The sequence below is a fragment of the Paraburkholderia sp. JPY465 genome, from assembly GCF_050436725.1.
Taxonomy (GTDB): domain Bacteria; phylum Pseudomonadota; class Gammaproteobacteria; order Burkholderiales; family Burkholderiaceae; genus Paraburkholderia; species Paraburkholderia youngii.
Map to the genome: position 1 here is coordinate 910,702 of NZ_JBNDMT010000006.1, position 225,236 is coordinate 1,135,937.

Consider the following 225,236-nt stretch of genomic DNA (forward strand, 5'->3'; position numbering starts at 1 on the left):
GAAAACCTGCCGTGTCACACGTTCCCGACGGATGACGGCGGGATCGACATGAAGTGCCCGACCGAAATCGCAATCTCCGACCGCCGCGAAGCGGAATTGTCCAAGAGTGGTTTCATACCGCTGATCCATCGCAAGAACACTGATTACGCGGCGTTCATCGGCGCGCAATCGTTGCAGAAACCAGTCGAGTACCACGATCCGGACGCGACTGCGAACGCGAATCTATCGGCGCGTCTTCCGTATCTGTTCGCATGCTCGCGCTTTGCGCATTACCTGAAGTGCATCGTGCGCGACAAGATCGGCGCATTCAAGGAGCGCGACGAAATGCAGCAGTGGCTCAACGAATGGGTCATGAACTATGTCGACGCCGATCCCGCCAATTCGTCGCAGGAAACCAAGGCGCGTCGACCGCTGGCGGCGGCCGAAGTGGTCGTCGAGGACGTCGAGGGCAATCCGGGATATTACCAGGCGAAATTCTTCTTGCGTCCGCATTTCCAGCTCGAAGGTCTGACGGTTTCTCTGCGTCTCGTCGCGAAGCTGCCGCTTGTGAAGGAAGCCGCCTGATCCGGCGTCTACCGCTTATGCGGTGATTGCGGTGATTGAGCGACGGACAGGCGCTCACTAAATATGCCTGGCTTTCATTGAGCAACTCAAAACTAACGTGTACCAAGGAGTACTTTTATGGCGCAAGACATCTTTCTCAAGATTAACGGGATTGATGGTGAGTCGGCAGACGCTAACCACAAGGATGAAATCGACGTTCTGAGCTGGGAGTGGGGCGTTACGCAGCAATCGAATATGCACGTTGGTTCCGGCGGTGGCGCCGGCCGGGCTACGGTCGAAGACTTCACGTTCGAGCATTTCATCGATCGTGCAACGCCCAACCTGACGCAATACTGCCTCACCGGTAAGCACATCGACGAAGCGAAGCTGGTCGTGCGCAAGGCCGGCGGCAATCCGCTCGAGTACATCAAATTCACGATGAGCGACGTGCTGGTTACCTCGGTGCATCCGTCCGGCGTCAGCGACAGCGAATCACGCCCGCGCGAAACGGTGAGTCTGTCCTTTGCTCGCCTGAAGCAGCAATATGTAGTGCAGAACGCGCAAGGCGGCAGCGGCGGTGCGATCACGGCGACCTTCGATATCAAGAAGAATAAAGCCTGAAGTCGCACAGATTCCTGAATCCTGGCACCACCACTCTGTTGTCCGGTGGACCGTGTCAAGGCTGTTAGCCAGGATGCCGGGCTGGATGCAGGCATCCTGGTTTATTCAGGGCGACGTGCGAGATCTCCTTGATACCGTCAGATGGTTTCGATCTTTTTTTCCCGCTTCGCGATATGGCTGCGCATCGGGGGTTGGCTGGCTCTAAGCGGGGTGAGCGCATGGTTCTCCGGCTGCGCTAGCACGCCGGCTCCTGTTATCAAGGAGCGAACGACCCTCCGGCTTCAGGTCGCGGCAAACGAGAACGTCAATCCGAACGAGTGGGGAACGGCGGCGCCGATCCTCGTGCGGATCTACGAACTGAAGTCACCCACGGCGTTTCAAACCGCCGACTTTTTCACGCTACAAAGCGACGACAAAAAAATCCTTGGCGACGACGCGCTGATCGTCGACGAATTCATCCTGCGTCCCGGCGACACCCGCGAGATCGTCCGCAAGTCGAACCCCGCCACTACCGCAATTGGCGTGCTGGCCGGCTACCGGGATCTCGGGAAATCAGTCTGGCGCGCGGTGTACCGGTTGCCAGTCGCGCCCGACGCCGCATGGTACAGGATGGCTCTTCCAGACAAGGAACAGAAGCTGACGATCCAGCTTGACCAGCGCACTGTTTCGATTTCAAAGTCAGACTAATTTCGATGAGTTGGTATAGCAAAGTTGTTTGGAGCGAGGGACTTTTCCTGCGCCCGCAATTGTTTCAGCAGCAGGAGCGGTATTTCGAGTCGTTCGCGCATCGCCGCAGTGCGCCGCTGAGCCCCTTTTTCTGGGGCTTCAGCCGTTATGAAATCGATCAGGAATCGCTGGCGTTCGGCAAGCTGGTGTTCAAGAGCGGGCTCGGCGTATTTCCGGACGGCACGCCGTTCGAGGTGCCGGGGCTGACGCAGCCTCCGCCGCCACTGACGATCGGACCGGAGCATCAGAACCAGGTGATTTACCTGGCGATCCCGCTTCGCCTGCCGAATACCGAGGAAACGGCCTTCACCGAGCAGAGCGGATCGCTGGCCCGCTACCATGCGTACGACACCGAACTGCGCGACAGCAATGCAATCGGCCAAGGTCCGAAGCCCGTCCAACTGTCGAATCTGCGCCTGCGGCTGTTGCCGGAGAAGGAGCTGACACAGTCCTGGATCGGTATTGCGCTGACGCGCGTGAAGGCACTGCACGCCGACGGCGCCGTGTCGCTGCACAGCACCGACCACATTCCGCCCGTGACCGGTTACGGCGCGAATCCATTGCTGCGCGAATGGGCGATGCAACTGCACGGCCTCGCGCGACTACGCGCCGACGCGCTCGCCGCTCGACTGTCAGGTGCCGATGGCCGTTCGGGCGCGGCGGCCGAAGTGGCCGACTATCTGCTGCTCCAGGTGCTCAATCGCTATGAGCCGCTGCTCGAACATATTTGCCAGCTCGAGGAGACAGCGCCGGTCAACCTGTATCGCGAGCTCGCCCTTTTTGCGGGCGAACTTTCGACGTTCGTGCGTCCGCAAACGCGCCGTCCGCGGCCCGCTCCAGGCTATGACCACGCGCAGCTCTACGGCAGTATCAGGCCGCTCGTCGAGGAGGTTCACTATCTGCTGAACCAGGTGTTGATTCGCGGTGCGCAGCCCATTGCGCTTACGGAGCAGGCGCACGGCATCCGTACGGCCGCGATGTTGCCGAACGAACTGGCTGGCTATTCGAGCCTCGTGCTCGCGGTGGGCGCGCAGATGCCTTCCGAATTGCTGCAGCAGCAGTTTCTTGCCCAGACGAAGATCAGCCATCCGCAGCGCTTGCCGGAATTGATCCGTTCGCACCTGCCGGGTCTGACGATAGCCGCGCTGCCGGTTCCTCCGCGTCAGATTCCGTTCAACTCGGGCTTTATCTATTTCGAACTGTCGCGTACCGGACCGTTCTGGGAACAGATTGCACGGCACGGAGGGCTCGCCATGCATGTCGCCGGACACTTCCCGGAACTCAAGCTTGAACTGTGGGGCGTGCGTCAAAAATGAGTACCGGCGCATACGGGGATGATGCGTTCGACTTTCTGCTGAACCCCGACAACTCCGCTTCTGGCCAGAGCCAGCCGTCTGCATTGCCCGCTGGGCGTCCCGCAACCGCGGCCGTCGCCAATCAGGAACCGGTCGTCGATGCGGCTGCCTTCGATCCGCCGGAAGACGTGCAGACGCGTCTCGAGCGCATGAAGACCGCGCGCAATCCGTTGCGTGAAGCCGCGCAGCCTTTGTTGCGCATGCTGGCGGACATGCCGGCTTCGCTCGATTCGTCGGCCGCGGTCGCGAGCTTGCGCTCGCTGCTGGTGCGTGAGGTCGCCGCCTTCCAGAAGGTCTGCGACAAGGCAGGTTTGCCGTGGAAACACGTGGCGGCTGTTCGTTATGCGCTGTGCACCGCGCTCGACGAAGCCGCCAACCGCACGCTTTGGGGGAGCGGTGGCATTTGGGCCGCGCGGGGTTTGTTGCTGAAGTTCGAAGGAGAAGTGGACGGTGGCGAGAAATTCTTCCTGCTGATCGGCCGCATGGCAACCGACCCCCAGGAGTACATCGACGTCCTAGAGGTGCTGTATCGCATTCTCAGCCTGGGATTCGAGGGACGCTACAGCGTTGCCGCGGACGGTTCACGTCATCTGGAGCAGATCCGGCAGCGGATGCTGACGCTCATCAGCGGCACGCGCGACACGCTGCGGCTCGAACTGTCGCCGCATTGGCGCGGCGAGGCGCCGGGCAGGATGCGGCTGCTGAAAAGCGTCCCGGTCTGGGCGACGGCGGGCGTCGCCGCGCTATGCGTGTTCGCGCTGTTCGCCTGGTACGAATATCGGCTTCTGGCGCAAGGCAATGCGCTGCAAGCGAAGATTCTCGCGATTGGAGCGCCGATCAAGGTCGCGGCTCCGGTCGTTCACGAGCGCTTGCGCCTGGCCGTTCTGCTGAAGGATGAGATCGCTCGCGGCCAGGTCCTGGTCGAAGAGAACGACAGCAGCAGCCGGGTCGTGTTCCGTGGCGACTACGTGTTTCTTCCGGGGCAAAGCCGCATTCGCCCGGAACTTGACCCGGTGTTGACCAGGGTGGCACAGGAGGTCGCGCGGGTCGGCGGCCATGTCACGGTGACCGGGCACACCGACAATCAGCCGATTCATACCGCGGAGTTTCCCGACAACCGCGCGTTATCGGAAAAGCGTGCGGCGTTCGTCGCCGACGTATTGAAGGCGCACGGCGTGCCTGCTAATCGCATCGCGGCCGTCGGCAAGGGCGATACACAACCTGTCGCGGACAACGGTACAGCGGAAGGTCGTTCCCGCAATCGGCGCGTGGAAGTCTTCGTCGCGCATTAACGGGAAAGCCTTGATGTCTTATTTGAACCGCTTATCGAAATTTGTGCTGACCCGCCAGACGCTGGTGCTCGCCGCGATCCTCGTGGCGGCTGTGGCCGTCTGGTTCGTGGGGCCTCTGATCGCATTTGGCGACTACCGGCCGCTAGACAGCGTGCTCTCGCGCGCGCTGTCGATCGCCGTGCTGTTGCTGCTGCTGTTGTTCTGGCTGCTCGGCTGGTCGCCGGGCGTCATCGGCGTCGCGTTGCTGTGTGTTGCGCTATGGTATTTCGGACCAATACTCGCGTTCGGCGAAACGCATCCGCTCGGCACCACATGGTCCCGCGTGCTGCTGATCTCGGTGTTGCTCGCCTGCTACGCGATCTATGGGCTGTATCGCCTGTGGCGGGCAGTTCGCAGCGACGACGTGCTGCTGCAGCGCGTGCTGAACCCGTTCACGAAGAAGTCGGCCGCGACCCCTGTCGCACGAGAGGAAATCCGCGCGCTTCACGCGGTCGTCGCGAAGGCCATCGACAAACTCAAACGCATGCGCGGCGGACCGGCGGGGCTGCGTCGTCTGCTCGAAAGCCAGCGCTATCTGTACGAACTTCCGTGGTACATGGTGGTGGGCTCGCCGGGTGCCGGCAAGACGACGTTGATCCTGAACTCGGGTCTGGATTTCCCGGAGGCGGAGCAGATGGCCGCGGCGTCGCTGAGAAGCCGCATCGAAACGGATAATTGCGACTGGTGGTTCGCGAACGAGGCGGTGCTGATCGATACCGCCGGCCGTTATGCGGTTCAGGACGCAGCGTCGCAAGACGCCGCGAAGGTCGACGTCAAACCGGCAGACCTGAAGAGCGCGAACGAGGCCGAATGGCGCGGCTTTCTCGGGCTGCTTCGCAAGCGGCGCCCGCGCGCGCCGATCAACGGTGCGTTGCTGGCCGTTTCGGTCGAAGAGCTGTTGACGCGCCCAGCGTCTGAACGAAAGGCGCTAGCCGCGTCGTTGCGCGCGCGGCTTGGCGAGTTGCGACAGCAGTTGGGGATTCGATTCCCGGTCTACGTACTCGTCACGAAGCTCGATTTGCTGCCCGGCTTCGGGGAGTATTTCCAGTCGTTGACGGCGGAAAGCCGCGCGCAAATCTTCGGTTTTACGCTGCCTTATCAGGAAGAGCCGGAACAACACGGCCGCGACACATTGCGTCTCACCTGCGCAGCCGAGATGCGTGAGCTGGAGCAGGGACTCGAAGACGGCATCAACACGAGGCTGCAGGAGGTGTACGAGGTCGATCTGCGCAAGAAGCTGTATGCGTTGCCGTCCGAATTTCGCAGCCTGTGCGCGGAACTCGATGAATTGCTCGCGCTGGTGTTTCTCGATTCGAAATACGACGACACGCAGTTGAACAGCACGCTGCGCGGCGTCTATTTCACGAGCGCAGCGCAAACTCACGAGGCCGTGTCCGCCGACAGCACCACACTGTTGCAGCGGCTGCGTCGCGGGCTCGCGGGTTCGTTCGGCGCCGCGCCGAAAACGCTCTCGCCGTCGTCCTGCGACGCTACGCCTACCGCCTATCGCGGCTATTTCTTGCGCAATCTGTTTAAGCACGTAATCCTGGCCGAAGCGCATCTGGTGCGGCCGAACCTGTACTGGGAAATCCGTTTCCGCGCGTTGCGTGTTGTCGGGCATCTGCTCGCGATCATCATCGCGGTGTGGCTGATTGGTGCTCTCGTCGTGAGCTTCGGCAATAACCGCGAGTATCTTGCGGCGATCGGCGGCAAGACCGATGGGCTCGCCGCGCGGGTCCTGTCGCAGCGCAAGGCGCCGCAGCCCGGGGCGACGGGGTCGATACTGTCAGCGTCGCGTGACCTGCCGCAGTTCGACGGCATCGACCTCGACAGCCCCGGTCTCGCATGGCGCTACGGGCTGTACACGGCGCCCGCCATCAGCGCCGCCGCTAACGAGACCTACGACAGTCTGCTGAAACAGATGCTGCTGCCGCAAGTCATCGGCCGGCTCGAAACGGTGCTCGACACGCAAATTGGCGCACAGGACGCGGACGGCGTTTATCGCACGCTGACGGTCTACCTGATGCTGTTCGATCGCTCGCACTACGACGCGAAAGCGATCAAGGCCTGGGTGCTCGGCGATTGGGAACACGCCAACAGCGTCGCGCCGCTGGGCGAGCGCAGCGTGATGGCGCGGCATCTCGACGCCCTGATCGATGAAAGGGTCCCCGCGGTGCCGGCGAAACCGGTGAATGCGCAGCTGGTGCGTCGCGCGCGCGAGTTCCTCGGCCGCAATCCGGCGTCCGGACGTCTCTACGAACGCGCGACGAACACCATGGCGCCGGAGGCGCCCGAGAACGTCACGCTGCTGAGCGCCGCGGGTCCGCAGGCCACTACCGTGTTCATGCTGGCCAACGGCTCGACGCTCGCGCGAGGCATACCCGGTCTCTATACCTACGATGGCTATCACGCGGTATTCAACAAGCGCCTGCCGGAATTTCTCGAGCAGGCGCGCAAACAGGACGCGTGGGTGATGGGCGAGGCCGAGGCGTCGACAGGGTGGTGGCACGCACTGCGCAAAGATAGGCTCGCCGACGATATCCGTCGCCAGTACTTGACCGACTATGGCAACTACTGGAGCCAGTTTCTCGACGACGTAAGACCGGTGTCCGGCAGCGAAGGCACGCTGGCGCCCGATCTGCAGACCTTGCGTACGCTGGCTGCGCCGGATTCGCCACTGGCGAGACTCGCGCGAACCGCCGCGCGCGAGACGTCGCTGTCGGTCGCTGACGGCGCGGACGAGCCGTCGGCCGCCGGGAGCGCCATCAACGTGATCATGCGTCGCTCGCAGGGGGCGCGCGCCGCGAGCGCCGTGGCCGCAACCGCCACCATCGGGCAACTGGCGCAGCAGAAGATGGAACGTGAACTGGTCGACCGACGCTTTGCCGCGCTGCGCGAAGTCGTGACCGGCCAGGCCGATAGCGGGAGCGCGCTCCCTGGCGGCAGCGGCGTGCTGCAGCTGGGCGGCGTCATCGGGCTGATCAACGAGCAGTACACGCGTCTGATGACGGCCGGCGACGTGCTCGCCACCAACAGCATGCCGCCCACGGACGACCTCGGCGCCACGATGCAGCTCGAGGCGCAGAAGCTGCCGCCGCCCTTTCGCGCCGTGCTCGTGGGTCTCGCGTCGCAGTCGTTGCGTAAGGTGGACCGCAACGTCGGCTCGCTGCTGACGATGCAGGTCGAATCGAGCGTTGGCGCGCAATGCCGCCGTGCAGTCGAAGGCAAATATCCGTTCGTCGCGAGCGTCCAGGAAGTCGACATCGACGATTTCAACCGCGTATTCGCGGCAGGCGGCCTGCTCGACGACTTCTTCCATAAGACGCTTGCCAGCCGTGTCGATACGAGCATACGGCCGTGGCGTTATAAGCCGGTGAGTCCCGGCATGCCGCCCATGCAGGGACCGAGTCTCGAACCGTTCGAACGCGCCGCGGCGATCCGCCAGACGTTTTTCCGCGATCCCGGCGCGACCCGGATGTCGTGGAACGCGGGTCTCAGGGTCGTGTCGCTGGACCCCGAGATTACCGATCTGCTCGTCGACGTCGACGGGCAAAGCCTGCGCTATGCGCACGGTCCGGTCACGTCATTCCCGATCACATGGCCGGGGCCGCGCGGCGGCTCGATGGCCGGCCTCACCGCGAATCCGCGCGTGCGTCCGGACACGTCGACCGTGATGACCGAGGGTCCGTGGGCGCTGTTCCGTCTGATCGACCGGGGCCGTGTGACGTCGACGTTGTCGTCGAGCCGCTCGGCAGTGGACTTCAATTTTGACGACCGGCACGCGGTTATCGAACTGACGTCGGGCGGGCAGTCGGGACCGCAACTCACCGCGTTGCTGCGGGATTTTCGTTGCCCCGGCAGTGGAAGCACGCCGGCAAGGCGAACGGACGCGTCGTCAGGCACCGCATCGTCCAATGAGCTGTAGCGCCTTTTCGATAAAGAGAACTTAGAGGAGTGCATGTCAAGTAATCCCTTGAACGCGATAGGTGTGCAAAGCCGCGCAGTGACCGTATCCAGCGCGGCGATACCGAGGTGGCCGGCTCAGAGCGCGGACGGACTGACGCAGCCGGCGCTGAAGTTCATGTCACTGAACGGCGACGAGCAACTCGGCAAGCTGTTCGAATACGAACTGCTGTTGCGCACGCCCGACGATTTCACGGTGCCGCTTGCCGTCAGTGCCAATCTCGACCTGAAGGCGCTGCTAGGCAAGGAAATGACCGTCGCGATCGACCTCGAGCCGAGCGCCGATGCCGAGGCGGCTCAGCGTGAAATCACCGGACTCGTCGCCGCCGCGCAATACCTGCGTCGGCAAGGCCGCTACAACGTCTATCGTGTCGTGTTGAAGCCCTGGCTGTGGCTGGCCACCCTGACGACCGACTACAAGATTTTCCAGAACAAGACGGTCATCGAGATCATCGACGAGGTTCTGAAGGACTATCCGTATCCGGTCGAAAAGCGCCTCGACGTGAGCCGCTATGCGCTCGAAGGCGAGAGCCCGACCAACGAGCCGCGCGCCTTCCAGGTCCAGTACGGCGAGACCGACTACCACTTCATTCAACGCCTGATGGAGGAGTGGGGCATCTACTGGTTTTTCGAGCATGCCGACGGCAAGCACCGGCTCGTGCTGTGCGATCACATTGGCGCGCACCGTCAATCGCCGAACTCCGCATACCGGACGCTCGCGTTCCAACCGCAGAACGGCAAGACCGACACCGAATACATCAGCGCGTTTTCGACGGCGGAAGTTTTGTGCACCGGTCACTATGTGACGAGCGACTTCGACTTCACACGTTCGCGGGCCGACATGCGAGCGATCAATCAGCAGCCCCGCGACACCAGCTGGAACCTGCTCGAGCGCTACGACTGGCCGGGCGACTACACCGACGGCAGCCACGGGGAACTGCTCGCGCGTACGCGCATGGAAGCGCTGCGGGCGCCGGGCACGCGAGCGCAAGGCGAAGGTAACGTGCGCGGACTGGCGTGCGGGCAGACGTTCGTGTTGAGCCACTACGATCATACGGCCGCGAACTGCGAATACCTGGTGATCGGTACGAAGCTCGCCCTGACCGGTACGCCGGATGAATCGGGTAGCGGTTACGAGTACACCTGCAGCAACAAGTTCGACGTGCAGCCGACAAGCGAAGTGTTCAGACTGCCGCGCGAGACGTCGAAACCGATCGTCAGCGGGCCTCAGTCGGCGGTCGTCGTGGGTCCCGAGGGCAAGGAATTGTGGACCGACGAATTCGGCCGCGTGAAGGTCCGCTTCGTCTGGGACCGCTACGGCCGCAACGTCGAAACCGACTCCTGCTGGGTCCGTGTGAGCCAGGCGTGGGCCGGTCAGGGTTTCGGTGGCATCTACATTCCGCGCATCGGCCAGGAAGTCATCGTCGATTTCTGGAACGGCGACCCGGATCGCCCGCTGATCACCGGGAGCCTGTACAACACGGTGACGCGTCCGCCCTATGAGTTGCCTGGCAACGCGACGCAAAGCGGTTTCATGAGCCGGTCGATGGAAGGGGGCTTGCAGAACTACAACAGCATTCGCTTCGAGGATAAGGCGGGCGCCGAGGAATTCACGGTGCAAGCCGAGCGGGACATGAACCGCCTGACGAAGCTCAACGAATCGCACGTGGTCGGTGCCGACTACACGATCGGCGTGGCCGCGGCGCACAGCATGACCGTTGGGGCGACTTCGAGCACGGTCGTTGGCGGCAAGTATTCGATGAGGGTGAAGAATGTTGCCTTCCATTCCGTCGATCTTGGACAGTTCGTTTCGATCGGCGGGCTCGAGGAGACTGCGGTTGGGGGTGCCTCCACTCTGACGGTGGGCGGGGCACGTACGGTCACGGTCGGTGGCGCGTCCACGCACGCGGTGGGGGGGGCCTATTCGCTGTCGGCTGGAGGGGTGCTGTCTATCGTGTGCGGCAAGTCGTCTCTGACGATGAACATGGATGGCGAGATCAAGCTCATCGGCAAGTCGATCCGCATCCAGGGCGACACCCGTGTCGTGGTGCAAGGCACGCCGCTGGACCTCAACCCCGGTGACATGGAATGCGGCAGCGCAGTGACGGTGCCGGTTCCTGTAGTGGTGCTTGATGCGCTGGACGTTCCAATTATTCCGCCGCCGCCTTCGGAGGAACCACTTCCGACGATGGATCCGCTTCCGACGGAAGACCCACCGCCTTCGGAAGAACCGCCGCCTTCGGAGGAGCCGCCGCCGTCGGAAGAGCCACCGCCTTCGGAAGAACCGCCGCCTTCGGAAGAGCCACCGCCTTCGGAAGAACCGCCGCCTTCGGAAGAGCCGCCGCCTTCAGAAGAACCGCCGCCTTCGGAAGAGCCGCCGCCGTCGGAAGAGCCGTCACCTTCGGAAGAGCCGTCACCTTCGGAAGAGCCACCGCCTTCCGAAGAGCCGCCGCCTTCCGAAGAGCCGCCGCCTTCCGAAGAGCCGCCGCCTTCCGAAGAGCCGCCGCCTTCGGAAGAGCCAACGCCTTCGGAAGAGCCAACGCCTTCGGAGGAACCGCCGCCTTCGGAAGAGCCACCGCCTTCGGAAGAGCCACCACCTTCGGAGGAGCCACCACCTTCGGAGGAGCCACCGCCTTCGGAAGAGCCGCCGCCCTCGGAAGAACCGCCGCCTTCGGAAGAGCCACCGCCTTCCGAAGAACCACCGCCCTCGGAAGAGCCACCGCCCTCGGAAGAGCCGCCGCCTTCGGAAGAGCCGCCGCCTTCGGAAGAGCCACCGCCTTCGGAAGAGCCACCGCCTTCGGAAGAGCCACCGCCTTCGGAAGAGCCGCCGCCTTCGGAAGAGCCGCCACCGTCGGAAGAACCGCCGCCGCCGACTGAAACACCACCGGCAACCGGCACCGACGCGTAACAGCGTATTTCGCAATACCGTGCAGCCGGCGGATGCCTTCGCGCATCGCCCTGCACGGTCTTTCAATTTTCATTGGGAGAAGATCGATCATGTTTCCAGCGGCTCGCAAAGGCGATGCGATCGGACATGGCGGTTCGATCGCTGGGGGTTCCCCGACGGTCTTCATCAATCAAATGCCTGCGGCGCTCGTCGGTATGAGTTCTGCCGTTTGCACACTGCACCCGGGCTCGCAAGCTGTGGTCGCGGGTTCGGGCACGGTATTGATCAACAACGTGCCGGCGGCATTGGTTGGCGGCCAGGTTTCGTGTGGCGCGGTGTGTTCCGCTGGCTCGCCAGACGTGCGCATCGGTTCATGATGACGATGGTGGCCACGTGACGACGGGACTCGCGGGAATCGGCGGCGAGCTGCTCAGCCTGCCCGGCGTCGTATTGCCCGTCGCCTGTGTCGGACCGTTGCTCGATCGCTGTGAGCGGCTCGGCGACCTGGTCGACCGCTTTCGGATACGCCGTGCGCTGTCTGGCATTCTGTGCGGCTCGGTCGATGTGATCAGCGGCGGCAAAATCTGCCTGCCTGCCGACGAAACCGACTTCAGGCTGCGAGGCCGCCTTCCGCTCGGATGGTCGCGTTGCTATTCGAGCGCGCAGCACGCGCTCGGACTGCTCGGCGTCGGCTGGCGCACGAACTGGGAAGTCACGCTGCACAAGCGCGACGATCAACTGCTCTATACCGACGAATACGGCAGCACGCTCAGCGTGCCGTTTCCCGAGCCGGGGACGCAGGTGATTGCGTCGGCTGCGCAATTGCACATCGCGCATCTGAGCGACGGACGCTTCGTCGTTGCGGATCTGACGCCGCACTACCGCGTGTTCGGCGATTTCGACGCGAACGGAATCGCACGGCTCAAATACGTCGAGGATCTGCGTCAGCAGCGGATCGGCCTGATCTGGGACCCAGACGGGCGCTTGCTGCGCATGCGTGGGACCTGCGGCCACGAACTGCGCATGCACTATGAAGCGCGGATGGGACCGCGTTTGAGCGCTGTCGAGTGTGTCGACGGCGGTCCCACCGGCGCGCTGGTCCAGTATGGCTACAGCCAGCATGGCGAACTCACCGAGGTGCGCAACCGGGTCGGGGAAATCGTGCGTCGCTTTGCATACCGCGATGGGCGGATCGTCGAAGACGCAGACGCGCTCGGCATGGCGACACGCTACGTATGGCAGACGATCGGCGGCGCCGCGCGCGTGGTTCGACGAGTTACGTCGGAAGGCGCGCGTGATCGCTTCGCCTACGACTTCGATAGTCAGATCAGTGAGGTCAGCGATGTCTTCGGCAACGCGGCGCATTGGCAGTACGACGACCACGGCCGCGTGCTGTCGCACACCGACTTCGACGGACGACGCTACCGGTTCGGCTACGACGCCGCCGTCGCGCCGGTCACACTGCAACTGCCCGGCGAGCGGGAGGTTCGCATCGAATACGATGCGCTCGGACGCGTCGCGTGCGAGACGGACCCGCAGGGCGCCACCCGCTCGACGCAGTATGCGTTTGCGTCACGCGAGCCCGTGTCGGTCGCGTTGAGCGATGGCCGTGCGTGGACGTGGGCACGCAACGATCGCCTGCAGCCGTTGCACTATCAAACCCCGTCGGGAGAATTCACGCGTTTCGAATATGGCGACGCTGGCGATGTCGTACGCTCGGCTGATGCGCACGGAGGCGCCACCACCTTCGCGCATAACGCGTGGGGACAGGTGACATGTCGCACTGGAGTCGGCGGGAGCACGACACGCTACGAGTACGACGTCAACGGTTACGTCGTCAGCCTGACCGACGCGCTCGACGGCGTCACGCGAATCGAGCGCGATGGCCTCGGCCGGCCGTTGACCATCACACGTCCGGACGGACAGGCCGAGCGTCATGAGTGGAATGCGGCTGGCAAGCGCACGTCGTTCGTTGGCCCGAGTGGCCGAAGCCGGCACTGGCATCGAGACCGGCGAGGCAACGTCGTACGCGCGGTCGACGAAGAAGGTCACGTGATCGTGCGTCGGTACGATGCGCATGGGCGCCCGGTTCGAATCGAAAGCGCGAACGGCGCGGTGCAGGTGCTTCGGTGGAATGCGAGCAGTTGCCTGTCGATCGCGGACGCCGATGGCGTGCAACGCAGCTTCGACTATGCGGCTAGCGGGCAGGTCCGTTGTCTCACGTGGAAGGCGGGCGAGCAACAGCGTTGCGAAACGTTCGACTACGACCGTGCGGGCCGGCTGATCCAGCGCGAAACCCCGCATAGCCGCTATATGTACCACTACGGACCGGGCGGATTGCTCGACTGCGTGATCCGCGAGCCGACACCGGAGGGAGGGCTACTCGGTATTGGAGCGGATGAGATCCGCTTCGAACACGACGCCGGCGGACGTCTGATCGCCGAGCACGGCGCAAACGGCACACTGCGTTACACCTACGACGCCGCTGGCCGCATTGTCGCGACTCAGCTGCCGCAGGGGCAGGAGCTGCGTACGCGCCGCTTCGAAACCGGCGACATCGCGTTCATCGAACTGGGCGAACGGCAGATTGCGCGCTTCTGGTATGACGCGATGAGGCGTCCGGTTGCGCGCACGCAAGGTCGCTTGCGTACGCATACGGGCTTTTCGCCGCTCGGCTTGCCGGTGTGGTGGCGCTCGGTGACGGGGCACGACGTGGATACGCCGGGCTCCGCGACAGAACCTCTCATCGAATTGTGGCGCGAAGTCGATTACAGTCCCGCTGACCTGATCGTCAGGACGGGCGGCGAGCGCGACGGTCAGATGTGGTACGACTACGACCGGCGTGGGTGTCTGTTGCGCTCGGTCTCGGAGAACGGGGACATCGAGTATTTCACGTGGGACGCCGCCGGCAATCTGCTCGATACGCCTGGCGGCAGCTGGTTCCCGGCCGTGTATCCGGACCACCGGTTACGGGAATGCCGCGGACATCGTTACGACTACGATGTGTGGGGACAATTGGTGCGTAGAAGTGGCCGCGACCATACGCTATCGCTTGATTGGGATGCGGAGGGGCGCATCATCGCCGCGCATCGCCAGGGCTATACCGTGCGCTATCAGTACGACGCAATCGGTCGGCGTATCGCCAAGCGTATCGAATCCACTGCGCCACGGCGCATGCAGCAGCTATCGATGCCGGAGCGCGACGAGGTCACGCGCTATGTATGGCAAGGACACAGACTGATCCAGCAGCGCCGCGCGATGGAACTGCGCACCTACCTGTATCAACCCGAACCCGACGGCTCAACCGGCTTCGCGCCGCTCGCTTGCGTGGACCAGGCCCTCACCGATGATGGTGCGATCAAAAGCACGCAGGTCTATCACTATCACACGGACGTCGCCGGTACGGCCGTCGCGCTCACGGACGAGACTGGCCGGGTGGTATGGCGTGGGCGTTATCGTGCGTGGGGCAGTCTCGTGACGCCGGAGTGGCAAAGCAGCGACGCGTTTGCGCAGCCACTTCGCTATGCCGGCCAATACGCCGACGATGAAACCATGCTGTATTACAACGGTGCGCGTTTTTAGGATCCTCATGCGGGCCGCTACATCAGCCCCGATCGCAACGGCGAACCCGGAGGCAGTCCGTACCGCTACGCGCCGAATCCGCTGACGTGGTGCAATCCTCTCGGCCGCGCGACGCCGGAGGCGTCTCCGTGCGTCGTCGTCGCGGACGCATCATGCATCGCTGGCGCGTCTGACCCGGCTCAATACGTTGCCGGCGTCGTCGAACAACTCCACGACGTAGCTGGCTGGGACCCGGCCAAGTTCTGATTCGAAAGTCACATGAAAATCGAGCCAATCGTTTTTCCGGCATCGGGACAGACCGCTGGCGTCGACGGTTTCGCGGCGTAGTTCCGTCTCGCCGTTGTCGTAGATCACGACGGCAACCGACGTTGCGGCTAGCAACGCGTGCTCGACGCCGGGCATGCTCACATGCCTGTCGAATCCATTCCGATGTACGCACACGCGGACGTCGTTTGCGCGTAGCAGAGAGGCCTGCCATGTCGCTTCGTCGGGACGCTGAGAGCCCGGGGTGGGTGGATCGTCGTTCAATACCGACTGTTGGACTCCGCGCCACTTGAAGCTGATGCCCGCGTAGGCCTCGTAATCGGCGAGCGTGCGTTCGGCCCCGAGTCCATACTTGCCGAACTCGGCGTCAGCCAGCGTTTGTCCGTCGATACCGAGCAGCGCACGATTGCGCTGCAATGAGCGCTCGTTGCGCTCGTGCCAAGGCTCGCCGATCTCACCCCGTTCCTTGGCCTCGTGACTGTGGTCGTTCCACATCTTGACGCGATATGAACGCAGATATTCGTGCCACCCGATCAGCCTGTGCGGACTGTACAGGTCATAGCCGTGCGTGAACGCTCGGACCGCAAGCGAGATCTCCTCGCCGTGAAAGAAATAGTCGGGATCGTGCTGAACCACTTCGGCAAAGTGGCCGTCGGCAAATGCGAAGTGTGCGCTGAAGAAGCGCGAACGGACCGGGCGAATGCGCGTTCTCCAGTCGGAAAGTGTTTTCGAGCGGAACAGGACGACCCCTTCCTTCGAAAACCTCGCATAGGCCAATATCCTCGGCTCGTCGCTCGATCGAGCATCGTCGTTTTCGGGGTCGTACATCGGAAGGTAAGCGGTCAAAACCGGTTTGGGGCTTTCATCGCGTAGCGACTCCAGCATCTCGATTGCGAGCGTGTCCCAACCGTCGACGAAGCGGTGGTGCGAGTCGAGTTGCAGTGTGTAGCGCTCGCCACCGTATCGCTGCTGGACCAGATTGCGGGCCCAGCATGCGCCCTGCGTCATCATGTGGGGGACGTCGATCAATTCGATCTTCGCTTCACGATGACTGAGATGGTGAACGGTCCAGTTGCCGGTCTGCTCGGCTCGCCAATCGCCTAAGCCCTGCTGCCAGAACTGGATCATCGTTTCGTTGTGCGCATGCTGCCAGCAAACGATGATCCTCAGCAGATTCGGCCTGCCGGCTTTGTCGATCAAATCCAGCAGGGTAGGGACCAACTGCGGGTCGCGATAGCTCGCGATTTGCACGAAGATCGAGTTCGGCGGTGCGACGGGTATCTCGGTCATGCTAGTTGCTTCTAGTAGACGTTTGCCGTTGATAGTCGGTTTAAAGAATGGTCATCGTGACTGTTGCGGTTGCCTGGATCTTGCCGGCGGTTGGTGTCGCTGTGCCGACGCGCAGCACGGTCGCCTCTAGTGCGAACGGCGATTGCATCGCGCCCTGCGGGGTGTGGACGAGGGTGCTCGACGGATCGTTGGGCCGGAAAACTATTTTGCTTGCAACGTCCCGCAAACGAATCGCGAGATGCGTCGCGCCGGTGTTCTTCAGCATGCTGCTATCTTCGGTATCGGGGGTTCCGGAAAGTGCAGCGGTGATCGAAGCCGGTGGCGTGGGGCCGGTGCAGAGCACCGTAAAGTCGACTGGCCGGGTCGGCCCGCTTGTCGTCGATACATCGCTCGGGCCGAACGTGCCGAAATCGATGTTCAGTGTGCTGGTATTGACCGAGCAACTTGGAAGAACCTTGACGTTGATGCTGCCGCCTGTGATCGTCACGACCTGACGGCCGTCACCCTGGGCGACACCGGCTCCGATGGTGCTGAGCATCACGTTGACGTTGCTTGCAATGTCGCCCGTTTTGACCAGTTCGATCTCGAATTGCGAGCCGATGCCGAAGCGGCCATAGATAACCTGATTGGGTTCGCCTGCGGCAAAGGAAGGCGTAAACGGGAGAGGCGAATTCACGCCGGTCGCGCGAAGATAGGTCAAACGAAAGCCGATTCCTGGGACGTTGGTGTTATAGACGATACCCCCAGCTACAACGGACGGCGTTGCGTTGGAATAGTGTATGGATACTGTGCCTCCGTTGGTGCAATCCGCGAAGTTCGCATAGGTAGCGTAAGCCGGCGAGACGCCGGTGGCGATCACCGAGCCGACCGGCAACGCCGGGTCGATCGATACCGAGCTTTCCCGGAACGGTACGTTGACCAGTATGGTCTGTCCCGCGAGGTAGCCTTGAGACAGCAGTTCGGAAACTTGCGCAGGCTTCAACTGGGTGCAGATCGCGAACGCGAAATGGGGCATCGCGAAGCAAACCAGGATAAAAAATTGGACGAGTCTTTTCATTGGAGGATGTTGGTTGACCGGCGGACCGTAGGGGCCGACAGCGGAGAAATTGCGCAGATGCGCGCACGTTGCCTCAACCGTCGAACTCATCCCATTTAGCGAGTAAATCGGCGGGAATGATATGGGCGAGTTCTGAAAACCGTTTGCCCACCATTCGCTCCGACTGGCGCAGCAAGACAATGACCGGACTGCTCGGTTCGTTTTGCTCGAACCACATGCGTGTCCCCTGAATGGCTGCGAGCGCGTTCCAGCGATCCATTGGACACGGCGCGGTGATTGGCGGATCGGCCGGCGCGTCGGACCGCGGTAGCGTTGCCGCAGCGACGCTAGCCGGCGCCGGTCCATGCGCAGTGTCGTTGTCCTGTTCATTGACGGCTCGAGCGGGCACGGGCGTCGGCCCGGATGCGCCGCCACCGTCCAACCGATGCTGCGCGAATGGCTGCAGTGCTCGGGACAACGAGCCGAGATCGGGCGCATCGACGCCGAGCGTCTCATCGCACCAAGCGGCGATGCGCTGCGTCAGACACTGCGCTTCGACCAATGCGGCAAGCGCCGCGTCGCGTCGGCCCCACCATTCCTTTAGCAAGCGGGCGACGGATTCAGGAGCGAGCGCGTCCTTCTGGCGCGGCGTCGCGAACGATTTTTCGATGTCGCGCAAATGCAGTTGCAGCCCGGCCGCCCTTGGCATCGGGATGTCGCGCGCATCGGCCAGCATGCCATCCGGTTCGACGAGTCCGCCGATCGCGTTGGCGAACATCGCCGGGTCTCGTTCGCCTTCGAACACCGGCGGCGGGTGGAGCGCTTCGCCATGGCATTCGAGCATCGCCATCAGCAAAGCCAGGCCATCGCGCAGGCCGGCCGCGCCGTCGAGCCGGGTTCGACAACGCAGCAGGATCACCGCGAGGCGGATGTCTTTCGTGCGCAGCAGCAGCGCGCGGCAATCGCGTTCGATGTCGGCCCAATTGGCCGTTGGCGGCACGTCGACGAAGTCGCCGTACTGCGCTTCGGCGCGTGGGGCCGCGGCCGCCTGCAGCATCACGAAAGCCGGATCGTATTCGAGATCGGGACCGCAAGGCGCGTGCGCCGACACCGGTTCGAGCAGATCGGCGTAGCGCAGCACGACGGCGGGAGTGTGGGCGTTCATGCGAAGGAACTCCGGGGTCGGTCGTTGTACTGTTCAGGTTCGAAAATCATGCCGACGACCGGAAGGTCGTCGACGGAATCACCGAGCCACGTCGAGTAGCCGAGTCTCTGCGACGTGCCGATGCAGGTGGGTGGCGCCGCGCGCGGGTTGACGAGCAGCTTGACCTCCCACGCGTATTCATGGCCGACGAAGGCCCGCACCCATTCGACGAACGTCGGCAAGTCCTCGCCGTGCGGCGTGAGGCGCAGATACTGATCGAGGTCGAGCGGACCCACGACGAGCCGGAACTTGTGTTGCCGGTCGGGGATGGCCTCGCCGAGCTGCGCGCATTCACCGATGATCGCCGCGGGCCCCGGCACGCCGAGCCTCGTATGTTCCGATGCGCACAGATGGATCCAGTGCGGCACGAACTCTTCGATGGTCATCGGAACACCGAAGTAATGCGAGAGCGTCGCCTCGATGCCGTGCGGCGTTCGCGCCTCGCGCACGAGGTGCGCCGCCGCGCTGTAACGCGAATGCGTGGGCAGACAGGAATGCTTCGCCTCGGCCGGGTCGACGCCGATCAGACTGGCGACGTAGAACGAAAACGTTTCGTCGCCGGCACGGTCGAGCGACGCGGTGGCTTGCCCCGATGCCCACGCGCGATAAAACTGTGACAGTGCGCGGTGATGGAACAGATCGACGATGCCGACGAGCGCATGATCCTGGTAGCTTTCCACACGACTGTGCGCCAGTTCGGTCATATGCAGCGGCAGCGGCCCCTGCGGCCCCCACAGGCCGAGCCCGAACAGCCGCACGTCGAGGCGACCGTCTCGCGTGCCGAGCGACGCGATTTCGCGCGGCGCAAAGGCCAATGTGGGCTGCTGACCGATCCGGAACGGCTCTTCTCGCGGCAGGCTCGCGGTGCCCGGCAACGGCATCAGCGGGTCGCGCGCGGCGATCGCGCGCAGCAGGCTCAGGAAACCGGACTGCCACGGCGTGTCGGGATCGAACCACGCGTCGAGCGATTGCGGATCGAGCGATGATCGCGTCGGTGCGACGGCGCTCGCCAATGTCCCGTCCATGCTCATACCGCTCCGCGTCCGCCCATGCGCGGCCGCCATTGGGTGATCAGGCCGCGTTGCATCGAACGAAGTTCGGTTTCGGAGAACACGTTGATCGAAACGTGGCGCGCGAGGTAATGCTCGAGCACGAGGCCGAACAGATACGGGCTGATGCCTGAGAAGCCGGTTTCATCGACCGTCAGTTCGCAGCGCACGCCACGCCCATAGACGAGCAGTCCGTCGCCCGGCAAGCGACGCACCACCGGTTCGGTGCGAGCACCGACCAATGCCTCGATTTGCCGTGCCTGTTCGCGCTCGCCTGGCGCGATGAAGAGGCCGAGCATGTTGCGCAGCGCCTGGCCGCCGTCGCCGTGGTCGAGGTCGGCGAGCGGCATGTAGTTGAAGCTCAGCTGCCGGATCAGACGCCACGCCGTTTCGCCGCTCGCGTACGGCGCGCGCGGCGCGCTCGGTGCATGCACGAGGCGCACGCCTTCGATCGGCACGGAATCGGACATCGTGAGGTCGGTTTTGCCGTCACGCGGAATCAGGCGCGGCAGGTCACGGTTCGTGACCCACGCCTCGACCGACAGATAGCGGATGTCGTCGGCGTACGGCGCCTCCGCCTGATCGACGAGCGACACGTAGACCTCGGTGCCGATATACGGCGTGCGGGTGCCGTACCTGCGTGCATTGGCCGACAGCGCGCGCTGCTCACGACGCACCGAAAAATAGCGGCCGTGGTTGCCCACATCGCTATGCAGCGTCTGATAAAACGGATTGAATTCGACTTCGAGCGATGTTTGCGCCCGCTGACCGAATACGCGCGACACCGAAAAAATCTCATAGTCGAGCGGCCGGGTGCGGTCGGCGAGCAGATGAAAATCGGTTTGCGCGCGATTGATTTCCACGCGATCAGTGCGCTTTCGAAACAGGTTGATGACCGGCGTGCAGAACAGCAGGAAACGCGCTGCGTCCACGTGCGCGGCCAGCTCTTCCGGCAGACGGTCGAGCAGCAGCACGATCTCCGCTTCCTTGCTGTCCACGCGCGCGAGACCGGCCGCGAGCTGCGTCAGCGCGAAGAAATAGAAGCGCTGGCGGCATGCGAAGTATTCCTGCAGCAGATTGTGGCCGTGAAATGTATTCCAGGTAAGCGGCAGCAGGCACTGCTCCGCTTGCAGACCTTCGAATTCGACCGAGGTTTTCGCGACCACGTGCCCTTCGTCGCGCGACGCACCATACGCGCGCACGACCGAAGCGACGCTACCGGCATGGATCAGCTCGAACAGGTGCGAAGCGATCCGTTCGTCACCACCGATGTAGATGGGCAGCCGGTCGAAGTTCGTCATCTGGCTGAACTTCACTTCGCCGGTTGTGCGCAGGCGCAGCCGCAACGCGCCGCGCAATTGCACGTGCGGCAACAGATGGCGATCGGTGTCGGGGATATCCGGTGGCACGGCGGTGAGCCGGGCTTCAACGATCTCGATAGGCCATAGCGTGACGTCCTGGCTGCTGCGGAATTCGCATGCGGTTTGCTCGCCTGGCGGGATTGCCGAGCGCAGCATGCTATGCCGGGGCACTTTCAGCCCTTTCGTGAAATCGCCTTCACGCAGGCTCGGACGCAACTGCGCGACGGCGATCGCCGGCGTCGGCGCGACGTAATTCGGATAGACCACTTCGAGCAGGCGCTGCGTAAACCGCGGAAACTCGGCGTCGAGTTTGATCTGTGTGCGAGCCGACATGAAGCAGAATGCCTCGATGAGCCGCTCCACATACGGGTCGGCGACGTCGATGCCCTCCATGCCAAGGCGGCGCGCGATCTTCGGGTGCTGCGCGGCGAACTCGCCGGCCATTTCCCGCATGTACGTCAGTTCGCGGCTGTAGTAGTCGAGGAATTGCGGGTCCATGTCAATTTCCCCTGCCGGTGTCCGCGTCGAACGTGACGTGATTCGTTTCGATGTCGAAAGCGCTCTGGATGCGAAATTCCAAGGGATAGGGCGACCAGCGCATGAGGCCGTGAATCTCGAACACGAGCTGGTTGTAGCGTACCGGGTTCTCGCTATTGAGCGGCCGGATGCGCAGCGACTCGGGAATCAGACGTGGCTCGAAGCGCACGATTGCGTTACGGACCATCTTCTCGACGGTCTCCCAGTTGCGACTGGCGAGGTAGCTTCCGGACAACGCGGGGATGCCGTAATTGACGACCGATTCGGCTAGCATCGGGTAGCGCGCGATGTCCATTTCGTCGTCCAGGTTCGTCGTGTTGAGCAGCAGGCTCAGATCACGCTGGATGATGCGGCGCATGCCTTCGCTGTTCGGCGCATAGGCCTCGGGCCGCTCGCTGCGCCGTGCGGGCGCATCGTCGAGCAGGCGGTCGATCAGCGACGGCATATAGGCTTGCCGGTGCCGCGCGTCGGACCTGGTCATACGTGCTCGTCGTGATTGAACCGGCATTCGCCGATGTCGAGCAAGCCGACGTCGCCCTTGTCGGTGCTCCAGGTTTTCTGGCCGAGCGCGATCACGCCCGTTTCTCCAACGTCTTTCCAGGTAGTTTCGCGCGCGAGCCGGGTGGCAGCGGAGCCAGTTTCCGAGCCGGGATAGCGCACCGGCAGATAGCCGCGCAGGACAGTCGCGTCGCGTAGGCCCACGACGGCCGAGCGCCAGACGAGGTCGGTCAACGCGGTGACCGGACCGAGCGTCAGCGATTTCATCGAGTCGAACGGCACCCAGCGATAACCGCCCGCGACGGTCAGCTCACACACAGGACCCAGCCGGCTGTCGCTATCGGTGAGCCACTCGAATTGGCCGATCTGCGTGCTTTCGCCGCGAGTGGCCGGCGCGGCGTTCAACGCGGCGCCGCGCAGTTCGTCGGCGGCGGCGAGGTTGCCTTCGCCGAACTCGAGATTGGCTTGCAGCAGCGATTTCACCCACTCGGGCAGCGGCTCGATCTCGCCCGGCGTGCGCTGACCCGCGAACACCTCGGCGCGGAACATCTCGCTGCGGATCAGCCCGCGATACATCTGGGCGCGCGACGCACCTTCCGGCTCGAGCGTGGCCCACGTCTGCAACTGCTGTAGCGCGCGGTTCCATTCGCCGTCGAGGCACAACAGCTCGAACAGCAGCCAGCGTTCGCGCAGGTTCGACGGATGCTTGCGCACGTTGTCGATGGTTTGCTGCTTCAGTTCGCCGTAGGTTTGCGCGTCGAGCAGGCTGCTAAGGGTTGGAGTATCCGACTTGGGCAGGTCAGCGGTTATTTTCATCTGAAAATGCAGGCTCTTCGTATTCGATCGATTCAGGCATGGCCATGTGGCTGTCCATGCTCACCAGGTGATGCTCTTCGCGTGCGAGCAGCGCGGTCCTGCTCGCACGGTGTGCGGGAATTCCGCGCGGCGCGAGCAGTGCGAGGATCTCGTGCGTTTGGTCCGCCTCGAAAACCTGCTCGGCACCGAACGAGTCAAGATCATCGAGCAGGGTGTCGATGTTCTTCCCCTTCGTCAGCAGGTCGAACACGGATGTTTCCATTTGCGACGGATCGACAAGTTCGGCGAATGGATCGGGAGATGACCCGATGATCGGCTCGCTCTGAGCTTCGGCCGACGCCTTGGGCTCGGGCGCGTTCCCGCTTTTCTGGTTCAGCAGCGCGTCACGGTATTCGAGCGTGAGCGCGGCGAGCGGGTCCGCTTCATCGATGTCGGCTGCCAGAAGCTTTGCCATGCCGTCGTGTCCGCCGTGTTCTGCTGGATGCGGTTCGCGCCGCGACGGCAGCGGATCGTCATCGTTCTCGTCGGCTAGTGCGATCAGGTCGCCGAAGTCATCCGGTTTCGTGAGCACGGGCTCGATCCGGGCCGCGGGCGAATTCGCGCTCGACGGTGGTGTCGGGACAGAGTCTTCAGGCGCGTTCGCTTTTTCGAGATGCGGGTTCATCAACAAATCGGGCATAGGCTGAAAGTCGGGATGCGCGTTCGGAACAGCGTCAGACGAACACGCCGCGCCGGCGCGACCGTTTCGCGAAACGGCGCGAACGAGCGCGAGAGACTGGATGGTTCGTGCGAACGTCCTGAGCGCACTCGCTTCGAAAGGCGAATGGTCCCAGCGAGCGTGATATCCCGTCATGGCTTGGCCGGTATGCAATGGCGAATCAGATCCGACTGTAAAGCGCGCATTGTTAAAGGACTCTCCCGACGCAGAAATAAAAGGAACACCAACTAAAACTGCGGGCTGGCATCCGGCAGATGTGAATGCTACTTCGCGCACCTCGAGCGGAATATGGGCGACGGCCCAAATACAAGTAGCGATCGACCGGCTATCCTTTGTCGCTCGATCAGTGTGGCCAGCACGCTTTTTCGGACACCTGCTCGCGGAATGCCGGATGCCACGGCAGAGCCACGCCTCTTCGCAACAAATATCTTTACCTGCAACTTCATCATGTCCATTTCACGCCACGCGTTGTTCGGCAAGCTCGGTGCGACGCTTTTCAGGAGCATCGAATCCGCTACGGCGTTTTCCAAGCTGCGCGGCAACCCGTATATCGAACTGGTGCACTGGCTGCACCAACTGCTCGCGCAGTCCGATAGCGATCTGCACCGCATCGTCAGACACTGCGGCATCAGCCGCGAGCTGCTCGAGCGCGACCTGCAGAGGGCACTTGCCGCGCTGCCGTCCGGCGCGAGCGCGCTCACGGATTTTTCGCATCATGTCGAGATGGCAATCGAGCGCGCGTGGATCGTCGCGACGCTGGCATTCGGCGACGGGCGGATTCGCGGTGCATGGCTGATGGCGGCGCTGGTCGAGACGCCGGAATTGCGGCGCTTGCTGCTGGCCATTTCGCCGGAGTTCGGCAAGATTGGCGTCGACGGCCTTCACGATGCGTTGCCGGCGTGGATCGACGGTTCCCCCGAAGAGAAGGACACCCCGTACGACCAGAGCGACTTTTCGTCCGCGGTGCCGGGCGAGGCGTCCGGTGCGCTCGCAGCATCGGCGAAGGGCGCGGCACTGGCGCAGTTTTGCGCGGATCTGACCGCACGCGCGCGCGCCGGTGAAATCGATCCGGTGGTTGGCCGCGAAGTCGAGATTCGCACGATGATCGACGTGCTGGTGCGGCGGCGTCAAAATAATCCGCTTCTGACCGGCGACGCCGGGGTTGGCAAGACGGCGGTCGTCGAAGGGCTCGCGCGCGCGATCGCGGCGGGCGAAGTTCCGCCGAAACTCGCCGACGTGCGGCTGTTGAGCCTCGACGTGGGTGCGCTGCTTGCCGGCGCGAGCATGAAGGGCGAATTCGAGGCCAGGCTGAAGTCGGTACTCGAGGAGGCGGCGAAGTCGGCGACGCCGGTCGTGCTGTTCGTCGACGAGATTCACACGCTGATCGGCGCAGGCGGTCAGGCCGGCACCGGCGACGCGGCAAACCTGCTCAAACCGGCGCTCGCCCGCGGCACGTTGCGCACGATCGGCGCGACGACGTGGGCCGAGTACAAGCGGCACATCGAGAAAGACCCGGCGCTCACGCGGCGCTTTCAGGTGCTGCAGATCGCCGAGCCCGACGAGCCGTGCGCGATCGATATGGTCCGCGGACTCGCGCGCACGCTCGCGAGCCATCATGGAGTCGTACTTCTCGACGAAGCGATTCGCGCAGCCGTGACACTGTCGCATCGCTATATTCCGTCGCGTCAGTTGCCGGACAAGGCGATCAGCCTGCTCGACACCGCCTGCGCGCGCGTCGCGCTATCGCAGCACGCGCCACCGCGCGAATTGCAGCGAATTCGCGAGCGGTTGCAAGCCGCGCGCGTCGAAGCCGGGCTGCTCGGTAACGAGGTGCGTATCGGGCTTGGCAGCGAGACCGAGCTGGCCGACGTCAACGCGGCCATCGCAACGCTCGAGTTCGAGGAACGTGTTGTCGAAGCCGCCTGGCAGACCCAGTCGGAGGCGGCGAAGGCGCTCGCTGGCGCACGCGAGGCCGTGAGCGCGCGAGCCGCAGAAGGCGGCCCTGAGCCCGACGCGCGCGATAGCGCGGCGAGCGAGCTGCAGACGTTGCGCGAACTGGAGCGGACGTTATCGAACCTGCAGGCGGATGCGCCATTCGTGTTTCCGGAAGTCGGCGAAGCGATCGTCGCCGACATCGTCTCCGACTGGACCGGTATTCCCGTCGGACGCATGCTCACCGACGAGGTCAGCGCCGTTCAGAGGCTGCCCGCCACGCTGGCGGCGCGCGTGATCGGCCAGCACGACGCGTTGCAGCAGATCGGCGAACGCGTGCAGACGGCGCGCGCCGGGCTCGCGGACCCGCGTAAGCCACTCGGCGTCTTCCTTCTCGCGGGACCGTCCGGCGTCGGCAAGACGGAGACCGCGCTCGCGTTGGCGGAGGCGCTCTACGGCGGCGAGCAGAATCTCATCACGATCAACATGAGCGAATACCAGGAGGCGCATACGGTCTCGGGACTCAAGGGCGCGCCGCCGGGCTACGTCGGCTACGGCGAGGGCGGCGTGCTGACCGAAGCGGTGCGCCGACGTCCGTACTCGGTCGTGCTGCTCGACGAGATTGAAAAGGCGCACGGCGACGTGCACGAAATGTTCTACCAGGTGCTGGACAAGGGCTACATGGAAGACGGCGATGGTCGCTATATCGATTTCCGCAATACGACCATCCTGATGACCAGCAATGTCGGCGCCGATCTGAGCGCGAGCCTATGCGCGGACGAAATGCTTGCGCCGGATTTTGACGGTCTGCGTTCCGCGCTTGCGACAGAATTGCTGAAGGCGTTTCCGGCCGCCTTCCTCGGGCGCGTGACGCTGGTGCCGTATCGTCCACTGGGCTCGGATTCGCTCCCGCGGATCGTGCGTTTGCATCTCGATCGAGTCGTTCGGCGCATCGCGGGCAACAACGGCATCGCGCTGAGTTATGCGTCGGAGGTGGTCGACTACATCGTCGGGCGCTGCCTCGTGCAGGGGACCGGTGCGCGTCTTTTGATCGGCTTTATCGAACAGCACGTGCTGCCGCGCCTCGCACGGCAGTGGCTCGATGCATTTGCAGCGAAAAGCGCGCTCACGCATATGACGATCGAGGTGACCGATCCGGCTGCGGCGCCTGCTGACGCGTTCGTGGTCCGGGCTAGCTAGCCGCTGACGCATGCTCCGGGCTTATTCAGGTTTGTTGACGAAAATGAACGGCGGCGGGCCATTCAATCGATGCATCTCGCAAACATTTTTTTTGGGCATTTTTTTTGCATAGCAATAGCGCTGGCATTTGACATCGTTTTTACATCATGCATGCCCAATGCCATGCGGCATGATCGCCAGATCGTCGGAAATCGCCAATCGAAGGGAATCCTTAAAAAGTACTCGCGCTACTTGATCGGAATAGTCTATAAAGACAAAAAGGTCCGCATCATGCGCATGTCTTTCATACAGTATGAATGCACGTGCCCACTCGGCATGCGGTCATGGTAGATTTTCAGCGCTGCCATGCTAATCGTATGCGCCATCCATAGCGGGCAACCATAGGTCGAAATCCGTTACGCCTTTCAATTGCAACCGGAATGACTGGAGAACAACAATGCTCTTCTTTAATGATGGTTTCACATTCCCGAATTTTCTGGCCGACGTTTTCTCCATCTTCATCTTTATCCTGTGGTTCTGGCTGTTGATCACGGTGTCGAGTGACCTGTTCCGCCGTCATGACGTGTCCGGATGGGGCAAGGTTCTGTGGGTAATTTTCCTGATCATCCTGCCGTATATCGGCATCTTCGCGTATCTGCTCACGCAACATCGCGGCATGGCGGAACGCGATCAGGCGCGGGCCAAGCAGGTGCGCGAAGATCTGCGCAATGTGGTGGGCTTCAGTGTCGCCGACGAAATCGAGAAGCTCGACAAGCTGAAAGCGTCCGGTTCCATTTCCGCGGACGAGCACTCGCGTCTGCGCGCGAAGCTCGTGCAGTAAGCGTCGGTTACCTGAGTGCAGCCATCGGCGAGCGGGCACACAGCCCGTGTCGCCTTGGCTTGTGCACGGTGAGGTTTTGCCGATCGACGCGCGATCGAACGTAACGGGAGGAACCATGCTTACCCGAGTCGCCCACGTTCGAAACGCTGTTGCGCGTACCGCACGCACGCCACTGGTTTTGCGCCGCGCCGCGCTCACGTGCCTGACGGCGTTGATGCTCGCGGCTTGCGCGCAACCGTGGCAGCAATTCCAGGCTGGCCAGGATCAAGCGGCGATCATCGCCCGCATGGGTCCGCCGCGCGAAACCTATGACCTGCCCGGAGGCGGCCGCCGGCTGATGTGGCCGACCCAGCCGATGGGCTCGACCACGGTCGCCGCCGACATCGACGCTTCAGGCAAGATCGTGAGCGTGCGGCAAGTGTTGCAGTTGAGCGAATTCAATCGCGCGGAAATCGGCAAATGGACGCGCGAGGATGTGCTGACCAATTTCGGCCGCCCCGTGCAGACGCAGTTTTTCCGGCTCTCGCAACGCGAAGTCTGGTCGTACCGCTACATCGAAAACAACATCAACCACATGCTGTTCAATTTCGCGTTCGACACCAATGGCGTGTTGCGCGCGACGCAGCGCTCGCCCGATCCATTGAGGGATCGCGATTGGCGACGATTCTGAACCGCGCTCTATAGCAACGACTCAATTGGCATGATCGACAGCATCCATACACCGAGCCGCGCGTACCACGTCGTGTTCGGTTCGGTGTTGTGGCGGGTTTCGACACCGTCGTTGGTTTCGATCCAGTACAACTTGCCGTTGGCGTCGAGATGCACTGCGTACGCGACTGTCGGCAGCAGCGCGAGAAATTTGCGATCGACCCGCGTCGCGAGATCGGGGCTGTCGATCACGAGGCCAAGCTCGGTATTCAGATGCGCGGAGCGCGGATCGAAGTTGAACGAACCGACGAAAACCCGCTGGGAATCGACGATGAAAGTTTTCGCATGCAAGCTCGATCCGGAACTGCCGAACGGCCCCGGCGACTGTTCTTTCTTCTGGGTGACGCCCGCCACGCGCCGCAATTCATACAGGTGCACGCCGTCTTGCAGCAACTCGACGCGCCGCCTGATATAGCCCGAGTGCACGGCGGCGACATCGGTCGCTTCGAGCGCGTTCGTCAACACGCGTACATCCACTCCCTGGGCGGCGAGGCCGCTCAGATACTGCGTGCCCGTATTCGCCGGCACGAAGTAGGGCGAGACGAGGTCGAGCGACTTCGTCGGCTGGCCCATCACTTCGCGTAGCTGGTGCGGAATCAGCGCTTCCGGCGGCGCGTCGTTCAGGCCTTTCGCGGGGTCGTCGCTGATCATCTTCGTTTTGGCCCAATCGAGCGGCAGCTTGTGATCGAGCAGGTTCTGCACGACGCGCGGACCGCGCAGCGCTTCCTTGTACTCCGCGGCGGCGGGGTCCTGTTCGATCGCCTGCGCATCACGCTCCAGCGTGGCCAGCTCATCGACGCTCTCGTGCGGCAGGATCTTGTCGACCGGATACGCCGACGCGCTGGCCCAGTAGCGGTCGAAATCGCGCGACACGTCGGCCGCGGCCGGTCCGATCGCGAGGACATCGAGGTCGGCGAACACGACGCCGTCGGTGGCATCGAAGTACTCGTCGCCGATGTTGCGGCCGCCGAGGATCGTCGCGGTGGCGTCGGCGGTCAGGGACTTGTTGTGCATGCGCCGATTGGCGCGCGAAAAGTCGGTTACGAAGCCAAGGAATTTCGGGCTGCGCACGACGAACGGGTTGAACAGGCGTACCTCGATGTTCGGATGTGAGTTGAGCGCCGAGAGTGTCGGGTCGAGCGCGGACGCGATGCCGAGATCGTCGAGCAGCAGGCGCACCCGCACGCCCCGGTCCGCCGCTTCGTGAATCTGTTCGAGCAGCAGCGTGCCGGTCAGATCGTCGCGCCAGATGTAGTACTGGATGTCGAGCGTGCGTTGCGCGGAACGGATCAGGTCCATGCGCGCGGCAAACGCAACATGCGCATCCGCGAGCGGATAAATGCCCGCGAGCCCCGCATGCGCGGCCAGCTCGGGCGCGACCGCGCGACCGAGATCCGTGGTGGCCGCGACCGCGGGAGATAATGCATGCGACTCCTTGCGGTCCTCGAGCGACGGTAACCGTGCGCAGCCGGCGAGCAGGCTTGCGCACAGAAGCGCGCACAGCGCGCCCTTCCATCGACGATGCGGGAACGACGGGCGGTATGTCTGCGCTTGCATGGAGTCCGGGTCTTCCTTTGGGTCGCGCGTTCTTGCACGCAGCTTGCATTGGTTGAGAAGAATACTATGAGCGCATGCCCATCGGTGCGCCGCCCGCCGCTCTTGTTGCGCCAGGCGCTTTGTCCGATGATACGGGCAGGCTGCGCGAATTCGAACGGGGGCCAACCCGGCCGCGCATCGGCCTCAAGAGGCGTAAAGGTCCGGTTCACGGCGCCTTCGAGCGTTTCGCCCCACTGTGGAGTCGAGCAACGTGAAGATCTCCCGCTTGCTGCTGGCTAGCGTGCTGCTTTTCGTGGCGGGCAGCGTGCTGCAGATGATATGGCCGCTCGCGCAGCCGGCCGCGTATCACCACTTCGCCGATCAGCGCTCGCTGGGGCCGCTGCAGCATGCGGCGGACGTGCTGTCGAACGTCGTCATTCTGATCGCCGGCGTGCTCTGTTTGCGCTGGGTCATGCGGCATGCGTCGAACCAGCCGGCGCAATTCCCCGGCATGGTCGTCGCCGCGGTCGGGCTGCTGTTCACCGCGTTCGGTTCCGCTTACTACCACATGGCGCCGAACGACGAGACGCTCGTCTGGGATCGCCTGCCGATGACGATCGTGTTCGCCGGCATCCTCGCGATGCTATGGACGTCGTGGAGCGGACAACGCGTCGGCTGGGCGCCGATGTTGATCATGGTGGTCGTGTCGCCCGCCACCGTCGGCTACTGGCTGGTGTTCAACAGCCTGTGGCCTTACGCGATTCTTCAGTTCGGCGGGCTCATGCTGATCGTCGGCATGACGCTCACGCGCAAGGTGGACGGCGTGATCGCATGGACGCTCGTGATCGTCTTCTACGGGGTCGCGAAAATTTTCGAAAGCCTCGATTGGCAGATATGGGAGCTCACGCATCACGTGATCGCCGGCCATGCGTTGAAGCATGTGTCGAGCGGTCTCGCCGGCGCGTCGATGATTCTGGTCGCGAACGCGGCGCCGCGCTCCGTTGCGGGCATCGTGCCGCGCCGGCCGGGCGGCATCGGGCATTCGGGTACGCCGCGTTGAAGCCGCGTCACGGCGAAGTGACGCGGCCTGCGGCCGATGTTACTGCGGTTCGTACCACGAATACGTCGCCAACGTGCTCACCGGCGGTGTGCCGATCTGCAGCGTGATGTCGCGCAACGACGTCAGTTGGATATTGCGCAAGTCGCCCATATAGCGGCGCGAGTCGCCGTTGTCGTTGATATACGCGACCACGTCGCCCATGATGCCCGCGACGTTCGTGCTCGTCAGCGGCTCGCCCCAGATATCGAAGAACTCGCCGAGCGTATAGGTCTTTGCGTCCGGCGTTTCGATATGGATGATGCCCGTGTTGTCGTGCGTGTGCATTTCATACGTGCATTGCGACAGGATGCCGACGTTCGCCGGCAATGCGAGCCACTGCCCGTCCTTGATGATCGCGAGGTGCGCGTGCACGTGATACAGCACACTCATGTTCGGCGCGCAGGTCAGGCCATCAACAGGCGTGCCGTTGCCGCCCGTCGACGTCGTGCCGTTCGGCCAGAACGACGAGCCGACCACGCCTCCGAAGACGAGCGTGATCGGGTTCGGGTCGAACGGCGGCGGATCGGTCCACGTATAAGTGGGCACTTGTGTGACTGGCGTGCCGACCATGATCGTGATTTCGTCGTGCGGCTTGAGCACGAGGCTCGCGGGGTCGCCCGTGTATTGCGTGAGCGTGCCGCCGTCGTTCACATAGATCGCGATCGGCGAGGCGGTCAGGCCCGCCACGTTCGACGCACTCAGCGGCTCGCCCCAGATCGAGAAGAACTGGCCGAGCGTGTAGGTGGCGCCGGTCGTCGCGTCCATATGGATCTTGCCGCTCGAATCGACCGTGTGCACCGGATATGCGCAGCCAGTCGGCGCGGAGACGGTCGGCTGGACCATGCCGATGTTGGGCGGCAGCGTCAGGAGTTGCCCGTTCTGGTAAATCGAGACGTGCGCATAGGTGTACGCGGTGCTGCGCAACCCGCAGTTCAGTCCGCCGACAGGCTGACCTGTACCGCCCGTTGCCGTGGCGCCCGCGGGCCAGATGGCGGCGCCGAGTGTCGTGCCGTCGATGATCGGCGTCGCGGCGGCGAGCTTGGGCGTCGTCGCGCTTGCGTCCGATGCGCCCGACGGGCTCGACGCAGGAGTTGGACTCGATGCCGGTGTCGGACTCGACGCGGGCGTTGGACTCGATGCGGGGGTGGTTGCTCCGGCTGCGCCGTTCGAGCCGGTGCCGCCCAGCTCCGCGCCGCTGCCGCCACCTCCGCCGCCACAAGCGGACAATGTCCAGATCAGACCCAATGCAAGGAATCGCGACCCCAGCCGTTGCAGCATCTCGTTCTCCATGCCGTGAATTGAGAGGGATGCGTGCAGCGGACATCGCGCACAGACCTTGTGCGGACATCGCACCGCGACGCGCGGCGCGGGCTTCGCTGCGTGGATTTGACCAAGCGCTACCACCGCGTGGCGCAGGCGCTCGCGTCGGATCACGTCAGGTGGTTGAAACCGATTAAAACAGCGTAACAGATGGTTTCACGAGCGAAGGCGGCTCATCACAACGTTTCGCGACATTCTGCTGGCGCATTTCGCGGTATCGGCCTGAAGCTTGCGGACGGAACGATCTGGCGCGCTTTTGTATGAGCTGTCATCGTTCTGTGCGAAGATCGGTTCTGTCCATCGCGCGGCCCGCTGTGTAACGGGCTCGTACGGCGGGCGCGTGCGCGGCGAGCGCCGTCGTCCTCGGGTTGAGCTCGGGCGCACCTGTTTGCGGATTCATGGAGCACTGACCAATGACCGACAGATTGCAAGCGTCCGTATACGTAGTGCTGCTGCTGCTGATTGTGGGCTGGGTGCTGTATATCGGGCGTGCGGTTTTCGTGCCGATCGTGTTCGGCGCGATCGCGGTGTACCTGGTGGTCGACCTCACGCGGCTGCTGCAACGCATTCCGCTGATCGGCCCGCGGCTGCCGGTGCAGTTGCGCTATGGGTTGTCGATGTTCCTGATCTGCGCCGCGATTTTCTTCGCGGTCGACATGCTGGTCGCCAACTACGACGCGCTCGTCGCGCTCGCGCCGCGCTACCAGGACTCGGTCTTGCTGATGATCCACAAGATCTCGACGCTGCTGCACCTCGAAAGCGAGCCGACCTGGGAGTCACTGCGGCGGAACATACTCACGCAGCTGAACATTCAGGCGATGGTGACAGGCCTGCTCGCGTCGCTGTCGTCGATGATCATCGACCTGTTCGTGATCGTGCTGTATGCGAGTTTTCTGCTGTTCGAGCGCCGCACGTTCGGCGATAAGCTGGCGAACATGACCGCCAATTCGACCAACGCGGCGCGCATCCGGGGCGTGGTCATCGACATCAACCGGCGCATTGGCGCCTATCTCGCGCTGAAGACGTTTCTCGGCGTGCTGCTCGGCGCGCTCTGCTGGCTTGCGATGCGCAGCGTCGGCCTCGAGTTCGCCGGGCTGTGGGCGATACTGACCGCGCTGCTGAACTATGTGCCCTATATCGGCTCGGTGCTCGCGGTTGCGTTCCCGGTGCTGATGTCGGTACTGCAGTTCGGCGACCTGAATTCGATCCTGATCGTGCTGGTGTCGCTGTCCGCGATTCACTTCGTGATCGGCAATATTCTCGATCCGTATCTGACGGGCAATTCGCTGAACCTGAGCCCGTTCGCGATTGTCGCGAGCATGGCGGTGTGGTCGGCGTTGTGGGGCGTGCCGGGCGCTTTTCTCGCGGTGCCGATCACCGCCAGCATGACGATCATTTTCTCCGAGTTCGAAATGACGCGGCCGGTCGCGGTGCTGCTGTCGAAAAACGGCCGGCTCACTTACGGCAAGACTGAGCAGACCGCGTGAAGCGATCGCCGCTTCACGCCACGCTGGTCCGCGCGCGTCACGTGGAATCGCGTGATAACGCGCGATAGCCGCGATACCGACGTCATTCTCGGCGGCATCGGCTATCGGTTCTAACGCGAACTCATGTCCCGCTCACACGACCCTGAAGTCCAGCCCCTTCCGATCCCGGGCAGCGCCGAAGCGCTCGAAGACCCTGCGTTGCTGCGCCGCCTGCTGCGCGCGAAAGACCGCATCGATGCCGCGTCGCACGAAGCCTGGCCGGTACGGCGCCTGGCTGAAGTCAGCGGCGTGTCGGAAGCGCACTTCGCGCGTTCGTTCAAGCGGGCCTTCGGCATGCCGCCGCACCGCTATCTGTTGACGCGGCGTATCGAGCAGGCCACCACGCTGCTGCGTGACACCGACCTCGGTATCACGGACATCGCGTTCGCGACCGGCTGGGAAAGCCTCGGCACCTTCGGCCGCGTGTTTCGCGACATCACCGGGCTAAGCCCGAGCGAGATGCGCGTGCAGGCACGCGCCAATCAGGCCGAACTCGATCGCGTGCCCGCCTGTGTGCTGAAGGCCGCGCAACGTCCGGACCTGACGACCGCGGTTCTGGAAAAGCGCCGTCGCGCGAATGGCAACGCTGCCGAGCCTGCTGCCGGCGAGAAGTCGTGAATCAGGCAGTGCTCGCGCACGCCGCGCCGTGATGCCGGAATCCGCATGTTCGATGCAGTTTCCAACCAAGACCCGCCCATTTGGGCTTCCTATACTCGTTCGACCAAGCCCGGTGCCACGGCGCCCCCTTTCTGAAAGGAAGCTATGTCGACGATTCCCGCGCGTATAGAGCGCCTGCCGTACTCGAGCTTTCATCGCAAGCTGCTATGGATGGGAGGACTCGGCTACGTCTTCGATGCGATGGATGCTGCGGTACTAGCCTTCATGCTGCCAGTGCTGCGCGACCAGTGGCATCTGAGCAGTGTGCAGACCGGCGTGCTCGGCAGCGGCACCTTCATCGGCTACTTCTTCGGCGCCGCGCTCGCCGGCATCCTCGGCGACGTGATTGGCCGCCGCAAAGTGATGGTGTGGGCACTGATCATCTACTGCCTCGCATCGCTCGTCAGCGCCACTGCGCAGAACTGGCCTTTCTTCATGGCGACACGCATCGTCGCCGGGCTCGGCACCGGCGCCGAAAGCGCGATCGTCGCGCCCTTCCTGTCGGAGTTCTGCGCGCGCAAATATCGCGGCACCTTCACCGGCAGTCTGGCGGCGTTCTTCTCGTTCGGCTTCGTGTTTGCCGCGATACTCGGTTACCTGGTCATACCGCTCGCGCCCGACGCCTGGCGAGTCGTGTCGGTGATCACCGCACTGCCGATCGTCATGCTGCTGTGGTGGCGGCGCGCGTTGCCCGAATCACCGCGCTGGCTCGACAGCCGTGGCAGAAGCGCCGAAGCCGAGGTGATCGTCGAACGGATGGAAGCCGTGGTACGCGCCGCCGGCTTGCCGCTGCTGCCGGAGCAAGCGCAGGGAGCGAGCGCGCCAGCCCCCGTCGCGTCCGGTACGCCACTGGCTAAACTCAAGGCGCTGTGGTCGCGGCAACTGGCCGGCATCACCGCGATGGCCTGGTTGATGTGGCTGTCGATCACGTTCAGCTACTACGCGTTCTTTACGTGGATTCCCGGACTGCTGGTGCAAAACGGCATGACGATCACGCGCAGTTTTTCGTATTCACTGGTCATGTACCTCGCGCAGATTCCCGGCTATTTCTCGGGCGCGTGGCTCAATGAAAAGATCGGCCGCCGCGCAACCATCGTCACGTACATGGCGCTCGGCGGATTCTCCGCGTTGGGGCTCGCGCTCACGCACAGCGATGCCGAGATTCTGACCTCGGGCTTTTTGCTGTCGTTCTTCATGAACGGGACTTATGCCGGCGTCTATGCGTACACGCCCGAGGTGTTTCCCACCGAAGTGCGCGCGACCGGTATGGGCGTCGCTTCGGCGATCGGCCGCCTCGGCGCGATCGCCGCGCCGATCCTGGTCGGATTTCTGTATCCGCGGCTGGGCTTCGTCGGGGTTTTCGGCGGTACGACGCTGGTGCTGATCATCGGTGCGCTCGCCGTTCTGATCATGGGCGTGTCCACTCGCGGCCGGTCGCTCGAAGAAATTGCCGCGATGCGCCTGAATCGCTGAACCGCTGATACTGCGCTGAGCCGGGTCGTCGATGGCGTCGACGCGTTGCGCCGCGCGGTGCGCGAAGAACTGCAGATGGGCGCCGACCAGATCAAGATCATGGCCTCGGGCAGCGTCGCGTCGCCGACCGATCCGATCGGCGCGCTCGGCTACTCGGAAGACGAGATTCGCGCGGTCGTCGCCGAGGCCGAGGCGCGCGGCACCTATGCGATGGCGCATGCCTATACCGCTGAATCGATGCGTCGCGCGGTGCGCTGCGGCGTGCCCACGATCGAGCACGGCAATCTGATCGATGCGCCGACCGCCGATCTGATGGCCCAGTGCGGCGCGTACGTGGTGCCCACGCTGGTGGCTTACGAGGCCTTGCATGTCGAGGGCGTGCGCTACGGCCTGTCGGCCGGGAGCGCGGCCAAGATCGACACCGTGCGTGAAGCCGGCCTGAAGTCGCTGGAGATTTTCAAGCGCGCCGGGGTCAAGATGGGCTTCGGTTCCGATCTGCTCGGCCCGGGCCATCGGATGCAAAGCGACGAGTTTTCGATCCGCGCGCAAGTGCTGAGCCTCGCCGAGATCATCGGCAGCGCCGCCACCATCGGCGCCGAGATTCTCGGCATGACGGGTAAGCTGGGACGCCTGACACCGGGCGCCTATGCCGACGTGCTGGTGGTCGACGGCGATCCGTTGCACGATTTGAGTTGTCTGACGGGCCAGGGCGAGCGTATCCCGCTGGTGATGAAGGGCGGGCGCATCGAGTTCAACGAATTGCATTGAACCGGCGCGCGAGCCGAGCGCAGTTTTGGAGAAGCGCCGCCTGGTGGTCAGCGATACAGTCGAGCCCTCAACCACCGACGGAGGAGTCATGAATCAGGGAATCAATGTGGTCGGTTTGTACGTCGACGATCAGGACGCGGCGCTTTCGTTCTACGTCGACAAGCTCGGCTTTCGCGTCCACACGGACGTGCGCAACGGCGCTTACCGCTGGCTCACGGTCCAGCACCCGGAGCAGCCGGCTTTCCAGTTGGGCCTGTTCGCGCCGGGGCCGCCGATCCACGATGAAGCGACCGCGCAAACGCTGCGCGCGATGGTCGCGAAGGGAGCGATGCCGCCGTTGGTGCTGTCCGTTGCCGACTGTCGCGCGAGCTACGAGCAATTGAAGGCGCGCGGCGTGGAATTCACGCAGGAACCGGTGGATCGTTTCGGCAGCGTCGATGCGGGCTTTCGCGATCCGGCGGGCAATGGATGGAAGATGATCCAGGCGGCGGCGGGGAAGTGAGCATAAGGGATCCGCGCGGCGCGTAGTCACAGACGGCCGACGACGCGTCGCACGATCGCGCCGCGCCGCCGGCCGTCCCTCCTACGGGACCGAAGGACTAACCGAGCATCACTGCTGATGCTGCTGCAAATACTGCCGCACCTCGTTCAACGTCACACGGCCCGAATGCGCGCTATCGATCTCGTCAAAATGCCTGGCGATATAGCCGAGCCCATTGCTTTGCGCCTCGGCCTTGGTGATCGACGAGCCGTTGCTGAGCACCGAATTCGCGCCCAGCCTGCTCTCCATGAGCTGCTGAGCCTGCTGCTGCAGCGTCGAGCCGGTGGTCGGCGCGACCGCGCTAGCACGGTTGTGCGGAAAGAACGGACCGTCGACGCCGTGTCCGCCGTGGGGTAGCGTCACGGGCGCCACGGGCTGAGGCGGCAGCGCGTGCGCACTACCGACGACCACACCGAGGACGATCAACGCCAGCGTACGTCGCAAGATATCGATTGAAGACATGATGATTCGCCATAAAAAGTAGTCGGAGGATTTCGCGCGAAGCGAAACCGCCATCGATCAGGGCGCGGCCGCGGCGACCGCCTCGCTCGTCGGCGTGGCGGCGGGTGCTTCGTCTGCCCACGGCTGCGGCAGCGTCGCGAGCGTGAGTGCGCCCGCTATCGGCGTGCCGCCATAGAAGGCCGCCAGATCCGCCTTCATCTGCGGGCGCGCCACGTCGTCCAGATAAATCATATGCCCGCCCTGGAAGAAGTTGACCTGCAGATCCGGCTCGAGGCCCTGCACCGTCTTCAGTCGCGCGAGCTGCTTCTCGGTATTGAAGAACGGCGTGGCCAGATCGTGGTAGCCGTTTTCCGCCAGCACCTTCAGTTGCGGATTGAGCTTCAGTGCGCCGAGCAGATCGGGGATCGTGTCGGGCAGCGGCTGGCCGCCGTGCGAGAAGTCCCACGCCTCGATGACCGCGTCGTTCAGCGGCATATACGCGGCGTTCGGCGCCGTGTAGCCGAGGTAATCCGGCATCTGCGTGGCCAACGCATTGGTGAACGGCAGCGAGATCAGGATGTCCGACGGGTCGCCATCGCTCTGCAGGCGCGAGTCCGAGTTGGGCAACGACACGCGACCATCGTAGCGGCCGATCGTCGAGCCCGGCACCAGCGTGATGTTGAACGGATTGATGTTGAAGTAGCCCTGCATCGCCTGCAACGTGAGGCCGGATTCGGCGTCCCAGATCTTCTCGAGCCACGTCGGCGGGAAGTTCGGCGGTCCCGCGTAAGTGGGCGCGCCGAGCTGGCTCAACGTCCAGTACAGCGAATAGTTCTTGAACAGGTTGTAGTTGGCGGTCACGAACGCCTCGCTGCGAAGCGCGTAAGTCGCCTGACTCACGGGCGCGGGCGACACCTGGTTGTAGTACGCCGCGACCTCGGCATAGCCCGGCATGTAGCCGCTCAACGTATCGGTTTCGAGCGCGAGCTGATCGGGCGAACCCGTGATCGCCACCGCTTCGATCGCATCCGCGAAGTAGTTCAGGATCGAAGACTGCAGCGTGATCCCCGTCAGATGCACGCCGGCCGATTCGAGCGCGAGCGCGAGGATGTCGGTGCGAGGCGTGCCGTACGATTCGCCGTACAGATAGATCGGCGAGCTGCTGCGCGAATTGACCGTCAGGTAGCGGATGATGAAGTCACGCATGATGTTCGCGTCCGCATCGGTGCTCCAGTAAGTCTTGTTGGTGTTCGGCAGGATCGCTTCGGAGAGGCCCGTGCCCGGCGGATCGATGAACACGAGATCGGTCGTGTCGATCAGGCTCTCGGTATTGTTCACGAGCGGGTAGTTCGGCCAGCTGGTGCCGTTCAGCAGCGGATCGGTGGTCGCGACGCGTGTCGGCGCGAACGATCCGAGGCGCAGCCAGATCGACGAAGAGCCCGGCCCGCCGTTATAGACGAACGTGATGGGGCGCGGCTTGCCATTCGTGCTAGGCGCCGTGTAGGCCACATAGGACATCGTCGCTTCGGGTGCGCCGCTCGTCAGATCCATTGCGGTCAGATGGCCGGTGGTCGTCGTGTAGTTGATGGTGGTGCTGCCGGACGTCCACTGGTAATGCATGATCGCCGCTTTCTCCGTGACCAGTGACGAGGCAATGCCGGATGTCGCGCTCGTCGAATAGGTGGTGAGATCGGTGTAGGGCTGGTTGGCGGACGGCGTCTGCGGCGCGGATGCGGCTTGCGCCTGATTGGCGACCTGCGCCATGCTGCCTGGAACCGCCGACGCCGACGAACCTCCATCGCTGCCGCCGCAGCCGGCGAGGATCACGATTCCGAGTGTCAGCGCGCTTAGCGCGGCTAGCCGGCCATGACGACGGACGCGGCCATCGTCGGTACTCCTTCTGTCTGGTTTCATCTCGTTCCCTGGTGAGTGATACCGCTACACAAAGGCCGCTTTTCGCCGGTCGCGCGCGTTGGAGAATCGAATCACCCGCACCGCACTCGAAGCACGCAGCGGTTGCATGGACAGCTTTTCCGCATTCATTAATTCAAATTGCTTGCGTTGATATTTCTATTTGCTTTCCCAATTTACCGATTGAATGGCCAAAGGAATTCCCTGTCGATTTATCTCGACATTTCAAGAGAAAATTGAAATTGAATGTTTCCGGTGCTTACAGCAAGAGTGAAAATAGGATGAGAAATGAGGTCTTGTCAAGGATAGAGCGGTGATTATGCTATTCGGGATAAAGAGGGCCGGTTAGCGAGCATTGGTGCGGCTTCGGCGGCTTGCGGTGTAGAAATGCTGTCCGGATTTATCCGAATTGCATTGGATTTTCGTGGTAAGTCATCGGAATTAATTGCGTTTGAAAAATATAATTAAAGTGTAAATTTAACCGGTTAAAGCGTGTATTCAGTCGAATTAAAAAGGCCGTATTCGAGTCACGCGCGTGGCCGAATTCGATACCAGGTAAGAAGCACCGCGAGCAGGAACGCGACATAGGCAACCACGAACACCCACGGCGGAAAGTCGTAATACAGCCAGGCGCTGACCCAGCGCTGTATGAAGCCTTGCGGACCCGCCGTGCCCGTGCGCAGATAGTCCTCCAGCACGGTCAACGGGCACGGCACATCGAGCACCGCGAGGGTCGCGACGATACCGATGGCGAGAACATGTACCGTCCGGAACACGCGATTGCGCGCCCACGGGAGTCGCAAACCGTGGGCGATCCAGATCGCGAATAGTCCGCCGACGATAAACACCACGATCAGCGCGTGCACTACGAGAACAAGATTGGCGAGCCAGATCATTCTGTTTCCACTGGGGATGTGTCTGGAATCATAAAGCCGACCTCAGTGCACTCGCCTGACCATGCCGCGGCGCGTCACTGCCCGTTGCCATACAGATCGAGCAGCATCAACGTCACGCCATTGGTCCACCCGAAGCCGTCCTGCAGCGGATACTCGCCACCCCCGCCGCCGCCTTCTCCCGCACCTTCGACGACGTACTTCTCGACGAGCTTGTGCTGCGTGTTGTAGACGTTCTGGACGTCCGCGAGAAAGCGCGTGCCGATCGACTGAGCGAGGTCCGCCCGTCCATAGCGCTTGAGGCCCTGAATCGCGATCCAGTGCAACGGCGCCCAACCGTTCGGCGCGTCCCATTGCTGCGTGGTGTTATAGATCGAGGTCGCGAGGCCACCCTGCTTGAGCAGCACGTTCTGCGCGGTCTGCGCAGTCTTCCACGCGCGATCGGGCCACGCCACGCCGGCCATCAGCGGATACAGCATCGCCGGTGTCTGGTTATCGCGTGACTTGCCGAGTTGCCAGTCGTAGTCGCCGTAGTAGCCCTTGCTATTCCATAGATAACGGTTGATGCCTTCCGCGCGCCGTGCCGCGTAGCCGATGAACTGCGCGACGCAATGGAAGTCGCGTGTCGTCGAGCAGCCGCGCGCGATCGTCGTCTCGAGATGGAATAACAGGCTGTTCAGATCGACGGGGATGATTGATGTCGTGCGTACCGTGGCGAGCGTCTGGTTGTCGCCGAACCAGCGTGAGCTGAAATCCCAGCCGCTTTCGGCGGTTGCGCGCAGATCGCGGTAGACCTCGTTGGCCGGCCGGCCGCTTGCCTGCGCGGTCTGCACGTCCTCCAGATAGGACTCGTCGCGCGGCGTATCCAGCTCGTCCCAGTAGCGGTTCAGCACCGTGCCATCGTTGAGCACGACCACATTGCGCGTCGCGCCGCCGCGCGGCGTGCTGGTCGAACCCTGCATCCAGTACGCGTATTCCTTGCGCAGCTCGGGCAGGTACTTCTGATAGACCTTATTGCCTTCCTTCTGCGCCGCGAGCTCGACCATATACGAGTAGAACGGCGGCTGCGAGCGGCTCAGATAGTACGTGCGATTGCCGTTCGGGATATGGCCGAACGTGTCGATCATGTACGCGAAGTTGTCGAGCATATCGTCGACGAGATCTTCACGTCCGGACTCCTGCAGCCCCAGCATCGTGAAATAGGTATCCCAGTAGTAGCCCTCGCGAAAGCGGCCGCCCGGCACGACGTACGGTTTCGGCAGCGGGATCAGCGAGCTGTAGTCGGGTGCGCTCGTCGTCGTGCGCGTGAGGCCGGTCCACAGCCAGTCGATGTGCTCGCGCAGACTCTGATTGGGCGGCGGCGTAATGCTCTGATCGGGCGGGGGAGTGAAGTACTGGCTGACGAATTTCTGTAGAGAAAAGCCGGACTGGTTCTTCTGCGTTTCGTATAGCTGCACGATCGCGGCAGGACTGCCATTCGGCGTCGAGTCGACGAAGGTCTTCTGATCGTTGAAGATCTGCGCGGTTTGCACGGCGACGAACAGATCGCCGTACAGGATGTCAGGCGCGGGCGGCAGCGCGGCGCCCACCTGGGTATCGGCCAGGCAGTTCGCGGATGCGAACACGAGCGTGGCGATGCAGGCGACGCCGAGCGTGATCGGCGAACGTCGCGGCACGAAGTACTTATTCGAGCTGGGGAAGAGATGTGCTTTGGATGCGGTGCTGGTGCGAGACAGTGATTGAATGCTCATGATGCCTCCAAGGTTGTGGGCATGTCACTGGTCTCTTCGCACGCCATTCGACGTCGTCTTCCGACGACATTCGAGTCCGGCACGAGGTGGCCGGATCAACGGCTCCGAAAGCATCGCACGCTTTCGAAGCATCAGGCAACTGCGGCGCAGCACATCCTCTATGCACTCAGCATGAAGAATGAAACGTGATGAACGAAGGGGAGGTTGCGCGCAATCGCGGATCTGCGCGTGCTTCGTGATTCGAAGCAATGGAAGCGTTGATTGCGAGCGATTGCGCGAGAAAAACCGCTCGCCGAGCAAGCGACGTACCCGCGTCGACCATTCTGCAGGCCGGCGCGGGTACGGGGGAACAACGAGAAATTTACTGCGCGAGAGGCTGCGTCACGTCGGTGCCGAACCAATGCATCGAGATCTTCTTGAGCGTGCCGTCCTGCTTCATTTGGGTCAGCGCATCGTCGATTGCTTTCGCGAACTTGGGATTGTCCTTGCGGAACGGGATGCCCATTTCCTGATCGGCGCCTTTTAACACCGCGCCTGTACGCAGAGGCAATTGCGAGTTCTTGATGATGTACGGCAGCATCAGCCGGTCGTCGATCGTCGCGTCGATACGCTTGGCGGCGAGATCGCGCAGCTTCTCGGGTGCGCCCGGATAAGTCTGCACGTTGATGCCGGGCACTGCGCGCGCCATCTGGTCGTAGTTGGTGCCGAGCGTCACGCCGATCTTCTTGTCACCCTTGAATTCATCGAGCGATTTGAACTCACGCTTGTCGTCCGCCCGTTGGATCAGTTGCGCGGCCGAGTACGTGTACGGCTGGCTGAAATCAAGAACCTGTTTGCGTTGCGGGGTAATGGTGACCTGATTGATGATCACGTCGAATTTGCCACTCTGCAGCGCCGCGATAATGCCGCTCCACTCGGTCGGAATGAACTCAGGTTTCACCCCGAGCTTCGCTGCCAGGGCTTTCGCGACATCGACGTCGAAGCCTTCCAGTTGACCGTCCTTGTTGCGCGAGTCGAACGGCGGATAGGTGCCTTCTAGACCGATCTTCAGGACTCCAGCCTGTTTGACCGAGTCGAGCAGATCTTCGGCATGAGCCGCGATTGCGGTAAAGCTGAAGGCGGAGATGGCTAGCGCGTTAATCAGCAGCTTCGAAAGTTTCATTGAGTGTCTCCTCTGTACTTGAGTATCAGGCTGCACAACGCAACGATTTCATCATCGTGTTCACACCCCCGACTGTTCCGTTTCGTGGAACCTGTCGGGGTGCGGCGTCATCCTAGCACTCCAAAAGTCGTCTGTTTTATCTTTGTTCGGAGCGGGGAGCGACGCTTTGAGCCCACGATCATGCGAATCGGTCAATTCGTGAAGACACCCTACGCCCTCACCACGCTCACCCCAGCCGCTTCGATCGGCTTCGTCAATTCCGCGCTGGTCTTCTTCTCGACCACGATGGTTTGCGCGAGCGTGATCTCACCGATCACGAACCGCGACGCGGCGTTCAGTTTCGACGCCGACGCGAGCACGACCGTTTCCGCCGCGCGCGCGGCGAGCGCGCGCTTGATCGCGGCTTCCTCGAAGTCGCCGGTGCTCAGCCCTGCGCTCGGATGAACGCCGGTCACGCCCATGAAGTACAGGTCGGCATGAATGCGCGAAATGCCTTCCATTGCCGCGGCGCCGACCGCCACGATCGAATGCTTGTAGAGCCGCCCGCCAATCAGGATCACGTCGACGCAAGGATGCGCGGCTAGCGCCGTCGCGACGCTCGGACTGTGCGTGACGATGGTCGCGCGCAAATCGGCCGGCAGCTCCTGGACCAGTAGCGCCGACGTGGTGCCGCCGTCGACGATCACCGTTTGCCCCGGCACGATCAGCTCGACGGCTCGCCGCGCGATGCGCCGCTTGGCGAGCGTCTCGATGTCCTGACGCTGCTCGAATGACGCGAGCGCCGCAGACGCCGGCAACGCGCCGCCGTGGACCCGCTGCAAGCGCCCCTCCGCGGCCAGTTCGCGCAGATCGCGGCGGATCGTATCTTCCGACACGCCAAAGGCCACGCTCAACTCGCCAGCGAGCACCTGCCCGTTGCGCGCCAGCTCGTCGAGGATCGCTTTCTTGCGTTGGGTGGTCAACATTCGATTGCACGAAATCGCTTGAAATTGCACGAAGTTGCACGATACCATGAATCATCGTCGATGCTCGACAGGAGGCACCATGATTGCAACGAAAGACCGGGTACGCATCGTCGGCACGACCTTGCTATCGGACGACTGGTACACGCTGAAGAAAGTGACCTTCGACTTCCTGCGCCGCGACGGAACCTGGCAGCGCCAGAACCGCGAGACCTACGATCGCGGCAACGGCGCGACGATCCTGCTGCACAGTCCATGCACCGGCAACGTGATACTCACGCGCCAATTCCGCATGCCCGCGTTCGTGAACGGTCACGACGGCATGATGATCGAAGCGCCGGGCGGATTGCTCGACGACGCTTCGCCGGAAGAGCGCATCCGGCTCGAGGTCGAGGAGGAAACCGGGTATCGCGTCGGCGAGGTCCGCAAGGTTTTCGAGGCCTACATGAGCCCGGGTTCCGTGACCGAAAAGCTGTACTTCTATGTCGGCGAGTACGACGCGTCGATGCGCGTCAACGATGGCGGCGGCGTCGAAGATGAAGGGGAAGATGTCGAGGTGATCGAAATGCCGTTGCAAGCCGCGTTGCGAGCGGTCGAGGCAGGGGAAATCGTCGACGGCAAGACGATCATGTTGTTGCAGTACGTCGCTTTACGTGGGTTTGCGTCAGCGCGGGCAGCCTAGTTGCGTCGCGAGTTCGTGCAGATCGCCGACGACGAAGTCCCACGCCTCTTCAGCCTTCAGATCGCTCGTCTGCTGCGGGCCATGCTCGGTGGGCCGCAGCACGAACGCGGTGCTCAGACCGACGCGCCGGGCAGCGGCGAGATCGTTGTTATGCGCGGCAACGAGACATAGCTCACGCGGTGCGATGCCGAGAATTTCCGCCGTTTCGCTATAGACCCGCGGCGAGGGCTTATAAGCGCGGACGACTTCGGCGCCGAGAACGGCATCCCAGGGCAGACCGGCACGCTTTGCCATGTCCACCATCAGGCGAATGTTGCCATTCGATAGCGGCGCGATGATGAAGCGCGCCTTCAGGCGCTGCAATGCGTCGACGGAATCGGGCCACGGGTCCAGCCGATGCCAGGCGAGGTTCAACTCATCGATCTCGGGTTCAGTAACGTTGACGATGCCCAAACGCGTCAGCACTTTGACGAGGTTTTCCCGGTGCAGCACGTCGAGTCGCACATACGGTCTGCGTCCGCTTCGCACCTCTTCCATCGCGGGCGAATACTCGCGTCGCCATGCGTCTGCGAAATCGGATGCGTCGAGATTCGGCGCGTACCGCTGCAGAAACGGTTGCGCTTCACGGGCGACGCCGCTTCGCCAGTCAACCACGGTTCCGAACACATCGAACACCAAAGCTTTGATGGTGGTTTGGCTGGTCGAGTCGACGCCCATAATTGTCCTTTGCGGGTATGGCACGAACAATCCATCTTAGGCGAAAAGAACGCACGCGTTGGTGGCATCGCGGCTGAGTGGACGCATGGGTCGTCATGAACGAGGAGCCGCGCAGGTGCTGAGAACCGTCCAGGGTTTTGCCTGGTCTCGCGCGTGTCGATTCCCGCAACGGCGGCGCGTCGTGACAGTATGTTCAACCCCTCCAGTGAAAGGCACACTCATCATGGCTACCGGAACCGTCAAATTCCACCGTGTTTTGCGCACGATGCCCGAGCGTATCTATCGAGCGTTCCTCGAACCCGCCGCGATCGCGAAATGGTTGCCGCCGTATGGTTTCACCTGCGATGTGCATCAGATGGATGCACGCGTCGGCGGCACCTACAGGATGTCGTTTCATAACTTCGGCTCGGGCAAGGGTCACTCGTTCGGCGGCGAGTACCTCGAATTGGTGCCGTTCGAAAAGATCCGCTACTCGGACTCTTTCGACGATCCGAATCTTCCCGGTCAGATGCATACGACCGTTTCGTTGCGGCAGGTGTCGTGCGGGACCGAACTGAACATCGTGCAGGAGGGCATTCCCGAGATGATTCCGGTCGAGATGTGTTACCTCGGCTGGCAGGAGTCGCTCGCGCAACTGGCGAAGCTGGTCGAGCCGGAGATCCCGGACTGACATTCAATAGCGGTCGCTTGCTCCGTCATCCAGCAAATAAGCGAGCCCGGCGCGGTCCCAAACCGCGCCGCCCGCACTCAACCCGGGAAGGTTCGGCACTTTGACGGGCGCGCCGGCTACATCGTCGGAATCACACTCGGCGACTCCAGATGGCTCTCTACCCGCTTGATGCCCGGCACGTTTTCCGCGGCGATGCGGATCGCGCGCTTCTCCTCATCGGATTCGATGATGCCCCACAGATGCGCGACGCCGTCCTTGACGAATACACCTTGTTTCGCGAGCCCCCAGCGCTTTCCGTGCATCTCGTGCACGATTGCGTCGCGCAGGCTCGCGTCGTCGTGCGAGCCGGTGTCGATTATCGGCTCGACGGAGGCGAGCGCGCGGATCAGGTTCGAGCGGCTGACGATGCCGACGAGCTGCCCATCCTTCAGCACCGGCACGCGTTTCAGATGCCGGCGCTCCATCAGGTCGGCGATCTGGTGCAGCGGCATGTCTTCGGGAATCGAAATGACGTTCTCGCACATCACGTCGCCGACCACATGCCCATGCTCCTTGATATACCTCGCGGCCTGCTCGCGCGCCGACGAGGACAGCAGTTCGAGCCACCATCGACGTTTGCCGTGCCCGGTGCCGTTTTCCACACGATGCAGCAGATCGCCCTGGCTGACGATGCCTATCACCTGCCCATCGGCGCCGAGCACCGGCATGCCGCTGATGTGGTGATCGACGAACAGCTTCGCTGCGTCGTGGATGGTCATATCCGGTGTGGCGGTAATGACCGAAGAAGTCATGATGTCGAGCGCGCGCATGTTCTTCTCCTGTGCGGGCCGCGACGGGTCCTCATCGGTCGCACGCGTCGCGCGAGTTCGGCAGACGCACCGGGGACGAGGCCGCGGTGCTGAGGCGCCTTGAGTGTAGGTTAACTTTACCGGCTGGTACGCAACACAAGGCAGAACTTCCCGCTGCTAATGGGATACAACAACGTCGGCGGCGAACCATTTTCAATACGTGATTAACGACAAGGTCGGTTTCAGCCGGAATGTCGCTTAGTGCGTTGCAGCAATATTTGAGGTCGCCCGGAATGTAGGTGTCTCCAATGCCTCATCGCATCGCCTGGAAATGGTCCTGATGCCGGCGGTCTTGGCCCTGGTTCGGGCAGTCAGGGCCGAACGACCACCGGTCCAGTAGTCTGCGCTTGCCCGGTCTCATCGCAACATGCCAACGGGCTGCGTCTGCCTCGCCATCTTTTCAATTCCCTGCTGTCCGGCGTCAGTGCAAGCAGCGGTGGTGTCGTGCACATTGGCCGCCGTTGCAATGACTGTATGAACCGGTCCTGAGTCTGCGTCGACGCAGGCGTGCGATTTCATTCCGAAATTCCAGTTGCCGACTTTCTGCGTTGAGTGCATTCCCGTATCCCTGGTGCCCGTCTTGGCATTGAAGGCTCGAGCACCCACCGTTCAGCGGCAATTCAGGAACGCAATGCGCAACACCGTCCATCGAACTTTCAACGACGGCTGCAAGGTTCAAAGCATTATCTACTGGACCTCACGTTCGACTGTATTCGATCGACTCAACAAAACATGGCTCGTTCTGCAGACGATGAGTCGTCACGATATGAGCGACGAATCTCACAGAATCCGGACGTTCGAGGTATTGGGCACAGACATTCACTGATATGTTGTCGGCATGCCTCGTCGAGCAGCGATGCATCAATATCTGCGATCAGACTATCGCTCCATCCGCGATGGCTAAGAAGCGATCCGGCGGCATAGATAGCTTCGTTTTTCGTTGGACCAGCGTATCGTCGCCTCCGCACCGCGCAGCGCTCACGTTTCATCAACCTTTGGCTGATTTGCAATAGTTAGCGCCGCTGCTTCAAGGCTCGCTTCAGCGCGATTTCCAGTTCGAGGTGTTATCTGGCGTCCGAGAAGACTTCGCCTCATACGGCACCCAATCGTGAGATCGCACGCAAATTCTCGCTTGGCACTTAGAAGGGCATCAGAGGATCGCAGCGCGTCAGCATTCGCCCATACATTACATTGGGAAAATTGACCAGCGTGGCGACTCGGTCGGACCGGCGGTTGCAGATCTTGATAGATCAGGAGGAGTTTCATCGCGAACGGGCCGAGGATCACCGGCAAACTCGAAAAGACTGCACATCCTGCTTTGTAATCTTAGGCGAAGCCTCCGCATCCGGCACCCGGAGAATCTCACTGGCAAAGTTATCGTCGAATCTGTCGGCTATCTGCCCGGATGAATCGAACCCGTTTACATCGTTGCCGCCAATGCTAATGGCCGGAGAACAGGACCTCCGCAATGATGCCGCTCGCGACAGCGGCGAGCACGTAATCTCCGTTCACCCCGACCCAGTGATAACCGTGCGGCGGCGGTCGGAGGCCGTGACCACGCCAGTCGTCGACGACGTAGTTGCGATTGCGGTACTCGGGCGGAAGCCGATCGCCCTGACGCCAGTCGGCGTGCGGCATCGGGCCGCCCGGCCGGCCGTGATAGGCCTCATGCGGCATGGGGCCATGTCCGTGAACGGGCGGCGGACGCATGTCGTGTTGTTTGGGACCGTGCGCCGACCAGTCACTGCGATGCTGATTGTCGTGAGGCTGGGCGAAAGCGGGGATCGACGCACCGAGTAGGGTTGCAATCATGAGTTGCGCAAGCAATCTTGATTTCATGGCTGCCTCGAGAGGAGAATTGATCGAAATAAAACAGTGGCGTTTGACGGCGATTATGTTTCCCTAGCCGTTCAGCGGAGACGGTCAATGCGCACGCTCTCTGCGCACTTCGATGGAAAGACGGTCGGACGCAGGGCCGTCCGACCGTCAGCCGGTTAGTGACCGAAGTAAACCGAGCCCGGGCCGGTCCGAGCTGCTTCGCTCGTGTAGGCATGGCTGCCCGCTTCCGACGAACCGCTTACGACGCCACCCACTCCGGACGTGTCCCCGTGTTGCGCAGCAACCTTGGCTTCTGCAGCCTGAATGTCCGCTGGATTTTCGCGCGGGTTCGCACGGGCCGGGTTGTAGCCCGCTGCTTGTATTTCGACCAGTTGCTCACGGACTTCAGCGCGGGTTAGCGGATGGTTTGCTGCCGCGCTTGCTGCGGCGAAAACCGTAATCGGAGCAGCGAAGGCGATGGCGGCGACAAAGGCGGCGAGTTTGACGAGGGGCTTCATGGTTACTACCTCCTTGGTTGTTGGTTGGCGCTACAAGCTTCTGCTTGGTTTCAACCGTTAAGAGAAGTGTAAGGAAATAGTAAACAAGGGTAAACACCTACCTTGCAAGGGACTATTGCGTGAAATGCAATAAATTGGACCTATTAACGCAACACCGCCGATTTGCCGCACGAATTAGATGATATTCGCATGCGGGTACGGGACAAAAATGGCCGTCGTCGCTCGCGCACGTCAAAGTCGGAATTGTTGACGTCGCCCGACGCGCTCGAGCGGTTGAACGGGCCGTCGCGTGATCAACGGACAGTGGGCGTCGATCGCATCGAAGAAGCTGCTGCGTGCCTTGTTGCTGCAGGTGTGTCAATCGCGAGCGCACGCTGATGGAGCAGATGCGCCATGCCTGCTGATTCGCTGATTCGTCAGGCCGGCCATCGAACATGCGGTGCGGGGATCGTCCGGTGTTATCGAAGAACGTGAGGTTCCTGGACGACTTGAAGTGTTCCTGTACGGCTTTTCATAAACCTTCATCGGTACTCCAAAGGATCCGCAAATTCGTCCGATATTGAATTTGAGCGACATGTGACGTTGGCCCGGTTTCGCGGACAGATTTGTAGTCAGCCATTTTGATGCGGGCTAGCCTCCGTTAACAGTTGACTCGCGGGTCGTCCACGGCCGGACGGCGGGTCGCTTCGCTCGACCATGACGCTGTGCGGCGGTGAGCAACCCGCGATGCGATGTCGGTTGATGTGGCGCATGCAGGTTTTCAAATTCGAGCGGCGAGCAATAACCGATGCGGCTGTGCAGGCGGAGCTCCACAGATCATCGCCTGTTCGTCGAGCACCGTTGGGGCTCGGTCGTTATACAAACCCCCGCTCGTTCTCGCCGCCGATGCAATAGATCCCGGAAAAATCACCTGGTTGAATGTGCGGCGGCCTCCTTTATTGCTGCTACATCGTCCGTCACTGCACCCTCGTTGCGGGACGTGGAGAAGGGTCAATGCAGTGGCCTTCGGGGCCAGCCGTGACGTAGGCGAGCGCCATTTCGTCCAACGCGGCAGAAATGGATGCGCTCGATAGACGCGCGTGGGCATGGGCATGTATCACGACCTGCGGTGGCAGGTCGAGGGCAACCGGAATCCTCGACACTCACAACCCGGTGGAACAACGTCTTTCGATCAGGTTGCGTCTCACCAGGGTTGACGCAAAGGTAGCTTGATATTGACCCCTTCGGTTTCAAGCTCGCGCATTCCGATCTCGGTGCATTCAACAATTTGCGGGATCGAAGAACCGACGTTACACCCCTCGCTCCGGTTTTCTGGTCTGGGATGCCTCTGCCGGACCCGCAGGCGTATCGGCGGCCGCCGCTGCCGTCGCATTTTGTACGATGTGCAACTTTCTGGCGCGCAACGGCAGCGAACATTGCGCGTCGGTCAGTGTTTGACGCACTTTGCGCGCGAGTTCCCAGCGCATGGTCCAGAACATGTCCGTGTTCGACCAGACGCGGATATTCAGTACCGCCGTGCTGTCGTCGAAGCGGATGACCATCACCTGTGGAGCGGGATCAGTAAGCGCACGCGGATCGGCCGCGGCGAGGTTGCGCAGTGCATCGAGCGCGCGATGCACATCGTCATCGATCGAGATCTCCACTTCGAGGTCGAGTCGACGGATCGGATTACGGCTGAAGTTGCGTATCGAGTTGCTCCACAACGTGCTGTTTGGCACATATTCGCAGATGCCGTCGGGTTTGGTGAGGCGCGTCGTGAACAGGTTGACTTCGACGACCGTGCCCGCGACACTGCCGGATCCGCCCTCGATAAAGTCGCCGACTTTGAAGGGCCGCAACACGATCAGCATGATGCCGGCCGCGATGTTCTGCATCGTGCCTTGCAGCGCGAGACCGATCGCAAGGCCGGCGGCGCCGAGCACGGTAATGATGCTGGCCGTCTGGACGCCTAATTGCGACAGCGCGCCGACAATCGCGACAATGCGAACGCCCCACAGGCCGACGTCGCATAGGATCGGTCGTAGCGTGGCGTCCATGCGTGGTTGACGCGCGAGAAGGCGGCTCAACGACACCGAAGCGCGGCGCGCGACCCACCATCCGATGATCAGTATCGCCGCAGCGGCGCACAGACGGATCGAGAACGCGGCGAGCGTATCCAGCAGGAAGTCCCATCTGTCCGGACTGATTTCGACGAGAAGATTCCCCATATGTATTCGTGATGCCTCTATTGGACACAGCGGCTAGATTAGGTATCACGGCACTGGCCTGTCGCCGAGGACCCTACCACGCGGCGATAGCAGTTCCGTCGGCCTCGCCGTTGCTTCAGCATAGGAAAGAATCGTTGCGCAGGGAAGACGCGCCAGAACGAGCCTCGTCAGACGGACTCCGCGGGTCGTACCTGCTCAAGCGCGATGACCGCTCGCGTAGACCATCGGGCCCGTGTCCCCATGGCGTGGGCTTATTCCCGTAGGGTAGTCTTGAGGTTCCGCGCGTGGTAGGAGGGCATTGAGTCCAATGCAGTTGGTGGACCGCCGTCAGCCGGCGCACCGCGGAACTTCCTACGTGAGTGCCCATGAAGATAATGCGCCGTGGGTGTGCTGACGACCGGGCGGCTGGTGGCTGAAGGTTTCGACCATCCAGCGCTTGACACGCTGTTGCATCAGCACTTCGATTGGGCTGCCGCCTGTCTGAGAGGGACGTTTTGTTCGTAACGCAGTGCGTTGTCTACACCAAACGCAATACCGTCAGTCGTACAATCGGCGAATCGATGCTCGGTCCACACCTTTCTCCAACGAGGTGACTATGTCGGTCACGGCCCGTTATGATGGCATTTCACGGTTTCTTCACTGGTTAATCGCTGCACTCGTCACTGCCCAAATCTAAGTTAGGCATGGACCATGCCGGACGTTCATAACGGCACGAGGGCGGTCGGCCTAATCGCCGGGCACCTGTTGGTAGGCACTGTGCTGCTGGCGGCCATGATGTGCCGCGTTCTCTGGCGTATTTCGCATCGACCGCCGGACATCAAGATCGCACGGCCATTGCGCATCATCTCCGCGGTAACGCAGTTTGCGCTATACACACTGCTGATCGTAGTGCCCCTGCTTGGTTGGATTAATGCCTCTTCGCGTGGCTGGAACGTCACATTGCTCTCGGCCGCTATCCCACTGCCCGCATTGTCGTCGACCGGCTCCTCCTTCGATCACGAAATGGGTGATGTTCATGGTGTCGTTGCGTGGGTACTGTTCGCCCTGATTTGCTTGCATGTTACAGGGGCGCTACTGCATCGGTTCGTCTTTCGCGATCAGGTTTCGCAGCCATTGTGGGCCGAATCGGCGAAGTCGGCCAGAATGAGCGGAGACAGCTCCAAGCCGAGATAGCGCTTCAGGCAACAGCAAATCTCCTTGTTTGACATTCCTTCCCTGGTTGCGCCGCTCGACGTACGCGCGCAGGTCCCCGGATCGCTCCGCATTCTCACCTTGGCAATGACCCAAAGGGCGTTGCTTGCTCCACGGTCGCCTCCGTGGTTCAGGCGACAATTGCTGCCGCCGTTTGAGGTCCGACGGCGAATCGTTGCCGAAGCGGTCGGGAGTGTTGAAGATCGAGCGTCCGGGCATGGCGTCGAGCGTCTTGAGCCCTTCTGTGAGCGCGAAAGACTGTTGGGTGCACGGTCTCAAACAACACGACATGCGTCCGCCGCCCGTTCACGGTCATGGCCCATGCCGCACGCCGACTGGCGTCAGGCTAATCGGCTTCCGTGCACGTCAAGCGCGTCTGAAGGCGAGCCAGAGCATTCAATCTCTAACTCAACGAGATCGAGCAGGCATGTCCAGCGCGAGAAGCCAGCCGTGTGCACGCTAGCAGAGCCTTGCCGCAGGCGGTGGGGCACCCAGGCGCCCCCAGTCCCCGCACTCGGTACGCGAAACGGCGCGATCCGGCTGCTCGCGACGTCATGATGCCCAACGCGATTGCGCCCGACTAGCTCATTGAGCGGGACTGCCGCGCGCTTGTCGCTATACTTTCCTCTCGACGAGCGCTCACGTGGCCGGCCCGTATGGCGATGTTCATCCAATTCCTCTTGCAACTGGAACAGGACCTCGAAACGCTGCTGGTCCAGCATGGACCGTTGGCCTACGCAATCATCGGGGCGATCGTCTTCGGCAGTGTCGGCGTACTGCCGCTCGTCATTCTGCCCGCGGACATGCTGCTGTTCATGTCCGGGGCACTCGCTGCCGTCGGTGTGCTGCAGCCTCTGTGGCTCGCGCCGTTGCTGGTCGCCGCCGCGATTGGAGGAACAGTGTTCAACTATGCGCTGGCACGTGCCGTCGCCTCGGTATGGAAACCGAAGCGCAGTGGCTGGATCGACAAGGTAAGTGCGCGAACTCGCGCGCTCTATGCACGTCACGGCGCCGCGCTGCTGCTGTACTCTCCGTTCATCGCAATCGTCCGCGCGGTCGCGCCCGCGCTCGCCGGCGCGTTGAAGATGCCGTTTCGCCGCTTCGTGCGATTCGCGACCGGTGGCGCTGTGATCTGGATATGCTCACTCGCGGGGCCCGGTTATTTTTTCGGCAACGTGCCATGGGTGCGCTCGCATCTGCCGGCTGCGATGGCGATCGTGATCGGCGTGGGGGGCGTCGCGCTCGTCGTTAGCCTGTTGTGGCGAGGACGGCACAAGCGCCGTATCGGCGATTCGATGCTACCCGACGAAAGATCCCGCTGCGACTGAGGCGCCCACCCACAACCCAGCAAGCAGCGCTGCTCGCGAGGAAACGCATGAATCAGGGTCTGCTGAAATGCACGTGCGCGGCCATACTCGCCACACTGTTCGGGTCGGGACTGTATGTCGGGCGCCCCGTGCTGGTGCCAATTGCGTTCGGCATCATCGCGACTTACGTGGTCTTCGGCCTCGCCAATCTGCTGCGCAGCTTTCCCTACGTCGGTGCACGCCTGCGGGAAGGCCCGCGCCACGCAATCGCTGCGACGCTGATGCTCTTCACGGTCTACCTGTCGGTCAGCCTACTGCTGTCCGACAGGGACCGGCTGATGGCCGTCGCGCCGAAGTACGAGGCGACGTTGCTCATACTGCTTACCAAATTCGCTGCGCTTCTGCACATCGAAACGGAGGCGAACTGGGCTGCGATACGTCGCGATCTGTTAGCGAGCGTCAACGTGCAGGCGATCATGACCGCTACTCTGTCGTCGGTGTCGTCGCTCTTCGCGGCGATCATCGTCGTGCTGCTTTATGCTACGTTCTTCCTCATCGAGCACGCGAAATATCGCCGCAAGCTGGTGAACTTCGCGGGCGGCTCGGCGCGCATCGTGTCGGTAATCGACGAGATCAACTCAAAAATCGGCATCTATCTCGCCATGAAGACCCTGCTCGGCGCAATCCTTGGCATCGCGAGTTGGATCTGCATGTGGCTCGTCGGACTCGAATTCGCAGAGCTTTGGGCGGTGCTGATTGGCCTGCTGAACTTCATCCCGTATGCGGGCTCATGGATTTCGGTCGCGGTGCCGACGCTGCTCGCGGCGCTGCAGTTCGGCCAGTGGAACGCGGCAATCGTGCTGTTCATCTCGCTCACGCTCGCGAACTTCATAGTCGGCCATCTTCTCGATCCATGGCTGATGGGCGGCTCACTGAACCTGAGCCCCGCGATAATCCTGATCAGTCTGGCAGTTTGGTCGTCGATCTGGGGCATCGGGGGGGCCTTCCTCGCAGTGCCGATCACTGTCGGCCTGGTCATCGCGCTTTCGGCGTTCGAATCGACACGTCGTTTCGCGGCTCTCCTGACGAACGATGACTAACATGTTGAGGCGACGCGACGAAGCGCTCGATTGCCCCGGGGGGGAAGCTTGACGAGTCCGCGTGCGACGACCGGTTCAATACCAGTGAAGCAGGTTTGCGACGTTCTCGGTGTGGCGCGTTCAATGTGGCGGTAACACTTGCTCGACCCTGCAGCGAGCGGGCGAGCCAGTGCGCCACTCCATTAATGCCAAGCGTCTTTATCGCGTGATGCGCATACAGTTCGGGATGGCCGAGAGTTTTGGGAGGACGCGATGAAGGTTCCCAACGAGGGGAATTCGACCCTACGACACCTGTGCTCCCAACGAGGGGAATTCGACCCTACGACACCTGTGCTAGTTGCGCTGGAGCGAGCGAGGCACCAGCGAATTCACATCGCGGCCGACTGGCAGCCCGATCGCCGAGAGAAGGGATCGGGCCTCGCTGAAACCGCTCTCGGGATAGCGCTCGAATATCCGGTTAAATTCTTCGGCAAGCAGACGGGCACGTTTCGGCACGGGAGCGTCTGGTCCCAGCATCAAGGCGGTTCGTCCGAACTTGACTGGTCCAGCCTTGATTACGGCGCGCAGAGCCGAATTCGCGCTGCCGCGCCCGAACAACTCCATGCCGTATGTGCGGATCATCGCGCGCACGATTGCTTCAGCAGCAGGTGTAAGCGGCGGCAAGGCCTGTACCAGCCGCAGATGCGGCGAGCGCACATCCGGCGCGGTGAAGCGTCCGATATCTTCTATGTCGGCCTCCAGCCTATGAACCGGTAGGTCGGCACTGAAAAGCAGCAGCCGTATGTGGTCGTAGAACGCGTCTTCGGCTGGATCGATGACTGTAGTCTCCATCGTTCTTTTTCCTTGGGCGGCGACGTTGGCCCAACCGGACCAGGGCGAAACTGCAAGAGGCGAGGCGGGCGGTGCGGGCGTGCCGCACGGTACCCGCTTCGCTTCTCGGCGGCTGGCATCGGGTCGGTGCTCTTTAGGTCCGTCGGACATACCGTTCCGAAACGACCGAGCGTCCATGGATCCAGGCGACCGCAAGCTCCAGCGCTTCATCGCGCGCCTCCTCCACGTTGGAGAAGTCTCCATCAACGCCGAGCGTGCGTATCTCGCCTGCCCGATCGGTGATGACGGCCGTCGCTGCGTAGCGACCCTTCTCGGTGGCCGTAACCACCGGCCTGATCTCACAGCCGTGATACTCCATCATGTTCTCCGCTTGCATATCACACCTCCGGCAGAGTGTTGTACCTCAGGCGACACAGATGATTCGGGATATGCAGCATCTCACGAAGCGCGAACCTGACCACGCGCTCCAGTTCGCCTGCCCGTGGGATGCCCCACCGACAAACAGATCGAAACACGCAACGCTTGGTCGCGACTGCCTGAGCGATGGATAAAATAGCGCAAGGAACGCAAATTTCAAGAGGCCCTGCAACATGTCATCCGGGAGGCTTCATGGAACTTTTCGACAGGCTTCAGGAGCAGATCGACACCGTGCGTCTGCCGCTCTTTGCCGTCACCGTCACGGCGGTGGCTCAGGTGAATACCCCGCTTTTTGCGATACTCCACTGGCACGGATTCCGGCGAGCGACGCCGCTTGTCCTGCCCGGCATCGAGATCCCGCGACGACCGGTTCCGGGGTCGGCCTTTCGCTTCGACGCACCGTGGCACAGCTTTGAGACCGTGGACGCCATGCTGCTGGATGCCGCCTGGCAATCCGGCGCGTGGGAAGTCGAGCGCGTCGAGCGACGAGGCTGCAACGTGATCGGTGCCAGCGAGGCCGAGGCGCTCGCTTGCCGTCAGGCGTTCGGAAACTATCCCGAGCACGGGGCCCGCGACCCGCAGCTTGTCAGCGACGATACAGACCGCGACGCGCTGATGCGTCTTGCCGCGCACAGCGGCTACCTGCGCTGGCTCTTCCGCCCGGTCAAGGGCGGCCTATGGGGCACGCTCAACGAACCCGACGACACCCTCGATGCGGATGGTGGACGCCAGCCGCCCTGTCCGGTGCTGCCTGAACCCCCCCGCCGGGATCGGCGCGGCCGCACGGTTTATCGCCTCGGCAAGGTGCAGCGCCTGCTGCTGCCGCGTTGAAATATTCTGTTACAAATAGACATTTTCACGCCCCTTGAAGCGCGGCATTGGCGCCTCTATTTCGCTTTCCGCCAGACATTGGCTCGGCTGCACCGCGGCGAACTACGCGCCCGGATGCCCGCAGCCGGATTCCCTTATTGGTGATCCTTTAATCGCTCAGGAGATGGAAATGCAGATTCGTCCCCTCTACGACCGGGTTATCGTCAAGCGAATCGAAACGCAGCGGACGACGGCTTCGGGCATCGTGATTCCCGATTCAGCGGCAGAAAAACCAGAACAAGGCGAAGTGGTCGCAGTCGGCAGCGGCCGGCTGCTGCAGGATGGAACGCTGCGCGCGCTCCAGCTGAAAGTCGGTGATCACGTGCTGTTCGGCAAATACGCAGGCCAGACCGTCAAGGTCGACGGCGAGGAGTTGCTCGTGATGCGCGAGGAAGACGTCATGGGAGTCCTCGAGGCCGACGCGGGCGCCGCCCGAAAGGCCGCCTGAAACCGCGTTCCGGTCGCGGACACCCGACCGGCTGTTCGCGACGCGTTTAGTCAACGACTTTACTAGGAGCAAGAACATGAGTGCAAAAGACGTCAAATTTCACGACAGCGCTCGTGCCCGTATCGTCAAGGGCGTGAATGTCCTCGCCGATGCCGTCAAGGTCACGCTCGGACCCAAAGGACGCAACGTGCTGATCGAGCGCAGCTTCGGCGCGCCGACCATCACGAAAGACGGTGTGTCGGTCGCAAAGGAAATTGAACTGAAGGACCGCTTCGAGAACATGGGAGCGCAGGTGGTCAAACAGGTCGCCTCGAAGACCGCTGACGTGGCTGGCGACGGCACTACCACCGCCACGGTGCTGGCGCAGGCCATCGTGCAGGAAGGCATGAAGCACGTTGCCGCTGGCATGAACCCGATGGATCTCAAGCGCGGCATCGACAAGGCTGTGGCCGCAGTGCTCGACGAACTGCGCAATCTGTCGAAGCCGATTTCCACCAACAGGGAGATCGCGCAGGTAGGTTCGATCTCGGCGAATTCCGACGAGGCGATCGGCAAGATCATCGCGGACGCGATGGAAAAAGTCGGCAAGGAAGGCGTGATCACCGTCGAAGACGGCAAGTCGCTCGACAATGAACTGGATGTGGTCGAAGGCATGCAGTTCGACCGCGGCTACGTGAGCCCCTACTTCATCAACGATCCGGAAAAACAGGCCGCGTATCTCGACGACGCATTGATCCTGCTGCACGACAAGAAGATCTCGAGTATCCGGGACCTGCTGCCGGCTCTCGAAGCGACTTCGAAGGCCGGCAAACCGCTGCTGATTGTCGCGGAAGATATCGACGGTGAAGCACTGGCCACGCTGGTGGTCAACGCAATGCGCGGCATCCTGAAAGTTGCGGCCGTCAAGGCCCCCGGCTTCGGCGATCGCCGCAAGGCCATGCTCGAGGACATCGCCGTGCTCACCGGCGCGACCGTAATCTCCGAAGAGACGGGCAAGCAACTTCAGAACGCAACACTCGAGGACCTGGGGCGCGCCAAGCGCGTGGAAGTTCGCAAGGGCGACACGATCATCATCGACGGCGCAGGCGACGAAAAGCGCATCGAGGCACGCGTGAAGTCGATCCGTGCGCAGATCGAGGAAGCGACTAGTGACTACGATCGGGAGAAACTGCAGGAGCGCGTGGCAAAGCTCGCAGGCGGCGTGGCCGTGATCAAGGTCGGGGCGGCGACCGAGGTTGAGATGAAGGAAAAGAAAGACCGCGTCGACGACGCGCTGCACGCGACCCGCGCGGCAGTGGAAGAAGGCATCGTGCCGGGAGGTGGCGTGGCGCTTTTGCGCGCGCGTTCGGCCGTGACGAGCCTCAAAGGCCTCAACAGTGATCAGGACGCGGGCATTCAAATCGTGCTGCGCGCACTCGAAGCGCCAATGCGCGTCATCGCCTCGAACGCTGGCGATGAGCCTTCCGTGGTCATCGCCAAGGTGCTGGAAGGCAAGGGCAACTTCGGCTACAACGCGGCCACTGGCGAGTTCGGCGATCTCGTCGAGGCGGGAGTGGTCGACCCCACGAAGGTTGCGCGCACGGCGCTGCAGAACGCCGCGTCGATTGCCGGACTGATCCTGACGACGGATGCAACAGTGGCTGAAGCGCCGAAGGACGAAAAGCCGGCGCAGGCGAGCGCGCCGGAACTGGAGTATTAACCGCTTCGGTTCCGCTCCGCACCGGTCAGCGAGGCTGACCGGTGCATTTTCTTCATGGCAATGTGGGTCGTACTGGATTCGAACCAGTGACCAACGGATTAAAAGTCCGCTGCTCTACCAGCTGAGCTAACGACCCAATCCTCTCTTTTTCGCCGTTATAGCGCTTCGGACGCTCGCCCTAACCGATATCGATCGTGCGACTCGTGGACGGGGCCGGCTCCGTTTTCGGCACGGTCAACGTGAGCACGCCATTGTCGAATTTCGCAAGCGCGCGACCGGGATCGGCGTATTCCGGCATCGGGATCGTGCGTACGAAGCGTCCATGAGCACGCTCCAGCCGATAGCAGCCGTTTTCCTCACTGTGCACGTCCTGCTTTTTCTCACCGCGCAGCACGATCGCGCCGTCCTCGACGCTTGCCCTCACGTCTTCGCGCTCCATCCCGGGCAGTTCTGCGGTGACGCGCAGCACCGGTCCCTCGTCGACAACGTCGATGCGCGGCTGGAAGCGCGATGAACTGAAGTCGCCGAACCATCGTTCCAGCGCGCCGCGGCCAGCAAACGGGTCGTGAAAGAACTCTTCCACTGCGCGCCACGGCTCGCGGGAGAACAGTCGCGGAATGTCGGGCCATGCGCTACGCCACGGTTCGCCGGCGGGCGTGCTCTCCGGGTTGTCCGCATCGGTCTTTCGCACAGTCCCGCGAAGGAACTTGAAGGGGTTCCACTTCTTCGGATCGCTGTTCATCGTTTCCTCCTCTGTGATCTGTCAGAGCGAACAGGATTGCGTTCTTGCGTCACGGCGCGATCAGCACCCGGGCCTGCGCTGTCGGAGGGTGGCAGCCAGGCCGCCGCCACCTCGGGTGCTTCCTGGCGTTGCCGCCGACGCGCCGACTTCAGCCCGTACGCACTTCGATCCGCCGCGGACGCGCTTCGTCGCGGCGCGGGATCGTGAGCTTCAGTACGCCGTCCTTCAGGCTTGCCTCGATCTTGGACGTATCGAAGTCCGGGGAGAGCGTGAAGGTTCGCGCAAAGCGTGGCTCACGGATCTCGGCATGCTGCAGCCGCAGATTTGCCGGTGTCGGCACGACCGCCTCGGCCTCGATGGTGAGATTGCCGTCATGAACCCGCACATCGAGCTTCTCTTTGGTGACTCCCGGCAGGTCCGCCCACAACGTGACGCCCTGGGCGTCCTCGTAGATATCGACAGCGGGAGTGATCGTCATCCGCCGCGCGGACGACCCGCTTTCGCTGCGCGTCACCGCGGACGGTTCGCGCTTGCTCAGTTCAGTGGTATCGCTCATTTTCGCCTCCTGGAATTACTGGACGGTGATCGCGCGAGGCTTCGACGATTCGCGCTTGCCGATAGCGATCGACAGGCAGCCATTCTCGTAGCGCGCCTCAACCTTGTCGGGATCTGCGTTCTCCGGCAGCTCGATGACCCGCCGGAACGCGCCAGTGAAGCGCTCCTGCGCATAGACCCGGGCATCCTCGCCGGTATCCGGTCGCGCTGGCTTGCGCTCACCGCTGATGGTCAGCAGCCCTTTATCGATCGATATGTCGAGTTCGGCCGCATTGACGCCGGGTGCAAACGCGACGATGTGAATCGAGTCGTCGGTGGCGCCAATGTTGACGGGCGGGAGCGAGCCGAGGCGGCTTGCCCGAAGACTGGAGGGGAAAGTACCGAAGAAGTTTGCCATCTGCCGCTGCAGCCGGTCGAACTCGCTGAAGAGGTCAGTGCCAGAGTAAAGATCGCTCATGATGTAGTTCTCCTCAGGTGACGCATCGAGGTGAACCAGCCTACGCGCTCCGGTTCGCCTGCCAGCGTCTGGCAAATAAATCGAAACACGCAGCGTACGATCCCGTGAGCACCGCACGTCTGCCTGAGCGAAACCTAAGATAGGCTCTGCGGCAGATTTTTCAAGGGAAGAGTGCAGGGGCACGCTTGAATTTTTTGAGGCCGGTCCTATTATCGCGGACGAGGCCGTTTGACCACAGGAGGAGGTCATGGAATTCGATACAGACTGGTTGACGCTGGGCCCGCACCGCGTGCGGCTGCGCTCGACGAAGGGCTTCCCGACGGAAGCCATGCGCAAGGCAGTGGAGGTCGTACGCATTGCGGTCGACAGCAACATGAGCGCCCGCGCGCGCCTCGTAGAAGTCGTCTGCCGCCAGGAGAAGATTTACGAAGTCACGATTGGCACAACAGTGGCGAAGGACAAGGCATGTGCGCCACAACTCGAGACGTTTATCGCTGGCGTGCTTGGCCTCCCATCGGACCACATCAACCTGATCGTCACGACGGTGGAACAGTCCGAAGTGGATTTGCACTTTGGCGTGTATGAGAGGATGCTCGCCGAAAAGCTCGGTACGGCGCCGCCAATCCAGTGACACGGCACGCTCGCAAGCGGAACCCCTAACTACGGGGTGTGCCAGTGTCTGGTCACGCGGATTCAGATGCTCAAAAGTCTGACGATTTCCCGTGTGGCGCGCGTTGCGACCTATCTTTGCGAGGCTGTGCGGCTGACGCCTTAGCTCGGCAGTACCAAGGCCTCGGCAGCATTGAAGAACTTGAATTTTTTAGTTAGTTAAACTAGTTTATATCCAGCTCAGGCAGTGTGCTGAATCATCCACTAATTGCACACTGCGTGTTTCGATTTGTTTGCCCCGCAGCATGGCAGGCGAACTGGAGCGCGCAAGCCCGTTCTCTTCCTTGCTGCCTATAAGGAGAAGACAATGAGCGACCTTCACCCTCGCCCGTACTCCAATCTGTTCGAGCATCTGAACCGCACGACTGCCTCCGTTCTCGACGTTCTACGATCGCTTCGGGAACGCGCTGGTCGCTTGCTCGATGCACAGGTCACCGCGATGCGAACCACGATCCGACGGTGGATCTCGCACATACGCAGGCGCTAGCGCAAAGTGATTGACAAAGCATGCGGCGCCGATGCCTTTCACCACAGCGGCGAATTGGACAGGGGCGCCACGCTCGCTTAGCCGTTGGCGCCACTGGCGTGCGCGACGTTTAGCCAGGCGATGACATGGTGATCCGATGAAGACGATAAAAATCGAGCAGTGCAACGGATACGAGATTGGTATCAGAACGGTCCTTGCATGACGGCAACGGCAGGCCAGAGGCGGACGCAACTTCGGCGGGCGGCTATGCTGCGTTCGTGCAGATCGCGCGTGACGGCGAGGTCTGCGTGGACTGGCACATGCCGCAGCGTCTAAGACGCTGGGCCGCGCGTGAGGATGCCGAAGCGCAGGCGAAGGACTACGCAGTTCACCTGGTCGAGCGGCGCCCATTCGACCGACCGCCGCCGGATTTCCCGCAGGCCGCCTGATGGCGGCGTAAAACCTGAGCAGAGGGAGGCAGTTTCAAAGAGATCGTGATGGAACTTCATTTGCGTTCGCATCGTTTCAATAGCCGCATCAGGGAAGTGGAAGGAAAGCAGTGACGTGCAGGCGAGCGTTACTCGGACGTCAAGAGGTTTGCGCCATGAAAAGACGATTGTGTGTCCTTGTCCCAGCAGCCATGATCGCTGGGTTATGGTCAGAGAACGTCATGTCGGCCAGCCCCCTGCCGACGTTGCCCCTGCAGCATGACATCTGGATCACCGGGACAGTGGAGCGTGGGGGCGGGAAGTACGCGCTGGGTGACTATCCGACGATAGTGCTGGATCGACCTTCCACTTCCCCCTGCAACGACAAGGTGCTCTCGGACATCCCTCTTGCCGACGGAGGCGAGGCAGCGCCCTCACTGCTGCTGCCGTACCTGAACCAGCGGGTTGCAGTCAAGGGACGCGTAAGCTGCCCTGACTCGGGCATTCAATTTACGCCGCAGCCGGACGTCGTGTTTCCCGTCTGGTAGGGCAAGGGGAAGCACACGACCATCACCTTTCGGCAGCGCCTGACCAGAGTCACATATCCGTGATCGGCGTCCCGACCATCGCGCGCGAGGGCAGGCAAGCCGGCCGTGCGGCTGCCGTTGCCACGCTACGCACGCTGCCGCAGTGCATCGACCAGCGCTAACGGCTTCGCTGGCACACGGCTGGTGGGCGGGAAGACACCTCTGATACCTGCATCTGGCGTTACCACGAGGGCAGGAGACGGACCAGCGTCCCCGCCGCGATATCGTTCGACGTCGAGAAATCCGGTAGCACCCCAATGCCTCCGCCCGCGAGTGTTGCGGCGCGGCAGGCCGTTGCCGTGTTTGTCACGATCGGGCTCTGGCAACGAACAGTGCATGTCGTGCCAGGGCGTGCCACGCGACTATCCGATGAAGGCCGTGCGCTCTTCGGGCGCACCGATACGTTCTTCATCGCCCCGGCTAATGTCTCGGATGACGCGGACGTCGCGCGCGGCGTGGGCGTCTGGCACCGAGGTGGCCTTCCCGGATTCCTGCGCGTCGACGACGATGTCACGCTGACCACGCGCGACTGTCGCGGGCAACAAGCTTCTCAGCACGATTGGCAATCTGCTGGTCGACCCGCGCGCGGGCCTGGTATTCGCAGACTTCTAGCACGGCGACCTGCTCTACGTCGCCGCCGAGGCGGAGGTCGTCTGGGACGGCCCCTTTCATGTTGGCGAGCTGCGGGGCAGTGAGGGGGACCTGCCGTTTCGCCGGACGTCGGCGCAATTTGCACGCGAACTGGTTCCTGAATCCGAGACGTGGATTCGCTTGCGTGGAGCCATTGAGCAGGAGACCGTTCATATCCGCTCGTTTCTGCTGGGGCGCGAGGGCGGGGACCGGCTGCCGGCATTTGAGTCGGGCCAGTCTCTGCCGATACGGCTTGCCGTGCCGTGCCACGCCGCGCCGCTGGTGTGGAGCTAAACATTGTCGGTGCACGCCGACCGCCGTCGCTACCGTATCAGCTTGGAGCGGCACGGTGTGGCATCTCGTTCATGCGTGATCTCGACCAGCGGCTGCGCGCACTGAACGGACAGCGCGTCCGCTCCGTCTACCGCGACCGACTTGCGCCGGTAGCCCGTGGTCGCGAGCAGCAGGCTGCGCGTGTATTCGTGCTCGATCTGCTGCGCGCGAATGGATGCGATATCGCGTTGCTCGACAATCTCACCATGGCGCATGACCGCGACGCGCGAGCAGAGAAAGCCCACCACCGCCAGATTGTGGCTCACCAGCATCATCGTCAAATTGCGTTCGCGATGAAGCCGTCTCAGCAGGTTGAGGATTTCGGCTTGCACGGACACATCGAGCGCGGACGTCGGCTCATCCAGCAGCAGCACGCGCGGTTCGACGATCAGCGCCCGAGCAATTGCGACGCGCTGCCGCTGCCCTCCGGACAGCTGATGCGGATAGCGGAAACGATAAGACGGACCCAAGCCGACTTCGCGCAGCGCATCGACAATGCGTTCTTCCTGCCCGCCGATGCCGTTGATGGTCAGCGGCTCGCGCAAGCTCTGATCGATTGTGAAGCGCGGATGCAGCGAGCCGTACGGGTCCTGAAACACCATCTGCACGTCGCGTCGGAAGGAGCGGTCGAGTTTTTCTCCGAGCACGTGCGAGCCGATTTTCATATGACCCCCGGCGACGGGCGCGAGACCGGTCAATGCGCGCAGGATCGTCGACTTGCCGGAACCCGATTCGCCGACCAGTCCGAACACCTCACCTTCTCCGACATGAAAGCTCGCCGCGCGCACCGCGTCGAAGCGGCCGGTCCTGGTTTTGAAGCGCACCGTCAAAGCGTCGACATCGATCATGCTGATTCTCCTGCCGGTTGCGTGAGCCATGCCGCGTCCCGCTTCAGCACGGGCAGTTGCTCGGGTGGATCGACAAGCGGAGGATTCGCCGCGAGCAGGGCACGCGTGTAGGGATGCTGCGCGTGGACGAGATCGCGCGCCGCGCAGGTTTCCACGACGCGTCCCGCGAACATCACGACGACGCGGTCGCAGAATGACATGACGAGGGGCAGGTCGTGGCTGATAAAAATGAGGCCAGTGTCATGCTTTGCGATCATCTCGTCGAGAATCCCGAGGACCTGCATCGAGACGAGCACGTCGAGCGCGCTGGTGGGTTCATCGGCGATCAGCAGACGCGGCCCGGACGACACCATCATGGCGATCATCACGCGCTGCCCCATGCCACCCGACAACTCGTGCGGGTAGGAGTCGGCGACACGCTCCGGATCGCGGATATGCACCGCTGCCAGTGCCTCGATGATTTTCTCGCGTATCTCGCGGCGGCCGAACTTCGACCCGTGCAGTTCGAACGCTTCGCGCATTTGCTGCGCGACGGTCATCACCGGGTTCAGTGAGTATTTCGGATCTTGCAGGATCATGCCCATCTGCTGGCCGCACAGTTGCCGGCGCTTGCGCGCCGGCATGGCAAGCAGATCCTGACCGTCGAACTTCATCGCCTTCGCATGACATTGCGCCTCAGGCGGAAGCAGGCCGAGCAGCGCGCGCCCGGTCAGCGACTTGCCGGAACCGGATTCGCCGACGATGCCAAGCCGCTCGCCGCGCCGCAGCGTCAGCGAAAGGCCGCGCACCGCTTCGCTCAATTCGCCGCCATGACCGCGAAAGCCGATTCGCAGGTCGTCGATTTCACACAAAGGCTGGGCCATATCGATTGGCATGTCAGCCTCCATGGCGCGGATCGAAGACGTCTCGCAGACCGTCGCCGAGCAGGTTGAAGGCAAGACTCACCAGCAGAATGGCGAAGCCGGGAATAGTGGCCACCCACCACGAATCGAGCAGCACGTTGCGGCCCGACGCGACCATGAAACCCCACTCGGGGCTGGGCGGTTGTGCGCCGAGGCCGAGGAACCCGAGGCCCGCGACAGTGAGAATGATGCCGGCCATATCGAGGGTCGCGCGCACGATCACCGACGACGAGCACAGCGGCATGATGTAGAGCAGGAGAATGCGCTTGCGCGAGGCGCCCTGCAAGCGCGCGACGTGAATGAAATCGGCCTGCACGAGCCGAAGCGTTTCCGCCCGCGCGAGGCGGGCATAGGCCGGCCACGCGGTAATCGAAATGGCGATCACCGCGTTGATCACACCGGGCCCCAAGGCGGCCGCGAAAGCCAGCGCGAGTACGATCTTCGGAAAGGCGAGTGCTACGTCGGTGATCCGCATCAGCGCGTGGTCCGCCCAGCCGCCGAAGAAGCCGGCAGTGGTGCCGATCAAAAGCCCCACCGGAACCACGATCACCACGACGAGAATCGCGATCGAGAGCGTGAGGCGTGAGCCGTAGATCAGACGCGAGAGGATGTCCCGGCCAAGCTGGTCGGTGCCGAACCAGTGCGATGGCGAACCCGGCGGCAGCAGGCGGTCGGAGAGGACTTGCTGCAGCGGATCGTGCGGTGACATTAGCGGCCCGATTGCTGCAATGATGATCAGCAAGGTCAGAATCACGAGGCCGAAGACCGACAGCGGATTACCCGAGAAGCGTCGCCAGCGCCGGTAAGCGAGGCCAAGCGCGGCCTGCTTGCGTGACGCGGGCGTGTCGCTCAGCAGCCAGTCTTTCCATCGTCGGGGCGCGGCATTCATCGGCCAGTCCTGCGTTTGCATCGATTCATCGGTAGGGGGACGCACGAAAGAGACCTCCGCAATGTCAGCGGGCGCGTGGATCGAACACGCGATAGAGCGCGTCGGTCAACAGGTTGAGCGCGATAAACGTGACGCCGATCACGAGCGTGCTGCCGAGCACGGCGTTCATATCGGCGTTCAGGAGGGCGCCCGTCAGGTACGAACCGATACCGGGCCAGGCGAAGACGATTTCGGTCAGCACCGAGCCTTCGAGCAGATAGCTGTACGTGAGCGCGATCACGGTCAGAAGCGGCACGGCGATATTACCGAACGCGTGGCGCCAGACCACCCGGCGCTCGGGCAGGCCTTTCGCGCGCGCCGTGGTGATGTACTCCTGGCTGAGTTGATCGAGCATGAACGAACGCGTCATGCGGCTCAGATAGGCGACCGAGTAGTAGCCGAGAATGGCCGCGGGCAGCGCGATATGCGAGAACGCATTGAAGAACACATCCCATTCGCCGGCGATGAGCGAGTCGATCAGCAGACTGCCTGTGCGCGTATCGACCATGCCGTCGAATACCGGATCGACGCGTCCCGGCCCCGCCACCCAATGCAGCTTCGCGTAGAACAGCAGCAGGCCCATCAACCCGAGCCAGAACACCGGCACGGAACTGCCGACGAGGCCGACGAAGCGCGCGACGTGATCGATCCAACGGTTATGGCGCACGGCGGCGATCACGCCCAGCGGCACGCCGATCAGCACGCCGATGATGGTCGACAGGGTCGCGAGTTCGAGCGTTGCAGGAAACACCCGCCGGATGTCTTCGATCACAGGATGCGCGGTCAGCAGCGACATACCGAAATTGCCATGCAGCACATCGCGCACGTAGATCAGGAACTGCACTGCGAGCGGCGCGTCGAGCCCGAGTTGAAGACGCGCCGCCGCGTAGGCTGCGGCTGACGCGCGATCGCCGAGAATCGCCAGCACCGGATCGATCGGTATTTTGCGGCCGATCACGAACGTGACCGCCAGCAACCCGGCGAAGGTGATGACGAGAGTGACGATCCAGCGCACGAGGCGCAAGGTCCAGCGCACGCTGGCGCTTTCAACCGAAAGCGCGCGCATGCGCTCGAAAGTCGTGAGGCGAGTGGACATGGTAAGTTCCTCGGTCGAAGGCGAAGCCCGGACAGTCTCGCCTCCACCGCAAACGTTACTGCTTCTTCAGATCACGATACGACACGAGGTCGTTGATCGGACCCACCTCGAGACCCGTTACGCCCGGTCGTGCGGCCACCTGCGAGACCTGCTGGAACATGATCACGAAGGGGGAGCTCGCGAGCACCTGCTTCTGCATGGTCTGGTACAGCTCGGCGCGCTTCGCCGTCGACGATTCGGCGAGCGCCGCGTTGGTTTCCTTCGTCAGGCCAGGGATGTCCCATGAGTTGCGCCACGCGAGCATCTTATAGGCCGACTTCTCGGAATTGTCGGGATTCCAGGTGAATCCCTGGGCATTGCTGTGCGGGTCGATGTAATCGGCCGACCATTCGCCGATATAAATGTCATGCGAGCGCGAGCGGTATTTGGCTAGCGTCTGCTTGTTGTCGCCGGGGATGATCTGTACCTTGATGCCGCCTTGGGCAAGGTTCGCCTGCACTGCCTCGGCGATTTCGCCGTACGGGTAGCCGTTACGCACGTCCATCGTCACGGAAAAGCCGTTCGGAAGCCCGGCCTTTGCCAGCAGTTCCTTGGCCTTGGCGACGTTCTGCTGGTAGGGGTCGGTATTCAGCGCGCCGAGGAAACCTTCGGGGAGGAAGGTTTCGTGCACCTTGTAGGTGGTTTTGGCGACGTTGCTCTGAATCCCGTTGTAGTCGATCAGCCACTTCATCGCTTGCTGGACTTCCGGTTTGACCAGATTCGGATTCTTGACGTTCAGGCCGAGGTATAGAAGCGTCGCTTGCGGCACCGCGCTCACATGCGCCTTGCCGGACTTCGTCAGCGCGACGAGATCATCAGGACTGAGGTTGCGCGCCACATCGACGTCACCGTTCTCGAGCAGCAGGCGCTGGCTCGACGCTTCCGGCACGTGACGCAACACGATCCGCTTCATCGCGAGCGGTACGCGATAACCGTCGAAGCGCTGCAGGACGATGCTGTCGTTGGCAGTCCATTTGACGAGCTTGTAGGCGCCAGAGCCGGCCTCGTTCGTGCGCAGCCATTCGTTGCCGAAGTCAGTGCCTTTCTGGTGCGTGAGCAGCAACTGCCTGTCCACCACCGACGCAGGCCACGAACCGAGTACGTTCAGCACAAACGTCGGCGCGTATTTCTGGTCGGTCGTCACACTGACGGTTGTGTCGTCGACCTTCTTCACGTTGGCCAGCACGTTGTCTTTGGTCAAACCGATGCCTTGCAGCACGGCCGCCGCGCCTTTATCGAGGAGGACGGTGCGCTGGATCGACCACGCGACGTCGTCGGCGCTCAACGCGTTGCCCGAGTGGAACCTGAGACCTGGACGGATCTTGAACGTGAAGGTCAGGCCGTCGGGGCTCACGGTCCATGATTGTGCGACATCGCCGTTGAATTTCGACGGGTCTTTCAGATCGACGCGCACTAGCCGGTCATACGTATTCGCCACATATTCTTCCGGCACCAGTTCGTAGATTTCGCCCGGATCGAGAGTGGTGAATTCGTCGAGGAGCGTGGCCATAACGAACATGTCTTTCGGCGTCGCCGCCGCAGCGGGGACGGCGGCTGTGAACGACAAGGTCAAGGCGGAGGAGATCACCGCCGCCGTCAGTGCATTGCGCAATACCAGTTTCATTGCCGCTCCATAAGGAATGGGTAGAGCCTGTCAGGGAACAACGGATGGAGAAATCGAACGCCACTACATGAGACGCAACGGACCGCTTTCGCTGTTGTCTATCAACGGCAGCGCGCGGGAGCCAGGCAACTCGTAATGCCACCATTCGCTCTTGATGTGGATGAAGCCGGCTGCGTGCATGATGCCGAGCAGTAACACGCGGTTGCGCTGCACATGCGCTGGCAGGCCAGTATGGAAGTGTTCGGACTCGATCGTCATCGCGTCGAAGCCTGTGCCCATGTCGAGTTCGTTGCCGTCAGCGTCGAGCAGCGTCAGATCGATCGCCGTGCCGCGGCTATGGTTCGAACCACGGCCAAGCTCAGCGATGTAGGTCGGATCGGGCAGAAAATCCCACAGCACCTGTTGCGCCTGGGGCGGACGGTACGCATCGAAAATCCGCACGGTCAAGCCGGCGTTGCGGGCAATCTCTACTGCCTCGCGCAAAGCGGCTTCCGCGGGTTCGAGCAGCAGGCAGTGAGCTTCCTCGTAGATGGGCTTGCCTGTCAAGTTGCGCTCGGTGGCATAGACGAGGTCGATGTCCACGCCATGCGTGGCGGCGGTGATTTCGATGAGTCGCGGTTGTGTCATGGCGGGCGCGTTCAGATTCCGGATGTGAGAGGTTTAGAGATCGAACTGATTGAATCCGCCTTGCAGCTAGCTGCGACGCGTTCGTCGATCGCGGCCCCCAGTTTTTGTTGAGCAACGATCGCGGTAATCATCAGCAGGTTGAACAGACAGCTGAGCGGCGCCAGCGAGTCCCAGAACTGGCCGACATCGGTTTTGATCTGCAACAGGTCGCAATCGAATTCACGAGCCCACGGGCAATAGATGTCGGTGACCAGTGAAACTGCCCGCCACGATGCGCTGCGGCTTCACAGTAGCGGCGCGCGATCACCGGGTAGGCGCGCGTGTCGGTAATGACGAGGATCGGTGCGGCGAATTCCGAGTTCAGCGAATCGACGTATGAGACGGACAGGCCGTCGGAGTACAAGACGCGCGGACGGATGTATTCGAGGTAGCCGTAGAACGCGTTGCTGGTGCCGCGGGTGGACTGGATGCCGACGATATATACGGCGTCCACTTGGGAGATGCGCTCCGCGATGCGGGCGAACATGGGCGATTGCGCCAACTGGTACACATGCTGGATCGCGTCGATTTCGAGTTGCAGCGAGCGGGTCATGGCGCCGGTTTGGACGTTTTCGCCATGGTGCGGAGTGTTGGCGAACTGCCCGAACACGCGCAGGTATTCGTCGAGCCGGTCGGTAATCATCCACGCGCGCCCCTGCGCGCCACGCAGTTCGCGCTTGAGGTCGTCGAGGTTGCGATAGCCGACGCTGCGCAGGAAACGCCCCACGGAGATTCCGCTGGTGGCCGTTTGCTGCGCGATCTGATCAGCCGGCTCCAGGCCTAGTCGCTCGAGATGAGCCAGCATGTAACTGGCAATGCGCTGGGGCGTTCGAGTGAGTTCGGCAAAGTGGGCCTCGACGGTCTGTGCGAAAGCGGTCGGCATGTCAGCGCGGATGGATTTATGGTTAATTGCCTGTCATACATTACGTCAATGACATGTATCTAACAAAGCCAATAAAGTCAGCGCCAGCTTAAAGAATCAATTGAATGCCGCTGTCCAATAGCCTGTGGGCGAGACTTCCGCTTACGGCCCGCGTATTTGGGTGGATGCCGCTATTCGATGCCCCCATTCTGTGGCTCCAAAGTTTTGTCCCCTAATGATGGCCTGGCGGGGTTTGGATGTCGATCTGCTAGGCCATCCCTACTCCGCACATGGATAACCATCGACGTGCAGGCCGCAATTAGCGCGGGAAGGGCGCCGAGCAAATCCGGTTGTGCACGTGGACTTTTATCTGCTCTCGCGCCGAGGCAATCGCGTCAAGCCCGCCTCGCGCAGCAGTACGACGAAGCGACTGGCGTTGGAGTTCACGTTGGTCAGCGTCGTGAACATGGCGTAGAGAATGAACCGGTCTGACTCGCGATCCGCGTGCCCCGTGAGGCGCGCAAGCCTGTTGTACTGCGCGATGCCCTTGACGGCATGCACCAACAGATCCTGCAGGTCAGCAGTTGTCGCGTCCTTGCCGCAATTGCCCTTCAAAGATGCGCAACCAGGTTGTACACCCGTGCGGTCAGTCTTTGCGACGCAAGTGCGCACGGAACATATCCTCAGGAAGGGTCGTGCTGCAGGAATCGATCTAGCGGCGGGCGAATGCGCAAGGCCCACAACAGCCACCGAAGCGCTCGCCGACCTTCATTGGCGCTTGTCACTTTTGAGCTCAGGTTATCGTGCCGATTTGCGTTCGCCCATTTGTGCACGAGTTAGTAACTGCTCGCGCGCGATCGTGAGCAATGCTTCGAGTTCGGGAGTGTGCTCGCCGCGCCGCCAGACCATGTAGAGCGGGATCACGGGCGCCTCGCCCGCGAGCGGTCGCGCGCACGATGAACGATTGATCAGCGAGGCGGTGTAGGCGGGCAGTAGGCCGAGGCCGAGCCCCATGCTGATGAGATTGAGATTGAGCAGAATGTTGTTCGCGATCTGCGCCGTGCGCGGGCGGATGCCGTAAGCCTCGAAATACGCCTCTACCACCTTGTGCACCTGCCCCGCGGCGAGCGGATCCGTAGCAACGAAGGTCTCCCCGTCCAGCTGCTCGGGGGCGATTTCCTCGCATTGCGCAAGCCGATGGCTCGCGGGAAGGATCACCATCATCGGTTCCTCCAGCACGACCTCGCTTTCGAACACCGCCGCGTCGATCGGCCCGCGCATGAAGGCCACATCTATCCCGCCCACCGTCAGCAGGCTCTCCTGCTCGTAGGTGAGCAGGCTACGTAACTCGACGTTGATTTCCGGATACTCCATGCGCAGGCGCGGCAGGATGGCCGGGAAAATCTGTACCTCGGCCGCCGGCACGAAACCGATGGTAATCGTCGTGCGACTTCGCTCGCCGATGCGGCGCGCATGAGCGACGGCGCGAGCGGCCTGTTCGATCACGAGCTGCGCGTCGCTGCGGAAAGCGCGTCCGGCCTCGGTCAGTTCTACCTTGCGGCGCGTGCGCGTGAACAGCGGCGTGCCGATTTCCTCCTCGAGATCGCGGATTTGCTGGCTCAGTGAAGGCTGGGCGGTGCCAAGACGCTCGGCCGCACGCGTGAAGCTCAGCTCATCGGCCACGGCGATGAAATAGCGGAGATGTCGAAGTTCCATTCCGCCTTTTTATCGTTAAAACCTATCAATTGCAACAAACAAAGTATTTCAGTTTTTATGGCGGCCGTCGCAAAATCTGCGCACTTCGGTTCCAAATTCGAACCGGACGCTTGTCCGGAGGAGACAAATCATGTCTAAGAGCATTGACTTTGATGCGCTTGTCGATGCGCGTACTGGCCGCGTCGCATCGTCGATCTATACCGATCCCGAACTCTACGAACTCGAGCTTGAGCGCATCTTTGGCCGCACCTGGCTGTTTCTGGCCCATGTGAGCCAGATCCCGAAGGCCGGCGATTTCTTCAACACCTACATGGGCGAGGACCCGATCGTCGTCGTCCGCCAGAAAGACGGCTCCGTCAAGGCCTTCCTGAACCAGTGCCGTCATCGCTCGATGCGCGTGTCGTATGCCGATTCGGGCAATACCCGTGCGTTCACGTGTCCGTACCACGGCTGGTCGTATGGCACTGATGGCGCGCTCGTCGACGTGCCGCTCGAAGAACGTGCCTATCCTCACGGCCTGTGCAAGGAGAAGCTTGGCCTTCAGGAAGTCACGCGCGTGGCTGAGTACAAGGGCCTCATTTTCGGCAACTGGGACGCCACGGCGCCGGATCTGCGTGACTACATGGGCGACATTGCCTGGTATCTCGACGGCGTGCTCGATCGCCGCGAGGGCGGCACGGAGATCATCGGCGGCGTGCAGAAATGGGTGATCGACTGCAACTGGAAGTTCCCGGCGGAGCAGTTCGCGAGCGATCAGTACCACGCGCTGTTCTCGCATGCGTCGGCGGTGCAGGTACTGGGCGCCAAGCCCGACGGTGAGGCAAAGCAACTCGGCGCGGGCCAGACTGCGCGCCCCGTCTGGGAAACGGCGAAGGACGCGCTGCAGTATGGCCAGGCAGGTCACGGCAGTGGCTTTTTCTTCACGGAGCAGCCGGATGCCAACGTCTGGGTGGACGGCGAAGTCTCGCAGTACTTCCGCGACAGCTATGCCGAGGCCGAGCAGCGCCTCGGCCAGGTTCGTGCACTGCGTCTCGCGGGCCACAACACGATGTTCCCGACCCTGTCCTGGCTCAATGGCACGGCCACGCTGCGCGTGTGGCATCCGCGCGGCCCGAACCAGGTTGAAGTCTGGGCATTCTGCATCGCCGACAAGGATGCGTCGCCAGAGGTGAAGGCTGCGTTCGAGCGCAGCGCGACGCGCGCGTTCGGTCCGGCGGGCTTTCTTGAGCAGGATGATTCCGAGAACTGGGTCGAAATCCAGAAGGTGCTGCGCGGCAAGCGCGCGCGGCAGACGAAGCTGATCGTCGAAATGGGTCTGGGCAACGAAAAGGTGCGCGAGGACGGTATCCCCGGCATTACGAACTACATCTTTTCCGAAACCGCGGCACGCGCTATGTACCGCCGCTGGGCTGATCTGCTGGCGAGCGAGACCTGGGATGAAGTCCATGAGCGCACCCAGCGTTACGAGCAGGAGGTACTGAAGCGTGACTGATACGACCAAACTTCTGAGGGCCGTTCCGCTCGAGCTGCATCACGAGATCGAACAGTTCCTCTGTTACGAGGCTGAACTGCTCGACGACTGGCAATTCCGCGATTGGCTCGATCTCGTCAGCAAGGACATCGCCTATACGATGCGCACGACCGTCAACGCGCAGACGCGCGACCGTCGCCGCAGCGTGCAGCCGCCGACGACCTGGGTATTTGACGACAGCTGGCATCAGCTCGAGCGCCGGATTGCGCGCCTCGAGACCGGCATGGCCTGGGCCGAGGAACCGCCCTCGCGCACGCGCCACGTGATCAGCAATGTGCGAATCGCAGAGGGGGAGGTGCCGGGCGAGTTCGACGTGCGCCTGAATTATGTGCTGTACCGCTCGCAGAAGGAGCGCGACGAGACGTTATACGTCGGTACGCGGTTTGACCGCGTGCGCCGCGCCGACAGCGCGGCAGGCTGGCAGCTGTGTCGCCGCGAGATCGTGCTCGATCAGGCGACGCTGAATTCCCACAATCTAAGTGTTCTTTTCTGAAAACCATGGCCCAAGTATTTGTTTGCAGTGGTGATGCGCTGGCCGATGGCGAAGCGATCAAAGTGGATGCGTCTGTCGAAGCGATCGCGGTGTTCAAGGTCAATGGTGAATTGTTCGCGCTCGCTGACCGTTGCAGCCACGGTAATGCCTCGATGTCCGAAGGTTATGTCGAGGACGACGGCACGGTTGAGTGTCCGCTGCACGCTGCGCGCTTCTGTCTGAAGACGGGCGACGCGCTGTGTCAGCCCGCCACCGTGGCACTCAAGACCTTTCCGGTCAGCCTCGTGGACGGCAAGGTCTACGTCGACGTGCCGGAGGCGTGATGGATGCGAACCAGACGCCGGCGCCGGCCGGCTGGCTGCAGGGCGACGTCGCGCTGATCACGGGCGGCGGTTCCGGTCTCGGGCTTGCGCTGGTCGAGCGCTTCCTGCTGGAGGGTGCGAAGGTCGGCGTGCTCGAGCGCTCGCACGAAAAGGTCGACGCGCTGCGCGCTCGCTTCGGGGACGATGTGGTCGCGACGCAGGGTGACGTGCGCAGCTACGAGGACAATTCGCGCGCGGTGGCCGAGACGGTGAACCGCTTCGGCAAGCTCGACACCTTTATTGGCAACGCGGCGATCTGGGATCACGGGGCGAGCCTGATGAGTCTCACGCCCGAGCAGTTGGCCAACGGTTTTGACGAGTTGTTCCCTGTCAACGTGAAGGGCTATCTGCTCGGTGCGAAGGCGGCCGCGCCTGAGCTGATCAAGTCCGAGGGCAGCATGATCTTCACGCTGTCGAACTCGGCGTTCTATCCGGGCGGCGGCGGCCCGCTCTATACCGCGAGCAAGCATGCCGCCGTGGGCCTGATTCGTGAACTCGCCTACGAACTCGCGCCCAAGGTGCGCGTCAACGGTGTCGGTCCGTGCGGCATGGCGAGCGACTTGCGCGGCCCCGCTTCGCTCGGCCAGGAAAACATGCGGATCATGGACTCGCGCTCGCCCGAAGCGATTGCGAGCATTCTGCCGTTGCAGTTCTTTCCGCAAGCAGCGGATTTCACTGGCCCGTTCGTGTTGCTGGCCTCGCGAGCGAACAACCGCACGCTGAGCGGCGTGCTGCTCAATGCCGACGCGGGCCTCGCCATCCGTGGCATCCGCCATACGGCGGGCGGCCTGAATCTCTGATCGCGATGGCGCAATGCGAGGGCCACTCGAACGTGGCTCCTTACATCGAGACTTGTCATGACCTCATCCACTTTCGTGATCGTCGGCGCGGGCCAGGCCGGCGCCAATGCAGCGGCTGAACTGCGCCACCAGGGCTTCGATGGTCGCATCGTACTGGTGGGCGATGAAGCGCATGCGCCCTACGAGCGGCCGCCGCTCTCCAAGGATGTGCTGCTGCGTCCGGAAGAGACGCGCTGTGCCATGTACGCCGACGACTTCTACCAACAGAAGCGGATCGAACTCCGCCTCGGCGTGACCGTTGTCGGGCTCGACTTGTCGAGCCACGTGCTGGCTCTCTCGACGGGCGAATCGGTCGCGTTCGACAAACTGTTGATTGCGACCGGGGCGCGTGCGCGCCGCCTGCCGCTGCTCGACGCGCTGGGTGAGGGCGTGCACACGCTGCGCACGCTCGACGACGCCAGACGTTTGCGCGACGACCTGCGGCCGGGTCGCCACGTAATCGTGGTGGGGGCGGGCGTGATCGGTTTGGAGATTGCGTCGAGCGCCGTCGACCTCGGCGCGCGCGTCACGGTGCTCGAAGCAGGGCCGCGCGCGATGGGTCGCAATGCGCCGTCGATGTTGGCTGACTGGCTCTGCGACGTGCATCGCGGTCGGGGCGTGGAGTTGATCTTCGGCGCGCAAATCGAATCTGCGGCGCGCGTTGGCGGCGAGATCGTCCTGACGCTTGGGGACGGCACGACCGTAACGGGCGACACAGTGCTGTACGGCGTTGGTGCGATTCCGGACACGGCGCTGGCTGAAGCAGCCGGGCTGGCCATCGCGAACGGCATTGCCGTGGACGCGCAGTATCGTACTTCGCATCCCGACGTGTTTGCCGCTGGCGATGTGGCCGGCCGCCAGGATCCGGTGACGGGGCGCGTGGTGCGCCTCGAGACTTGGGAAAATGCCCAGAACCAGGGTGTCGCCGCCGCGCGTGCGATGCTCGGTCTCACCGTAGAGGCGCCGGGCGCGCCGTGGTTCTGGACCGACCAGTGCGGTCTCAACATCCAGCTGGTCGGCGAGATGGCGGCGTCCGATTGGGTCGTACGCGGCGCGCTCGATGCGCCGCCCGCCGTGCTGTTCGGCCTTGACGCCGGGGGCGCATTGACCGGTGCGATCACCGTGAACCAGGGGCGGGACATGCGCAGCCTGCGTGAACTCGTCGCAAGACATGTGGTACTCGCGCGCGAGGTGCTGGCCGATTCGGCGCAGAGCCTGCGCAATCTTGCCAAGGTAGCAGCATAGGTTGCAGCGGCATTCTACGCTCGGCAGCTTGCCCATCGCATCGGCGTGATGGCGGACAGGATCCACGTCTTTTTCGCGTCGGTCGAGCCATGCGCTGTTTGGCGTGCTGGGGGGCAATACTTCCTGTCGAGGCGCACCGTGCTCTACACGCAGGTGACCGTCGTCGACAACCATGGCTACGCGCATCAGGGGCGGGTGAGACCAGCACGCTATTGCCTGCGGGGACCACGACGGTGGTCGACCTTGGCATACGTCACAGCTTCCGAGCCCGGCGTGACGCGCCGTCTGTGAATGCCGGTGCGGCCGTCTGGCCGACGAGGAGCCTATTCCACCGAGAGCGCGACCGCGCGGAGCGGACTCATGACGGCCGGTCCGTTCGGTCGGTGCACCGCCATCATCTGAAACACGTTGCCGTCGCCAAGACGGCCGGAGCCCTGTAATGTCGATTCATCTCGAGTGTCTGTCCCATACGCCGCTGCACGGCTACTTCGATCCTGCGCCCGAGGTTGTGGCCGAGGTCGAACGGGTGACGGCGGCCGCGCGCGAGCGCGTGCGCGCCTACCATCCGGAACTGGTGGTCGTGTTTGCGCCGGATCACTACAACGGATTTTTCTATGACCTGATGCCGCCGTTCTGCATTGGCGCGGCCGCCACTGCGATTGGCGACTACAAGAGCCTCGCGGGCCCGCTGAACGTGCCGACTGAACTGGCAAAGGACATGACCGCCGCCGTACTCGCGGCCGACATCGACACCGCCGTGTCGTATCGCATGCAGGTGGACCATGGCTGCGCCCAGGCGCTCGAGGAACTGACGGGCGGGCTCGATCGCTACCCTGTTGTGCCGGTCTTCATCAATTCGGTGGCGCCGCCTTTGGCGACGCTGCGCCGCTCGCGCCTGCTCGGTCAGGCGATCGGCCGCTTCTTGCAAACGCTCGACCAACGCGTGCTGGTGATCGGCTCGGGTGGCATCTCGCACGAACCGCCGGTGCCTGAGCTCAACGGCGCGGCGAGCGACGTAGCCGAACGTCTGATCGCAGGCCGCAATCCGACGCCCGAGGCGCGCCAGCTGCGTCAGGAACGTACCGTGGCCGCAGCTAAAGCGTTCACGGCCGGCGACGCGCCGAACATGCGCGCGCTGAACCCGGCATGGGACCAGGCGTTCCTGTCGATGCTGCAGCATGACCTGCTCGCGGTCGACGGTCTGAGCAACAGCGCCATCACGCGCGACGGTGGCAGGTCTGCCCACGAGATCCGCACCTGGGTTGCTGCGTTTGGTGCGCTTTCGGCGTTCGGCGCATACGAGGCGCACCAGGACTTCTACCGCGCGATTCCCGAGTGGATCGCAGGCTTCGCTGCGATGCACGCGAAGCCGTCAGCCTGAATCAAAGGAGAACAGGGGATGACCCAGCAGAACATTCAAGCCATCGCGGCACGCCTGCGCGAAGCGGAGCGCACGCGTGAGGTAATCGAGCCGGTGCGCGGCGAGATCGCACTGGGCGGTATTCCGCTCGACGACATGTCGACAGCCTACGCGGTGCAACAGGCCAACATCGATGCGCGCATCGCCGCCGGCGAGCGCATCGTTGGCCGCAAGATCGGCCTGACTTCGCTCGCCGTGCAAAAGCAGCTCGGTGTCGATCAGCCGGATTTCGGCGCGCTGTTCGCGAACATGGCCTACGGCGACAACCAGCCGATGCCGCTCGCGAGCCTGATCCAGCCGAAGGTCGAAGCCGAGATCGCCCTGGTGCTGAAGCACGACCTCGTACGAGAGAAGCACACGTATGTGGACCTGATCAACGCGACCGACTATGCGCTGGCCGCGATCGAGGTGGTGGACAGCCGCATTCGCGGCTGGGACATCCGCTTTGTCGATACGGTCGCCGACAACGCATCGAGCGCGCTGTTCGTGCTAAGCAGTCGCCCTGTTCCGCTCGCTGATGTCGACCTGTTCAATGCCGCGATGACGCTCGAACGCGACGGCGAAGTCCTGTCGCGCGGCGGTGGTGCAGCGTGCCTTGGCAATCCGTTGAACGCAGCTATCTGGCTCGCAGATCGCATGGCGCAGCTCGGCACTCCCTTGCGCGCTGGTGACGTGGTGCTCACGGGTGCGCTTGGTCCGATGGTCGCCGTGACGCAGCCGGGCATCTATACGGCGAATATCGAAGGACTCGGCAGCGTACGCGCGACGTTCGTTTAGCACACTGAGCACTCAATTCATCAGGAAATCGACATGGCTTCGGCAAAACTCAAGGCGGCGATCATCGGCTCGGGCAACATCGGCACCGACCTCATGATCAAGATCATGCGGCATGGCAAGCATCTGGAAATGGGTGCAATGGTCGGCATCGACCCGAACTCGGATGGTCTCGCGCGGGCCGCGCGCCTCGGCGTGGCAACCACGCACGAAGGCGTGCAGGGGCTCGTGAACCTGCCCGTGTTCAAGGAGATCGACGTCGTGTTCGACGCGACATCGGCCGGCGCACACATCAGGAACGACGCGTTCCTGCGCCAGCACAAGCCCGGCATCCGCGTGATCGACCTCACGCCCGCCGCGATCGGCCCGTACTGCGTGCCGGTCGTGAACCTGGACGCGCAGCTCGCCGCGCTGAACGTGAACATGGTCACCTGCGGCGGCCAGGCCACGATCCCGATGGTGGCGGCCGTCTCGCGCGTCGCGAAGGTCCACTACGCGGAAATCGTCGCGTCGATTAGCAGCAAGTCGGCGGGCCCGGGCACCCGCGCGAACATCGACGAATTCACGGAAACGACCTCGAAGGCGATTGAAGCCGTCGGCGGTGCCGCTAAGGGCAAGGCGATCATCGTGCTGAACCCGGCCGAACCGCCGGTCATGATGCGCGACACCGTGTACGTGCTCTCGGAAGCCGCCGATCAGGCGAAGATCGAAGCCTCAGTCGAGGAAATGGCCAAGGCCGTCAACGCATATGTACCGGGCTATCGCCTGAAGCAGAAGGTGCAGTTCGACGTGATTCCGGAGAGCGCGCCGTTCAACATCCCGGGCCTCGGCAGGTTCAGTGGCGTGAAGACCTCGGTCTTCCTCGAGGTGGAAGGCGCTGCGCACTATCTGCCGGCCTACGCGGGCAACCTCGACATCATGACCTCGGCGGCGCTCGCCACCGCGGAGCGCATCGCAAGTTCGGTCGTCGCCGCATAAAGGACAACGCACATGAGCAAGAAACTCTATATCTCCGACGTGACGCTGCGCGATGGCAGCCACGCGATCCGTCACCAGTACTCGATCCAGAACGTGCAGGACATCGCACGGGCGCTCGACAAGGCCAAGGTCGATTCGATCGAAGTCGCGCACGGCGACGGCCTGCAGGGTTCGAGCTTCAACTATGGCTTCGGCGCGCATAGCGACCTCGAATGGATCGAGGCGGTGGCCGACGTGATCTCGCACGCGAAGATCGCGACGCTGCTGCTGCCCGGGATCGGCACGATTCACGACCTGAAGGCCGCGTACAACGCGGGCGCGCGCGTGGTGCGCGTGGCGACGCACTGCACGGAAGCCGACATCTCGAAGCAGCACATCGAATACGCACGCGAACTCGGCATGGACACCGTCGGCTTCCTGATGATGAGCCACATGACCACGCCAGAGAACCTGGCAGTCGAAGCGAAGAAGATGGAAAGCTACGGCGCGACCACGATCTACGTGGTCGATTCGGGTGGCGCACTGACGATGAATGACGTGCGCGATCGCTTCCGCGCGGTGAAGGCCGTGCTGAAACCCGAAACGCAGACCGGCATGCACGCGCACCACAACCTGTCGCTGGGCGTGGCGAACTCGATCGTCGCAGTGGAAGAAGGTTGCGACCGGATCGATGCCTCACTTGCGGGAATGGGCGCGGGCGCGGGCAACGCGCCGCTCGAAGTGTTCATCGCGGCAGCGGAGCGCATGGGCTGGAATCACGGCACCGATCTCTACACGTTGATGGACGCCGCCGACGACATCGTGCGTCCGCTGCAGGACCGCCCGGTGCGCGTCGATCGCGAAACGCTCGCGCTCGGTTATGCGGGCGTGTATTCGAGCTTCCTGCGTCATTCGGAAGTGGCCGCGAAGAAGTACGGCCTGAAGACCGTCGACATTCTGGTCGAACTGGGCAAGCGCCGCATGGTCGGCGGTCAGGAAGACATGATCGTCGACGTCGCGCTCGATCTGCTCAAGCGGCAGTGAGACAAGGGGCAGGCCGGCGCTGCATGCGCTCGTCTGCCCCATATTCCGATCGAACAATCACGCAAGGAATTCGCACATGAGTGCTACTTACACTGAAGCCAATACCAGCCGCTTTGCGACGATTCGCGACGGCGAGACCGATTACAAGGTGCATTACAACGACGCGGGCCCGGCCGAGGGCCAAGTCGTGATGATGCTGCATGGCTCGGGCCCGGGCGCGACCGGCTGGGCCAACTTCCACCGCAACATCGAGCCGCTCGCGGCGGCCGGCTATCGCGTGATCCTGCTCGACTTCCCGGGCTGGGGCAGGAGCGATGGGTTCGTGAACACCAAGGGTTCGCGCTCGGACTTCAACGGCCGCATCGTCAAGGGCCTGCTCGACCACCTGGGCGTCGAGCGCGCGCATCTGATCGGCAACTCGATGGGAGGCCACAGCGCCACGGCGTTTGCGCTGGAGAATGCGTCACGCGTCGGCAAGCTCGTGCTGATGGGCGGAGGCACCGGCGGCCCGAGCCAGTTCGTGCCGATGCCGACCGAAGGCATCAAGCTGCTGAATCATGTCTACCGCGAGCCGACGCTCGAGAACGTCAAGCGCATGATGAACATCTTCGTGTTTGATCCGAGCTCGCTGACCGACGAACTGCTGCAGCTGCGCGTGGACAACATGCTGTCGCGCCGCGATCACCTCGAGAACTGGGTCAAGAGTCTGGCTGCGAATCCGAAGCAGTTCAGCGACTACGGTCCGCGCCTCGGTGAAATCAAGGCGCTCGCGATGATCATCTGGGGCCGCGACGACCGCTTCGTGCCGTACGATATTGGCCTGCGCCTGTTGTGGGGTATGCCCAACGCCGAACTGCACGTATTCAACCGCTGTGGCCACTGGGCCCAGTGGGAGCATGCGGAGAAGTTCAACCGTATGGTGCTCGAGTTCTTCGCAGACTGATCGATTTTCCTCGACCCCGGTTGCTGACATCGTTCACGCATGGGTTTGCATATCCCATACGGGGATCGGCGCGGCGACGGGTGGCGCAGGAACGCGCGATACGCGATCGCATCTCCTGGACTACTCTCGCCTTGACGAGGAACTTCCACTCCGGCTTGTATCGACCGAACTGGTTCGGGAGGTGTCGATGGGCGCGAACAAAAGACAGTTCCGGATCGGGACACGCCGATGGTCAGGTTGGATTACTCCATCGACGTCATGTTCACCGATACGCTTCGCAGCAGCGGAAAGCGCGTGAGCGGTTCATTCGTTGCCGCATATTCGTGCACTGGCTTGTCGTTGACATCGTGACTATCAGTTGAACAAGTCTCGGATTGCTGAGACGGAAATGATCGACCCATACAGACGTATCAATGAGGACGCTCATTGGCCGCTGGCTCCGCTCTGCGCCGCGGGATGTCGGGTCTACCAGGAGCCGCACTACCTGGGACCGCCAGGCGCTTACCAGCCTGAACGCGAACAAACGTCTGAATTGCCACCCCAAACAGGTCTGCTTTGTCCATGACAGGGTCGGCAAGCTCAAGAGCGCGCTCGTAAGGATTGTCGTCGATCGTCACGGTGGTGTTCGACGAAAAAATCAAACATTAGGTCGCGTTCAATGTTTGATTATTAATAAACTGTGCGTCGAGAGGTCCACGGAAACGCGAACCTGCCGTCATCCAATGGTCGAGCAGTCGCTGTTACCTTATGTCCTCCAACGGCCAACCATCGGCATTGTTGCCAAGCCGGCCAGGTCGCGTTACGCGGTCGAAGAGTCGCCGTGACCAGGTATAAACCGCCGTCGCTACGAGCGCGCCGTCGAATTCGCGGAAGTGGCGGACGCCCGCCGCGACCGTTTCGCTCATTCGCCTATGCACCGCGGGGAGCATCGGCAATGTGCGGCGTGGATCCGCCGCCGCCTCGGACGCGACAACGACGATCGCAACCTTGCCGATCAATGAGGCGAGGCTGCGCGCGGCGTTCTGTGTCTCCAATCAATGTCGACGATGTGCGGGGCACCTCGGTGAGCCGCATCACGTTGGCGGGATTGAAGAGGTGAAGCCCGACGATGCAATCCGGTCGTTGCGTCGCGGCGGCGAGTGACGGCTGAAGCCGGTGAACTTATCGTCGCTGATGAAAACGGTGTGGTCGCGATTCCGGTAGCCCGTGTTGCTGAAGTGATTGCCGCTGCGCAAGCTCGTGAGGCCAGGGAAGCAGATCAGATGCGTCGCATCCGGGAAGGGGAATCCACCCTCGCCATTTTCGGCTGGGATTAGTGATCCCGTGACTGGGAAAAGAAAACGCCGCCGAAGCGGTAATGCCGTTCAGTTGAGCGACTGGATGGCATTTTTTTTGATTGGCGCGTCAATGGGACGTCGCGACGGCTTCTGCATGTAGTTGTCCTGGTCTCGCTTCATCGCGAGGTAGCGTTCTACCTGGCATTGTTTAAGCTTGAATTAAGCGACGCGACCTACGCTTCCAACCATAGCAGGACAGGAAAACGGCGCGGCGGAGTGCACCTTTTCGCCGCGCTACGCACGTACTACGCACGTAACAACTCGGGGCATTCCCGGCAGAAAGAGGTTGAGATGATGTACTTGATTACGGACCTGAAAATGGTCGAAAGCTACGGTCGCATCAAGGCTGACAGCGGCAATGATGCGCTGCATGAGTTTGCGGTCAGCAAGGGCTTCGTCGACCTGATGGAGTTCGCCTCCGCCCGGCCCGCGTTCGCCAACGACTTGCTCGCTGTTCAACTGCAATAAGGAGACTGACGTGGCCATAACTTTGGGGCAGGCGCTGGTGCACGCTGAGCAACTGGAAGTCTACGGCGTGATCTCGAAGACGTCGCAGGCGCTCATCCGGCTGATGCAGGAGTACCGAGCCGTAGTCGGCGTGGAACAATACGAGCAGGTTATCGAGGAAGCGGGCCTGGCTCATCCGGACGCGCAGTGACCCGCTTCGCGCGCTAAAAGATAAAACCGGTGTTCACGAACTTCGAGGTATGGTTCGTGACCATCGTGTCGAGCAGCGTCTTGTTCGAGTCGGTCTCCTTGGCTGCGACCATGGACCGGATCGAGAACGCGCGCAACGCATCGGTGACCGATAGCGTGCCTTCCGCCGAATCCTTGCGGCCCGCAAACGGAAAGACGTCTGGACCTCGCTGGCACTGGCTGTTGAGATTGACACGGCATACCTGGTTGACGAGCGGGTCGACCAGCGAGCCGATCTGGGCGGCGTCGGTGCCGAAAATGCTGACCTGCTGACCGTGGTCCGACGTGATGACATATTCGAGCGGTGTATCGATGTCATCGAACGGCACGACTGGGATGATCGGTCCGAACTGCTCTTCACGATAGAGCATCATCCCTTCCTTGACGGGGTACACCACGGCCGGATAGAAAAGCGTTTTGCAGAACACGCCACCACCTTCATTCACCACCGCCGCACCTTTCGCCTTCGCATCGTCAATCGCCTGAGTCATATAGGCTGTGCGATGCATGCCGGGCAGCGGTGTAATGGACACACCCTTTTCCCACGGCATACCGACCTTCAGATTCTTGAGCGCTGCGTTGAAACGCTCAAGAAACGTATCGACGATCGAGCGGTGCACCATCAAGATCTTGAGCGCCGTGCACCGTTGACCATTGAACGACAACGTACCTAGCAGACACTCCTTCACGGCGAGGTCTATGTCGGCGTCAGCCAGCACGATCGCGGCGTTTTTGGCGTCCAGGCCGAGAACGGCGCGCAGCCGATGCGACTTCGGGTGCTGCTTCTTCAGATGGTCTGCAACCTTGCTCGAGCCGATCAGGGCAAGCACGTCGATCTTTCCCGAGGCGAGCATGTGTGGCACGACCACCGCGCCCGGCGCATAAATCGTGTTGATGACGCCTTTCGGAAAAGCGGAGCGGAATGCCTCGAGCAGCGGGAAGAACAGCAGCGTGCCGTATTGGGGCGGCTTGAATACGACGGTGTTGCCCATCAGCAATGCGGGAATGAGCGTCGCGAACGTCTCGTTCAGCGGATAGTTGTAAGGCCCCATGCACAGTACGACGCCAAGCGGTGTGCGGCGAATCTGGCCGATGGTGCCCTCGGCGATGACAAAGCGCGAGTTGCTATTGTCCAGCTCCTTTAGCGCCGAGATCGTGTCTTGCATATAGCTGATGGTGCGGTCGAACTCCTTTTGCGAATCGGCAAGGCTCTTGCCGATTTCCCACATGATCAGATTCACAATCTCATCGCGCCTGGCCGCCATCAGACGAATGAAGTCCTGCATGCAGCCGATGCGCTGCGCGACAGTCATCGTTGGCCACTCACCGCGGCCGTGGTCGTAGGCTCGCACGGCCGCGTCGAGCGCGGCGTCGCTCTCGACTTCACCCATGACCGGATAACTGCCGATTACGAGCTGTTCAGCGTCGCCCGAGGCTTGTCGCACGCAGACCGGAGATAGCACGGTCTTGCAGTTTCCATCCCATGCCTTCAGTTCTCCATCGACGAGCGAGACCCGCTGATGAATCGGCTCCGCAAGGCGGGCGGTCTCTGGAATATCGTCGGTGACGGGAAACAACTGCCGGAGGTTTTCGAAGTCGATACTTGCCACGTTTCGCTCCTATGTTCGTGCAGTACGCGGTAGGCGCAAGACACAGACAGAAGCATAACCAATGGCAGCAGAGTTGGGGCCGAACCGTGCCCAACATCAATCAGAAGCGGCGGAAGGGTCCTCGAAACCGGATTCGATGAGATTCATCATCGTGGTCTGCAGTTCGACCAGCGGCGTAGCAGTCACTGCAGTCGCTACCCCGTCGGATTTCGGAAGCAGTCCAGCGAATGCCGCAATGCCCGTTCCGCATGCCGTTATGAGTAGGGCGGCAGCGAGTGCGGCTACGCTGCCGCGCACCGCTTGCTTGGGAACGAAGTCCACAAAACATCGCATGATGGCTATCTCCGGTTGACGCAGCTTCTGCATGCAAAGGCTGTGCCGACGCAGCGGTCTGTCGGGCAAGCGTGCGGCCGGCCGGCCGGCTGCATACGCGTCGGCTGCTCGCACGACAGCGGCAACGCGGATTCGATGGTGGGCCGCACCAGACACTTTGAGGGGGCCGAGACGGTCCGGAACCAACAGGTCCCTGCGGAGAATCGGGCGCTTCAACCTTGGCGGCGATGCATGCAATACCCTGTGACAGGGAGGGACGGCGGCGAGCAAGCCTGGCGATAATTCACTTATTGCGAAGTCCGCCGCGACGCCTGTGCGGCAAGCGCACACGATTTACTGTTTCCTCCTACCGAACAGCTGTACTAACATCGAGTAACGGTTCGAACGCTGACGACCGGGCGGGGCCGGGAGGCAAAGGTGCCTCCTTCCTGGAGGACCAAGATGAAAGAAAACTCGTCTCGGGAAATCGTCGAACTGCTGACCAAAGTAGTCGGGCTGGCCGCCATGCATGTGCCCAGGGGGCAGACCCGCCGGAGTGCGTCGAGAGCGATCGACCAGCTCGAAGAGATCAAGCGCAACGCCGCGTTTGCTCGCCAATATGAATCAGCACCGGAGCCGCTACGCGAACTGGTGATGAGGCGGGCCGTAGAAGTCCATGACCTGGCGACTGCACATGATTACGCGAGCGCCGTCAATGCCCTCAGAGCGGTTGTCGATTTTCTTTATCAACATCTGGTAGACACCTCCGGCTCAGCAACGCCGCCGAGCAAGCTGGCAAGCATTGATTTGAATGCCGTTCACCGGGCTCTTCAGTTCGGAGGTCTTCCGGGACAGTCGCAGCAAGACCCCGATGACGACAACCCGCCGCCAGTGCGTCGCTGAACTTGCCAAGGATAACCGCCGATGCTCTCGGGCCTATCGAAACTGCTGGACAAAGCATTTATCCTCGGCTTCTTTTTGCCAGCCCTGCTTGGCTTTACAGGCTTTCTCGCAGCTAATGCGGATATCCCGGTGTTTGGCGATTTGCTGAACAAAGCGACCTCGGACAGCGAAAAGGTTGGCGGCTTGTTTACTTTCCTCATAATCATATGGGTTCTATCGCTGATCTTGATGGTACTGAGCAACTGGTTTTATCAGGTCCTCGAAGGATACAAATGGCCATTCAATCGTGAGGCCTGGAAGCGCGATGAGCGCGACCGCCGTAATCGTCAGCTGCGCCTTATAGAACGCCTCCGTACGGAACTCGAGACAGAGAACAGTACGATCGAGCGACTCAAAGCGTCGATAGAATCGTCGGAATACAGAAAAGCCGAGGTGAACAGAGCCACCGTAAGGGCGAGGCTGTATCGCACTCAGGAGCGCAACGCGCGTGATTTCCCTCGCTATGAAAACCTCGTTCTTTCCACGGCCTTTGGGAACACGTTGCGTGCATTCGAGGGGTACTCGAGCGAAGTCTATAAGGTCGACAGCATATTCGTATGGCCACGTCTTCTTGCCGTCATCCCAAAGGACTATCAAGCAATCATTGCGGACGCGAGAGCTCCGGTTGACTTTCTGGTCGGACTCGTCGTTTTGGGTTCATTTACGTCCATCTTTACGTTCGTGCGGGCGCTCGACATCTGGCTTGCGGACGGGCTGGCCGGCAATTGCGTGTTAGCCGATCTTTTGCAGAATGCCGCGATTGCGGCCGCTATTGCGGTAATCGCATATCGGCTGGCGATTCTTGCGGCAAGAAACTGGGGCGACGTTGTCAAATCGGCGTTTGACCTGTATCTGCCGGCACTCGCCGAGCAGTTAGGTTTTGTTCTTCCGACGTCTCAAGCCGCGCAGCAGGAGTTTTGGGCCGCATGGAGCACGCAGTTTCGCTTCCATGCACCGGCAAATACCGCGTGGTGGACACGTGTCCAGCCGGCGACGCCACCCGCAACGACGCAGGCGGATTGGGAGGCGACAGACTCGGCTGGCGAAAGCGACGAGATGCGCGGCGGTTGAGAGGCAACCGCGCTGCCGCTTATCCAGCCTGGAGTTGCGTGCACCATGACACCACAGTTCGATACCGATTTGCGGACCAGACTGGTGAGAGTCTACGGTCGTGTGCAGGGTGTAGGTTACCGACAGGCTTGCATCGAGGAGGCCACGGCGCGAGTGATCACGGGTTGGGTGCGCAACCGGATGGATGGTTCGGTCGAAGCGGTGTTGCAAGGGCGCGCTGAAGAGCTCGAGCGAATCTGCGACTGGCTGGTCGACGGTGCGCATGGAGCGCTGGTGGACCGCCTGGAAATCAGGGAACTGCCGCCACCAGTTGCCCGGTTCGATGAATTCAAGCTGGCCGCGACGGTCTAGTTCGGGTCACGCAATAGTGTCGGACGTGAACGCTGGTTTTTCGAGCGCCCTAAGGCTTGACCGCGGAGGCCAGAATGCAGCTCATCGGAAGCCGCAGGTCCCCGTTATCGCTGCGATATGCCTCTGCGTCGCGTGCGACGGCCCTTTCGATAGCCGCCAGCGCGGCGGGCGTCTGCGCATGTAGCAACGCGGAAAACCGCACGCCGCCACGCAGGAGTGCATGAAAAGGTGTATTGGGAGCATGAAGCACGAGCGTGAGGTCCAACTCCCGCATCTCGGGTTGGACGAACCCGGCCTCGAGCAGCATGTGCTTCGATTCCTGCCAATCGCTGAACCGGAACAGGGCTGGTCCCGGCGGCAGGGGCACATCGGTCGTCCCGTGCTGCTCGATTGCCCTCAACACCATTTCGAAGCCCACCGCCTTGTTCGGTGTCGCCCATTCCGTGAAGGCGATTCTGCCGTCAGGTCGAAGTACACGAAGCGCCTCCGCGAGTGCGCGCTCGGGATGCGCAAAGTGCAACATTCCGAAGCTGATCCCCACGGCCGAGAAGCTTTCGTCAGGAAATGGCAGATCCTCCGCGTCGCCGACGCGGAATTCGAGTGGCGGAAAGACGCGTCTCGCCTTGTCGACCATCGCGACCGAGAAATCGACGCCGGCGACATCCGCGCCGCACAGTGCGGCTGCCGCCGCGAGGTAGCCAGGGCCGCATGCGACGTCGAGAAAACGCGCACCCCGACGAATGCAAAGGGTCTCGAGAATGGCCTGGTTCGACTGCGCGGTCAAATCACCGAAATACTCATGATAGGCCTGCGCGACCCGCTCCCAACCTTCATGTTCGAAGGTGCTGAAGTCGAGTTGTCCCATGCTTACCCCCACCGGTTTTACACGTTGGCAACTTGCAGCGCACGACTATGTTCCTCGGAATCCGCAGGTCTGGCTATCGGGGAAACAATTCAGGCGGGCGACAGCGAAAATAGACGGATGTGTGGTGCGGCGCACAACTAGCGTCGTCTAAAGCCGCCAGACTCGCGCGCGCGCCGGCGCTTCTAGCATTGCAGCGCCGGTCGCGAAACGCTTCACTTGCGCTAGACTGGCTCGAGCAACCGGAAGGAGACCCAGGATGATACGCAAGACGCTTAACGCCTCGCAGCTTCAGCAGGAGGTCAATCGGAGAATTCATCGACTGCAGGAAATCGTCGACGATGGCGTGAAGATTCGCGTGCCGCGGCCGCAGTTGCAAGAGGCTGACAAGACAGGCTGCAACTGGAACATGACCCACTTCGGCAATGCGATTGGCTTCGAGCGCGACATCGAGGGCGTACTCAAGGCCATGCGCGCGGAATACAACCTCAGTACCGAGGTGAAGGACACCGGCAACCCATTCGGGGACTAGCCGCGAAACACACAAAATTCGTTGTGCGTTTTTGATCGCGTGCGCATGCTGGAAACGGGAATGGGAACGCACGCCGCAACGCGTCGTTACAACCAGCGCGGATCGCGCGTAAACGCGACGGTCAACCAGCGGTCCGGGCCCGACTCACCGATCGCGCGCGAGATCCTGTCGCGGATCTGATCGAGCTGGCGCACGCCGGCTTGCTCCATCGCCTCGGGCAACACGATGTGCACCTCGACGAACAGGCCTCGGCCGACGCGTGTCGCATAGTGCGAGTGCTTGACGAAGCCATAGTCGGCGGTCAGTTGTTGCATCAGGTCGCGCAACTCCTGCTCCAGATCCGGCGGCGTAATCAGCAACACTTCCTTGACCGCGCCGATCACGGTTCCGATCGGCATCGGGATCAGCACGAGCGTCAGTAGGGCGAGCACGCCGGGGTCGATGTACGGCGTCAGGTGGCCTTGCCCGATATGTTCGAGCAGCCATGCAATCGAAAACGCCAGCAGCAGCGCCGAGCTGATGCACGCCGACATCAGCCAGCTCTTGATGTCGAGGCCGATCAGTTCGGAGTCGATCACGCGATTCACGCGCCGCTCGCGCAAGAACATGAAGAAGCAAAACGCGGCGACCACCATCGCGTAGAAGACGCCCCAGCCGAATTCGAGTTCGTGGCCGCCGTCGAGCAGGCCTTTGACCGCGTTGACGAAAGCGTAAAAGCACAGCACCGCCAGCAGGCTGCCGTTGAACACGAGCACGAGCGGCTCGATGTGCCAGAAGCCGTGCTGGAAGCGTCGACTGCTCTCCTGTTGAAGCAGGCGGGTGACGAGCAACGACAGGCTGCACATCGCGGCGTCGAGCGCGGAGAACATGCCGTCGAAGATGATCGCCAGCGAGCCGCTCAGGATCCCGACCGCGATGCCGAGTCCGGCGATCATCACGGTGCAAAGCAGCGACTGCTTGAGGATGCGTTGTTCGAGGTCCGTTGCTTTCATGATCCGAATGACCGCCCGTGGCTGAAAGACGTTCTTGGCTGAGGGGAGTATATCGGGCGCGAATGGCCGGATCGTCGCGGCCCGGCTCACAGCGGCAAAACGCTACTAACTGTCTGGCCCATTGAGCGCCTGCGCGGTTAGTCATTCCCGGTTTCCTACATCACGCTATCGGGGATGACCGGGACGCTCGTCGCGCGGATCCACGAATTGCATCTGACGCTGCTTGGCGTGATCGCGGTGATCACGATGATCTACATCGCGCTCGGCTCGCTGATGGAAGCGCTTGCGATGATGCTGCTGACGATCCCGTCTTCGCTGCGATCGTCCAGCCGCTCGGCGCGAACATGATCTGGTTCGGCATCTACGTCGCGATGATGATGGAGATCGGCATGATCCACCCGCCGGTCGGCATGAACGTGTTCATGGTGAAGACGATGCTGCCCGATCTGTCGATTCGCACGATCTTTCGCGGCACGATTCCGTTCCCTGTCGCCAATATCGTCGCGCTGGTCGCGGTGATTCTGGTGCCGGGGATCGCGCTGGGGCTCGTCGGGCTGATGCGATGACGTGCGGCGGATGCGCACGTGCCTGCGGGTCGGCAAAGCGCGGGGCAACAAACCGGTGGAACGCCAACCGCCCGCGGCCCACCCGTGCGTCTACCCGGGCTTTTCCTGGGGTGCTTTCAGGCGCATCCAATTCGCCGCCGTCGTTCATCGCCAGGCCTTGCCCACACTCGCTGCCGCGCTATGCATCGCGATTATTTGCGATTCACGAATGCCGCATTCGGCGCTTGTCCCGTACCTGAGCCGCCCCAGTTGCGCCAATCTTGGCCGCGTCGCTGCCGCATCGACGAAGCGCGGCACGACACCCGTTGCTGAATTCGACGAACCCGGCGGCGCGCCCTTGCGCCAGCGAATGCCGTGCGCGCGCCAAGCGGCCGGCCTACGCAGACATGGAGACAAAGATGAAATCGAACGACTGGGACGTGGCCTACGAATGGAAGGCCGTCGTGCTGCTGGCCCTCGGCTTCGGCCTCGTGGGACTCGACCGGTGGCTGATCGCGCCGCTCTTTCCGGCGATCATGAAGGACCTGCATCTGACCGCGCAGGACGTCGGCAACTGCATCGGCATCCTCGGCTTGTCGTGGGGAATTTTCGCGGCGCTGATGGGCGGCATCTCCGACAAGATCGGGCGCCGCAAGGTGCTGATCCCGGCGATTCTGGCCTTCTCGCTGCTGTCCGGTTTCTCCGGACTCGCCGGCGGCCTGATGAGCCTGCTCGCGGTGCGCGCATTGATGGGCGTCGCCGAAGGCTCGTTCTGCCCGACCAGCTTCGCCGCGACCGCCGATGCGTCGCATCCGAAGCGCCGCGGTTTCAATCTCGGCTTGCAGCAAAGCGGCTTCGCGCTGTTCGGCCTCGCGCTGTCGCCGATCATCGCGACGCAATTACTCAGCGTGGTCACGTGGCGCTGGGTGTTCGCGCTGGTGTCGGTGCCGGGGCTGATTCTCGGCGTGCTTATGTTCTTCGTGATTCGCGAACCGAAAGCCGCGCCGCAAGCTACCCCAAAGCGGCCCACCTGCCCGGCCCAACGCGGCAATTGGCGCGACGTGCTGAAGAGCCGCAACATCCTGATCGCGATGGCCGCGCTGTTCTGCGCGATGACCGGCGTATTCGTGCTCGGCGCGATGCTGCCGCTGTATCTGACCGAGTATCTGTCGCTCGACACGCAGCGCATGGGCGTCGTCGTCTCGGCGATCGGCTTTGGCGGCTTCATCGGCCAGTTCGGTTTGCCGGGGCTGTCGGACCTGACCGGGCGGCGCGTCGCGAGCGTCGTCGGCTTTGCGGGCACCGCGGTGATGCTGTACCTGTTCCGCGGACTCGGCGCGCAGCCCGTGCAGCTGTTCGCGGTGTTGTTCGTCGCGTCGTTCTTCACGCTCGGACTCGTGTCGCTGCTGTCCGGTCCGGTTGCGACCGAAGCAGCGCCGATCGGCATGATCTCCACGTCGATCGGCATCGTCGTCGGCGCGGGCGAGATTTTCGGCGGCGGCATTGCACCGGCATTGGCGGGCTTCGTCGCGACGCACTTCGGCATTCAGAACATCTTGTGGCTGCCGATCTGCGCGGTGCTGCTAGGTATCGGCGTGAGCCTGCTGCTCGAGGAAACCGCGCCGGCCCGGGTGCGCCGTCAGAGGCTTGCGCCGTCGCTCGAATTGCCGGCCAGCGAGCAACCGGAATGATGCGCTGCAACCGGTCGGCGACAACGAGTCCGTTGTCGCCGACCGGGCGGCGCGTTCACGCGCCCCAGCCCAGATACACTGACAGGCTGGACGAGTGGACAAGGACGCAGCATGGACCGTTTTCTGAGCATCGAGGCCTTCGTACGGGTGGCCGAGACGAGCAGCTTCGCCGAAGCGGCGCGGCAGTTGGGCGTGACGAGTTCGGTGATCACGACGCGCATCCAGCAGCTGGAGAAGTTCGTCAACGCGCCGCTCTTTCATCGCAGCACGCGGGTCGTGCGACTGTCCGAGGTGGGCGAGGCGTTCTATCGCGAATGCGCGGAAGTGGTCGGGCGGGTCAACGAACTGACCGACCAGATGCGCGAGTTGCGTGCGACACCGACCGGCCGCTTGCGCATCCAGATGCTGCCGGGCTTCGCGCTCGGCCACTTCGGCGCGCCGCTTGCGGAATTCAACCGGCGCTATCCGGGCATCCAGCTCGACGTGATCGTCAACGACCGGGTGGTCGATCCGATCGAAGAGGGCTTCGACGTCGCCTTCCAGATCTTTCCGCCGATCGCCGAATCGCTGATCGAGCGACGGCTGTTCAAAGTGCGGCGTCTGTTCTGCGCGACGCCCGCGTATGTGCAGGAGCATGGCGCGCCGCAACACCCGCGAGATTTGCTGCAACACACCACGGCGCTGTATTCGGGCTATCCGTCGCGCAATCGCTGGACCATGGCGCATGGCGACGAGGTCGTCGAAATGGAGCTGCCGGGCATGATCCGTTCGAACTCGGTGCATCTGCTGCGCGACTATGCGCTGACCGGCGGCGGCGTCGTTTGCCTGCCGACGCTGGTCGCGAGCGCCGCGCTGCTCGACGGTTCGCTGGTGCCGATTCTGACCGACTACACGCTGTCGCCGCTGAATTTCGCGGCCGTGTATCCCGCGACACAACGACAGGCGCTCAAGGTGAAAGCGCTGGTCGAGTTTCTGGCCGAGTACCTGGGACCCGAACCCGCGTGGGACCGGCCGCTGATCGAGCGTGGCTGGGTGACGTAAGGCGGCTATTCACGCGGCGATTATTTGCAAAGTGCAAATGCTGTAATCGCCCGATCGCCGGTTGTTGCCATCCTGTTGCGCTTCTAAAGTTACTTCCAACAAGACCGATTCAACAACCGCAACTTCGTTGCATGGGATCGGAGCAAGAGCTTTGCATGGGACCGGAGTAGGCGCTAAGCGCCAACACCGGTCGACAGCTAAAGCGCCAACTCCGATCGACACAGGAGACAGCAATGACCGACCAGTCATTCCACACCGTCTTTGGCTCGCTCGACGGCTACCGCAAAGGCGAAATCGAAATCACGAGCGGCGAAGCGCGCCATTACGTGTTTTCCAACATCTTCGAAGTCGCTTCCGAGTCGGCGCCCTACGAGAAGGTCGTAGTCGGCAAGAACCTCGACTACGTGATCGAGGCGCTGCGCACCGAAGGCCAATCGCAATGGTTCGCCTGCGCACACGACGAGTTCGCGATCCTGATGGACGGCGAAGTACGCATCGATTTCGTCAAGCTCGACAATCCGCCGAAGAGTGGCGCGGGCACCGTCGCAGCGGGCGCGCAACCTGCCGGCCGCGCGATGGGTTACGTGGTGCTGCGTCGCGGTCATCAGGCTTTGCTGCCGGCCGGCTGCGCATATCGTTTCAGCGCGCAAAAGCCCGGCGTCGTGCTCGTGCAAACGATGCGCGGCGAACTGTCGGTGGAGAAGTGGGCCGATATCTGCCTGCACTGATACGCACACGTTAGGAGACAAGACATGGCATCCCTCGAAACCCTCGATCACCCGGCCGGCTTCGCGGCCGACACCGTGCGCGCCAGCGAACCCGACGCGATCACCGGCTATCGCCGCTTTACGCTCGGCGCGTTCGAATTCCTGCGCGACGAGTACTTCGTCAAGATCAACTGGCCCGCGAAAGGCCAGACCCGCACCCACGCGGTGCCGGCCGATGCGTTCCTGCGCGCGATGATGCGCGACGTCGCCTGGGGCTTCTTCTACGGCTGGGTCAACTTCGACCACGTGTTCGGCACGCGCAATCACTACGGCAAGGTGGACGTGTATGCGGGCTCGTTCAACGGCATCATGAAGGACGCGGGCGTCGATTACATGGAGACCTTCGAGACGCCCACGATCATGGCGACCTTCAAGGCGATCCTGCACGACTGGACCAACGAAGGCTTCGACCCGTTCGCGGCACCCGAGGAAACCGGCACCGCGTTCGGCCGCAAGCATGGCGACAACGACGCCGCGATCGAGCGCACGCGCATCGCGACACGCCGCATGCCGGGCCTCGAAGGCGACTCGCCGCTGCGCGACGAACTGCCGGTCAACCGCGCGTTCGCCGACGTCGTGCAGGACGATCCGGAGGTGCACGTCGAGCCCGGCTTCGAGGGCCAGCTGCACGCGTTCAATCTGTTCAAGTATCTGTCGCGCTCGGACGTCACGTGGAATCCGTCGGTTACGTCGGTGTGCGGCCAGAGCCTGTTCTGCCCGACCACCGAGGAATACATCCTGCCGGTGTTTCACGGCAACGATCGGGTCGAGTGGTTCCTGCAACTGTCCGATGAAATCGTCTGGGACATCGGCGACAAGAACACCGGCGCACCGCGCGCGCGGATCACGATGCGTGCGGGAGACATCTGCGCGATGCCGGCCGACATCCGCCATCAGGGTTACTCGACCAAGCGCTCGATGCTGCTCGTGTGGGAGAACGCGACGCCGAATCTGCCGAAGCGTTACGAAAGCGGCGAGCTGAAGCCGTACCCCGTCGATTTCTGAAGGCTCGATTGAAGAGCCGCGCGCCCGCATTCACCGAGGATCATTCATGCAAACCCAACTGTTCATCGACGGCCGCTTCACTAACGCCGTCGAAGGCGGCACGATCGACGTGCTCAATCCGCACGACGGCTCGCTGATCACGCAGATCGCCGCGGCCACCGCCGCCGACGTCGATCTGGCCGTCGCTGCCGCCGCGCGCGCGTTCCCGAAGTGGGCCGCGCTGCCCGCCGCCGAACGCGGCCGGCTGCTGCTGAAGCTCGCCGACGCGATCGAGGCCAATGCCGAGGAACTCGCGCAACTCGAATCGCTGGACACCGGCCACCCGATCCGCGATTCGCGCTCGCTCGACGTGCCGCGCACGGCGGCATGCTTTCGCTACTTCGGCGGCATGGCCGACAAGCTGCAAGGCTCGGTGATTCCGGTCGAAGCGGGGTTTCTGAACTACGTGCAGCGCGCGCCGATCGGCGTGGTCGGGCAGATCGTGCCGTGGAATTTCCCGCTGATGTTCACGAGCTGGAAGATGGGACCGGCACTCGCGGCCGGCAACACGGTCGTGCTGAAGCCGTCGGAGATCACGCCGCTGTCCACGCTGCGCATCGTCGAGCTGATGGCCGAGGTCGGTTTTCCCGAGGGCGTCGTCAACATCGTCGCGGGCTATGGTCATACGGCTGGGCAGCGGCTCGCCGAGCATCCGGGCGTCGGCAAGATCGCGTTCACCGGATCGACCGCGACCGGGCGGCGCATCGTCGAGGCCTCGCAGGGCAATCTGAAGCGTGTGCAGCTCGAACTCGGCGGCAAGGGCGCGAACATCGTGTTCGACGACGCGAACCTCGATGCCGCGATCAACGGCGCCGCCTGGGCGATCTTCCACAACCAGGGCCAGGCGTGCATCGCGGGCTCGCGGCTGATCCTGCACGAGCGCATCGCCGATCAGTTCCTCGAGCGCTTCGTGTCGCTGGCGTCGTCGATCCGGCTCGGCGATCCGCTCGATGCCGACACCGAGATGGGGCCGCTCACCTCGAAGCAGCATCAGGAACGCGTGCTCGCGTTCGTCGACATCGCGCGTCAGCAGGGCGGCCGCGTGCTGACCGGCGGCACTGCACCGAGCGATGCATCGCTTGCGAACGGCTACTACGTGCGCCCGACCGTCGTCGAGGCCGCGAGTCCGAACGACCGCGTCGCGCAGGAGGAAGTGTTCGGCCCGTTCGTCACGGTGCTGCGTTTCCGTACCGACGACGAAGCGCTCGCAATCGCCAACGGCACCGACTACGGCCTCGGCAGCGGGCTATGGACGCGCGATCTGTCGCGCGCGCATTCGATGGCCGCGCGAATCCATGCGGGCATGTGCTGGGTCAACTGCTATAAGCGCGTCAATCCGGGCAGCCCGTTCGGCGGCGTCGGACAGTCGGGCTATGGCCGCGAGATGGGCTTCGAGGCGATGCACGACTACACGGAAGCGCGCTCGGTGTGGGTCAACGTCGACGGCAACGTGCCGCCGCATTTCAAGCGCTGAGGGCCGCATGGAGCGCTTCATCTATCAGGGCACGCCGTCGCGTGTGGTGTTCGAATGGGGCGGGCTCGCGACGCTGCCCGCGGAGGTCGAACGGTTAGGAGCCAAGCGCGCGCTGATCCTGGCGACACCCGAGCAGCACGCGCTGGCCGAGCGGGTCGCGGAGGTGCTCGGCAAGCGCGCGGCGGGTGTGCATGCGCAAGCCGTGATGCACGTGCCGATCGAAGTCGCTCGCGCGGCGCGCGATGCGGCGGCCGCGCTCGATGCCGACTGCTGCGTCGCGGTGGGCGGTGGTTCGACGGTCGGCCTCGGCAAGGCGATCGCGCTCGAATCGTCGCTGCCGATCATCGCCGTGCCCACCACCTATGCGGGCTCCGAGATGACGCCGATCTACGGCCTCACGGAAGGGCGTCTGAAGCGCACGGGACGCGATATGCGCGTGCTGCCACGCACGGTGATCTACGATCCGTCGCTGACGTTGTCGTTGCCGGCGGGCATTTCCGCCGCGTCGGGTATCAACGCGATGGCCCATGCGGTCGAAGCGTTGTATGCGGAAGACGCGAACCCGGTGATCAGCCTGATGGCCGAGGAAGCGATCCGCGCGCTCGGCGAAGCGCTGCCCGCGATCGTGCGCGCACCGGACGATGCCGCCGCGCGCAGCGGCGCGCTGTACGGCGCGTGGCTCGCGGGCACCTGTCTGGGCGCGGTCGGCATGGCCCTGCATCACAAGCTTTGTCATACGCTCGGTGGCACGTTCAACCTGCCGCATGCGCAAACCCATGCGGCGATGCTGCCGCATACGGCACACTACAACCACGACGCCGCGCCCGCTGCGCTCGCGCGCGTCGCACGCGCACTCGGCGGCGAACGCGCGGCCGACGCGGGTCCGCTGCTGTTCGAACTGAACCGCGCGCTCGGCATTCCGCTGGCGCTCGCGCAGATCGGCATGCCCGAGCAGGGACTCGACGAAGCGGCCGATCTCGCGTGCAAGAATCCGTATGCGAACCCGCGTCCCGTGGAACGCGATGCGATCCGCGCGCTGCTGCAACGGGCGTGGCAGGGTGCCGAACCCGTCTGGGCGCCGGAGAACGCAGCGCCGCCCAAACAATAGATGGAGGAAGACATGTCGACAGACAGCAAAGAGGCCGAGCAGGCCCTGACCGAGCAGGTGGTAGCAAGCTTCGCCGGCACGCCCGACGATCGACTGCGCACGCTGATGCAAAGCCTCGTGCGGCACATGCATGCGTTCGTGCGCGAAGTCGAGCCGACCGAGGCCGAATGGATGTCGGCCATCCGCTTTCTGACCGACACCGGCAAGATGTGCGACGACCTCGTGCGCCAGGAATTCATTCTGCTGTCGGATACGCTCGGCGTATCGATGCTGGTCGACGCGATCAATCACCGGCTCGCGACGGGCTCCACCGACACCACCGTGTTCGGGCCGTTCTATATTCGCGGCATGCCCGAGCGCGCGTATGGCGAGAACATCGCGTTCACGCCGGGCACGCCCGCGCTCGTGCATGGGCGCGTGCTGTCGACGGACGGCGAACCGCTTGCCAACGCGGTACTGGACGTCTGGCAGACCGCCGAGAACGGCATGTACTCGGGGCAGGACACCGAGCAGCCGCACGGCAATCTGCGTGGCCGTTTTCGCACCGACGCCGAAGGCCGCTATGCGATTTCGACGATCGTGCCGGTCAGCTATCCGATTCCGACCGACGGCCCGGTCGGCCGCATGCTCGAAGCGACCGGACGGCATCCGTGGCGGCCCGCGCATCTGCACTTCATGATCGACGCGCCTGGGCATCGTACGCTCGTCACGCATGTGTTCGATCGCGAAGATCCTTATCTGGGTTCGGACGCGGTGTTCGGCGTGAAGCCGTCGCTGATGGTCGACTATCGCGAGTGCCCCGCGGATCACGAACTCGCGCGCCGCTTCGGTTTCGATGGACCGTTCCGCGAAGCGCGCTACGACTTCATTCTCGATCGGAGCTGATGGCAATGGCACGTTTTTTCGCGGTATTCGCGACCGACAAGCCAGGCATGCGCGAAGTGCGCGAACGGGTGCGTCCGGTGCATCGCACGTGGCTGCGCGGCGGTACGCATCGCGGTGTGTTCGTGCGCCTCGGCGGTCCGACGCTCGCGCCGCAATGCGATGCGATGAATGGCACGTTGCTGGTCGTCGAAGCGGAGCGTATCGACGACGTGATGGAGTTCGTCAGCAACGATCCGTACATGCAGGCGGGGCTGTTCGATTGCGTCGAGATTCGCCCGTGGGACTGGAGCCTCGGCAATCCGGAACGGCGAGTCTGAGCGATGAACGAAACGCCGCTATGTCCGCTTGCCGACGTGCCCGATGGCGGCGCGCGGGTCGTCGATGCAACGGCCGCCGGCGTGCCCGTCGTGGTGGTGCGGCGGGGCGAGCAGGTGTGGGCTTACGCGAACCGTTGCCCGCATTTTTCGGTGCCGCTCGATTTCGAACCCGGCGATGTGCTGTGCTATCGCTCGCAGGTGTTGATGTGCGCGCATCACAGCGCGTTGTTTCGCTTCGAGGATGGACGCTGTATCGAGGGGCCGTGTGCGGGGGCGAGCCTCGATGCGGTGAAGATTGCGGTCGATGGGGACGCGTGGGTGGTGTTGAATCCGTAGTTGGCGCTCTGATAGCAGATTCAACCTCTGCGGTAGCGTGATTAGGCCAACGGCTTAGGGAATCGGGAACTGATCCGGATTCACGCGCAAACGAGCGATGAGATTTTTGCCCCGTAGCGGGGCAAGGTCCTCATCCTTCACCCAGAATACTTCGAATTGCTGCAATTCCGGGCCTACGCGGGGGCCCTCCGGTGAGTGGCGCATTCGTTGCGCGGATGATTCGGGGTAAGGCGCGAGGCTGAACCACGCGCCATACCCTGCCATTCTTACTTCAACCGCCCCGCCAGAAACTGCTGCAACCGCTCGCTACGCGGATTCGTCAGCACTTGATGCGGATGCCCTTGCTCCTCGATCTTGCCCTTGTGCAGGAACACGACATGATTCGACACGTTGCGCGCAAAGCCCATTTCGTGCGTGACGACGATCATCGTGCGGCCTTCTTCGGCGAGCGCCTGCATCACGCGCAGCACTTCGCCGACGAGCTCGGGATCGAGCGCCGAAGTCGGTTCGTCGAACAGCATCACTTCCGGCTCCATCGCGAGCGCGCGAGCAATCGCGACGCGCTGCTGCTGACCGCCCGACAGATGCGACGGATATTTTTTCTCCGTGCTGGCCGGCAAACCGACCTTGGTCAGATACTTGCGAGCACGCTCTTCCGCTTCGGCGCGGCTCAATCCCAGCACACTGATCGGCGCCTCGATGATGTTCTCGAGCACCGTCATATGCGCCCACAGATTGAAATGCTGGAACACCATCGCGAGACGCGTGCGCATCGTTTGCAACTGCTTCGGATGGGTCACGCGTAGCGAGCCGTTGCGATCCCTGCTCGTGTTGATTTCCTCGCCGTTAAGCGTGATGCGCCCGGAGCACGGCGATTCGAGAAAGTTGATGCACCGCAGGAAGGTGCTTTTCCCTGAGCCGCTCGACCCGATGAGGCTAATCACGTCGCCCGCCTTCGCCTTCAGCGAGACGCCCTTCAATACCTCGTTGTCGCCGAACTTCTTGTGCAGGTCGTCGACTGTCAGCTTGTACATGCTCGTATGCTCCATCATGGCGCGAATGCGCTTTAATGCCCTTGCGGTTTCAGATAAGCCAGCAAACGGATTTCCATCTTGCGGAAGCCCCAGATCAGCGCGAACACGATCGCCGCATACAGGATCGCCGCGATGCCGTACGCCTGGAACGTCGCGTAGGTCGCGGAGTTGACGTCGCGCGCCACTTTCAGAATGTCGGGGACGGTCGCCGTGAACGCGAGCGTGGTCGCGTGCAGCATCAGGATCACCTCGTTGCTGTACGAGGGCAGGGCCCGGCGCAGCGCAGACGGCAGGATGATGCGCGTATACAGCTTGAACTTCGACATGCCATAAGCCTGAGCCGCTTCGATCTCGCCGTGCGAGGTCTCGCGGATCGCGCCTGCGAAGATTTCGGTGGCGTACGCGCATTCGTTCAGCGCGAACGCGAGCAGCGTGCAGTTCATCGCATTGCGAAAGAAGCTGTCGAGCATCGCGTGCGAATGGACGAAATGCAGACTGTAGAGCCCCGTGTAGATCAGCAGCAATTGAACGTACAACGGCGTGCCGCGAAACACGTAGGTGAACAGCCAGACGGGGCCGGAGATGTAACGGTTGCGCGACGCGCGTGCGATCGCGAGCGGCACGGCCAGCATGAAACCCAGCACGATCGATGCAACCAGCAGCCACAGCGTGATGACGAGGCCGGTGTAATTGAAGCCGTCCGTGAAAATGTAGTTCTGCCAGTATTGACGGATCAGTTCGATCACAGCGCGGCCCTCCGTACGCCGATCGAGTAGCGCTTCTCGAGGCGGATCAATACCAGGTTCGAAATGGTCGTGATGGCGAGGTAGATGGCCCCGGTCGCCAGCGTGAAGAAAAAGAACGACTGCGTGCTCTTGCCGGCGTCCTGCGATGCCTTGACCACGTCCGCGAGACCGATGATCGACACGAGCGCGGTGGCCTTCACGAGCACCTGCCAGTTGTTGCCGATACCGGGCAGCGCGAAGCGCATCATCTGCGGGAACAGGATGCGGGTGAACACGCGCCGCGCGCTCATGCCGTACGCGAAGCCCGCTTCGATCTGCCCGCGCGGCACCGAAAGGAACGCGCCGCGGAAGGTTTCGGTGAAGTACGCGCCGTATATGAAGCCCAGCGTGATCACACCGGCGAGAAACGGATCGATGTCGATCTGCTCCATGCTGAACATGTCGGTCAGCTCATTGAGCCAGATCTGGATGCTGTAGAACAGCAACAGCATCAGCACGAGGTCGGGCACGGCGCGGATCAGCGTCGTGTACATCGCGCCGATGCGCGAAAGCACGCGGTTGGTCGACAGCTTCGCGGCGGCGCCGAGAAGTCCCAGCGCGAACGACGCCGCCAGCGACAGCACCGCGAGCTTGATGGTTACCCACGTGCCCGCGAGGAGCAGCGGACCGAAGCCTTGAAACAGCATGGGAGTGTCCTTGTTGAAGGAGCGACCCGCGCGCATGCGCGCGGGGTCTACCGATCGGGTGGAGCGGGCTCGTGGTGTTGCGCGCGGGCTTAGCCGCCGTACACGTCGAAGTCGAAGTACTTCTGCTCGATCTTCTTGTAGGTGCCGTCCTTGATCATGTCGGCGATCGCCTTGTCGACCTTGATCTTCAGATCTTCGTCTTCCTTGCGCATGCCGATGCCCGCGCCGTTGCCGAGGATCTTCGGATCGTCGATGTTCTGCCCGACGAACGCGAAGCCCGCGCCGCGCGGCGTCTTCAGGAAGCCCTGGTCAGCCTGCACCGCGTCTTGCAGTGCCGCGTCCAGACGGCCCGACTGCAGGTCGGTGTAGACCGCGTCCTGGTTCTGGTACGGCACGACCTTCACACCCTTCGCCTCCCAATAGGTCTTCGCGTAGGTTTCCTGAATCGTGCCCTGTTCGACGCCCACCGTCTTGCCCTTCAGCGAGTCGGCGGTCGGCGCGATACCCGAGCCCTTCTTCGCGACGAGCCGTGTCGGCGTGTTGAACAGCTTCGACGAGAAAGCGATCTGTTCAGCACGTTTCGGCGTCATCGACATCGACGACAGCACGCCGTCGAACTTCTTCGCCTTCAGTGCCGGAATCATGCTGTCGAAGTCCTGCTCGACCCAAACGCACTTCGCATTCAGACGGCGGCAGATTTCGGTGCCGAGGTCGACGTCGAAGCCGACCAGCTTGCCATCGGTCGCTTTCGATTCGAACGGCGCATAGCTCGCATCGACGCCGAAGCGGACCGTGGACCAATCTTTGGCGAAAGCGCCGGTGGCGGCGAGTGCGAGGGCGAGGGATAGGGCAAGTTTCTTCATCAAAGTCTCCGGGAGGGATGCTGCGAGGTGCGATGTTGTATAGACAAATTATCCCGTACGGCCGTTGAGCGGCAATCAGGGTTAGTGCTTACGCGCACCCAGGAGGGAGACGGAGAATAGGCGTATAGGCGTTTGCGGGCGGGATTGTCAGGCTGATTGAAAGGCTGCGGGCGCAGCCCGAGTTTTCGCGTATACCCGCGGTCTATACCGTGGCAAATAGCTTGTCCATACAACTTCGTTGCGGCGATGCCCGCATGGGCATCTAGCCGCGAACCCCGCGAACCGCGCTACTGATGCGAAGGCGGCAGATAGGTCATGTGCTGTTCGTCGTACAGCGCGTAGATCAGTTCGAGCATGCGCTGGATGTCGGCCGATTCGTCGAGCATGCGGATGCTCATGATGATCGGCGACACGAGGTTCTGATCGTCGAGGTCCTTATAGGCGATGTCGCCGCGCTGCAAGCCGTACACGCTCGCCGGCACGATCGAGATGCCTTCGCCGGCGGCGACGAGGCCGAGCGCGATCTGCAACTCGCGCGTCTCGTAGAGCCGCTGCGGTTTCAGGCCGCGATCGTGAAACGCGGCCAGCACCTGGTCCGCGTAACTGGGCCGCGGCGCCTTCGGAAAGATGATCAGCGTTTCGCTGGTCAGGTCGTGCAGCGACAGCACCGGCTTCGCGTCGCTCAGCGGATGGCCGAGGGGCAGCGCGACGATCATCCGTTCTTCGCGCAGCACGACACGCTTGATGCTCGGGTCTTCGTGACGAATGCGGCCGAAGCCGACGTCGATGCGGCCTTCCTTGAGCGCCTTGATCTGATCCATCGTCGACATCTCGTGCAGGCTCAGCTCGACGGTGCTGTTCTCGGTGCGAAAGCGGCGGATGATTTTCGGCAGCATGCCGTACAGCGTCGAGCCGACGAAGCCAACGGATAAACTCCGTTCGATCTTGCCGACGCGCCGCGTCATCGCCTCGATTTCCGTCGTTTGCGCGAGCAGCTGCACCGCGTGCGAATAGAAGAAGCGGCCCGCCTCGGTCAGCTTCAGCGGCCGCGAGTTGCGCTCGAACAGCTGCACGCCGAGCGTGTCTTCGAGCTGCTGGATCTGCCGGCTCAACGGCGGCTGCGCAATATGCAGACGTTTGGCGGCCTTGGTGACGTTGCATTCCTCGGCAACGGCTACGAAGTAGCGCAGGTGGCGCAATTCCATAAAAATACCTTTTAAGTATCGTCCCGATACTAAATCAGTGTTGGACGATGCAAATGGCGGACAACTATCCTTCAGTTACCGTAGACGCCCCACAAAATTATACCTCCCGAGCATTGACAACTCGGCCCGGTCTGAAGCGTCGGTCGGCCCCACGGAGACGGCGCAGGCAATTCCTCGCGCATGGGATCCAAGACTTAGAAGAGTTCAGGAGCAGCAATGAAACACGCTGAAATCGAAACCCTGTCGAAAGGGTTGCCCACCGATATCCCGCCTCTCGTGCCGAAGGTCGAGCCCTTGCGCGCCGCGACCTGACGCAACGCCCGGAGGCGCACCGCCTCCACTCCCGACGTGAAAGACCAACCGGCCTGCCGGCCTCCCGGCAGGCAGGCCGCTCCCTACACGCGTGCTTCGCACGCATACCGACAGTCCGTACCAGGAGACACGCATGATTCCGATCTATCCGGATCACACTCCACAACTGAAGAACATCGACGACTTTCTCGTGGAAGACCGCGAGCGCGGCGACTACCGCCTGCATCGCAGCGCGTTTACCGACGAGCGTCTGTTCGAACTCGAAATGCAGCATATTTTCGAGGGCAACTGGATTTATCTCGCGCACGAAAGCCAGATTCCGAACAACAACGATTACTTCACGACCTATATGGGCCGGCAGCCGGTCGTGATCGCGCGCAATCGTCAGGGCGAGCTGAACGCGTTCATCAATTCGTGCACGCACCGCGGCGCGATGCTGTGCCGTCACAAGCGCGGCAACAAGGCGACCTATACGTGCCCATTCCACGGCTGGACCTTCAACAACAGCGGCAAGCTGCTGAAGGTCAAAGACCCGTCGGACGCGGGCTATCCCGACTGCTTCAACAAGGAAGGCTCGCACGACCTGAAGAAGCTCGCGCGCTTCGGCAACTATCGCGGCTTCCTGTTCGGCAGCCTGAGCGATGACGTGCCGCCGCTCGAGACGTTCCTCGGCGAGGCGGCGCTCATCATCGACATGATCGTCGACCAGTCGGAAGACGGTCTCGAAGTGCTGCGCGGCTCATCGACCTACACGTATGAAGGCAACTGGAAGCTGACCGCCGAAAACGGCGCGGACGGCTATCACGTGTCGGCCGTGCACTGGAACTACGCGGCGACGACCAATCATCGCAAGGAAGAAAACGCCCGCGAAGACAAGATCCGCGCGATGGATGCGGGCAGCTGGGGCCGTCAGGGCGGCGGCTTCTACGCGTTCGAGCACGGCCACATGCTGCTGTGGACGCGCTGGGCCAATCCCGAAGACCGTCCGAACTTCAGCCGCCGCGAGGAATTCGCCGCGCGCTGCGGCGCCGAGCGCGCCGACTGGATGATCCAGAACTCGCGCAACCTGTGCCTCTACCCGAACGTGTATCTGATGGACCAGTTCGGCTCGCAGATTCGCGTGCTGCGGCCGCTGTCGGTCAACAAGACCGAGGTGACGATCTACTGCATCGCGCCGAAGGGCGAATCCGACGAAGCGCGTTCGCGCCGCATCCGGCAATACGAGGACTTCTTCAACGTGAGCGGCATGGCCACGCCCGACGACCTCGAGGAATTCCGCGCCTGCCAGTTGGGCTACGCGGCCCGCGCGGTCGAATGGAACGACATGTGCCGCGGTTCGAAGCACTGGATCGACGGCGCCGACGAAGCCGCGCAAAAGATCGGCCTGAACCCCGTGATGAGCGGTGTGAAGACCGAAGACGAAGGCCTCTATACGGTGCAGCACCGCTACTGGATCGACACGATGAAAAAGGCGCTGAACGCGCCGGGGAGCCGCGCATGAGCAACATCGCCATCACCGATATTCAGGCTTTCCTGTTCCGCGAAAGCCGCCTGCTCGACGACGAGCAATGGGACGAGTGGCTCGCCTGCTATCACCCGGATGCGTCGTTCTGGATGCCGTCGTGGGACGACGAGGACAAGCTCGTCACCGATCCGCAGCGCGAGATCTCGCTGATCTATTACCCGAACCGCCAGGGCCTCGAAGATCGCGTGTTCCGCATCAAGACCGAGCGTTCGAGCGCGACGATGCCCGATACGCGCACGAGCCACAACGTCGCGAACGTCGAAGTGGAGAGCGTGGAGAACGGCGTGTACACGGTGCGCTTCAACTGGCACACGCTGAGCCATCGCTACAGGACGAACTACAGCTACTTCGGCATGTCGCGCTACGTGATCGACTTCAACGGCGCCGAGCCGCAAATCCTGAGCAAGTACGTCGTGCTGAAGAACGACTACATCAATCAGGTCATCGACATCTACCACATCTAGCCGGTGCGGTTGCAGGAGACAGGTCATGGAACACACTATTGCACTTCAGTTCGAAGACGGCGTCACGCGCTTCATCAGCTGCCGTGAGAACGAAACACTGTCGGATGCCGCGTATCGGCAGAAGATCAACATTCCGCTCGACTGCCGCGAAGGCGCATGCGGCACCTGCCGCGGACTGTGCGAATCGGGCGCGTACGACATGCCCGAGGAGAGCTACGTCGAAGATGCGTTGACCCCCGAGGAAGCGGGCAAGGGCTATATCCTCGCGTGCCAGACGCGGCCGCGCTCGGATCTGGTGATTCGCTTGCAGGCGTCGTCGGCGGCGTGCAAGACCGGGGTGTCGCGTTTCGAAGGCACGCTCGCGGCGGTCGAACGGCTGTCGGATTCGACGATCCATTTCTCGATCGATATCGAAGGCGCGAGCGCGCCGAGCTTTCTCGCGGGCCAATACGTGAACGTCGAGATTCCGGGCGCGAGCGGCGAGAGCCGGTCGTACTCGTTCAGCTCGGCGCCGGGCGCGGCGCGCGCGGCGTTCGTCGTGCGTAACGTGCCTGACGGCAAGATGAGCGGCTTTCTGAGCCGCGATGCGCAGCCGGGTCAGCGGATCGGCTTCACGGGTCCGTATGGCAGCTTCTATCTGCGCGATCCGCAGCGTCCGGTGCTGTTCCTCGCGGGCGGCACCGGCATTGCGCCGTTCCTGTCGATGCTCGACGTGCTGAAGGCGAGCGGCAACACGCAGCCGGTGCGGCTCGTGTACGGCGTGACCCACGACATCGATCTGGTCGCGCTCGAACAGCTCGAACAAGCGCAGCGCACGCTGCCGAATTTCAGCTACCGCACCTGTGTCGTCGATGCCGCGAGCAGCCACGAGCGCAAAGGCTACGTGACCGCGCACGTCGACAGCGAATGGCTCAATAGCGGCGACGTCGACGTCTACCTGTGCGGCCCGGTCGCGATGGTCGAAGCGGTGCAGGGCTGGCTGCGCGAGAGCAGCGTCGAGCCCGCGAACTTCTACTACGAAAAATTCTCGGCGAGCAACGTAGCATGACTTCGACCTTTATCGATCGCTTCAAGGACAAGGTGCTCGTCGTGACCGGCGCGGGCCAGGGCATCGGCCGCGGCGTCGCGTTGCGCGCGGCGCGCGAGGGGGCGGCGGTGGTGCTGGTGGACCGTTCGCCGATCGTGCACGAGGTGACAGAAGAGATTACGCGTGCCGGCGGCGCTGCGCGCGCGTTCATCGCCGACCTCGAAACCTATGCGGGCGCGGCTGCAATGACGGCCTTCGCGATCGAGGTGTTCGGCCGCATCGACGCGCTCGTCAACAATGTCGGCGGCACGATCTGGGCGAAGCCGTACGAAGAGTACGAAGCCGAGCAGATCGAGGCCGAGGTGCGGCGCTCGCTGTTCCCGACGCTGTGGTGCTGCCACGCGGTGTTGCCCGCGATGCTGGAGCGCGCGAGCGGTGCGATCGTCAACGTGTCGTCGATTGCGACGCGCAGTATTTATCGCGTGCCGTATGCGGCGTCGAAGGGCGGCGTCAATGCGCTGACCGCGAGCCTCGCGTTCGAGCATGCCGAACACGGCATCCGCATCAACGCGGTCGCGACCGGCGGCACCGAAGCGCCGCCGCGCCGCGTGCCGCGCAATACCGCGCCGCAAAGCGAGCAGGAAGCGACGTGGTATCAGGGCATCGTCGATCAGACGATCGCGTCGAGCCTGATGCATCGCTACGGCACGATCGACGAACAGGTCGGCGCGATCCTGTTCCTCGCTTCCGATGAAGCGTCGTATATCACCGGCACCGTGCTGCCGGTCGGCGGCGGCGATCAAGGCTAGCGAGCGGCGGGCCGAACCACGCCGATAGGCCGTGCCGCGATTGTCCTTCATACTATCGGCCCGGAATGACTGCTCCGCCCGGCGCGATGTCACCAACAGCGGGCCGCCACGACCCACATCGACGATGAATCCCACCCCTAGCCAGGCGCCGACCGCGCGCGCCATTGCGGCCGACTGGTCCGTGTCCGCCATCGTGGCCGGCTTTCTGGCCGTGCTGATCTCGTACGCGGGCCCGCTCGTGATCTTCTTCCAGGCGGCGCAAGCGGCCCACATGCCCAACGAGATGGTCGCGTCGTGGGTATGGGGCATCTCGATCGGCGCGGCCGTCTCCGGCATCTTCGCGAGCTGGAAGCTGAAAGTGCCGGTCGTGACCGCGTGGTCCGCCCCCGGCACCGCGCTGCTGGTCGGACTGTTTCCCGCGTTGACGCTGCATCAGGCGGTGGGCGCATACCTGAGCGCAGCTGTGATCATTCTGCTGATCGGCATCTCGGGCTATTTCGATCGCATGGTGCGCAGCATTCCGAAGGGCATCGCCTGCGGGATGATGGCCGGCATTCTGCTGCAGTTCGGCACACATGCGTTCAAGGCTGCGACGTCGATGTCGGCGCTGGCGTTAGGCATGATCGGCGCGTACATCGTGTTCAGGCGCCTGCTGCCGCGCTATTGCATCGTGCTGGTACTGCTGACGGGCACGGTGCTCGCCATCGCGCTCGGCGCCGCGCACCTCGGCGCGCTGCCGCTGCAAGTCACGCGGCCGATCTTCATCCAACCCGAATGGACGCTGAGCTCGACGCTGAGTCTTGCGCTGCCGCTCGTCGTCGTCAGTCTGACCGGGCAGTTTCTGCCGGGCATGGCGATTCTGCGCCTGTCCGGCTATCACACGCCGGCGCGGCCAATCATCACCGCGACTAGCATCGCGTCGATCGGCGTGGCGTTTTTCGGCGGCATCACGATCGTGATCGCCGCGATCACGGCGGCGCTGTGCACCGGCAAGGATGCGCACGACGACCCGGATAAGCGCTATATCGCGGGCATCGCCAACGGCGTGTTTTATCTGATCGGCGGCACCTTCGCCGGTGCGATCGTCGCGCTGTTCACGATGCTGCCGAAGGAGTTCGTCGCGATTCTGGCGGGTCTAGCGTTGATCGGTGCGATCACGTCGAACGTGATGGGCGCGATCCAGGACGAAGACCATCGCGAGCCCTCGGTCATCACGTTTCTCGCGACTGCATCCGGTATGACCTTCCTCGGGCTCGGCTCCGCGTTCTGGGGCATCGTGATCGGCTCGTTCGCCTACCTCGTGCTGAACAAGGTGCGGCGCGAGACGTCGGCAAACCAATGACGAAGCAGTGACTCAAGGCCGCGCCCCGAGCGCCTGAAACAGTGCGGCGGTATCGGCATAACGCTGCCCGGCGGCTTTGGTGCGATCGAGTCCGGTCTGCAATTCCTGGCGCTGCGTATCGAGCAGCGTCAATTGGCTGATGCCGCCCGCCGCATAACGCTGACTCGCGATACCGGCGCTGTGCTGCGCGCTGCGCTGCGCGGCATCGAGCGCCTGCAATGCAATCGCATCCTGATCGAGCGCGCGCAGCGCGTCGGCGACCTGTTGCAGTCCCTGCAGCACGGTTTGCTTGTAGACGGCGAGCGCCGCCTGGTAGGCCGCCTCGGACGAATGCTTGCGCGCCAGCAGTTCACCGCCATGAAACAGCGGCTGTGTGAGACCCGCGCCGAAACTCCACACGTTGAAACCCGTCAGCAGGTCGGACACGTTGACCCGTTCGGTCGCCGCGCTGCCCGATAGCGTGATGCGCGGATACAGGTTCGCGGTCGCGACGCCGATGTTCGCGCTCGCCTGATGCAACAACGCCTCGGACGCGCGAATGTCGGGCCGCTGCTGCGCGAGCGTCGACGGCAAGGTCAGCGGCAGGTCGGCCGGCAGTACGAGCGTATCGAGGTCGAGCGCGGCAAGGTCGTGCGCGGTGGCCAATTCCGCTGGCGCGCGTCCCAGATAGATCGCGAGCTGATGATCGGTCTGCGCGAGCTGCGTGCGCAACGGCGGCAACGTCGCGCGGGTTTGCTGCACGAGCGTGCGCTGGCTCAGCAGATCGACCTCGGAGATGCCGCCCGCACGATAGCGGCGCTCGGCGATATCGAGTTGCTGCATCTGGTTCGCGAGCAGCGCTTCCGTGAGCGCGATCTGCCGCGCAAGCGATGCGCGCCGGATCGCCGCCGTCACCACATTGCCCGCGACCGTCAAACGCGCGGCTTCGAGTTCGTATTGCTGATAGTCGACTTGCGCGGCCACCGCTTCGAGCGCGCGGCGATTCGCGCCGAACAGATCGAGCGTGTACGACACGGTGACCTGCGCGCTGTATAGCGTGAACGGCGCAAACGCGCGGCCCTGCGTCAGCTGACCGAAGCCGAGCGCTTCGGGATCGATTTTTTCGCGCGTGGTCGACAGGTTCGCGTCGACCTGCGGCCACAGCGTGCCGCCCGCCTGCGCGCGGTAGTCCTGCTGCGCTTGGTCGAGTTTCGCGCGGGCTTGCGCGAGGGTCGGGCTGTCGTCGAGCGCCTGCTGCACCAGCGCGTTCAGCGCCGGCGAGCCGAACGCGCGCCACCAGCCGTCGCCGGGCACATCGGTCGGCACGAAGTGTTGTGCGGCGCCGCCGGGACCATCGGCGGCGACGGTGCTTGCCGCGAGCGGCGCGGCGGTGTAGCTCGACACGCTGGTCACGTCGGGCCGATGGAAATCGGGGCCGACGGTGCACGCGCACAATGCCGCGCTTGCGCAGAATGCGGCGAGCCGACGCGTAGCCGATAAACAGGCCGCGCGATGAAAAACCACGTCACGAAAGCGAGGAGCGGAACACATTGCGGGCCTTCCTCAATCGAGCGTGCGTCGATAGAACTTCACGGCGACACCCATCACGACGAACAGAAAGATCAGCAGCGGCCACACATGCGGCCACATGTCGGCCCAACCGACGCCTTTTAGCAGAATGCCGCGCACGAGCCGGTTGAAGTAGGTGAGCGGCAACAGATTGCCGATGTACTGCGCCCACTTCGGCATGCCCGCGAACGGAAACATGAACCCCGACAGCAGGATGTTGGGCAGAAAATAGAACATCGTCAGCTGCATGGCCTGCAACTGATTCTGCGCGAGCGACGACAGCGTAATGCCGATCGTCAGATTGGCCGCGACGAACAATAGGGCGGACAGATACAGCGCGATCAGACTGCCTTCGAACGGCACGTTGAACACGAAGCGAGCCGCCGCGACAATGATGCTGACCTGCACCAGACCGATGGCGACGTAGGGCACGATCTTGCCGGTCATCACTTCGAGCGGCAGCACCGGCGTAGCCAGCAGATTTTCCATCGTGCCGCGCTCGCGTTCGCGGGTGATCGCGAGGCCCGTCATCATCACCATCGTCATCGTCAGGATCACGCCCATCAGGCCCGGCACCACGTTGTACTGGGTGATGCTTTCGGGGTTGTAGAGCCGGTGCAATTGCACATCGAACGCGGTGGGGCCGACCGCGAGCGACGACAGCGGACCCGTGAGGTCCTTCTGTAATACCGACTGCGTGATCGACGGCAACGCGCCGAGCGCGGTGCCCACCGCCATCGGGTCCGTCGCGTCGGCTTCGACGAGCAGCGAGGGCCGCGCGCCCTTGGCCAGCTCGCGCGTGAAACCGACCGGAATATTCAGGACGAACAGCACCTTGCCTTGCGCGAGTGCGCGGCGGCCGGACTCTTCGTCGGGCAGCGTCGAGACGATGTCGAAGTAGTCGGAGTTGCGCATCGCCATCAGGAAGCTGCGTGTGAATTCACTGTGGTCGGCGGCGATGACGGCGGTCGGCAGATGCTTCGGGTCGGTATTGATCGCGAAGCCGAACAGCGCCATCTGCATGATCGGCAGCACGATCATCATCGCAAACGTGATGCGATCGCGCTTCAGCTGCAAGAACTCCTTGCGCACGATGCTCCACCAGCGCATCAGCGAAAAGCGCGTAAGTCGGCGCGCGGAATTCACGATGCTTTGCCCGCGGAAGGCGTTGCGTAATTGTCGGTCGAGCGGTTCATCATGAAGATGAACACGTCTTCGAGGCCGGTTTCCTGTCTCTCGATTCGCAGCGCGGGGTTCGAGCGTTCCAACTGATCGATGCTCGCGTGGAGTTCGGGCGTGTCGGGCCCGCTCATGTGCAGCGACGAACCGAACGCGACGGTCTGCTCGACGCCGGGCGATCTGCGCAGCCGGTCGCCGAGCTCGACGAGATTCTGGCCGTACACGGCCCACGTCACGAGCCCTTGCGAGTCGATCACCTGTTGCGACGTACCCTGCGCGAGCAGCTTGCCGTACGCGATATAGGCGAGCTTGTGGCAGCGTTCCGCTTCGTCCATATAGTGCGTGCTGACGAGTACCGAGATGCCGCGCGCCGCGAGGCGGTGCAGCTCTTCCCAGAAGTCGCGGCGTGCGCTTGGATCGACACCGGCGGTCGGTTCGTCGAGCAGCAGCAGTTCCGGCTCGTGCAGCATGCACGCGGCCAGCGCGAGACGCTGCTTCCATCCGCCCGACAGTGCGCCGGCCAGCTGCTTCTCGCGGCTTTGCAAACCAAGCTGTTCGAGCGCGCGATCCACCGCCTCGCGGCGGTTCTTCATCTCGTAGATGCGCGCGACGAAGTCGAGGTTTTCGCGGATCGACAGATCTTCCCAATAGGAGAAGCGCTGCGTCATATAGCCGGTGCGGCGCTTGATCTGCGCGCTGTCCTGCACGATATCGTAGCCGAGACAGGTGCCGCTGCCGGAGTCCGGCGTCAGCAGTCCGCACATCATGCGGATGCAGGTAGTCTTGCCGCTGCCGTTCGGGCCGAGAAAACCGAAAATCTCGCCGCGCTGCACCTGCATCGTCACGTCGTTGACCACGTGCTTGCTGCCGAAATGCTTGTTGAGCCCGTGCACGTCGATAGCGTACGCGGGCTCGCTGGCGTTGGCGGGGGGCGGCGCGGGCGCACTCATTGCAGCGTGACCGTGACGGGCTGGCCGGGCCGCAGCTTCGGCGCATCGGCGGTTTGCGGTCTGGCTTCGACCATGAACACGAGCTTCGCGCGGCTTTCGTTGCTGAAGATCACCGGCGGCGTGTACTCCGCCTGGTCCGAGATGAAGCTGAGCACGGCCGGCACATCGGCGGCGCAACCGTCGCAATGAATCGATACGTGACGGCCCGGCGCGAGCGAACCGACCACTCCCTGCGGCACGAAGAAACGCACCTTGACGTTCTCCGGCGGCAGCATGCGCACGACCGGGCTGCCCGCCGGCACCCATTCGCCGCTGCGATACATCGTGTCGAACACGAGGCCCGCGTGCGGCGCGTGCACGCTTTTCTGATCGAGCTTCCATTGGGCCTGGCCGAGTTGGGCCTGCGCGGCGTCGACTTGCGCCTGTTGCGCGCGAATCTGTTCGATCCGCCCCGGCAGACGTGCGACCGCGAGCTGACTTTGCAACTCGCGCACGTGCGCGGCGCTCGACAGCGCGCTCGCGCGCGAGTCGTCGAGCTGGCTTTGCGCGATGCCGCCGGCGTCGAATTGCTGTCGATCGCGGCGGAACTGGGTCGCGGCGCGCGCCGCATCGGCTTCGGCCTGTACGAGTTGCGCGCGCGTCACGTCGACTTCCGGCGGACGCTTGCCGGTCCCGAGGTCGGCGAGCTGGGCGCGGGCGGAGCGCAGCTGCTCGTTGGCCTGCGCCACCGCGTCGGTTTCGTTCTGCGCTTCGAGCGCGAACAGCGGCGTGTTCTGCGCGACGGTCTGCCCGCGCGAGACCGCGAGTTCGGTCAACTGTCCCGCCTGCGAAGACGCGAGGTACAGGAATTCGCCTTCCACATAGCCTTGCCACGTGTTCGCGGGTTGTTGCGAACAGCTCGCGCACGCGATGCACAGTGCGAGCAACGCGACACGTGTGGATGAGCGGGCGGACGGAATCATGACGGCTTTCCTTTCGCGCGGCGTGCGGTGGACGTCGCCCGGGTCCTGGCCCTGGAGCTCGTCTTGACTGCGGTGGCTGCGCTCATGCCCTGCGTGAGCAGTGCCACGACGTGGCGTTCGAGCGTCGCGCGATCGAACGAGCTGCGCGGATTCAGGCGCTGCCAGATCCTGGCGGTTGCCTGCGGCAGCATCACGAGCGCGAGCACCGAGTTGAACAGCAGCAACGGTTCGAGCTGCGCATTCAACTGGCCCGACGCGCAGCCACGTGCGATGTTCTGACCGAACGCGGCGACCTTTTGCACGGGGATATGCGCAAACGCGCGCTCGCGCAGCAGGCCGCCTTCGTTGATGATTTCGCGCAGCCATAGCGAAGGCAGCCACGGCATGGTCTCGGTGACGTCGAACATGCGTTTGACGATGCCTTGCGTCAGCGCGAGCGGATCGTCGTGTTCGGCATCGACCGGGTCCCAGATCGCGCCGAATGCGGCGACCAGTTTTTCCTCGAACAACGCGTCGAGCAGCTTTTCGCGGGTCTGGAACCAGTAGTGCACCATCGCGGACGTCACGCCGCTCGCCGCCGCGATCTGCGCCACCGTCGTGTTGGCGATGCCGCGCTCGGCGAACAGCGTCACCGCGACATCGAGCAGATGTTCGCGTGCGTCGAAGTCCTGCGGATGAGGACGGCGACCCATTCTGGAGCGGGCGACTTGCGGCATGGGAAACCTGACTAACTGATGAGTTAGTTAGTTTTAACTGCTTGATAGTAGGACAAGTTTTGAGGTGCTGGAGGAGGGGAAACCCTGGCTGGGGGTGGCCGCCGTCGTGTCGTCGATCCGCGTCAAGAGACCGCGCGGCCATGCAACCTGGGTACCGGAATAGACGCTCTTACAAACAACGCGACGAAATTCACAGCACTGAGCCCTTGAGATGTTTTTCCCTTTCGACTTGCCGACGCGGTCGTCGAGCCATCGTTGGGAGCCGAGAATGCGCCGCTCGTCACTATCGAGGCCGCGATGCTCGGTTTGCCCGCCCTCGTCCACGACGGCGGCAGCATGGCGACGACCGGTGACGCGGTAGGCAACAAGATCAAATTTCGGTCTGAGCCTCAGAGCCTCGAACTGGCACTGGATCGACTGGCGGAACATCTGGCGGACAAGGGCAGAAGCTATTCGCTGAGTATTTGCCGGAGCACTACCAGCAGCGGCTCGTGGAAATCATGGAACTCGGAGAGCATGCGGGCACGGCGCCTTCGAGGCGGACAGACGAGGCGGTCTGCTGACGCTTGCGCCGTTCTGCCTGACGTTAAGCTGACATTGGACGGCGCGACGGCGTCGTCCGAATGCGTGACTGCTGCGCGCAAAGCGCATTTTCGCCGGAAATTTCTATACTTCTCTAGCGCACCTGGCACGATCCAGCGCGCGCGACCCAGACGAATTCACGTCAACGAAACGAAGGAATCTAAGCGAACCCGCGGCGCGGCCATCACGGCTCACGCGCGATTCGTATGAGGAGGGAGACATGGCACATTCCGCAACCGCCGAGTCGGGGAAGGAAGGCCACGGCGACGCCTCACCGGCTCTTCCAGCGCTCGCGCTGGCCGCGCTCGGCGTGGTCTATGGCGACATCGGCACGAGCCCGCTCTATACGCTTGCCACCGTGTTCGATCCCGCCAACGGTCTCACGCTCAATGCTTTCAATATCGTCGGCATCGTTTCGCTGATTTTCTGGTCGCTGATGATCGTCGTTTCGCTGAAGTACGTCGTCCTGATCCTGCGGGCGAATAATCACGGCGAAGGCGGGATCATGGCGTTGCTCGCGCTCGCGGCGTCGTCGATCGCGTCGCGGCCGCGCTTGCGTCGCGGGCTCCTCGTGGTGGGGGTGATGGGCGCGGCGCTGTTCTTCGGCGACAGCGTGATCACGCCGGCCATATCCGTGCTGAGCGCCGTGGAAGGGCTCGAAGTCGTCGAGCCCGGGCTCAAGACCTATGTGGTTCCGGTGACGCTCGCCGCGCTGATCGTCCTGTTCGTCACGCAAAAGCACGGCACGGGCGGCATCGGCGCCGTGTTCGGGCCGGTGATGGTGCTGTGGTTCGTCGTGATCGGCGCGGCGGGCGTCGCTAACATCATGGCCACGCCGGTCGTGCTGTATGCGCTCAATCCGCTGGAAGGGCTCCGCCTGGTCATGCATCACCGCTGGCTCGCGTTCGTCGCGCTTGGCGCGGTGGTGCTGTCGCTGACGGGCGCCGAGGCGCTCTACGCCGACATGGGCCATTTCGGCAAGCGGCCCATTCGTGTGACGTGGTTCGGCGTCGTTTTTCCCGCGCTCGCGCTGAACTATCTGGGCCAGGGCGCGCTGCTGCTGGCGAACCCCGGCGCGGTGCAAAACCCGTTCTACCGACTGTTCCCGCAGTGGGCCATCGTGCCGATGATCGTGCTGGCGACGATCGCCACCGTGATCGCGTCGCAAGCCGTTATTTCGGGTACCTATTCGATGACGATGCAGGCGATGCAGCTTTCCTTCCTGCCGCGCATGAACATCGTGCATACGTCGGAGCGCGAGATCGGGCAGATCTACGTGCCCGGCATCAACTGGATTCTGCTGGTCGCCGTGGTCGCGGCGGTGTTGGGCTTCCGCTCGTCGACGGCGCTCGGGGCCGCGTACGGCATCGCCGTGACCGGCACGATGCTGATCACCACGTTCCTGACGTTCTTCGTCGTGCGTTACGCGTGGCGCTACAACTGGCTGCTGTGCGTGCTCTCCACCTCGTTCTTCTTCGTGATCGACGCGCTGTTCTTTTCGGCGAATCTGCTCAAGATCGTCGATGGCGGGTGGTTCCCGCTCGTAGTCGGCGCGATCATGTTCACGATCATGGCGACGTGGGGACGCGGCTGGGAGATGATGCTGGCCGAAGCGCGCACGCGGGCGGGAAAGACGCCGCTCAAACAGTACCTCACCACGCTGCTCGAAAGTTCGCCGACGCGTGTGGGCGGCACGGCGATCTTCCTGACGCCGGACGCCGAAGCGGTGCCGCACGCGCTCGTCAACAATCTGCGGCACAACCGTGTGCTGCATGAGCGCACGGTCTTCCTGACCGTAATCACGAAAAACGTGCCGTGGGTGGCCGACAGCGAGCGCGTGCAGATCAGGCCGCTGTGCGCGGGTTGCTGGCACGCAACGGTGAACTACGGATTCAAGGACGAAGTGGACTTGCCGCGCACGCTGACCGCCCACAAGTCGCCGGAATTCACGTTCAACCCGGACGACACATCCTGGTTCCTGAGCCGCGCGGCTGTCGTGCCCAAACGCGTCCACGGCATGGCGCTATGGCGCGAGCGGCTTTTCGCGGTGATGCTGCACAACGTCGGCAATATCGCGGCTTTCTTCAAACTGCCGGCCAGTCGCGTGATCGAAGTCGGCGCGCGCGTGGAGATTTAGGCAGACAAGGCATCATCTGCCTTTGAAGTAATTCGATAGACATCGCCACTTCGCAACGGCCCTCCACCGGCTCGGGTTCGAAACTTGCTGCCAACGACCAACCGCCGCTCCAATCGGCGCGCGCGTGTTGCTCCGCGGCAGGCAGGCATGGACGAATGCCCGCGCCGCAGCCAATCAGGAGGCGTGCGATGGGCGACGAGACTCACAAGAATCATGGACACGACCGCCGCCGCTTTCTTGCCGGCGTAGCCGCGGTGGCCGGCAGCGTTGCGCTATCGGGTTGCGGTGGCGGCGGATCGGGCGACGACATAACGGGCGGAGGAAGCGGCGGCGACCCCGCGCCCTCGATTACCGACATTCCGGCGCCCAACGCCGCCGACCGCTATGGCCTGCCGCGCCCGGCGTTGCCCGCGCCGGCCAGCTCGGGCATCGACTTCATCGTGCTGGTCACGATGGAAAATCGTTCGTTCGACCATTTCCTGGGCTGGGTGCCGGGCGCGGAGGGCATGCCCGCGAACCGGCAATTCAAGGACGCGTTCGGCGCGACGCAAACGCCGTTTTCGCTTGCGGCGAATGCCGCGTACGGCTATCAGGCGTGCGCCTTCCTGGACCCCAATCACAGCTTCTCGGGGGGCCGCACGCAACTGGCATCGGGTGCGATGAATGGCTGGCTGCTCACGCCGGGCACGAGTCTGAGCCGGGGCGACCTGCTGCCGATCGGCTTCTACACGCAGGCCGACCTGCAATTTTTCAGCGCCGTGGCCAGCAGTTACACGATCGGCGACTTCTACTTCAGCGGCATCCTGACCAGCACGTTTCCCAATCGCCTGTATCTGCATAGCGGCGCAACGGACCGGCTCGACGACAGCGCCGACACGTCGTCGCTCGCGACGATCTGGGACAAGCTGAGCGACGCCGATGTCGACGCTCGCTACTACTACCACGACGTGCCGCTCACGGCGCTTTATGGCACGCGGTATCTCGGCATTTCGCGCCCGTTTGCGGATTTCCTCGTGAATGCCGCGGCGGGGACGCTGCCGCCATTCTGCATGGTCGATCCGTCATTTACGGGCGAGCCCGAAGGCGTTTCCGCCGACGACCATCCGCATGCCGACATCCGCGATGGCGAGGCGTTTCTCGCGCGAGTCTATGAGGCGCTGCGCACGAGCCCGACGTGGAGCCGCACGCTGATGATCGTCGTCTACGACGAATGGGGCGGGTTTCTCGAGCACGTGGTGCCGCCCACCAGGCCGATCAGCAACAGCGAGCTCACGCTCGGCAACGACGGCAAGCTCGGCTTTCGCGTGCCGCTCGCGCTGCTCGGCCCGCGCGTGCGCGCGGGTTCGGTCACGCGCTATCCGTTCGACCCCAGTTCGATTCACGCGCTGCTGCAATGGCGCTTCGGCTTGCAGCCGCTCGGCGTGCGCGGCAGCGATCCGGCGACCTTCAATCTCGCCTACGCGCTCGATTTCAACGGCGCGCCGCGCACCGACGCTCCCGCGTTCACGGTCGCCCAGGGGCCGTTCGGCGGAACCTGCCTGGGGGCGGCCGCGCCCTCGCCGTCGAGTTCGGTATCGGCGATCGATCAGTCGCAAATGCGGGCGATCAACCCGACGGCGGACCGCTTCGCGAACCTGCGCGCGAAGGCGGCGTCATTAGGATTCGCGACCGGCGGCTAACGCCGGTTTCCGCCTAGAATGAGCGGGCCGCAAGCCGGCGCCGGACCGGGCCGCGCGGCCTGACGAAGCTCATGCCTCGAGCGCGGTCGGTCGCCAGAAACCTGGTCGGTACCTGGTAGAGAGCGCTTGCGCGCGACATCGTTTTGCGAAGCGGGCCCCGCATTTGCTAGCGAGACCCTCTCGAAGCCCCGCGGCAGCGTGCAGCATAGGATCGGCACGCGCGGCGGGCCGCCTACGTCGACGTCACCGCGTCGTCCTCAACGGGTCCGCCGATGCCATTTCGTTCCGATCTTCCCGTTTGGTTTTCCCGCCAGCGGTCGTACCGCTGCGTTCTCGCCTCCGTGGCTACGGCGCTGGCGCTCGCCGCAAGCACCGGCGTCACCGCGCAATCCGCGCCGACGGTCGCACCGACCCAGCCGGCCGTGCCGGCCCTTGCGCTGCCCGCATCGGCTGCGGCTGCGAATGCCGGGAGCAGCGCCGCGGCCAGGCACGTCGACAACACGGATCACGCGCAGCCGTCGCCGGTCGTGCCGACGCCGCCGTCCGAACTGTATGGCGAGCTGTATCGCGACGTCGAACTCGCCCACCTGTACCCGGACAGCAAGACGTTCGCCGACATGTCGCCAAACCAGCCGCCGGCGCAAGTCATCGCCGACTATGACAGCCAGCGCGCTCAGCCGCGCTTCGACCTGAAGCAATTCGTCGAACAGCGTTTCACGCTGCCCCCGCGCGAGCCGAAGCGCTATGTGTCCGATCCGAACGAAAGCGTCACCGCGCACATCGATACGCTGTGGAGCGTGCTGCGCCGCGAACCGGAGGCGAGCGCCAGCCCGTACGCTTCGCTGTTGCCGCTGCCGTCGTCGTACATCGTGCCAGGCGACCGCTTCGACGAGATCTACTACTGGGATTCGTACTTCATCCTGCTAGGGCTCGACGCGAGCGGCCAGCGCGCGCTCGTCGACGACGAGCTGAACAACTTCGCGACGTTGATCGACCGCTATGGCCACATCCCCAACGGCAATCGCACGTATTACCTGAGCCGTTCGCAGCCGCCGTTCTTCGCGCAGATGGTGCAGCTCGTCGCGCGCAAAGAGGGCGATCAGGTCTACGCCCGCTATCTGCCCGAGCTGCGCCGTGAATACGCGTACTGGATGGCGGGCAGCGATCATCTGTCGCCGGGCAACGCGGCCCGCCATCTGGTGCGCCTCGCCGACGGCACGCTGCTCAATCGCTACTGGGACGAGCGCGCGGCGCCGCGCGACGAGTCGTACCGCGAGGATGTGATGACGGCGCAGCAGATACCGCAACGCGACGCGCAGGATTTGTGGCGCAACCTGCGCGCGGGCGGCGAAACCGGCTGGGATTTCAGTTCGCGCTGGTTCGCCGACGGCAGGACGCTCGCGACCATCGACGTGACCTCGCTCGTGCCAGTGGACCTGAACTGCCTGATGGTGGAGCTCGAACGCGCGCTCGCGAAAGCCTACCGGGTGACCGGCGACGCGGGTCACGCCGAGAATCTCGAACTACGCGCCCGCGTGCGCGCCGATGCGATCCGCCGGATGCTGTGGGATCCGCAACTGCACGCTTTCACCGACTACGACTTCGTGCATCGCACGCTCACGCACCGGTTGACTGCCGCGACGGTGTACCCGCTTTACACCGGCGTCGCGGCACGCAACGACGCGCGCGAAGTGGCGCAGACGATCCGGCGCGATCTGCTGCGCCCGGGCGGTCTGGCGACGACGCGGACCAATACCGGACAGCAATGGGACGAACCGAACGGCTGGGCGCCGCTGCAGTATCTCGCGGTGATCGGGCTGCGCCGCTACAGCGAGCCGGAGCTAGCTCGCGATATCGCGACCCGCTGGATCCGCACCAACGTCGCGTACTACCAGCGCACGGGCAAGCTGGTCGAAAAGTACGACGTCGACGCGAGCGACAAGTCGGCGGGCGGCGGCGAGTATCCGCTACAGGACGGCTTTGGCTGGACCAATGGTGTGCTGCGCGTGCTGATGCAGCTCTATCCGGATGCGGTGAGTTCGACGAAGCCGGCCGATCTGCCGGGCGGCGCGGTGGGGGTGTCGGATGCGGCGGCATCGGCGGCGGCCGCGCCGCAGACGTCGCACAGCACGTCGGCCGCGGGCCACTAGCGGGAAGAGGTAGTAGCGATACCAGGATGATGGGTTGACTGCCTGACAGCGACGCAGCCCGTTAGCATGCTTCGGATAGCTCGAACGGCCCCTAGTCACCTGGAAAGTCTCGAAGATGAATCGCAAGCTCGACATACCATCGGCCGAACCGGTGCCGCCGCAGGCGCAGGCCACGGCGGCTGCCAAGGCCGCCCCGGCGGCCGGCGATGAAGCCGCCGCGCATTGGCAGCGCAACCTGTGCGTGTGCGTGTTCGGCTCGTTTACGACCATCGTCGCGATGACGCTGCTGCTGCCATTCCTGCCGCTCTACGTCGAACAGCTCGGCGTGAAGGATCATGCGGCGATCGTGCAATGGTCCGGCGCCGCATTCGGCGCGACCTTTTTCAGCGCCGCGCTCGTCGCGCCGCTGTGGGGCAAGCTCGCGGACCTCTACGGCCGCAAGCTGATGCTGATCCGCTCGAGCCTCGGCATGGCGGTCGCGATGTCGCTGATCGGTATGGCGCACTCGGCCTGGCAACTGGTTGCGTTGCGGCTGCTCGCCGGGCTGCTCGGCGGCTATGCGTCGGGCTCGATGATCCTCGTCGCGACGCAGACGCCGAAGGCGCGTTCGGGCTGGGCGCTCGGCGTGCTGTCGTCGGGGATCATGGCGGGGAACCTTGTCGGCCCGCTGATCGGCGGCTTTTTGCCGCCGTTGATCGGCATCCGCGCGACCTTCTGGGCCTCGGGCGCGGCGATCTTCGTCGCCTTTCTCGCGACCGCGGTTCTGATTCGCGAGCAGCCCGTCCGCAAGCGCGCGGACAGCGCGTCGAAGAAGGGCGCGTGGGCCTCGGTCGACGACAAGCGGCCAGCCATCGCGATGCTTGCCACCGGCCTGCTGCTGATGGTCGCGAACATGTCGATCGAACCGATCATCACCGTCTACGTCGCCCAGCTCACGAAGCCTCAAAGCGTGACGATGGTCGCGGGCTTCGTCATGTCCGGCGCGGCGCTCGGCAGCGTGATCTCGTCGTCGCGCCTCGGCAGGTTCGCCGATCGCGTCGGGCACTGGAACGTGATCGTCGGCTGCCTCGCGGTATCGGCGGTGTTGCTCGTGCCGCAGGCGTTCGTCACCGCGAGCTGGCAACTGATCGTGCTGCGTTTCCTGATGGGGATCGCACTCGGCGGCCTGTTGCCGTGCATCGCGAGTGTGATCCGCCACAACGTGCCGGCGAGCGTGACTGGTGCGATTCTCGGCTACTCGGTGTCGTCGCAGTACGCGGGGCAGGTGGCCGGCCCGCTGCTGGGCGGTTTCGTCGGCGGACACGTCGGCATGCGCGCGGTGTTTCTCGGCACCAGCGTGCTGATGGCGCTCGGCGCGCTCGCGAACTGGCGCGTGAAATCGCGCAGCGTACGGGCCGAGGCGGCGCGCTGATACGAGCCGCGTCGACGCTCGACAGGTTTGCCATTGCGGCGAAAACACCCCATCCCTAGGCGGCCCAGCGCCCGCGTAAACCCCAGCGCGCGTCTGGCCGAACCCGCTTTGCTCCTTATTTTATTCATGCTACTGTGAATCGCAGTTCGCAAGGCTATGCAAATTTACATTGCAGCCGGCCGAGGCGGAACTGGGATGGCCTGAGGTCGCCACCCCGCCGGACACACCCCAACGTGTAATCCTGACCAGGGAGAAAGCGCGGTGACGCAGGTTCCGATCGAACGTAGCAGCATCGTCTCCGCGCACGCTTTGTCCCGCCCACGTCTGGCCCCGGCGAAATGGTTCGTCAGGGCGGGCGTCGCGCTCATCTATCTGTTCATGCTGAGCCCGCTGATCTTCGTGATCTGGCTGAGCTTCTTCAAGGACGCGATCATCACGTTTCCGCCATCCGGCTACACGCTGTCGTGGTACGTCAATGCATGGCGTAACGACGCGTTCGCGAATGGCTTCGTGCTGTCGCTGAAGCTCGCGGCGGGCGCGGCGCTCGGCGGCGTGGTGCTCGGCGTGGCCGCCTCGCTCGCACTGGCGCGCTACCGGTTTCCTGGGCGGCGCCTCGTCGGCAACACGCTGCTGCTCCCACTAGTCGTGCCTGGCATCGTCGCCGGCATTGCGACTTATCTGTTCTATCTGCGCGCCGAAAATGCGCTCGATACCGACATCGTCGGCACCTTCGGCGGCCTGCTGCTCGCGCATATCTGCCTGACGATCCCATGGACGATCCGGCTCGTCACCGCGAGCCTGAGCCAGATCGACACCACCGTCGAGGAGGCGGCGCGCAATCTCGGCGCCGGCGCGTGGCGCACGCTGTGGCGCGTCACGTTGCCGATGCTGCGGCCGGCGATCGTCGCGTCCACGCTGTTCGGCTTCATCGTCTCGTTCGAGAACCTCGAGATGACCTTGCCGCTCGTCGGCCCCGGCAAGACGACGTTGCCGATCGCGATCATGCAGTACCTCGAATTCAATCTCGACCCAACCATCGCGGCGGTATCGGCCGCGCAGATCGTGCTGCTCGGCATCGTGATGCTGATCACCGATCGATTCGTGAAGCTCGGCAAGGTGATCTGAATATGGCTCAGGTATCCCTGCGCAATCTGCGCAAGCAGTACGGTGCGACGACCGCGGTCGCCGACGTGTCGTTCGATATCGCCGAGGGCGAGCTGGTCGCTTTCCTCGGCCCGAGCGGCTGCGGCAAGACGACGACGCTGCGCATGGTGGCGGGCTTCGTCGAGCCGAGCGACGGCGAAATCTGGATCGGCAATACCGAGGTCACGCGGCTCGCGCCCGACAAGCGCAATACAGGCATGGTGTTTCAGCGCTATGCGTTGTTTCCGCACATGACCGTCGCGCAGAACGTCGCGTTCGGTCTGGAAATGCGGCGCGTGCCAAAAGCCGAGCGCGACACGCGCATTCGCGAGGCGCTCGACATGGTGCGGCTGACGTCGCTCGCCGAACGCTATCCGCGGCAGTTGTCCGGTGGGCAGCAGCAGCGCGTCGCGATTGCGCGCGCGCTCGCGATCCGGCCCGACGTGTTTCTGCTCGACGAACCGTTGTCGAATCTCGACGCGAAGCTGCGCGTCGAGGTTCGCGAAGAAATCCGCGCACTCCAGCAGCGTCTCGGTCTCACGACGATCTTCGTCACGCACGATCAGGAGGAAGCACTCGCGATGGCGGACCGCGTCGCCGTGATGCACGACGGACGCGTGCAGCAGATCGGCAGCGCGGACGAGTTGTACGAGCGGCCCGCGAATCCGTTCGTCGCGAGCTTTCTGGGGCGCATGAATTTCCTCGCGGGCCACGTCGACGACGGCCGGTTCATCACGGCGAACGGCGAAAAGATCGCGCTGAGCGCCGCCGCGCCCAGGGCCAACACCCTCGGCATTCGCCCGGAGCGCCTGCGTCTCGCCGCGGCGCCCGAGCACAGCGAAGTATCGATTCCGGTACGGCTCGCCGACCGGATCTATCTCGGCGCAACCGTCGAATTACGCCTCACGAGCGAGCGTGGCCAGAGCCTCGTCGCGCTCGTGCCGAACACCGCGCATGCGGGTGCCGGCGGATGGTCGCCGGGCGACACGCTGCACGCGTGCTTCAGAACCGAAGATTGCCTGCTTTTTTCCGCCTGAAGGACCATCAAATGAGCCATCCCATCACGCGCCGCACGTTTCTGAAAGCTGCATCCGGTCTGCTCGTCGCACCCACGCTCGGCTTCGATCCGCGCGCGGCATTGGCAGCCGACGCTTGTCCCAGTGTCGTCGTCGGCACGTGGGGCGGCGATTATCTGAACCTGCTCGAGCAGAACATCGGCAAGCCGATCATCGCGGCGGCCGGCGGTCGCGTCACCTACGACTCGGCGGATCAGATCGGCCGCATGACGAAGCTGCGCGCGGAGAAGATGTCGCGTCACGGTTCGCTCGACGTCGCCTGTCTCGCCGACATCGACATGTTCGACGTCAACCGTTCGGGCGTGCTCGAACCGCTCGACACGAAACTGGTGCCGAACTCGGCGCGCACGATCGAAGCGCTGCGCCGCCCGTATTCGATTCCGCACATCTTCAGTGCGATGGTGATCGTCTATAACCCGGAGAAGTTTCAGGCGAAGCCGGACTCGTTCGCGGTCGCGCTTGATCCGAAACTGAAGGGACGGGTGGGCTTTTCCGACATTCTGTACAACTTCAACGTGCTGCAGTCCTCACTCGCGGCCGGTCAGCACAATGGCGACACGACGGCCGGCATCCAGTTTCTGCGCGAGGTGCGCAAGCAGCAGCCGAAGGTCTATCCGTCGAACGAAGCGGTCGCGGCGGCGCTGAAAAGCGGCGAAATCTGGATGACCTGCATGTGGAAAGCGCGCGCGTTGCAGTGGAAAAAAGGCGGCGTGCCGGTCGACTACGTATTCCCGAAAGAGGGCGGCGTGCCGGTCACGTTCGAAGCCGCCGTGGCGAAGAATGCCCCATCGCGTGCGTGCGGCTTCAACTACCTGAACGCGATGCTGGATGCACGCGCGCAGGTCGGCTTCGCCGAGACGATGGGCTATGCGCCGACCGTCACCGATGCGGCCTTGCCGCCGACGCTGCAACAGAGCGTCGGCTTCACCAATGCCGAACTCGATCGTCTGGTGAAAGTCGACTACGCGCGCTTCACCGCGGAAAAACCGGCGCTGCTCGACTTCTGGAACAAGGAATTCAAGCCGGGACTTTGAACCATGACGACGAGCGCACTGAACGCCGCGCCGCGGCGCCGCGACTTCACCGGGGGCCTGCTCGCAACGCCTGCAGTGTTGGTCGTGCTATTCGTGATCGTGCTGCCAGGCGTGCAACTGGTGCGCTACAGCTTCAATCATTTCGACTCGGTCCAGATGATGCAGGCGGCGTTCACGCTCGAGAACTACGTCCAGTTTCTGACCGATCCGTACTACCACGCGGTGCTGTGGACCACGATCAAGGTGGCCGCGCTGTGCACGGCGCTGTCGCTCGTGCTCGGTTTTCCGGTCGCCTATGTGCTCGCTAAAACGCAGAGCCGCTACAAGAGCCAGCTGGTGATGCTGCTGGTGTTTCCGCTGCTGGTCGGCAACGTCGTGCGCGCGGCGGGTTGGATGGTCATGCTTGGCAACGCGGGTTTCGTCAATGCGACGCTGATCGCGCTCGGCGTCGTCGATCAACCGGTGCGGCTGCTGTATACGCCGTTCGCGGTGGTGGCCGGCACCACCGCCGTGGTGTTGCCGTACATGATCCTGACGTTGCAGAGCGTACTCGAAGGCCTCGATTTTTCGATCGAGGAAGCTGCGCGCAATCTCGGCGCGAGCTTCGCCCAGACGCTTGCGCGCGTCGTGTTGCCGATCGCTGCGCCCGGCGTCGCGGCCGGCACGATGCTCGTGTTCATTCTGTGCATGAACGCATACGCGACACCGGTTCTGCTCGGCGGCACCGGCATCACGATGATGACGCCGGCGATCTACGACCAGATCGCCAAGGCCAACAACTGGCCGTTCGGGGCCGTGCTGTCGCTCGTATCGATGGTCGTCACGTTTGCGCTGGCGCTGTTGTCGCACTGGATCATCCAGCGCCGCTACGCGAAGACGATGATGACCTGAACTGGCAGGGCGCGCCGCGGGCTCGTGTGTGGGATGCGCCTCTCTTCAATTGACTTTCTGAAGGAATCACAGATGCCGACCCTCACCGAAAAGACTCGCGCTTACCGTCACGACCTGATGCAAAAGCTGATGGAACGTCAGCGGGTCGATGCACTGATCTTCACGTCCGCCGACTTCTTCCAGTTTGCGACCAATTTCCATGTCGACGTGCAGACCTGGGAGCGGCCGATCGCGGTGTGCGTGCCGCTGTCGGGCGAGCCGTTTGCGATCATGAACGAGCTGTCGACGCATCACGCGATGATGGCGCGCGAGCGCGGGCATCTGTGGCTCGACGATATCTCGTTCTATTCCGAGCATCCGCGCGTGGTCGAGCGGCAGCCGCTGCTCGCGGAAGTCCCGGAGCTGATCGCCGCGCGTTTGCGCGCCGCCGGGCTTGGCGCATCGCGAATCGGCGTCGAGGCCGCGGGTGGTCCGCTCGGCCGTGCGGCGTCGCTGTTGCCGGACGCGAAGTTTCTGCCGATGCTCGCCGAGCTGCGCTCGTTGCGCTGGGTCAAGCACCTGGAGGAGATCACCGTGATGCGGGCAGCCGCGAGTCTCGCCGATTGGGTGCAGGACCAATATCGCGAGAACATCCGCCCCGGACGGCTCGTGCAGGAACTCGACTATCAGATGGCCGCGCTGATGGTGACCGAAGGCGCACGCCGCTTTCCCGGCGAGAACCTCGAAGTGATGCGTTGCTGGACCCTGTCGGGACCGGCATCGGCGTCGCCGCATGGCGACGGGGCGTCGTGCGGCGCGAAGATCAAGGCGGGCGACGGTCTCGTCAATATCGTGATTCCGCGTTTGAACGGTCTCGTGATCGAGAACGAGCGCACGTGGTTCTGCGGCAAGCCGAGCGCCGAGCAGGCGCGTTTTCATGAGGTCGCGCGCGCGGCCAACGAGGCGGCGGTCGCGGCGGCCGTCACCGGCCAGCCCGTTTCGGGTATCGACGCGGCCGCGCAGGCTGTGATCGAGCAGGCCGGCTGCGCGAAGTACATCCGGCATCGCACCGGGCATGGCATGGGCATCATCGGTCACGAGTATCCGGACGACATGGCATTCAATCACCGCGCGCTGCTCGACAACGAAGTCTACTCGGCGGAGCCTGGCATCTATGTGTACGGCCTCGGCGGCTTCCGGCTCGACGATTCGGTCGTGACCGGCCCCACCCCCGAGCTGCTGACGAAGACCCCGCGCACGCTCGCGCACGCGACCATCGATTGAGTCGCGCGGCTCGCGACACCCTTCAACGTTGAAGAGGACCCGGCTGTGAACCGGGAGGAGAGATGATGGAGTCGATTCTGTTCTCGCACTGCGCGCTGCTCGATCCGGTTGCCGGCGAGTTGCGCGACGACCACGCGGTGCTGGTGGAAAACGGACGCATCAAGGAAGTCTCGGATCGGCCGATCCGTATCACGTCCGCGCGCGAAATCGACGTGCGCGGCAAGACGCTGATGCCTGGCCTGATCGATCTGCACGTGCACGTGCACGCGACGCAGCTCAATCTCGCGGCACAGGTGAACCTGCCGAACGTGCTGGTCACGCTGAAGTCGTTGCCGCTGTTGCAAGGCATGCTCAGACGCGGCTTTACGACGGTGCGCGATGCGGGCGGCGCGGGCTTCGCGCTCAAGCAGGCTTTGGAACAGGGGCTCGCCGAAGGTCCGCGGCTCTTCGTGTCGGGCCGCGCGATCAGCCAGACCGGCGGACACGGCGACATGCGCGGCCGCAGCGACTACATCGGCACCGATAGTCCATGCGCGTGTTGCGCGCGCGTCGGCGCGATATCGCGTGTCGCCGACGGCGTCGATGCCGTGCGTCGCGCGGTGCGTGAAGAGCTGCAGATGGGCGCCGACCAGATCAAGATCATGGCCTCGGGCGGTGTCGCGTCGCCCACCGATCCGGTCGGCGCATGGGGCTATTCGGAAGACGAGATCAGGGCGATCGTCGACGAGGCGCGGGCGCGCGGCACCTACGTGCTCGCGCATGCGTATACGGCCGAGGCGATCGCGCGCGCGGTCCGCTGCGGGGTCCGCACGATCGAGCACGGCAATCTGGTCGACGAAGCGGCGGCGCGCGTGATGGCCGAGCACGGCGCGTTCGCGGTGCCGACGCTCGTCACCTACGACGCGCTCGCGAACGAAGGCGAAGCGCTCGGCCTGCCGGCAGACAGCGTTGCGAAGATCGAGAGCGTGCGTCAGGCGGGCTTGCATTCGCTCGAAATCTTCCGCTCGGCAGGGGTGCCGATGGGCTTCGGCAGCGATCTGCTCGGCGAATCGCAGCGTCTGCAAAGCGATGAATTCCGCCTGCGCAGCGAAGTGCTGTCGCCGCTCGAGATCCTGCGTAGCGCGACGGTGGTCGGCGCGCAGGTGCTCGGCCAGGTCGGGCAGCTCGGGCAGATCACGGCAGGCGCGCACGCCGACATGCTGGTTGTCGACGGCAATCCGCTTGCGTCGCTCGACTGTCTGCTGGGGCAGGGCGAGCGCATTCCGGTCGTGATGAAGGCCGGTAAAATCCATGCCTTTGATTTGCCGGCGTGACATGCGCAGCGCTGCCGTGCGAGCGCGGTTGACAGCGGGGGGCGCCGGCGGCCCATGCAATCCGGAGAGAACGGATGGACTTTCGGCACATCGACGCATTCAGGGCGCTGATGCTCACCCGCACGACGACCCGCGCCGCGCAGGTCATCGGCACTTCGCAGTCGGGCATCAGCCGTCTGATTACCGACCTGGAGCGTTTGACCAGTCTGACGCTGTTCGATCGCAGCCGCGGACGGCTCGAACCGACCGTCGAAGCGTTGGCGCTGTTCGAGGAAGTCGAGCGGCGTTATGCGGGGCTGAACAACATCCGCGAGTTCGCGCTGAGCTTGCGCAATCCGTCGACCGCGGTGATTCGCGTGGGTTCGGTCGTGTCGTTCGGGCTCGGCTACTTCGCGCGCGTGGTCGCGAACTTTCATCGCCGGCATCCGGCCGTGCAGATTGCGTTGACGACCGGGGCGTCGTCGCTGATTCGCGATCAGGTGGTGTCGCGCCAACTCGCGCTCGGCCTCGTCACGAATACGGTCGACGTGACCGGCACCGATTCGACCGCGTTCGCGCAGCTCGATGCGATCTGCGCGTTGCCGGCCGGTCATCCGCTCGGCAAGCACAAGGTCATCAAGGTGGCCGATCTGCGGAATCAGCCGATCGTGTCGTACGACTTGCCCGACCTCGTGCGCTGGGGCATGGATCAGGTGCTCGCGACCGGTCAGCTGCAATCGCAGGTGGTGGCGATCGCGCCGTATTCGGTCAACATCGCGACGATGGTCAAGGAAGGTCTTGGCATCGGTTTGCTGCATCCGGTGTCGGCGTACGACTTTCTCGACTCGAATCTGATCCTGCGCCGCTTCGAGCACGCGATGCCTTTCTATACGCTGAAGATCACGCCACGTGGCGCCGCACCGGCTCCGCATCTCGACGATTTGTCGAAGGTAATGGAGGAGACGCTCGAAGAAGTGCTGGCGGCCGTGAATGCGCGTTTGGCCGCCGCGAGTTGACCTATTGCCGCTTCACGGCAGCGTCGCTCACAAGCTATCCAATCAAATACAGATCGGGCCACCGAGGCCGGACTTCGTCATATCCCGGCAGCGGCGCCTAAGTCGTGCGCTGCCCGCCGGTAATCACCCGCTCCAACGACAGCTTCAAGTGGCGCTGCATCGCCGCCTGCGCCTGCAGCGGATCATGCGCTTCCAGCGCTTCCAGAATCACCAGATGTTCTTCGGGCACGGCGCCCCACGTCGTTTCGTTTTCGAAGTGGCCGCGCAGCTTCTCCGACAGCGGACTATGCCGCGCATCGAATAGCGAGCTGACGGTGCGCACCAGCACTTCGTTGCCGGACATCTGCGCGATCGCGAGATGGAACGCGCGATCGGCCGCGACCGGAATTCTGCCGGCCTTCACTTCGCGCTCCATCTCGTTGTAGATCGCGCGCAGCATTTTCAGGTCTTTCGGTTTGCAGAACGGTGCGACGCTCGCGATGATCGAGCCTTCGATCAGGCAGCGCGCGCCGAGGATGTCGAGCAGGCTATCGCCGAGTTCGGCCTGCGACAGCGACGCATCACGCTGCGCGGGCGGCGTCGTGCACAGATAGACGCCCGAGCCCATGCGAATCTCGACGAGCCCTTCCAGTTCGAGCGCGACCAGAGCCTCGCGCACCGACGGCCGCGATACGCCGAGCGTCTCCGCCAGCGCGCGCTCGGGCGGCAGGCGGCCGTTCGGCGCGAACTCCGGCTGAGCGATCAGATCGCGCAATTTTTCCGCGATCTGAAGATATAAGCGGCGAGTGTCGGCAGGTTTGGTGTTCACGAAACGATTCCCGGCAATGGAGCTTCTGCAAGCCCGATAAGGCGAGCGCCGATTGTAGATCGAAGCGCCCTGCGCGCAAATCGCGCGCGCCCGGCGGCGCGCTGACAGCGTTCGGGGTTTCCCCCAACTCCGTGCAAATTGGCTTGACCAGTATCGCACGTGCGGTTAATTTTGCAAATTGGTAAGGCCAGATCGACGCCACGCAGGCGTCAAACGAGTAGACCTGCGGGTCGCTCCACTCCCCGATACCCGATCCATTCCTCCACGACGATGAAGACAGTCATTTGCGAACAACCCGGCCAGCTCGCGCTAGCTGAACGCGCGATGCCGGACGCCGGCCCTGACGATGTGCTGATCCGCATCCGGCGAGTCGGCATCTGCGGCACCGACTTCCATATCTTCACCGGCAATCAGCCGTATCTGTCGTATCCGCGCGTGATGGGGCACGAGCTTGCCGGCATCGTCGAAGCGGCGCCGGCCGGTGCGCGCGTCGCGGCCGGCGACCAGGTGTACGTGATGCCATATCTGTCGTGCGGGCGCTGCGTGGCCTGCCGCGCGGGCAAGGGCAACTGCTGCGTGAACATCCGCGTGCTCGGCGTCCATACCGACGGCGGCATGACCGAGTACCTCGCGGTGCCGCAGGCGTTCGTCTTCAAGGCCGACGGCGTGACGCTCGACCAGGCCGCGATGCTCGAATTCCTGGCGATCGGCGCACACGCGGTCGCGCGCGCCGACGTGCAAGCCGGGCAGCGTGTGCTGATAGTCGGGGCTGGGCCGATCGGCATGGCCGCGACGATCTTCGCGAAGCTGCGCGGCGGCGAGGTCAGCGTGCTCGACGGCCGCGCGGACCGTCTGTCCGTGTGCGCGGGCGCATTGCAGGCGGATCACACGGTGCTGCTCGACACCACCGACGCCGCGACCGATGCCGCCCAACTCGCGGCGCTGACCGACAACGAGTTCTTCGACGTGGTGTTCGACGCGACCGGCAACGTGAAGGCGATGGAGCGCGGGCTGCAGTTCGTCGCGCATGGCGGCAAGTACGTGCTGGTGTCGATCGTCAGCGAGCGCATTTCGTTTGCCGATCCGGAGTTGCACAAGCGCGAGACGACCTTGCTCGCGAGCCGCAATGCGACCGTCGCCGACTTCGAAACGGTGCTCGAAGCGATGCGCGCCGGCAAGATTCCGACGGCCGCGCTCAATACGCACGTGGTCGAACTCGCCAATCTGCCGGGCGAATTCCCCAAGCTGCTGAAACCGGATGCCGGCGTCATCAAGGCGCTGGTGGCCTGTTGAGCGAGCGGGGACAACGGACGATGGGCAACCCGATTCTTCAATTCGGCACGAGTCGCTTTCTGCAGGCGCACGCGGATCTGTTCGTATCGGCGGCGCTCGACGCGGGCCGCGCGCTGGGACACGTGACCGTCGTGCAGACGACGGCCAACCCCGAGAGCCTCGCGCGCATCGACGCGTTACGCGCGCACCGGCAGTACGAGGTGCGCATTCGCGGTCTGCGCCGCGAAGCGGTGATCGATACGACCACGCATTGTCATGCGATCAGCGAGGCATTGAACGCGAATACCGATTGGCCGACGGTGGTGGAGCGCTTTGCGCGCGACGCGCGCGTGGTGATCTCTAACACCGGCGATCGAGGCTACGAGTGTTTCGCCGAAGACACCGCCGAGCTATTGCACAACGACAAGAGCGTGCCGCGCGGATTCGCGGCGAAGCTCGTGGTGCTGCTGCACGCGCGCTTCAATGCCGGCGCCGCGCCGCTGACGCTGCTGCCATGCGAACTCGTATCGGGCAACGGCGACACGCTGCGTGGTCTCGTCGCCGATATCGCGCGCGAGTGGGGCGCCGGGACCGAGTTCGTGCGCTACATCGAGCACACCTGCGTCTGGGTCAATTCGCTGGTGGACCGCATCGTATCCGAGCCGATCCGGCCGGTCGGCGCGATTGCCGAACCCTACGCGTTGTGGGCGATCGAGCGGCGTGCCGGCATGGTGCTGCCGTGCGAGCACGAAGCGATGATCGTCACCGACGATCTGTTGCACTACGAACGCCTGAAGCTGCTGCTGCTGAACCTCGGGCATACGTGGCTCGCCGAGCGCTGGCAGGCCGACGCGCGCGATCCCGACGAGAACGTGCTGCACGCGATGCGCGATCCGCTGTTGCGCGCCGATCTCGAATCGCTGTGGCGCGACGAGGTCCTGCCGGTCTTCGATGCGCTCGGTCAGGGCAGCGACGCGCGCGCCTATCTCGATGACGTGCGCGAGCGCTTCGAAAACCCGTTCCTCGATCATCGCCTCGCCGACATCGCGCGCAATCACGAGCAAAAGAAAGAGCGGCGCTTCAGGCCGGTGATCGAACTCGCGCGCGAGCTCGACGTGCGTGTCGAGCAACCGCGTCTGAACGCGGCGCTTGCCGCGTGCGTGCAACGCGGCTAAAGGCGCGGGCCGCAACTCCGCAGTAAATCGGGTCGTCGACCCCGCAGTACACCGGCGGCTCACGAGGTCGCAAGGTTCATCTAAACATAGGCTTAGCCTGGCTAGCAGGAGACAGTTTCATGAAGAAAATGCGTTGGGTAGTGATTTTTCTGTGCTTTCTCGCGATCGCGGTGAATTACATCGATCGTGCGAATCTCGCGGTCGCCGCGCCGCAAATCGAAAAGGCGCTCGGCATCGGCCCCGCCGAGATGGGCTTCATCCTGAGCGGCTTCTTCTGGACCTACGCGTTCATGCAGATGCCGTTCGGCTGGTTCGTCGATCGAGTTGGCGCGCGCATCGCGCTGCCGCTCGCGGTCGGCTGGTGGTCGATGTTTACCGCGGCGACCGCGGTCACGACCAGCGTCGCGGGCATGTTCGGCTGCCGCCTGTTGCTCGGCGTCGGCGAGGCGGGTGCGTATCCGTCCTGCACGAAGCTCGTGAGCCAATGGTTCCAGCCCAAGGAACGTGCGCTCGCGACGAGCATCTTCGATAGCGGCTCGCGGGTCGGCTCGGCACTGTCGATTCCCGTGGTTGCGCTGATCATCAGCACGCTCGGCTGGAAGGCGGCTTTTGTTCTTACCGGCTTGCTCGGCGCGGTCTGGATCGTCGGCTGGTTCGTGATCTATCGCAATCCGGTGCAAGACGAGATGGCCGTTGCACTCGAGGCGACTCCCGCGGCTCAGGTGAGCGCGGAGAAGGTGACATGGGCGTCGCTGTTTCGCCACCGCACGCTGTGGGGCATGATGCTCGGCTTCTTCTGCCTGAACTTCGTGATCTATTTCTTCATTACGTGGTTTCCGAGCTACCTCGTTGAGACCCGTGGCTTCTCGCTGAAATCGCTCGGCACGCTCGGCATGATTCCGGCGTTGATCGCGATTCCGGGCGGCTGGCTCGGCGGCTTCGTGTCCGACGCGCTGTTCCGGCGCGGCTGGAGCCTGACGGCCGCGCGCAAGACCTGCATGGTCGGCGGCATGCTGCTGTCGTCGGTGATCACGTTGTCGGCGTTCACGGAGAACACGTATCTGATGCTCGCGTTCTTCGGCATCGCGTACGGCAGCCTCGCGTTCGCCGCGGCGAGCATCTGGTCGCTGCCCGGCGACGTCGCGCCGACGCCGCGCCACGTCGCGTCGATCGGCGGCATCCAGAACTTCGCGTCGAATCTGGCGGGGATCGTGATCACCACGTTCACCGGCGTGATGGTGGCGATGTCGAAGGGCTCGTTCACGATTCCGCTCGTCGTCGCGGGCGGCTTCTGCTTCCTTGGCGCGTTCAGCTATCTTTTCATCGTGGGACGCATCGAGCCGCTGTCGCTGGAATCGGACAGCCGCGATCTGCCCAAGGGCGTGGGCTCCACGATCTGACGTATTCTGTTTGAACGCTTACCGATAACCCTGTCTTCGAGGCTTTTCATGTCGACTCAAGCTAGCCGCGCGTGCCCGATCATTCGCCTGCATCCCGCCGACGACGTCATCATCGCGACCCGGCAGTTGCTGCCGGGCACGCGCATCGACGCGGAACAACTGGTGGTCGCCGGGCTGATTCCACCGGGGCACAAGATCGCGACGCGCGACATCGCGCGCGGCGAGCCGGTCAAGCGCTACAACCAGATCATCGGCGTAGCGCGCGAGGCGATCGCGCGCGGCCAGCATGTTCATACGCACAATCTCGGCATGTCCGAGTTCGCGCGCGAGCACGCGTTCGGCGCCGATGCGCAGCCGACCGTCTACGTCGATGAACCCGCGCATTTCATGGGGATTCGTCGCGACGACGGCCGCATCGCGACGCGCAATTACATCGGCATTCTGACCAGTGTGAACTGCTCGGCGACGGTTGCGCGCGCGATTGCCGATCATTTCCGGCGCGACGTGCGTCCCGACGCGCTCGCCGACTATCCGAACGTCGACGGTGTGATCGCTCTGACGCACGGGCTCGGCTGCGGCATCGACATGCAAGGCGAGGGCATTGCGATTCTGCGTCGCACGCTCGCCGGCTACGCGGTGCATCCGAACTTCGCGTCGGTGCTGTTCGTCGGGCTGGGCTGCGAGACGAATCAGATCGACGGCGTGCTCGCGGCGGGCGGCCTCGACGCCAGCACGACGAAGCTGCGCAGCTTCACGATCCAGGACAGCGGCGGCACGCGCAAGACGATCGAACGCGGTATCGCGATGGTGCGCGAGATGCTCGCCGACGCGAATCGCGTGCAGCGCGTGCCGGTGCCGGCCTCGCATCTGTGCGTTGGTCTGCAATGCGGCGGCTCGGACGGCTACTCGGGCATCTCCGCGAATCCGGCGCTCGGCGCCGCGGTGGATCGGCTCGTGCGGCATGGCGGTACCGCGATCCTGTCGGAAACGCCGGAAATCTACGGCGCGGAACATCTGCTGACGCGCCGCGCGGTGAGCGCGGCGGTCGGCGACAAACTGCTCGCGCGCATCGCGTGGTGGCAGGACTACTGCGCGCGCAACGGCGGCGCGATGGACAACAACCCATCGGCGGGCAACAAGGTGGGCGGTCTGACGACGATCCTCGAAAAATCGCTCGGCGCGGTCGCGAAGGGCGGCACGACGAATCTGGTCGACGTCTACGAATACGCTCAACCGATCGCCGCGAAGGGCTTCGTGTTCATGGATTCACCCGGCTACGACCCGGTTTCCGCGACGGGACAGGTCGCCTCGGGCGCGAACCTGATCTGCTTCACGACCGGGCGCGGCTCCGCTTACGGCTGCGCGCCGTCGCCGTCGTTGAAGCTGGCGACCAACACCGCGTTGTGGGAGCGCCAGCAGGACGACATCGATATCAATTGCGGCGGGGTGATCGACGGCAGCGCGAGCATCGATGAACTCGGCGAAGCGATCTTCCGCATGATGCTCGACTGCGCGTCGGGTACGCGCACCAAGAGCGAGCTGCATGGCTACGGGCAGAGCGAGTTCGTGCCGTGGCAAGTCGGCGTGGTGACCTGAACGGCTGCATTGCAGCGACACAAGCAAACAAGCGAATAAATCACGCACTGGAGGATGTAATTGGAACGCCGCCTTTATTCAGGCCGCGACGTGAAGCGCGCGCACAGCATCGATGATCTGCGCGCGATGGCCCGCAAGCGTCTGCCGAATTTCTGTTTCGAGTATGTCGAGGGCGGCGCCGAAGACGAAGCCACACTGCGGCGCAACCGCGACGTGTTCCGCGAAATCGCTTTTCTGCCGCGCACGCTGGTGAACGTCGAAAAGCGCAATCAGAGCGTGACGCTGTTCGGCGAGCGCAGCGCGTCGCCGTTCATGATCGGCCCGACCGGCTATAGCGGCCTGATGTTTCGCGAAGGCGACGTCAAGCTGGCCAGTGCGGCGGCAGCGGCCGGCATTCCGTTCGTGCTGAGCAACGTGTCGACGATCTCGCTGGAGGACGTCGTGCAGCGCGCGGGCGGTCGCGTGTGGATGCAGGTCTACATGTACCGCACGCGCGAATCTCTCGCGAAGCTGGCGCGGCGCGCGAACGCCGCGGGCATCGAGGCGCTGGTCGTCACGACCGACAGCGCGGTGTTCGGCAAACGCGAATGGGACCTGCGCAACTACATCGAGCCGCTGAAACTCGACTGGCGCAACAAGTTCGACGTGCTGCGCCATCCGAGCTGGATGGCCAACGTGCTGTGGCCGAACGGCATGCCGCGCTTCGCCAATCTCGGCGACCTGCTGCCGCCGGGGCAGGACAGCGTGAAGGGCGCGACGATCACACTGGGCCGCGAACTCGACCCGTCGTTGTCGTGGGACGATATCCGCTGGCTGCGCGATCTGTGGCCGCGTCGGCTGATCGTCAAAGGCGTGCTGGGTGCGCCCGATGCGCTGAAGGCGCTGGAGGCCGGCGTCGACGGCATCGTGCTGTCGAACCACGGCGGGCGGCAACTCGACAGCGCGGTATCGGCGATGGACGTGCTGCCCGAAGTCGTCGAGCAGGTTGGGGGTAAGCTGTGCGTGATGCTCGACGGCGGATTTCGCCGCGGCTCCGAGATCCTGAAGGCGGTCGCGCTGGGCGCCGATGCGGTATTGCTCGGACGCGCGACCACCTATGGTCTGAGCGCGGGCGGTCAGCCGGGCGCTGAGCGGGCCATCGAGATTCTGCAGACCGAGATCGACCGGGCGCTCGGCTTGCTCGGTTGCTGCGATATCGCCGGGCTGGACCGTAGTTATCTGCGTTGGCCAGGGCAGCAGGCGCCGCTGCCGCGCGTGCAATCGCAATCGCAAGCGCAAACGCAAACGCAAACCGTGCAGGCGCGTGCAGCGGCTTTGTCCGTCTGACGAACTGGAGATATCTGATGCAGCAAGAACCGAACGTCGCGACCCGCGGTAACGAAGCCGTCGCCGCGCTGCGCGAAGCGCTCGGCGCGGACATCGTGAGTCTGCCGGCCGAATTTGGCGGGCGGCAGTTCGCCGACTGGAGCGGCACGCCATCGACCGATCCGATCGCGCTGATCCGCCCGCGCACGACCGAAGAAGTCGCCACCGCGCTCAGGATCTGTCATCAATTCCGCCAGCCGGTCGTCACGCAAGGCGGCATGACCGGGCATGCTGGCGGCGCCTGCGTGCTCGGCGGCGAGGTTGCGCTGAGCGTCGAGCGGATGACCGGCGTCATCGACATCGATCCGGTCAGCGCGACGATCACCGTGTTCGCGGGCACGCCGCTGCAGGTGGTGCAGGAAGCGGCCGATCACGCCGGCTTCATGTTCGCGCTCGACCTCGGCGCGCGCGGCAGTTGCACGATCGGCGGCAACATCGCGACCAATGCGGGCGGCAATCGCGTGATCCGCTACGGCATGATGCGCGACCAGGTGCTCGACGTCGAAGCGGTGCTCGCCGACGGCAGCGTGATCGGCGGCGAGCGCAAGATGATCAAGAACAATACCGGCTATGACCTGCGCAACCTGCTGACCGGCAGCGAAGGCACGCTCGGGGTCATCACGCGCGCGGTGCTGCGCCTGCGCGCCAAACCGCGCGCAATCTCGACCGCATGGTGCGGCATGCCGGATTACGAGGCGGTAACCACGCTGCTCGGCCGCGCGCAGGAACGGCTGCCGGCCGGCGTGTCCGCGTTCGAAGTCATGTGGCCCAGCTATTGCGATTTCGTGCGGGAACGCCTGCCCGAACTGCGCGTGCCGCTCGGCAGCGATCACGCTTACTACGTATTGCTCGAGACTTGCGGCGCGGACCCGGAGCGGCAGTCGGCGGCGTTCGAGGACTTTCTCGCCGACATGCTCGACGCGGGCGTGATCTCCGATGCCGCGCTCGCGCAATCGGACGCGGACGCCGCGGCGTTCTGGGCGATTCGCGACGCGCCGGCCGAATATCCGCGCCTGATCCCGGGACGCATCTCGTTCGACATCAGCTTCGCGGTTGCGCAGGCGGGCGATGCGGCGCAGCGTTGCGACGAGCGGCTGCGCGCGCGCTGGCCGCAAGCGACGATCCTCGTGTACGGGCATCTCGGCGACGGCAATCTGCACGTGGTGGCGCAGGAACCGGGCTGGACCGACGCGGACATCGACGAGGTCAAGCGCGTCGTTTATGAACTCACCGGGGAAATGGGCGGCTCCGTATCGGCCGAGCATGGGATCGGCGAGGAAAAGCTGGGCGTGCTCGGCATGTCGCGCTCGCCGGCCGAACTCGCGGCGATGAAGGCGATCAAGCTTGCGCTCGATCCGCACAATATCCTGAACCCCGGCAAGGTGATCGCGATGTAGTGTGCGGTGGTTTTGCGCGTCACGCGGCAACGTGGCGCGCGCATTCCGGGCGCGTTCCTGGCCGATCGGGAACGCGCTTCTCCGACGTGACATCCAATCCCATATCCGCAACGGAATATGGGGAGATGTCAGATGAAGCTCATCATCCACACAGTGCTGGCGGCAACGCTCGCGTTAGCGAGCATCGCGTCCAGCGCGCAAGGCGCCGGGCCGAGCGATCCGCAGATTGCCGCGATCGTCGTGACCGCAAATCAGGTCGATATCGACGCGGGCAAGCTCGCGGAATCCAAAACGAAATCGAAGGACGTGAAGGCGTTCGCGCAGCAAATGGTCACCGATCACACCGGCGTCAACAAGGCCGCGACGGATCTCGTGAAGAAGCTCAACGTGACCCCCGAGGACAATCCGACGAGTCAGAACCTCAAGCAGGGCGGCGACCAGAACATCGCCAAACTGAAGACACTTTCGGGTGCCAGCTTCGATAAGGCCTATATCGATCACGAGGTCACCTATCATGAAAACGTGATCGACGCGCTCGACAAGACGCTCATTCCGAGCGCGAAGAACGAGGAACTGAAGGCGCTGCTCGTGAAGGTGCGGCCGGCCTTCGTCGCGCATCTCGAACATGCGCGCCACGTGCAGGCGGAACTGGCAAAGAGCGGTGCGTGAGATGCGCCGGCTCGTTTGTCTGATGGGCGTGCTGGTGTTGCACGTCGATGCGATGGCGGCGACGTACGTCGTCGTGATCGAACAGATGCGGTTCAATCCGGCCGCGTTGACGGTCGCGCGCGGTGATCGCGTGGTGTGGATCAACAAGGACCTGTTTCCGCACACCGCGACCGCTGATGCGAAAGCGTTCGATTCGCATGACATCGCGCCGGATGCATCGTGGAGTTACGTGGCGACCAAGGGGGGACGCTACACGTATTCGTGCACGCTGCATCCGACGATGCACGCGGTTCTGAACGTACGATGAAAGCGATGATGAATCTGCCTGTCGAGTCCACTGAAGACGACCTCGGCATCGCGCGCCGCATCGCCGCGGGTGACCGTGACGCGTTCGAACTGCTGATGCGAAGGCATAACCGCCGGCTCTATCGCATGGCGCGCGCGACCTTGCGCAACGACGCCGAGGCGGAAGATGCGCTACAGGATGCGTATCTGCACGCGTACCGATCGATCAGCCAGTTTCGCGGTGAGTCGCAATTGTTCACGTGGCTGTCACGGCTGGTGCTCAACGAATGCTTCGCGCGATTACGGCGCTCGGCGCGGCGTCAGAATGTGATTCCGATCGTGGACGCACCCGAATACATCGAACCTGACGATGCAATGACCACACACGACGACGATGCCCCCGACCGGGCGCTTGCGCGTTCGCAAGTGCGCGCGCTGCTCGAACGCAAACTCGATGAATTGCCCGAGCCGTTTCGCGTCGTATTCGTGCTGCGCGCGATCGAGGAAATGAGCGTCGAGGAGACCGCGCAGTGTCTGAACATTCCAGAAGCGACGGTACGGAGCCGGCATTTCCGCGCGCGCAGCATGTTGCGCGAGTCGCTCGCTCAGGCTCTCGATCTCGCCGAGCGCGACGTGTTCGAATTCGGCGGGGCGCAGTGCGATCGCATCGTTGCGAGCGTCCTCGGGAAAATATCCGGTGGCGAGTCATAGCATTGGCGACGCGTGCAGGGGCACCGTGAACTGAACCGCCGCGCCGCGCGGCGTGGATTCACTCACCCATAACCGGCCGCCATGGGCGTCGATAATCGAACGGCAGATTGAAAGTCCCATGCCCAAGCCCGTCGCTTTGGTCGTGTAAAACGCGCTGAACGCGTGTTCCGGACCGTTCGGACCGAAGCCCGGTCCCGAGTCGCGCACGGTCACGACCACGCCGGCACCGTCCGCCTCGCCCGTGCTGACCTGCACGTGCCGAGTCCCCTCCAGACTGCTCGTTGCCTCCAATGCATTGATGATCAGGTTGAGCAGCACCTGCTGCAATTCCACCCGGTCGCCTTCGATGGACGGCAAATCTTCCGCGAGTTGGATCTCCAGCCTGGCGCCACTCTTCCTTGCTTCTCCCTGGACCAGTTCGGTGATCTCGCGGATCGCCTCGTTGATATCTACCGGCTCCTGTTTCCGTGGCGCCTTCCTGACCATTTGCCGGATCCGGCCGAGCACGTCTCCGGCGCGATTGGTGTCCCTGACGATACGATCGAGCGCACGCCTCGCTTCGCCGAGGTCGGCGGGCTCGCGGGCCAGCCATCGCAATGCGGCCTCCGCGTTGGCCACCGTCGCGGTAACGGGCTGACTGAGTTCGTGAGCGATCGACGCGGCGAGCTGCCCCATCGTCGCGACGCGATTCGCATGCGCCAGTTCGGCCTGCACGTCGCGATAGCGCTCTTCGCTGTCACGGATTTTCTTTTCCGCCTGCTTCTGCGCGCTCAGATCGAGAATGTAAGCCACCCCCTGGTTCGGCTCATCCTCGAATGCCGCGCCGCCGATCAGGACGGGTACCCGGCTGCCGTCTTTCCTGTAGAACTCCTTTTCGCAGGGTTGCATGGCGCCGGTCGCCGCAAGCTCTTCGAACTCGCGCGGCACACGTTGTTGCCATTCGGGGGGCGTCATGTCGTACCATCGCAGCCCTTTCCGCAAATCCTCACGGTCGTACTGGAGCATGTCGAGAAAGGAATCGTTGGCGTCGATGAGTCGTCCGTCCAGGCCCCAGATGACGATCCCAATGAGATTGGCGTCGACGAGGCGTCGGATCTTTGCTTCGCGTTGCGCGACGTCGCGATACAAGCGGGCATTTTCGAGCGAAATGGCAGCCTGCGAGGCCACGAGCTTCAGCACGGCGATCCGCGCGGGGCTGAACACGCGGGCAGTGAGATTGTTCTCGAGGTAGAGCACGCCCATCAGCTTGGCGCCATTCATCAGCGGCAGGCACAGAATGGAACGTGCGCGATGCTGACGGACGTAAGGGTCCGGATCGGCCATCGGATCCGATGCGGCATCGTCGAGGAAAATGTTCTCGCGCGTACGCAAGACCTGGTTGATGATCGACTCCGGCAACACCGCTGAGTTGAGCGGCGCGTCCGATAGCTGCACATGGACCGCGTCGCCGGCGGTGGTGGCTTCCGCGGCAATCCGATGCTCGCCCGCATCCGACAGGATCAGCAGACCCCGTTCGGCGCCCGCCTGTTCGATGGCCGTGCGCATGACCATCCCGATCAGCTTTTCCAGGTGGATTTCGCCTGACGCCGCCTGCGACACCTTGATCACTTTCGCCAGCTCCAGGTGCTCGATGGTTGCCGCCATCGTATTGGTCGGTCCGGGCACCGTCTCTTCGGTTCTCAGGTATGGGTACTGTTCCTCGAGTTGACGCGCCTTGCCGATGGCGCCCCAACGCAGATAGCCATAGCGGGCGTCCTGCATATACATGCGCGCAATTCTTCGACGACCGCGGGCCGCATAAAAGCGCGACGCGAGTTCGCTCGCCAGTGCCTCGATATGCGCGAAGCCGCTGTCCTGCGCCAAATCGATAGCCTGCTCGTAGAGCGTTTCGGCCTCCGCCACGTGGCCTTCGATGCGCGCGATCTCGGCGCCGACCAGTGCGGCATGACTTGCGAAGTTCTCCGCGCAGAGATCGGCCCAAACGCGCAGCTGCTTATGGTGGGCAAGTAATGCTTCCCGCTGCTGCGGCCACTCGCCAGCCGCGATGGAGTCGCGCCGTCCAGCCGTCGCGAGCGCGGCATAAAAGTGATATTCGGCCTCGTCGAGGAACGAGTGCGAGGTCCACAGAAGCCGCTGCGCCTCTGACGCGGCGGCCATGGCCGCCTCGTGGTCGCCGGCGAGATAGCGCGCCTGGAGCTTCCGGATCCAGTACCAGCATGCGGCGGCCGACAGCGACGGTTTGTTCAGATCCAGATAGTGCTGTTCTGTGTGAGCTTCGTTGAACTGCGCGTCGTCGAGGCAGCCGAATACCGGCGTCAAGCCGCGCAGCGTCCGGATGACCGCAAGCTGGTCTTCGATAAAGTGAATCGCCAGGCCGAATTGCAATTTGCTGGCATACGCAAGGCCGGTTTCACCCTCTCGTTGCACGTCGGCCAGTGGCTCGCCGATGAAAAGCAGGTTCGAGACGAGGTGGAACCACGCGAATGCGCCGAACGACAGGTCGCCGGTCCTGTTCAAGGCGTCGAAAATGCGGCGGAAGTGGTCGCCGCAAGTCTGCCGCGCTGGGCGCACCCAGCGGGCGACATAAACGGAGAACGCGAGATGCGTGCGGGCTTCGAAGCGTACGAGGCCGCGTCGTTCGACGAGCTTGCAGCCGAGCCGGCCGAATTCGAATCCGGGCTGGTAGTCGCCGAAAAGCCGTCCGGCGAACCAGGGGAATTGGGCGTAGGCCACGCACGACGCATCGGCATTGCCTTGTTCGAGGCTGAGACTGATTGCCTTGCAGATCGTCAGGCAATTGAGGTTCCCATCCGTGAACAACGCGGGCGCGAAGAGCTTGGTCAGAACCTCGACGGTTGCCAGCGCGATGGGATTCTCCATCGGCGGAAGATCGATGAGTTCCTCGATGCTCCGGTCGCCAAGCAGTGACCAGATGCGCTCGTATTCGCGGCGCACGGGCGCGTCGTCCGGATGGGGTGACCACTCGATGCCCACATGACGAAGGAAGGCGAGGCCAACGGCGATCGCGTTTTCGCTCTGGTCGAGCATCAGGTAGACATCCATCTGCCAGAACGTGACCTGGGCGCGCTCGAGCGTGGTCGTCGCACGCTTCGATAGCGCCGCAAGTCGCGTCTCGGCGGCGAGCAGTTGTCCCGTCAGGAATTCGCATTCGGCCCGGTTCAGCTCCAGTGCAAAAATCAACTGATGCCGACGCTGCCAGCAATCGTCATTCAATAGCCCGGCGCCAGCGGTCAAATAGGCGAGCGCCGAGGCATAGGCTGCCGACGCCCTGGCGCGCTGGCCAGCGCGCAGATTGAGTTCGGCCAGTTGCTCGCGTTCATCCCGTTCGGTGATCAGCACGGCGCCGCGATTGAGCTGCCCGACAATTTCGAAGATCGCTTCCTCGCGTTTTTCCGCCGGGGCCTGCGCGATGAGCAGGCGGCCGATCCGCAGATGCGCGTCGGCGCGCGATGATTCAGGAATCAGGGAATAGGCGGCCTGATGAACCCGGTCGTGAACGAACGCGTAGGCGCCTTCGAGCCGCACGACGAGTTCCTGGCGAACCGCCTCCCAGACCACGGCGTGAATCCCCGCCTCCGGCATGCCGAGCACGGCCGACAGGGTCGCGATGTCCGCGGTGTTCCCGAGACAGGCAAGCTGCTGCAGCGCGCGTTGCGTCGCGGGCGGCAGGCGCGTCAGCTTGCCGGCCATCAGGTCCACGACGTTGTCGGTGTAACCGCTGGCGTGGATGCGTTCGGTATCCCAGCGCCACTGCCGCGCATCGTGATCGAATGCCAGCAGACCGCCTTCGGCCAGCGCGTGCAGGAACTGGATCACGAAGAACGGATTACCACCGGTCCGGTCGGTCACGAGGCGCGCCAGTGGCGCAAGTTTTTCAGGCGCACAGTGCAGCGCGTCCGCGATCAGATTCCCGATGTGCGCACCGGTCAGCGGCGCGAGCCGGATTTCCCCGATCTTCGCGCCCGCGCTGCGGATCGCTGCAAGCCGGGCTGTCAGCGGATGAGCGGCATCCACCTCGTTGTCGCGATAGGCGCCGATGACCATCAGGTAGCGCAGTTCCGGCTGGATCAGCAGGTCCACGAGCAGGTCCAGGGTCGCTGCGTCGAGCCACTGCAGGTCGTCGAGGAACAGTGCGAGCGGATGGTCGGCCTGAGCGAATACGCCGATGAAACGCCGGAACACCTGCAGGAAGCGCTGTTTCGCCTGTTGTGGTTCGAGCTCCGGGACCGCGGGCGGCTCGCCGATGATCAGCTTCAGTTCGGGGATCAGTTCGCTCACCAGCGCCGCATTGGGCGAGAGCGCGTCCAGCAATGCGGCACGCCAGCCCGCCAGCTCCGTTTCGGACTTGCCCAGAAGCATGCGCACCAGGCTTTGAAATGCCTGGATCAGCGTTGCATACGGAATATCGCGCTTGTACTGGTCGAACTTGCCGGATGCAAACAATCCCCGTGGCGGCACGAGGATCTTGTGCAGTTCATTGACCACCGACGATTTGCCGATGCCCGAATACCCGGAAACCAGCACGAGTTCGGGTGTGCCGGTCTCGACAATACGGGTGAAGGTGCTGACCAGGGTCTCGACTTCCCGCTCACGTCCGTAAAGCTTCTCGGGGATCATCAGCCGGTCGGGGGTGCCGTGCTCGTCCAGCGGAAAGTCGTCGATGCGGCGCTGACGCTCCCAGTCGGCGAGGCAGCGCCGCAGATCATGCTCGACACCGGCAGCGGTCTGGTAGCGCTCCTCGGCGGTCTTGGCGAGCAGCTTCATGACGATGCGGGAGATGACGGCGGGGATGGCTTCCACCCGCGCATTGGGTGCCAATGGCGTTCTGGCGATATGGCAGTGCACCCATTCCATCGCGTCCGTGGCGGCAAACGGCAAGACACCCGTGAGCATCTGATAGAACGTGACGCCGAGCGCATACAGATCGCTGCGCGAATCGATCGAGCGATTCATCCGTCCGGTCTGCTCGGGTGCCATGTAGGCGAGCGTTCCGGCGATGGTTTCGGGAGGCTCCGGCGCCTGCCGCTCGCGCGGCAGTCGCGAGGCCAGGCCGAAGCCGGTCAGCCGCGCCTGTTCGTCGGCGCAATGCACGAGGATATGCGCGGGCTTCAGATCCTTATGGATCAGGCCGCGTTGATGAAGCTTGCCGAGGGCGGCGGCAATGCCAATGGCGAGTTCCAGGAAATAGCCAATCTCCATGGGCGTGCCGAGCAGACGCGCGAGCGGCTCGCCGCCGGGGTCCTCGAGCGCCAGCACGGTCTGGCCGCCTTCGCGCACCAGCCTTAGCGGCCGTACCGCCCACGCACTGTCAAGCTCGTCCTTCAGCCCGAACTCGTGGGCAAGCCGATCGAGGCTGGCGGGCATCGGCTGGTCAGCGGCAAGCCGCACGAACAGCTCACTCTGACCGGCCACCACCGAGGACGGTCCTCTCCACAAGACACGCTCGCCATCGTCCCACAAGACAGTTGTTTTTTTATGCATCGCCGCTGCAACGAAAATTGTTGCGCAAGGATACACTTTCTTCGATGCGACGCTATTGGTGATGTCGGCAGTTCGCCTGCAACTTGTAGCGCCACCCTAGGCACCGCCTCGAAAATCGCTGTCGTCGAAGTACCCGGCCGATCCTAAGGGTCGATGGGATGCGATGAGAAGACCGCCACCCGAACGAACATCGAAAATTTGAGCAGCACGTCAATCGTCAGAATCGAAAAAAAGAAGGGCGCCTTGCTGGCCATATCCGGCAGAGACAGCCCGACTGCGATAGCGCTGACGACGCATAGATATGAGAGTAAACGGGCGGCATATCGACGCTGCATAAACGGTCCCGCGATTAGCGCCATCCATGTCGCCTTTGCAAGCAATACCGCGGCGATGTCTTCCTGTGAATCAGAGAAGACCATTTCCAACGATGTTTCGCTCAAACAGAAAAATGCAAGAAGTGAAAGCAGCACACGGTCGAATCGTGTCAGCGGAGCGACCTGAACGAGCATTGCGCACTACTCCTTGCCGGGAAGAACCAAACGAGTCAGTGATGCGCGAGCAACGGCCGCCTCGATGAGATTTCATGGCCCAAATTTACCGGCAGCGGTCAATTCAAACCATCGTGCTTTCGCATGTCTGTCGTCAATCTAACTGCGTACGGGACTGTTCTTTGGTATAGGTATCCGTCTCGGCGAAACCTGAATTGCCTAAATATACGGATGCCCTGCCTGGAGTCTGATCACGGCCGCACCGTCCTGCCCGCGCGCGCTTTGACGCCGTGTGCGGCGCGCTTGCACTCTTCTTGCCGGAATTTATTGTTCGAAAGATACCAAGGTATCGTAGATCGGCAGATCGCGTTCGTGCATCCTTTGGCAGCGGTGTAGCGGTCTCAACGAGTTTTAATGGCGGGCAATCATGCGAGTAACGTTGGTTGATGATGACGATTCAGTGCGGGAGGCGCTTCCCGAACTGGTGCGGGTATTTGGATATGCTGTGAGCGTGTTCTCATCGGTGGAAAGCTTTCTTGCTTCTGGAGTCGTCGATCAAACCGATTGTCTTCTCCTCGATGTCAGCATGCCGGGTATGGGCGGGCTCGCGCTTTTTCGGGAGTTGAAACGACTCGGTAAAGGCGTGCCGGTCGTCTTCATTACCGCTCGCAAGGACGGGGCCGTGCGCAATAACCTGATAGCGCAGGGCGCGTACGATTGTCTGTTCAAGCCCTTCAGCGCTTCTGTACTTCTCGCCACGCTCAAGGGTGCACTTGGTGAGAGCTGAAAGCACATGCGAAGCGGCGCTAGTGAATCAGCCGCAGCTCGCCCGTCGTGCTGCGGCTCTCCATGTCCTCGTGTGCTTTGGCCGCTTGCTCGAGCGGATAAACACCTCCGATCCTGACGTCGATGGCGCCCGCAATGCATCAGGGCCGCACGGGCCCTCCATTACGATGGCTTTCATATTCGAGGCTTCCATGTCAGCAGGTTTCGTTGGCCGCGCGGGTGAATCGCCGTTGCGTGGAGTCATTAGAGGCCTCGCACGTATCGGGCTTGTTTCCGCGTGCGGGTGATAGGTAGGCCGTTGTATCCTCCGGCGCGGTCGGTACGCATCGCTACAAAAATCGTGCGACACCAAAGAAACTTCGCTGCTGTCGGAGCGCTTCGCTCTTAACCTGCGCCCCTGCGTACTGCACGGTTTCGCGAGTTTCACGATGAAGCGTGACCGGCGCCGAAAAGATGTAGCCCTCGTTGCGCAGCGTCTTGATGTAGCGGGCAGCGCGTGCGGTGTCATTCAATTTTTGCCGGAGCCGGCTTACCAGCAGATCGATCGAGCGGTCGAATGGATCGGCGTTGCGGCGCTGCGTCAGATTGAGCAACTGATCGCGCGTCAGCACGCGTTGCGCATGGTCGAGAAACACGCGCAGTAGTCGGTATTCGGCGCCGCTGAGCGTCACGACGTTGCCATTGGATTCGAGCAGATGACGCGCGGTAGTGTCGAGGCGCCACTCTCCGAAGCCGAGAACGGCTGTGTTGTCCACTGGCTGCACGTCCGGCGGCAGCATGCGCGTGCGGCGCAATACCGCCCTTATCCGTGCGAGAAGCTCGCGGGCCTGGAACGGCTTTGACATATAGTCGTCCGCGCCCATTTCGAGCCCGATGATGCGGTCGGTGACGTCGCTGTTCGCCGTCAGCATCAGAACGGGCACCGCACGATGGCGGTTCTCACGCAACGTGCGATAAAGCGCGAGGCCGTCTTCTCCGGGCAGAATCAGATCGAGCAGAATCAGGTCGGGTGCCTGCTTGCCGATAATCTCGTGCATTTCCCGTCCATTGGCCGCGCCCGAAACGCGCATGCCGTTTCGTTCGAGATAATCGGCAACCAGCTCGCGTATGCCGCGGTCGTCGTCGACAACCAGGATGTGATCGGGTTTTTCCATGACCTGTGATAAGCGCGTGCAGATGCGTTTTAAATACCGCTGCGAGAAGATTAACCAGAACGAAGCGGTAGAACCATTCCATTGAGGACTGGGTAGGGAGATGTTTAAGGATGGGTTTCATATACGTCCGTATAGGCTCGTGACGGGTGACGTTGGCGTGAACCTATGTAGGTTGAACCCATACGTTCATATGCTGGTGGACGCCCTTGATGGGCACTATCCTGACGATGCCGAGCGAGGCATGGTGCTGGCTGTCTGTCAATGCGCGTGCGGCAGTGGTACGAAGCGGCCAGTACAGGAGAACGGATATGAGCGCGCACTCGATCGACGCACCCAACACCTTTGGCGTATGCATGAGCACGTCCGCGTGGCTGTCCTTTGCCGCGTGGTCGCGTGCATTGTGGGTGCTGTTCGCGGCCGCCTGCGCTTACGCTCCATTTGCTACGCATGAGGCCAGTTGGGAAATGCTTGTGCGCGTCGGTCCGCCACTCATGCTGCCTGCCGTTCTCGCGGTGGCCCTTGCGGCTCTGAAAGTCGTGGAGCTGCGCGTGTGCGTTCAGCGCATGACGGCGGACATCGCGCGGAACCCTGGCGACGCAACGGAGTACGTCTTACCCGAAGGGATGGGACCGCCGGCCATCGCCCGTCTCGCTCGCGCTTTCAATGTATGTACGCGCGATCGCGCTCGCCGGCAGGCGGAGTTGCTCCATGTGCTCGCCGCCTATGCGCACGATCTGCGCACGCCGCTCACGCGCATGTGCATGCGCTCCGAACTCGTGGAGGACCGTGCGGTGCGCGACGCGCTCGCCCGCGATCTGGCTGAGATGGCCGAATTGGTGGAGGGCAGTCTCTCCTGCGCGCGCATGCAATGCAGTGCACTGGAGCCCATGCGTTCCGTCGATGCGGACGCCCTGCTTGGCGCGCTGATCGCCGACTATCGCGACGCCGGACGCGCCATCGCACTCGAGGGGCGCGTAGGGCGTCCCGTGATGACGTGTCCTCATGCGTTGCGCCGCGTGCTAGCGAACCTCGTGGACAACGCATTGCGCTATGGCGTGGATGTCCGTCTCAGTGTGAGTGTGGACGCGCAGCGCCTCGTGCTCGCCGTCGTCGATTCCGGGCCGGGCATCGCTCCAGCCCTTCTGGAGACGGTGTTCGCTCCGTGGTACCGCGCGCCCGAAACGGCGGCTTCGACGCACGGCTGCGGCCTCGGGCTCGCCATCGCGCGACGCCTGACGCTCGCCATGCACGGCGAACTCGAACTCGAAAATCGCTGCTCTGGCGGTCTGGAGGCCCGTGTGACGCTGCCATTGACGACCGCCTGACGCGCCGGGTGCTGCCCAGGAGAACCTTCCGCTGTGCCTCCAGCCGATTCGCGCCTGGCGACGGTACGGCCAACTGACGCTCCGTTCGCTCGCGGCCGACTCGCAGATGCCCCCTGCGCATGGGGTGTTTCGCCTTCGCGCGACATCTAGCATGAATACGACCGTGCTAGTCACCGGAATCGAGCTGGACTTGCATCGAGTCACAGCACAGGAAACAGCGAAGGAGAAAGAAGTGCCAGAATTGCGTCGGCAGATTTCGCTGTTCGGCGGCACGGCGCTGGCTGTCGGGATGGTCGTCGGCTCCGGCGTGTTTGGTCTTCCGGGCCTTGCGCTGCAGCTCGGCTCACCGCAAATCGCGGCATTCGGATGGTTGGCCTGCGCGATCGCCTGCCTTCCGCTGCTTTGGGTGTTTGCAATCCTTGGCACGCGCTACGCCTCCGCCGCGGGCATTTCGCGTTACGCCGAAGCCGCGCTCGGGCGGCGTGCCGAATCTGCCGTCACGGCCGTTCTATGCGGCACGTTCCCGCTTACCGTGCCGGCCCAATCGATGATCGGGGCAAGCTATGCGCTCGTTGCCTTTGGCCTCGGCAAGAGTGCTCATGTGCCCATCTGCATCTCGATCTTGCTGGTCGCCATTACGTTCAACCTGGTCGGCATTCGCAAGGCTGCGCTCGTCAATAAGCTCTCGCTCGCATTGATCGTCGCTGCCGTGCTCGCCCTTTGCGTGACGAGGCACGCCGACCTGCGCACCGGTATGCTGTTGTGGACGCGTCCCGACTGGACAGGCGTCAAGCCATCGCAAGTCTGGAGAGTGAGTGCTCTGCTTTTCTGGGCATTTGTAGGCTGGGAGAACGTCTCGTTCGGTCTCGAAGAGTTCCAGCAGCCGCAGCGAACGATCAAGCTCGTTTATCTGGCTAGCTTTCTCGTCGTAGTAGTGTTGTATTCCCTGCTGGCAGGCACCGTAAACGGTGCGTCAAGTAACCAGTCGTCGGTGAACGCGGCGGAAGGGATTGCCCATCTCGTTCCCTTGCGCTGGCAGTCTGCATTCGCGCTGGTGACAGTCGTGATTATTCAGGCGACAGCCAATGCGTGGGTCTTCGCTGCCAGTCGTCTTTTCTATGCCGCCAGCAGGAACCGCCTGCTGCCCGGAGTGTTTGCGCGCCTGGACGCGCAAGGAACGCCTCGCAACGCAGTACTGTTGGTGGCGGCAAGCTTTGCGGCCGTACTGGCAGGGGTGACGGCATTTCATATCCAGATCTCGGATCTATTGACCGTTGCTAACCAGAATTTTCTGGTGCTCTACCTGGTATGTATCTTCGCTTGCTGGAAGATCGAACGCGGAGCACAGCGATGGCTTCTGACACCGCTCGCATTTCTGTCCTGTGGTTTCCTGATGGCAGATTCGAACTACAAGATCCTCTATCCGATAGCACTGCTCGTGCTCGGCATGCTGAGTCAGCGCGTGCGCGAAAAACGCCCGCTTGCCGGTCTGGCGGAGACGGCCTTGCCGCCGCGACTCTAGCGGCCATCGGCAGATTCGAAAGCTTGCAGGCTGCTGCGCAGGATGAGCGCGACGAGCTCGGCCTGTCTATGTGTGCAGGTCTTGCCCAATATCTGTTTCAGGTATCCCCGCGCTGTGCCTAAGGCGATTGCGAGCTTCGTCGCCGCCTCTTCGACGCAGTAGCCGTTGGCAAGCAACACTGCAAGTTGCGCCTCGCGGCGCGTGAGCTGGAACGTTTCAACGAGTACGTCCGCATCGACGTTCGGCGCACGATCGGCCTCCGTCAGGAACAGAGCGCCACGTGTGGTGTTGGATTCGCCCGCATCTCCATACGCGCCAGACCGCTGGTGCAGGTCGAATGGCATGATCCTGACGACGAGTGGCAGGCGCGGCGGATCGCGCGAAAGATAGCAGCGCGTGGGGGCGGCTCGTTGTATCGCACTCTCGCGGCCGCCGGGTTTTATGTCATGCAAGCCGACCGAGCTGGCCATCGCCTTCTGCAACAACAGTGTTTCCGCGTGCCTCGTCGCCGCCACCGTGCGTTCGGACAGCACCAATCCGTTGCCACTCGATGCAAGCGCCTCGGCGCGTCTATTCACGAACACAGGGCATAGCGCGGCGTCGAACAGAATGACGCCGACGCTCGCGCGATCGAGCAAATCAAATACCGACTTGACGTTCGCGTCCGCGCGCACGAGCCGCTTGCCCACTTCGAGCGAGTTGATAAGGTGGGGCACAACGACATTCAAGGCGTCTACGTCTTCGTTATCGAAATCCGCTGCACCTAATTCGCGGCCGGTCGAAAGATAGACCTGACGCACAGGCGTGCGCACGAGTGGCGTGACGATCCCGTAGAACCCGCCAGCTGGACGAACCGCCTCGTTATACAGATCAGAGCGTCTGAAATCCGCGTCGGAGATCGCTGACGATTGACGCAATGACGTTCCTGCCGGAATGGCGCTGATCCAGTACGGCATTCGTGACGCGAACTCGCGGTGCAGTCGTGACGCGGAATAGAGGTCGATGCCGGTCGACGCGACGACACCAACGGCATCTCCGGTCACTTCGTTGAGCACCGCTTTATGTGCACCAATAGCGTTCACGACCGAATCGAGCGCCGCATGCCATTCCCCGGGATCGAGCGCCGCCTGATAGACGAGCCGCACCGCCGCATGAATGTCATCGACTCGTCCCATCCTTACATCTCCGCTGGACCAATACCCTCGCAAATGGGAGTAACAGTCGTGCCTAACGTCTGACAGTATAGGAAGCAACCAAAGGCATAGCGGATTTCTACGATTCCGGAGACAGAAATGTCTTCAAAACACGCTGCTTTGTCAGGTCACGTCCGGCGACTGTGCTCGCTTGGATCTGATCCGCACATCGTCATTCCGCACGTCGTCGAAACGCTTCGTACGCTGGTCGGCGCGGACTGGGGCATGTTCTTCTACGCGGACGCGCAGTATGCGCTTAGCGACATGTACAGCCAGAACGAGGCCATCTACGCAATGATGCCGCTCTACATGTCCGAAGTGCACAATACGGAAATGCAGGTTGATGCAATGGGGGTTAGTTTTTCGACTGCGATGCGGCGAGGACGAGGATACGAAAACTCGGCACGCCATGATGGGGTGTTGCTCAACAGCACGATGTACAACGAGCTCTACCGGCCTATGTACATCCGGCACAGCCTCGAACTGACGGCCTTCGATGGGAAGCGCGGGTGGGGCAGCGTGACGCTCAAGAGAATGCCCGGCGGCCGGCCGTTTTCCGAACGGGACCTCGCCGACATTCGACCTTTGTCGGCACATATCGCGCATGCGCTCACGTCGCCCAAGGGCCGGCATCCCGATCACACGGAAGATGGCCGTTCGTCGGTTATCGTGGCCGACGACACCGGCAAGATCATGTTGCAGAACGACGACGGCATGAGGATGCTCGCGCTGGCAGGCGGAGAGTCGGTCAGCCACGCGCAACATACCCGGCTCCCGGGTTGGCTAGCGCCGCTACTCGCCAATTTCAACGGAATCTGGCGAGGCTGCGCCGCAGCGCCACCTGTCCTGGAACGGTTCAACGCCGCCGGTCGATTTACGTTCAGAGCGTATCGCTTCGACCACGCAGCAGTGAACGCGGACCACGCATGTATCGCTATCTACACCGAGCATTTCCCTCCGCTCGCGTTCGAAATCGAGACGCGGGGATTTCAGCTTGGCTTGAGCGAACGGCAGCGGCAACTCTGCATTTACCTGTTGCTCCGACGCTCGCATGGGGATATTGCGCAACTGATGGGTATTCGCGAAAGCACTGTGATCGACCACGTGCGAAAAATCTACGCGAAACTCGATGTTCACAACCTGACGCAGCTCCAGGCCTCTTTTCGTCACGTCCAGAGTGGTACGGCGGTGGTGCCGTCGCCCCATTGCTGATCGAGCGGCAGTCGCGTGAAACAGGCCCACGGCGTGCGGACGAAGCACAAAGCGTGCGCTGGCCGCACGCGCTCGAGATCAGCGACGGCAGTCGTGGCGATCGCCTCCTCGGCGGTTACGACGCGCCCATTCACGCGTTTTCGTCGGTTGCGAAGACGCTGTTTTCCGGTTCCGTCTGTTCGACGTCGATGCATTGCACGCGCCAGTGACCGCTGATCAGGCTGCTGCCGCCGTCCGCGCACCACTGCACGCGGCCGATCTCGCCTTCGAACGGCCCGTCGAGCTGGTTGAGATCGAGCCCCTCGAGCACGCAGACCGGCGCCGTGCCATGCGGCGCGCACACCAGCGTATTGCCGCAATCCACATGCAACGCGCCCCATTCGGGCAAGTCGAGCGCGAAATGACCTTCGCGCGACCATCGCCGCGTGTCCTTGTCGAGCCAGAGAATGGCGAAGGCCATCGGGTTGACACGATCGAACGTGTCGAGATGAACGGTCAAACGCATGATAAGTCTCCGCAATATAAATGACTGGTTCGGATTGGCCAGGTACCTGCTGCCCGAGCGTTTGCGCGTCCTGCGCCTATCAGGAATAAGATCAGTGTACGGACGGCGAAGCGGCCCTTATTGACCTCGATCAAATGGTTCAGGGCAGCGGCCGATCGCGCGACACAATGGCGCGCCTATGCTGATCTGATGAAAACGGCGCGCACCTCGCGGTCTGCATGACGTCAGCGTGCCGCCGCCGAAGCGTCAGAAGGAGAAACCCGATGCGAGCGATGGTGTTCGACGGCAGCTCGGCGACGCTGACCGAGCGGGAAGTGCCGGATCCGCGGCCCGGCGCCGGCGAGATCCTGATCGACGTTCATGCCTGCGGCGTGTGCCGCACGGACCTGCATCTGGTCGATCGCGAACTCGAGCATCCGAAACGGCCGGTGATTCCAGGCCACGAAATCGTCGGCGTGGTGGCCGAATTGGGCGCGGGCGTCAGCGGTTTCAAGGTGGGCGAGCGGGTCGGCGTGCCGTGGGTCGGGCGCACCTGCGGGCACTGCCGCTACTGCCTGTCCGCCCGCGAAAATCTCTGTGAAGACGCTGGCTTCACCGGCTACACGATCGACGGCGGCTATGCCGAGCGCACGGTCGCCGATAGCCGCTATTGCTTTCATCTGCCGCCGCACTACGGCGATATCGAGGCCGCGCCGCTGCTGTGCGCGGGTCTGATCGGCTACCGCACGTTGAGCATGGCGGGCGACGCCGAACGGATCGGCATCTACGGTTTCGGCGCGGCCGCGCATCTCGTCGCGCAGGTCGCGCGTCACCAGCAGCGCACCGTCTATGCGTTCACGCGTCCCGGCGATCACGCGGCCCAGCAACTCGCGCTGCGCCTTGGCGCGGCATGGGCGGGCGGCAGCGACGAGGCGCCGCCCAGCGAACTCGACGCCGCGCTGCTGTTCGCGCCGGTCGGCGCACTGGTGCCGCTGGCGCTGCAGGCGGTCGCGAAGGGCGGCGTGGTGGTGTGCGGCGGCATTCATATGAGCGACATTCCGTCGTTCCCGTACGCGTTTCTGTGGGGCGAGCGGCGCGTCGTATCGGTCGCCAATCTGACCCGCGACGATGGGCTTGCGTTCATGCGCAGCGCCGCGGAGACCCGGCTAGCGATCGAGACGACCACCTACCCGTTGCGCGACGCGAACCGCGCGCTCGACGATCTGCGCCACGGCAAGCTGACCGGCGCGGCCGTGCTCGCGATCCGCTGATGATTTGCTCACGGGCCATGGTCGCTTGATACAGATCAAGCCGCCCGCCGCGCCGGCGTTCATTATGTAAGCGCGCACCGTTGGGGCCCCGTCACGGGCCGAGGCGCGACGATCCGAGGAAAGCCGATGAACACTGCCGCCGAGCGCAACTCCTTTCACCGCGTGATGATCGCGTCCGCGGGCGGCGCCGGACTGGCGCTCGCCACGCGCGTCGCCCAGCAGTTCGTCGCCGCGGACGCGCGCTTTCGTCTCGTCAATATCGTTTGCAATCCGGCCGCGCTTTATCCGACGCTGATGCTCAGCTATCCGGACTGGTGCGAGACGCATCGCGCGATGCTGCACGGTGCGCAGGCTGCGCTGCGCGACGCGGTGATCGCGTTGCACGGCGTCGTCGCGGCGACCGACGCCGAAATCGTCGATCTGACCGCGCTGCATCAGGGCGCGGCCGAAGCGCTCGCTCATACGGCGGCGCAATGGGATGCGGATCTGGTCGCGGTGGCCGCGCATTCGCGCGAACATCGCTGGGGTGGCCGTATCGATCCGGAGGAATTGGTCGCGTCGATCGGACGTCCGGTGCTGTATATGCCGGCGAGGTCGACCGACGCGAGCGATGCCGCGGTGGTGAGCCGCGTGCTGGTCGCGATCGATGGCAGCGACACCGCGCTCGACGCGCTGCGCACCGCGCTCGCGGTCGCGCCGCCCGACTCGTGCATCAAGGTCGTCTACGCGGCCGACGACCGCTTTGCGTGGTGCGAATGGCTGCCGTTCGAAGTCGTGTTGCAGCAGCGAATCGATGTATTGCGGCGCGGTGCGGCGATGCTCGAACAGAGCCGGCGCGCGGCGGAAACCGCGTTGCTCGAGTTCAACGACGATTCCGGCGATGCGTCGACCGCGATTCTCGACGAAGCGCAACGCTGGCACGCGGACCTGATCGTGATGGGTTCGCACGGCATGCGCGGCATGCCGCATCCATTGCCGGGACACGTGACGTCGCGCACGCTGCGTGACGCGGCTTGTCCCGTGCTCGTGTGTCCGCGCGATGCGCCGTCGTTGCGGGCGGATGCGGTGCTGCGTGGCCAGTGGCGGGAGCCGCATCCGGGCAGTGCGGGCGGGCCTTTTTATCTGTAGCAGGGGCGCGCCACGCGCGTTGACAAATCCAACCTCAGTGGAGAATCGGCATGTACCAACATATCCTCGTCGCGCTAGACGGCAGCACTTTCTCGAAACGCGCGCTGAAAGAAGCGGTGAATCTCGCCGCGTTGACGAAGGCCGTCGTGCATCCGGTTTATGTAGTCGACAAGACGCCGATCTTTTCCTATGCCGGCTATTACGACCCGCTCGCGCTAGTCGAAGCATTGCGCCAGGACGGCCACTCGGTGCTCGAGGAGGCCGAGCAGGCCTGCGCCGCCGCCGATGTGCGTTGCCGGCCCGCGATGATCGAGTCTGAGAGCCTGTCCGACGACGTCGCCACGATCGTGTTGCGCCACGGCGAGCAGGTCCACGCCGATCTGCTCGTGCTCGGCACGCATGGGCGGCGCGGCGTGCGGCGCCTCGTGATCGGCAGCGTGGCGGAGCGGGTGCTGCGTTTCTCGACCTGTCCGGTGTTGCTGATGCGCGAGCAGATCGGCGAGGAAGCGCCCGAGGAGTAATCCCCGGTAGCGGCGCGCGGCGGCGTGTGAGCACTACACGAGCGCGTCGGCTGGCAGCTGGATCGAGATCCTGAAACCATGGCCGGGCGAGCTGGTGAACGACACGTTGCCGCGCAACTGCCGCACCCGTTCGCGAATGCCAAGCAGCCCGAATGAAGTTGTTCCCTGCGACTGATCCAGCGCGACACCCACGCCGTCATCGTCGATATCGAGCGATACGGTCGGGCCCGCGCAGATCATGTCGATGCGTACGCGCCTCGCCTTGGCGTGCCGCGCGACGTTCGTCAACGCCTCCTGAACGATGCGAAACAGCGCCGTCGCCGCGAATTCGCCGCATACCGGCTCGGCCGGTTCGAGATGCACGCTCGAGCGAACGTTGTAGCGTTTCGTGAAGTCTTCGGCCAACCAGTCGAGCGCGGCGGCGAGTCCGAGGTCGTCGAGCAGCGGAGGGCGCAGATCGGCGGCGATGCGCCGCAGCGAAGCGGCCATCCAGTCGATCTGCTTTTGCAGCTCATGCGTTTGCGCCGCAAGCGGCTCGGTGTCGGCTTGCTGATTCAGCTTCGCTTCGAGCAGCGCGACGCTCATTTTCAGCGCCGTCAGCCGTTGGCCGAGATCGTCGTGCAGTTCGCGTGCAATACGTTTCTGCTCGTTTTCACGGGCGATCTGCGTGTGAGTGGATACCTGACTCGCGCGTTCGAGTTCCGCGAGACGCATGCGCTCGGTCAGATCGCGGGTGACCTTGGCGAAGCCGAGCAGCGCGCCCGACGCATCGTGCACGGCGGAAACGACCACGTTGGCCCAGAAACGCGAACCGTCGCGACGCACACGCCACCCTTCGTCCTCGGCGCGGCCGACGGCTGCGGCGGTTTCCAGTTCGCGAGCGGGCTTGCCGGCCGCGATGTCTTCCGGGGTATAGAACTTCGAGAAATGCTGGCCGATGATTTCTTCGGGCGTGTAGCCCTTGATGCGCTGTGCGCCGGGATTCCAGCTGGTTACGCGGCCGGCGGGGTCGAGCATGAAGATCGCGTAGTCCTGTACCGCTTCGACCAACATGAAATAGCGATCCTCGACGGACACGTCCGACCCGGACGCAACACTGGTGAAGCAGGAAGACTCGCCGCTCGATAGACCCATCGCTCCTCCGGGCGGCCACGCAAGGTCGCGTACCGCAACGCACTGAGTTATATCAGTTCAGGAGCGCCGGTTCCACCCGGCATGTCCCGCGAACGAACGTGAGGCGAGCGCCGCGCCGACGCTCAAACCCGAGCCAGTCGTTCCGGGTCTTCGATGCGGATCGTTTTGCCGTTCGCCTTGACGAGGCGTTCGCGCTGGAACTTCGAGAACATCCGGCTCACCGTTTCGAGCTTCATGCCCAGAAAGCAGCCGATTTCCTCGCGCGTCATGCGCAGATGAAACTCCGCGGCCGAAAAGCCGCGCGCCTTGAAGCGCTTCGACAGATTCAGCAGGAACGTCGCGACGCGCTGCTCGGCGGTCATCGTGCCCAGCAGCATCATCTGGCTCGATTCGCGCACGATCTCGCCGCTCATCATCTGATAGATGTGATGCTGCATCGGTTTGATCTCGCGACAGATCGCCTCTAGCTGCGCGAACGGAATGATGCACACGACGCTATCTTCGAGCGCGATCGCATCGCAGTTCTGCTTGCCCTCGCCGATGCCGTCGAGGCCAAGCGAGTCGCCCGCAATCTGGAAGCCGGTCACGTGCTCGCGGCCGTCGCGATGCATGACCACGGTTTTGAATGAGCCGGCGCGTATCGCGTAGATGCTTTGAAACTCGTCGCCCGCGCGATACAGCGCGTCGCCGCGTTTGATCGAGCGCGTCGAGCAGATCAACACGTCGAGCCGGCTCAGTTCGTCCGGCGTCAGCTCGGGCGGCATGCAGATCGCGCGCATCGCGCAGGTGGAGCAGCGCGTGACGGCGTGGCGTGCCGCCGCGGTGCTGGGCGCGACGTGGATCGGTACGACGTGCGAGGTGCGAGGCGCGTCGTGGCGGGGTTCACGGACTGCGGCAACTTGCATGATCGGCTCCTGGCGGTCAGACCCGATGCGCACGGCGCGCATAGGCAATCGCTTCGATGGCGCGGCAGGCGAGCTCGAACTCCGAGGTCTTGTCGAAGAAGAAGTCGGCGCCCGCCGCTTCGCACGCGCGGCGAAACGCCGTCGCGTCATGATTGGTCAGCACGATGCTGACGATGGACGGCCGCGCCCGCGACAGCGCAGCGAGCAGCAGCAGGTCGGTCTTGCCCGAGAAACACGGGTCCAGCACCGCGACATCGGCGCGACTCGCGACGATGTCGTCGAACGCGTGCTCGACGCCCGCGGACTCGCCGGCGATTTCGATGCCGGGAATCAGCGCGATCAGGCAAGCAAGCCGGCGCCGGACCTCGGTCGCATCGTCGACGAGAAAAACTCTCGATAAGGTGGCTGACGGGGGGCTGTCCATACCGACCAGTATTGGCGACCTAACCTTGGAAATATATCGGCGGCGCTTTAAGCGGTGCTAGGAGTTCAGGCAGTGGTTGTAGGAATATTCCTAGTGGCTTGCTGGCGATGTCGTCCAGCGGCGGCGACGCCGACCGGCGGCCCGTTGACCTGCGTCAAGCCGCGTGGCGGCGCGCGCTTCACACTGTCGGTGCAAACGCGCGACGGCGCCACTTCGGGTCATGCCAGCGCTTTCAGAGGGAGTCCGACATGTATGCACGAATTCTGGTTGCACTCGACGACAGTCCCAGCGCGCAGCGCGCCTTCGCCGAGGCGCTGAAGCTCGCGAAGCTGACGGGCGCCACGCTCGAAGCCTGCTGCGTGGTGGGGCACGGCAAGTGGTCGAACAATGCCGACGTGGCTTTCGAGCCGGAGCCGGCGAGCGCGGCGCAAGATTTCGCCAGCCGCGCGCTCGATGGGCCGCGCGAGCTGTTGCGCGAGGCGCAGGTGCCGGGCGGCGTGCGGGTGATCGACGCTTACGCCGAAAACGTGTCGGCGGTACTCGCGCGCGTCGCCGACGAAATCCAGGCCGATCTGATCGTGATGGGCACGCATGGCCGCCATGGCGTGCAGCGCTTTCTGCTCGGCAGCGTCGCGGAGTCGCTGGTACGGGCGACCGACATACCGGTGCTGATCGTGCGGCATGACGAACAAGGCCACCCGCGGCCCTGAAGCGCCGCGCCGCGCAGCAGCCGGTTTCTAGCGGCTCAGGTGGATTCGCTCAGGTGAGTCCGCTGTCGGCGCTCGCCGGGGCTGGCTAAGCGCGCGCCGCGCTGCTCGCCTGGGCGGGAATCATCAGCACCGGGCAACAGGCGCGGCGCAGCACGCGCTCGGCGACGCTGCCGAGCATCAGCCGTTGAAACCCGCGACGGCCATGCGTGCCCATCACGATCGCGTCGGCGTGCCATTCGCGCGCCGTTTCGACGATGCGATGGGCGATGTCTTCTCCGGTGATCGCCACTTCGACGGTCCGGGCCGTGCCCTTGACCCCGCGTGCGCTCATCCGGCTCTGCTCGTCGGCCGCGATGCGCTTGCCTTCGTCGATGAACGCGTCCTCGATCGTGGATGGGTCGAAGCCGGGCGCGTTGTAAGCGATCACGGGCACATCGATCACGTACAGCGGCATCAGCTCGGCGCCCGATTCGGCGGCGAGCGTCAGCGCGGCGTCGAACGCACCCGAGGCGGTGGCGCTGCCGTCGAGCGCGACGAGTAGGCGCTGAAACATGGCTGACTCCTTAAGCGCGCACTTCAGTGCGACAACAGCACCGGCACGGTCATCGACTCGAGCATCGTGCGAGTCGCGCCGCCCAGCACGACTTCGTGCAGGCGCGAATGTGCGTAGGCGCCCATCACGATCAGGTCGCAGCCGAGGTCGGCCGCCTGCGACAGCAGCGCGTCGCCGACCGGCGTGCGGTCCGCGACGCTCAGCTCGCGCACGTCGATCTTCACGCCGTGACGCGCGACGGTGAGGGCGATGTCGTCGCCCGCAGCCATGCCCTGCGGCGGACGATCGGCGGACGAATGCACCGTCAGCAGCGTCACTTTTGCCGCATGCGCGAGGAACGGCAGCGCGTCGTGGATCGCGCGGGTCGCTTCGCGGCTGCCGTCCCACGCGATCAGCGCGTGGCGGCCCGGCGCCGCGAAGGTGCCGCTCGACGGCACCAGCAACACCGGGCGCCCGGCCGACAGCACGATGTGCTCGACGAACTGTTCGGCGACGAACGCCTCGGGGTCGGCCGGGTCGGTCTGGCCGAGCACGACGAGATCGGCGACCCGCGCATAGGGCGGCACGACGTCGTTCGCGTAGCCGTTCGCGGCGATCCAGTGGCCGTCGACGTTCGCGCGCGCGAGTTCCGCGCGGAACAGCCGCTCCAGCGCGCTGGCACGCTCGTGACGCAGGCGCTCGTGCTCCGCGTAGTAGTCGGCGGTGCCGGCCATCACGAAGAACGCGTGCCGCGGCGGCACGTACGTCGAATACAGGCCGGTCAGCGTCGCATGAAAGCGGTGCGCGAGCTGCAATGCGATCTCGAGGCGCGGATGTGCACGAACGCTCGTATCGAGGTGAACGAGAATGCTTTTGTAGCTCATCGCCAAAGCTCCGTGACAGAACGTGGGAAACGGGCGCAAGCGGGCTTGCGCCCGCTGTCAAATGGAGTCTATGAGCCCGGCGGCCGGGGCGATTGACGCAGATCAAGCGCGGGTCGTCGCGCGCTCGATACGGCGGCAGACGCGATCGACGGTTTGCAACCGCGCCTGGCAATCCTATGCTGTGCTCTGGAGGGCAGCGATGATGGCTTCCGGATTCGACGCGCCGCTCGGGCGCTGCGCTTTACCCCGGACCTCGACGGCATTCGTACAGCCCGAAGGCTGGTTCGATTACGCGTCGGCGTATCAGACCGTGCAGCGCGCGGCGCGCGAGTACGCGCAGTGGAGCTTCGCCGACTGGAGCAAGTCGATCGCCTTCGCCGTGCAGCACGAGGCCGACTGGTTCGACGAGGCCAACCGCGCTTGCTCTGCCTGGTATGCGTGGTGGCTGGCGGCGTGCGGCATCGCGCCGGGCGTCGCGCCGCTCGCGGGCGGCCTGAGCGCGGGGTGGTGGGGCTCGCAGAACGCGCTGCCGTTCGCGGGCGTCGTTTAGCCGCGCGGGCCGGCACAGCCGGCGCGCGCACTGTCAGTGGCAGACACGGCAAGGAGGAGTTCAGATGGGAACGGATCGCGTGGCATTGGTGACAGGCGGGATGGGCGGTTTGGGCGCGGCGGTCAGCCGGGCGCTTCATGACGCGGGTATGACGGTCGCGGTGACGCACTCGACGCACAACGATCACGTGCCGACATGGCTGGAGCACGAGCGCGACACGGGGCGCGACTTTCAGGCATACGAAGCCGACATCGCCGACTTCGATTCCTGCGCGCGCTGCGCGCAACGCGTGCTGACCGACCTGGGCAGGGTCGACGTGCTGATCAACAACGCCGGCATCACGCAAGACACGAGCTTCGCGAAGATGAGCAAGGAGCACTGGGACGCCGTGCTGCGCACCGATCTCGATGGCCTGTTCAATATGACCAAGCCGCTGTTGCCCGGCATGCTCGAGCGGCGCCACGGCCGGATCGTCAACGTGGGGTCGGTCAACGGCTCGCGCGGCGCCTACGGGCAAACCAATTATTCGTCGGCCAAAGCGGGCGTGCACGGATTTACGAAGGCGCTTGCGCTCGAAACCGCGAAGCACGGCGTCACGGTGAACACGGTGTCGCCCGGTTACCTCGCGACCGCGATGGTCGAAGCGGTGCCGCGCGAGATTCTCGACACGAAGATCCTGCCGCAGATTCCGGTCGGCCGGCTCGGACGTCCGGACGAGGTGGCTGCGCTGATCGCGTTTCTGTGCTCCGACGAGGCGGCTTTTATCACCGGTGCCGATATTGCGATCAATGGGGGCATGCATATGCATTGAGGGCGAGCGCCTTCACCGCGCTTGACCCACGTCAATGACCGCCTCTGGGGTAAGAACAAGATAAGCCCATAACGAGCGCCTGGACCTGCGTGTATCGGAACCAGGTCCGATCAATGATCGCAACGGGAGGCGAAGATGGGCATTGACATGCAGATCGTCTACCTTGGCTTCGCGGGTGCCGCTCCGCTCGAAGCCGAAGCAGGTGCGCAGCTGGTGCGTCTCGCGCGGTTTGGCGCGCTCGTGTCGCACTGCCATCTCGCCATCGAGGCGTTGCGTCCGGGGTCGTCGCGTCCGCTGTATGACGTGCGGCTCGATCTCGTCACGCCCGCGCGCGAACTCAAGCCCATCGCGCACTGCGCTGACGACGACGCGAAAGCGGCGATCCGCCGCGCGTTCGATGTGGCGGAACTGGCCCTCGAAGCCGCAATCGGCACGGAGCGCGGGAACTGAGCGAGCTTGCGTCGTGACGCGACGCGCGGACTGCCGGCGTTTTCGCGGCCACCTCAAGCCGATCTGCGGTTTGCCGAACTTCTGGCCACGCGGCGCGGCTGGCAAACCTCCGACGCGGCGTGTTCGACATCGCGCCAGAATTCGCAGAGGCCCGGATAAACCGCGTCGCGCCAACGCGGGCCGATGAACAGATCGTAGTGATTGCACTGCTCGATGGTGAGCTGCCGCGCGGTCCGCATCGGCGATGTATCGCACAGCGCATGCGCGCAATGGGTTTGCCCCGCGCCGGTGATCTCGTCGCTGTCGCCCTCGATCGTGCACAGCGGGGTATCGCGCAGCGCGGCGATTCGCACCCGGCGCCCGGCGACCGACCACAGATCGCGCGGCAACAGATGTTCGTGAAACACCACGCGAAGCATGTCGAGGAAGTAGCACTCCGTCATATCGAGGACGGCCGCATACTCGTTTGCCGAGCGCAGCGCCCGCTGCGCACCGGGCATGTCGCCGGCGAGCCATCGGGACCAGTAGTCCGCTTCGAGCCGCAACTGCCGCTCCGGATGCGCGGCAAAAATCGCGGCCTGCTGGATGAATCCCGGATAGACGAGACGTCCCGCGCCGCGATAGGGCGGTGGAACGATATCGATCGCATGATCGTGGAACCACTCGAGGGTATGCGAACTCGCGAAGCGGTCGGTGACGGTCGGGTTCAAACGCGTATCGATCGGGCCACCCAGCAGCGAGATGCTCGCAAGCGGGGCGGCCTCGTCCATGGCGAGCAGCGCCGCGGCGCCGAGCACGGGCACGCTCGCCTGACAGATCGCGAGCACATGAACCGGCGACCCGAACGCGCGGGCGGCGGCGATGAAGCTATCGAGCGCCTGCACGTAGTCGTCGAGCGATAGCGGGCCCGCCTCGAGCGGTACGTCGCGCGCATCGGCCCAATCGGTCACGAAGACGTCACGTTGTTCGAGCAGTGTCTCTACGGTCTCGCGCAGCATCACCGAGTGATGTCCGGCGAGTGGCGCGCACAACAGCACGGGTGGTTCTGTGTGGGTAAGTGGTGCGGGCAGGTTGCGCTTGAACCTGAGCAGCGCGCCGAGCGGCAACGAGGCGACGACGCTTTCGTCGACGCTCACGCGGCTACCGTCGACGGCAACCGAGTGGATCGCGAATGGCGGTGTTCGCCCGAAAGCGCAGGTGGACCGCAGCAGCCAGTGGCTGAACGCGTCGGTCGCATGATTGGGGCTGAGCCAGCCCGTTTGCGCGCTCTGCATCGACCCCGAATCGGTTAGAACTCCCCCGACCATCGCGCGAGCGAGGCGTTGTTGTGCATCGATAAAGGCGTACCACATGATGAACCCCGGCGTTCGTCGATCATGAGGGCAGCGTTGCCGCGCCGGCACGAACTCGTGGCGCGGGTACGTCGCAAAAGCTTACCGCGAAACCTCGGGGCGATGGGCGCGAAATCGATGCGCGCGCGGTGCATCGCTGCGCCGGTAGCATGTCGCATGCACGGGTCGTTGCGCGTTTTCCCGGCAGGGTTTTCACGCGCTCGCGCGAATCTGAAGCGAAGCTGAAGGCATCGGGCGAGCGATCGGCGTCGAGCGTGACTCACGGTTCGCGTCGACACTTGACCTGGATCAACGAGACTGGCGTTGCACGGCCTTACGCTGACGGTGGCAGCCGCACGCGACAAACCGAGGAGCATCCAATGACCATATCAGCAAACGCGCAGCAAGGAAGCTGGTCCGTGAGTGTCCATACGGAGGAGGCGCAAGAAGGCGGATTTCAGGCGACGATCCATGTCAAGCATGTGTCGCCCGAAGGTGACTTCGAACGCACCTTTCAGCAATCGCAGGTGTTCGCCGTGGAAAGAGAAGCGGTACTCGAAGGACTGCGTGAAGGCATGACATGGATCGCGCTGAAGACGACGCGGACCATCGGGGTGTAAAGCCGACGGGGCCCGCGCGGTGGCATGACAATGTGCGTCGTCAACCGAGCCACGTTTTGATCGACGTAGCCATCGCGTTAGTCGAGATGCCATAGCGATCGTGCAGCGTCGGCAGCGCACCGGCAGCGAGGAACTCGTCGGGCAACGCAATTTGCCGGAACGGCGGCGTAACGCCAGCGCTGAGCAGCGTGCGCGCTACGGCTTCGCCGAGTCCGCCGATCACCGTATGGTTCTCAGCGACGATCACCATGCGGCCCGTGCGCTTCGCTTCGCGCAGGATCGTCGCGGTGTCGAGCGGCTTGATGGTCGGCACGTGCAGCACCGCCACGCCGACGTTGTCTGCCTCCAGTGCCTTCGCGACTTCGAGCGAGCGCATCGTCATGATCCCCGACGAGATCAGCAGCACGTCATTGCCGTCGCGCAGCAGCTTCGCCTTGCCCAGTTCGAAGCGATAGCCGTATTCGTCGAGCACCGCGGGCACGTTGCCGCGCAACAGGCGCGCATAGACCGGCCCTTTGTGTGCGGCAATGGCCGGCACCATCTGCTCGATATCGAGCGCGTCGCACGGATCGATCACCGTCATGTTCGGCATCGCGCGCATCAGCGCGAGATCTTCGGCCGCCTGGTGACTCGGACCGTAGCCGGTCGTCAGGCCCGGCAACGCACAGACGATCTTCACGTCGAGGTTGTCTTCGGCGATCGTTTGATGAATGAAGTCGTACGCGCGGCGCGTTCCGAACACCGCGTAGGTCGTGACGAACGGCTGCGCGCCTTCGTGCGCGAAGCCGGCGGCCGCGCCCATCAGCAGTTGCTCGGCCATGCCCATCTGGTAGTAGCGGTCCGGAAATTCCTTCGCGAAGATATGCAGGTCGGTGTACTTGCCGAGGTCGGCCGTCATGCCGATCACGTTCGCCTTCGTGCGAGCCAGTTCGACCAGCGCATGACCGAACGGCGCGGAACGCGTGACCTGTCCTTCGGCCGCAATCGACGCGATCATCGCCGAGGTCTTCAGGCGCGGTTTATTTGCAACGGTACTCATGCTTGTCTCCCGGCTTCGAGCGCTTCGAGCGCGAGTTGCCATTCGTGTGCATCGACGCGGATGAAGTGATTCTTCTCGCGTGCTTCGAGGAACGGCACGCCGCAGCCCATCTGCGTATCGCAGACGATGATGCGCGGTTGCGGTTTGCCGTGATGCCGCGCGTTATCGAAGGCGCGCTTCACCGCGTCGATGTCGTTGCCGTCCACGCGCTGCGTGTACCAGCCAAACGCTTCGAGCTTGTCGACGAGCGGCTCGAACGCCATGATCTGCGTCGACGGACCATCGGCCTGCTGGTTGTTCACGTCGACGATCGCGATCAGGTTGTCGAGCTTCCAGTGCGCGGCCGACATCAGGCCTTCCCAGACCGCGCCTTCGTCGAGTTCGCCGTCGGAGAACAGCGTGTAGACGAAGGAGTCAGACGCTTTGCGCTTCAAACCGAGGCAGCGGCCGACGGCGATCGTCAGCCCCTGGCCGAGCGACCCGCCCGACATCTCCATGCCCGGCGTGTAGCTCGCCATGCCGGACATCGGCAGGCGGCTGTCGTCGCTGCCGTAGGTTTCGAGTTCATCGGCGCGCAGGATGCCGGCTTCGAACAGCGCCGCGTACAGAGCAATCGCGTAGTGGCCATTCGACAGCAGGAAGCGGTCGCGGCCTTCCCACTCGAGGTCTTCGGCGCGGTAACGCATCGCGCCGAAGTAGGCGACGGCCAGCACGTCGGCGATGTCGAGCGCCTGGCCGACATAGCCTTGGCCCTGTACTTCGCCCATCAGCAACGCGTTGCGGCGGATGCGGTACGCACGCTCGGCGAGCGTGACCGACTCGGTGATGGTGTCAGTGTCCATCGGTAACTCCTGTAGCAGGTCGAGAGAGAGGTTCATCGGTTCACGGATCGCGCGGGCACCAGAAAGACCAGCAAGGCGCCCAGCGTCACCGCGGCGGAAATGAAGATCAGCCCGGCGGTGGACTTGCCGGTGAGATCGTTGAGCCAGCCGACGATCGCCGGAGAGAAGAAGCCCGCCAGATTTGCGAAGCAGTTCACCGCGGCGATACCGGCCGCCGCGGACATGCCGCCGAGCAGCGCGGTCGGCAGCGACCAGAACTGCGACGACGAAGCGAGAATGCCTGCCGACGCAACGCTCAGGCACACGATCGACGCGCCGACGCTGCCAAGCAGCGGCAAGGTCGCGAAGCCAGCGGCGGCGACCAGCATCGGAATCGCCAGGTGAAAGCGACGCTCGCGGCGACGGTCCGCGCTCATGCCGATTAGCGGCAACGCGACGATCGCGCACAGATACGGAATCGCGGTGAACAGGCCGACCCACAACGGATCGGCGACGCCGGCCTTGCGGATGATCGTGGGCAGCCAGAAGGTCAGGCCGTACTGGCCCAGCACCACGCAGAAGTAGATCGCCGCCATCAGCCACAAGCGCCGGTCGCCGATGAAGTCGCGAATCGACACGTGGGTGACCGTCTGTTGCGCATCGTTCGCGACGTTGCGTGTGAGCAGCGTTTTCTCCGCGTCGTTCAACCACTTCGCTTTGGCGATGCCGTCGTCGAGATACAGCAGAATCGCGATGCCGAGCACGAGCGATGGCAGCGCTTCGAGCAGGAACAGCCATTTCCAGCCCGACATCGACAACGCGCCGTGCAGCGAATGCATGATCGCGCCGGACAGCGGTCCACCGATGATGCCCGCGAGCGGAATCGCCATGAAGAACAGCGACAACGCTTTGGCGCGGCGCTCCGCCGGGAACCAGTAGGTCAGGTAAAGGATCACGCCGGGCGCAAAGCCGGCCTCGGCTACGCCGAGCAGAAACCGCAGCACATAGAACGCGGTAGGTGTTCTGACGAACACGAAGCTCGCGGAGATGACGGCCCACGTCAGCATGATCCGCGCGAGCCAGCGGCGGGCGCCGACGCGATGAAGGATGACGTTGCTCGGCACCTCGAACAGAAAGTAGCCGAGAAAGAAGATGCCGGCGCCCATCCCATACACCGTTTCGCTGAATTGCAGATCGTTGAGCATCTGCAGCTTCGCGAAGCCGACGTTCACGCGGTCCAGATACGCGCCGAGATAGCACAGCATCAGAAATGGAATCAGCCGCCGGGCGACTTTCGCATAGGTCCGCGCTTCGAACGTGAGTTCGTCGTTTCGCGGTATCACGTCGCCTGCAACGGTCGCGGTGTATTTCGCTTTCATCGATGTCTCCTGTGTGCGCCACGGCAGGCGCTGCTGCGCGTGCCCGCGGCCACATGCCCCGGATAGTGTCCCGGGTGCGTTGCTTGCGCCGCCTGGCGGCGCGCGGTGTTTCAGTGAATCAGCATGCCGCCGTTGACGTCGAGCGTGATCCCCGTCAGGTAGCTCGACAGGTCGCTCAGCAGAAAAAGGCACGCGTTCGCGACGTCCGCGGCGTCACCGAGCCGGCCGAGCGGAATGCCTTTGATGATGTCCTCGCACATCGCGGGCGTCAGTTTGTCGCCGGTGATATCCGTATGGATGAGGCCCGGCGTGATCGAGTTCACGCGGATCTGGTTCGCGCCGAATTCACGCGCCATCGCCTTGGCGAGACCGAGCACACCCGCTTTCGCGGCGCTGTAGTGCGGCCCGCCGAAGATGCCGCCGCCGCGCTGCGCCGAGACCGAGGACATGCAGACGATGCTGCCGCCGTTTTGCTCCTTCATCGCCGGAAGCACCGCTTGCGACATGTACAGCGTGCCGCGCAGATTGACGTCGACGATCGCGTCGAAGTCCTTGCCGCCGATCTCGAGCGTGCGCACCGGCTGCGTGATGCCCGCGTTGTTGACGAGACCGTCGATGCGCCCAAAGCGCTGCAACGTCTCGCGCGCGGCCGCGATGCAGGCGTCCTTGTCGGTTACGTCGCATGCCAGGCCGAGATGCTTCGCGCCGAGATCGGCGGCCGCGCTTTGCGCATCTTCGCGGCGCAGATCGAGGATCACGACGCGTGCGCCTTGCGCGGCCAGCGCGCGGGCCGTGGCCTTGCCGATGCCTCGCGGCGACGCCGCACCCGTCACGATGATGGTCCGGTTCTCGAGCAACATGGTTTGTCTCCTGTGTGTTGACTGGTGCCCAGAGTGTCGGCTCGCGAGGCGCCCGGATCAACGCGGAAACGTTCAGCAATAGCTGAGAAAAATTCAGATGACGGAGGGAGCGCACGCCCGGCGCTATGCGAGGCGTGCAGCCGGATGCAAACGAAAGCCCGGATTCAGCCCCGCAAGTCGGCGGCCGCTTCGCGCTCGATCCACGCAAGGAAGCGCTCGACGCGCGGCAGGTCCGCGTTCTGCGCCGGATAGACGAGATGATGGGCACCGACTTCGACCGCGAAGCTGGCGTCGAAGACGGGCACGAGCAGGCCTTCGCGTATCTTCACCGATGCGAGCATCAGGCTTTCGAGCGCGATGCCGAGCCCGAGCGCCGCGGTTTCGAGCGACATGTACGAGCGGTCGAACGAGAAGTCGAAGGTCTTGTGCGCGGCGGAGACACCGGTCCTGCCGAACCACTGTTTCCACTGCACGAGCGGCGACTCCGAATAAATCAGCCGATGCGACAGCAGGTCTTCCGGCGTCTTCACCGGATGTTGCGCGAGGTACTTCGGCGACGCGAGTGGCGCGATGAACTCGCCGCGCACCGTTTTGACTTCGACATTGGTCCAGTTGCCGTAGCCGTGGCGCACGTCGATGTCGTAGAAGCCGTTCGAGAACGACACGTTTTCGTATGAGCAGGCGACGTTCAGCTGGATGTCGTCGTTCGCTTCCTGGAACGACGACAGTCGCGGCAGCAGCCACATCAGGCCGAAGCTCGGGCTCGAGTGCACGCGCAGAATCTCGACGTCGGTACGGCTCGACGCGCGTTCGGTCGCGCGGCTCAGGTCCGCGAGCGAGCCCGTCACGTCGGCCAGATAACGCTCGCCGATCGGCGTCAGCACGAGGCCGCGGCCGGAGCGCTGGAACAGCGCCTGCCCGATGATCGATTCGAGGTTGCTCAGTTGATGGCTCACCGCCGACGCGGTCAGGCCAAGTTCGTCGGCCGCGCGGTTCACGCTTTTCGTGCGGGCAACGCTTTCGAACGCGATGATCGCCTTCAGCGGTGGGATGCGCATAGTGAAATTTCTTTCAGTTGCAGTTGCAGTTGGATGGAGCCGCCTTGGTCGCGAGTGATGCGCACTGCCATTCTGTCCGTAAGCCGCACCGATACCGATATGGCGCAGTGCACCACTGCGCAAGAGACAGACTGCCATGCATTATCCGTTTTTCCTTCGCCGTTTTTTGCCTGTTTGATTCGTGCGCCTTCGTCCCAATTTCGCGCCGGCGTCGTTGGGTGCGAAAGCGCTGTCGACAGCATCCGTCCGTACGTGCTGCACGCGATCGAGGCGTTCGGCGTCGAGCGTTGCATCTTCGCGAGCGACTTCCCGGTCGACAAGCTGTTCAGCAGTTACGACGCGGTCTTCAACGCGTTCAAGGCGATTACGAAGGACTTTTCAGCGCGAGGGCAGCGTGCGCTGTTTCATGACAACGCCGAGCGTGTTTATCGGTTTTGATGTGTGTGAGTGGCCGCCCGGCGGCGAGCGTGCGAATGCGGCACTTCAACGCGTCGCCGCTTCGTCTTCCGTCTCGCTCGCCTCGTGCGTCGAATTCGTTGCCTGTGCTTGCTGATTCACGTCGTCGACGACCTCTGGTTGCTTGCGCTCCAGCAAACCGACGACCGGGTTCGCGCCCTGCCGCCGCCCGGTACGCCCCGCATATGCGCAACAAGCGCCGACCACGAATGCGCCCAGCGCGGGCAGCGGAAGCGCAAGGCTGAGAAATACCGAACCCGTGCCGATTGCCACCCACGCGGCGAAGGATATGTTCTTTCGATTGATTAGTGCGCGTCGGATCATCGACGTTTCTCCTTTGCCGCGCGCCGCGCCTCGTGTGCTCGTCGCAAGACGGTGGCGTGTGTGAGATAGCGATGCTGGAGCGCCGGAACCAGGGCCTTCAGATCCCGGTGGTCGGATCGATGCGTACGGCGGGATCGCTTTCGACGACACCGCGCGTGGCTTCCCAGTACGGTTCGCGATGATAGAACTGGTGCACCGACGCGCCCCATGCGCGATCGGCCATCGCCGGCCAGTGGTCCTTGTCGAAGCCCGGCGAGCTTTTCACCTGCTCGGCCGTGGCGTCCAGGCGGAAGCACTTGCGGTCGGTGTCGAGCGTCAGCGCGCGCCACGGAATTGCGTGCAAGGTGCCGCCGATGCCGAGAATCGCGCCCTCCGTCAGCACCGCATACGCGATGCGGCCGCTGCGCACGTCCAGCATGATGTCGGAAATCTTGCCGAGGTCCTGGCCATCGGAAGACATTACCTTGTTGCCGTCGAGCGTGGCGGCGGCCATAACCTCGGGTCCGGGACCATCGCCAACGCCACCGCCGGCGATACGTGCGCCGGCGGCCGGCTGTGCGGGAGTCGAGGGGGCGTTCGGGTCGAGAGGATCGGGCAGGTCCATGTCGAAACTCCTGATTTCCACGGAATATCTGCACTCCGCAAGGCGCGTACCTGATGCAAGATTCGACGACTAGAATAAAACCATGCCGTGTCGAGACGGCTGCGCTGCGCCCGGAGAGGGGGAGCGATCATGCGTTGTGGAATCGTTGGTCTATGCACTGGCGTGGCGGGCGTATTTGCGCTGTGTGGCTGCGTCTATTACGGTCCCTATTCGTACTATCCGGGAGCGGGTGGTTATTACGCCTGCAGCAGCGGTGCGGCCACCGCCACCACGGAATCAGCGACCGGCAACGCGGCTACGCCGGCAAGCGGGACTGCCGGCGCGAATGCGGCGCCGAACGACTTGCCGTTGTCGGGACAGAATTGCACGTATGTCGCGGTTCCTGCGCCCGCTTATTACGGCTATCCCGGGTATTACGGCTATCCGGGCTATTACGGTTATCCGTACGGCTACCCATACGGTTATCCATGGGCGGGCTACTACGGATGGTGGGGGCCGTCAGTGGTGATCGGGGGCTACTGGGGCGGTGGCGGCTATCACTACGGCCACTGGCACGGAGGACATGGCGGGCACTGGCATTGAGCAGCCAGCACGCCACCCATTACGAAAACGTGCTGGGATAAAGGGCCTCGCTCATGTCGAGATTGCCAGTCTGCGCGTAGATCAGCGGTTTTCCGCCCGCGCTCGCTAGCGCGCCATCGACGACACGCCCGATCACCACCCGATGATCTCCCGCCGCGACGTCATCGACCACCCGACACTCGAAATGCGCGAGCGCATCGACCAATAGCGGCGCGCCGGTTACGCCGGGACGCCAGCGAGTCGTCGCGAGCTTGTCGACGGCGCGGCCCGACTGCGTGCCGAAGTGCTCGGCGAGTTTCTGTTGATCCGCGCGTAACACGCTGATCGCAAACACCGCTCCGCTGCGCAGCAGTTCGTACGACTGATGCTCGGGACTAATGCCGAGCGCGATCAGCAATGGTGCAAACGAAACCTGCATCACCGAGCTCGCGGTGAACGCATTGCGGCGCTCGCCGTCCGCTACGCCGATTACATACACACCGGAGGTCAGATGCCGGAAAAGCTGCGCGATCCTGTTGCTCATAGGGAATGAACCGTTTCAATGGGTTGTCGTCGATCGCCGCTTCGCCGCTATTGCAGAAGAATTGTGCGGCAGCGCGCAGAATTTCCCGATTTGGCTCGTATGCTTTGTAACCATAAACGGAAGCCAAAATGACAACCAGATGGCTTCCCGAGGCCCTTCGCATTCAGCAATCACATGCGGAGTGTGGCACTCATCGTCGGGGGACATCATGAGAAATCAAGCGAAGAGCACCGTCGCGATTCCATCATATTTCAAACGTGCCACGTCATCGATGTTACCTCGATGTGTGCTGGCTCGTTGCCGTTCATTCACGCCAACTTCGATTCCCTGGCGCTAGCCGCGCCTTTGCGAAATACCAGATCGCGTCCACCGAATCAGCGTCCAGAGCAGAGCGCAAGCTTTAGCGAACAGGATGCTGTCGGTGAAAGTTGCGTGACCGCCTGCGGAGTCAAATGATGAACCTGAAAAAAAAGCAAAAGGGTGTGGTGGCCGTTGAAACCGCGCTGGTACTTCCGCTTCTGCTGCTCATTGTGTTCGGAATCGTCGAGTTCGGCCTGGCTCTGTACGACCAGGCTGTGATCACCAACGCCGCCAGGGAGGGCGCGCGAGCGGGCATCGTACTGACCAGCCCCAGACCAACGACGACGGACATCACCAGCGTCGTGACCGGCTATACGTCCTCGTACCTGATTTCGTTTGCGACGAAGAACCCCACGCCATCGGTCTCGGTAACCAACGCAGGCGGGTCGTTCGGCACCGCGTTGGCGGTCAAGGTCTCGTACACGTTCACGGGCTTGCTGCTCGGCCCCCTGATCAACCCGTTGACGGGGCCGATCACCTTGAGCTCCACGGCCACGATGAACAACGAATAAGAAGAACATCATGCCTACCGTCCATACCCTGCGTACTCAGCGCCGCGCCAAATCGATGAAGAAGCAGAAGGGCGCGGTGGCCATCATGGTCGCCCTGTTGCTGCTTACGCTCCTGAGCTTCGCGGCGCTCGCAATCGACATTGGCAATCTGATGGTGGCCCGCACTCAGGCACAGACTGCCGCCGACGCCGCGGCGCTCGCGGGGGCACAGTGCCTCTATACCCAGGCCAGCAACGCTAGCTGCAACAACGCGAGCGCCGCCAATCCGGATTGGAATGACTCGCAGACCGTGGCTGTTTCGTTCGGACCGAAGAACAATGTGCAGGGGACGGCCGTGCAGTTGCATACGTCGGATGTCGTTACCGGCTATGTCAATGTGACCAAAGTTGCGGCTGGTGTATCCCAGGCCACCGTGCCGGTAGCAAGCGGAAAGATCGTGCCCGCGGTCCAGGTGACGGTCCACAAGGACGGGAGCGACTCCAACGGGAGCGTGCCGGTGTATCTGGCGCAAGTGCTGAACATCGCGTCGCTGAAGACGAGTGCGACGGCGACCGCGGTCGTGGCTAGTCCTGGAACCGCTGAAGTTGGGGCGCTGTTCCCGATCGTGATGTCGCAATGCCTGTACAACTCCTACTGGAATTCGGCGACCAATTCCCCTCTTCTTGCTACCAGTACAACCGACCCTCAAGCGGCCAACAACGGCACGCCTATTCCGCAGACGATCGGCCAACCGTACATCTTCGGGATCAGAGCGTCGTACCAGGCCGCCAATTGCAACGCAGGACAATGGACGTCCCTCTCTTCTGCTAACAGCCAGCTTGGTTCCGACGCCATAGTGGGGTTGATGACGAGCGGAAACGCGAGTCCGATGTCTATCGGCCAACCGATCTATCTGGAAACGGGCCTGAATAGCAATGCGTTCCACAACGTTGCAACGTGTAGTCAGGTCCCGGCGGGTTCGGCGGGTAGTTGTGCCTGGGTGACGGTAGCCGTGGTGAGTAACGTCACGAGTGGACAGGGGAGCACTCCGCCGATCGTCGCATTCGGGTGCCTGCACATTCTGAACGAGACAGGCAGCGGCTCCAACGCAGTCATCACCGTGCAGATGGGCAACGATCCGAACTACTGTAAAAACAGCCAGATGGACGGCATCGGCCCCAACTATGGGACGATCATGATGCCCCGGTTGGTTCAGTAACTTTGCCATCGAGGCGCGCTTCACAGCATGGCAACTCTGCGGCGCAGCAGAAGCCTGCCTCAACGCTGTTCGATCAGGATGCCAATACCCGGTCGGCACGACTCAGCCTGTAGTGGCCGACTCGACTATGCCGTGCGCAGTGTTCCTGGTCACGCCCTGTTCAAGACGCCCCACAAGTGATGCGCCCAATATTTTTCTCAGCAACGCCCGTGCGATCGCCAGGACCGTACCGAACGCGCAGCTCGTGGAAATCAAGGGCTGTGACAACTGGGCGCAGTATGAACAGCCCGAGAGATTCAATCAGGAGAGCATTGCATTTCTGCAAGAAGCCTGAGCGGGTAGACGCCGAGCGCTAATTTGGCGTCATGGAGCAGGCGGCCTGGCGCCGATGGGAGTCCGCCAAAGTGACGTTGACCATCGGGTGCTCGTTCTACGCGAACGTTGACTGGCCTCGAAACTGATGTCACATTCCTCGATCCGGTCGGAAACCACGGGATCTTCCTTTTGTCGGCCTCGGCCATTCCGTCTTGCAACCGATTCTGACAGTTGCTCTGTTTCGCGTTTTGACTATGTCATTCGAATTCATCCAACCTGATCCGACCGTCCACGACCCCCTTCAGGCAGAGCACACACTGCTGGACTTAGCGGCGCGTGGCCGCAATGTTGCTCAACTGTGGGAAGCGCCGAAGTCTTTGGTGGTGCCGCGCAGCTATCTGCGTTACCCCCAGTTCGAATCTGCACGCTCCGCTTTTCTTCGCAGCGGATGCCCCGTCTGGCTACGCATGTCGGGCGGCGGCCTCGTACCGCAGGGCCCCGGGATTCTAAATTTAAGTCTGGCTTATTTCGTCAAGCAGCAGCCGAGCAAAATGAGCGAGGCGGTGTACCTGCACTTATGCGAAGTCATCGGGAGCGCGCTGCGCGTGATCGGCGTCACGACCCACTACCAGGCAGTGGACGGTTCATTTTGCGACGGTCGCTTCAATCTGGCTTGGGGAGTCGACACCGACGCGCGCAAGTTTGCTGGCACGGCGCAGTATTGGCGACAGGCGCCAGCCGCGATGCGGACGAGCGATGGACGGGGCCATCTGGTGCTCGCGCATGCCGTATTGCTTGTCAGTGCCGACCCGGACGAGGCGAACCGGCGGGCGAACGCCTTCGAAGAGGCGGTGGGCAGTGGCCGTCGATATGACGCGATCAAGATCGTCACTGTGCTGCAAGCGCTGGCAGGGGCTGGGGTCGGCCGCGAGCCACTGATGCCCGCTGTGATGGCTGCGATCAAGGACAGTCTCACCGACACGCCACTACCAACTGATAAGCAGTAACCCGCTTGCCCGGACTCGCTCGGCTCAGCCGGTGTAGTTCGGCGGCGCGCGGAGGGCGATTCTCCCTAACATCGAACAATCCGCGCCCCGCCCGCGCTGAACGCAGCGCGGCCGCTGTCAACGGAATGTAACTTGAAGTGCTTAAGTTTGAAGGTTCGAGCGATGGGCAGCCGTGCCGGGTGCGTAAAGCCGAACAAAGGGCGCAACCTTCTGGAAACGCTCAATACAGACACGGACGTGCTGGAGCGGATTGAAATGCATCATCGCAAGAACACCGCGCGCCCGCGCAAGTTGCGGGAGTCCAACGCAAGTTCCCTGGGCCCGCAGGATGCGTAGTTGAGCAATTGCGTCGCGGAGCGAAGCTCGCTGCAACCATTGATCCGGTCAGTCAATCTCGTGGAGGCAAACCATGCTGTTCAAACGAGGAATTGCAGTTCTTGCCGTTGCTCTACCGCTCGCGGCCGCGCACGCGCAAACCGTCGACATCACCGGTGCGGGCAGCACTTTTGCAGCCCCGATCTATAACAAGTGGGCCGACGCCTACCATAAGGCGGGGGGCGGCAAGGTCAACTACCAGGGCATCGGGTCAGCGGGCGGCATCAAGCAGATCCTCGCGAAGACCGTCGATTTCGCGGGTTCCGACGCGCCGATGAAGGACGATGAACTGGCGAAGACTGGCCTGTTCCAATTCCCGACGGTGGTCGGCGGCGTCGTGCCGGTCGTCAACCTGCCGGGCGTGAAGCCGGGCCAACTGGTTCTGTCGGGCGCGGTGCTCGGCGACATCTATCTGAACAAGATCAAGAAATGGAACGATCCGGCGATCGCCGCGCTGAATTCGGGCATGAAACTGCCGGACACGGACATTGCCGTGGTACGCCGCGCCGACGGTTCGGGCACGAGCTTCATCTGGACGAACTTTCTATCGAAGGTGAACCCGGAGTGGAAGTCGAAGGTCGGCGAAGGCACGACGGTGAACTGGCCGACCGGTACGGGCGGCAAGGGCAATGACGGCGTTGCCGCCTTCGTGCAACGGCTGCCTGGCGCGGTCGGCTATGTCGAGTGGGCGTATGCGAAGCAAAACAACATGGTCTACACCAGCCTGAAGAACTCCGCCGGTACGGTGGTTGCGCCGAAGACCGAGACCTTCAAGGCGGCCGCCTCGGGCGCGGACTGGAAGACGTCGTTCTACCAGATCCTGACCAACGAGCCCGGCAAGGACGCATGGCCGGTCGTCGGCGCGACTTTCGTGCTGCTGCACGCGACGCAAGACAAGCCGGCGCAAGGCGCGGCAACGCTGAAGTTCTTCGACTGGGCGTTCAAGAACGGCGGGCAGGCTGCCAGCGATCTCGACTACATCTCGTTGCCGGATTCGGTCGTGTCGGAAATCCGCTCGCAGTGGAAGACCAGGGTCAAGGATGCGTCGGGAAAACCGGTGTTTCAGTGAAGGCCTCGTTGCGACCCGTCTCAGACAGCTCGTGGTCGGTCATGGGCGAAATCAATTGACCCAGATCAAGTAACGGCCGCATTGAGGCGGGTAACGTGCGCGTGACGGTCTTTCATCACCGCACGCTGGGAGCAGGCAATGGTCACGCGCAACGTCGAGGAAGTCATCAAGCAAATTGCCGCCGCCACCAACACGCCAGAGGAAACGGTCTTGCAGATGTACGCGCAGACATGGATCGAATACAGCGAAGGCGCACGAATCACGGACTATCTGACGGTTCTGGTCGCCCGTCGTGTGCGCGACAATCTACGCAGGAGGCAACAGGATTCGCATTGAGCGTGGGTTGGTCAAGCACCGTTGGGCGATGCCGCTTCCGCGCCGAAGCGTTCGACCATAAATTCAATAAAGCTCCGAAGCTTAGGCGACGTACGCCGCTCACGCAGATACAGCAGGTTCAGCGGCCGCTCGGGCGCGGCAAACGCCGGCAGCACTTCGACCAACCGTTTCGCTCGCAGATCCGCGGCCACGAGGACCTCGGGCAGCATGGCGATGCCCAGGCCGCGCAACACCGCCCGTCGCAGCGCTTCCGAATTGTCGATCCTCAGCCTGCCGTCGACGGGCACGCGCACGCGGCCGTCCGGACCCTCGAGGCTCCATTCGGCCTGCGCCGCGTGCCATTCCGAGCGCGGCGGATACGCGTACGTCAGGCACTGATGCGAGCGCAGCGCGTCGGGCGATGACGGCGTGCCGTGCGCTGCCAGATACCCGCGTGACGCGCACAACACCAGACGGTACGGCTGCAGAGGCCGCGCGACGAGATCCGGATTGCCCAGCGCGCCGATCCGAACCGCCGCCTCGAAGCCGTCGTCGATCAGGTCCGACAGTGCATCGGTGGCGACGATATCGAGCTTCACCTCGGGATAGCGCTCGTAGTAATCCGCGATCACCGGCATCAGGCATTCGTTGCTGAACACGACGGGCGCGGTTATGCGCAGGCGTCCCCGTGGCGTCGCGAGGTGATCGAGCGCGAGCCGTTCCGAATCGTCGATCAGCCCGAGGATCTCGATGCATCGTTCATAGTAGGCCTGCCCAAACGCGCTGATCTGCTGCTTGCGCGTGGTGCGATGGACGAGTGTCGCGCCTAGCCGCGTTTCCAGCGCCTGAAGATGATTGCCGACCATCGTCGGCGACAGGTCGCAGGCTACCGCCGCCGCCGTCAGGCTGCCGCTTTCGACTACGCGCACGAACACGGTCATCGCTTTGAGGAGGTCCATTCCCCAATAATAATTGGTTCTGTTGCCATTTGCCGTGCGTTTATCAATCTTCGCTGTGGGAATACAGTCCGCGTACACGGCGCTTGCGGCCCATCCCGGTGCCGCATCGCCGACTTCCTGCACGGACATCATGCGCAAACAGCTCAGCTCACCGGCCCGGTCGCCACGTCTTGCCTTGCTCGCGACGAGCCTCGGCTTCGTCATCATCTGTCTCGACGTCACGGTCGTGAACGTCGCGCTCGCACGAATGCGCGATGGCCTCGGCCTCGATTCGACGGCGCTGGAATGGGTCGTCAACGCGTACACGCTGGCGTTCGCGAGTCTGCTGCTGTCCGCTGGCGCATTGGCCGACCGGTTCGGCGCGCGGCGCATGTTCGTCGCTGGGTTCGTCGTGTTTACCTGCGCATCGGTGGGGTGCGGGCTGTCGGATGGCGCGGCGCTGCTGGTTGGGTCGCGGGTGGTGCAGGGCATCGGCGCGGCGCTGTGCGTGCCGTCGTCGCTGGCGCTGCTCGGCGCGGCGTTCCCGGACCCGCATGCGCGGGCCAGGGCGGTTAGCGTCTGGGCGGGCACCGCGGCGCTCGCGCTGGGGGCGGGGCCGCTGGTCGGCGGCGTGCTCGTCGACCGCTTCGGCTGGCCTGCCATTTTTCTGATCAACGTGCCGATCGGCGTCGCGGGCATCTGGCTGACCATCGCTCATGCGCCCGACACGCAAGGTCACGCGGCGCGTCGCATCGACCTGGCCGGCCAGACGCTTGCCGTCGTTGCGTTGGTCGGGCTGACGTATGCGGTTGTCGAAAGCGGCAGGCTGGGCTGGACCAGCATGACCGTGTTGACCGGACTTGGCGTCGCGGCCGTTGCGGGCGGGCTGTTCGTCATCGTCGAGGCGCGGCAGGCGCAGCCGCTTTTACCGCTCGCGCTGTTCCGCCATGCCGCGGTGAACGTCAGCGCGCTAACGGGGCTGTCGCTGAATTTCGGCTACTACGGACTGATGTTTGCGATGAGTCTGTTTTTCCAGAACGCGCGTCACGACACACCGCTCGAAACCGGCCTCGCGTTCCTGCCGATGACAGCGGTAGTCGCAGTCGCAAACGTCGCGTCGGGTTCGCTCACCGCGCGTTTCGGTTATCGCCTGCCGATGCTTGTCGGCCAGGCACTGGCGGCGCTCGGCTATGTTTCGCTTGCGTTCGCGCGGGTGGATAGCAGTGCGCTAGCGGTCGCGCTGCCGCTGCTCACTGTTGGCGTCGGTGTCGCGCTCGCGGTGCCGTCGATCAACACCGCGGTGCTGGCGCACGTGGAACCGTCGTACATGGGCATTGCATCGGGCGTGTTGAACACCGCGCGTCAGATTGGCGGCGTGCTCGGCGTGGGGTTGTTTGGCGCCCTTGTGCGGCCGGAGTTCGACCCTCTTGCCGAGGGTCTGCATCGGGCCGCGATCATGGCCGCTACTGTGACGCTTTTGAGCCTCCTGAGCATAGTCATGGGCCTCAAGACATCCGGAGCGATGGTCACGGACGGTGCGCGTTGAGAGCATTGTCGCTGCTGCCCGCCTCGTGCGCGGAAGCGCCGGCCATCACGCGCCAGCGGTCGCTGTCGAGTACGGTTCGAGCATCGATCCGCCCGAACATGTCCAACAGAGGTGCGACGAGGCCCGTCCAGCCGGTCTGATGACTGGCTCCGAGCCCCGCACCGTTGTCGCCGTGGAAATACTCGTAGAACAGGATCAGGTCGCGCCAGTGCGGATCGTCCTGAAACTTGCTGGTCCCGCCATAGACGGGACGTCTTCCATCCGCATCGCGCAAGAACGTACCCGTCAGTCGCCGGACGATTTCCTGTGTCACCTCGAACAGCGTCATGTAATGCCCGGACCCGGTCGGGCATTGCACCTTGAACTCGTCGCCGAAAAAGCTGTAGAGGTTCATCAGTGCCCTGACAACGAGCAGGTTCACCGGCATCCATACCGGACCTCGCCAGTTGGAATTCCCGCCGAACATGCCCGTATTGGATTCGGCCGGCAGGTACTGCACTTTGTAATCGGTCCCGCCGATGTTGAGCACATACGGATGATCGAGGTGATAGCGGGAGAGCGAACGGATGCCATGCGGTCCGAGGAACTCATTCTCGTCGAGCAGGTATCCGAGCACGCGTTCGAGCTTGCGTCTGTTCAGGATCGACAGGAGCCTGCGCTCCCGATGGCCGATGAAGCCCGTATCCGTCGGCGCCACGTGCGCGAGCAGCTCCGGGTAGCGTTTGCGGAACTGGGCGATCAGCTCCATCAGTTTCGGATACCGTGTCACCGAATCTGCTTCGAATACTGTCGTCGCGCACAGCGGCAGCAGCCCCACCATCGACCTGATCTTCAGACGCATGGTCTGGCCGTCGGGAAGCCGCAGCAGATCATAGAAGAAGCCGTCATGCTCGTCCCACATGTCGTCCGGATGTTCGCCGCGCCGATCCATTGCATACGCGATCCACATGAAGTGCTGGACGAACCTGAAAGCGATCTCCTCGTACATCGGATCGTATTCCGTCAGGATGATCGCCATCTCCAGCATGCACTGGCAATAAAACGCCATCCACGCGGTTCCGTCCGCCTGTTCCAGCGATCCACCCGTCGGCAGCTGCGCGCTGCGATCGAACACCCCGATGTTGTCCAGCCCCAGAAAGCCGCCGGCGAACACGTTGCGTCCTGCCGGGTCCTTGCGATTCACCCACCAGTTGAAATTGAGCATCAGCCCCTGAAACGAGCGCTCGAGAAAGCGCGGGTCGGCCCGTCCCAGCTCTTTGCCGTACCGGTAGAGCCAAAGCGTGGCGGCCGCATGCACCGGAGGATTGACGTCGCTGAAGTTCCACTCGTAGGCCGGAATCTGGCCGCTCGGATGGACATACAGGGTGCGCAACATCAGCAGCAATTGCTCCTGCGCGAAATCGAAGTCGACGAGCGCCAGAGAGATCGTGTGGAATGCCAGATCCCAGGCCGCGTACCATGGGTATTCCCATTTGTCCGGCATCGAGATCACGTCCGCATTCAGCATGTGGAACCATCCGGTGTTGCGCACGTCGAGCCGCTCGCCGTCGAGCAACGGATGACTCCCATGCTCGCGCAGCCACAGTTCGAGATCGAAGTAGTAGTACTGCTTGCCCCACAACATGCCCGCCAACGCCTGACGATGCACCCGGCGCTGGTCTTCCGTCAGCGATTTCGGCGCGATGCGCGCGTAGAACTCGTCCGCATCGGCAATGCGTTCGTTGAAGGTGTTCTCGAAGCCGTCGAACGCGTTGTCGCGGCTCGCCGCGCTCAGGCGCAGCCGGATCGTCACGCTGTCGCCGCCGGGTACGTCGCATACGCAATGGGCCGCCGCCTTGGTTCCCGTTCTGGCGGGATTCACCGCCTCGCGTTGCCCGCCGATCACATACGCGTGGAACGCGTCCTTCACATACGGCGAAGCATTGGGCTGATTCCACAGACGCCGTGCATTGCTTTCGTTTTCCGTGAACAGCAGTTCCGTCGCGCCTTCGCAATAGAGCCAGTAGTCGCCCAGTTCATGATGGCGCGCCCGAATGACGCCCGGCGCGTCTTCGCACAGCGACGGCCTGGGATCGTCGTGGTTCTCCGACCACGTATTGCGAAACCATAGCGTCGGCAGGATTCGAAGCTGCGCCGCGTCCTGCCCGCGGTTGTGCACGCAAATGCGCACGAAGATGTCTTGTGGATCGCGCTTCGCGTATTCGACGAACACATCGAAATACCGGTCGTCATCGAATACGCCGGTATCGAGCAGTTCGTACTCGAGTTCTTCTCGCGATCGCTCGCGGTTCGTCTCGATCAGGTCGAGGTACGGATATTCCCGCTGCGGGTACTTGTACAGATACTTCATGTACGAGTGCGTGGGCGTGCTGTCGACATAGAAGTAATATTCCTTCACGTCCTCGCCATGATTGCCTTCGCTATTGGTGAGTCCGAACAGGCGTTCCTTCAGAATCGGGTCGCGCCCGTTCCAGAGTGCGAGCGCGAAGCAGAGTCGCTGCTGGTCGTCGGATAGTCCGCCGAGCCCGTCTTCTCCCCACCTGTAAGCGCGCGAACGCGCCTGGTCGTGGGTGAAATAGTTCCAGGCGTCGCCATCTTCGCTGTAGTCCTCGCGGACGGTTCCCCATTGCCGCTCGCTCAGGTACGGCCCCCACTGCTTCCATGGCACCTGCGCCGAATGCGCGTCGTTCAAGCGTTTTTGTTCCGTGACATCGACGTCTGCGCGAGCCATTTCTGCCTCCGTTACGGCCGGATGAACCTGCAACAGGCGGGGCCGTGGCTCTATGACGATCGCCCGGCGAGTCCGCTGGATATGTGTTGCTGCGAAACAATCCTGATGTGCGAGACGAACCACGCCGCGAGCACGAACCACCCCGCTGCGACGACGAACGCGACGACGTAGGCGGTTCCTGCACCCGCAAGCGCCTTCACCCACGACAGCATCCACCCGGTCGCCGCGGGGCCGAGGATCTGCGGCAGCACCATCGACACTTGCCAGATGCCCATGTCCTTGCCGCTGGATGCATCGTCTGGCAACACTTGCAGCGCGAGCGCCCAGTCGACGGCTTGATAGGTCCCGTAGGCGGCGCAGAAAACGAGTCCGACCGCGATCACCAGCGACAGGTTCGGATGCAGCGCCAGCATGACAAAGCCGATTGCGGCGCCGGCCATGATCCAGCTTGTCAGGCGGACGACGGGGACCGCGCCGTGGCGGTCGGCGAGCCGTGCGCCCAACAGGCTGGCCGGGATCGCCAGCACCACGCCGACACCGAGAAGCCCGTTCATCACTCCGGTCGGATGACGAATGCCGATCACGTCCTGCAGGTAGTACAACATGAAGGTGAAGATCGACCAGATTCCCATGTTGCCGAACAGACGGGTTACCAGCACCCAGTAAAAGTTTCGGTGGAGGCGCGGGTCGAGATAGAACGAGCGCAAGAACGCGAGGAGTTCGAACCGTTCGTGGGATCTGACAGGCGTCGGCTCGCGCGAGCCGCGAATCGTCAGCCAAAGGCAGAGCAGCATGATCGCAATGAACGTGGCCACCGTCGGATAGAGGCGGCCCGGCGAATAGAGCACGACGAGCACCACGTTGCCACTGATGGTGCCGAGCACGGACATCACGTTGAGCCACGCGCTCGCGCGGTTGGTTTCCCGTTTAGGCACGACATCGGGCACCAGCCCTGCATACGGACCCGCCGCCCAGTTCCACCAAAACTGCAGATTCAGGAACGCGAGTGCATACAGCCATACGCTCGCCCCTCTGTTGAACGAAGCAAGCCATACCAGGGCAACCGCAGTGCCGAACACGCCGGTGACGAGAAACGATCGCCGACGTCCATGTTTTGCGATGGAGCGATCTGAAAGGGCGCCGGCCAGCGGCGCCACGATCATTGCAACGAACGCGCCGGACGCAATGACGGAGCCGGCCACCCCTTCCTTCAATACGGCATCGCGTCCGAGCATTTCGGCGACCTGTGACGGCACCAGCACCGGAACGACCGTCATCCATTGGGTAAACAGCGCAAACCACAGCGACGCGATCTGTATGTGACTGAGCGTCGTCAGGCGAGGGGCGGGCGGTCTGGTCGACACATTCGAGACTGGACTGGATAGGGGCATGTCAGAGGTCCATGTGCGTCGCGCGTTTTGCTGCCCGCTCAGTGCTTGCTACCTGACGGGCCTGCAGAGAAAGCTTAGAACAGTGATCGGTCTTATGCATGCGTCCCCAGCTCAAGCCACGAGGTGTTGCCGCAGATACACGGCCGTGCGGCTTTCCTTCCTGCACGCGACTTCGGCCGGCGTGCCGCTCGCCACGATCGTCCCGCCGGCGTCGCCGGCGCCCGGGCCGACGTCGATGACCCAGTCGCTCTGCGCGGCCACCCGCATGTCGTGCTCGACCACCACCACGGTATTGCCCACCTCGACGAGCCGTTGCAGTTGCACCATCAGCCGGTCCACATCGGCGGCATGGAGGCCGGTCGTCGGTTCGTCGAGGATGTACAACGTGTCCCCGCGCTGTGCGCGTTGCAGTTCGGTGGCGAGCTTGATGCGCTGCGCCTCGCCGCCCGATAGCTCGGTGGCGGGCTGGCCGAGCCGCAGATAGCCGAGGCCGATGTCGCGCAGCGCATTCAGCGCGCGCATCACGCCCGGCTCATCGGCAAAGAAGCTGCACGCGGCATCGACGGTCAGGCCCAGCACCTCGGCGATGTTTTTATCGCGCCACGTGATCTCCAGCGTCGATGCGTTGTAGCGGGTGCCGTGACAGGTCGAACAAGGCGCATACACGCTCGGGAGAAATAGCAATTCGACGCTGACGAAGCCTTCGCCTTCGCAGGTCGGGCAGCGGCCTTGCGCGACGTTGAACGAAAAGCGCCCGGCGCTGTAGCGACGCTTGCGCGCGCTGGGCGTGTCCGCGAACAGCTTGCGCACGTGGTCGAAAAGACCTGTGTAGGTCGCGAGGTTGGAACGCGGCGTGCGTCCGATCGGCTTCTGATCGACACGTACGAGCCGGCGCAGCGCGTCCATGCCGTCGGCGATATGGCCGCTCGTGGGCGTCGTCGCGGTGGCGAGCAGCGGGTCCGGTTCGTCATCGTCCGGGCTTTCGATGATCTTTCCCAGCCGCCGCGCGACCAGTTCCGGGAGCGCCTGGCTCACGAGGCTCGATTTGCCGGAGCCCGAGACGCCGGTGACCGTCGTCAGGCAGCCGAGCGGGAACGCGGCGTTCAAGCCGTGCAGATTGTTGCGCGTGATATTGGCGAGCCGCAGCCAGCCGGCGGCGTCGCGCGGTACGCGATCGACTTGCGCGGGCGGGGCGAACAGATGGCGGCGCGTCTGTGACGCCTCGACCGTCGCGAGTCCCTGCGGCGGCCCGCTATAAACCACGTGACCGCCCGCTTCGCCGGCCGCCGGACCGACATCGACCAGCCAGTCGGCGCGCCGCATCATCTGCAAATCGTGCTCGACGACGAACAGCGAATTGCCTGCCGCCTTCAGTTCCTGCAGCGCGCTGAAAAGCGCTTCGCCATCGGCGGGATGCAAGCCGGCCGATGGCTCGTCGAGCACGTACACGACACCGAAGAGTTGCGACGACAATTGCGTGGCCAGTCGCAAGCGCTGCAATTCACCCGACGACAGCGTCGGCGTGCCACGTTCGAGCGCGAGATAGCCGAGGCCCAGCTCGACCAGCGTGGTCAGGCGTTCCAGCAGTTCGGCGGCGATCCGCTGCGCGGCGAGGCGTTTCTCCCCGGACAGGTTCGGCGTGCGCCGGACATCGGGCGACGCCTTGTGCGCGGAGCCGCCGGCGGCGACCCGCTTGTCGACGGCGTCACGCATCGCGCTTTTGCTGAGTACGCTGCCCTGGCCGGTGGTCGACGTCTGCGGCTCCGGCCATTCGCCGCGTGCAATCGGCGCGAGAATCGCGGCGAGTTCGGCGAGCGGCAACTGTGAAAACTCGCCGATATCCAATCCGGCGAATTTCACCGACAGCGCTTCTTTCTTGAGCCGTTTGCCATCGCAAGCCGGGCACTCGCTGCCAACCATGTACTGCGACACGCGCTTTTTCATCAGCGCGCTTTGGGTGGTCGCAAAGGTGTGCAGCACGTACCGGCGCGCGCCCGTGAACGTGCCCTGATAGCTCGGCTCGTCCTTGCGCCTAAGCGCGGCGCGGGTCTCCTTCGGCGTGAGGCCGGCATAGACGGGCACGGTCGGCTGTTCGTCGGTGAAGAGAATCCAGTCGCGATCCTTCTTCGGCAGATCGCGCCACGGCGTGTCGACGTCGTAGCCGAGGGTCACGAGGATGTCGCGCAGATTCTGCCCGTGCCACGCCGGCGGCCACGCTGCGATCGCGCGCTCGCGGATCGTGAGCGAGTCGTCGGGCACCATCGATTTCTCGGTGACCTCGTACACGCGGCCCAATCCATGGCAGGTCGGGCAGGCGCCTTGCACCGTGTTCGGAGAAAAGTCCTCGGCGAACAGCATCGGCTGTTTCGGGGGATAGTCACCGGTTCGCGAATACAGCATGCGCACGAGGCTCGACAGCGTCGTCACGCTGCCCACCGATGAACGCGCGCTCGGTGCGCCTCGTTGCTGTTGCAGCGCAACCGCGGGCGGCAGCCCTTCGATCGCATCGACTTCGGGCACGCCGACCTGTTCGATCAGGCGCCTCGCATACGGCGCGACCGATTCGAAGTAGCGCCGCTGCGCCTCCGCGTACAGCGTGCCGAACGCCAGCGATGATTTGCCCGAGCCCGACACGCCCGTGAACACGACCAGCGCATCGCGCGGAATCTGCACGTCGACGTTTTTCAGATTGTGCTCGCGCGCGCCTCGCACGCATACGAAGCCGGTGCGACCGCCGGACGGCGGCGCGTTTGGGCGGGGTGGGGTGCGGGGAGCGTCCATATCGATCGGTAATAGAAGAGGGCGCTGCCTGCAGGGCCGCGCAAACGGTGATGTGGGACGCACAGACTATGCCAGACACATCGGCAGATGACAGCAGGCGCGCAATGTGCTTGGAGATAGGCCCGTGGATCAAGGAGAACAACGATGACCCTGCTCATCTATCTGGTCGGATGGATCATTTTCATTGGTGGCGTCGCGTGGGGATTGATGGCGCTGCATGTCGCGCAGCACATCATTGCCATCGTGGCCGTGATACTGCTCGGCATCGCGGTGATTACGGGCGCCACGCGAGCGCGTAATCGAGATCGGTCGTCATAGCGAAGTTCCACGCTACGGCGCGCTCGCGATGTACCATTTCCGCGTGGAATCTCACGCCGGACATCGTGGAGCACATCATGGGAAGCGCATGGAAACGCCGCTTCAAACTGCTTGTCCAGCGTTTCTGGCAGCCAACCAGCGCGTGCATGACCTGTATGCCGGGGAGCTGGAGCAACGTGATGAGCCTCACGCACTGGGCGATCGCATTCAAGACCGGACTGCTCACCGGTGTGCTCGCGCTGCTGCTCACCTTCACGCCGGCGGCGAAGTGGTACGGGAATCGCTATAGCAACGCACTGCTCGTCGGTTGCCTGACCGCCATCGGCGATGCCTATTCTCATCTGAGCCACTACCGCTTTCATGCGCTCGAACACATCGCGACGGGGGTCATGTCAGGCCTGTTTGCGCTCGCTGCGTCGTACCTGTTCGAGGATCGCGCGCGCCGCGTGCGCGAGGCATGGTCGCGTTTGTTCGGACCATCAGTGCGGTGACGAAAGCAGCTTGAAGCGCTTCCACAGCTTCTTCAATGTCCGATGATCGGCAGCGACCCGCGACGCGAGGAAGCCACGTGCGAAGGCCGCGCCCGAGGCCGCCTCGGGCGCCGTCGTCAGCAGCGACTTCAGCAGCTGATCGGCGACGACGGCATCGTTGCGCCAGCCGAGATCGTCCTGAAGCGCGGTGAGCGCCTCGACATAGTGGCGGACGACCCGCCGCGGGCATAGCGACGCGAAGAACTCGGTGGCGTATCGAACTTTCTTCGCCGCGATGCGGGCGCGGTGACGGCTGTGATCGTCGAGATCGGCCAAACCCTTGCCACGTTTGATCAGTTTCTTGTGCCGGCGGCGCAGAACATCGGCGGCGAAGGGCTTCACCGGGCTGCTGATCACGTCGCGCTGTTCGTCGGACATCTCATCTCGCCAACCCTTGCGGCTCACCCAGAGCGCCAGCTGGAGCGCGAGCCGCGTATAGCGAACCGATTCGACCGCGGCCGCCGCGCGCTGCCGGTTGTCGACGGCAATCTGCTCGCAAGCCTCTCTGACGGGGCGGATCTCTTCCGTACCGCCGTCGGCGCCGGCATGTTCGAGCGTCGATCCCGCGAGCACTTCCCAGTCGCGCGCGGCGCCGAGTTCCGAGGCAATCCAGCGCAACTCCTCGTCGAAGCCGGGAGCGGCGGGGATGACCTTCGCAAACAGGTCGAGGGCCGAACGCAAGCGGCGAAGCCCCACGCGCATCTGATGGACGCTCGATGGATCGTGGCCCGACACGACGCCCAGCTCATTCGCGTGGACCTGGTCCAGACAGTTGCGCACAATCACGCAGAATGCATCCTCGATCGAATCGCGCTTGTCCAGTCGCACCGGTTGCGCTTTCACCGCCTCGCTGTGCTCGGCTACCAGCAGTGCATACCCGATATCGGCCTTGCTGCGATGATCAATACGCAGCGGCACGGTTTCGAGCATTTCCAGCGCGACGCGGTACAGCATGTCCGGATCGCCCTGTTTCAATTCCAGTTCCACGGCGGCGATCTGCACCGAGCCCGGCTCCGCCTCGATGGTTCCTTCGTCCAGAGCAAGCTCGAGTTCGTATCCGGACGGCTGGCGCAGCGCAAATGCCGAGCGGTTGATCCGCGTGACGAATACGGGCTTCAGTTGGGCGGGAACGGTCTCGTCGCGAATCAGCTTCCCGCAGTCGCTGTCGTCGGGGATCTGGTCGCACAGCAGCTTCAGATCGGGCACGTCGCTCGTCACGGGCATCTCGAACTCGTCCCTGTCGAACAGCCCCGCCTTGGCCGAGCCTTCGAGCTTCAGCGTCTGGATTTTCTCGTTGCCGACGCTGCGCACGCGCAGCGAAGCCCCGCACCAGTGAAATGAAAACTCCGGTGTATCGAAATAGGTGCTGGTCAGCAGGTGAGGCGTTCCCGCTGTGGCTTCCGATTGCGCGAGTATCGATGCGTTGCGCAATTTGCCGAGATCTTCGTTCGCAACGCGCAGCTTTAGCTCCCGTTCCATGCCGCCTCCGAAATGAGCACCATACCGTCAGACTACACCGGATTCGCTGGAGCGCGTCGCGCCCGATCGCCCCGAGTGACCGCGCCGATAGAAGTTGTGCACAGAAAAAGTGGATAAGGCGGTGGACAAGTTTTGCACGACTGCCTCGAAACCGGACCGCGGTTTTCGGAACCCTACGCGACGGGACATCTTGATTAGGAAATGATCATTTCCTATAATCGCGGCATGACTACACGCCACCATCCTGCGAGACAGCCACGTGCTCCCGGCCGTCCACGCGAATTCGACATGGACGTCGCGCTGGACGGCGCAATCCAGATTTTTCGCGAACGCGGCTATCAGGGGACGTCTCTCGGCGATCTCGGTGCCGCGATGGGCCTCACGGCCGGCAGTATCTACAAGGCGTTCACCGATAAGCGAGCAGTGTTCCTTGCCGCACTCGAGCGCTACATCCATCTACGAAATAGCCAGTTGCAAAGCCTGCTCGACGCGGAGCAAACCGGCCGCGACAAGGTGCGGGCCGTTCTGCGGTTTTATGCCGAGTCCGCAGTTGGCGACGAGGGCAAGCGGGGCTGTCTCGTAGTCGGAAGCGCAATCGATCTGCTCGCTTTCGATGATGAGGTCGCGGGTCATGTCGCCGCTTCTTTGCAGCGAACGGAGCGTCTGTTGTGCCGTCTGATCCGGCTGGGCCAGACAGACGGTTCGATCGCGTCTGCCGTGGATGCGGACGCTACCGGCCGCGCCCTGCTGAGTTTGACGCAAGGTTTGAGGGTCGTCGGCAAAGTCGGGCGGCCCCGGGCGCACATAATGGCGGCGGCGGAGCAGGCCATGCGTCTGCTGGACTAAGCACAGCAAGATATAGCATCGCATCAGTTACCAGTGCTGCTCGCCAAATTAGGAAATGACTATTTCCTAACGTAAACCGCCGATGAGAAACAGCCGTTCAACGATGTAATCACTCAACCCAAAGGAGTCTCGTTCGTGAAAGCACTTCACTCGCCCATGCCATCTGGGAGTTCCGAAATCGTAAGCACGCTGCCAGCATCAAGGCCCGTTCCGGGGTTGGAAGGATTCGAGCACAAGTTCGCAACCGTAGACGGACTGAGACTGCACTACGTCACCGGTGGAAACCCACAGGGTGACGTGATCGTGTTGCTCGCGGGCTTTCCGCAGAGCTGGTTCGCGTGGCGCAACGTGATCGCGCTGCTCGCAAAGACCTATCGAATCGTCGCAGCGGACCTTCCCGGACAAGGTGATTCGGATCGTCCTATGGACGGCTACGACACGCAGACCCTTGCGAGCCATGTCCACGGTTTGCTCGAGCAACTCGGAGTGAGCCGGTACTTTCTCGCCGGACACGACATTGGAGCGTGGGTGGCTTTTCCTTACGCGGTGATGTTCGCCGATGAGGTCCGTCGCCTTGCGCTGCTGGATGCGGGGATCCCCGGCGTGACGTTGCCCGATGCGTTGCCGATCGCGCCCGAGCGTGCATGGCGTACCTGGCATTTTGCGTTTCACGTCCTACCGGATCTGCCGGAAGTGCTGCTTGCCGGCAAGGAGCGCGAATACCTCGACTGGTTTTTGCGGCGAAAGACGGCCAATCCCGACACGTTCACTGACGCCGATATCGATGAATATCTGCGGATTCTGAAGAAAGACGGCGGCTTGCGCGCGGGTCTTGCGTATTACCGCGCCGCGCACGTGTCCGCCCGGCAGAACGCGGAATTGAAGCAGCGAGGCAGGCTCGATTTGCCACTGCTGGCGCTCGGTTCCGATCAAGGCTCCATCGCCGATATGGCGACCCCTCTGCGAGCCTTTTTCACCGACGTCCAAGGCCGCACCATTAGTCACTGCGGGCACTTCATTCCGGAAGAACAACCGCGCGCGGTTGCCGACGAACTCACGGCATTCTTTGGAAGCGCAGAGCGATAACGGGGCAGGTGCGTGCAGGCCGCCGGGCACGGCTCAGGCAATGAGGGAGGAGTGCTGTACGACGATCCACGCGGACCATGCAAGCAACGCGACGCCGAGCGGCTTGCCGATCGACCTGCCCCAGCGGAAATTCTTCTCGGCCGACATGATCGCGCCCAGCGCCAGCATCCAGCCGACACTGCCGGTGCCGACCGCGAACATCAGCAGCATCAGCGCCCAACAGCAGCCGACGCAGAACGCGCCGTGACTGATGCCGAGCACGAAGCTCTCGCGGCGCGCGCTTTTGCCCCGCCAATGCCCGGTGATGAACATCAGCGGCGAGCGGCATTTGTCGAGACATCGATGTTTGAGGCTGCTGAACTGATAGAGGCCCGCGAGCGCGACGATCGCCGCGCCGATCAGCCAGCCGTTCGCAAGCAAGCTCGGAACCTGCGCGGCGACCAGATGGAGCGCCGCGTCAAAGCCGTGCGCGACCACGCCGAACAGCGCCCACGTCGTCGCATAACCGACGATCAGAAGCGCCATCAGCGTGCGCCGGTTGTCGCGCGCGACGGTCATCCGCCGGAAGGTGTCGAACAGCGGGAAGGCGCTCGGCAGCATCATCGCCGCGATCATCAGCAGCCATGCGGCGCTGTGCAGCAGCGCCGCGATCGTGACGCTAGCACCGGGCACCGCGCGGCATATCGGGCCGACGAGCGGCAGTTCGTCCCAGCTCGCGTGACGCAGATAACGCGCATAAGGCCCCGCGTCCCACGCCCATAACGCGATCCACGCGCTGCTCGTCAATGCGACGAAGAGCGGCGCGAACAGCCGCGAGCGTGCGAGCATCTTCACGACGCGAAGTTGAACGATCCCTGAATGGCGTTATGTCCGCTCAACGCGAGATCGAGATCGAGCTTTTCGTGCCGCAGGCGGAAAGAGTTCGCCTTGCCGACGAAAGCAGGGGAGCCCGGTATCGTCGAAAAGATGCTTTCGACCAGCTTGGTCGGCTCGCCGGTCGGGCCGCGATAAGGTTCCAACTCGGCATCGATTGCTTCGCCGACTTTCATCCTGCCCTTGCCGTCGACGACCGTGTATTCGATCGGCACGCGTTCCACCGACACGACTTCGCCGATCAACTGCACGAGATCCGCGAGGGGGCCGCCGCGCTCGCCACGGTGCACGCTTACCAGAGCGTCGAATTGCGCGTCGCTCGCGCGCTCGTCGACGAACATCGCGACGCGCCAGCCGCCTTTGAGCACATTGCCGGGAATGAACGCCGCGAACGCGATCGTCAGGCCCGATACATCGACGCCGTCGATCGTGCCTCGCTCGTAGTGGTAAGCCATCGCACTGCGGCACGAGCCGTTGTCGGGATCTTCTCCGATCCAGCAAGGACACAGCACCTTGCATTCGCACACTTCGAGGATGCTGCCCATCAGTTGATAGCTCATTTGCACCTCCGCCGCCGGTTGAATCCGGCCGGGAAGAACATCGCCGGACATCCTCAGTTGTAGGCGTTAAGCGGGCAGTAAGCAAAGCATTCGAGCGTCGGCGAATGATTGAAACGGCTTACACAGTCGGTGCTTTTGCGATGGCGGGGAAGCGTGCGCACAGGACCCGAAGCGCATCGAGCATCGCCGGTGTCCGCTGCTCAACTCTTATATAAGACATAAGACATTTGACCGTGGAGGGGTATTGCAATTAAAATCGCGATCGAAGCAGTGCCCGGCACAGCTTGGAGTGCCTAAAAAGCCTTTCCCTGAAACGCAAATACCAGCAGGTCCCCCATGCTTGAAAACTTTCGTGCTCACGTGGCCGCACGCGCCGCGCTCGGCATTCCTCCCCTGCCGCTGACGGCTCAGCAGACCGCCGAGCTGGTCGAGCTCCTGACGAACCCGCCCGCTGGCGAAGAGCAGACGCTGCTCGACCTGATCACCAACCGCGTGCCCGCCGGCGTGGACGAAGCCGCCCGCGTGAAGGCAGGTTTCCTCGCCGCGGTGGCCAAAGGCGAGACCGCCTGCGCACTGATCTCGCGCGAGCGCGCCACCGAACTGCTCGGCACGATGCTGGGCGGCTACAACATCCAGCCGCTGATCGAACTGCTGTCCGACGCCGAAGTGGGCACCGTGGCCGCCGACGCGCTGAAGAAAACCCTGCTGATGTTCGACCAGTTCCACGACGTCAAGGAACTGGCCGACAAGGGCAACGCCAATGCGAAGGCCGTGATGCAAAGCTGGGCCGACGCCGAATGGTTCACGAGCCGTCCGGAAGTGCCGCAAAGCCTGACCATCACCGTGTTCAAGGTGACGGGCGAAACCAATACCGACGACCTGTCGCCGGCTCCGGACGCGACCACCCGTCCGGACATCCCGCTGCACGCGCTGGCGATGCTGAAGAACGCGCGTCCCGGCATCACGCCGGAAGAAGACGGCAAGCGCGGCCCGGTCAAGTTCATCGAGTCGCTGAAGGAAAAGGGCCACCTGGTCGCGTACGTGGGCGACGTGGTCGGCACCGGCTCCTCGCGCAAGTCGGCCACCAACTCGGTGCTGTGGTTCACGGGCGAAGACATCCCCTTCATCCCGAACAAGCGCTTCGGCGGCGTGTGCCTCGGCGGCAAAATCGCTCCGATCTTCTACAACACGATGGAAGACGCCGGCGCGCTGCCGATCGAACTCGACGTGTCGAAGATGGAAATGGGCGACGTGGTCGAACTGCGCCCGTACGAAGGCAAGGCGCTAAAGAACGGCGAAGTGATCGCCGAGTTCCAGGTCAAGTCCGACGTGCTGTTCGACGAAGTGCGCGCCGGCGGCCGCATTCCGCTGATCGTCGGCCGCGGCCTGACCGCCAAGGCGCGTGAAGCGCTGGGTCTCGCTCCGTCGACGCTGTTCCGCCTGCCGCAGCAGCCGGCCAACAGCGGCAAGGGCTTCTCGCTGGCGCAGAAGATGGTCGGCCGTGCTTGCGGTCTGCCGGAAGGCCAGGGCGTTCGCCCGGGCACGTACTGCGAACCGAAGATGACCTCGGTCGGCTCGCAGGACACCACCGGCCCGATGACCCGCGACGAACTGAAGGACCTGGCGTGCCTCGGCTTCTCGGCCGATCTCGTGATGCAGTCGTTCTGCCACACCGCCGCTTATCCGAAGCCGGTCGACGTGAAGACCCACCAGACGCTGCCGAACTTCATCAGCAACCGTGGCGGCATCGCGCTGCGCCCGGGCGACGGCGTGATCCACTCGTGGCTGAACCGCATGCTGCTGCCCGACACCGTCGGCACCGGCGGCGACTCGCACACGCGCTTCCCGATTGGCATCAGCTTCCCGGCAGGTTCGGGTCTGGTCGCGTTCGCGGCCGCCACCGGCACGATGCCGCTGGACATGCCGGAATCGGTGCTGGTCCGCTTCAAGGGCAAGATGCAGCCGGGCGTGACCCTGCGTGACCTGGTCAACGCGATTCCGCTGTACGCGATCAAGCAGGGCACGCTGACGGTTGCCAAGCAAGGCAAGAAGAACATCTTCTCCGGCCGCATTCTCGAAATCGAAGGCCTGCCCGATCTGAAGGTCGAGCAAGCGTTCGAATTGTCGGATGCATCGGCCGAGCGTTCGGCCGCCGGTTGCACGGTGCACCTGAACAAGGAACCGATCATCGAATACCTGAACAGCAACGTCACGCTGCTCAAGTGGATGATCGCCCAGGGCTACCAGGACCCGCGCAGCCTGCAGCGCCGCATCAAGGCGATGGAGCAGTGGCTGGCCGACCCGCAACTGCTGTCGCCGGATGCCGACGCCGAGTACGCGGCCGTCATCGAGATCGACCTCGCCGACATCCACGAGCCGATCGTGGCCTGCCCGAACGATCCGGATGACGTGAAGATGCTGTCGGACGTGGCCGGTGCCAAGATCGACGAAGTGTTCATCGGCTCGTGCATGACCAACATCGGTCACTTCCGCGCCGCGTCGAAGCTGCTCGAAGGTAAGCGCGACATCCCGGTCAAGCTGTGGGTGGCTCCGCCGACCAAGATGGATCAGAAGCAGCTGACCGAGGAAGGCCACTACGGCGTGTTCGGCACGGCTGGTGCGCGTACCGAAATGCCGGGCTGCTCGCTATGCATGGGCAACCAGGCCCAGGTGCGCGAAGGCGCGACGGTCATGTCGACGTCGACCCGCAACTTCCCGAACCGCCTCGGCAAGAACACGAACGTGTACCTTGGCTCGGCGGAACTGGCGGCGATCTGCTCGCGTCTCGGCAAGATCCCGACCAAGGAAGAGTACATGGCCGATATGGGCGTGCTCAACGCCAACGGCGACAAGATCTATCAATACATGAACTTCGACCAGATCGAGGACTTCAAGGAAGTCGCCGACGGCGTGACGATGTAAGTGTGCTGTCGGGCTACGGCGTGTTGTTTGCGTCGTAGCACCACGAAATGGCGCCGCGGGCTGAATGCCAGCGGCGCCATTTTTTTTTGCGTTGGTTTCGGATGTCCTGGCGTTCGATCCCCGGCCGGCGCTCTCTGCACTGTCCGCCAATCCCGGGTCGACAACCCAGCCAACCCGTCCGACAATGCTTTGCGAAACACGGTCGAACGGGCTGCGATTCAAACGTCTCTTTCCAACACAGCGTGGGTCCCAGGTGGCCGTCCGCGAATTTTTTTGACGCCGCCTGTCCGTCCGCACGCAGCCCGCGCGTCATTGATATGGCGGCCGATGCAATTCATCCGCCTTAACCCTGTGACGGAGGCTCAAATGGAATACCTGTTGATGATCTACTCGGAAGAAAGCAGCTGGAACAAGATGACCGACAGCGAGCGGCAGCAAGGCGTTGCCGCCTATCACGCGTACACCGAATCGTTGAAGAAATCGGGGGCTCTGGTGGGGGCCAACCGGCTGCAGCACTCGAACACGGCCACCACGGTGCGGCTCGTCGACGGCAAGCCGCAGGTGCTCGATGGCCCGTTTTCCGATACGAAGGAGCAACTCGCCGGCTACTACCTGATCGACGTGCCTAACCTCGACGCGGCGATGGCGTGGGCGTCGCGCTGTCCCGGCGCGGCGCACGGCGTGATGGAGGTGCGCCCGGTCTGGACCGCTCCGTACGAAGCGCCGTCTGCATGAGTCCGTCCGGCGACGCCCGAGGCAATGACGGCGTCGCGCGGTCGATCGCCGAGGCGGTCGCTCGCCGCAGCTACGGCAAGCTCGTCGCGCTGCTGGCGATGCGCACGCGCGACGTCGCGGCAGCCGAGGACGCGCTCGCCGATGCTTTCGCGGCGGCGCTCGCGGACTGGCCGGAGCACGGCTGTCCGGCCAGTCCAGAAGCGTGGCTGATGACGGTTGCGCGCCGCCGGGCAATCGACGGCGCGCGTCATCGCCAGGTCGGCGACGATGTGGCGAACCAGCTGCTGATTCTCGCCGACGAAATCGACGAGTGCGCGACAGACGCGTTGCCCGACCGGCGGCTGGCGCTGCTGTTCGCGTGCACGCACCCCGCGCTCGAGGCCCCGATTCGCACGCCGCTGATGCTGCAAGTGGTGTTGGGGCTGGAAGCGAAGACGATTGCGTCGGCGTTCCTGATGTCGCCCGCCGCGATGAGCAAGCGCCTCGTGCGGGCGAAGACCAAGATCCGCGAAGCGGGCATTCCGTTCAGCGTGCCCGAGCGCGAGGAGCTGCCCGGCCGGCTCGACGCGGTGCTCGAAGCGGTCTATGCGGCGTATGCGGAAGGGTGGACGGACCCCATCGGCGGCGATACCGAGCGGCGCGAGCTCGCCGACGAGGCGCTGTATCTCGCGCAACTGCTCGTCGAACTGCTTCCCGAAGAACCGGAGACGCTGGGCCTGCTCGCGCTGATGCTGTTTGCCCAGGCGCGGCGCGATGCGCGGCGCGATGCGGCTGGCGACTACGTGCCGCTATCGGCACAAGACCCCGCAACATGGAACGCACCGATGATCGGCACGGCGAACGCACTGCTGCGGCGCGCGAACGCGTTCAACGCCATCGGGCGCTTTCAGCTCGAGGCCGCGCTGCAATCGGCGCATGTGGATCGCTGCCGGACGGGGCGGCCGAACTGGGACGAGATCGTGCAGCTCTACGATGGGCTGCTTTCGATTGCAGCGTCGCCGGTAGTCGCCGTGAACCGCGCGCTCGCGGTGGCGGAACGTGACGGCCCGCAGGCGGCGCTCGACGCGCTGGCGCCGTATGCGGACGATCCGCGGCTCACCGACTACCAGCCCTACTGGGCCGCGCGCGCCAATCTGCTCGCGCGTGCCGGCGCGACGGCACAAGCCCTCAGTGCGTACGATCTGGCGATCGGTCTGGAGCGTGACCCGGCCGTGCGGCGCTTCCTGCAGCGCAAGCGAATGGAGCTTGCATCGGCGGGGAGGTAGCGCAGCGCGATGCGCTGGCAACGCCCCGCACGGCCCGCGCTTTGAATCTCACCGCTCCGGCTGCAACAGCCCCCAGCTGACGAGAATCGCCTGAATGCTGCGCGCGTAGGCGTCGCGCTCGCGCGGCGATTCCGAGTGATACGCACCGATCGCGCGCCATGTGTTGCCGTGCCGCACCATCTTCTGCTTGAGCAGCCAGGCGGCCACGAAGATATTCACGCACGGGTCCGTGAGCGCGCGGTGCGGAATGCCCTGGCTCGCCAGTTCCGGAAAGTGGATCGAATTGATCTGCAATTGGCCCACGTCGATCGAACCGTTGGCGTTGCGGTTGATGGCGCTCGTGTCGCCTTTCGATTCGCGCCATGCGACGGCGCGCAGCACGTGCGGATTGACGCCCTGGTAGGCGCCAGCCTTGTCGAAGCAATCGTCGGCGCTCGGGGCGGCTTGCGCGGACGAACTGCCGATGACCACCAGCGCCGCCCAGGCGCAGATGGCCCACGACCGCAAAGGGCGGAAGCCGTTGGTCTTGTGCTGGTCCATGGGTCGGGCTCCAGGTCCCGCTTTACTGCGCCAGCGCGGAATCGAGCTGCCGCTCGATGTCCTTCAGATAGGCGCGTGATTCATCGGAGACGACGAGGCGCGGTGTTGGCATCGCGCAGTGGCAATCGCGTTTTTGCGTCTTCTTCTTGTTGCGCGAGCTCGAGCGCGGCGCGGGGAGGTCGTCATCGTCGCCGGTGGAGGGCGGCAGCATCGCGAGCGTGGGCAGCGGCGGGTAGACCTTGTCCGCGGAGGCCAGGGTGGCAGGGGCGGCGGCGGCTGCCGGTGCGCCGGCGGCGGGCTGGCCCGCCCACGCGGCCGAACTCAAGCATAGCGATGCCGCGGCGAAAGCAATCAGGCGCATCGTGTCAGCTCCCCGCACGTAGCGGCTGAATCGACACGCTGTACGTCTGGTTCGCGCCGGTCGTCAGATTTTCGAGTGCGGGTTTGAGTCCCTGTTGCGGCACGCCCCGCCAGATCGCCTCGTTGATGTACTTGAAGTCCTGGCCCAGCGCCGTCACGCGGATCACCGTGGGCCGCTTCTGCGCGGCGGCGAGCGCGCCTGCCTTGGCGAGCACCGTAGCCAGTTGCGGATCGCGCGCGCCGAGTGCATCGGCGGGAATGTCGAACTTCATGATCACGTTCGACACCGCAGGTTTCTCGGCTTGAGCCGTAGTGGGCTGCTGCACTTGTGCGCAGCCTGTCATGAACATTACGGCAAGTAAGAGCACAACGCGCGTCACATCGGGTCTCCAAAGTTTCGAGGCGATGTACGCGTTTTCGGCTTCTGAAGCTGAGACTTGATACCTCAAAGCAAACGTTTGCGAAAAAGAAAGACTTCACTCCCCCGGTGCTGCTTCACGGAAGGCCGCTGCGCGCACCGCCGCCTTCGAGCAAAGAACTTCTTGCCTCGGCGCGGGAGCCAAAGCGAACGCGACCCGGCAAACCCACTCACGCATAACGCGCGAGAAACATATCCGCCGCTGCCTCCGCGATGCGCTTCTGCTCGCCGGCATCGAGCGGCACTTGACCCATCGCCACTTGCGGCCAGAAGGCAAAGGCCTTCACGAGCCCCTGCAACTGCAGTGCGGCGAAGACGGGGTCCCCGGTCTTGATGCGGCCGTCCGCGGCAGCCGCCCGGACCCACGCGGTCAGATCTTCCTCACGCTCGCCCATGCGAGCGACCATATCGCGCGCGCGCTCCGGCGAATGGATGCCAGCCGCGATCGCCACCCGTGCCAGCGACAAAAAGGATTCGTCGTGAAGCAGCCTCAGCTTGCGCTCCAGCAGATCGAGCAACTGCGCGCGCAACGGTTGATCGGCGCGGTAGTTGGGCGCATCGCCGTCGTGGCTCGCGTCCCATAGCTGCTGGAGAATCGCCGCGAAAAGCGCTTCCTTGCTCGGGAAATGGTTATAGACCGTGCGCTTCGAGACGCTCGCGCGGGCGGCGATGCGGTCCATGCTGGTTGCGTCGTATCCGGCGGCGAGGAATTCGTCGATCGCGGCGGTGACGATCGCGACGCGCTTTCGGTCAGTCAGACGTTGGGGGCGGGCAGGGGATTCCATCCGTCAATTTTACACTGGTCAGTTTACTTTTCTCGGAAATAAACTACACTGCCGGGTGTACATTTTTCTTCGGAAGGTCAACTTCATGACGTCGCTTCCCGCCTATCTCCGCCGAATGCTCGGCGTGAATGCCGTGCATCGCAGCCGCGCGAAGTTCAGCCTGTCGCCGCAGCATGACGGCGAGCGCTTTCGCAACGTCAAGCCGCGTCCGGCGGAAAGCCTGCGCAAAACGCTCGGGCTCGCATGGACGGTGCTGTTCAACAAGCCGCGCGGCACCGTGCCGGCCGACGCGTTGCCCGTCGAAACGCTGACACGCGCGCAACTCGATGCGGCGCCCGACCGAAGCCTGTACCGGCTCGGTCACTCGACGATGCTGCTGAAGTTGCGCGGCAAGTTCTGGCTGACCGATCCCGTATTCGCCGAGAGAGCGGCGCCGTTCCGCAATCTCGGTCCGAAGCGCTTTCATGCGCCGCCGATCTCGCTCGACGATTTGCCGCCGCTGCACGGCGTGATCCTGTCGCACGATCACTACGACCATCTGGACCGCGAGACCGTCCTGATCCTGGCGCAGCGTACCGAGGTGTTCTTGACGCCGCTCGGGGTCGGCGACCGGCTCATCGAATGGGGTATCGACGCGGCGAAGGTCCGGCAGTTCGACTGGTGGCAGGGCACGGTGGTCGAAGGCATCGAGTTCACCGCGACACCCGCACAGCACTTCTCCGGGCGCAGCCTGTTCGATGGCAACCGTACGTTGTGGGCGTCGTGGGTGATCGTCGATAACGACCTGCGCGTGTTCTTCAGCGGCGACACCGGCTACTTCGATGGATTCAGCGCGATCGGCGAGCGCCTCGGACCATTCGACGTCACCTTGATCGAGACCGGCGCGTACGACGCGATGTGGCCATACGTCCATATGCAGCCTGAAGAAACCGTGCAGGCGCATATCGACCTGCGCGGCCGCTGGCTCGTGCCGATTCACAACGGCACCTTCGACCTCGCGATGCATCGCTGGCAGGAACCGTTCGAGAGGGTGACCGGGCTGGCGCTCGCGCGCGGGGTCGCGCTGTCGACGCCGCGCATGGGCGAGCGCCTCGATCTGATTGCGGTGCATCGCGGTGAACGCTGGTGGCGCGAGGTGGCGGAAACGGTCGCTGCGCCGAAGGCTGCGTGGCGGATGTGTGCGTCGTGCCGAGCCGGCGCGGAGGAGTCTTCCTGAAGTCTTTCGGGTTAATTCTTCAGGTCGGCGAGAATCCGTTCCGCGAGAAAATCGCACACGGGCCGCTTCGAAGCCGCGCTTCGCGCCAGCACGACTTCGAGCGTGCCGATTTCCGGCAGGCCATTCGCGGCCCCCAGCAGCGAGAAGTGAGCCGGTACCGCGCACTTGGCCAAAGGGGTTACCGCGAGGCCGGCCTCGGCCATCGTCAGCAGACCCAGCAGGCTCGGACTCTCATACGACGTGCGATACGTGATGCGCGCGCGCTCCAGGCTCCGGATGGCTTTCTCTCGCGCGACGCTGCCCGGCAAAAACACGGCGATGGGCAAGGGCCTTTCGCGCCAGATCTCGGTCGCGCCCGGGGCGGCGGCCCACACCATCGGTTCGTGACGCAGGAACTCGCCGTGCAATCCTTTCACGCGCGTCGCGCAGACGAGATCGACCGTGCCGTCCTTCAACATCGGCTCTAGAGCGACGCTCGGCAGGCCTACCACCTGAATCTCCACCTTCGGATAGGTCGCCGAAAACTTCTTGAGGATCGGCGGGAACAGTGACGTCGCATAGTCGTCCGGCACGCCGATCACCACGCGCCCGGTCACGTCGGGCCGAACCACCGCTGCCCACGCTTCATCGCGCAGCGCGATCATCCGTCGTGCGTAGGTCAACAGCATTTCGCCGTCCTGCGTCGGCACCACGCTGCGAGGCTTGCGCACGAACAGCGCCTTGCCGAGCGCGGTCTCGAGCGTCTTGATCTGCATGCTCACCGCCGATTGCGAGCGGTGCACGACCTGCGCCGCGCGACTGATCGTGCCGGCGTCCGCGACCGCGATGATCATCGACAGCACGTCCAGATCGAGCGCTTTCATTTCCGTTGCCATGATGGTTCGTATCAGAAAAGTAGATCGATTCCATCAATATTATGCGATTTTCTTTTGCCAGAACACCATCGATAGTGTCGCCAAAGGAGCCCTTTGATGAATGCACGTACCAGCCCATCGATTCTGGCCTCAGCCGATGGCGCGTCCGCGCCGTCGTTCGTGACCACCGCATCGAGTGTTGCCATACCGTATGTCGAGTCCGGGAGCGGCGAGCCGATGGTGTTCGTGCACGGCTCGCTTTGCGACTATCGCTACTGGGACGCCCAGATGGCCTCGCTGTCTGGCCGGTTTCGCTGCTTCGCGCCGAGCTTGAGCCATTACTGGCCCGAGATCGATGCGTTTGGACACGGCGACTTCAGTTGGGAGGCGCACGTCGAGGAAATTGCCGGATTCATCACGGCGCTCGAGCTGGCTCCCGTTCATCTGGTCGGTCACTCGCGGGGCGGGTGCGTGGCTTTCCATCTCGCGCGCGCCTATCCGCGCCTCGTGAAAACGCTGACGCTAGCCGATCCCGGCGGCCCGCTGCAAACCGAACCGCGGGGGCAGCCCGCGTTCATGCCGCCGGCGACCAACGTGTTGCGCGCCCGGGTCGCGGAGCTGATCGAACGGGGCGAGTACGACGCCGGCTTGTCGATGTTCGTCGACTCCGTGAGCATGCCGGGGTACTGGAACAAAAGCCCGGAGAGCTTTCGTCGCATGGCGCTCGACAACGCGCTCACGCTGCCGAAGCAGTTGCTCGATCCGCTTCCGGCCTATACGCCGGATGCCGCGCGCGATATCAAGTGCCGTACGTTGTTGATCGACGGCCAAAAGAGTCCCCGCATGTTCCGCAATACGGTCGACAAGCTCGAACAGTGGATCGAGTTTGCCGAACGCGAAACGATCGACGGTGCGTCGCATGGGATGAATGTCGCAAGACCCGATGCGTTCAACCGGGCGGTCGCGACTTTCGCCGCGTAGACCGCCCACGCATCGCGAGCCGCTCAGTGTTGAGACACGGCCAGCAAGGTATCGATCTTGTGATCCTGGGCCAGCAGCTCGGCCGCGGTGCTCGAATGAATCACCGAGCCGCGCTCCAGCACCACGGCGTTGTGCGTGATGCTCAGCGCCTTGCGCGCATTCTGCTCGACCAAGATCACCGACAGGCCTTCGTCGCGGATGATCTCCGAGAGGATGCGCATCAAGTCCTGCACGATGATCGGCGCGAGCCCTTCGAGCGGTTCGTCGAGCAGCAGGACCCTGGGATTGAGCATCAGCGCGCGACCGATGGCCAGCATCTGCTGCTCGCCGCCGGAAAGCTGGTTGCCCATATTGGCGCGGCGCTCCTCCAGGCGCGGAAACATCCTGTAGATGCGCGCCAGGTCCCAGGGACCGGGCACGGCGATCGCGGTCAGGTTCTCTTCGACCGTCAACGACTTGAAGATGTTGCGCTCCTGCGGCACCCAGCCGATGCCTGCCAGCGCGCGCTGATGCGGCTTGACTCCGGTGACGTCCTTGCCATTGAGCCAGATCCGCCCGCTAAACCGACGCGTGTGACCGACGATGCTGTTGATCAGCGTGGTTTTACCCGTGCCGTTGCGGCCAAGCAGCGCGAGTGCCTGGCCTTGATCCAAGGCCAGATCGATACCTGTCAGGATTTTGGCTTCGCCGTAGCCCGCTACGATTCCTTCCAGCTTCAGCAATTCAGACATATTCACCTCCAACCAGCTCCTCGCCCAGATACACGGCCTTCACGCGAGGATCGCGGGCGATCTCCGCGCATGCGCCCTCGGTGAGCAGACCGCCGCTCACCAGCACAGAGATGCGGTTGGCGAAGCTGAACACGAGGTCCATGTCGTGCTCGATCAGCAGAATGGTCACGTCGTCGGGCAACGCGGCGACCGTATTGAGAATCTCGCGGCGTTCGCCGTCGGGAACACCGGCCACTGGCTCGTCCAGCAGCAGCACGCGCGGCTTTGCCGCCAGCGCCAGCGCAATTTCGAGCAGGCGCTGCTTGCCGTAGGGCAGCACGCGCGTTTCGCGACTCATCACGTCGAGCAACTTGCATTGTTCGAGCAGCGAAGCGACCTCGTCCATGATTTCGCCGCGCTGACCGAGCGCGCGCCAGAAGCGCGCGCCCAGACCGTCGCGCTCGGAGATCGCGACAGACAGCGATTCGGCTGGCGTCATGTGCTTGAACAGCTGGTTGATCTGGAACGTGCGCACGAGCCCGGCGCGAGCCCGCTTGTGCACGGACAGCGACGTGATGTCGTGGCCTTCCAGCTCGATGCGGCCCGAAGTCGGCGACAGCACGCCCGTCAGCTGATTGATCAGCGTCGTCTTGCCGGCGCCGTTGGGGCCGATCAGCGCCTGGCGAGCGCCTTTCTCGACCGCGATCGACACGTCATTGGTGGCGACGAGGCCGCCGAAGCGCTTGATCAGATTGAATGTTTGCAGTGCGATCGTCATGCTTTGCTCCCGCTGCGACGGAACCACGTCCACGGACGCACGAGCCGCTCGTGACCGACGATCACGATGATCACCAGCAGCAAGCCGATCCAGAACTGCCAGTATTGCGGCGTGATGTCCGCCAGCCGGTCCTGCATGAACCTGAATACGACCGCGCCGATGATGCCGCCATACAGATAACCCGCGCCGCCGATCATCAGCATCAGCAGCACGTCGGCCGAGCGGTGGAAGTCGAGCACGTCGAGCGACGCGAAGCCGGTGGTCTGCGCGAGCAGGGCGCCGGCCACGCCCGCGTAGGCCGCGCTCAACGTGTAGACGGCGGTGCGACGCAGGTTGACCGGCACGCCCATTGCCGCCGCGCGAAGCGGATTCTGGCGGATCACCTGCAGCGACATGCCGAACGGCGACTTGACCACCGCGCGGCCGATCACGAACAGCACGAACAGCGTGACGATCGAATACGTGTAGGCCACCTTGCCGAACAGATCGAACTCGATGTGACCGAACAGCGGCACCATCGGCACGCCCGTCATGCCGTCGGCCCCGCCGGTGAGCCAGCCGAGCTTGTTGGCCAGTTCGTGCAGGATCGAGGCCACGCCGAGCGTCACCATCAGACGCGTGAGGTCCGAACCGCGCATCACCAGCACACTGGTGACGAGGCCCGCCAGCGCCGCGACCCCGCATGAGAGCAGCATGCCCAGCAGCGGATCGACGTTGAAGTACTTGGCCAGCAACGCAGCCGAATAAGCACCGAGACCGAAAAAGGCCGCATGGCCCAGCGACACGATGCCGGTATAGCCGAGGATCAGGTCCAGCGATACCGCGAACAACGCGAGGATCGCCATCTCGTTGAGCAGCAGGAAGTTATTCAGCGGCATCACGCAGACGCCCAGAGCCACGATCCAGAAGATGATTTCCACCGGGCGCCAGCGCGACCACTGCCTGCCCATGCTGCGGACTGCGGGCACGATCGTCGATGTGCCCATTTCGCTAGAAGTTGCCGACTTCATTTGCCCCCCGCCCTGACGAATAGACCCTGTGGTCGCCACATCAGGGTGATGATCATGACGCCGTAGATGATGAATGCCCCCAGATCGGGGATGTAGTACTTGCCCGCCACGTCCGCGATGCCGAGCAGCAGCGAAGCCAGCAGCGGACCGGTCAGCGAGGTCGTGCCGCCCACCGCGACCACGACCAGGAAATAAATCATGAACTTGAGCGGAAAGATCGGATCGAGGCCGAGCATGTTCGCGCCCAGCGCGCCGCCGAGGCCGGCGAGGCCCGAGCCGAACGCGAAGGTGGTCAGAAACACGAAGTTGATGTTGATGCCGAGGCCGCTCGCCGCGCGCGGATCATCCACCGATGCGCGCAGGCGGCTGCCGAAGCGGGTTTTGGTCAGGATCAGCTGCAGCGCGACGACGAGGACGACGCAGACCAGGATCACGAACAGCCGGTAGTAACCGATGCCGATGCCGGCGAACACCGTGCGGCCCTGCAGCCATTGCGGCAGGTTCAGGAACTGCTGGGTCGAGCCCATGAAGTAGTCGACCGTCGCGATGGCCATGAAGGTCAGGCCGATCGTAAACAACACCTGGTTGAGTTCGGACTGCCCGTACACGCGCTTATAAAGCGTGCGTTCGAGAATGCCGCCAAGCACCGCGGACGCGACGAACGCAATCGGCAATGCGCACAGGAAAGGGATGCCCAGGCGCGACATCGCGAGCACGGTGGCATAACCGCCCACCATGGCGAAGGCGCCGTGAGCCAGATTGACGAAGTTCATCAATCCCAGCGTGATGGCCAGGCCGCTCGCCAGCACGAACAGAAGCATGCCGTAGGCAATGCCGTCGAAGAGAATGGTTAGCATGAGTTTTTACCGCCGAAACGCCGCGCCCTGGCAGTGCGAGGGGCGCGACGGGCAAATCGAATCATCCGGAGACGGCCTGTCTCGCTTTTGCGAGCTTATTTGATCTTGGCCGGATCCTTGACGGCGTCTACCTTGTCGAACGACACGTTGAACAGCTGGCCATTCACGCGTTCCGTCCGGGTGATGTACACGTTCTGGACCATTTCACGGGTCTGCGGATCGAGTTCCACCGGGCCGCGCGGGCTGACCCATTTCTGCCCCTTCATGGCTGCCAGCAGCTTGTCGCCGTTGGTGTCGCCCTTGGTGGCTTGCAGCGCCGCGTAGATCAGGTGCATGCCGTCATAGGCGCCGACGCTGTGGAAGTTCGGGCGCATGCCGGGGTTGGCTTTTTCGAAGGCGGCCACGTAGGCGCGGTTCTCGGGATTGTCGAGAGCGGCCGAGTAGTGCATCGACGTCACCGCGCCCAGCGCCACGTCACCCATGGCGTTCAGGATGTCGTCATCCACCACGTCGCCGGTACCGATCAGTTTGATGCCCTGCTTGCTCAGGCCGCGCTCGGCGAACTGCTTCATGAACGCGGCGCCGGCACCCGACGGCACGAAGATGAACAACGCGTCAGGCTTCAGGTCGGCGACCTTCTGCAGGAACGGCGAAAAGTCCGGATTGGCGACCGGCACGCGCAATTGCTCGACGACGCTGCCGCCTTCCGATTCGAAGACCTTCTTGAAGGAGTTCTGCGCGTCGATGCCGGGACCGTAGTCGGCCACGAGCGTGACCACCTTCTTGATGCCGTTCTTCGGCGCCCAACGCGCGATACCCAACGTGTTCTGCGGCAGCGTGAAGCCCGAGCGCACGATGTAGGGCGATTGCTCGGTGATCATCGCGGTGGCCGCGTTCATTACGATCATCGGCACCTTCGCCTGGGTCGCGAGCGGCGCGGCGGCGAGCGCGAGCGGCGTGAGGCCGAAGCCGGCCAGCACCGACACGTGATCCTTCACGATCAGCTCCTGTGCGAGGCGTTTGGTCGTATCCGGAACGTTGGTGTCGTCCTTCAGGATGACCTGAATTTTCTTGCCCGCGACCGTGTCGCCATGCTGGGCCATATACAGCTTGACCGCCGCGTCGACCTGACGACCCGTGGACGCGAACGGACCGCTCATCGGCACGATGAGCCCGATCTTGACCACATCGTCCGCATGGGCGACCACGCTCGAACCTGCCAGCACGAGTGCGGCGGCGGCCTTAAGCAAAGTGCGCTTTTTGTTTTGCATTCGATTTCCTTGCTAACGAACCACGTAAACAACGTTGAAAATCGGACCCCTTGTTCATTGCTGCGAGAGCGCTGTGAGCGGGGTCCGGCGTAACGGTTTGCACACCCGGAGCCGAGGGATTGATTGATCGGTTGGGAGTAGCGGCGGTCATGAAATGCGGCAGTGAGCCTGCCAGTGGCTAATGACCGGACGGTGTCTTGTCGTGGGGCGTGGGCACGGCATGGACATGGCCGTGAGGGGATAGGCGTAGGCGCCCCTGGACCGGCGCTCGGGCGCGTGGGCCAGATAATGCGTTGACGTCAATCAGCTTGGATCCGAACATCTTTTGTCCCCTCTACGGCGGCCTCCCGGTTGTGGCCCGCTCGGCTGCGAACCCGTCCGGCCATGCCGGCGGTGCAGGTATCTGTTCGCTTCTGCGTGCGCTTTTCGACTCGCCGATGTGACGGTCGCCCCGGCGCCGCCGAAGACGTTACGCGCCGGCAGCTGCTTGAAGTTGTTGGCCTGCCGCGCGCACCCAGCACGATAAGCACGCGCGCCAAGGGTTGAAAGAGCGGGTTAACCACATACGCATGGTTCCGCATGAATCGCGCATTGCCCGGTCCGTGCGCGGGCGGCGGCGATCTGCGTCGCGCGGAAGCTCGCCCCGGTAGGGCTCGACGAACGTCGCGGGTGAGGCATCCAGGTTGGGTCTGGCGTGGTCTCGCATCGCGTCTGATAAACAGATTCGATACCCCCGGAAGGAAATCGCAACCCTTGAATGCGTGCCGCCGCAAGTATTCGTAAAGCTGTCAACGTCCGAACAGGTTTTCCCTGATTTGCCGCAGGTGGCTCGTCAATAGCTCGCAAGCCATCTCGGCATCGCGATCGCGAAGCGCATCCACGATCGCGCGATGCTGCGCCTCATATTGACTGCGCCGCTCGGGCGTCAGCGACAGGCGCTTCAGACGTCCCCACTCGCCCTGTTCGCGCACCTCGTTGGTCAATTCGAGCACGCGCAGAAAGAAGGTGTTGTGCGTGGCGACCGCCAACGCGCGATGCAGTTCGCCGTCCCAGTGCTCGAACTCCTCGATGGTTTGCGCCGCCTCGGAACGCTCGATGCAGTCGCTCATCTGCGCGAAGTCGGCCGCCGTCGCATATCGGACGATGAGCCCGGGCATCAGCGGCTCGATCAAAAGCCGCGCTTCCATCAGTTCGGCTGGGCTCGTCTGCACGGCGTGCGGCTTCGCCTCGGGTAGCGGCGGCGCCGGCACGCTTGCGCCAGGCAGCACGAACGTGCCGCTGCCGACCGTCTGCCGGATCAGCCCACGCTCTTTCAAATCGGCGAGGACTCGCCGGACGGCGCCACGTGAAGCGCCGAACTCCTCGCTAAGTTCGCGTTCGGGCGGCAGGCGCACGCCTTCGGCGAAGCGTCCGCTGCGAATCGCTTCCTCCAGATAGCTGGCGAGCTCCCGTGCTCCCTTCGCCCTGACCGTCAGCCTTGTGTCGACGTCACTCATACCCAGTCCTGCTGCGCATTCAAACAAGAACCAATTGGTTCTGATTTTTGGTTAACCCTAGTTCTTTTTGTCCGGATTTGGTCCTACAGTGGTTCCAGATTGACCCACCAGACCTAGATTAAAGGCCCATCATGAAATTGGCAACTTTGCGCCACGACGGGGCGAGGGCGGTCGCCCTGGTCGACCCCGAAGCCGGAGTTTATTGGCCGGTATCGCAGCTCTGCGACGGCTTTGCCGGCGACATGGTCCAATTGGTACAACAATTCGCCGACCTGCGCGAGTCGCTGTGCCCGCGCGGCGAAGGGCGCCCGCTCGCGTCGGCGACGCTCCTCGCGCCGATCGACCAGCCGCGCCGCAACCTGTTCTGTATCGGCAAGAACTATCACGACCACGCCGAAGAGTTCAGCAGGTCCGGTTTCGACAAGAGCGCGCAGGCAGGCGAGCACATACCTGAAGCACCGGTCGTTTTCACGAAGCCCGCATCGACGATCATCGCGACTGGCGAGCGCATTCCGCGCCATGCCGACGTGACGCGACAGATGGACTACGAAGTCGAGATCGGTGTCGTCATCGGCAAGGCAGGTCGCGCGATCTCGAAGGCGAAGGCGCTCGATCACGTGTTCGGCTACACGATCATCAACGACGTCACCGCGCGCGATCTGCAAAAGCTGCATCGTCAGTGGTTCATCGGCAAGTCGCTCGACGGCTTCTGCCCGATGGGCCCGTATCTCGTGACGGCCGACGAACTGGACGCGTCGAACATCGACGTGCGTTGCTGGATCAACGGTGAGTTGCGTCAGGAATCGAACTCGAAGCTGCTGATCTTCGATATCCCGACGATCATCGCGACGTTGTCGGCCGGCATGGAACTGCAGCCCGGCGACGTCATTGCGACGGGCACGCCGGCGGGTGTCGGCATCGGCTTCAATCCCCCGAAATTTCTGAAAAGCGGCGATGTCGTGCGCATGGAGATTCCGCGCATCGGCGTCCTTGAAAACGAGGTGGCTTAAGCATGGCAACAACTCAAGTGCAAGGCATCTTCATCGAGATCGAAGGCGACGGCGCGCCGGTCGTGTGCATCCACGGTCTCGGCGGTTCCTCGAACAACTGGACGCCGGTGCTGCCGGCGTTCGAAGGCAGGAAGGTCATCCGCATCGATCTGCCTGGCAGCGCGCGTTCGCCGTTGCCCGCGCAGAAGCTGTCGATCGATTCCTACGTGAACACGATCGCCTCCGTGCTGCGCGAGCTGCAGGTGAATAACGCGGACATCGTCGCGCATTCGATGGGCACCATCGTCGCGCAGCATCTGGCCGTCAGGCATCCCGAGCTGGTTAAAAGCCTCGCGCTGTTCGGGCCGCTCATTGCTCCGCCCGACGCCGCGCGCGACGGCATGCGCCAGCGCGCGCGCATCGCGCGCGAGAAGGGCGTGCCGGGCCTGCAGGAAATCGCCGATGCGATCGTCAAAGGCGCCACCAGCGACGAAACCAGGTCGCAGCGGCCCGTGACGCTCGCGCTCGTGCGCGAAAGCGTGATGCGTCAATCGCCCGAAGGTTACGCGCAAAGCTGCGAGGCATTGGCTGGCGCGCAGGCGGCGGAGATCGAACACATCCATGTGCCGACGCTGCTCGTGACAGGCGACCAGGACGGCGTTGGCAAACCCGATGCGGTGAAGGCGATGGGCGAGCGTATTGCGGGCGCGAAAGTCGTCGTGCTGAGCGGCTGTGGTCACTGGACCACATTCGAAAAACCCGTCGAAACGACGGCGGAGTTGAAGCGCTTCTATCAAGGGGCTCGGTGACGCATTGAACAGGTGGGCGCCGCGTCGATCAGAATAGCCGCGCAGAACGGCGATCGACGGGCCCCCGAGCGCGAAACAGGCACAGTCAGGCAGTAACCAACCGGCGGCGGACGCCCGCGCGCGTTCGGCCCCACGTGGAGGAGACAGACATGAGTTCGATCTTGTTTACCAACGTATCGGTTTTCGATGGTAGCGGTGCTCAGCCCTTCAGAGGTCAGGTGCTGGTGGACGGGCAGCGCATCGTCCGCGTCGCTCGCGACGAAGAGCCGATCAACGCGCCCCAGGCACAGCGTATCGACGGCCGTGGCGCATTCCTGATGCCGGGCATGACCGAAGCGCACACGCATTTCTCGTGGAACGACCAGCCGTCGCTGTCAGCGATCCAGTTCATGCCGCCCGAGGAGCACATGCTGTGGTGCGTGCGCGTCGCGAAGCGTTATCTGCAAATGGGCTGGACCTCGGCACTGGGCGCGGCCGCCGCCAAGCCGCGGCTCGATGTCGTGCTGCGCAACGCGGTCAACGCCGGCGAATTTCCGGGACCGCGCTATCTGGCGGGCAGCCAGGAAATCACCATTCTCGGCGGCCTCGCGGACAACACGCTGCCGCACATGCCGTTCAAGGAACTGAACTTCGGCGCGGTCGTGAGCGGGCCGGAAGAAATGCGCGCGACCACGCGCATGTTCGTCAAGTACGGTGTCGATCATCTGAAGATCAATCTGTCGGGCGAGTACATCGCGGGCATTTCGGCGGAATCGTCGCCGTTTTCCGAGGAAGAGATCGCGATGCTCGCTGCCGAGGCGAAACGCGCCGGCAAGCGCGTGGCCGCGCATGCGCGTTCGAGCGAATCGGTCAAGCAATGCGTGCGGCACGGGCTCGAACTGATCTTCCATGCGAGCTTCGCCGACGAGGAAGCCCTCGACATGCTCGAAGCAAACAAGGAAAAGCACTTCGTCGCGCCGGGCATCGGCTGGCTGATCAGCACGCTGTATCACGCTGAGAAGTGGGGCATCAGCGAGGAACTGGCGACGAAGATGGGCTACAAGCGCGAGCTCGAAACCGCCGCGGTGACGCTGCAGAAGATGCATAAGCGCGGCATCCGCATTCTGCCGGGCGGCGACTACGGCTTTGCGTGGATGCCGCACGGCACGAACGCGCGCGACCTTCAATACTTCGTCGACTACATCGGCATGACGCCGATGGAGGTGCTGATCTCGGCCACGCGCTACGGCGGCGAGCTGATGATGATGCCCGACGAGCTTGGCCAGATTCGCGAGGGCTATCTTGCCGACATCATTCTGGTGGACGGTGATCCGCTCGCGGACCTCACCGTGCTGCAGGACCCGAGCAAGATCACGCTGGTGATGAAGGATGGCGACATCTTCAAGAGCACGCACGACGCGCTGCCGCCGCGCGGCGAACTTCATGTAGGCGCGGCGTTGCCGGCCGATCCCGGTGTCGGGACGGCGGCATCCGCGCCTGTGCACTGAAACCGCATCGCCCACCAGAAGATGCGCGGAGCCGGCCGCACGCCGCGGCTGGCGCCTTCGCGCGCACACCAAACATCAGGAGACGACGACATGAAACCGCGCACTTTGCTTGCCACCGTGGCGACTAGCCTCGCGTGCGCATCGGCGTTGGCCGCCGCGCCCGATATCGGCCTGTCGAACGGCTATTTCGGCACCGAATGGCGCAACCAGATGATCGACGGCGCCAATCAGCAGTTCCAGACGTACAAAACCAGGGGCCTCGCCGACAAGCTGATCGTGCAGCAATCGGGCGCCAACACTGGTCAGCAGATTCAGGACATGCGCAACATGATTCGCCAGAAGGTGGGCGCGATCATGGTCGACGCGAACTCGGCCACCGCGCTCAACGGCGTGATCTCGGAGGCGCAGCGCAGCAAGATCCCGGTGGTGTCGTTCGACCAGGCGGTGTCCAATCGCTACGCGACGAACGTGACCGTCGATCACTACAAGTGGGGTCAACGCTACGCCGAATGGATCGCGGAGCAACTGCACGGCAAGGGCAATGTCGTGGTGCTCGACGGCATCCCCGGACATCCGGCGGCGGAGGCGCGCAAGAAGGCCGCGCTCGAGACGTTCGCGAAGTATCCGGGCATCAAGGTCGTCTGGTCCGGCTATGGCGAATGGGACGAGGCCAAGGCGCAAGCGGTGATGGCGACGGTGATCGCGGCGCAACCGCAGATCGACGCGGTATTCACCGAAGACGCGATGGCGCTCGGCGTTCTGCGCGCATTCGAGAACGCGAACCGGCGCGTGCCGATCATGACCGGCGAAGCGCAAAAGGGCTTTCTGACGGAATGGAAGAAGCAGCGCGACGCCGGCAATCCGATGAAGGTGTTCGTGCAGGTGAATCCGCCCGATATCAGCCGCACGGCGCTCGGCATCGCGGTACGCCTCGCGCACGGTCGCACGCTCAAGCCGCTGCCCGACAACACCTACTACTTCCCGATCACCAAGACCGTAACCGCCGAGAACCTCGACGCTACGCTTGCTTCGATGAGCGACAAGCCCGACAGCTACTTTCTCGGCCAATGGCTGAGCGAAGCCCAGCTCGACGCGCTGTTCACGCAATAGCGCCGATCATGTCCGTGCTCATCGCGAAGGGACTGGCGAAACGCTATGGCGGCGTGCTCGCGCTCGACGGCGCGAGCCTCACGCTGAACGCCGGCGAAGTGCTGGGGCTGCTCGGCGCCAACGGCTCGGGCAAATCGACGTTGTCGAGCATTCTCGCCGGCGACACGATACCGGACGACGGCACGATCGAAATGATCGGTGCGCCGCTGCGACCCGGCTCGCCGAAGTCGGCGCGCGCGGCGGGAATCGCGATTGCGCATCAGCATCCCGGTCTCGCGCCGGATCTGCCGGTGTGGGAGAACGTGTTTCTTGGCGCGGAGCTGTGCCATACGGGTCGCTTTCTCGATCAGCGGCGCACGCGCGATCGCGCCACGCGGCTGCTGGAGAGCCTGAGACCCGGCTGGGATATCGAAGCGAGCGCAGGCAGCCTCAGCGCCGCCGATCAGCAACTGGTCGAGATCGCGAGGGCGCTTGCGCTCGGGCCGCGCATCCTGATTCTCGACGAACCGACCGCCGCACTCGCCGCCGTTGAAGTCGACAACCTGATGCGCGTCGTGCGTAGCCTGACGGCGCGCGGCACGGCGGTGGTTTTCATTTCGCACCGGATGGCGGAGATCGAAGCGCTGTGCGATCGCGTGATGGTGTTGTGCAACGGCCGCGCGGTCGGCGAGCTAGCGGTGCGCGGGCAACTCGACGAAGCGCGTGTGCTCGAACTGATGGGCGGCGCGGCTGCCACGCATGGGCACGACGGCAAACGTGGACGTGGCGGTGATCCGGCGCACACCGAAAGAACCGTCGCGCTCGGCGTCACCGATCTGCGCGCCGGCGCGCGGCTGCGCGGCGTCAGCTTCGAACTGGAACGCGGAGAGATTCTTGGCATCGCGGGACTGCAAGGCCATGGCCAGGAAGAACTGCTCGACGCGCTCGCGGGCTTTCGCGTGCCAGACGGCGGCGAGGTGAGGCTCGACGGACGAGCTGGAGCGAGGACGATCATGCCGCGTTCGCCGCGTCAGATGATCGCCGCGGGCGTGTGCCTCGTGCCCAACGACCGGCATCGGCAGGGCCTGTGGCTCGATCACCCGGTCGAATTCAATCTGGCGCAGGTCAGCGTGAACTTCGCGGCGAGCCCGTGGCGGCTGCGTCGCGCGCCGATCCGCCGGTTCGTCGACGACGTGGTCGCGCGACTGCGCATCAAGACGTCCGACGTGCGCCAGCCGGTGCGGGATCTGTCGGGCGGCAATCAGCAGAAAGTGGTGATCGGGCGCTGGCTGAACCGGCAGGTCGACGTGCTGCTGCTCAGCGATCCGACCAAGGGCGTCGATGTGATCGCCCGCAGGGAAATCTACGAGACGATCGGTGCATTCGCGCAAGCGGGGACGGCCGTGCTCGTCTATGCCTCGGATACCGAAGAATTGCTCGCGGTGTGCGACCGCCTGATCGTCATGTACGAAGGTCGGATCATCGCGCAGCTGGAAGGTGATGAGATGAATGAATCCCGCGTGACGAGCGCGCTGTTCGGCCGGAGCGCGGCATGAAGGCGCAACTGGGAGACGGACTTGCCGCCACTGGCGGCTGGTCGCCAGGCAAACGGATCGGCGCGGCGCTGAGGATATCCTGCGCGCGTGCCGCCAGTGCGCTGCCCGCGCTCGTCATGCTGCTCGCGGTCGTGATCGCGAATGCATGGCTGCAGCCGGACTTTCTCACCGCCGATTCGCTCGCGAGCAACATGCAGAACGCCGCGCCGGTGGTCCTGATCTGCATGGCGCAGGCGGTCGTCGTGCTAATGGGAGAGCTGGATCTATCGATGGGCGCGGGAATCTCGTTGGTCAACTGCGTGCTCGCGGCCGCGCCCGGTCTGATGGGGTGGGGTCTCGGCGCGACCTGTGTCGCCGCGCTGGCCGCTGCGCTGCTTGCCGGTGCGTGCAACGGTCTGCTGGTCGGCTATGCGAAGCAAAGCGCGCTGATCGCGACGTTCGCGACCGGCGCCGTCTGGTTTGGCTGTGCTCTGCTGCTGATCCCGCAGCCGGGCGGCGCGATGCCCGACGCATTGGGCGAATGGTTCGCGGCGCGTATCTCGGTGATTCCGCTCGCGGCGCTGCCGGTGCTCGCCGCGATCGCGCTGTGGGCGGTCCTGCAGCGGCATCGCTTCGGACGGCGACTGATCGCGACCGGCAGCCACGCCGATGCGATGTTCAAGGCCGGCATCGATGTCCGGCTCGTCAAACTGCTCGGCTATCTGCTCGCGTGGCTCTTCGTGTTTGCGGCGGCGCTCTGCCTGAGCGCGCAAACCGCGTCCGGCGATGCGCGTCTGGGATTGCCATACACGCTGAACTCGGTCGCGGCTGTGGTGATCGGCGGCATCTCGCTGGCGGGTGGGCGCGGCACGATGCTCGGCGCCGTCTGCGGCGCGCTCGTGCTCACGCTGATCGGCAACGTCGTCTACTTCGCGGGCATCCCGAGCAATTACCAGGAAGTGTTCAAGGGTGCCGTGATCGTGCTTGCGCTCGGCTTCACGTTCGTGGGCGCGAAAAGGAGAGTGTGACGATGAAACCGAATTCGCGCCGCGCCTTTTTGCTGGCGCTCGCCGTGATCGTGCTCATCAGTGGGCAGTTCGCGGTGCCGGGCTTCGCAAGCCTCGGGCAGGTCGCCAATCAGTTGAAGATCGCGACGTTTCTGGGGCTATTCGGCCTCGCGCAGTCGCTCGTGATGATGGCGGGAGAGCAGGGGCTCGATCTGTCGGTAGGCGCGGCCGCGACGTTGGGCGGCATTCTTGGCGCCGCGCTGCTCGGAGCGGCATCGGCTGGATTGCCGGCTGCGTTCGCCGTCGCGACGTTGGCGGGCGCGCTGGTGGGCGCGCTCAATGGTGTCGGCATCACGCTGCTGCGCATTCCGCCGCTCGTGATGACACTGGCGATGGCGAGTCTCGTCGACGGCGCGTTGATCGTCTGGTCGTCGGTCATGCACGTCAATACGGCCGCGAGTCCCGCACTCGCCGCGCTCGCCGGCAGGACGCTCGGCGGCGTGCCGAGCGTCGCGCTGATCTGGCTCGGCGCCGGCGCGTTGATGTGGCGTTTTCTCGACCATTCAGCCTGGGGGCGTCGCCTGATGGCGACCGGCGCGAATCCGGTCGCTGCCGCCATCGCCGGTACGCGCGTGCGCGCGATCCGCATCGCGGTCTATGTCGCGAGCGGCATCATTGCCGCTGTGACGGGCGTGCTGCTCGTCGGCTATGTCGGCCAGGCGTTTCTCGGGCTCGGAACGACCTATGTGCTACCGAGCGTCGTCGTCGCGGTGATCGGCGGCGTGTCGCTCGCGGGCGGACGGGGCGACTACATCGCGGTCGCGCTCGCCGCTGCACTGCTGACGGTTCTCACAAGTCTGTTGACCGCGCTGCAGATAGGCGAAGCAGGACGCCAATGCATTTTCGGTGCGACGCTGCTCGTCTTTCTGGCGCTCAACGGTTGGTCGTTCAAGGGGGCGATGCGGCGTCGGCATGCATGAGGCGCTTTTCGCACTTTGCGCAGGCCGCGGCATCGCCGCCCGCTGCGTGGTCATACCAGGCCGCGATGGTGACGAGGCGACCGGTGACGCGAAACCGATGCTGGCGTATCAGTCGACGGCGAATACGGCTACCTGTTGCACCGGCGTGCCTGATTGCTGCTGCAGCGAGCTCGCCGCGGCGGCCGCCTGCTCTGCCAGCGCGGCATTTTGTTGTGTGACCTTGTCCATCTGCACGATCGCCTGATTGACCTGCTCGATGCCCTGATGGTCAGGCGACGGACCGCGGACACGACTTCGTCGATGGTGCGGCCCGATTCGTCGACCTGAGCTTGACCGGTCTTGACGCGAGCGACCGACTCGTCGATCAGTTCCTTGATCTCCTTGGCCGCGCGATCTGAACCGGCGATATGTGCGCGGCGTCGTCGTTTTGTCGCTGTGTGAAGCGTGCGGATCACTCCTTACCCGCTTGAATATCTGCTGATGGGGCAACGGTACATATTGCCAGTGAGCGGCAACGGGATTACGAGTCCGGCTCCGGTCGAAGCACTGCGCAGACAGCGACAGCCGGACACGGATTTTGCTCGCGTAATGGTCGAGGCCGGGGCCTCGACCACAAGGAGGACTTTCAATGAGAGACATCGATCTGAACCAGCGCATCGAAGAAATCGAACTGGCTCTTTCCACGCTATTCGAGTCACCGAAAGCGCCCGCGATCAGCGGTTACGACGACGGCCGGAACTTCCTCATCCAGGCTTCCTGGGTGATCGAGTCACATGGCGACACGACGCTGGATGCGCGATGCGTGCTGACACTGCACTTTTCGGCTGCGCAGATTCAGCGTTACGCGCGGATGGACACGGCACAACGTGTGCTCGTGCGCGAACGCCTGTGCCGGATGGTCCGCGATCACTTCCCAGCGGAAGGCAAGGAGTTGCCCTTGCAGGGAGAGTGCGCCGAAGATCTGCATGTGGAGGATCGGCTGCTGGATGTCGACGATCAGCTCTGAGCGATCGCGGACGACGTACGTCCGCGTCGACGCGTGACTAACACGTCTCCTCGCTCGGGACCGGGGGATGCAGCGACTCGAGCAGCTTCACCAGCCTTGCCTGCTGCTGCGGAGTCAGTCCTTGGGTAGCGCTCACCTGCTGGACGCGCGCGCGCCAGTAGGTCCGGCTGAACAACGAATCGACGCCATCGTGGGACAGGATCCGTTCGAGATGCGAAATCGCATCTCCAGCGGTCAGGGGTGTATAGGGGCTCTCCCTGTCCGGGGGCCCTCTCTTGATTGTTGTTTTCATCCACTTCTCTCAGGTGGTGACCGGCTGGGTCCGGTCGTGTACGTCCGACTTCAATGGGCCCGCTTATGCCATACAACCTTTGCGAGGCCCAGGCGCCCGCCAGCTACCTGGCGAGCCAGGCAGCGTGACGCGCGCCGGTCCTCGTAGCGACGCGACCCATCGCAAGCGGCACGGCCCTCGGTGTTCAGCAAAGCTCCGCGGCGGCCACCCACGGCATCGTCTCGAACTTCTTGAGAACGGTGTGCAGCGATCCCGAGAACCTGTCGGCAAACGCGATCGTCATGTCTTCGACATCATGTTTGCGGTTGCTCGTGATCCGTACGTCCTCGATGGCATCGGCGACCGGCATCAATACCTGCCACACTGCGGCGACCCGCATGCCGCCGCGCCTCGTACGAACCGTGATCTGATGGCCTGTGGCCTTTTGTTGTCCGGTGATTTCCGGTGTCATTCTTCAGCCCTCTCGATGTATCTGATTTTTTATTGGCGCGGTCGATGCACTTACATTCGCCCTTGCGGTTGATGCCACCACTCATGATGATCCAGATGTCGTAGCAGTCTTGCCCTTCTGCGCTCACGGCGATAGTGATCAATCACCATGAGCATTGCGATGCTGAGGGCCGTGCCCCCAATGATCAGGCCCATCCAGGTCTCACTCATGACACGTTCCTCTCTCATGGAAGCACAGGGGTGTTGCGTGAATGGTTCACGCCGATTCGTCCGGTGTTCCGGCACGTACCGGCGCGGTCTGTCGCGTCACTGCATGTGCTGGCCGCCGTTGATCGCGATATTGGAGCCGGTCACGAAGCCGGCATCTTCCGAGCACAGATAGAGCACGAGCGCCGCGACTTCGTCGGGCTTGCCGAGACGTCCCATCGGGATATGCGGCAGGACCTTCGTGTCGAGGATCTCCTGCGGAATCGCGGTGACCATCTTGGTGGCCAGGTAGCCCGGCGAAATGGTGTTGACCGTGACCCCTTTGCGCGCCACTTCCAGCGCCAGTGACTTGGTAAAGCCGTGCATGCCGGCCTTGGCTGCGGCGTAATTGGTCTGGCCGACCGAGCCTTTTGAGCCGTTGACGGACGAGATATTGACGATGCGCCCCCAGCCTCGTGCGACCATCTCTTCGCACAGCGGCTTGGTCATGTTGAAGACCGAGTCGAGGTTGGTGCGGATGACCGCATCCCAATTCACCTTGTCCATCTTCCGGAGGGTCATGTCCTGGGTGATGCCAGCGTTGTTGATCAGGATGTCGACGGGGCCGACTTCCGCCCGAATCTTGTCCGCGCAACGCTGGCATGAGTCGTAATCGGCCACGTCGACCGGGTAGGCGCGAAAGCTTCGGCCCTGAGTTTCCATATCAGCCAACCATTTGTCGGCACCGGTGTTGCTCGGCGAGTGCGTGACTACCACCGCATACCCTGCGTCGTGCAGTTTCGTACTGATCGCTTCTCCGAGGCCGCCCATGCCGCCCGTTACTACTACGGTTCGTTTCGTCATCCTTTCCATCCGTGATCGAAATGTCTGCGAGGATCGTGAATACCCAATGGCCGCCTCGCACAACCCGCCATTGCTTTGCCACAATGCGCTGCCGCCTCCAGCGTCAGTGGAGGAACGGCTTCGGCATTGATTGAACTGCGCGGGTTTTTATAGGCTTGTGGTATTGCGCGAATGGAGCTGGTGCATCAGCTAGCGGCGACGTGCCGCGCCGGCGCACTGCTCAAAGGTTCCAGTTGCCCCGAACGGTGCTCCCCGCCTGCCGGTCCAGGCCAGCGAGTTTCTGTGTTCCTTCAAACGCTTCGGTGGCGGGCGAAAAGCACGTCGACGCATTCGTTCTGCAGGATTTCATCAAAGCTTCGGACGAATGGTCTTTCATTGCTTCTCCTGGATTGAAGTTCGAACCCGCCTGCTCCGGAGACCGTATCCGCAATCAGTATGCGGAATATCGTCGGTGAGGATCCGGAGCAAAAGTCTTATTAGTAAGACTAAATAAACACCGAGAAAACAGTTGTGCCGAATCGCATTTTCATGTCGGTATTCATCAGTCGAAATACGACATGCTGTTTTTCCATCGAGTCACAGCCCACCAACTGGCCCGGACTCGCGCCGGTAGGTCGTACGGCTGCCCCGACGCTTGGATCTCCCTATATCAACTGTCATCAGATGAGATAACAATCGATTTTAGAGGGTTCATTCTAACTTCAAAATGTTAAATTTTCGGGAAGAAGGGGTAGGTGAATACCCTTATTCGGAAATCGCCGCCATCGCAGATGAGGCCGAGCCAAGTCGATGTTTTGAGCGTCGAAACAACGGACTGGAACAGCCGGCGGCGAGGAGTAGGCTCGTCGACTGAATGGCAGGGCATCCCAAAATGTCAGCAACGGCCGGAATGACACCATCCCGCACCGGGATCAATCATTGCATGGCGTGCAAGAAATGACAATTCCGCCGACGCTTCCTTGCAACGCGGCTGCCGCCCGACCGCGCGAGCGTAAGATGGAGAAGATTGATCGATGCGTTTCGAGGAGGCGTCATGAAGGCGGTGTGCCCGCTGCACGGCCCAACGACCATCGTCGGCACGAACGCGTATGGATTTCCGATCTATGCGTGTTGTCGCGACGACGTTCCCTATGTCACACCGCCGGACGCCTGTACGCGTGAACCGGTGAGGCGCGGACCAGAATCGAGGCCGCCACCGCGGCAGCCGCGAGCCAAGGAATCACGCTGAGGTTCGCGGGCAACCTCATGCCCGCAGCGATGCGTTATCGGCGCCGGTTGCAATCAACGCATCAACGAGGCGCCAGTCCTCCCAGTCGCAAAAGTCGAGCAGCATGGTGCCGCATCGTTGCGGACCATCGGCGAGTCGCTCGGCAAGCTGCTCGTGAACACCGCGATGCTGTGTATCGCCGCACGCCACGACGACCGGCGGCGCCGCCATCCCCGTGCCGCTGCAAAAGTTGATGACCCAACGCTCGTCGCACAGGCCAGGCGCGAGATCGAGAAGCGAATCGATGGCGCGCCACTTGTAAGCGATCGATGCCGGCACCGGCACGCGAAATTCGTCCTGGACGGTGAACGGCGCCGGCACGTCGTCGATATCGAACGTCGCGTTGTCAGGCCAGGCCGTTAGGTCGATGCCGAGCGGCTTTGCACTCGCGAAGCGCCGCAGTAGCACGATGCCTCCGCGCACCGCGTCCAGTAGCGGCAGTTCGGAAGCAAGGTGCCAGCGCACCTCCGCGTGCCGCTCCACATACCATTCGAAGGTCGCGGCGAACGCACGGGTGCAGTCGAGCGCGGGCCATTCGTCCTTGACCGACATGACGATCGATTCCCCCGGATGGCGCGCGAGAAACCGAGCACATGTACGTATCACATCGTCGAAACTCAGACCCAGCGAGATGCCGCCATGATGAATCGCAAAGCGATCGCGCTGATGACGGCAGCGGATGTCGAGAACCCGCACGCCATGGCGCAACTGATCGACGAGCGTGGCATGTTGCGTGCGCGCGAGCCGGTCATCGACCGTGTAGGCGCAGGTGTCATGGCTGCCTGGCAAGGTCAGTGCGGACAGCAAGCGGCTGCCTTCGATGGCCGACATCCAGTCAGCGGGCGAAACGGACGGACAGGTCACGGCAGGGCGCAAGAAAACCTCTGGATAAGCAAAGCGTCGGCTGCAACGTCGACGCGAAGTTGGAGCCCGTTATTTCAAGCCGCCCGAAAAGCCCTGCAGCAGATAGCGCTGCACATAGCCGGCGAGCACAAGCGTCGGCACCGACGAAATCAGCCCCGCGCTCATCAGTTCGCCCCAGTCGATGCCGTTCTCGGTCACATAACCTGCCATGGTGAGCGGCAGTGTGAAGTGACTCGGCGACGAGACGAACAACAGCGCCAGCAGAAACTCGTTCCACGCGATGATGAACACGAAGATCGCGGTGGCAACGAGACCCGGCGCGCACAGCGGCACGACGATGAAGACGATGCGCTGCGCGAGGTTCGCGCCATCGAGCGCCGCGGCCTCCTCGAATTCGATCGGCACGTCGCGCACGAACGGCAGCAACATCCAGATCGCCATCGGCAACGCGTACAGCTGATAGGCGAGTACCAGCCCAAACAGCGAATCGAGCAGATGGAGCCACTTGGCCAGCGAAAACAGCGGTACGGCCACGGTGATCGGCGGCATCAGCTTCAGTGCCAGCACGAGCATCAGGAACAGCAGATCGAGTCGCACCGGAAACGCCAGTCGCGCGAGCGCATAGGCGGACGGAAAAGCCAGCGCGAGTGCGAGCAACGTGGCGCCCACCGCGACCCACACGGAGTTCAGCACCGACTGGGCCATGCCGCTTTCCCACACCGCCGCGAAATGCTCGAGCGTGGGCGCCGAAGGCCACAGCGCGAGCGGATGGGCGAGGCGTTCCAGCGTGGGCGTGAAGGCCGCGCC

At 63.3% G+C, this 225,236-nt stretch carries 213 protein-coding genes, 1 tRNA gene and 7 pseudogenes (2 of these 221 only partly in view); 120 read left to right on the top strand and 101 right to left on the bottom strand.

Going from position 1 to position 225,236, the window contains the following annotated elements; all coding sequences use genetic code 11:
• The 9 genes from tssC to QFZ94_RS37545 form a co-directional block, all read left to right on the top strand.
• Positions 1–564, top strand: partial view of a type VI secretion system contractile sheath large subunit gene (gene tssC / locus QFZ94_RS37505; RefSeq protein WP_429463003.1) — the 3' portion only. 939 nt of this gene lie to the left of the window's left edge; 564 of the gene's 1,503 nt are visible here — the last part of the coding sequence; its start codon lies off the left edge, out of view; the stop codon is at positions 562–564.
• Between the two features lie 117 nt (positions 565–681).
• Positions 682–1,164, top strand: a complete 483-nt coding sequence (locus tag QFZ94_RS37510; protein WP_429463004.1) for an Hcp family type VI secretion system effector — start codon at positions 682–684, stop codon at positions 1,162–1,164.
• A gap of 141 nt (positions 1,165–1,305) precedes the next feature.
• The gene (gene tssJ, locus QFZ94_RS37515) at positions 1,306–1,851 is read left to right on the top strand and encodes a type VI secretion system lipoprotein TssJ (protein WP_429463005.1); all 546 of its coding nucleotides are present in this window, start codon (positions 1,306–1,308) and stop codon (positions 1,849–1,851) included.
• Positions 1,852–1,856: 5 nt separating this feature from the next.
• Positions 1,857–3,206, top strand: coding sequence for a type VI secretion system baseplate subunit TssK (tssK, locus tag QFZ94_RS37520; protein WP_429463006.1), 1,350 nt, complete (start codon positions 1,857–1,859; stop codon positions 3,204–3,206).
• Positions 3,203–4,537: a type VI secretion system protein TssL, long form gene (tssL, locus tag QFZ94_RS37525; protein ID WP_429463008.1), complete on the top strand. Its 1,335-nt coding sequence runs from the start codon at positions 3,203–3,205 to the stop codon at positions 4,535–4,537. The genes tssK and tssL overlap by 4 nt, the downstream gene beginning before the upstream one ends.
• A 13-nt stretch (positions 4,538–4,550) precedes the next feature.
• The gene (tssM, locus tag QFZ94_RS37530) at positions 4,551–8,501 is read left to right on the top strand and encodes a type VI secretion system membrane subunit TssM (protein WP_429463009.1); all 3,951 of its coding nucleotides are present in this window, start codon (positions 4,551–4,553) and stop codon (positions 8,499–8,501) included.
• A 33-nt stretch (positions 8,502–8,534) separates the two neighbouring features.
• Positions 8,535–11,447 (top strand): type VI secretion system Vgr family protein, encoded by a 2,913-nt coding sequence (locus tag QFZ94_RS37535; RefSeq protein WP_429463010.1) that lies wholly within the window; start codon positions 8,535–8,537, stop codon positions 11,445–11,447.
• 89 nt (positions 11,448–11,536) lie between these two features.
• Positions 11,537–11,803 carry a PAAR domain-containing protein gene (locus QFZ94_RS37540; RefSeq protein WP_368582691.1) on the top strand — a complete coding sequence of 89 codons (267 nt, stop codon included), beginning with the start codon at positions 11,537–11,539 and terminating at the stop codon, positions 11,801–11,803.
• Between the two features lie 16 nt (positions 11,804–11,819).
• Positions 11,820–15,008 carry a DUF6531 domain-containing protein gene (locus QFZ94_RS37545; protein ID WP_429463011.1) on the top strand — a complete coding sequence of 1,063 codons (3,189 nt, stop codon included), beginning with the start codon at positions 11,820–11,822 and terminating at the stop codon, positions 15,006–15,008.
• 150 nt (positions 15,009–15,158) lie between these two features.
• Here QFZ94_RS37545 and QFZ94_RS37550 read toward each other — a convergent pair whose 3' ends face one another.
• From QFZ94_RS37550 to QFZ94_RS37585, 8 genes are all read right to left on the bottom strand, one after another.
• Positions 15,159–16,562, bottom strand: a complete 1,404-nt coding sequence (locus tag QFZ94_RS37550) for a GlcNAc-transferase family protein (RefSeq protein WP_429463012.1) — start codon at positions 16,560–16,562, stop codon at positions 15,159–15,161.
• A gap of 40 nt (positions 16,563–16,602) precedes the next feature.
• Positions 16,603–17,619 (bottom strand): fimbrial protein, encoded by a 1,017-nt coding sequence (locus tag QFZ94_RS37555; protein ID WP_429463013.1) that lies wholly within the window; start codon positions 17,617–17,619, stop codon positions 16,603–16,605.
• Positions 17,620–17,692: 73 nt separating this feature from the next.
• Entirely contained in the window at positions 17,693–18,763 is a 1,071-nt protein-coding gene (locus QFZ94_RS37560) for an ImpA family type VI secretion system protein (RefSeq protein ID WP_429463014.1), read from the bottom strand.
• On the bottom strand, positions 18,760–19,827 hold the full coding sequence (gene tssG, locus QFZ94_RS37565) for a type VI secretion system baseplate subunit TssG (RefSeq protein ID WP_429463015.1): 1,068 nt from the start codon (positions 19,825–19,827) through the stop codon (positions 18,760–18,762). The genes QFZ94_RS37560 and tssG overlap by 4 nt, the downstream gene beginning before the upstream one ends.
• A gap of 2 nt (positions 19,828–19,829) precedes the next feature.
• The gene (gene tssF / locus QFZ94_RS37570) at positions 19,830–21,710 is read right to left on the bottom strand and encodes a type VI secretion system baseplate subunit TssF (RefSeq protein WP_429463016.1); all 1,881 of its coding nucleotides are present in this window, start codon (positions 21,708–21,710) and stop codon (positions 19,830–19,832) included.
• Position 21,711: 1 nt separating this feature from the next.
• Positions 21,712–22,230, bottom strand: a complete 519-nt coding sequence (gene tssE / locus QFZ94_RS37575) for a type VI secretion system baseplate subunit TssE (protein ID WP_368582591.1) — start codon at positions 22,228–22,230, stop codon at positions 21,712–21,714.
• A complete protein-coding gene (locus tag QFZ94_RS37580; protein ID WP_429463017.1) occupies positions 22,227–23,063 on the bottom strand; it encodes a type VI secretion system accessory protein TagJ in 837 nt (278 codons plus the stop codon). Before QFZ94_RS37580 ends, tssE begins: the two co-directional genes overlap by 4 nt.
• Positions 23,047–24,057 (bottom strand): TagK domain-containing protein, encoded by a 1,011-nt coding sequence (locus QFZ94_RS37585; RefSeq protein ID WP_429463018.1) that lies wholly within the window; start codon positions 24,055–24,057, stop codon positions 23,047–23,049. The genes QFZ94_RS37580 and QFZ94_RS37585 overlap by 17 nt, the downstream gene beginning before the upstream one ends.
• Positions 24,058–24,228: 171 nt before the next feature.
• On the opposite strand from QFZ94_RS37585, the gene tssH reads away from it, so the two are divergent.
• From tssH to QFZ94_RS37600, 3 genes are all read left to right on the top strand, one after another.
• Entirely contained in the window at positions 24,229–26,913 is a 2,685-nt protein-coding gene (gene tssH, locus QFZ94_RS37590; protein ID WP_429463019.1) for a type VI secretion system ATPase TssH, read from the top strand.
• A 436-nt stretch (positions 26,914–27,349) separates the two neighbouring features.
• Positions 27,350–27,733 (top strand): PLDc N-terminal domain-containing protein, encoded by a 384-nt coding sequence (locus tag QFZ94_RS37595; RefSeq protein ID WP_013093882.1) that lies wholly within the window; start codon positions 27,350–27,352, stop codon positions 27,731–27,733.
• 115 nt (positions 27,734–27,848) lie between these two features.
• Entirely contained in the window at positions 27,849–28,403 is a 555-nt protein-coding gene (locus QFZ94_RS37600) for a hypothetical protein (RefSeq protein WP_429463020.1), read from the top strand.
• 8 nt (positions 28,404–28,411) lie between these two features.
• On the opposite strand, the gene QFZ94_RS37605 is transcribed toward QFZ94_RS37600, so the two are convergent.
• Positions 28,412–29,998, bottom strand: a complete 1,587-nt coding sequence (locus tag QFZ94_RS37605; protein ID WP_429463021.1) for a phospholipase D family protein — start codon at positions 29,996–29,998, stop codon at positions 28,412–28,414.
• Positions 29,999–30,248: 250 nt separating this feature from the next.
• Between QFZ94_RS37605 and QFZ94_RS37610 the strand changes: the two genes are divergently transcribed.
• On the top strand, positions 30,249–31,037 hold the full coding sequence (locus QFZ94_RS37610) for a hypothetical protein (protein WP_368582585.1): 789 nt from the start codon (positions 30,249–30,251) through the stop codon (positions 31,035–31,037).
• A gap of 39 nt (positions 31,038–31,076) precedes the next feature.
• On the opposite strand, the gene QFZ94_RS37615 is transcribed toward QFZ94_RS37610, so the two are convergent.
• Positions 31,077–32,354, bottom strand: a complete 1,278-nt coding sequence (locus QFZ94_RS37615; RefSeq protein WP_429463022.1) for a hypothetical protein — start codon at positions 32,352–32,354, stop codon at positions 31,077–31,079.
• 455 nt (positions 32,355–32,809) lie between these two features.
• On the opposite strand from QFZ94_RS37615, the gene QFZ94_RS37620 reads away from it, so the two are divergent.
• From QFZ94_RS37620 to QFZ94_RS37640, 5 genes and pseudogenes are all read left to right on the top strand, one after another.
• Positions 32,810–33,883, top strand: a complete 1,074-nt coding sequence (locus QFZ94_RS37620; RefSeq protein ID WP_429463023.1) for an AI-2E family transporter — start codon at positions 32,810–32,812, stop codon at positions 33,881–33,883.
• 123 nt (positions 33,884–34,006) lie between these two features.
• On the top strand, positions 34,007–34,540 hold the full coding sequence (locus QFZ94_RS37625) for a helix-turn-helix domain-containing protein (RefSeq protein ID WP_429463024.1): 534 nt from the start codon (positions 34,007–34,009) through the stop codon (positions 34,538–34,540).
• A gap of 144 nt (positions 34,541–34,684) precedes the next feature.
• Positions 34,685–36,052, top strand: coding sequence for an MFS transporter (locus tag QFZ94_RS37630; protein ID WP_429463025.1), 1,368 nt, complete (start codon positions 34,685–34,687; stop codon positions 36,050–36,052).
• A 12-nt stretch (positions 36,053–36,064) separates the two neighbouring features.
• Positions 36,065–36,820 (top strand): annotated as a pseudogene (locus QFZ94_RS37635) (metal-dependent hydrolase family protein); the annotation flags it as partial.
• An 88-nt stretch (positions 36,821–36,908) separates the two neighbouring features.
• Positions 36,909–37,322 (top strand): VOC family protein, encoded by a 414-nt coding sequence (locus QFZ94_RS37640; protein WP_368582580.1) that lies wholly within the window; start codon positions 36,909–36,911, stop codon positions 37,320–37,322.
• A gap of 108 nt (positions 37,323–37,430) precedes the next feature.
• Here the strand turns inward: QFZ94_RS37640 and QFZ94_RS37645 are convergent, their stop codons facing one another.
• The 6 genes from QFZ94_RS37645 to QFZ94_RS37670 all read right to left on the bottom strand — a co-directional run bounded on the left by QFZ94_RS37645 (position 37,431) and on the right by QFZ94_RS37670 (position 44,484).
• The gene (locus QFZ94_RS37645; protein WP_429463026.1) at positions 37,431–37,823 is read right to left on the bottom strand and encodes a 2-oxoglutarate dehydrogenase; all 393 of its coding nucleotides are present in this window, start codon (positions 37,821–37,823) and stop codon (positions 37,431–37,433) included.
• A 57-nt stretch (positions 37,824–37,880) separates the two neighbouring features.
• Positions 37,881–39,716, bottom strand: coding sequence for a S10 family serine carboxypeptidase-like protein (locus QFZ94_RS37650; RefSeq protein WP_429463027.1), 1,836 nt, complete (start codon positions 39,714–39,716; stop codon positions 37,881–37,883).
• A 524-nt stretch (positions 39,717–40,240) separates the two neighbouring features.
• Positions 40,241–40,609, bottom strand: coding sequence for a DUF2784 domain-containing protein (locus tag QFZ94_RS37655; RefSeq protein ID WP_410851032.1), 369 nt, complete (start codon positions 40,607–40,609; stop codon positions 40,241–40,243).
• 74 nt (positions 40,610–40,683) lie between these two features.
• The gene (gene treA, locus QFZ94_RS37660; RefSeq protein WP_429463028.1) at positions 40,684–42,357 is read right to left on the bottom strand and encodes an alpha,alpha-trehalase TreA; all 1,674 of its coding nucleotides are present in this window, start codon (positions 42,355–42,357) and stop codon (positions 40,684–40,686) included.
• A 361-nt stretch (positions 42,358–42,718) separates the two neighbouring features.
• On the bottom strand, positions 42,719–43,519 hold the full coding sequence (locus tag QFZ94_RS37665) for a transporter substrate-binding domain-containing protein (protein ID WP_368582575.1): 801 nt from the start codon (positions 43,517–43,519) through the stop codon (positions 42,719–42,721).
• A 209-nt stretch (positions 43,520–43,728) separates the two neighbouring features.
• Positions 43,729–44,484, bottom strand: a complete 756-nt coding sequence (locus tag QFZ94_RS37670) for a DeoR/GlpR family DNA-binding transcription regulator (RefSeq protein WP_429463029.1) — start codon at positions 44,482–44,484, stop codon at positions 43,729–43,731.
• A 79-nt stretch (positions 44,485–44,563) separates the two neighbouring features.
• Here QFZ94_RS37670 and QFZ94_RS37675 point away from each other — a divergent pair, with 79 nt between their 5' ends.
• Entirely contained in the window at positions 44,564–45,163 is a 600-nt protein-coding gene (locus tag QFZ94_RS37675; RefSeq protein ID WP_429463031.1) for an NUDIX domain-containing protein, read from the top strand.
• On the opposite strand, the gene QFZ94_RS37680 is transcribed toward QFZ94_RS37675, so the two are convergent.
• The gene (locus QFZ94_RS37680) at positions 45,146–45,880 is read right to left on the bottom strand and encodes a haloacid dehalogenase type II (RefSeq protein ID WP_429463659.1); all 735 of its coding nucleotides are present in this window, start codon (positions 45,878–45,880) and stop codon (positions 45,146–45,148) included. The genes QFZ94_RS37675 and QFZ94_RS37680 overlap by 18 nt on opposite strands.
• A gap of 223 nt (positions 45,881–46,103) precedes the next feature.
• Between QFZ94_RS37680 and QFZ94_RS37685 the strand changes: the two genes are divergently transcribed.
• Complete coding sequence (locus QFZ94_RS37685) at positions 46,104–46,550, top strand: SRPBCC family protein (RefSeq protein ID WP_429463032.1); 447 nt, start codon at positions 46,104–46,106, stop codon at positions 46,548–46,550.
• 116 nt (positions 46,551–46,666) lie between these two features.
• Here QFZ94_RS37685 and QFZ94_RS37690 read toward each other — a convergent pair whose 3' ends face one another.
• From QFZ94_RS37690 to QFZ94_RS37710, 5 genes and pseudogenes are all read right to left on the bottom strand, one after another.
• Complete coding sequence (locus QFZ94_RS37690; protein WP_429463033.1) at positions 46,667–47,359, bottom strand: CBS domain-containing protein; 693 nt, start codon at positions 47,357–47,359, stop codon at positions 46,667–46,669.
• A 367-nt stretch (positions 47,360–47,726) separates the two neighbouring features.
• A pseudogene (locus tag QFZ94_RS37695) lies at positions 47,727–47,977 on the bottom strand (transposase); the annotation flags it as partial.
• 861 nt (positions 47,978–48,838) lie between these two features.
• Positions 48,839–49,237 (bottom strand): RcnB family protein, encoded by a 399-nt coding sequence (locus QFZ94_RS37700; protein ID WP_368582569.1) that lies wholly within the window; start codon positions 49,235–49,237, stop codon positions 48,839–48,841.
• A 155-nt stretch (positions 49,238–49,392) separates the two neighbouring features.
• Entirely contained in the window at positions 49,393–49,734 is a 342-nt protein-coding gene (locus QFZ94_RS37705; protein WP_429463034.1) for a DUF4148 domain-containing protein, read from the bottom strand.
• 1,289 nt (positions 49,735–51,023) lie between these two features.
• The gene (locus QFZ94_RS37710; RefSeq protein ID WP_429463035.1) at positions 51,024–51,941 is read right to left on the bottom strand and encodes a mechanosensitive ion channel family protein; all 918 of its coding nucleotides are present in this window, start codon (positions 51,939–51,941) and stop codon (positions 51,024–51,026) included.
• Between the two features lie 595 nt (positions 51,942–52,536).
• Here QFZ94_RS37710 and QFZ94_RS37715 point away from each other — a divergent pair.
• The 3 genes and pseudogenes from QFZ94_RS37715 to QFZ94_RS37725 all read left to right on the top strand — a co-directional run bounded on the left by QFZ94_RS37715 (position 52,537) and on the right by QFZ94_RS37725 (position 55,539).
• A pseudogene (locus QFZ94_RS37715) lies at positions 52,537–53,114 on the top strand (cytochrome b).
• Positions 53,115–53,788: 674 nt separating this feature from the next.
• Positions 53,789–54,460 (top strand): DedA family protein, encoded by a 672-nt coding sequence (locus QFZ94_RS37720; protein WP_368582566.1) that lies wholly within the window; start codon positions 53,789–53,791, stop codon positions 54,458–54,460.
• 47 nt (positions 54,461–54,507) lie between these two features.
• Positions 54,508–55,539, top strand: a complete 1,032-nt coding sequence (locus tag QFZ94_RS37725; protein WP_429463036.1) for an AI-2E family transporter — start codon at positions 54,508–54,510, stop codon at positions 55,537–55,539.
• A gap of 333 nt (positions 55,540–55,872) precedes the next feature.
• On the opposite strand, the gene QFZ94_RS37730 is transcribed toward QFZ94_RS37725, so the two are convergent.
• The gene (locus QFZ94_RS37730; protein WP_429463038.1) at positions 55,873–56,370 is read right to left on the bottom strand and encodes a hypothetical protein; all 498 of its coding nucleotides are present in this window, start codon (positions 56,368–56,370) and stop codon (positions 55,873–55,875) included.
• A 133-nt stretch (positions 56,371–56,503) separates the two neighbouring features.
• Entirely contained in the window at positions 56,504–56,746 is a 243-nt protein-coding gene (locus QFZ94_RS37735; protein WP_152854338.1) for a hypothetical protein, read from the bottom strand.
• A 233-nt stretch (positions 56,747–56,979) separates the two neighbouring features.
• Between QFZ94_RS37735 and QFZ94_RS37740 the strand changes: the two genes are divergently transcribed.
• The 3 genes from QFZ94_RS37740 to groL all read left to right on the top strand — a co-directional run bounded on the left by QFZ94_RS37740 (position 56,980) and on the right by groL (position 59,804).
• Positions 56,980–57,618: a diguanylate cyclase gene (locus QFZ94_RS37740; protein ID WP_429463039.1), complete on the top strand. Its 639-nt coding sequence runs from the start codon at positions 56,980–56,982 to the stop codon at positions 57,616–57,618.
• A gap of 169 nt (positions 57,619–57,787) precedes the next feature.
• On the top strand, positions 57,788–58,105 hold the full coding sequence (locus QFZ94_RS37745; protein WP_026228167.1) for a co-chaperone GroES: 318 nt from the start codon (positions 57,788–57,790) through the stop codon (positions 58,103–58,105).
• A 76-nt stretch (positions 58,106–58,181) separates the two neighbouring features.
• Positions 58,182–59,804, top strand: coding sequence for a chaperonin GroEL (groL, locus tag QFZ94_RS37750; protein WP_429463040.1), 1,623 nt, complete (start codon positions 58,182–58,184; stop codon positions 59,802–59,804).
• A 63-nt stretch (positions 59,805–59,867) separates the two neighbouring features.
• Here groL and QFZ94_RS37755 read toward each other — a convergent pair.
• From QFZ94_RS37755 to QFZ94_RS37770, 4 genes are all read right to left on the bottom strand, one after another.
• Positions 59,868–59,940: transfer RNA gene (locus tag QFZ94_RS37755), tRNA-Lys, on the bottom strand.
• Between the two features lie 42 nt (positions 59,941–59,982).
• Positions 59,983–60,546, bottom strand: coding sequence for an Hsp20/alpha crystallin family protein (locus tag QFZ94_RS37760; RefSeq protein ID WP_410851017.1), 564 nt, complete (start codon positions 60,544–60,546; stop codon positions 59,983–59,985).
• A 148-nt stretch (positions 60,547–60,694) separates the two neighbouring features.
• Positions 60,695–61,102: an Hsp20/alpha crystallin family protein gene (locus QFZ94_RS37765; protein WP_429463041.1), complete on the bottom strand. Its 408-nt coding sequence runs from the start codon at positions 61,100–61,102 to the stop codon at positions 60,695–60,697.
• 15 nt (positions 61,103–61,117) lie between these two features.
• Positions 61,118–61,558 (bottom strand): Hsp20/alpha crystallin family protein, encoded by a 441-nt coding sequence (locus tag QFZ94_RS37770; protein ID WP_429463042.1) that lies wholly within the window; start codon positions 61,556–61,558, stop codon positions 61,118–61,120.
• A 247-nt stretch (positions 61,559–61,805) separates the two neighbouring features.
• Here QFZ94_RS37770 and QFZ94_RS37775 point away from each other — a divergent pair, with 247 nt between their 5' ends.
• The 3 genes from QFZ94_RS37775 to QFZ94_RS37785 all read left to right on the top strand — a co-directional run bounded on the left by QFZ94_RS37775 (position 61,806) and on the right by QFZ94_RS37785 (position 63,669).
• Positions 61,806–62,189: a hypothetical protein gene (locus QFZ94_RS37775; RefSeq protein WP_013093386.1), complete on the top strand. Its 384-nt coding sequence runs from the start codon at positions 61,806–61,808 to the stop codon at positions 62,187–62,189.
• A 719-nt stretch (positions 62,190–62,908) separates the two neighbouring features.
• Positions 62,909–63,142, top strand: a complete 234-nt coding sequence (locus tag QFZ94_RS37780; protein WP_429463043.1) for a hypothetical protein — start codon at positions 62,909–62,911, stop codon at positions 63,140–63,142.
• A 155-nt stretch (positions 63,143–63,297) separates the two neighbouring features.
• A complete protein-coding gene (locus QFZ94_RS37785; protein ID WP_410842360.1) occupies positions 63,298–63,669 on the top strand; it encodes a hypothetical protein in 372 nt (123 codons plus the stop codon).
• A gap of 549 nt (positions 63,670–64,218) precedes the next feature.
• On the opposite strand, the gene QFZ94_RS37790 is transcribed toward QFZ94_RS37785, so the two are convergent.
• From QFZ94_RS37790 to QFZ94_RS37840, 11 genes and pseudogenes are all read right to left on the bottom strand, one after another.
• Positions 64,219–64,512, bottom strand: coding sequence for a hypothetical protein (locus tag QFZ94_RS37790; RefSeq protein ID WP_429463044.1), 294 nt, complete (start codon positions 64,510–64,512; stop codon positions 64,219–64,221).
• 149 nt (positions 64,513–64,661) lie between these two features.
• On the bottom strand, positions 64,662–65,519 hold the full coding sequence (locus QFZ94_RS37795) for an ABC transporter ATP-binding protein (protein WP_410842362.1): 858 nt from the start codon (positions 65,517–65,519) through the stop codon (positions 64,662–64,664).
• Positions 65,516–66,394, bottom strand: coding sequence for an ABC transporter ATP-binding protein (locus QFZ94_RS37800; RefSeq protein ID WP_429463045.1), 879 nt, complete (start codon positions 66,392–66,394; stop codon positions 65,516–65,518). The genes QFZ94_RS37795 and QFZ94_RS37800 overlap by 4 nt, the downstream gene beginning before the upstream one ends.
• A gap of 1 nt (position 66,395) precedes the next feature.
• Positions 66,396–67,310: a nickel transporter permease gene (nikC, locus tag QFZ94_RS37805; protein ID WP_410851060.1), complete on the bottom strand. Its 915-nt coding sequence runs from the start codon at positions 67,308–67,310 to the stop codon at positions 66,396–66,398.
• Positions 67,311–67,374: 64 nt separating this feature from the next.
• Positions 67,375–68,445: an ABC transporter permease gene (locus QFZ94_RS37810; protein ID WP_368582554.1), complete on the bottom strand. Its 1,071-nt coding sequence runs from the start codon at positions 68,443–68,445 to the stop codon at positions 67,375–67,377.
• A gap of 55 nt (positions 68,446–68,500) precedes the next feature.
• Positions 68,501–70,108 carry an ABC transporter substrate-binding protein gene (locus QFZ94_RS37815; RefSeq protein WP_429463046.1) on the bottom strand — a complete coding sequence of 536 codons (1,608 nt, stop codon included), beginning with the start codon at positions 70,106–70,108 and terminating at the stop codon, positions 68,501–68,503.
• A 63-nt stretch (positions 70,109–70,171) separates the two neighbouring features.
• Positions 70,172–70,735 carry a D-alanyl-D-alanine dipeptidase gene (gene ddpX, locus QFZ94_RS37820; protein WP_429463047.1) on the bottom strand — a complete coding sequence of 188 codons (564 nt, stop codon included), beginning with the start codon at positions 70,733–70,735 and terminating at the stop codon, positions 70,172–70,174.
• Between the two features lie 11 nt (positions 70,736–70,746).
• Positions 70,747–71,309 (bottom strand): annotated as a pseudogene (locus tag QFZ94_RS37825) (MurR/RpiR family transcriptional regulator); the annotation flags it as partial.
• A 74-nt stretch (positions 71,310–71,383) separates the two neighbouring features.
• Positions 71,384–71,657, bottom strand: a pseudogene (locus tag QFZ94_RS37830) (MurR/RpiR family transcriptional regulator); the annotation flags it as partial.
• Between the two features lie 369 nt (positions 71,658–72,026).
• A pseudogene (locus tag QFZ94_RS37835) lies at positions 72,027–72,308 on the bottom strand (hydroxylamine reductase); the annotation flags it as partial.
• A 126-nt stretch (positions 72,309–72,434) separates the two neighbouring features.
• Positions 72,435–73,352 carry a LysR substrate-binding domain-containing protein gene (locus QFZ94_RS37840; RefSeq protein WP_368582552.1) on the bottom strand — a complete coding sequence of 306 codons (918 nt, stop codon included), beginning with the start codon at positions 73,350–73,352 and terminating at the stop codon, positions 72,435–72,437.
• A gap of 130 nt (positions 73,353–73,482) precedes the next feature.
• Between QFZ94_RS37840 and hcaE the strand changes: the two genes are divergently transcribed.
• From hcaE to QFZ94_RS37890, 10 genes are all read left to right on the top strand, one after another.
• A complete protein-coding gene (gene hcaE, locus QFZ94_RS37845; protein ID WP_429463048.1) occupies positions 73,483–74,844 on the top strand; it encodes a 3-phenylpropionate/cinnamic acid dioxygenase subunit alpha in 1,362 nt (453 codons plus the stop codon).
• The gene (gene hcaF / locus QFZ94_RS37850; RefSeq protein ID WP_410842363.1) at positions 74,837–75,376 is read left to right on the top strand and encodes a 3-phenylpropionate/cinnamic acid dioxygenase subunit beta; all 540 of its coding nucleotides are present in this window, start codon (positions 74,837–74,839) and stop codon (positions 75,374–75,376) included. The genes hcaE and hcaF overlap by 8 nt, the downstream gene beginning before the upstream one ends.
• Before the next feature lie 5 nt (positions 75,377–75,381).
• On the top strand, positions 75,382–75,699 hold the full coding sequence (gene hcaC, locus QFZ94_RS37855) for a 3-phenylpropionate/cinnamic acid dioxygenase ferredoxin subunit (protein WP_429463049.1): 318 nt from the start codon (positions 75,382–75,384) through the stop codon (positions 75,697–75,699).
• On the top strand, positions 75,699–76,538 hold the full coding sequence (gene hcaB, locus QFZ94_RS37860; protein WP_410851007.1) for a 3-phenylpropionate-dihydrodiol/cinnamic acid-dihydrodiol dehydrogenase: 840 nt from the start codon (positions 75,699–75,701) through the stop codon (positions 76,536–76,538). The genes hcaC and hcaB overlap by 1 nt, the downstream gene beginning before the upstream one ends.
• 57 nt (positions 76,539–76,595) lie before the next feature.
• Entirely contained in the window at positions 76,596–77,822 is a 1,227-nt protein-coding gene (hcaD, locus tag QFZ94_RS37865) for a 3-phenylpropionate/cinnamic acid dioxygenase ferredoxin--NAD(+) reductase subunit (protein ID WP_429463050.1), read from the top strand.
• Between the two features lie 439 nt (positions 77,823–78,261).
• Positions 78,262–79,203, top strand: coding sequence for a 3-carboxyethylcatechol 2,3-dioxygenase (locus QFZ94_RS37870; RefSeq protein WP_429463051.1), 942 nt, complete (start codon positions 78,262–78,264; stop codon positions 79,201–79,203).
• An 18-nt stretch (positions 79,204–79,221) separates the two neighbouring features.
• Positions 79,222–80,019, top strand: a complete 798-nt coding sequence (gene mhpD / locus QFZ94_RS37875; RefSeq protein WP_429463052.1) for a 2-keto-4-pentenoate hydratase — start codon at positions 79,222–79,224, stop codon at positions 80,017–80,019.
• 33 nt (positions 80,020–80,052) lie between these two features.
• The gene (locus QFZ94_RS37880) at positions 80,053–80,994 is read left to right on the top strand and encodes an acetaldehyde dehydrogenase (acetylating) (RefSeq protein ID WP_429463053.1); all 942 of its coding nucleotides are present in this window, start codon (positions 80,053–80,055) and stop codon (positions 80,992–80,994) included.
• Positions 80,995–81,006: 12 nt separating this feature from the next.
• On the top strand, positions 81,007–82,017 hold the full coding sequence (dmpG, locus tag QFZ94_RS37885) for a 4-hydroxy-2-oxovalerate aldolase (protein ID WP_429463054.1): 1,011 nt from the start codon (positions 81,007–81,009) through the stop codon (positions 82,015–82,017).
• 76 nt (positions 82,018–82,093) lie between these two features.
• Positions 82,094–82,960: an alpha/beta fold hydrolase gene (locus QFZ94_RS37890; protein ID WP_429463055.1), complete on the top strand. Its 867-nt coding sequence runs from the start codon at positions 82,094–82,096 to the stop codon at positions 82,958–82,960.
• Positions 82,961–83,370: 410 nt separating this feature from the next.
• Here the strand turns inward: QFZ94_RS37890 and QFZ94_RS37895 are convergent, their stop codons facing one another.
• Both QFZ94_RS37895 and QFZ94_RS37900 read right to left on the bottom strand, forming a co-directional pair.
• Entirely contained in the window at positions 83,371–83,598 is a 228-nt protein-coding gene (locus QFZ94_RS37895; protein ID WP_429463662.1) for a type II toxin-antitoxin system VapB family antitoxin, read from the bottom strand.
• Positions 83,599–83,700: 102 nt separating this feature from the next.
• On the bottom strand, positions 83,701–83,994 hold the full coding sequence (locus tag QFZ94_RS37900) for a hypothetical protein (protein ID WP_429463056.1): 294 nt from the start codon (positions 83,992–83,994) through the stop codon (positions 83,701–83,703).
• 105 nt (positions 83,995–84,099) lie between these two features.
• Here QFZ94_RS37900 and QFZ94_RS37905 point away from each other — a divergent pair, with 105 nt between their 5' ends.
• The 3 genes from QFZ94_RS37905 to QFZ94_RS37915 all read left to right on the top strand — a co-directional run bounded on the left by QFZ94_RS37905 (position 84,100) and on the right by QFZ94_RS37915 (position 84,955).
• Positions 84,100–84,276 (top strand): hypothetical protein, encoded by a 177-nt coding sequence (locus QFZ94_RS37905; protein ID WP_429463057.1) that lies wholly within the window; start codon positions 84,100–84,102, stop codon positions 84,274–84,276.
• A 165-nt stretch (positions 84,277–84,441) separates the two neighbouring features.
• Positions 84,442–84,765 carry a hypothetical protein gene (locus tag QFZ94_RS37910; RefSeq protein WP_429463058.1) on the top strand — a complete coding sequence of 108 codons (324 nt, stop codon included), beginning with the start codon at positions 84,442–84,444 and terminating at the stop codon, positions 84,763–84,765.
• 10 nt (positions 84,766–84,775) lie between these two features.
• Positions 84,776–84,955, top strand: coding sequence for a hypothetical protein (locus QFZ94_RS37915; protein ID WP_368582538.1), 180 nt, complete (start codon positions 84,776–84,778; stop codon positions 84,953–84,955).
• A gap of 13 nt (positions 84,956–84,968) precedes the next feature.
• Here the strand turns inward: QFZ94_RS37915 and QFZ94_RS37920 are convergent, their stop codons facing one another.
• Together QFZ94_RS37920 and QFZ94_RS37925 are read right to left on the bottom strand one after the other, a co-directional pair.
• A complete protein-coding gene (locus QFZ94_RS37920) occupies positions 84,969–86,603 on the bottom strand; it encodes an NADP-dependent glyceraldehyde-3-phosphate dehydrogenase (RefSeq protein ID WP_368582537.1) in 1,635 nt (544 codons plus the stop codon).
• Positions 86,604–86,699: 96 nt separating this feature from the next.
• Positions 86,700–86,969 carry a hypothetical protein gene (locus QFZ94_RS37925; RefSeq protein ID WP_429463059.1) on the bottom strand — a complete coding sequence of 90 codons (270 nt, stop codon included), beginning with the start codon at positions 86,967–86,969 and terminating at the stop codon, positions 86,700–86,702.
• A 408-nt stretch (positions 86,970–87,377) separates the two neighbouring features.
• On the opposite strand from QFZ94_RS37925, the gene QFZ94_RS37930 reads away from it, so the two are divergent.
• Genes QFZ94_RS37930 through QFZ94_RS37940 form a run of 3 tightly spaced genes read left to right on the top strand, consistent with a single transcriptional unit; the run spans position 87,378 to position 89,279 of the window.
• The gene (locus QFZ94_RS37930; RefSeq protein ID WP_410850996.1) at positions 87,378–87,818 is read left to right on the top strand and encodes a hypothetical protein; all 441 of its coding nucleotides are present in this window, start codon (positions 87,378–87,380) and stop codon (positions 87,816–87,818) included.
• A gap of 21 nt (positions 87,819–87,839) precedes the next feature.
• Positions 87,840–88,928: a hypothetical protein gene (locus QFZ94_RS37935; protein ID WP_368582534.1), complete on the top strand. Its 1,089-nt coding sequence runs from the start codon at positions 87,840–87,842 to the stop codon at positions 88,926–88,928.
• A 45-nt stretch (positions 88,929–88,973) separates the two neighbouring features.
• The gene (locus tag QFZ94_RS37940) at positions 88,974–89,279 is read left to right on the top strand and encodes an acylphosphatase (protein WP_429463060.1); all 306 of its coding nucleotides are present in this window, start codon (positions 88,974–88,976) and stop codon (positions 89,277–89,279) included.
• 49 nt (positions 89,280–89,328) lie between these two features.
• On the opposite strand, the gene QFZ94_RS37945 is transcribed toward QFZ94_RS37940, so the two are convergent.
• Entirely contained in the window at positions 89,329–90,144 is an 816-nt protein-coding gene (locus QFZ94_RS37945) for a class I SAM-dependent methyltransferase (RefSeq protein WP_429463061.1), read from the bottom strand.
• Positions 90,145–90,400: 256 nt separating this feature from the next.
• On the opposite strand from QFZ94_RS37945, the gene QFZ94_RS37950 reads away from it, so the two are divergent.
• Positions 90,401–90,673, top strand: a complete 273-nt coding sequence (locus QFZ94_RS37950) for a hypothetical protein (protein ID WP_013093856.1) — start codon at positions 90,401–90,403, stop codon at positions 90,671–90,673.
• Positions 90,674–90,759: 86 nt separating this feature from the next.
• On the opposite strand, the gene QFZ94_RS37955 is transcribed toward QFZ94_RS37950, so the two are convergent.
• Entirely contained in the window at positions 90,760–91,665 is a 906-nt protein-coding gene (locus QFZ94_RS37955; protein ID WP_429463062.1) for a cation diffusion facilitator family transporter, read from the bottom strand.
• Between the two features lie 174 nt (positions 91,666–91,839).
• On the opposite strand from QFZ94_RS37955, the gene QFZ94_RS37960 reads away from it, so the two are divergent.
• From QFZ94_RS37960 to QFZ94_RS38010, 11 genes are all read left to right on the top strand, one after another.
• Positions 91,840–92,013, top strand: coding sequence for a hypothetical protein (locus tag QFZ94_RS37960; protein WP_429463063.1), 174 nt, complete (start codon positions 91,840–91,842; stop codon positions 92,011–92,013).
• Positions 92,010–92,231: a TRAP transporter large permease subunit gene (locus QFZ94_RS37965; protein WP_429463064.1), complete on the top strand. Its 222-nt coding sequence runs from the start codon at positions 92,010–92,012 to the stop codon at positions 92,229–92,231. Before QFZ94_RS37960 ends, QFZ94_RS37965 begins: the two co-directional genes overlap by 4 nt.
• Positions 92,232–92,629: 398 nt before the next feature.
• Positions 92,630–93,901: an MFS transporter gene (locus tag QFZ94_RS37970; RefSeq protein ID WP_429463065.1), complete on the top strand. Its 1,272-nt coding sequence runs from the start codon at positions 92,630–92,632 to the stop codon at positions 93,899–93,901.
• A gap of 111 nt (positions 93,902–94,012) precedes the next feature.
• Positions 94,013–94,942: a LysR substrate-binding domain-containing protein gene (locus tag QFZ94_RS37975; RefSeq protein ID WP_429463066.1), complete on the top strand. Its 930-nt coding sequence runs from the start codon at positions 94,013–94,015 to the stop codon at positions 94,940–94,942.
• Positions 94,943–95,175: 233 nt separating this feature from the next.
• On the top strand, positions 95,176–95,670 hold the full coding sequence (locus tag QFZ94_RS37980) for a hydroxyquinol 1,2-dioxygenase (protein ID WP_410850990.1): 495 nt from the start codon (positions 95,176–95,178) through the stop codon (positions 95,668–95,670).
• A 24-nt stretch (positions 95,671–95,694) separates the two neighbouring features.
• On the top strand, positions 95,695–96,714 hold the full coding sequence (locus QFZ94_RS37985) for a hydroxyquinol 1,2-dioxygenase (protein WP_410850989.1): 1,020 nt from the start codon (positions 95,695–95,697) through the stop codon (positions 96,712–96,714).
• Between the two features lie 46 nt (positions 96,715–96,760).
• Positions 96,761–98,227, top strand: a complete 1,467-nt coding sequence (locus tag QFZ94_RS37990) for an aldehyde dehydrogenase family protein (protein WP_429463067.1) — start codon at positions 96,761–96,763, stop codon at positions 98,225–98,227.
• A gap of 7 nt (positions 98,228–98,234) precedes the next feature.
• Entirely contained in the window at positions 98,235–99,335 is a 1,101-nt protein-coding gene (locus tag QFZ94_RS37995) for a maleylacetate reductase (protein WP_429463068.1), read from the top strand.
• 12 nt (positions 99,336–99,347) lie between these two features.
• Entirely contained in the window at positions 99,348–100,220 is an 873-nt protein-coding gene (locus QFZ94_RS38000; RefSeq protein ID WP_429463069.1) for an intradiol ring-cleavage dioxygenase, read from the top strand.
• Between the two features lie 5 nt (positions 100,221–100,225).
• A complete protein-coding gene (locus tag QFZ94_RS38005; protein WP_368597967.1) occupies positions 100,226–100,537 on the top strand; it encodes a YciI family protein in 312 nt (103 codons plus the stop codon).
• 3 nt (positions 100,538–100,540) lie between these two features.
• On the top strand, positions 100,541–100,873 hold the full coding sequence (locus QFZ94_RS38010) for a Rieske (2Fe-2S) protein (protein ID WP_368582521.1): 333 nt from the start codon (positions 100,541–100,543) through the stop codon (positions 100,871–100,873).
• A gap of 266 nt (positions 100,874–101,139) precedes the next feature.
• Here QFZ94_RS38010 and QFZ94_RS38015 read toward each other — a convergent pair whose 3' ends face one another.
• The 5 genes from QFZ94_RS38015 to QFZ94_RS38035 form a co-directional block, all read right to left on the bottom strand.
• Positions 101,140–101,907, bottom strand: coding sequence for an ABC transporter ATP-binding protein (locus tag QFZ94_RS38015; protein WP_176368014.1), 768 nt, complete (start codon positions 101,905–101,907; stop codon positions 101,140–101,142).
• Between the two features lie 32 nt (positions 101,908–101,939).
• Positions 101,940–102,653: an ABC transporter permease gene (locus tag QFZ94_RS38020; protein WP_368582520.1), complete on the bottom strand. Its 714-nt coding sequence runs from the start codon at positions 102,651–102,653 to the stop codon at positions 101,940–101,942.
• On the bottom strand, positions 102,650–103,339 hold the full coding sequence (locus QFZ94_RS38025) for an ABC transporter permease (protein ID WP_368582519.1): 690 nt from the start codon (positions 103,337–103,339) through the stop codon (positions 102,650–102,652). Before QFZ94_RS38025 ends, QFZ94_RS38020 begins: the two co-directional genes overlap by 4 nt.
• A gap of 89 nt (positions 103,340–103,428) precedes the next feature.
• Positions 103,429–104,202 (bottom strand): ABC transporter substrate-binding protein, encoded by a 774-nt coding sequence (locus QFZ94_RS38030; RefSeq protein WP_429463070.1) that lies wholly within the window; start codon positions 104,200–104,202, stop codon positions 103,429–103,431.
• A gap of 287 nt (positions 104,203–104,489) precedes the next feature.
• The gene (locus tag QFZ94_RS38035; protein ID WP_018434770.1) at positions 104,490–105,407 is read right to left on the bottom strand and encodes a LysR family transcriptional regulator; all 918 of its coding nucleotides are present in this window, start codon (positions 105,405–105,407) and stop codon (positions 104,490–104,492) included.
• Positions 105,408–105,852: 445 nt separating this feature from the next.
• Here QFZ94_RS38035 and benA point away from each other — a divergent pair, with 445 nt between their 5' ends.
• The 5 genes from benA to QFZ94_RS38060 all read left to right on the top strand — a co-directional run bounded on the left by benA (position 105,853) and on the right by QFZ94_RS38060 (position 110,886).
• A complete protein-coding gene (gene benA, locus QFZ94_RS38040) occupies positions 105,853–107,220 on the top strand; it encodes a benzoate 1,2-dioxygenase large subunit (protein WP_429463071.1) in 1,368 nt (455 codons plus the stop codon).
• Positions 107,217–107,708, top strand: a complete 492-nt coding sequence (gene benB, locus QFZ94_RS38045; protein ID WP_410852325.1) for a benzoate 1,2-dioxygenase small subunit — start codon at positions 107,217–107,219, stop codon at positions 107,706–107,708. The genes benA and benB overlap by 4 nt, the downstream gene beginning before the upstream one ends.
• A 25-nt stretch (positions 107,709–107,733) precedes the next feature.
• Entirely contained in the window at positions 107,734–108,756 is a 1,023-nt protein-coding gene (gene benC / locus QFZ94_RS38050; protein WP_429463072.1) for a benzoate 1,2-dioxygenase electron transfer component BenC, read from the top strand.
• Positions 108,753–109,544 (top strand): 1,6-dihydroxycyclohexa-2,4-diene-1-carboxylate dehydrogenase, encoded by a 792-nt coding sequence (locus tag QFZ94_RS38055; RefSeq protein ID WP_368582514.1) that lies wholly within the window; start codon positions 108,753–108,755, stop codon positions 109,542–109,544. The genes benC and QFZ94_RS38055 overlap by 4 nt, the downstream gene beginning before the upstream one ends.
• 124 nt (positions 109,545–109,668) lie before the next feature.
• Positions 109,669–110,886: a benzoate/H(+) symporter BenE family transporter gene (locus tag QFZ94_RS38060; RefSeq protein ID WP_429463073.1), complete on the top strand. Its 1,218-nt coding sequence runs from the start codon at positions 109,669–109,671 to the stop codon at positions 110,884–110,886.
• 12 nt (positions 110,887–110,898) lie between these two features.
• On the opposite strand, the gene QFZ94_RS38065 is transcribed toward QFZ94_RS38060, so the two are convergent.
• The 6 genes from QFZ94_RS38065 to QFZ94_RS38090 are packed head-to-tail and all read right to left on the bottom strand — an operon-like array spanning position 110,899 to position 116,670.
• Positions 110,899–112,416 carry an efflux transporter outer membrane subunit gene (locus tag QFZ94_RS38065; RefSeq protein WP_429463074.1) on the bottom strand — a complete coding sequence of 506 codons (1,518 nt, stop codon included), beginning with the start codon at positions 112,414–112,416 and terminating at the stop codon, positions 110,899–110,901.
• Positions 112,417–112,428: 12 nt separating this feature from the next.
• Positions 112,429–113,544 (bottom strand): ABC transporter permease, encoded by a 1,116-nt coding sequence (locus tag QFZ94_RS38070; RefSeq protein WP_429463664.1) that lies wholly within the window; start codon positions 113,542–113,544, stop codon positions 112,429–112,431.
• Between the two features lie 32 nt (positions 113,545–113,576).
• A complete protein-coding gene (locus QFZ94_RS38075; protein WP_429463075.1) occupies positions 113,577–114,563 on the bottom strand; it encodes an ABC transporter ATP-binding protein in 987 nt (328 codons plus the stop codon).
• Positions 114,560–115,525: an HlyD family secretion protein gene (locus QFZ94_RS38080; RefSeq protein ID WP_368582510.1), complete on the bottom strand. Its 966-nt coding sequence runs from the start codon at positions 115,523–115,525 to the stop codon at positions 114,560–114,562. Before QFZ94_RS38080 ends, QFZ94_RS38075 begins: the two co-directional genes overlap by 4 nt.
• Positions 115,522–116,217 (bottom strand): TetR/AcrR family transcriptional regulator, encoded by a 696-nt coding sequence (locus QFZ94_RS38085; protein ID WP_368582509.1) that lies wholly within the window; start codon positions 116,215–116,217, stop codon positions 115,522–115,524. Before QFZ94_RS38085 ends, QFZ94_RS38080 begins: the two co-directional genes overlap by 4 nt.
• A 57-nt stretch (positions 116,218–116,274) precedes the next feature.
• The gene (locus QFZ94_RS38090; protein WP_429463076.1) at positions 116,275–116,670 is read right to left on the bottom strand and encodes a hypothetical protein; all 396 of its coding nucleotides are present in this window, start codon (positions 116,668–116,670) and stop codon (positions 116,275–116,277) included.
• A 373-nt stretch (positions 116,671–117,043) separates the two neighbouring features.
• Here QFZ94_RS38090 and QFZ94_RS38095 point away from each other — a divergent pair, with 373 nt between their 5' ends.
• The 11 genes from QFZ94_RS38095 (at position 117,044) to QFZ94_RS38145 (ending at position 131,915) form a co-directional block, all read left to right on the top strand.
• On the top strand, positions 117,044–118,960 hold the full coding sequence (locus QFZ94_RS38095; RefSeq protein ID WP_429463077.1) for a potassium transporter Kup: 1,917 nt from the start codon (positions 117,044–117,046) through the stop codon (positions 118,958–118,960).
• Between the two features lie 188 nt (positions 118,961–119,148).
• Positions 119,149–120,639 carry an alkaline phosphatase family protein gene (locus QFZ94_RS38100; protein ID WP_429463078.1) on the top strand — a complete coding sequence of 497 codons (1,491 nt, stop codon included), beginning with the start codon at positions 119,149–119,151 and terminating at the stop codon, positions 120,637–120,639.
• Positions 120,640–120,980: 341 nt separating this feature from the next.
• Entirely contained in the window at positions 120,981–122,789 is a 1,809-nt protein-coding gene (treA, locus tag QFZ94_RS38105) for an alpha,alpha-trehalase TreA (protein ID WP_429463079.1), read from the top strand.
• A gap of 115 nt (positions 122,790–122,904) precedes the next feature.
• Positions 122,905–124,200 carry an MFS transporter gene (locus QFZ94_RS38110; RefSeq protein ID WP_429463080.1) on the top strand — a complete coding sequence of 432 codons (1,296 nt, stop codon included), beginning with the start codon at positions 122,905–122,907 and terminating at the stop codon, positions 124,198–124,200.
• Positions 124,201–124,461: 261 nt separating this feature from the next.
• Positions 124,462–125,325: an ABC transporter permease gene (locus QFZ94_RS38115; protein ID WP_410852316.1), complete on the top strand. Its 864-nt coding sequence runs from the start codon at positions 124,462–124,464 to the stop codon at positions 125,323–125,325.
• Between the two features lie 2 nt (positions 125,326–125,327).
• Positions 125,328–126,380, top strand: a complete 1,053-nt coding sequence (locus tag QFZ94_RS38120; RefSeq protein WP_429463081.1) for an ABC transporter ATP-binding protein — start codon at positions 125,328–125,330, stop codon at positions 126,378–126,380.
• 11 nt (positions 126,381–126,391) lie between these two features.
• Positions 126,392–127,453, top strand: a complete 1,062-nt coding sequence (locus QFZ94_RS38125; RefSeq protein ID WP_410852314.1) for an extracellular solute-binding protein — start codon at positions 126,392–126,394, stop codon at positions 127,451–127,453.
• A 3-nt stretch (positions 127,454–127,456) separates the two neighbouring features.
• A complete protein-coding gene (locus QFZ94_RS38130) occupies positions 127,457–128,344 on the top strand; it encodes an ABC transporter permease (protein WP_368582500.1) in 888 nt (295 codons plus the stop codon).
• A gap of 72 nt (positions 128,345–128,416) precedes the next feature.
• On the top strand, positions 128,417–129,607 hold the full coding sequence (locus QFZ94_RS38135; RefSeq protein ID WP_429463082.1) for a M24 family metallopeptidase: 1,191 nt from the start codon (positions 128,417–128,419) through the stop codon (positions 129,605–129,607).
• Between the two features lie 65 nt (positions 129,608–129,672).
• On the top strand, positions 129,673–130,920 hold the full coding sequence (locus tag QFZ94_RS38140) for a metal-dependent hydrolase family protein (protein WP_410852329.1): 1,248 nt from the start codon (positions 129,673–129,675) through the stop codon (positions 130,918–130,920).
• A gap of 74 nt (positions 130,921–130,994) precedes the next feature.
• Positions 130,995–131,915, top strand: coding sequence for a LysR substrate-binding domain-containing protein (locus QFZ94_RS38145; protein WP_429463084.1), 921 nt, complete (start codon positions 130,995–130,997; stop codon positions 131,913–131,915).
• Between the two features lie 97 nt (positions 131,916–132,012).
• Here the strand turns inward: QFZ94_RS38145 and QFZ94_RS38150 are convergent, their stop codons facing one another.
• Complete coding sequence (locus QFZ94_RS38150) at positions 132,013–132,723, bottom strand: FadR/GntR family transcriptional regulator (protein WP_429463085.1); 711 nt, start codon at positions 132,721–132,723, stop codon at positions 132,013–132,015.
• Positions 132,724–132,993: 270 nt separating this feature from the next.
• On the opposite strand from QFZ94_RS38150, the gene QFZ94_RS38155 reads away from it, so the two are divergent.
• From QFZ94_RS38155 to QFZ94_RS38195, 9 genes are all read left to right on the top strand, one after another.
• The gene (locus tag QFZ94_RS38155) at positions 132,994–134,016 is read left to right on the top strand and encodes a zinc-binding alcohol dehydrogenase family protein (RefSeq protein ID WP_429463086.1); all 1,023 of its coding nucleotides are present in this window, start codon (positions 132,994–132,996) and stop codon (positions 134,014–134,016) included.
• Between the two features lie 20 nt (positions 134,017–134,036).
• Positions 134,037–135,170, top strand: coding sequence for a mannitol dehydrogenase family protein (locus QFZ94_RS38160; protein WP_368582494.1), 1,134 nt, complete (start codon positions 134,037–134,039; stop codon positions 135,168–135,170).
• A 119-nt stretch (positions 135,171–135,289) separates the two neighbouring features.
• Positions 135,290–136,570, top strand: coding sequence for an MFS transporter (locus QFZ94_RS38165; RefSeq protein ID WP_429463087.1), 1,281 nt, complete (start codon positions 135,290–135,292; stop codon positions 136,568–136,570).
• A 48-nt stretch (positions 136,571–136,618) separates the two neighbouring features.
• Positions 136,619–138,166: a UxaA family hydrolase gene (locus tag QFZ94_RS38170; protein ID WP_368624076.1), complete on the top strand. Its 1,548-nt coding sequence runs from the start codon at positions 136,619–136,621 to the stop codon at positions 138,164–138,166.
• A gap of 60 nt (positions 138,167–138,226) precedes the next feature.
• Positions 138,227–139,492 carry an alpha-hydroxy acid oxidase gene (locus QFZ94_RS38175; protein WP_429463088.1) on the top strand — a complete coding sequence of 422 codons (1,266 nt, stop codon included), beginning with the start codon at positions 138,227–138,229 and terminating at the stop codon, positions 139,490–139,492.
• Between the two features lie 17 nt (positions 139,493–139,509).
• Positions 139,510–140,928: an FAD-binding oxidoreductase gene (locus QFZ94_RS38180; RefSeq protein WP_368624077.1), complete on the top strand. Its 1,419-nt coding sequence runs from the start codon at positions 139,510–139,512 to the stop codon at positions 140,926–140,928.
• A 132-nt stretch (positions 140,929–141,060) separates the two neighbouring features.
• Positions 141,061–141,597, top strand: coding sequence for a DUF4142 domain-containing protein (locus QFZ94_RS38185; RefSeq protein WP_368582489.1), 537 nt, complete (start codon positions 141,061–141,063; stop codon positions 141,595–141,597).
• 1 nt (position 141,598) lies between these two features.
• Positions 141,599–141,904, top strand: a complete 306-nt coding sequence (locus QFZ94_RS38190) for a cupredoxin domain-containing protein (protein WP_429463089.1) — start codon at positions 141,599–141,601, stop codon at positions 141,902–141,904.
• Entirely contained in the window at positions 141,901–142,593 is a 693-nt protein-coding gene (locus QFZ94_RS38195) for an RNA polymerase sigma factor (protein WP_410842364.1), read from the top strand. Before QFZ94_RS38190 ends, QFZ94_RS38195 begins: the two co-directional genes overlap by 4 nt.
• Here the strand turns inward: QFZ94_RS38195 and QFZ94_RS38200 are convergent.
• Positions 142,588–148,095: a trifunctional serine/threonine-protein kinase/ATP-binding protein/sensor histidine kinase gene (locus tag QFZ94_RS38200; protein WP_429463090.1), complete on the bottom strand. Its 5,508-nt coding sequence runs from the start codon at positions 148,093–148,095 to the stop codon at positions 142,588–142,590. The genes QFZ94_RS38195 and QFZ94_RS38200 overlap by 6 nt on opposite strands.
• A 143-nt stretch (positions 148,096–148,238) precedes the next feature.
• Positions 148,239–148,604 carry a hypothetical protein gene (locus QFZ94_RS38205; protein ID WP_429463092.1) on the bottom strand — a complete coding sequence of 122 codons (366 nt, stop codon included), beginning with the start codon at positions 148,602–148,604 and terminating at the stop codon, positions 148,239–148,241.
• A gap of 406 nt (positions 148,605–149,010) precedes the next feature.
• Here QFZ94_RS38205 and QFZ94_RS38210 point away from each other — a divergent pair, with 406 nt between their 5' ends.
• A complete protein-coding gene (locus QFZ94_RS38210; RefSeq protein ID WP_429463093.1) occupies positions 149,011–149,370 on the top strand; it encodes a response regulator transcription factor in 360 nt (119 codons plus the stop codon).
• 19 nt (positions 149,371–149,389) lie between these two features.
• Here QFZ94_RS38210 and QFZ94_RS38215 read toward each other — a convergent pair whose 3' ends face one another.
• Complete coding sequence (locus QFZ94_RS38215) at positions 149,390–149,506, bottom strand: zinc-binding dehydrogenase (RefSeq protein ID WP_429463666.1); 117 nt, start codon at positions 149,504–149,506, stop codon at positions 149,390–149,392.
• Positions 149,507–149,698: 192 nt separating this feature from the next.
• Positions 149,699–150,523, bottom strand: coding sequence for a response regulator (locus tag QFZ94_RS38220; protein WP_429463094.1), 825 nt, complete (start codon positions 150,521–150,523; stop codon positions 149,699–149,701).
• A 308-nt stretch (positions 150,524–150,831) separates the two neighbouring features.
• On the opposite strand from QFZ94_RS38220, the gene QFZ94_RS38225 reads away from it, so the two are divergent.
• Both QFZ94_RS38225 and QFZ94_RS38230 read left to right on the top strand, forming a co-directional pair.
• Positions 150,832–151,848, top strand: coding sequence for a sensor histidine kinase (locus QFZ94_RS38225; RefSeq protein WP_429463095.1), 1,017 nt, complete (start codon positions 150,832–150,834; stop codon positions 151,846–151,848).
• 151 nt (positions 151,849–151,999) lie between these two features.
• The gene (locus tag QFZ94_RS38230) at positions 152,000–153,370 is read left to right on the top strand and encodes an APC family permease (RefSeq protein ID WP_429463096.1); all 1,371 of its coding nucleotides are present in this window, start codon (positions 152,000–152,002) and stop codon (positions 153,368–153,370) included.
• On the opposite strand, the gene QFZ94_RS38235 is transcribed toward QFZ94_RS38230, so the two are convergent.
• On the bottom strand, positions 153,367–154,515 hold the full coding sequence (locus QFZ94_RS38235; RefSeq protein WP_429463097.1) for a helix-turn-helix transcriptional regulator: 1,149 nt from the start codon (positions 154,513–154,515) through the stop codon (positions 153,367–153,369). The two genes, QFZ94_RS38230 and QFZ94_RS38235, sit on opposite strands and share 4 nt — an antisense overlap.
• A gap of 147 nt (positions 154,516–154,662) precedes the next feature.
• On the opposite strand from QFZ94_RS38235, the gene QFZ94_RS38240 reads away from it, so the two are divergent.
• Positions 154,663–155,775, top strand: a complete 1,113-nt coding sequence (locus tag QFZ94_RS38240; protein ID WP_429463098.1) for a helix-turn-helix transcriptional regulator — start codon at positions 154,663–154,665, stop codon at positions 155,773–155,775.
• 130 nt (positions 155,776–155,905) lie between these two features.
• On the opposite strand, the gene QFZ94_RS38245 is transcribed toward QFZ94_RS38240, so the two are convergent.
• Positions 155,906–156,280: a DUF3564 domain-containing protein gene (locus QFZ94_RS38245; protein WP_368581226.1), complete on the bottom strand. Its 375-nt coding sequence runs from the start codon at positions 156,278–156,280 to the stop codon at positions 155,906–155,908.
• 263 nt (positions 156,281–156,543) lie between these two features.
• On the opposite strand from QFZ94_RS38245, the gene QFZ94_RS38250 reads away from it, so the two are divergent.
• The 3 genes from QFZ94_RS38250 to QFZ94_RS38260 all read left to right on the top strand — a co-directional run bounded on the left by QFZ94_RS38250 (position 156,544) and on the right by QFZ94_RS38260 (position 159,179).
• Positions 156,544–157,530 carry a zinc-dependent alcohol dehydrogenase family protein gene (locus QFZ94_RS38250; RefSeq protein ID WP_368581227.1) on the top strand — a complete coding sequence of 329 codons (987 nt, stop codon included), beginning with the start codon at positions 156,544–156,546 and terminating at the stop codon, positions 157,528–157,530.
• Positions 157,531–157,656: 126 nt separating this feature from the next.
• Positions 157,657–158,658: a universal stress protein gene (locus tag QFZ94_RS38255; protein WP_429463099.1), complete on the top strand. Its 1,002-nt coding sequence runs from the start codon at positions 157,657–157,659 to the stop codon at positions 158,656–158,658.
• Between the two features lie 50 nt (positions 158,659–158,708).
• Positions 158,709–159,179, top strand: a complete 471-nt coding sequence (locus tag QFZ94_RS38260; RefSeq protein WP_368581229.1) for a universal stress protein — start codon at positions 158,709–158,711, stop codon at positions 159,177–159,179.
• A gap of 33 nt (positions 159,180–159,212) precedes the next feature.
• On the opposite strand, the gene QFZ94_RS38265 is transcribed toward QFZ94_RS38260, so the two are convergent.
• From QFZ94_RS38265 to QFZ94_RS38275, 3 genes are all read right to left on the bottom strand, one after another.
• Positions 159,213–160,313 carry a PAS domain-containing sensor histidine kinase gene (locus QFZ94_RS38265; RefSeq protein ID WP_429463100.1) on the bottom strand — a complete coding sequence of 367 codons (1,101 nt, stop codon included), beginning with the start codon at positions 160,311–160,313 and terminating at the stop codon, positions 159,213–159,215.
• A 122-nt stretch (positions 160,314–160,435) separates the two neighbouring features.
• A complete protein-coding gene (fnr, locus tag QFZ94_RS38270; protein WP_429463101.1) occupies positions 160,436–161,218 on the bottom strand; it encodes a fumarate/nitrate reduction transcriptional regulator Fnr in 783 nt (260 codons plus the stop codon).
• A gap of 16 nt (positions 161,219–161,234) precedes the next feature.
• The gene (locus QFZ94_RS38275) at positions 161,235–161,642 is read right to left on the bottom strand and encodes a response regulator (RefSeq protein WP_368581232.1); all 408 of its coding nucleotides are present in this window, start codon (positions 161,640–161,642) and stop codon (positions 161,235–161,237) included.
• A 248-nt stretch (positions 161,643–161,890) separates the two neighbouring features.
• Between QFZ94_RS38275 and QFZ94_RS38280 the strand changes: the two genes are divergently transcribed.
• The gene (locus QFZ94_RS38280) at positions 161,891–162,352 is read left to right on the top strand and encodes a universal stress protein (RefSeq protein WP_368581233.1); all 462 of its coding nucleotides are present in this window, start codon (positions 161,891–161,893) and stop codon (positions 162,350–162,352) included.
• Positions 162,353–162,437: 85 nt separating this feature from the next.
• Here the strand turns inward: QFZ94_RS38280 and QFZ94_RS38285 are convergent, their stop codons facing one another.
• The gene (locus QFZ94_RS38285) at positions 162,438–162,905 is read right to left on the bottom strand and encodes a universal stress protein (protein ID WP_429463102.1); all 468 of its coding nucleotides are present in this window, start codon (positions 162,903–162,905) and stop codon (positions 162,438–162,440) included.
• A 23-nt stretch (positions 162,906–162,928) separates the two neighbouring features.
• Entirely contained in the window at positions 162,929–163,768 is an 840-nt protein-coding gene (locus QFZ94_RS38290; protein WP_368581235.1) for a universal stress protein, read from the bottom strand.
• Positions 163,769–163,967: 199 nt separating this feature from the next.
• Between QFZ94_RS38290 and QFZ94_RS38295 the strand changes: the two genes are divergently transcribed.
• The 3 genes from QFZ94_RS38295 to QFZ94_RS38305 all read left to right on the top strand — a co-directional run bounded on the left by QFZ94_RS38295 (position 163,968) and on the right by QFZ94_RS38305 (position 165,579).
• Positions 163,968–164,318 carry a polyketide synthase gene (locus QFZ94_RS38295; protein WP_429463103.1) on the top strand — a complete coding sequence of 117 codons (351 nt, stop codon included), beginning with the start codon at positions 163,968–163,970 and terminating at the stop codon, positions 164,316–164,318.
• A 64-nt stretch (positions 164,319–164,382) separates the two neighbouring features.
• Entirely contained in the window at positions 164,383–165,129 is a 747-nt protein-coding gene (phbB, locus tag QFZ94_RS38300; RefSeq protein WP_429463104.1) for an acetoacetyl-CoA reductase, read from the top strand.
• A 135-nt stretch (positions 165,130–165,264) separates the two neighbouring features.
• Positions 165,265–165,579, top strand: coding sequence for a hypothetical protein (locus QFZ94_RS38305; RefSeq protein WP_368581238.1), 315 nt, complete (start codon positions 165,265–165,267; stop codon positions 165,577–165,579).
• 53 nt (positions 165,580–165,632) lie between these two features.
• Here the strand turns inward: QFZ94_RS38305 and phaZ are convergent, their stop codons facing one another.
• A complete protein-coding gene (phaZ, locus tag QFZ94_RS38310; protein WP_429463105.1) occupies positions 165,633–166,931 on the bottom strand; it encodes a polyhydroxyalkanoate depolymerase in 1,299 nt (432 codons plus the stop codon).
• Between the two features lie 359 nt (positions 166,932–167,290).
• Here phaZ and QFZ94_RS38315 point away from each other — a divergent pair, with 359 nt between their 5' ends.
• Entirely contained in the window at positions 167,291–167,530 is a 240-nt protein-coding gene (locus tag QFZ94_RS38315) for a hypothetical protein (protein WP_429463106.1), read from the top strand.
• Between the two features lie 40 nt (positions 167,531–167,570).
• On the opposite strand, the gene QFZ94_RS38320 is transcribed toward QFZ94_RS38315, so the two are convergent.
• The 5 genes from QFZ94_RS38320 to QFZ94_RS38340 form a co-directional block, all read right to left on the bottom strand.
• On the bottom strand, positions 167,571–168,569 hold the full coding sequence (locus QFZ94_RS38320) for a transketolase family protein (protein ID WP_368581241.1): 999 nt from the start codon (positions 168,567–168,569) through the stop codon (positions 167,571–167,573).
• Positions 168,566–169,411 (bottom strand): transketolase, encoded by an 846-nt coding sequence (locus QFZ94_RS38325; RefSeq protein ID WP_429463107.1) that lies wholly within the window; start codon positions 169,409–169,411, stop codon positions 168,566–168,568. The genes QFZ94_RS38320 and QFZ94_RS38325 overlap by 4 nt, the downstream gene beginning before the upstream one ends.
• Positions 169,412–169,443: 32 nt before the next feature.
• Positions 169,444–170,769 carry an MFS transporter gene (locus QFZ94_RS38330; RefSeq protein WP_368581243.1) on the bottom strand — a complete coding sequence of 442 codons (1,326 nt, stop codon included), beginning with the start codon at positions 170,767–170,769 and terminating at the stop codon, positions 169,444–169,446.
• 110 nt (positions 170,770–170,879) lie between these two features.
• Positions 170,880–171,629 carry an SDR family NAD(P)-dependent oxidoreductase gene (locus QFZ94_RS38335; protein WP_368581244.1) on the bottom strand — a complete coding sequence of 250 codons (750 nt, stop codon included), beginning with the start codon at positions 171,627–171,629 and terminating at the stop codon, positions 170,880–170,882.
• Positions 171,630–171,793: 164 nt separating this feature from the next.
• Positions 171,794–172,687, bottom strand: a complete 894-nt coding sequence (locus QFZ94_RS38340; protein WP_429463108.1) for a LysR substrate-binding domain-containing protein — start codon at positions 172,685–172,687, stop codon at positions 171,794–171,796.
• Positions 172,688–172,786: 99 nt separating this feature from the next.
• On the opposite strand from QFZ94_RS38340, the gene QFZ94_RS38345 reads away from it, so the two are divergent.
• Positions 172,787–173,125, top strand: a complete 339-nt coding sequence (locus QFZ94_RS38345; RefSeq protein ID WP_429463668.1) for an amidohydrolase family protein — start codon at positions 172,787–172,789, stop codon at positions 173,123–173,125.
• Positions 173,126–173,170: 45 nt separating this feature from the next.
• On the opposite strand, the gene QFZ94_RS38350 is transcribed toward QFZ94_RS38345, so the two are convergent.
• Both QFZ94_RS38350 and QFZ94_RS38355 read right to left on the bottom strand, forming a co-directional pair.
• Positions 173,171–173,467 (bottom strand): hypothetical protein, encoded by a 297-nt coding sequence (locus QFZ94_RS38350; protein WP_429463109.1) that lies wholly within the window; start codon positions 173,465–173,467, stop codon positions 173,171–173,173.
• A 97-nt stretch (positions 173,468–173,564) separates the two neighbouring features.
• A complete protein-coding gene (locus QFZ94_RS38355; RefSeq protein WP_368598008.1) occupies positions 173,565–174,071 on the bottom strand; it encodes a PRC-barrel domain-containing protein in 507 nt (168 codons plus the stop codon).
• A 129-nt stretch (positions 174,072–174,200) separates the two neighbouring features.
• Between QFZ94_RS38355 and QFZ94_RS38360 the strand changes: the two genes are divergently transcribed.
• Positions 174,201–174,653: a hypothetical protein gene (locus QFZ94_RS38360; protein ID WP_368581247.1), complete on the top strand. Its 453-nt coding sequence runs from the start codon at positions 174,201–174,203 to the stop codon at positions 174,651–174,653.
• Positions 174,654–174,672: 19 nt separating this feature from the next.
• Here the strand turns inward: QFZ94_RS38360 and QFZ94_RS38365 are convergent, their stop codons facing one another.
• The gene (locus tag QFZ94_RS38365) at positions 174,673–175,176 is read right to left on the bottom strand and encodes a flavin reductase family protein (protein ID WP_429463110.1); all 504 of its coding nucleotides are present in this window, start codon (positions 175,174–175,176) and stop codon (positions 174,673–174,675) included.
• Positions 175,177–175,628: 452 nt separating this feature from the next.
• Between QFZ94_RS38365 and QFZ94_RS38370 the strand changes: the two genes are divergently transcribed.
• The 6 genes from QFZ94_RS38370 to QFZ94_RS38395 all read left to right on the top strand — a co-directional run bounded on the left by QFZ94_RS38370 (position 175,629) and on the right by QFZ94_RS38395 (position 180,348).
• Entirely contained in the window at positions 175,629–176,048 is a 420-nt protein-coding gene (locus QFZ94_RS38370) for a TadE/TadG family type IV pilus assembly protein (protein ID WP_368581249.1), read from the top strand.
• A 10-nt stretch (positions 176,049–176,058) separates the two neighbouring features.
• The gene (locus QFZ94_RS38375) at positions 176,059–177,246 is read left to right on the top strand and encodes a pilus assembly protein TadG-related protein (protein WP_429463111.1); all 1,188 of its coding nucleotides are present in this window, start codon (positions 176,059–176,061) and stop codon (positions 177,244–177,246) included.
• Between the two features lie 569 nt (positions 177,247–177,815).
• Complete coding sequence (locus QFZ94_RS38380) at positions 177,816–178,568, top strand: lipoyl protein ligase domain-containing protein (protein ID WP_429463112.1); 753 nt, start codon at positions 177,816–177,818, stop codon at positions 178,566–178,568.
• A gap of 162 nt (positions 178,569–178,730) precedes the next feature.
• Positions 178,731–178,904: a hypothetical protein gene (locus QFZ94_RS38385; protein ID WP_410842367.1), complete on the top strand. Its 174-nt coding sequence runs from the start codon at positions 178,731–178,733 to the stop codon at positions 178,902–178,904.
• Between the two features lie 73 nt (positions 178,905–178,977).
• Positions 178,978–180,012 carry a phosphate ABC transporter substrate-binding protein PstS gene (gene pstS / locus QFZ94_RS38390; protein ID WP_410851229.1) on the top strand — a complete coding sequence of 345 codons (1,035 nt, stop codon included), beginning with the start codon at positions 178,978–178,980 and terminating at the stop codon, positions 180,010–180,012.
• A 138-nt stretch (positions 180,013–180,150) separates the two neighbouring features.
• A complete protein-coding gene (locus QFZ94_RS38395) occupies positions 180,151–180,348 on the top strand; it encodes a DUF3562 domain-containing protein (protein WP_429463113.1) in 198 nt (65 codons plus the stop codon).
• 11 nt (positions 180,349–180,359) lie between these two features.
• Here QFZ94_RS38395 and QFZ94_RS38400 read toward each other — a convergent pair whose 3' ends face one another.
• Positions 180,360–181,286: a LysR family transcriptional regulator gene (locus tag QFZ94_RS38400; protein ID WP_429463114.1), complete on the bottom strand. Its 927-nt coding sequence runs from the start codon at positions 181,284–181,286 to the stop codon at positions 180,360–180,362.
• Between the two features lie 130 nt (positions 181,287–181,416).
• On the opposite strand from QFZ94_RS38400, the gene QFZ94_RS38405 reads away from it, so the two are divergent.
• A complete protein-coding gene (locus tag QFZ94_RS38405) occupies positions 181,417–182,811 on the top strand; it encodes an MFS transporter (RefSeq protein WP_429463115.1) in 1,395 nt (464 codons plus the stop codon).
• On the opposite strand, the gene QFZ94_RS38410 is transcribed toward QFZ94_RS38405, so the two are convergent.
• The 3 genes from QFZ94_RS38410 to QFZ94_RS38420 form a co-directional block, all read right to left on the bottom strand.
• The gene (locus QFZ94_RS38410) at positions 182,792–185,542 is read right to left on the bottom strand and encodes an MGH1-like glycoside hydrolase domain-containing protein (RefSeq protein ID WP_429463116.1); all 2,751 of its coding nucleotides are present in this window, start codon (positions 185,540–185,542) and stop codon (positions 182,792–182,794) included. The genes QFZ94_RS38405 and QFZ94_RS38410 overlap by 20 nt on opposite strands.
• 50 nt (positions 185,543–185,592) lie before the next feature.
• Positions 185,593–186,933 (bottom strand): MFS transporter, encoded by a 1,341-nt coding sequence (locus QFZ94_RS38415; RefSeq protein ID WP_429463117.1) that lies wholly within the window; start codon positions 186,931–186,933, stop codon positions 185,593–185,595.
• 111 nt (positions 186,934–187,044) lie between these two features.
• Positions 187,045–189,714, bottom strand: a complete 2,670-nt coding sequence (locus QFZ94_RS38420; RefSeq protein ID WP_429463118.1) for an ATP-binding cassette domain-containing protein — start codon at positions 189,712–189,714, stop codon at positions 187,045–187,047.
• A 144-nt stretch (positions 189,715–189,858) separates the two neighbouring features.
• On the opposite strand from QFZ94_RS38420, the gene QFZ94_RS38425 reads away from it, so the two are divergent.
• Positions 189,859–190,032, top strand: coding sequence for a hypothetical protein (locus QFZ94_RS38425; RefSeq protein WP_013093753.1), 174 nt, complete (start codon positions 189,859–189,861; stop codon positions 190,030–190,032).
• A gap of 77 nt (positions 190,033–190,109) precedes the next feature.
• Complete coding sequence (locus tag QFZ94_RS38430) at positions 190,110–190,523, top strand: hypothetical protein (RefSeq protein ID WP_429463119.1); 414 nt, start codon at positions 190,110–190,112, stop codon at positions 190,521–190,523.
• On the opposite strand, the gene QFZ94_RS38435 is transcribed toward QFZ94_RS38430, so the two are convergent.
• Positions 190,512–192,041, bottom strand: a complete 1,530-nt coding sequence (locus tag QFZ94_RS38435) for a CHAD domain-containing protein (protein WP_429463120.1) — start codon at positions 192,039–192,041, stop codon at positions 190,512–190,514. The genes QFZ94_RS38430 and QFZ94_RS38435 overlap by 12 nt on opposite strands.
• Positions 192,042–192,329: 288 nt before the next feature.
• Between QFZ94_RS38435 and QFZ94_RS38440 the strand changes: the two genes are divergently transcribed.
• The gene (locus QFZ94_RS38440) at positions 192,330–192,887 is read left to right on the top strand and encodes a TetR/AcrR family transcriptional regulator (protein ID WP_429463121.1); all 558 of its coding nucleotides are present in this window, start codon (positions 192,330–192,332) and stop codon (positions 192,885–192,887) included.
• Positions 192,888–193,043: 156 nt separating this feature from the next.
• A complete protein-coding gene (locus QFZ94_RS38445) occupies positions 193,044–193,973 on the top strand; it encodes an alpha/beta fold hydrolase (protein WP_429463670.1) in 930 nt (309 codons plus the stop codon).
• A gap of 33 nt (positions 193,974–194,006) precedes the next feature.
• Here QFZ94_RS38445 and QFZ94_RS38450 read toward each other — a convergent pair whose 3' ends face one another.
• Positions 194,007–194,801, bottom strand: coding sequence for a DUF2182 domain-containing protein (locus QFZ94_RS38450; RefSeq protein WP_429463672.1), 795 nt, complete (start codon positions 194,799–194,801; stop codon positions 194,007–194,009).
• Positions 194,802–194,803: 2 nt separating this feature from the next.
• On the bottom strand, positions 194,804–195,406 hold the full coding sequence (locus tag QFZ94_RS38455) for a DUF1326 domain-containing protein (RefSeq protein WP_018436175.1): 603 nt from the start codon (positions 195,404–195,406) through the stop codon (positions 194,804–194,806).
• A 336-nt stretch (positions 195,407–195,742) separates the two neighbouring features.
• Between QFZ94_RS38455 and acnB the strand changes: the two genes are divergently transcribed.
• From acnB to QFZ94_RS38470, 3 genes are all read left to right on the top strand, one after another.
• Positions 195,743–198,328: a bifunctional aconitate hydratase 2/2-methylisocitrate dehydratase gene (gene acnB / locus QFZ94_RS38460; RefSeq protein ID WP_429463122.1), complete on the top strand. Its 2,586-nt coding sequence runs from the start codon at positions 195,743–195,745 to the stop codon at positions 198,326–198,328.
• Positions 198,329–198,694: 366 nt separating this feature from the next.
• A complete protein-coding gene (locus QFZ94_RS38465) occupies positions 198,695–199,063 on the top strand; it encodes a YciI family protein (RefSeq protein WP_368581265.1) in 369 nt (122 codons plus the stop codon).
• A complete protein-coding gene (locus tag QFZ94_RS38470) occupies positions 199,060–200,328 on the top strand; it encodes an RNA polymerase sigma factor (protein ID WP_368581266.1) in 1,269 nt (422 codons plus the stop codon). The genes QFZ94_RS38465 and QFZ94_RS38470 overlap by 4 nt, the downstream gene beginning before the upstream one ends.
• Before the next feature lie 48 nt (positions 200,329–200,376).
• Here the strand turns inward: QFZ94_RS38470 and QFZ94_RS38475 are convergent, their stop codons facing one another.
• The 4 genes from QFZ94_RS38475 to QFZ94_RS38490 all read right to left on the bottom strand — a co-directional run bounded on the left by QFZ94_RS38475 (position 200,377) and on the right by QFZ94_RS38490 (position 202,431).
• A complete protein-coding gene (locus QFZ94_RS38475; protein ID WP_410851240.1) occupies positions 200,377–200,868 on the bottom strand; it encodes a lytic transglycosylase domain-containing protein in 492 nt (163 codons plus the stop codon).
• A 22-nt stretch (positions 200,869–200,890) separates the two neighbouring features.
• Positions 200,891–201,229, bottom strand: a complete 339-nt coding sequence (locus QFZ94_RS38480; protein ID WP_410851241.1) for a hypothetical protein — start codon at positions 201,227–201,229, stop codon at positions 200,891–200,893.
• A gap of 4 nt (positions 201,230–201,233) precedes the next feature.
• Positions 201,234–201,608, bottom strand: a complete 375-nt coding sequence (locus QFZ94_RS38485) for a hypothetical protein (protein WP_026228832.1) — start codon at positions 201,606–201,608, stop codon at positions 201,234–201,236.
• Between the two features lie 208 nt (positions 201,609–201,816).
• Positions 201,817–202,431, bottom strand: coding sequence for a TetR/AcrR family transcriptional regulator (locus QFZ94_RS38490; protein ID WP_368581269.1), 615 nt, complete (start codon positions 202,429–202,431; stop codon positions 201,817–201,819).
• Positions 202,432–202,516: 85 nt separating this feature from the next.
• On the opposite strand from QFZ94_RS38490, the gene QFZ94_RS38495 reads away from it, so the two are divergent.
• Positions 202,517–203,647, top strand: coding sequence for an MBL fold metallo-hydrolase (locus QFZ94_RS38495; protein ID WP_429463123.1), 1,131 nt, complete (start codon positions 202,517–202,519; stop codon positions 203,645–203,647).
• 11 nt (positions 203,648–203,658) lie between these two features.
• On the opposite strand, the gene QFZ94_RS38500 is transcribed toward QFZ94_RS38495, so the two are convergent.
• Entirely contained in the window at positions 203,659–204,510 is an 852-nt protein-coding gene (locus tag QFZ94_RS38500) for a LysR substrate-binding domain-containing protein (RefSeq protein WP_026228833.1), read from the bottom strand.
• A 108-nt stretch (positions 204,511–204,618) separates the two neighbouring features.
• On the opposite strand from QFZ94_RS38500, the gene QFZ94_RS38505 reads away from it, so the two are divergent.
• Positions 204,619–205,482, top strand: coding sequence for an alpha/beta fold hydrolase (locus QFZ94_RS38505; RefSeq protein WP_429463124.1), 864 nt, complete (start codon positions 204,619–204,621; stop codon positions 205,480–205,482).
• 23 nt (positions 205,483–205,505) lie between these two features.
• Here the strand turns inward: QFZ94_RS38505 and QFZ94_RS38510 are convergent, their stop codons facing one another.
• From QFZ94_RS38510 to QFZ94_RS38535, 6 genes are all read right to left on the bottom strand, one after another.
• Positions 205,506–206,213: an ABC transporter ATP-binding protein gene (locus tag QFZ94_RS38510; protein ID WP_429463125.1), complete on the bottom strand. Its 708-nt coding sequence runs from the start codon at positions 206,211–206,213 to the stop codon at positions 205,506–205,508.
• On the bottom strand, positions 206,206–206,970 hold the full coding sequence (locus tag QFZ94_RS38515; protein ID WP_368581272.1) for an ABC transporter ATP-binding protein: 765 nt from the start codon (positions 206,968–206,970) through the stop codon (positions 206,206–206,208). The genes QFZ94_RS38510 and QFZ94_RS38515 overlap by 8 nt, the downstream gene beginning before the upstream one ends.
• Entirely contained in the window at positions 206,967–207,956 is a 990-nt protein-coding gene (locus tag QFZ94_RS38520) for a branched-chain amino acid ABC transporter permease (RefSeq protein WP_429463674.1), read from the bottom strand. The genes QFZ94_RS38515 and QFZ94_RS38520 overlap by 4 nt, the downstream gene beginning before the upstream one ends.
• Before the next feature lie 20 nt (positions 207,957–207,976).
• Positions 207,977–208,837, bottom strand: coding sequence for a branched-chain amino acid ABC transporter permease (locus QFZ94_RS38525; RefSeq protein WP_176111280.1), 861 nt, complete (start codon positions 208,835–208,837; stop codon positions 207,977–207,979).
• A gap of 95 nt (positions 208,838–208,932) precedes the next feature.
• Positions 208,933–210,108, bottom strand: coding sequence for an ABC transporter substrate-binding protein (locus QFZ94_RS38530; protein ID WP_429463126.1), 1,176 nt, complete (start codon positions 210,106–210,108; stop codon positions 208,933–208,935).
• Between the two features lie 788 nt (positions 210,109–210,896).
• The gene (locus QFZ94_RS38535) at positions 210,897–211,604 is read right to left on the bottom strand and encodes a FadR/GntR family transcriptional regulator (RefSeq protein WP_429463127.1); all 708 of its coding nucleotides are present in this window, start codon (positions 211,602–211,604) and stop codon (positions 210,897–210,899) included.
• Positions 211,605–211,735: 131 nt separating this feature from the next.
• On the opposite strand from QFZ94_RS38535, the gene QFZ94_RS38540 reads away from it, so the two are divergent.
• From QFZ94_RS38540 to QFZ94_RS38570, 7 genes are all read left to right on the top strand, one after another.
• A complete protein-coding gene (locus QFZ94_RS38540; RefSeq protein WP_429463129.1) occupies positions 211,736–212,614 on the top strand; it encodes a fumarylacetoacetate hydrolase family protein in 879 nt (292 codons plus the stop codon).
• 2 nt (positions 212,615–212,616) lie between these two features.
• Entirely contained in the window at positions 212,617–213,402 is a 786-nt protein-coding gene (locus tag QFZ94_RS38545; RefSeq protein WP_429463130.1) for an alpha/beta fold hydrolase, read from the top strand.
• Positions 213,403–213,551: 149 nt separating this feature from the next.
• Positions 213,552–214,889, top strand: coding sequence for an amidohydrolase family protein (locus QFZ94_RS38550; RefSeq protein WP_429463131.1), 1,338 nt, complete (start codon positions 213,552–213,554; stop codon positions 214,887–214,889).
• 90 nt (positions 214,890–214,979) lie between these two features.
• Positions 214,980–215,999, top strand: a complete 1,020-nt coding sequence (locus tag QFZ94_RS38555) for an ABC transporter substrate-binding protein (RefSeq protein WP_410851250.1) — start codon at positions 214,980–214,982, stop codon at positions 215,997–215,999.
• An 8-nt stretch (positions 216,000–216,007) separates the two neighbouring features.
• The gene (locus QFZ94_RS38560; RefSeq protein WP_429463132.1) at positions 216,008–217,534 is read left to right on the top strand and encodes a sugar ABC transporter ATP-binding protein; all 1,527 of its coding nucleotides are present in this window, start codon (positions 216,008–216,010) and stop codon (positions 217,532–217,534) included.
• Positions 217,531–218,541, top strand: coding sequence for an ABC transporter permease (locus QFZ94_RS38565; protein ID WP_429463133.1), 1,011 nt, complete (start codon positions 217,531–217,533; stop codon positions 218,539–218,541). The genes QFZ94_RS38560 and QFZ94_RS38565 overlap by 4 nt, the downstream gene beginning before the upstream one ends.
• Positions 218,542–218,543: 2 nt before the next feature.
• Positions 218,544–219,500 carry an ABC transporter permease gene (locus QFZ94_RS38570; RefSeq protein ID WP_429463134.1) on the top strand — a complete coding sequence of 319 codons (957 nt, stop codon included), beginning with the start codon at positions 218,544–218,546 and terminating at the stop codon, positions 219,498–219,500.
• A gap of 108 nt (positions 219,501–219,608) precedes the next feature.
• On the opposite strand, the pseudogene QFZ94_RS38575 reads toward QFZ94_RS38570, so the two are convergent.
• Positions 219,609–219,898, bottom strand: a pseudogene (locus QFZ94_RS38575) (methyl-accepting chemotaxis protein); the annotation flags it as partial.
• 230 nt (positions 219,899–220,128) lie between these two features.
• On the opposite strand from QFZ94_RS38575, the gene QFZ94_RS38580 reads away from it, so the two are divergent.
• A complete protein-coding gene (locus QFZ94_RS38580) occupies positions 220,129–220,506 on the top strand; it encodes a DUF3022 domain-containing protein (RefSeq protein ID WP_429463135.1) in 378 nt (125 codons plus the stop codon).
• Positions 220,507–220,982: 476 nt separating this feature from the next.
• On the opposite strand, the gene QFZ94_RS38585 is transcribed toward QFZ94_RS38580, so the two are convergent.
• The 5 genes from QFZ94_RS38585 to QFZ94_RS38605 all read right to left on the bottom strand — a co-directional run.
• Positions 220,983–221,249: a hypothetical protein gene (locus QFZ94_RS38585; protein ID WP_176111277.1), complete on the bottom strand. Its 267-nt coding sequence runs from the start codon at positions 221,247–221,249 to the stop codon at positions 220,983–220,985.
• Positions 221,250–221,554: 305 nt separating this feature from the next.
• Positions 221,555–222,298, bottom strand: coding sequence for an acetoacetyl-CoA reductase (gene phbB, locus QFZ94_RS38590; protein ID WP_368581284.1), 744 nt, complete (start codon positions 222,296–222,298; stop codon positions 221,555–221,557).
• A gap of 220 nt (positions 222,299–222,518) precedes the next feature.
• Positions 222,519–222,674, bottom strand: a complete 156-nt coding sequence (locus QFZ94_RS38595; RefSeq protein ID WP_368581285.1) for a hypothetical protein — start codon at positions 222,672–222,674, stop codon at positions 222,519–222,521.
• An 867-nt stretch (positions 222,675–223,541) separates the two neighbouring features.
• Positions 223,542–224,396 (bottom strand): phosphatidylinositol-specific phospholipase C, encoded by an 855-nt coding sequence (locus tag QFZ94_RS38600; RefSeq protein WP_429463136.1) that lies wholly within the window; start codon positions 224,394–224,396, stop codon positions 223,542–223,544.
• A gap of 102 nt (positions 224,397–224,498) precedes the next feature.
• Positions 224,499–225,236: the 3' portion of a carbohydrate ABC transporter permease gene (locus QFZ94_RS38605; protein WP_429463677.1), read on the bottom strand. 114 nt of this gene lie beyond the right edge of the window; the window shows 738 of its 852 coding nt (coding positions 115–852); the start codon falls outside the window, past its right edge — the gene reads right to left on this strand; its stop codon occupies positions 224,499–224,501.

Excerpts from the sequence above, each read along its gene's own strand:
- QFZ94_RS38450 (WP_429463672.1), bottom strand. The coding sequence starts at position 194,801 with ATGCTCGCACGCTCGCGGCTGTTCGCGCCGCTCTTCGTCGCATTGACG.
- QFZ94_RS37840 (WP_368582552.1), bottom strand. The coding sequence starts at position 73,352 with ATGGAACTTCGACATCTCCGCTATTTCATCGCCGTGGCCGATGAGCTG.
- QFZ94_RS37790 (WP_429463044.1), bottom strand. The coding sequence starts at position 64,512 with ATGAACGGTCTCCTGCTCAATGGCTCCACGCAAGCGAATCCACGTCTC.
- QFZ94_RS38490 (WP_368581269.1), bottom strand. The coding sequence starts at position 202,431 with ATGGAATCCCCTGCCCGCCCCCAACGTCTGACTGACCGAAAGCGCGTC.
- QFZ94_RS37785 (WP_410842360.1), top strand. The coding sequence starts at position 63,298 with ATGAAAAGACGATTGTGTGTCCTTGTCCCAGCAGCCATGATCGCTGGG.
- QFZ94_RS38560 (WP_429463132.1), top strand. The coding sequence starts at position 216,008 with ATGTCCGTGCTCATCGCGAAGGGACTGGCGAAACGCTATGGCGGCGTG.
- QFZ94_RS38095 (WP_429463077.1), top strand. The coding sequence starts at position 117,044 with ATGGCACATTCCGCAACCGCCGAGTCGGGGAAGGAAGGCCACGGCGAC.
- QFZ94_RS37630 (WP_429463025.1), top strand. The coding sequence starts at position 34,685 with ATGTCGACGATTCCCGCGCGTATAGAGCGCCTGCCGTACTCGAGCTTT.
- QFZ94_RS38085 (WP_368582509.1), bottom strand. The coding sequence starts at position 116,217 with ATGGGTCGCCGTCCTCATCCGCAGGACTTCGACGCACGCGAACATCTG.
- QFZ94_RS38545 (WP_429463130.1), top strand. The coding sequence starts at position 212,617 with ATGGCAACAACTCAAGTGCAAGGCATCTTCATCGAGATCGAAGGCGAC.
- QFZ94_RS38280 (WP_368581233.1), top strand. The coding sequence starts at position 161,891 with ATGTATGCACGAATTCTGGTTGCACTCGACGACAGTCCCAGCGCGCAG.
- QFZ94_RS37625 (WP_429463024.1), top strand. The coding sequence starts at position 34,007 with ATGTCCCGCTCACACGACCCTGAAGTCCAGCCCCTTCCGATCCCGGGC.
- QFZ94_RS38400 (WP_429463114.1), bottom strand. The coding sequence starts at position 181,286 with ATGGACCTCCTCAAAGCGATGACCGTGTTCGTGCGCGTAGTCGAAAGC.
- QFZ94_RS37615 (WP_429463022.1), bottom strand. The coding sequence starts at position 32,354 with ATGCTGCAACGGCTGGGGTCGCGATTCCTTGCATTGGGTCTGATCTGG.
- QFZ94_RS38255 (WP_429463099.1), top strand. The coding sequence starts at position 157,657 with ATGAACACTGCCGCCGAGCGCAACTCCTTTCACCGCGTGATGATCGCG.
- QFZ94_RS38585 (WP_176111277.1), bottom strand. The coding sequence starts at position 221,249 with ATGACACCGGAAATCACCGGACAACAAAAGGCCACAGGCCATCAGATC.
- QFZ94_RS38200 (WP_429463090.1), bottom strand. The coding sequence starts at position 148,095 with ATGCATAAAAAAACAACTGTCTTGTGGGACGATGGCGAGCGTGTCTTG.
- QFZ94_RS38335 (WP_368581244.1), bottom strand. The coding sequence starts at position 171,629 with ATGTTGCTCGAGAACCGGACCATCATCGTGACGGGTGCGGCGTCGCCG.
- QFZ94_RS38070 (WP_429463664.1), bottom strand. The coding sequence starts at position 113,544 with ATGCGCTGGTGGAGCATCGTGCGCAAGGAGTTCTTGCAGCTGAAGCGC.
- QFZ94_RS38515 (WP_368581272.1), bottom strand. The coding sequence starts at position 206,970 with ATGACGATCGCACTGCAAACATTCAATCTGATCAAGCGCTTCGGCGGC.
- QFZ94_RS38520 (WP_429463674.1), bottom strand. The coding sequence starts at position 207,956 with ATGGGCACATCGACGATCGTGCCCGCAGTCCGCAGCATGGGCAGGCAG.
- QFZ94_RS38430 (WP_429463119.1), top strand. The coding sequence starts at position 190,110 with ATGGGAAGCGCATGGAAACGCCGCTTCAAACTGCTTGTCCAGCGTTTC.
- QFZ94_RS38415 (WP_429463117.1), bottom strand. The coding sequence starts at position 186,933 with ATGCCCCTATCCAGTCCAGTCTCGAATGTGTCGACCAGACCGCCCGCC.
- QFZ94_RS37640 (WP_368582580.1), top strand. The coding sequence starts at position 36,909 with ATGAATCAGGGAATCAATGTGGTCGGTTTGTACGTCGACGATCAGGAC.
- QFZ94_RS38005 (WP_368597967.1), top strand. The coding sequence starts at position 100,226 with ATGGCACGTTTTTTCGCGGTATTCGCGACCGACAAGCCAGGCATGCGC.
- QFZ94_RS37685 (WP_429463032.1), top strand. The coding sequence starts at position 46,104 with ATGGCTACCGGAACCGTCAAATTCCACCGTGTTTTGCGCACGATGCCC.
- QFZ94_RS37550 (WP_429463012.1), bottom strand. The coding sequence starts at position 16,562 with ATGACCGAGATACCCGTCGCACCGCCGAACTCGATCTTCGTGCAAATC.
- QFZ94_RS38600 (WP_429463136.1), bottom strand. The coding sequence starts at position 224,396 with ATGTCGGCCATCGAAGGCAGCCGCTTGCTGTCCGCACTGACCTTGCCA.
- QFZ94_RS38455 (WP_018436175.1), bottom strand. The coding sequence starts at position 195,406 with ATGAGCTATCAACTGATGGGCAGCATCCTCGAAGTGTGCGAATGCAAG.
- QFZ94_RS37510 (WP_429463004.1), top strand. The coding sequence starts at position 682 with ATGGCGCAAGACATCTTTCTCAAGATTAACGGGATTGATGGTGAGTCG.
- QFZ94_RS37680 (WP_429463659.1), bottom strand. The coding sequence starts at position 45,880 with ATGGGCGTCGACTCGACCAGCCAAACCACCATCAAAGCTTTGGTGTTC.
- QFZ94_RS37735 (WP_152854338.1), bottom strand. The coding sequence starts at position 56,746 with ATGCAAGCGGAGAACATGATGGAGTATCACGGCTGTGAGATCAGGCCG.
- QFZ94_RS38195 (WP_410842364.1), top strand. The coding sequence starts at position 141,901 with ATGAAAGCGATGATGAATCTGCCTGTCGAGTCCACTGAAGACGACCTC.
- QFZ94_RS38100 (WP_429463078.1), top strand. The coding sequence starts at position 119,149 with ATGGGCGACGAGACTCACAAGAATCATGGACACGACCGCCGCCGCTTT.
- QFZ94_RS38180 (WP_368624077.1), top strand. The coding sequence starts at position 139,510 with ATGCAGCAAGAACCGAACGTCGCGACCCGCGGTAACGAAGCCGTCGCC.
- QFZ94_RS38060 (WP_429463073.1), top strand. The coding sequence starts at position 109,669 with ATGAATCCCACCCCTAGCCAGGCGCCGACCGCGCGCGCCATTGCGGCC.
- QFZ94_RS38365 (WP_429463110.1), bottom strand. The coding sequence starts at position 175,176 with ATGAGCAACAGGATCGCGCAGCTTTTCCGGCATCTGACCTCCGGTGTG.
- QFZ94_RS37740 (WP_429463039.1), top strand. The coding sequence starts at position 56,980 with ATGGAACTTTTCGACAGGCTTCAGGAGCAGATCGACACCGTGCGTCTG.
- QFZ94_RS37925 (WP_429463059.1), bottom strand. The coding sequence starts at position 86,969 with ATGCAGAAGCTGCGTCAACCGGAGATAGCCATCATGCGATGTTTTGTG.
- QFZ94_RS38385 (WP_410842367.1), top strand. The coding sequence starts at position 178,731 with ATGGGCAGCCGTGCCGGGTGCGTAAAGCCGAACAAAGGGCGCAACCTT.
- QFZ94_RS38325 (WP_429463107.1), bottom strand. The coding sequence starts at position 169,411 with ATGGACACTGACACCATCACCGAGTCGGTCACGCTCGCCGAGCGTGCG.
- QFZ94_RS38525 (WP_176111280.1), bottom strand. The coding sequence starts at position 208,837 with ATGCTAACCATTCTCTTCGACGGCATTGCCTACGGCATGCTTCTGTTC.
- QFZ94_RS38360 (WP_368581247.1), top strand. The coding sequence starts at position 174,201 with ATGCGTTGTGGAATCGTTGGTCTATGCACTGGCGTGGCGGGCGTATTT.
- QFZ94_RS37650 (WP_429463027.1), bottom strand. The coding sequence starts at position 39,716 with ATGAAACCAGACAGAAGGAGTACCGACGATGGCCGCGTCCGTCGTCAT.
- QFZ94_RS38130 (WP_368582500.1), top strand. The coding sequence starts at position 127,457 with ATGACGACGAGCGCACTGAACGCCGCGCCGCGGCGCCGCGACTTCACC.
- QFZ94_RS37725 (WP_429463036.1), top strand. The coding sequence starts at position 54,508 with ATGAATCAGGGTCTGCTGAAATGCACGTGCGCGGCCATACTCGCCACA.
- QFZ94_RS38165 (WP_429463087.1), top strand. The coding sequence starts at position 135,290 with ATGAAGAAAATGCGTTGGGTAGTGATTTTTCTGTGCTTTCTCGCGATC.
- dmpG (WP_429463054.1), top strand. The coding sequence starts at position 81,007 with ATGAGCAAGAAACTCTATATCTCCGACGTGACGCTGCGCGATGGCAGC.
- QFZ94_RS38015 (WP_176368014.1), bottom strand. The coding sequence starts at position 101,907 with ATGTACAAGCTGACAGTCGACGACCTGCACAAGAAGTTCGGCGACAAC.
- QFZ94_RS37645 (WP_429463026.1), bottom strand. The coding sequence starts at position 37,823 with ATGTCTTCAATCGATATCTTGCGACGTACGCTGGCGTTGATCGTCCTC.
- QFZ94_RS38145 (WP_429463084.1), top strand. The coding sequence starts at position 130,995 with ATGGACTTTCGGCACATCGACGCATTCAGGGCGCTGATGCTCACCCGC.
- tssE (WP_368582591.1), bottom strand. The coding sequence starts at position 22,230 with ATGACCAGGTCCGACGCGCGGCACCGGCAAGCCTATATGCCGTCGCTG.
- hcaE (WP_429463048.1), top strand. The coding sequence starts at position 73,483 with ATGTCTAAGAGCATTGACTTTGATGCGCTTGTCGATGCGCGTACTGGC.
- QFZ94_RS38355 (WP_368598008.1), bottom strand. The coding sequence starts at position 174,071 with ATGGACCTGCCCGATCCTCTCGACCCGAACGCCCCCTCGACTCCCGCA.
- tssH (WP_429463019.1), top strand. The coding sequence starts at position 24,229 with ATGTCCATTTCACGCCACGCGTTGTTCGGCAAGCTCGGTGCGACGCTT.
- QFZ94_RS38550 (WP_429463131.1), top strand. The coding sequence starts at position 213,552 with ATGAGTTCGATCTTGTTTACCAACGTATCGGTTTTCGATGGTAGCGGT.
- QFZ94_RS37535 (WP_429463010.1), top strand. The coding sequence starts at position 8,535 with ATGTCAAGTAATCCCTTGAACGCGATAGGTGTGCAAAGCCGCGCAGTG.
- QFZ94_RS37880 (WP_429463053.1), top strand. The coding sequence starts at position 80,053 with ATGGCTTCGGCAAAACTCAAGGCGGCGATCATCGGCTCGGGCAACATC.
- QFZ94_RS38065 (WP_429463074.1), bottom strand. The coding sequence starts at position 112,416 with ATGTGTTCCGCTCCTCGCTTTCGTGACGTGGTTTTTCATCGCGCGGCC.
- tssG (WP_429463015.1), bottom strand. The coding sequence starts at position 19,827 with ATGGACGGGACATTGGCGAGCGCCGTCGCACCGACGCGATCATCGCTC.
- QFZ94_RS38285 (WP_429463102.1), bottom strand. The coding sequence starts at position 162,905 with ATGTTTCAGCGCCTACTCGTCGCGCTCGACGGCAGCGCCACCGCCTCG.
- QFZ94_RS37810 (WP_368582554.1), bottom strand. The coding sequence starts at position 68,445 with ATGTCCACTCGCCTCACGACTTTCGAGCGCATGCGCGCGCTTTCGGTT.
- QFZ94_RS38480 (WP_410851241.1), bottom strand. The coding sequence starts at position 201,229 with ATGCGCCTGATTGCTTTCGCCGCGGCATCGCTATGCTTGAGTTCGGCC.
- QFZ94_RS38260 (WP_368581229.1), top strand. The coding sequence starts at position 158,709 with ATGTACCAACATATCCTCGTCGCGCTAGACGGCAGCACTTTCTCGAAA.
- QFZ94_RS38375 (WP_429463111.1), top strand. The coding sequence starts at position 176,059 with ATGCCTACCGTCCATACCCTGCGTACTCAGCGCCGCGCCAAATCGATG.
- QFZ94_RS37985 (WP_410850989.1), top strand. The coding sequence starts at position 95,695 with ATGGCATCCCTCGAAACCCTCGATCACCCGGCCGGCTTCGCGGCCGAC.
- tssF (WP_429463016.1), bottom strand. The coding sequence starts at position 21,710 with ATGGACCCGCAATTCCTCGACTACTACAGCCGCGAACTGACGTACATG.
- QFZ94_RS37950 (WP_013093856.1), top strand. The coding sequence starts at position 90,401 with ATGATACGCAAGACGCTTAACGCCTCGCAGCTTCAGCAGGAGGTCAAT.
- QFZ94_RS37595 (WP_013093882.1), top strand. The coding sequence starts at position 27,350 with ATGCTCTTCTTTAATGATGGTTTCACATTCCCGAATTTTCTGGCCGAC.
- QFZ94_RS38210 (WP_429463093.1), top strand. The coding sequence starts at position 149,011 with ATGCGAGTAACGTTGGTTGATGATGACGATTCAGTGCGGGAGGCGCTT.
- QFZ94_RS38370 (WP_368581249.1), top strand. The coding sequence starts at position 175,629 with ATGATGAACCTGAAAAAAAAGCAAAAGGGTGTGGTGGCCGTTGAAACC.
- QFZ94_RS37870 (WP_429463051.1), top strand. The coding sequence starts at position 78,262 with ATGTCGATTCATCTCGAGTGTCTGTCCCATACGCCGCTGCACGGCTAC.
- QFZ94_RS38535 (WP_429463127.1), bottom strand. The coding sequence starts at position 211,604 with ATGAGTGACGTCGACACAAGGCTGACGGTCAGGGCGAAGGGAGCACGG.
- QFZ94_RS38440 (WP_429463121.1), top strand. The coding sequence starts at position 192,330 with ATGGACGTCGCGCTGGACGGCGCAATCCAGATTTTTCGCGAACGCGGC.
- QFZ94_RS37745 (WP_026228167.1), top strand. The coding sequence starts at position 57,788 with ATGCAGATTCGTCCCCTCTACGACCGGGTTATCGTCAAGCGAATCGAA.
- QFZ94_RS38410 (WP_429463116.1), bottom strand. The coding sequence starts at position 185,542 with ATGGCTCGCGCAGACGTCGATGTCACGGAACAAAAACGCTTGAACGAC.
- QFZ94_RS38080 (WP_368582510.1), bottom strand. The coding sequence starts at position 115,525 with ATGATTCCGTCCGCCCGCTCATCCACACGTGTCGCGTTGCTCGCACTG.
- QFZ94_RS38395 (WP_429463113.1), top strand. The coding sequence starts at position 180,151 with ATGGTCACGCGCAACGTCGAGGAAGTCATCAAGCAAATTGCCGCCGCC.
- QFZ94_RS38265 (WP_429463100.1), bottom strand. The coding sequence starts at position 160,313 with ATGGGTCTATCGAGCGGCGAGTCTTCCTGCTTCACCAGTGTTGCGTCC.
- QFZ94_RS38345 (WP_429463668.1), top strand. The coding sequence starts at position 172,787 with ATGGCGCAGTGCACCACTGCGCAAGAGACAGACTGCCATGCATTATCC.
- QFZ94_RS37665 (WP_368582575.1), bottom strand. The coding sequence starts at position 43,519 with ATGAAACTTTCGAAGCTGCTGATTAACGCGCTAGCCATCTCCGCCTTC.
- QFZ94_RS38290 (WP_368581235.1), bottom strand. The coding sequence starts at position 163,768 with ATGAGCTACAAAAGCATTCTCGTTCACCTCGATACGAGCGTTCGTGCA.
- QFZ94_RS38230 (WP_429463096.1), top strand. The coding sequence starts at position 152,000 with ATGAATACGACCGTGCTAGTCACCGGAATCGAGCTGGACTTGCATCGA.
- nikC (WP_410851060.1), bottom strand. The coding sequence starts at position 67,310 with ATGAATGCCGCGCCCCGACGATGGAAAGACTGGCTGCTGAGCGACACG.
- QFZ94_RS38595 (WP_368581285.1), bottom strand. The coding sequence starts at position 222,674 with ATGAAAGACCATTCGTCCGAAGCTTTGATGAAATCCTGCAGAACGAAT.
- QFZ94_RS38250 (WP_368581227.1), top strand. The coding sequence starts at position 156,544 with ATGCGAGCGATGGTGTTCGACGGCAGCTCGGCGACGCTGACCGAGCGG.
- QFZ94_RS37720 (WP_368582566.1), top strand. The coding sequence starts at position 53,789 with ATGGCGATGTTCATCCAATTCCTCTTGCAACTGGAACAGGACCTCGAA.
- QFZ94_RS38025 (WP_368582519.1), bottom strand. The coding sequence starts at position 103,339 with ATGCTGTTTCAAGGCTTCGGTCCGCTGCTCCTCGCGGGCACGTGGGTA.
- QFZ94_RS37540 (WP_368582691.1), top strand. The coding sequence starts at position 11,537 with ATGTTTCCAGCGGCTCGCAAAGGCGATGCGATCGGACATGGCGGTTCG.
- tssL (WP_429463008.1), top strand. The coding sequence starts at position 3,203 with ATGAGTACCGGCGCATACGGGGATGATGCGTTCGACTTTCTGCTGAAC.
- QFZ94_RS38075 (WP_429463075.1), bottom strand. The coding sequence starts at position 114,563 with ATGAGTGCGCCCGCGCCGCCCCCCGCCAACGCCAGCGAGCCCGCGTAC.
- QFZ94_RS38580 (WP_429463135.1), top strand. The coding sequence starts at position 220,129 with ATGAGAGACATCGATCTGAACCAGCGCATCGAAGAAATCGAACTGGCT.
- QFZ94_RS38555 (WP_410851250.1), top strand. The coding sequence starts at position 214,980 with ATGAAACCGCGCACTTTGCTTGCCACCGTGGCGACTAGCCTCGCGTGC.
- QFZ94_RS38500 (WP_026228833.1), bottom strand. The coding sequence starts at position 204,510 with ATGAAAGCGCTCGATCTGGACGTGCTGTCGATGATCATCGCGGTCGCG.
- QFZ94_RS38470 (WP_368581266.1), top strand. The coding sequence starts at position 199,060 with ATGAGTCCGTCCGGCGACGCCCGAGGCAATGACGGCGTCGCGCGGTCG.
- tssK (WP_429463006.1), top strand. The coding sequence starts at position 1,857 with ATGAGTTGGTATAGCAAAGTTGTTTGGAGCGAGGGACTTTTCCTGCGC.
- QFZ94_RS37955 (WP_429463062.1), bottom strand. The coding sequence starts at position 91,665 with ATGAAAGCAACGGACCTCGAACAACGCATCCTCAAGCAGTCGCTGCTT.
- treA (WP_429463028.1), bottom strand. The coding sequence starts at position 42,357 with ATGAGCATTCAATCACTGTCTCGCACCAGCACCGCATCCAAAGCACAT.
- QFZ94_RS38540 (WP_429463129.1), top strand. The coding sequence starts at position 211,736 with ATGAAATTGGCAACTTTGCGCCACGACGGGGCGAGGGCGGTCGCCCTG.
- QFZ94_RS37620 (WP_429463023.1), top strand. The coding sequence starts at position 32,810 with ATGACCGACAGATTGCAAGCGTCCGTATACGTAGTGCTGCTGCTGCTG.
- QFZ94_RS38090 (WP_429463076.1), bottom strand. The coding sequence starts at position 116,670 with ATGTTCCGCCAGTCGATCCAGTGCCAGTTCGAGGCTCTGAGGCTCAGA.
- QFZ94_RS38275 (WP_368581232.1), bottom strand. The coding sequence starts at position 161,642 with ATGGACAGCCCCCCGTCAGCCACCTTATCGAGAGTTTTTCTCGTCGAC.
- QFZ94_RS38295 (WP_429463103.1), top strand. The coding sequence starts at position 163,968 with ATGATGGCTTCCGGATTCGACGCGCCGCTCGGGCGCTGCGCTTTACCC.
- QFZ94_RS38505 (WP_429463124.1), top strand. The coding sequence starts at position 204,619 with ATGAATGCACGTACCAGCCCATCGATTCTGGCCTCAGCCGATGGCGCG.
- QFZ94_RS38435 (WP_429463120.1), bottom strand. The coding sequence starts at position 192,041 with ATGGAACGGGAGCTAAAGCTGCGCGTTGCGAACGAAGATCTCGGCAAA.
- QFZ94_RS38170 (WP_368624076.1), top strand. The coding sequence starts at position 136,619 with ATGTCGACTCAAGCTAGCCGCGCGTGCCCGATCATTCGCCTGCATCCC.
- QFZ94_RS38160 (WP_368582494.1), top strand. The coding sequence starts at position 134,037 with ATGGGCAACCCGATTCTTCAATTCGGCACGAGTCGCTTTCTGCAGGCG.
- QFZ94_RS38140 (WP_410852329.1), top strand. The coding sequence starts at position 129,673 with ATGGAGTCGATTCTGTTCTCGCACTGCGCGCTGCTCGATCCGGTTGCC.
- phbB (WP_368581284.1), bottom strand. The coding sequence starts at position 222,298 with ATGACGAAACGAACCGTAGTAGTAACGGGCGGCATGGGCGGCCTCGGA.
- QFZ94_RS37800 (WP_429463045.1), bottom strand. The coding sequence starts at position 66,394 with ATGCCAATCGATATGGCCCAGCCTTTGTGTGAAATCGACGACCTGCGA.
- QFZ94_RS37710 (WP_429463035.1), bottom strand. The coding sequence starts at position 51,941 with ATGGGGAATCTTCTCGTCGAAATCAGTCCGGACAGATGGGACTTCCTG.
- QFZ94_RS38240 (WP_429463098.1), top strand. The coding sequence starts at position 154,663 with ATGTCTTCAAAACACGCTGCTTTGTCAGGTCACGTCCGGCGACTGTGC.
- QFZ94_RS38205 (WP_429463092.1), bottom strand. The coding sequence starts at position 148,604 with ATGCTCGTTCAGGTCGCTCCGCTGACACGATTCGACCGTGTGCTGCTT.
- QFZ94_RS37560 (WP_429463014.1), bottom strand. The coding sequence starts at position 18,763 with ATGAACGCCCACACTCCCGCCGTCGTGCTGCGCTACGCCGATCTGCTC.
- QFZ94_RS38350 (WP_429463109.1), bottom strand. The coding sequence starts at position 173,467 with ATGATCCGACGCGCACTAATCAATCGAAAGAACATATCCTTCGCCGCG.
- QFZ94_RS37600 (WP_429463020.1), top strand. The coding sequence starts at position 27,849 with ATGCTTACCCGAGTCGCCCACGTTCGAAACGCTGTTGCGCGTACCGCA.
- QFZ94_RS37960 (WP_429463063.1), top strand. The coding sequence starts at position 91,840 with ATGACCGGGACGCTCGTCGCGCGGATCCACGAATTGCATCTGACGCTG.
- QFZ94_RS37700 (WP_368582569.1), bottom strand. The coding sequence starts at position 49,237 with ATGAAATCAAGATTGCTTGCGCAACTCATGATTGCAACCCTACTCGGT.
- QFZ94_RS37990 (WP_429463067.1), top strand. The coding sequence starts at position 96,761 with ATGCAAACCCAACTGTTCATCGACGGCCGCTTCACTAACGCCGTCGAA.
- hcaC (WP_429463049.1), top strand. The coding sequence starts at position 75,382 with ATGGCCCAAGTATTTGTTTGCAGTGGTGATGCGCTGGCCGATGGCGAA.
- QFZ94_RS37760 (WP_410851017.1), bottom strand. The coding sequence starts at position 60,546 with ATGAACAGCGATCCGAAGAAGTGGAACCCCTTCAAGTTCCTTCGCGGG.
- QFZ94_RS38155 (WP_429463086.1), top strand. The coding sequence starts at position 132,994 with ATGAAGACAGTCATTTGCGAACAACCCGGCCAGCTCGCGCTAGCTGAA.
- QFZ94_RS37690 (WP_429463033.1), bottom strand. The coding sequence starts at position 47,359 with ATGCGCGCGCTCGACATCATGACTTCTTCGGTCATTACCGCCACACCG.
- QFZ94_RS38330 (WP_368581243.1), bottom strand. The coding sequence starts at position 170,769 with ATGAAAGCGAAATACACCGCGACCGTTGCAGGCGACGTGATACCGCGA.
- acnB (WP_429463122.1), top strand. The coding sequence starts at position 195,743 with ATGCTTGAAAACTTTCGTGCTCACGTGGCCGCACGCGCCGCGCTCGGC.
- QFZ94_RS37940 (WP_429463060.1), top strand. The coding sequence starts at position 88,974 with ATGACACCACAGTTCGATACCGATTTGCGGACCAGACTGGTGAGAGTC.
- QFZ94_RS38225 (WP_429463095.1), top strand. The coding sequence starts at position 150,832 with ATGAGCGCGCACTCGATCGACGCACCCAACACCTTTGGCGTATGCATG.
- benB (WP_410852325.1), top strand. The coding sequence starts at position 107,217 with ATGAGCAACATCGCCATCACCGATATTCAGGCTTTCCTGTTCCGCGAA.
- QFZ94_RS37945 (WP_429463061.1), bottom strand. The coding sequence starts at position 90,144 with ATGGGACAACTCGACTTCAGCACCTTCGAACATGAAGGTTGGGAGCGG.
- phaZ (WP_429463105.1), bottom strand. The coding sequence starts at position 166,931 with ATGTGGTACGCCTTTATCGATGCACAACAACGCCTCGCTCGCGCGATG.
- QFZ94_RS38110 (WP_429463080.1), top strand. The coding sequence starts at position 122,905 with ATGAATCGCAAGCTCGACATACCATCGGCCGAACCGGTGCCGCCGCAG.
- QFZ94_RS38035 (WP_018434770.1), bottom strand. The coding sequence starts at position 105,407 with ATGGAATTGCGCCACCTGCGCTACTTCGTAGCCGTTGCCGAGGAATGC.
- QFZ94_RS38010 (WP_368582521.1), top strand. The coding sequence starts at position 100,541 with ATGAACGAAACGCCGCTATGTCCGCTTGCCGACGTGCCCGATGGCGGC.
- QFZ94_RS38120 (WP_429463081.1), top strand. The coding sequence starts at position 125,328 with ATGGCTCAGGTATCCCTGCGCAATCTGCGCAAGCAGTACGGTGCGACG.
- QFZ94_RS37935 (WP_368582534.1), top strand. The coding sequence starts at position 87,840 with ATGCTCTCGGGCCTATCGAAACTGCTGGACAAAGCATTTATCCTCGGC.
- QFZ94_RS38315 (WP_429463106.1), top strand. The coding sequence starts at position 167,291 with ATGACCATATCAGCAAACGCGCAGCAAGGAAGCTGGTCCGTGAGTGTC.
- QFZ94_RS38445 (WP_429463670.1), top strand. The coding sequence starts at position 193,044 with ATGCCATCTGGGAGTTCCGAAATCGTAAGCACGCTGCCAGCATCAAGG.
- QFZ94_RS38305 (WP_368581238.1), top strand. The coding sequence starts at position 165,265 with ATGGGCATTGACATGCAGATCGTCTACCTTGGCTTCGCGGGTGCCGCT.
- QFZ94_RS37605 (WP_429463021.1), bottom strand. The coding sequence starts at position 29,998 with ATGCAAGCGCAGACATACCGCCCGTCGTTCCCGCATCGTCGATGGAAG.
- QFZ94_RS38135 (WP_429463082.1), top strand. The coding sequence starts at position 128,417 with ATGCCGACCCTCACCGAAAAGACTCGCGCTTACCGTCACGACCTGATG.
- QFZ94_RS38420 (WP_429463118.1), bottom strand. The coding sequence starts at position 189,714 with ATGGACGCTCCCCGCACCCCACCCCGCCCAAACGCGCCGCCGTCCGGC.
- benC (WP_429463072.1), top strand. The coding sequence starts at position 107,734 with ATGGAACACACTATTGCACTTCAGTTCGAAGACGGCGTCACGCGCTTC.
- QFZ94_RS38190 (WP_429463089.1), top strand. The coding sequence starts at position 141,599 with ATGCGCCGGCTCGTTTGTCTGATGGGCGTGCTGGTGTTGCACGTCGAT.
- QFZ94_RS37670 (WP_429463029.1), bottom strand. The coding sequence starts at position 44,484 with ATGTTGACCACCCAACGCAAGAAAGCGATCCTCGACGAGCTGGCGCGC.
- QFZ94_RS38055 (WP_368582514.1), top strand. The coding sequence starts at position 108,753 with ATGACTTCGACCTTTATCGATCGCTTCAAGGACAAGGTGCTCGTCGTG.
- hcaD (WP_429463050.1), top strand. The coding sequence starts at position 76,596 with ATGACCTCATCCACTTTCGTGATCGTCGGCGCGGGCCAGGCCGGCGCC.
- QFZ94_RS37675 (WP_429463031.1), top strand. The coding sequence starts at position 44,564 with ATGATTGCAACGAAAGACCGGGTACGCATCGTCGGCACGACCTTGCTA.
- QFZ94_RS37655 (WP_410851032.1), bottom strand. The coding sequence starts at position 40,609 with ATGATCTGGCTCGCCAATCTTGTTCTCGTAGTGCACGCGCTGATCGTG.
- QFZ94_RS38220 (WP_429463094.1), bottom strand. The coding sequence starts at position 150,523 with ATGGAAAAACCCGATCACATCCTGGTTGTCGACGACGACCGCGGCATA.
- QFZ94_RS37980 (WP_410850990.1), top strand. The coding sequence starts at position 95,176 with ATGACCGACCAGTCATTCCACACCGTCTTTGGCTCGCTCGACGGCTAC.
- pstS (WP_410851229.1), top strand. The coding sequence starts at position 178,978 with ATGCTGTTCAAACGAGGAATTGCAGTTCTTGCCGTTGCTCTACCGCTC.
- tssM (WP_429463009.1), top strand. The coding sequence starts at position 4,551 with ATGTCTTATTTGAACCGCTTATCGAAATTTGTGCTGACCCGCCAGACG.
- QFZ94_RS38475 (WP_410851240.1), bottom strand. The coding sequence starts at position 200,868 with ATGGACCAGCACAAGACCAACGGCTTCCGCCCTTTGCGGTCGTGGGCC.
- QFZ94_RS37890 (WP_429463055.1), top strand. The coding sequence starts at position 82,094 with ATGAGTGCTACTTACACTGAAGCCAATACCAGCCGCTTTGCGACGATT.
- QFZ94_RS37765 (WP_429463041.1), bottom strand. The coding sequence starts at position 61,102 with ATGAGCGATACCACTGAACTGAGCAAGCGCGAACCGTCCGCGGTGACG.
- phbB (WP_429463104.1), top strand. The coding sequence starts at position 164,383 with ATGGGAACGGATCGCGTGGCATTGGTGACAGGCGGGATGGGCGGTTTG.
- QFZ94_RS38245 (WP_368581226.1), bottom strand. The coding sequence starts at position 156,280 with ATGCGTTTGACCGTTCATCTCGACACGTTCGATCGTGTCAACCCGATG.
- benA (WP_429463071.1), top strand. The coding sequence starts at position 105,853 with ATGATTCCGATCTATCCGGATCACACTCCACAACTGAAGAACATCGAC.
- QFZ94_RS38465 (WP_368581265.1), top strand. The coding sequence starts at position 198,695 with ATGGAATACCTGTTGATGATCTACTCGGAAGAAAGCAGCTGGAACAAG.
- QFZ94_RS37815 (WP_429463046.1), bottom strand. The coding sequence starts at position 70,108 with ATGAAACTGGTATTGCGCAATGCACTGACGGCGGCGGTGATCTCCTCC.
- QFZ94_RS38570 (WP_429463134.1), top strand. The coding sequence starts at position 218,544 with ATGAAACCGAATTCGCGCCGCGCCTTTTTGCTGGCGCTCGCCGTGATC.
- QFZ94_RS37995 (WP_429463068.1), top strand. The coding sequence starts at position 98,235 with ATGGAGCGCTTCATCTATCAGGGCACGCCGTCGCGTGTGGTGTTCGAA.
- mhpD (WP_429463052.1), top strand. The coding sequence starts at position 79,222 with ATGACCCAGCAGAACATTCAAGCCATCGCGGCACGCCTGCGCGAAGCG.
- QFZ94_RS37730 (WP_429463038.1), bottom strand. The coding sequence starts at position 56,370 with ATGGAGACTACAGTCATCGATCCAGCCGAAGACGCGTTCTACGACCAC.
- QFZ94_RS38565 (WP_429463133.1), top strand. The coding sequence starts at position 217,531 with ATGAAGGCGCAACTGGGAGACGGACTTGCCGCCACTGGCGGCTGGTCG.
- QFZ94_RS38000 (WP_429463069.1), top strand. The coding sequence starts at position 99,348 with ATGTCGACAGACAGCAAAGAGGCCGAGCAGGCCCTGACCGAGCAGGTG.
- QFZ94_RS37580 (WP_429463017.1), bottom strand. The coding sequence starts at position 23,063 with ATGAAAATAACCGCTGACCTGCCCAAGTCGGATACTCCAACCCTTAGC.
- QFZ94_RS37705 (WP_429463034.1), bottom strand. The coding sequence starts at position 49,734 with ATGAAGCCCCTCGTCAAACTCGCCGCCTTTGTCGCCGCCATCGCCTTC.
- QFZ94_RS38030 (WP_429463070.1), bottom strand. The coding sequence starts at position 104,202 with ATGAAGAAACTTGCCCTATCCCTCGCCCTCGCACTCGCCGCCACCGGC.
- ddpX (WP_429463047.1), bottom strand. The coding sequence starts at position 70,735 with ATGACACAACCGCGACTCATCGAAATCACCGCCGCCACGCATGGCGTG.
- groL (WP_429463040.1), top strand. The coding sequence starts at position 58,182 with ATGAGTGCAAAAGACGTCAAATTTCACGACAGCGCTCGTGCCCGTATC.
- QFZ94_RS37965 (WP_429463064.1), top strand. The coding sequence starts at position 92,010 with ATGATCTGGTTCGGCATCTACGTCGCGATGATGATGGAGATCGGCATG.
- QFZ94_RS38185 (WP_368582489.1), top strand. The coding sequence starts at position 141,061 with ATGAAGCTCATCATCCACACAGTGCTGGCGGCAACGCTCGCGTTAGCG.
- QFZ94_RS37555 (WP_429463013.1), bottom strand. The coding sequence starts at position 17,619 with ATGAAAAGACTCGTCCAATTTTTTATCCTGGTTTGCTTCGCGATGCCC.
- QFZ94_RS38125 (WP_410852314.1), top strand. The coding sequence starts at position 126,392 with ATGAGCCATCCCATCACGCGCCGCACGTTTCTGAAAGCTGCATCCGGT.
- QFZ94_RS37970 (WP_429463065.1), top strand. The coding sequence starts at position 92,630 with ATGAAATCGAACGACTGGGACGTGGCCTACGAATGGAAGGCCGTCGTG.
- QFZ94_RS38495 (WP_429463123.1), top strand. The coding sequence starts at position 202,517 with ATGACGTCGCTTCCCGCCTATCTCCGCCGAATGCTCGGCGTGAATGCC.
- QFZ94_RS38530 (WP_429463126.1), bottom strand. The coding sequence starts at position 210,108 with ATGCAAAACAAAAAGCGCACTTTGCTTAAGGCCGCCGCCGCACTCGTG.
- QFZ94_RS37975 (WP_429463066.1), top strand. The coding sequence starts at position 94,013 with ATGGACCGTTTTCTGAGCATCGAGGCCTTCGTACGGGTGGCCGAGACG.
- fnr (WP_429463101.1), bottom strand. The coding sequence starts at position 161,218 with ATGCAAGTTGCCGCAGTCCGTGAACCCCGCCACGACGCGCCTCGCACC.
- QFZ94_RS37795 (WP_410842362.1), bottom strand. The coding sequence starts at position 65,519 with ATGATCGATGTCGACGCTTTGACGGTGCGCTTCAAAACCAGGACCGGC.
- QFZ94_RS38340 (WP_429463108.1), bottom strand. The coding sequence starts at position 172,687 with ATGCGCATCCCACCGCTGAAGGCGATCATCGCGTTCGAAAGCGTTGCC.
- QFZ94_RS38510 (WP_429463125.1), bottom strand. The coding sequence starts at position 206,213 with ATGTCTGAATTGCTGAAGCTGGAAGGAATCGTAGCGGGCTACGGCGAA.
- QFZ94_RS37775 (WP_013093386.1), top strand. The coding sequence starts at position 61,806 with ATGGAATTCGATACAGACTGGTTGACGCTGGGCCCGCACCGCGTGCGG.
- QFZ94_RS38405 (WP_429463115.1), top strand. The coding sequence starts at position 181,417 with ATGCGCAAACAGCTCAGCTCACCGGCCCGGTCGCCACGTCTTGCCTTG.
- QFZ94_RS38425 (WP_013093753.1), top strand. The coding sequence starts at position 189,859 with ATGACCCTGCTCATCTATCTGGTCGGATGGATCATTTTCATTGGTGGC.
- tssJ (WP_429463005.1), top strand. The coding sequence starts at position 1,306 with ATGGTTTCGATCTTTTTTTCCCGCTTCGCGATATGGCTGCGCATCGGG.
- QFZ94_RS37930 (WP_410850996.1), top strand. The coding sequence starts at position 87,378 with ATGAAAGAAAACTCGTCTCGGGAAATCGTCGAACTGCTGACCAAAGTA.
- QFZ94_RS37770 (WP_429463042.1), bottom strand. The coding sequence starts at position 61,558 with ATGAGCGATCTTTACTCTGGCACTGACCTCTTCAGCGAGTTCGACCGG.
- QFZ94_RS38320 (WP_368581241.1), bottom strand. The coding sequence starts at position 168,569 with ATGAGTACCGTTGCAAATAAACCGCGCCTGAAGACCTCGGCGATGATC.
- hcaB (WP_410851007.1), top strand. The coding sequence starts at position 75,699 with ATGGATGCGAACCAGACGCCGGCGCCGGCCGGCTGGCTGCAGGGCGAC.
- QFZ94_RS38380 (WP_429463112.1), top strand. The coding sequence starts at position 177,816 with ATGTCATTCGAATTCATCCAACCTGATCCGACCGTCCACGACCCCCTT.